Origin of the sequence: Hyalangium ruber, assembly GCF_034259325.1 — a bacterium.
GTDB lineage: Bacteria > Myxococcota > Myxococcia > Myxococcales > Myxococcaceae > Hyalangium_A > Hyalangium_A rubrum.
The window spans coordinates 166,658-348,738 of record NZ_JAXIVS010000012.1 but is presented as its reverse complement, the minus strand read 5'-3'; the positions used below and the strand labels follow the sequence as shown (position 1 = coordinate 348,738).

Here is a 182,081-nt window from a genome sequence, read left to right as displayed (position 1 = left end):
TGTGCGGCAGCGGCCTGCACGCGTGGGAGGGCCAGACGGAGGACTGCGAGGAAATCACCGTCGTCGAGCGAAGCTTCCTGCTGCGGCGGGTGAAGCGGCAGAAGTACCGCTGCGGCCAGGGCTGCGCGCCGGTGACGGCACCGGCCCCACCGCGCCTGATTCCGGGCGGCCGTTACTCGGTGGACTTCGCCGTCCACGTGGCCCTCATGAAGTACGGCTTCCACCTGCCGCTGGCTCGCCAGGAAAGGCTGTACGGGCGCGAGGGCCTGGTAGTGGAAGCGCAGACGCTCTGGGACCAGCTCGAGGCGCTCGCCCGGCACCTGCAGAAGTCCTACGAGGCGCTGCTGGCCGAGGTCTTCACCTCGCCGCTCATCCACGCGGACGAGACGCACTGGTACCTGCTGGACAAGGGCCCGGGCACCAAGTGGTACGCGTGGACGGTGGCCTCGCCCGACACGGTCTTTCATCGCATCTACCCCAGCCGCTCCGGGGCGACGGCGCGCACCGTACTGGGCGACTACGAGGGCGTCGTCCTGGTGGATGGGTATGCGGCGTACCAGACGGCAACGAAGTCCGGCGCGGACGGGCCATCTCCCGCCACGCTGGTCTTCTGCTGGGCGCATGTGAGGAGAAAATTCTTCGAAGCCCAGAAGTTTGCCCCTGCCTGCGAAGAGGTGCTGGAGCTCATCGGAGAGCTGTACGCTCTCGAGGCGGACCTACCGGGCTGGTACGCGCTGGAAGGCGAGGAGTGCCAGGCTGTGCTCGCGCACCGGCTCGCCATACGTCAGCAGAAGTCCGTGCCGCTCACCCAGCGCATCCGCCACTGGGCGCACGCACAGCGAGCGCTGCCCGGCAGCGCCTTTCGCAAGGCGATTGAGTACATGCTGAACCTGTGGACGGGGCTGACGCTCTTCCTCACCCAGCCGCAGGTGCCGCTGGACAATCACCATGTCGAGCGCCAGCTGCGTGACATGGTGATTGGCAGGAAGAACCACTACGGCAGCAAGTCAAAGCGGGGCACCGAGGTGGCGGCGCTCTTCGACTCCCTCATCGAGACAGCGCGGCTGCGCGGTGAGGACCCCGGCCACTACCTGCGGCGCGCTGCGCTCGCTGCCATCGAGAACCCGGGCACCGTCACGCTGCCGAAGGCCCAGGGCTGACCACCTCTCCCGCCGTGCGGCCAAGGACGGGGCAGCTCCGTATCGGGACGGGGCTCGGCGAGGACTTACACTACTTCGTGCTGCTGGCGGACAAGGACCATGTCTTCTTCGAGTACACGCCTCGGGAGACCAGCGCCGCAGTGGAGGAGCTGTTCCGAGGCTACTCGGGCTACATTCAGGCCGACGCCAAGAGTGTCTACGACGTGCTGTTCCAAAAGCCCGACACACCGCCCGAAGGCCACGACAGCCCAGAAAAGGTCGGCTGCTGGTCTCACTGCCGCAGAAAATTCTGGGAGGCCACCTGCGCCAAGAGCGAGGTAGCGCGCGAAGGCCTGGCGCGCATCGGCCGCCTCTTCGCGCTTGAGGAGGCCTGGAAAGCGGATACCCCGCAGACAATCCACCGCCTGCGCAACGCGCACCTGCGCCCGCACCTGGAGGCCTTCTTCCGCTGGGCAGAAGAGGAGTACTCCCAGGTGCGCGACGAACGGGGCCTGTTGCGCTCGGCGCTCGGCTACGCGGTGCGCCAGAAAGAAGCCCTGATGCGGGTGCTCGACGACGGACGGCTCGTGCTCGACAACAACCGCTCGGAGCGCGCGCTGCGGACCATCGCCGTGGGCAGGAAGGCCTGGCTCTTCGTCGGCAGCGATGACCACGCCCAGAGTGCCGGCAACATCCTCTCCCTCGTCGCCTCGGCTCGCCTGCACGGACTCGACCCTGAAGCCTACTTGCGCGACCTGTTCCGCGTGCTCGCCCACTGGCCGAGGGAGCGCTACCTGGAACTGGCCCCCCGCTACTGGGCCAGCACCCGGGCTCGCCTCGACAGCCAGCAACTCGCTGCGGAACTCGGCCCTCTCACTGTCCCCCCGCCTCTCGTCCCGTCGCCGCAACAGGAGACTGCGGCGAACGGCTCGTCCCGATAGCGCTGGCTGTGAGGGCCTCGCGTCCATCGCCCCACTCTGCGCGCCTCTCCTGGCTCATGCCAGACGGGGTTCGTGCAGCGGATACCACGCCGCCTTGCACCTGCGGGTAGTACCGATGCGGAAGCGGCTCAACCATGAAGTCCCTCAGCAAAAGACTGGCTTAAGATTGAGGGTGTGATTGCGCGCGCCTGTTGCCATATGGCTATCTGGCGCTTCACGAGCGCACGCGTTGGCAGTTGGAATGTCCCTCGGCTACGCAGGGCCAATGCCAGAGCCAGCGCATGACGGCGCCGCATGGGAGTACGGGCAAGAGCATCAAGCAGCACCTGTGCGGTGAGCGGTTGCCCGGCAAGGTACCGCTTCCGTGCGTCCATTCGGGGACGGACCTGCTGCCACCATTCGGTTACTGCGTCGACGCGGGGGCGTGGCAGCGCGTCCTCTTGCTCCAAGGGTGTGAGCTCCTCTTCTTCAAGATCCAGACGCTCGGCTGCGTAGTTTCCCTCGATGCGTAGTCCTGTGATAGCGCTAAAGGCCTCAGCCGCTAGAGCAGCGACTGGCTTGTTCCGCATGACCGTTAGGCAGGCCTCGGCGGCGATGATGCTGCCGGTGAAGCCGAGGGCCCACAGCACGTTTGGACGAAGCTCCTCATTGGAGAGCAAGGCGATGAGCCGTTCCGTGTCTCGTTCGGTGCCGCCCATTGCCACCAGTAACAGGGGCAGCCGACAGTTAAGGCGGGGCGCCTCAAGCTCAGCTTTGCATGCTGTCCAGGCGCTTCGGTGTGCGCTCATCAAGCCTGCCACGATAGCAGCGTCGCGTAGTACCCACTCGGTCGAGTCTAGCGCACGCTGGAGCACGTTTGGGTCCAGTGGCAGGCGCATGCGACTAGTTGCGTGCAGGGCAGCTGCGGCGACCTGAGGCTCTGGATGCGTGAGGAAGGGCTTGCACAGCGCAGCCGTGGCGAAGCCATGCGTCCCCAGCGTCTCAATGACCAATGCGAGGAGCCCAGGGACAGAATCGCCCTGTTTCAAAAGAGACGAAAGGTCTGCGGCAATAATCAAGGGATCGGCTAACTCTAGGGCGCGTAGAAGGAGGGCGAGCACAGGAGGCTTGGCTTGCCGAAGCATGGCGAGTACAGCTGTCGGTCCGTGAGGCTTCTCCCCACTGAGAAGTGCGAGGGTCGAAGCCACGACGCGCTCAGCATCGTCCGCATTCATGCCTGGCTCCAGCAGTTGCCGAGCCACGTGCTCGCCACCCAGTATCAAGGCGTCCAGATGCGAGGACATATGCGCTTCCAACTCAGCGACTTCCTCTAGCGCATCATCAGGAGAATCAAGCGCGCGTTCTCGCTGGCTCCAGCGGAAGGCTGCTTCCTCCAGATGCTCCTCGTAGATGTCCCAGCGTATTGGTCGCATTGTGGAGGCCTCAACTCTTCCGGCGAGCTAGGGAAGGCATCAGCCTATACTCCGTTGCTGTGCTGATTCCCGCGCCTTCGGCCATGCGCAGTAGCGCCAGCCCTTCGATGAAGATGTATTTCTCGGTTTGGCTGCGGGCGGAGCTTGCAAACTGCCTAGCTTCAAGCTCTTCGCAGTGCCGCTCGTGCTCACGTAGTGCATCGATTAGCGCAGTTTCGAACGCCTTGGGGCCCTTTTCAAAGAGCGCTCTGCAGAGTTGCTGTCGTGCATTTGGCTCTTCGTCCAACATTGCCATCCGGTCGAGGAGCGCTTTCTGACGTGGCGAGGTTTGGAAGCCCTCTAGGAGCAGGAAGTGAAGGAATCGCCCGTAGACAAAATCCTCCTCGTACTCCTCGCCGGGCACCCACTGCCCCGGTGACAAGTTCGCGATCTCTCGCGCCAGAAACTCCTGTCCAGATACCACTGCATCGCAGAATGGAAGGAAATTGCCACTTGTCGCGAAGCGCACGGCCTTTCCTGCCTCTCTCGCTTCTAGGAGCAACTGCCTGTGCGCCTCTCCCGACATTGCCAAGTGCCTGAAGAAATTGGCTGTATCCGCCTCCGCCAGCAGCACGGCAATTGCCAGCATTCGCTCATTGAGCGAAATCTGGTGCAGCAGCCGTGCCCGAACTGCCGCTTGCTCTGGCTCCAGAATGGACTCTCGCAGTGTCGAGAGTTCATGGCCTAGGTTGAGAATGATAGTGCGCATACTGAGAGGCATGGTCTGGGATGCTGGGGGGTCAGAGGTCGTAGTTGTCTCTGGGCCTATACTCAGCGCCAAAGTCTTTCATCGCCATCCACTGCATGCCTCTACAACCGGCTTCGGTGATGGTACGGGCCAGATCCTCTCTGACGATGACCAGTCGTGGTCGCTCCCCGAGTCGGAAGATCTTTGCATCTGGCTTGATTTTTTCTGTGTCCAACACGAGCTTTCGGAAGAGACGGATCTTACCCTTGCTCAACTCGTCGGCCGTGAAGTCCGAGTGAGTCCGATCCACACAGGTTACTACGTCGAGCAGATTGGCTAGGTAATAAGCTTCTGAGAGGATCTTCTTCTTGTGGTTGCGAAGCTGCACTGGCAGGAACTCGAAGTGGGCACTAGTCTCAGACTCAAGGAGTTGCCTGAGTTTCTCCGAGACGATGTGCAAGCCTAAGACGTTGGGAATGGAGTCTGCAGGCATGATCCCTTTGTGTGGTGCGAAGTCGAAAATGACCTCAGAGGGAAACCACTCACGAACCGAGATTCCTTTGTTGAGGGTGTAATCCTTGGGCTCGATCTCTTTGGGGATCTTGTTGACCCACGCGTAAGAATCGTCACTCTCGTCGTCTGTCCAGGGATGGTAAATCACGGAGTCTCCAGGCTACTTGATGGCGATAGGGCCTGCGTTCGACAGCAGTGTCCAGAACTCTTCTTGGAGCGCCATCAGGAGTTTCTTGATATTAAGCAGTTCCTCTTCAGCGCAGGCCTCGTCTGCCAGTTCCCGCAGTTTCTGGCTCAACTCGTGGGCACTGCTCTCGACTCGAGTACTATACTGCTCGTGTGGACCAGAGTGGTAAGGCAGGTTGTGAAAACCACAATCGCCCTTGTGCTTTGGCAAGAAGATGATGTTTCTGCCGTTATGTACGTTGTAGTCGACCCGCTTTAGCATGGCTGCCTCGCGGGGGGCGAACAATGCTAGGTACTTGGCCTGCGGGATGAGGTGGTGGGCTTCGTTCGCGTAGGGAGATCCTCCCTTGAGAAAATTTGGGATGGCCTGTCCAAGCAACTTGCCACGGATATATAGGGCGACATAGTCGAAATAATAGCGCTCGATGTGCTGTGGGCTGTGCTTAGTGATTGGCTCAAGGCAGGTGTGTACATTCCGGCCCTTTTGCTTGAGGGTGCTCAGGATGCGCTTGGGGGTCCTGTAGCGGGTGCAGCGGCCCGGTTCGCCGAGCGTTGCCTTGTGCCCGTTCTTTCGGTAGTCGGTTTGGGAATCGTCCTGCTTATATACCCAGATCCCTTTGTTTTCGGGCAACTCCGCGAAGATGTGACGCTTCGAAGACATATAGCTAGACCTCCAAGTAGCGACCACAGATTCCATCATTTACGAGGGGGGGCCAGCATGTGCAAGGCTCCCCTGTCACTGCTATCGCTGGACAGCCCCATGAGAATGCTCTGAGTGTCGGCATAGCCGCGCTCGAACGCGCGTGCCGCCAGGGTGATTGCCGTCGGGGCTGTGGCAGCTCCGATTTCACCGAAGGAAAGCCCAGTATGCCACGCAGGGATGTCTGTAGGAAACCCCTTCCCTTGTAGCCGACTCAATGCGAAACCCCAGTCATAGGCCCGACGCTCGTCACCTGTCAGGTTCCCGATGAGCCGACCCGGTCGCTGCCTGGGCGTGAGGGCTTCCCATACCTGGAGGAGGGCGTCAGCGAGTGCTTGGCCTTGTGAGGGTAAGCCTGAGAACCGGCCGAATTTTTCCCGGTGGAGGGCTTGGACTCCTAGCACACACACGATTCGCGCCCCGCGCTGTCTGGCGGACTCCAATGACTCGACCTGCAGGAAGGAAGCGCACTCACCCGGCAGGACACCTTGTGGTCGCGAGGGAGTCTTCAAGATTCGCAGTTCATCGAGAGCAATTGCAACTGGCGGGTCCACATAGCTGTCAAGTCCCCCAATGATGCAACGGGAGACTATCTGTTGCTTCAATTGGTAGGCGGCGGTTTCCAACACATGGAGGAAGCCAGCTTGGTCACCTCGGAAGATCTTCCAGTGACTGGAGGGTATTGGCATGTCCGCCATGGCCGTGATGCGGGTGAGGAGGCGTTGCTCCTGCTGCCTAAGCAGCGCATCCAAGTTGGTGTCAGGGTCGGTCACTTCACTCTCCCGGCGGGTGGCCGAGGAGGCTGCCTGGAGGTGTAGGCCACTGGAGAGGTTAAGGATGAGCCCGGTCTTTTTCCATGAGAACTCCTCGGGTCCCTGAAGGAGGTCCTCCAATGCGGCCACCCCTAAGCGGGTGATCCGACCAAGCCCGGTAAAACCCTCGGTGCAGTTTGCCACGGTGTGCCCGAGTATTGGCTCGGCATCCCCTGTGTCCGGATCTCGCCCGAAGTACCCGTCTATAGGAGAGAGTCTGAGAACCCCCGCCCGTGCAGCCGCACAGCTGGAGACGGCGTCCCAGCCAAGCGAAGAGACCATCCCGAGGCCTGTAACGGCGAGCGCATTGGGAGGGAATGAATCGAATGCCATGGCTTGGACTCTATGGCTCCTATTCGCCGCAGCATGGACACGGGGAACTACCAACATTGCCTCCCATGGACATGATGGGGCCCTGGATGACAGGGAAGGGGGGCGTGTTCTTGTCGTTATGCAGCATGGGATCGAAAGCGCGCGCCACATTTTTGCCCTCGAACTTGACGTCAAAGGAGAAGTTGACGAACTCTGCTTTGCCCTTCGTTTTACTCGAGGCTACTCCGCCACCAGCGGCGCCAGCCTCGTCGCCAGTGCTGGTGCTGAAGTTGGAGTCTTTGACGCATACCGGGTTGCCGCCCACCGACACCTTCTTGGTGCCCTTGGCCGTGTCCGAGGACTTCGCCACATTGGGATAAGGAATAGGGATGGGTCCTCCAGGACTAGGTGTCTTGCATACATCTGGGAAGGCTGCGGTAATACCATTGCTGTCTTTGGTGATAACGGACATCTTGTTGACGCCAGTGTTGACAGCCATAGTGCCACCTCCTAAAGAAGGTACAAGAAATAGAGAAGGAAAGGCGCTTGAATTGTATCACTAATACTACAGCAGCAGATGATCTCCCGCCCCAACATGTTGGGTCTGCTCGCTGGGCGAGGAGCCACATCATCTCGGGCATGCCTGGAGCAAACGACGAGGGAGCGGGCCGAAGTGCTGCTGTAGTACTAAGAGGGTGTTGAGCGGAAGCGAGCGGCTACATTATGTAGTGCTCGCCCAGCAAGTAGTCGGGCGCAGGATGAAGGGGCACGGCGCCTGCCTGACTGCTCCACCTCAACACCCTCTAAGGGAGGGTAGTTTCGCTCTTGTGTATGCATACAGGATTCGGATTTAGAGTGCCTAAAAAAGTCCGGTTTGAGGAGCAGTTCTCCTCGGGAGGAGGCACCAATCCTTACTTTTGTTAGGCGTTCTTAGTTGATCTCTACGGAGCCACCTTTGATGCGAATCCTGCCTCTGGCGCAGGATTCGATCTGGGTACCTCGAATGACGATCTTTCCGTTACGCCGTAGGGTGATGCTAGCCTCTCCACACTGGAGGACGATTTCGTCCTTGCCCTCAATGACTACCTGCCGCCCATCGACCCTGGTTTCGACTCGCAGGGCGGGGGGGGCTTTGGGGGGCTCTTCGAGCAGCGCATCGACCAAGGGTGATGGGCTCGACTCCTGGATGAAGGCCATGATGAACGGCAGACGTGGGTCACCGCTCTCGAATAGGAGTATGACCTTCTGGTGATTAGTTATTGCGGTTTTGAGGGCTTGGGCGTCGATCGCGGTCGCTAGGCGTGCCGTGATGGGACCGGTCGAGTTCCCCGGGAAGTCGACAAGCAACCCACCAGTGCCGTCGGTTCCAGTCAGCCAGCCTGCGCGGCTTCCCCAAATACGCTCGGGTTGCTCCGAGGGGGCAGGTAGGAGGTGGGTAGTGGGATTTCCGAGAGAGTTCATGGCTGTACCTTGGACGGGCCTAGGTCTTTGGGCAGGATGGCTTTCTGCGAGGTGGCTTCTTGCCCGCAGATCATGAGACACCTGCTGAGGTGATATGCAAGGCCTGGACCTCGTGGACGCTCTCGAAAAGCAGCAGATGCCCGCGCCACAGCAACAGGACGTGCTCAGCATCTGTGTCAAGGATGACGGTGTCCAAGCGCATCTCGGGTTTTACATCCGTGACACCCAGCCGCTCAACGGTAATGACCGGTGCGGCTTGGCCTGGAAGTGAGAAGGCGAGGGTACCTCTGGGCGAGGCATTTGTAATGACGACTGGCTCGTTGCCTTGGAGATACCCAGGAGCGACGAGCCCGGGAGAGGCGGCATTGAAGAAGCGTCGGTCAAAATCCGTAGGCAATAGGGGCTTACGGGTCCTGTCCCACGTTTCGTCATAGGTGCCTGCGAACGCTGCACGTGGGTGCCAGTGTGGAGAGAGAAATCCAAAGCCCGCTGGGGGGACTCTTTGGCCAAAGTGTTCCAGAAGATGGTGCGGGTCCTCCAGATTGGGAAGATGCAGTCCCTCCTCGAAATGGCGAGCGCTTGAGCGGAAGCCCACTCCAACAGGGTTGAATGGCTCGAAGGTGTTCTGCCCAAACTCGTTCTGGGAGCGATCCCACCCGCCGAAGGCCCGCTCGTAGATGAGGGGCATACGCTCGAAAGGCTGTGGCTTGGTTATGGACATAAAGCCCATTCGCTTGTACCAAGTGCGGTCCCCCACCACTCGCACGGATTTTTGTGCTGGCCCCACACTCAGAGAGACGAAAATCTCGCGAGTACCCTGGCTGGGCGCCCAGCCATGCCCAACGAGCACAATATCGGTGGCGAGCTTGATGAAAGCACACTCAGGCTCGTAGCGGTAGCTAGACTCTTCGGGCTTGCCCCATGGTATTCCCGCGATATGGATGGGAGCCTGATCTTTGGCAAGCTTCAAGCCGTCAGGGCAGATGGTATAGGTAGCTTTTACCAGTAGCACCAGCAGTGGGCGCATGTTCTCATCCGCGAGCGCTAGTGGTTCAAATGCAAAAGGTGTCTGATTGATGATAGACGGATGTCCCAAGCGCGACCTCAATGCAGTAGAAGCTGGATAAGCATGGGGGCTTGCAGTTCCTGTCAGTTCTCCGAGATCTTCGAACCCTTGATGACGACGTCGCCGCTGGCGGTGATTTCGATCTTGGCGCCCTTGATGACCACGTCGCCGTTCTTCTTGGCCTGGAAGGTCGCAGAGCCCACCTTGAGCGTAAATTGCTCTTCGGCTACCAGGGCAATCTCCTTGGCGGACAATGTGTAGCCATCCTTGACGGCGTGATTGTGCTTGCCACCCACGCTGATGAGCAGGTCCTTCTCCACCTTGAGGGTGCGGTTCTTGTCGACTTGCTCGGACAGATCGCCTCCCACTTGGAGTGAGCGCGAACCTTTGACTGTCTCGGACTTCTTGGCGCCTACTGTCTCCGTCTTGGAGCCGCCCACCTGCTCGGCTTTGATGCCGCCCACGAGCTCGTTATGTGCAGCGCCCACGGTCAAAGCGTAGGCGCCTCCAATTGTCAGCATCTTCCCGAGTCCCACCGTCTCAGCAGAGGCCAGTGCCACCATCACATTCTGGTTACTGCTCACGGAGATGGACTGGTCTCCCACCACGGCCTCGGTGTGGTTCCCCATCACCGTGGTCGATCGGTCCTTGATCACTTCCAATGTCTGGTTGCCGCTGATGACCGAGTCATCGTTCTTCTTGACCTCTAGCGACTGGTTGCCTTCGATGGTGCGGCTTCGGTCCTTCTTGACCAGCAGCGTCTCATGACCGCCCACCATCTGCGTCTTGTCGTTCTCAACGACGATGTTGAAGTCCTTCTGGGCGTGCAGGTAGACCTCCTCCTTGCCCGCCGCGTCCTCGATGCGCAGTTCGTTGAATCCGCTGCCTCCCAGGCTGGAGTTGGAGCGCAGGGTGCTCTGCGTCTTGTGGTCGGGTAGCGCGATCGGTGTCGGGTTCTGGCCGTTGTAGACGCTGCCCGTAACGATGGGGAAGTCAGGATCCCCTTCGAGGAATTCCACCACCACCTCATGCCCGATGCGAGGCAGGTACAGCGCTCCCCAGCCCTGACCAGCCCACGCTTGGCTGACGCGGATCCAGCATGAACTCCGGTCGTTGTTCTTGCCTTCACGGTCCCAATGGAACTGGACCTTGATGCGACCGTGCTCGTCCGTGTGGATCTCCTCTCCGGAGGGCCCGACGACGATGGCTGTCTGGGCACCCACGATGGTCGGGCGAGGCGTAGTACGCGGGGGGCGGTAGGGCACCTTCGCGGGAATGCAGTGGAACTCGTTGCGATAACTCTCCTTGGTGTCGGGCATCGTCTGTTCGACAGTGAGGCCCTCGGGCTGGCGGCCCACGTGCCTCACGGAGAGCAGGAGGTAGCCATTGTTCAGCTCGGCCACCGGGTGTTCATCCAGGTCGAAGGTGTGGCCTGGGAGCAGGCGCCGGCAATTGCTGCCGCCCGTCATCATCTCCACGCGAGCGCGCAGCTCCTCCAGACGAACCTTGGCAAGCGCCTTGCCGGTGCCGGCGTCCTCGTAGCGGGCAGGGTAGTCGTAGATCTCGAGAGCGTGCTCGCCCTCATCGGCGGTGGAGTTGGCGGTGAGGTCCATGCGAGGGCGGACGAAGTTGAAGTCCCTCAGGACAACAGCGCCAGGCTGGACCTCTCTCCGCACGGCGAACTCGTGTACGGACTCGCTTGCGGCGACCATCTTCCGGTGCTCACGGTAGATGAGGCGAGCCTCGCCTGCCATGGCGGGGCTGGTGGTCGAAGCGTCATTGAGCACCAGGGTGTGTGCGTCCTCGGTGTGCTCGAACGAGTAGAAAATGCCTTCCTCCTCGAGCAGCCGGGACACGAAGTCGAGGTCCGACTCGCGGTACTGCACGCAGTAGTCGCGCTTGCGGTAGGAACCCTGCAGCGACAGCTTGTGCGCCACCTGGGCCTCTTTGAGTACCTTCTGGACGATGTCCGGGACGCTCATCTCCTGGAAGATGCGGCTGCGGCGGATGTGGCGGAGCGTCCACAGGCGAGGCACTACGGTGGCGCGGTAGCGCTGCCGCTGTGGGCCCTTGCCCGCATCCCAGCGCACGAGACGTGACACGATGCCCTGGAAGAAGCGCGCCGTTCCGTCACCCAGTTGCACGGTGAGCAGGGCGTTCTGGCCAATCAATGCCTTCTCATCCACCACGACATCCGGAGGCGCCGCCAGGGTGACCTCGACGGAGTAGGGCTGAGAAAGGGTTTCATCGGCTTCGAATCCCACCACGGTCAGTTCGCCCGCGGAATGGGGGCCGACCTGGAACTCGAACTCAGCCTGATTGGCTTGGAGTGCAGCGGTTGCAGTCATGGTATCCAGCCTGTGATAGGGGACTTCGTCGACCTTGGCCTTCTCACGGCCGTCGACCTAGATGTTCTTCAGGGCGCTGGCTGAGCCGTGGAGTTCCTGTGCAGCGTCCGCCATCGCCTTGGCGTCACCTGCCTTTCCCTCGAAATCCATTGGCTTGAAGTTCATCGCAGGGATTGCCTGGATGTTTTTCAACTTGACGGACTTGCTGGTGAGAGAGCCTGCACCCAGCATCTTGACCTTGCCACCCTTGACTTTGACGTCAGAGCCGTCGACGGTGAGCTTGTTCGCACACAGTTTGACGTTGTTCTTCTCGATGCTCAGGATGAGGTTCCCGTTGACGATGAGCAGGAACTTGTCTGCCTTGAGGTCGAATTTCTTGGCCAGAAAGGCAGCGGGCTCCTTGACCCCCAACTCGGAACTGGCATTGACCTTCTCCTCGCGGTCCTTGCCCACGGTCGAGTTCATCTGGCCTTTGACCTCCGTTTGGAAGTCGCTGCCAACCTTGACCGTGCTGTCTTTGGTGATCAGCTCCTGTCGGCTGCCCACGACGTACTCGAGACGGGCGGCTCCGATCTCCGAGGCTTTGAGGCCGCCCACCGACTCGGTGGAGGCCAGGGCTACGGTGACGGCGTAGCCCGCGCCGATCGTGAGTGCCTTGGCGGCGCCTACTGTCTCCGCGGCCGCCAGGGTGATCGTGGTGGTGACGTTCTTCGACACCGTGATGGACTGGTTGCCCTCCACTTCTTCCGAATGGCTGCCTCGAGTGGTGGTGGTGCGGTTACCCTGCACCTTGAGGGATTGGTTGCCCTCCACGAGGCTGGCGTCATCGAGCGTCACCGCGAGCTGCTGGTTGCCCTCCACCGTGAGCTTCCGGTCCTTCTTGACCAGGAGATCCTCGTAGCCAACCACCTCCTGGTCCTTGTCGTTCTCAGTGACGAGGTCCTCGTCTTTCTGCGCGTGGACGAAGATCTCTTCCTCTGCCTTCTTGTCTTCGATCCGGAACTCGTTGAAGCCCGCGCTGCCCAGGCTGGAGGCGCTCTTGAGCGTGCTCTTCGTCCTGTCGGCCGGCAGGCCATACGGCGTCGGGTTCTCGCCGTTGTACACGGAGCCCGCGACCAGCGGACGGTCTGCGTTGCCTTCCAGGAAGCGGATCAGCACCTCCTGGCCGATGCGTGGCAGGTACAGCGCTCCCCATGCCAGTCCGCCCCAGGACTGGCCGACGCGCACCCAGCACGAGGACTTGTCGTCCTGCTTGCCCTCTCGATCCCAGTGGAACTGCACTTTGATGCGGCCGTGCTCGTCCGTATGGATCTCTTCCCCCCCAGGCCCCACCACCGTCGCTGTCTGCACTCCGGGAACGTGCGGCCGGGGCGTCACGCGCAGTGGGCGGAAGGGCACGTCCTTGGGCAGGCTCCGGAAGGTGTTGCGGTAGAGCGCTCCTAGCGTCTCCGCGTTCCCCAAGGTGTCGGGCTGCTGGCCTGAATGCTCGACCTCCTCCACCAGGTACTGCCCGCAGAACGTCCCATCTCCCGGTTTCTCCACTTCGATGAGATAGCCGGGTGCCAGGCGCGGACACAGGCTCCTTCCGGTGTACGTCTGCGCCCCCTGGGCCTTCTCCTCCATGCGCACCTTCGACACGGACTTGCCCACGCCAGGCGCTACGTACTCACCTGGGTAGTCGTACAACTCCAGCTCCGAGAGCCCCTCCGCGCTGGTGCTCGTTGTCGAGAGGTCCAGTGCCGGCTTCACGAAGTCGAAGTCGCGCAGCATCACCGCGCCTGGACGCAGTCTGTGGACCCGCTCCATTCTCGAGACGAACTCCACGTCGTAGACCCGCGCGTCATCCTCGCGCAGCGGAAGCTTCGCTCCGCCCGGGAGATCCGCGTGCGCGTTGGGCCCATCTCCCAGCACCAGGGTGTGGCTGCCTTCGGCGTGCTCGAAGAAGTAGAAGATGCCCTCGGACTCCAACAGCCGCGAGATGAAGTCGAAGTCCGATTCGCGGTACTGCACGCAGTACTCACGTGTCGCGTAGGAGCCACTCAGCGCGAGGCGATGCTCCACCCCGGCCTCTCCCAATACGGCCTTGACGATGTCGGGCACCGCCTTCTCCTGGAAGATGCGGCTCTTGCGCATCTGGCGGAGCCGCTCCAGCTTTGGCGCCACCTGCACCCGATAGAGCCACCGGCCCCCCAACTGCCCCAGTGACTCCGCGCGTCGGACCCGCCCATGCACATAGCGCACGGGGGCCTCACCGATCTGGATGGTGAGCAGGGCCTCGGTGCCGGGCAGCTCCGACAACTCCAGCAACTGCCCATCCTTCTCGAAGAACTCGACCTGGAAGTCGTATAGCCGCGACAGCGACTCCGAGCCCGAGAACTGGGCGACGACGAGGGAGGGTGCCGCATGAGGCCCCACCTTGAGCGTGAACGCAGGCGCCTTCGTTCGTGCCATTCGCAACCCCTCGGTCCGTGTTGACGACAGCACGGTAGGTCGAGAGGGCAGAGCGAGGCTGTACCACCAAAGGGGTACGCGCTCTCACGGCGGGCAGAAAAGCGAAGGCCCGATGCGACTCCGTGTCGCATCGGGCCTTTTTCTTTGAGGCGCCACCCGGATTCGAACCGGGGAATGAGGGTTTTGCAGACCCTTGCCTTACCACTTGGCTATGGCGCCGCAGCCAGGGAGCGGTCTTATACGAAGACCGCCACGGCCCGGTCAAGGAAGCAACAGCACCGGGTGCGCAACTCCTCCGTTAGCATCGTCTCCGGGCACCTCTGCCCACCGGGAGGAGTCGCGGATGCTGCACGGCTACGGGCTGTACCAGGAGGAGCACGAGGCCTTCCGTCGCACGGTGCGTGCGGTGGTGGACAAGGAGCTCCTCCCCTTCGCTCAGGAGTGGGAGGCCCGGGAGGAGTTCCCCCGAGAGCTGTTCCGCCGCTTCGGCGAGCTGGGCTTCCTCGGCCTGAAGTACCCGGAGGAGTACGGGGGCTCGGCCGCCGGAGAGCTGTACGAGGCGGTGCTCCTGGAGGAGCTGGGCCGCTGCGGCTCCGGAGGCGTCTCCGCAGGCCTGGCCGCTCAGTTCACCATCTCCACCGGCCCGCTCCAGTTGTTCGGCACGGACGCGCAGAAGCGGCGCTTCCTCGCCCCCGCCATCCGAGGCGAGAAGATCGGCGCCCTGGGGATTACGGAGCCCGACGCCGGCTCGGACGTGGCGGGTCTGCGCACCACCGCCGTGCGCGACGGGGAGCACTACATCGTCAACGGCTCCAAGACGTACATCACCAACGGCGTGCGCGCCGACTTCGTGGTGCTGGCGGTGAAGACGGATCCGACGGCCGGTCACAAGGGCCTGTCCATGCTGATCCTCGAGAAGGGCACGCCGGGCTTCAGCGTGGGGCGCAAGCTGCAGAAGCTCGGGTGGCGCGCCTCGGACACCGCGGAGCTGTTCTTCGAGGACTGCCGCATCCCCGCCGAGAACCTGCTCGGCCAGGAGGGGCAGGGCTTCTACCAGATCATGGGCAACTTCCAGTGGGAGCGCCTGTCCCTGGCGCTCGGCGCGCTCGGGGCCATGGAGGACATGCTGGAGAAGGTGCTCGTCCACGTGAAGCAGCGGCGCGCCTTCGGCCAGACCCTGAGCGGCTTCCAGGTGGTGCGCCACAAGCTCGCGGACCTCTTCACCGAGCTCGAATGCGCGCGGCAGCTCACCTACCACGCGCTGCGCCTGCACGTGGGCGGGCAGTACGCCGTGGCGCAGACCTCCATGGCCAAGAAGGTGGCCACCGAGACGGCCTGCCGCGTCGCCGACGCCTGCCTCCAGCTCCACGGGGGCGCCGGCTACATGATGGAGTATGACATCCAGCGTCATTGGCGCGACGCCCGCCTGGGCCCCATCGGCGGCGGCACCAGCGAGGTGATGAACGAGATCATCGCCAAGCAACTCGGGCTGTAGGGGCCCGGGAGGCCCGCACGGGGCTGGGCAGGCAACCGGGCACGCGGAACAGGCCAGGAGCGCGCCGGGTTGCCCCTGATGGAACCCCGCGGTGGAGGTCCTCATGGAGCTCCGTATCCCCTGCGCCGAGTTGTACCTTCGGCTCGGGGACGAAGATGTCCTGGTCCTGGATTGTCGCTGCCCGGAGCACTGGGAGGAGGTCGAGTTCCACATCCCAGGAGCCCTGCGGATGAGCCCGGACGAGGTCGCTCGGGATCTGTTCATCCTCCCGGACGATGAGCTGATCGTCCTCTGCGGCTGTGAGCAGGACGGGGAAGAGGTGCTGCGGCTCTGTCGCCTGCTCGTGCTGCGAGGGCGCAACGCCGTCTGCCTCCAGGGGGGCATCCAGGGCTGGATGAACGAGGGTTTCCCCACGGAGCGACACCTGTGTCCTACACCTACCTTCAACAGCTCGCGTGAAGCCGGCGCCGAAGGGTGGTAAGCAGCGCCGGAAACACGGGAGATAACGCACCATGTCGAAGCTCCGGGCCGTCCTCATTGGCGCCACCGGCCTTGCCGGTCAGCAGTTCATCGCCGCCCTCCAGAACCACCCCTTCATCGAACTCACCGGGCTGGCGGCCTCGCCGCGCTCGGCGGGCAAGCCGTACGCGGAGGCCCTGCGCACCGCCAACGGCATGACGGCGTGGTTCGTCCCCGAGCCGCTCTCGCCCGAGCTGGCCCGCATGACCGTGGTGAGCGGTGACGCGGTGCAGGGCAAGGACTACGACATCGCCTTCTCCGCGGTGGAGGCGGACGTGGCGCGCGAGCTCGAGCCCCGCCTCGCCAAGGACATCCCCGTCTTTTCGGCCGCGAGCGCCTTCCGCTACGAGGCGGACGTGCCGCTGCTGATTCCTCCCGTCAACGCCCACCACGCGCCGCTCATCCGCGAGCAGCAGCGCCGCCGAGGCTTCAAGGGCTTCATCGTCCCCATCCCCAACTGCACCACCACGGGCCTGGCCGTCACCCTGGCGCCGCTGGCCGAGCGCTTCGGCATCAAGGCGGTGCTGATGACGAGCATGCAGGCCATGTCGGGCGCGGGCCGCTCGCCGGGCGTCATCGGCCTGGACATCCTCGACAACGTCATCCCCTTCATCCCCAAGGAGGAGGGGAAGGTGGAGGTGGAGACCAAGAAGATCCTCGGCACGCTGCAGGCGGACGGCGCCTCCATCGCCGGCCATGACGTGAAGGTGTCCTGCACCTGCACCCGCGTGGCGGTGCTCGAGGGCCACACCGAGTCCGTCTTCGTGTCCCTGGGCAAGAAGGCCACGGTGGCCGAAGTCACGGCCGCCATGCGCGAGTGGAAGGGCGCCGAGGTGTCGCGCAACCTGCCGTCCGCTCCGCCGCGCTGGATCGAGGTGCTCGACGATCCGTTCCGCCCCCAGCCCCGGCTGGACCGGGACACCCACGGCGGCATGGCCACCACGGTGGGCCGGGTGCGCGAGGACGCGGTGCTGGAGAACGGCTTCAAGTACCTGCTCGTCTCCCACAACACCAAGATGGGGGCGGCCAAGGGCGCCATCCTGGTGGCCGAGCTGATGCGGGCCCAGGGCCTGCTGGGCTGAGGGGCAGCCGACCTGAATTCAGGTGCGGTCCCCATTACAAATTGTCTACTGTGCGCGCCCGCTGATTTTTTTGAGCTGAGGAGAATCTTTCGATGGCCTACGTCGTCGCCGAGCCTTGCATCAAGTGCAAGTACACCGACTGTGTCGAGGTGTGCCCGGTCAACTGCTTCTACGAGGGAGCCAACTTCCTCGTCATCCACCCGGATGAGTGCATCGACTGCGGAGCCTGCGAGCCGGTGTGCCCCACCAAGGCCATCTTCCCGGAGACTGACCTCCCCGCGAAGTGGGCGGAGTTCAAGGCGCTGAACGCGGACTTCGCCACCAAGTGGCCGAACATCGCGGAGAAGCGCGACGGGTTGCCCGAGGCCGAGGAGTTCAAGGACAAGGACAACAAGCGCCACCTGCTGGACACCAAGCCCGGCGGCAAGCGCTGAGCGGTTGTCTCGCGGTGCGGTGGTGACGAGGGCTCTCTGCCTCCGGGCGTGAGAGCCCTCTGTGTTTCGCCTCACTCCGCGCGCAGCGAGCGGAGCCGCAGCCCTCGGGCGCCCAGTGCGTCCCGGATGCGCGCCAGGTCCTCGTGGGCGAGCGGGCCGTCGCGTCCCTGGATGCGCAGCGCCACCTCGCGAGGACCCGTGCGCTCCACCTCCACCATGGCGGTCAGGGGGGCTCCGAGGCTCATTCGCAGCGCTGGCCGCTGAGAGCGCACGAAGACCTCGATCTTCTCGATGAGCTCCAGGGCCGCCTGGGTCTTGAGCTGCGCGTCAGGCTCCTCCACGAGCCTCGGGCCCGAGGTGCTGGCCGTGTGGCGCGCCTCGCCCGTGGGAGCGAGCCCTTCCGAGGGCGCACGGGAAGCCTCTTCGTGAGTGGGCGCGGCGCGAGAGGCCGCCACGGGCGCGGGCTCGACCTGGAACCCTCGCACCAGCTCCCGGGAGATCAGCTCGGAGACCCGGTGCTCCGTGCGCTCCTGGGTCAGGGTTTGCGCCTCGGTGCGGGAGGTTCGCAGGCGCTGTGCCTCTCCGTGCATCACCTGTCGCGCCTGTCCGAGGTTCTCCGGTGTGGCCAGGGCACTTCGGGTCGTGGCGAGGACCACGGGCCCTCCCGCGATGGCAGGGCCCCCGGGCGCGCGAGCGGTGCTCGGCGCAGGCGCAGTGGGACGCTCGGAGGGAAGGGGCAAGCGGGGCGTGGGCTTGCCCGTGCTTGGGGGAAGGGCGGGTCGCGGTGGAGCGGGTGCCCGGTGGGAGGCCTGGGGCCCTCCGGCCTGCTGGAGTACCCGCTGGAACTGCCCGGGCGTCTGCGTGGGCTTTACCGGCTCTCTCGGATCGTTCGCCTGGACCTTCATCAACCCCTCGTCGCTGTGGTGCAGCCAGGGGCAGAGCACGGGCCGTGCCAGGGGTGCTCTCCTCGGAGAGCCCACCGCCCACCGTTCATCCGGTGGACGGTGCGTCCAGAATCGAGACAGGCCTGCTAGCGGCGCTGGCCGAAGCCGCCGGGCTGCGTGGGCGCGGTGCCGGACAGCTCATTGTACGCCGCCGGGCAGGCCGCGGTGGCGTTTGGGTCCACCAGGGGCGCGCCCTGGGACCAGTCTCGGTCCATGAAGAGGATCGCGTCGCGGAGCTCCACGTCCGTGATGCCCTTCTTGTACTCCCAGAGCCGGCCCCGCACGAGCATCCGGGTGCCCTTGGGGACCTGATCGAGGTTGATGTACTGCTTGTCGGCGAGTCGCGCGGTGACGCGCACGCCCTTGGGCTTCTCCACCGGACCGCCGAAGAACTGGACGCCTCCGGCATTCGGGTCGGCCGGGTACCAGACGAGGTGGGCGAGCAGGGCGGGCGGCTCGTCATCCACGGGCTCTCCGCGCTTCTTCTTCTTGGGCTTCTTCTTCTTCTCGAGCCCGGCGTCGATGAACTCGAGCCCTCCGAAGACCACTTCCCGGTCGATATAGGTGTCGCGGAAGACGGCCTCGGCGGTGCTGGCGGCGGTGGTGTTGGCGCGCACCACCTCTACCTCGTAGCGCTCGCGCAGCAGGGGCAGGTTGAGCATGAAGTTGTCGACGGGCTTCACGCCCTCGGACAGGAAGCGCAGCTTGCTCAGGTCCATATGCGGGTAGTGCTGGGACAGCACCACCGCCGTGTCGAGCCAGTCCTGGGAGAGCTTCCGGTCGATGAGCACCCGCCGCATCATCGCCACGAAGTAGGAGCCGCCCGGGAAGCGCGCGTTGGACATCTGCGTGTTCAGCGCCTGGGCGAGCATGGGGTCCAGGTAGAAGTTCTCGTCGCGCTTGTGGATGTAGGGCGCGGTCTCCCCCAGCAGGGTCAGCAGGCCGCCGATGACGATGGCGCAGCTGGGTTCCGAGGGCCCCTTCACCAGGGCCTGGTTCAGCTTCGACTTGGCGAAGCGCCGGTCCAGCTCCTCCTCCTTGAAGAGGGGGGGAGCGCCCGGGTTGAACAGCTGGGCGGAGGCCGGGAGGGACAACAGTCCGAGGGTCAGGGCGAGCAATACGGGACGCATCGGCCCCAGTTTATCACGGGGGAGCGGCCTGGATGGGCTCGTCGGGTTTGGGCAGGGGCTTGGGTGAGGGGGAGGCCTGGAGGACGAGCACGGCGGCCACCACCTCCAGCAGGGCCGCCACGCCAAAGAGTCCATGCCCGCCTCCGAGCAGGGCATACCCGGCCCCGGAGGCCGCGAAGCCCACCAGGCCTCCGACGCCGAATGTCACCGCCGCGAAGATGCCCTGTCCGGAGGCCCGCAGGTGCTGGGGCACCCGGCGCGCCATGAAGGCCACGCTGCCGACGTAGAAGACGCCGAAGGTCATGCTGTGCAGCAGCGCGAGCGCCACCAGGAGGACCGGGGAGGTAGCGAAGGCCATGCCGACCCAACGCAGCGCGCTCACGAAGAAGGCCAGACCCAACAGGTGTCGGGGGGCGATGCGGTGGGCCAGGCGCGGGTAGAGCAGCAGCGCCGCTACCTCCGCGGCCACGCCCGCTCCGGCCGAGAGGCCGACCACGGAGGGAGGCAGGCCGAGCGCCAGGACATGGATGGCCAGCATCCCGTTGTAGGGGGTGCAGGCCATCCAGTGGAGGCTGGTGGCCGCCAGGAGCCAGCGCAGATCCTTGTTGTCGCGCAGCAACCGCAGGCCCGCGAGCGGGTGGGGCGTGCCGCCCAGCGGGGTCCGCGAGCGAAGGGTGAGGCTCCAGACCGCCAGCGTGGATAGCAACACCAGGGGTGCGAGTACGGCGAGCTGGCCCACGCTCTTGGCGACCAGCCCGAAGGAGACGGTGCAGAGGATGAAGCCGACCGAGCCGAACAGGCGCAGGTGGGCATAGTTGCCCCCTACCTGGGCGACGCGGTTGAGCGCCAGGCTGTCCACCATAGGCGTGATGGAGGAGGCGAAGCAGGCGTAGACGGCGAGGGTGGCCACGAGGGCGGGGAAGGTGGAGACGCCCAACAAGGGCGAGAAGCCAAGGGCCGCGCCCACCACGAGCAGCGTGAGCACGTGGCTGATCTTCCCGGTGCGATCGGCGAGGTGCCCCCAGAGGGGCGGGGCGACCAGGGACATGAGGGGCGAGAGGGCCAGCAGCAGGCCCACCTGGGTGGTCGAGAGCGCGAGGGAACGCAGGTAGGCAGGCAGGAAGGGCTGCGTGACGCCGACCGAGCCGAAATACAGCATGTAGAAGCCGACGAGGGGTATTCGCCCGGCCACCTGGGGAGGGGTCATCTCGTGGAGGGGGGCCTTATCACGGTGTCCCGCTTTTCCGTCTGTTTGACGTGCGAGCTTTTGTGTACGGTGACTCCGTCATGTCCGACTCGGCGACCCCACAGCCCGTCACCATTGTTCCGATCACCAACGAGGGGGAACTGTTCCAGGCGCTGGCCATCCGCGAGGTGGTCTTCATCGAGGAGCAGCATGTTCCCGAGGGCATCGAGCGCGACGCGGAGGACGCGAAGGCCTACCACGTGCTCGCCATCCAGGGCGGCCACGCCATTGGCACGGGCCGCCTGGTGATGCTGCCCCAGCCGCCCCCGGAGCGGCAGGGAAGCTGGGCGCAGATTGGCCGCATGGCGGTGCTGCAGTCCTCGCGCAAGGCGCGGGTGGGCTCCATGCTGCTGGAGGCGCTGGAGGAAGAGGCGCGGCGGCGGGGCGTCAACGGCATCATGCTGCACGCGCAGCTCTTCGCGCTCGAGTTCTACAAGAAGCACGGCTACGAGGCGGTGGGCAGCGTCTTCATGGAAGCCGGCTTCGAGCACCTGGAGATGCACAAGACGCTCTGAGGCTCAGCGCCGAGGCGGGCGCGGAGCGGGTGGCTGGGCGTGGCGCGGATCCTCGGGCCAGCTGTGCCGGGGGTACTTGCGGCACAACTCCTTGCGGATGGCCGGGTAGTGGCGCTCCCAGAAGCCGGCGAGGTCCGTCGTCACCTGCACGGCGCGCATGTTGGGCGCGAGCAGGTGTAGCACCAGCGGCACGCGGCCCGCGCAGACGCTGGGGCCCTGGGCCATGCCGAAGAAGTCCTGCAGGCGGGACTCCACCCAGGGCGGCTTGCCCGGCTCGTAGTACACCTTCACGCCTCGGCCGCCGGGCAGGGTGACGCGCTCGGGGGCGTGGTTGGACAGCAGCCGCGCCTGTTCGGAGGTAAGGCGGGAGTAGAGCGCGTCCAGCAGGGACACGCCCTCCAGGTCCGCGAAGCTGCGGGCTCCGGAGCACAGCGAGGCGAGCGAGTCGCGCAGGAAGGCGTCATCCACGGTGGGAAAACCGGCCTCGGGGAAGGCCCCCGCCAGCAGCGCCACGCGGGTGCGCCACTGGGTGAGAGCCTCGGGATCGGCGAAGCGGCCGGGGCCCGCGGCGAGCGCGGCCTCCACCAGCACCCGGGCGGCCTCTTCGGAAGGGGGCGCGGGGGTGCGGGTCTCTTCCAGCACGAGGTTGCCGTAGGCCAGCCGGGTGATGCGCTCGACGCGCCGGGAGTCGGCGTTCCACTGGAGGGCATCCACCTCCTCCAGGGCGTCCGGGTAGAGGTCCAGCAGCCACTCGGGCTCCACGGCGCTGGCCAGGCGCACCATGGCGCCGCGACCGGGGCGCTCTTCGGCGTCCACGGCGACCATCAGCTCGGCGTCCTGCACGACGCTCAGCTCGGAGAGGGCGGCGGTACCTCCCCCGAAGAGGAGTAGCTCCGGGGCGCGAGGTCGGCGCCGCTTCGCCACGCGGTCGGGATAGCCGGCGAGCACGCTGAGCATCAGCGCCTCTTCCACCGCCTCGGGACGGTCCGGACGCCGGCCCGAGTCTCGGACGACGCGCCGGAGTTGTCGCTGCACCCGGTCCACGGACTGCACGGCGCCGGGCTCCAGGGAGAGCGAGTGGAGGCGCCCGTTGGCGAAGTCCGCGCGCTCGGCCTCGCGGAAGCGCTCCAGGAGCTCCAGCAGATCCGAGGGTCCGCTGACGACGGCGGACGAGCGCCCCGAGCCTCCGAGGTTGGCACGGGCCTCGCGGCGGATGTCCCGCTCGCCCATGAGCGCGGCGAGCGCGGCCGAGTCGGCGCCCACGCCGCGGCGCTCGCCTTCCACGATGATGCGCGCCTGGCGAGGGTGGACGGGGAAGCGCAGCAGCCGGTTGCCGATGTCCGTGACGCGGCCCTGAGCATCCACCGCGCCCAGTCGACGCAGCAGCGTCTCGGCGGCCTCGAGGGAGGCAGCGGGAGGCGGCTCGAAGAAGGGAAAGGAGGTCAGATCCCGCACGCCCGAGGCACGCAGGGAGAGCACGGTCTCCGCCAGGTCCACGCGGCGGATCTCCGGGGCGTCCTGCTCGGGCCGGCCCTCGAAGTCGTGCTGGGTGTAGAGCCGCAGACAGTGGCCTGAGCGGGTGCGGCCCGCGCGACCGGCACGCTGGGTGGCGGAGGCTCGGCTGACCTTGGACAGCTTGAGCGTGGGCAGGCCGGACCAGGGCGAGTGCGAGGCCACGCGGGCCAGTCCGGCATCGATGACCACGGCAACGCCATCGATGGTGACGGAGGTCTCCGCGACATTGGTGGAGAGGATGATCTTCCGGCGCGAACTGCGGCGCACGGCGCGGTCCTGCTCAGCGGGAGGCAGGTCGCCGTGCAGCGGGAGGACATCCACGCCGTGGCGCTCGGCGAACTCGGCGCAGGCGTCCCGGGCGCGGCGAATCTCCCCGGCGCCCGGGAGGAAGACGAGGATGTCCCCATCCATGCCAGCGGCGAAGACGCGCTTGATGGCGGAAACCACCTGGGCATCGAGGTACCGGTCATCCGCGGCGGGCAGGTACTCCAGGCTGACGTCGAAGCGGCGGCCCTCGGAGCGCAGGCCGGGACAGTTGCCCAGGTAGGCGCGGATGGGCTCGGCCTCGAGGGTGGCGGACATGACGACGATCTTCAGGTCCGGCCGAGGGCCCTCCTGGAGCCGGCGGAGCATCGCGAGCGACACATCCGCCGCGAGGTGCCGCTCGTGGAACTCGTCGAGGACGACGATCCCCACATCGCGCAGCTCCGGGTCGGACAGCAGGCGCCGGCCCAGCACGCCCTCGGTGACGAAGGACAGCCGCGTCTTGGGGCCTCGGACGTCCTCGAAGCGAACCTGATAGCCAACGGTCTCGCCGACCCGTTCGCCCAGCTCCTCCGACACCCGCTGTGCCGCGAGCCGGGTGGGGAGTCGCCGGGGCTGGAGGACGATGATCTCCTTGCCCTGACCGAGCTTCGCCTCCAGCAACGCCCGGGGAACGCGCGTCGTCTTTCCCGCGCCCGGGGGGGCCTCCAGCACGAGCGACCGCGCGCCGCGCAGCGTGGAGACGATCTCCGGCAGGAGCGGATCGATGGGGAGGGCGACTTCGGGCATGGCCATCTCTCTAACGAACAGGAGCCTTCAAGTCGCTCAGGGAGTCTCCTCGGAGGGAGGCTTGGGCTCGGCCTTCTTGCGGCCACGGCGAGCGGGCTTGGGCTCCACGGGGGTGGCGGCGGCGGGAGCCTCGGGGGCCGGGGGCTCGGGCTCCGCGGGGGCCTCGGCGGCGGGCGGGGGCTCAGGTGGCGCGACGGGAGCCGGGGGCTCGACGGAAGGCTCCTCGACATCGAGGTCCATGTCCTCACCCGCGAGCTCGGGAGCACTCTCGGACATTGTCTCTTCGGCCCCGAACGGGAGCCCGCGGCCAGCGCGCCGCTTGGGCTTGGCTGCGAGCCCGGTGGAGTCGAAGGCGCCCGGGACAGGGACGAGCGCGGCCTCGGCGAGCAGCCGGGACTGGCGCACGGCGACATCCAGCCGATTTCCGACGGAGGTCAGCTCCGTGCGCAGCGGCGCGGCCTGGGAGTCGGAGAGGCTCGCGGGGACGAGGCTGGCCTGCCAGGCGGCGTAGGTCTTCGCGACCTGATCCACGACGGGGCGGACGAAGGCGAAGTCATCCTGCGCGAAGATGCGGGTGACGTAGCTGGACTTGAGGCGCCGCTCATACGCGGAGGCGAACTCGTCCACGGTCTCCTGGGGAGCGCGGCGGAGCTGGGGGAACTTGAGGTGGGGGAAGAGCGCCTCGATGACGGGGGCGCGGCTGCTGGCACAGAAGGTGATGCCAGCGTGCAGCTTCTCCAGGGCATCGACCCACAGGTTCTGCTGCTGGAACGAGAACTCCTCGCGGGCCTCTTCGAGCTCGGGCAGGTCCTTGGCGCGCTCGAGGAGGGCGGGCGCGGGGGCGAGGGCGTCGCGGACGAGTTGCAGGGCCGTGGCCATCCACGCCTTTTCGGGCTCTAGGGCCTCGCGCTCCGCGATGACGTCACTGGCGGTGGTGAGACGGGCCTCGAACGCCTCGGCGAAACGGATGAGATCGTAGGCTTCCAGCGTGGACAGCGACATGCGGTGGGAACTCCTCGGGAGGGCGGGGGAGATACCACACCCGGAGGGGGCCTCGGGTCAGGCGTGCGAGGCTTGCTAGCGATCGTGCAGGAGGGCTTCCAGGGCCCCACGCTCGGTGAAGTTCGGGAAGGCGAAGTCGGCGCCGGAGTCGAGGAGCGCCTGGGGAGTGAAGTTGCCTGTCCCCACGCCGATGCAGAGAGCGCCGATGCCCTTGGCCGCCGCGACATCCTTGGGAGTGTCCCCGATGACGACCACGCGGCACTCCTCCAGGGGAGCGCCCAGCAACTGCGCGCCACAGCGGGCGCCGTGGCGGATGAGTTCGACGCGATCCTCGTGGTCGCAGCCGAAACCACCGAAGGCGAACTGCTCGTAGATGCCCACGCGCTCCAGCTTCACGCGCGCGCCCTGGCGAACGTTGCCGGTGCCAAGGCCCACGGCGACGCCGGTCCGAGAGCGAGCCTCGTTGACGGCCTCGCGCATGCCGGCGTGGACGAAGTATTCGCGGTCAGCGGCGCGCTGAACCTCGGAATCGAGCAGCGAGAGGTAGCAGGCGATGATGGAGTCGATGGCCTCGGCGCTGACCTCCGCGCCGATGATGCTCAGGGCCTTGCGGACGATGGCCCGATCAGTCATCCCGGACAGGCTGAACGACTCACAGGCATCGAGGCGGCCGTAGAGCTTCTCGAAGGCGCGAGAGATGGCGCGGCGACCCGCGCCTCCAGTGGTGACGAGGGTCCCGTCGATATCGAAGAGGAGCACGGTCGGGCGCATGGCCCCCATCTAACGGAAGGCCTGTCCCGAAGCGAGTCCGAAGGCAGGGCAGGAGCCGTGCGCCCGCTACCCCTTCAGGGCTCGACGAAGGTTAGTCCTTGCTGGAGGGCCTCGCGGACCAGCGGCGCCTCCTCGACGGGCAGGCGCTCTTCCAGCGCGTGCTGGACTTCAGCGCCTCCCAGGCGTCCGAGCGCCCGGGCTGCGGCCATGCGGACATGCGCGTCACGATCCTCGAGGAGCGGCAGCAAGGTGGAGACAGCCTCTGTGCCGACGCGCAGGCCGAGCGCGGTCACGGCGCTGGCACGAAGAGGCGCCTGCGCCCGAGCGTCCTGAACGAGGGCGCGCAGCCGGTCGGTGGCCTGCGGATGGTCCACGGCGGCCATGGAGGAGACGGCCTGGGCCCGTTGAGACACAGGCGCCTTCGGATCGGAGGCCATCTCTTCAAGGACGCCGAGAGCCGCCGGCCCGAGGGGCTTCCACCGGCTCTCATAAGGAGGAAACGCATCGGGCCGCTCGAGCAGCGAAGCCACCTCAGTGCGCAGCGCCCCAGCGGGCGAAGGAGAACCCCTCGCTCCGGAAGGGGGCTCCGCGGGAGCGGCCTGGAGCGTGCTCCCCGCGCCGAGCAGGAGCACGGCGGCAAGAGTCACGGCCCCCCGCTTGAGGGCGAGAAGGCCCGGGCGGGCGGCCCCGAGGGAGGCGGTCGGCATGGGCATGCGAGGCTCCTTGAATCGGGGCCTGGGTTATACGCCGTCCTGCGCTGGGGCTCGACGGAGCCCGGAGACTTTCGCTGAAAGTGGATAGTTGAAGCGCGCGGGCGGGCCGTTATGGTCCATGCCGCCATGGCCGGACGCGTCTTCTTCTTCCTGCAGCACGCCACGTATGAGCCCGCGTTCCAGGCGGCGTCGATGGGCATCACCGCGGCGGCGATGGGAGACGAGGTGTACTTCGTCTTCGCCTTCGATGCGCTGCGCCAGCTGGTGCGCGGCACCTTCGGGTTGCCGCACAGTGAGAAGGAGCGGGCCGAGAGCGCGCGAGCCGAGGGGCTCGGGGTGCCGACACCAGCACGGATGCTCGAGGAGGCACGGGCGCTGGGCGCGAAGCTCATCGCCTGCGACACCACGGTGCGCATCTGCGGCTTTGTCCCACAGGAGCTGGAAGGCACTCTGGACGAGGTGATGGGCCTGGCCTCGATGTGGCGCATGACGGCGGGCGCACGCACGCTTGCCCTCTGAGCGCTGCTCCCGTACTGCAACTTGACAGTGACACCTAAATGGGATGCTTGAGGCGCGGGACGTTGTAGCCTCGGCGCCGAGCGGCAAGTTACGCTCTCGGGACCGTTGTGCCTGGAAGCAACCTGAATGCGCGGGGGCCGGTCCCCGCACGAGGAAGAACGCACTCTATGCGCGCCAAGCTGACCCTTCTGAGCGCCTTCGTCGTTGGCATCGTCGGAGGCGCGATCGCGTCTGGCTGCCAGACGTACGACTTCGAGCCGGTGGAACCGCTCGCGATCGCTCAGACGACCGTGGGCGATGTGATCAAGGCCCGTTCGCAGAAGCCCAACATGATGGTGCTTCTGGACACGTCGGGCTCCATGACGTTGCCGGTGGACACGTCGCTCGCGGCGTGCCAGCTGCCGAGCGGAGGCGGAGTCTGCGGCAACACGCCCAGCACGCCCTGCCCGGTGAACACGTGCCCCACGCGTTGGACCGAGCTGCAGGCGGCGATGTCCCGGTTCCTCGACGACAGCGGCTCGGCGGTCCGTTTGGGCCTGACGACCTACCCGGGCGCGGCGCAGCCGAACAGCCTCCGGTGTGAGTCCTCGAGCGAGGTCCGTATCTCCGTCCCGCAGGTGGATGACGCGGATACGGCGTCCTTGCAGAGCGCGGCGGATCAGATCCAGGCGGTGATCCAGGGCATTCCCAACTCGGGACCGAACCAGCCGTCGGGCGGTACGCCGACGAGCTTGAGCCTCAACTTCGTGGGAGGCGTCGGGACACTGCAGACCACGGAGCGCCAGGACTTCGTGCTCCTGTTGACCGACGGTCTGCCCAACTGCAACCCGAGCAACCCCAACGGAGGCGGTGATGTCGCCGCCTGCCGCTGCACCATCAACCGGTGCCAGGGCGACTACACGCAGCTGGGGTGCCTCGACAAGGATGCCTCGGTGACGGCGGTCACCGAGCTTGGGAAGAAGGGCATCCAGACCATCGTGATCGGCTTCGGTGCCGAGACGGCCTCGGGTGCGGGTCCTGAGACGCTCAACGCCATGGCACAGGCGGGTGGCTTCGCGCGCAAGTGTACCGACGAGAACCCGAACGCCTGTGGCGCGGGGGACACGTGTGATCCGGTCACGAAGCTGTGTGGCCGCGCCTTCTACCAGGCGGCGAACCAGGCGGAGCTGTCCCAGGCGCTGGATGCCATCATCAACCTGGTGGGTAACCGGAACATCTGCCTGCTGGAGCTGGCGCCGGCCCAGCGTCCCACGGACGACAGCCTGATTGTCGTCTATGTGAACGATGTGCCCACGCCTGGGGGCTCGGATACCTGGACGCTGACGGACGAGGGTGTCCTGTTCCAGGGCTCTACGTGCGAGCGCATCCGGGCGTCGACCGACGCCAACCCGATCAAGGTCGAGGCCCGGGCGGTGCAGCGCAAGTAGTCTGGAGTGGCTTTACCCGGGGCGGGGCGGCGACTAAGAGGGGTAACGCCGCCTCCGCCCATGAAGATCACGATCCTCTCGCGCTCCGCTTCCATTCCGTCCACTCGGCGTCTGGTCGAGGCTGGGCGAGAGCGGGGGCACCAGGTGCGCGTGCTGAACCCGGGCCGGGTGGAGATGCACCTGGATGGGCGCAGCGCGAACCTTTACTACAAGCGCAAGAAGCTGCCGCCGTGTGACGTGGTGATCCCGCGCATCGCCCAGTCCATCAACAGCTATGGGCTGGCGGTGGTGAACCAGTTCGGCATCCGCGGCGTGCCGCTGATGAACACGGCGCAGGCCATCGCGCAGTCGCGCAACAAGATGCGCTCGCTGCAACTGCTGTCGGCCCAAGGCATCGATATTCCGGCCACGGTGATGGCGCGCGAGGCGGCGGACCTCAAGGCGATGGTGGGGCTGGTGGGCGGGGTGCCGGTGCTGGTGAAGCTCCTGCAGGGGCAGGAGAAGCACGGGGTGATGGTGTGCGAGAGCCTCCAGTCGCTGGAGGCGGCGCTGGAGGCCGTGCTGGGGCTGGGGCACAACCTCGTGGTGCAGCAGTACGTGAAGCACACCGGCAAGGACGTGCGGGTGCTGGTGGTAGGAGGGCGTGCGGTGGCGGCGGTCTGGCGCCGGCCGAGGGTGGGGCGGCTGTCTCACACGCTGACGCAGGGCGCGAGGCTGGAGGCTGCCGAGCTGACGGAGGCCTGGCGTGGGGTAGCGGAGCGGACGGCGCGGCTGGTGGGGCTCGAGGTCGCGGCGGTGGACATGCTGGACGTGAAGGGGAAGCCCAAGGTCTTCGAGGTGAACAGCTCTCCGGCCCTGCCAGACATGGAGGCCGCCACGGGGATGGATCTCGCCACGCCGCTCATCGAGCGGGCGGAGGCGCTGGTGAACGGCGCGCCTCGAATCGATCAGCCGCCTGCCGAGGGGGTTGAAGGGGCCGTTGGGACAACCGAGCGTGAGCCGGGCTCGACCCGTCGCAAGGTCCCAGGGCGAGCTTCCCGGAAGGTGTCGTCTGGAGGGAGATGAAGAGAAAAGTCTCCCAGCGCGTCGGAAGGGTGGCTATACGCTTGCCCGGTCAACGAGGAGAACGTCCCATGCTGCACTTGCGTCGTCTTGGTCCCATCGCTGCCCTGTGGGTGGCCGTCGCTTGTACCCAGGCTCGCGCCGGGGACGAGGTGGATCCCGCTTCGCTCTATGAGGTCAGCACCGAGGGTAGCTCCACGAAGGTGAAGGCGGGAGAGAAGGGCGTCTTCGTGCTCGCCATCAAGAGCAAGGGCGGCGCGCACGTGTCGGACGAGGCCCCGCTGAAGCTGCAGGTGAAGGGCACACAGCTGGCGCCGGCCAAGGCGGATCTGACCCGGACGGACTCGGTGGCGAAGAAGGCCGAGGGGCAGGCGTTCGTGGATCCGCGCTTCGAGGTGCCCTTCACGGCGGAGGCCGCTGGCCAGGGGACGGTGGACGCGAAGCTCACCTTCTTCATCTGCACGGAGAAGATCTGCGCCCGCCAGCAGAAGACCGTCTCCGTTCCAGTCGAGGTCCAGTAGGCCCTATGCGTGACCGTCCGCCCCGGAGCAGCGAGCCGCGCGAGCGAGAGCAGCGCTACGTCTACGGAGTGAACCCCGTGCTGGAGGCTCTGCGGGCACGCTCGGACGAGGTGGAGCGCCTCTACATCACCGAAGGGCAGCTCGGCTCTCGAGCAGCGGCGGAGATCCTCAGTCGGGCCCGGGATGCGGGCATTCGGGTGGAGCGGGTGGTGCGCGAGCGCTTGGCGACACTCGCGGACGGCGGGGTGCATCAGGGAGTAGTGGCGGAGCTTCGGGGCTTCCGATACGCCGAACTGCCCGACGTCCTTGAAGCGGCCCAGGCGAGCGGGAGGCCGCCCCTGCTGGTGGTGCTGGACGGCATCCAGGACCCGCACAACTTTGGAGCCATCATCCGTTCGGCGCATGCGCTGGGCGCCCACGGCGTCGTCATCGGCAAGGACCGGGCGGTCCAGGTGACCGGGGTGGTAGCCAAGGCCTCGGCGGGGGCGGTGGAGCACTGTCCGATCGTCCGGGTGGTGAACATCTCGCGCGCCCTGGAAGAACTCAAGGAAGCAGGCCTGTGGACGGCCGCAGCGGACCCCGAAGGGAATGAGCCCATGTGGAAGGCTCGCCTGGACGGTCCGCTGGCGCTCGTGGTGGGTGCCGAGGGAGCAGGGGTTCGAGAAGGGGTGCTCAAGCACTGCGACTTCCGCCTGCGGATTCCCATGACGGGTCAGGTCGGTTCTCTGAATGCGTCCGTTTCGGCGGCGATTCTGCTATACGAGGTTGCCCGCCAACGGGGCGGGGGATTGTCGTCGGGTGGCCGCTCAAGGGATCAATCTCCTTGACTTTAGGCGGTCAGGGTCTCTAAAAGGGCCCGCCTTTCGACGCCGGAAACCGGGTGGCCGACGGTGACCGGAGGGGTGGTAGGGGTAGGGTGGGGCAGCCGGAGTAACGCCGGTGTAGCTCAGTCGGTAGAGCAACTGATTTGTAATCAGTAGGTCGCGGGTTCAAGTCCCGCCGCCGGCCAAGGGACGGGGCCGCGGATGAGGGCCCGGACGGAAGAAAAGAAGTAGCGGGGCAGTAAGAAGTAGGCAGTCGTGGTTAGAGGAAAGCTTACGGAGGGATACCCAAGCGGCCAAAGGGAGCAGACTGTAAATCTGCCGGCTCTACGCCTTCGATGGTTCGAATCCATCTCCCTCCATCGGTCAACGCGGGAATAGCTCAGTTGGTAGAGCGTCAGCCTTCCAAGCTGAATGTCGTGGGTTCGAGTCCCATTTCCCGCTCCAACCCGTTGTTGTGCAGTTCCAAGCCCTGATAGCTCAGTTGGCAGAGCGCATCCTTGGTAAGGATGAGGTCACCAGTTCAATCCTGGTTCAGGGCTCCATTTCTCTCTAGAGGAGTGTCATGGCTAAGGAGAAGTTCGAGCGAAACAAGCCCCACGTGAACATCGGTACGATTGGACACGTGGACCACGGCAAGACGTCGCTGACCGCCGCCATCACCAAGGTGCTGGCCAAGACGGGCGGCGCCACGTTCCTGGCCTATGACCAGATCGACAAGGCCCCCGAGGAGCGTGAGCGCGGCATCACCATCTCCACGGCCCACGTGGAGTACCAGACCAAGAACCGCCACTACGCCCACGTCGACTGCCCGGGCCACGCCGACTACGTGAAGAACATGATCACGGGCGCGGCGCAGATGGACGGCGCCATCCTGGTGGTGTCCGCGGCTGACGGCCCGATGCCCCAGACGCGCGAGCACATCCTGCTGGCGCGGCAGGTGGGCGTGCCCTACATCGTCGTCTTCCTGAACAAGGTGGACATGCTGGACGACCCGGAGCTGCGCGAGCTGGTGGAGATGGAGGTTCGCGACCTGCTCAAGAAGTACGACTTCCCGGGCGACCAGATCCCCATCATCCCCGGCAGCGCGCTCAAGGCGCTGGAGGGTGACGCCGGCGAGATTGGCGAGGGAGCCATCCTCAAGCTGATGGAGGCGGTGGACAGCTACATCCCCACCCCGCAGCGCGCCACCGACAAGCCCTTCCTGATGCCGGTGGAGGACGTGTTCTCCATCGCCGGCCGTGGCACCGTGGCCACTGGCCGCGTGGAGCGCGGCAAGATCAAGGTGGGCGAGGAAGTTGAAATTGTCGGTATCCGCCCGACGCAGAAGACGGTCATCACCGGTGTGGAAATGTTCCGCAAGCTGCTGGACGAGGGCATGGCGGGAGACAACATCGGGGCGCTGCTGCGCGGTCTGAAGCGTGAGGACCTGGAGCGCGGGCAGGTGCTGGCCAAGCCGGGCAGCATCATGCCGCACACCAAGTTCAAGGCGCAGGTGTACGTGCTGACGAAGGAAGAGGGAGGCCGTCACACGCCGTTCTTCAAGGGCTACCGTCCCCAGTTCTACTTCCGCACCACGGACGTGACGGGCACGGTGAAGCTGCCGGAGAACGTGGAGATGGTGATGCCGGGCGACAACATCGCCATCGAGGTGGAGCTCATTACTCCGGTGGCCATGGAGAAGGAGCTGCGCTTCGCTATCCGTGAGGGTGGTCGCACGGTGGGCGCCGGCGTCGTTGCCGAGGTCATCGCCTAGTCAGGCGGTTTTCAGGGTTCCACACAGGCACCCAGGTGCCGGGGGGAGGGTCGAGAGACGACCTTCCCCTCTTGCCGTATGAAGAGTTCAGGTCATGCCGAAGGGTAATCGCAGCATCATCTCGCTCGAGTGCACCACGTGCAAGGAGCGGAACTACACGACGACGAAGAACAAGCGGAAGAGCCAGGACAAGCTCGAGCTGAGCAAGTTCTGTCCTCGGTGCCGCAAGCACACGGACCATAAGGAAGGTAAGGTCTAGTCGTAGGTTTCTAGGCCAGTAGCTCCAACGGTAGAGCAGCGGTCTCCAAAACCGCGTGTTGGGGGTTCGAATCCCTCCTGGCCTGCCAGTTCATCGAGAGCGGGGCCCCCGGTGCCCAAAGGTACCGGGGGTCCCTGCCTTTTCCGCAATACCTCGTGAGGCATCATGGCGACCGCATCTGAGGCCAGCCAGCAGGCGAACCGCTCGGCGATGGACCCGAAGCGGCTGGTAGTCATCTTTCTGCTCCTGGCGGGCATCGTCACCGCGCTCTTCTTCGAGCACGTCCTTGGGTTGATCTGGGCTCGCTTCGGCTGGAGCGACCCGGTCCTCATCGAGGGCTCTAGCTGGCGGGTCTCTTCCCTGGTGGGCTACGTGCTGACCGTGGGGTTGGCCATCGCCACCTGGTTCCACCCCAAGAGCCACGCCCTGGCCATCGACATCGCCAGCGAGCTGATGAAGGTGACCTGGCCCTCCTGGCCGGAGACCCGGACGTCGACCGTGGCCGTGGTCATCGCCTCGGTCGTGGCGGCGGTCATCCTCTTTTTCATCGATACCATCGCCTACAACCTGATGGTGGAGTGGCTGCCTGCTGTGTGGGGGAAGCTGTAATGGCGATGAAATGGTACGTCGTCCACACCTACTCGAACTTCGAGAACCAGGCGAAGAAGAGCCTGGAAGAGAAGATCCGCCTCGAGGGCCTGCAGGACCAGTTCGGGGAGATCCTCATCCCGATGGAGCAGGTCGTCGAGATGGTGAAGGGCGAGAAGAAGACGTCCAAGCGTAAGTTCTTCCCGGGCTACATCTTCGTCCAGATGGAGCTCAACGATCGTACCTGGCACCTGGTGAAGAACACCCCGAAGATCACCGGTTTCCCGGGCGCCGCGCAGAACCAGCAGCCCACCCCCATCTCGGATGCCGAGGTGGCTCGGCTGACCTCGCAGATCTCCGAGGGTACCCTCAAGCCGAAGCCCAAGGTGCAGTTCGAGGAGGGCGATACCGTCCGCGTCATCGACGGGCCCTTCGCGAACTTCAACGGCACGGTGGAAGAGGTCAACCCGGAGAAAGGCCGCGTGAAGGTGCTCGTGAGCATCTTCGGACGTGCCACTCCCGTGGAACTCGATTTCATGCAGGTGGAGAAGACCACCGGCTAACCCCCTTCCGCGGTGAGTAGCCGCGGAACCCCAGGTGGGAGGGCCGTCGTCAACGGCCCGCTTGGACCACCTCCTCGAAAGGCAGCCGTCAGCCGATGAAGAAGGTCACAGGACAGGTCAAACTGCAGATTCCCGCCGGTAAGGCGAACCCCGCTCCGCCGATCGGCCCCGCGCTCGGTCAGCAGGGCGTGAACATCATGGAGTTCTGCAAGCAGTTCAACGCGAAGACGCAGGCGGAGGCCAAGGAAGGCCTCATCATCCCGGTCATCATCACCGTGTACCAGGACCGCTCCTTCACGTTCATCCTCAAGACGCCTCCGGCGGCCATCCTCATCAAGAAGGCGGCCGGCCTGCACACCGAGAAGAAGAAGGGCTCGGGCGCCAAGAAGCCGGGCAAGGAGAAGGTGGGGCAGATCACCCGCAAGCAGCTCGAGGAGATCGCCAAGAAGAAGATCCAGGACACCACTGCGGCCTCGCTCGAGGCGGCGATGAACACCATCGCCGGCACTGCGCGTTCCATGGGTATCGACGTCGTCGGCTAAGCCGCCGCCCCCTTCGAAAAGGATTTCTGTCATGCCGAAGATTGCCAAGAAGTTCGCCGCGGCCTCCGCGCTCGTGGATCGCAACAAGCGCTACACCATCGCCGAGGGCTTCCAGCTCCTGAAGAAGACGGTGGATGCGCGCGCAACCAAGTTCGACCAGACCGTCGACGTCGCCATCAACCTGGGCGTGGACCCGAAGCACGCGGACCAGATGGTCCGTGGCGCCGTGGTGCTCCCGCACGGCACCGGCGCCATTGTGCGCGTCGCCGTGTTCGCCAAGGGCGAGAAGGCCACCGAGGCCGAGGGTGCTGGCGCGGACGTGGTGGGCGGGGATGATCTCGCCAAGCGCATCGAGGGTGGTTTCCTCGATTTCGACACCGTCATCGCCACCCCGGACATGATGGGCGTGGTCGGTCGCCTCGGTAAGGTGCTCGGTCCCCGTGGCCTCATGCCCAACCCCAAGGTGGGCACGGTCACCATGGACGTGAAGAAGGCCATCTCTGATGCCAAGGGCGGTAAGGTTGACTTCCGCGCCGAAAAGGCCGGCATCGTCCACGTGAAGATGGGCAAGTCCTCCTTCACGGCCGACAAGCTTGAGGCCAACTTCAACACCCTGGTGGACCTCATCATGAAGCTCAAGCCGGCCACCGCCAAGGGCGTCTACCTGAAGGGCGTCGCCGTCTCCACCACCATGGGGCCCGGCATCAAGATCGACACCACCGAGATCCTCGCCCGGCACCGCTAGCCAGGCAGGCGGCCGCTCATGGGTGGGCTTTTTGGGCCCGTCTGTCAGCGGCCGAACATTCTGTCGGTCGAAAAGACTGGATCTTTGCTGAAGCCGGGGGTATAGGCCCCCGGCTTTTGCAATTCGGGCGCCACGTCGTTAGACGGGGTTCCCAACCCTGGTCCATGACAGCAGGGACCGAGAAGGCGGCGCGTCACCCGTTGGCAACCGGGCAACCGGTCGGGAGCGCGGTGTCCTCCTCGGTTCAAACGACCGCGAGGTCAGCCCTGCCGAGACTTGGAGGTGCGGTGTGGTGCCTCTCGAAGGCTCCTCTCGCTCTGCCACTTGGCCCAGGCATCAAGCCCGCCACACGGTGGGCCTCGTAAGGAGGTGAGTCAAGGTGCAGAAGAGCGAGAAGGAAGAAATGATCAAGGAACTCAGCGAAAAGTTCCAGCGGGCTCAGACCGCGATCGTCGCTGAGTTTTCCAAGTTGGACGTGGAGACCGTGACCAAGCTTCGCCGGAAGTTCCGCGAGGGCAAGGTCGAGTACAAGGTCATCAAGAACACCCTCGCCAAGCGGGCGGCCAAGGGAACGTCGGTGGAGGTTATCTCCGGCGATTTCACGGGCCCGGTGGCGTTGGCCATCAGCTACGAAGACGTCGCGGCCCCGGCGAAGATCCTCACCGAGTTCATCAAGGACTTGGAGACGATCAAGATCCGGAGCGCGGTCGTTCAGGGCCGGAAGGTCGATGTCGAGGGCGTGAAGGCTCTGGCGAAGATGCCGGGTCTGCCGGAACTGCGTGCTCAGCTGCTGGGGATGTTGACCCAGCCGGCCGGCATGTTCGTCCGGACGCTGGCGGCTCCCGGTGCGCAGCTGGCGCGGGTCCTCCAGGCGAACGTCGACAAGGGCGAGTCCAAGTAAACGAATCGAGAAGCATTACCACTGTCAACCTCCGGCCTTTTCTCCCCTCAGGGGCCATGGCCGGTTAGATGAACCAAGAAGGAAGATTTCAAAATGGCTGCAGACATCAACGCGCTGATTGACCAGCTCTCCCAGCTCACCGTCATGGAGGCGGCGAACCTGGTGAAGGAGCTTGAGAAGAAGTGGGGCGTTTCCGCCGCTGCCGTCGCCGTCGCCGCTGGCCCGGCCGCTGGTGGCGCCGCCGCCGCTCCTGTCGAGGAGAAGACGGAGTTCACGATCGTTCTGGCCAACGCCGGCGCGAACAAGATCAACGTCATCAAGGAGATCCGCGCCATCACCGGCCTGGGCCTGAAGGAGGCCAAGGACCTGGTCGAGGGCGCTCCCAAGACGGTCAAGGAAGGCGTCAACAAGGACGACGCCAAGAAGATCAAGGACCAGCTCACCGCGGCTGGCGCCACCGTCGAGGTCAAGTAGTTCCCTCAGGCAGCGCCTGGTACCGAGAAATTCCAGGCGCTACCTGACCGGATGAGCAGGCCGGCGCTCCCTGAGAGGGGACGCCGGCTTTGCCCATTTGACGATTCCAAATTTCTCGACGCCGCCGCGCGTTACTGAAGTTTGCCCCGCCCGAGCAGCCCCGTCTCCGGAGAACGAATGCCGACGCAGATCCAGAACAACTTCCGCGTGCGGAAGACCTTCGCCAAGATCGCGAAGATCATCGACATTCCCAATCTTATCAACATCCAGAAGCAGTCCTACGAGAAGTTCCTCCAGGCCGACATCGCCCCGGAGAAGCGCGAGGACATCGGCCTTCAGGGTGTCTTCAAGTCGGTGTTTCCGATCCGCGACTTCAACGAGACGTCCTCGCTGGAGTTCGTCAGCTACCACCTGGAGAAGCCCAAGTACGACGTGGATGAGTGCCACCAGCGTGGCATGACCTACTCGGCGCCCATCAAGGTCGTCGTCCGCCTGGTCGTGTGGGACAAGGACGAGGAGACCGGCGCCCAGTCCATCCGCGACGTGAAGGAGCAGGAGGTCTACTTCGGCGAAATCCCGCTGATGACCCAGAACGGCACCTTCATCATCAACGGTACGGAGCGCGTGGTGGTGAGCCAGCTGCACCGCAGCCCTGGCGCCTTCTTCGACCACGACAAGGGCAAGAGCCACTCGTCGGGCAAGCTGCTCTACAACGCTCGCATCATCCCGTACCGCGGCTCGTGGATCGACTTCGAGTTCGACCACAAGGACGTGCTGTACGTGCGCATCGACCGGCGCCGCAAGCTGCCGGCCACGGTGCTCATCCGCGCCCTGGGCGCCGTGCAGGACACCGCCAAGAAGAACCCGCTGACGTTCGGGGGCTCCACCGAGGAGATCCTCAACTACTACTACGCCACCGAGACCATCTATCTCACCAGCAGCACTGACTTCGAGAAGTCGGTGGAGCTGGAGCTGCTGCCCGGTCAGCGCGCCACGCGCGACATCAAGACCAAGACGGGCGAGCTGATCGTCAAGAAGAACCGCAAGTTCACCCGCGCCGCCATCAAGAAGCTCGAGGCGGCGAAGATGAAGACGCTGCCCATCGACGCGGACGAGCTCTTCACCAAGGTGTCCGCCTACGACGTGGTGGACGAGAACACCGGCGAGGTCATCCTCGAGTGCAATGAGGAGGTCAGCCAGGACAAGGTGGACGATCTCCTCAAGCGCAACATCAAGGAGTTCAAGGTCCTGTTCATCGACAACCTCAACGTGGGTCCGTACCTGCGTGAGACGCTGATGATGGACAAGATCGAGACCCCTGAGCAGGCGATCATGGAGATCTACCGTCGTCTGCGCCCGGGTGATCCCCCGACGCCGGAGACGGCCACCAACCTGTTCAGCAACCTGTTCTTCAACCCCGAGCGCTACGACCTGTCCAAGGTCGGCCGCCTCAAGCTGAACTTCAAGTTCAGCCTCGAGGAGCCTCTCGACGGGCAGATCCTCACCAAGCGCGACATCCTCGAGGTCATCCGCTACCTGGTGGACCTCAAGAACGGCAAGGGGACGATCGACGACATCGACCACCTCGGCAACCGGCGCGTGCGCGCGGTGGGCGAGCTGCTCGAGAACCAGTACCGCATCGGTCTGGTCCGCATGGAGCGCGCGATCAAGGAGCGCATGAGCCTCCAGGAGATCGAGACGCTCATGCCGCACGACCTGATCAACGCCAAGCCTGTCACGGCGGTGATCAAGGAGTTCTTCGGGTCCAGCCAGCTGTCGCAGTTCATGGACCAGACGAACCCTCTGTCCGAGGTGACCCACAAGCGTCGCCTGTCCGCCCTTGGGCCCGGCGGCCTCACCCGCGAGCGCGCGGGCTTCGAAGTGCGCGACGTGCATCCGACGCACTACGGCCGCATCTGCCCCATCGAGACGCCGGAAGGCCCGAACATCGGCCTCATCGCGTCGCTGTCCACCTACGCCCGCGTCAACGAGTTCGGCTTCGTCGAGACTCCGTACCGTAAGGTGGAGGCTGGCTCGGTGACCGCCGACGTGGCGTTCTACTCGGCCCTCGAGGAGGAGAAGCACACCATCGGTCAGGCCAACGCGGAGACGGACAAGAAGGGCAAGTTCATCAACGCCCTCGTGTCCTCTCGCCGCGGTGGTGAGTTCGTCCAGGCGAAGGCCGAGGACGTGGACCTGATGGACGTGTCGCCGAACCAGCTCGTGTCGGTGGCCGCCTCGCTCATCCCGTTCCTTGAGAACGACGACGCCAACCGCGCCCTCATGGGCTCGAACATGCAGCGTCAGGCCGTGCCGCTGCTGCGCACCGCGGCTCCGCTCGTGGGCACCGGTATCGAGGCCATCGTGGCCCGCGACTCCGGCGTTACCTGCGTGGCCCGTCGCGATGGCATCGTGGAGTCCGTGGACGCCAGCCGCATCGTGGTCAAGGCGGAGACGCCCGCGGCCCTGAGCGACGTGTCGTCCGAGGTCGACATCTACAACCTGCTCAAGTACCAGCGCTCCAACCAGAACACGTGCCTCAACCAGAAGCCCATCGTTCGCAAGGGCGACCGGGTGAAGAAGGGTGACGTGATCGCCGACGGTCCCGCGACCGAGACGGGCGAGCTGGCGCTGGGCCAGAACGTGGTCGTCGCGTTCATGCCCTGGCAGGGTTACAACTTCGAGGACTCCATCCTCATCAGCGAGCGCATCCTCAAGGAGGACATCTTCACGTCCATCCACATCGAGGAGTTCGAGTGCATCGCGCGCGACACCAAGCTGGGCAAGGAGGAGATCACCCGCGACATCCCGAACGTGGGTGAGGAGGCCCTCAAGGACCTCGACGAGAGCGGCATCATCCGCATCGGTGCCGAGGTGAAGCCCGGCGACGTGCTGGTCGGCAAGATCACTCCGAAGGGCGAGACCCAGCTCTCTCCCGAGGAGAAGCTGCTGCGCGCCATCTTCGGTGAGAAGGCCGGCGATGTTCGCGACAGCTCCCTGCGCGTGCCCCCCGGCGTGGTCGGCACCGTCATCAACGCCAAGGTGTTCAGCCGCAAGGGCGTGGAGAAGGACGAGCGCGCCAAGCAGATCGAGTCGGCCGAGGAGGCCAAGCTCCTCAAGGACCAGAACGACGAGATCAAGGTCCTCCAGGACAGCGCCTTCAACCGCATCCGCGCGCTGCTCCGGACCAAGGAGGCCCAGGGCAAGCTCGTGGACGACAAGGGCAAGATCCTCCTGAAGAAGGGGGACATCCTCAACGACGAGCTGCTCGCGACCATCCCGTACAAGTACTGGTCGGAGATCTCCGTCGGTGACCCGCTCGACGGCCGCATCCGCGACATCCTCAAGAACCTCGAGGAGACCAAGGAGGCCGTGAAGCTGGCCTTCGGCGAGAAGATCGCTCGCATCAAGAAGGGCGATGAGCTCCCGCCGGGCGTCATCAAGATGGTGAAGGTGTACGTCGCCATCAAGCGCAAGCTGGCCGTGGGTGACAAGATGGCCGGTCGCCACGGCAACAAGGGTGTGGTGTCCCGCATCCTCCCCGAGGAGGACCTGCCGTACCTGGAGGATGGCCGTCCGGTGGACATCGTCCTCAACCCGCTCGGCGTTCCCAGCCGCATGAACATCGGGCAGATCCTCGAGACGCACCTGGGCTGGGCCGCCAAGGGCGTGGGCGAGCAGCTGCAGCGCTACATCGACGAGAACTACTCGGGCGAGAACCTCAAGAAGCAGCTGAAGGTCGTCTACGACGACAAGGCCTTCGGCGACTTCGTGGACACGCTGCCCGACGACGAGGTGAAGATCCTCTGCCAGCGGCTGAAGAAGGGCATCCATGTCGCCACGCCGGTGTTCGACGGCGCGCGCGAGACGGAGATCCACTCGCTCTTCGACGAGGCGCGGCTGCCTCGCACCGGCCAGATGGTGCTCTTCGATGGCCGCACCGGTGAGCCGTTCGACCAGAACGTCACCGTGGGCGTCATGTACATCCTGAAGCTGCACCACCTGGTGGACGAGAAGATCCACGCGCGGTCCATCGGGCCCTACTCCCTGGTCACGCAGCAGCCCCTGGGCGGCAAGGCCCAGTTCGGCGGTCAGCGTCTGGGAGAGATGGAAGTCTGGGCGATGGAGGCCTACGGCGCCGCGTACACGCTGCAGGAGTTCCTCACGGTCAAGTCGGACGACGTGGTGGGCCGCACGCGCATGTACGAGGCGATCGTCAAGGGCGACAACGTCCTGGAGTCCGGTCTGCCCGAGTCCTTCAACGTGCTTCTCAAGGAGCTCCAGTCGCTGGCCCTGGACGTGGAGCTGCTGGAGAGCGCGCCGCCCGAGCGTCAGCGCTCGTTCGGCGGGGACTTCGGTGGCGGTGACGGCGAGGATCGCAAGACGGGGACCGAGGCGTAGGCGATACGCGGAGTAACTCAGGCGCCGCCCAGCCGGCTGCTCGCTCCCAAGAGGGGCGGGCAGCCTGAGCCGAGCGGCGGCGCAGTCCCGCAACGGAAGGGCGCTTCGGCGCTCAGAGAGATTTCGGAGGCAACGTGAAGGACATTTTCAACTTCTTCGAGAAGCCCAAGGACCCGCTGTCGTTCAACGCCATCCGCATCGCGTTGGCGTCGCCGGACAAGATCCGTCAGTGGTCCCACGGTGAGGTGAAGAAGCCGGAGACCATCAACTACCGCACCTTCAAGCCGGAGCGGGACGGCCTGTTCTGCGCCCGCATCTTCGGGCCGGTGAAGGACTACGAGTGCAACTGCGGCAAGTACAAGCGCATGAAGCACCGTGGCGTGGTGTGCGAGAAGTGCGGCGTGGAGGTGATTCAGTCCAAGGTGCGCCGTGAGCGCCTGGGCCACATCACCCTGGCCACGCCCGTGGCCCACATCTGGTTCCTCAAGTCGCTGCCGAGCCGAATCGGTAACCTGCTCGACATCACCCTGAAGGAGCTGGAGAAGGTCCTCTACTGCGAGAGCTACATCGTCCTCGATCCGAAGGCGACGCCGCTGATGAAGGGCGAGCTCATCTCGGAGGAGAAGATGCACCGGCTCTTCCAGGAGCACGGTGAGGACTCGTTCACCGCCGGCATGGGCGGCGAGGCCGTCCGCGAGCTGCTCAAGTCCATCGAGGTGGAGAAGCTCTCGGAGGACCTGCGCCGTGACATGCGCGAGACCAACAGCGAGGCCAAGCGGAAGAAGTACGCCAAGCGCCTGAAGGTCGCCGAGGCCTTCCGCTCCTCGGGCAACAAGCCCGAGTGGATGATGCTGGACGTCATCCCCGTCATCCCGCCCGACCTGCGCCCGCTGGTTCCGCTGGATGGTGGTCGCTTCGCCACGTCCGACCTGAACGACCTGTACCGCCGCGTCATCAACCGCAACAACCGTCTCAAGCGGCTGCAGGAGCTCAACGCTCCGGACATCATCATCCGCAACGAGAAGCGCATGCTCCAGGAGGCTGTCGACGCGCTGTTCGACAACGGCCGCCGCGGCAAGACCATCACCGGCCCCAACAAGCGGCCGCTGAAGTCGCTGTCCGACATGCTCAAGGGCAAGCAGGGCCGGTTCCGCCAGAACCTGCTCGGCAAGCGCGTGGACTACTCGGGTCGTTCCGTGATCGTCGTGGGCCCGGAGCTCAAGCTCCACCAGTGCGGCCTGCCGAAGATCATGGCGCTCGAGCTCTTCAAGCCGTTCATCTACAACAAGCTCGAAGAGAAGGGCTACGTCACCACCATCAAGAGCGCCAAGAAGATGGTGGAGAAGGAGCGTCCCGAGGTGTGGGACATCCTCGAGGACGTGATCCGCGAGCACCCGGTGCTCCTCAACCGCGCCCCCACGCTGCACCGCCTCGGCATGCAGGCCTTCGAGCCCGTCCTCATCGAGGGCAAGGCCATCCAGCTGCACCCGCTGGTGTGCGCCGCCTTCAACGCGGACTTCGACGGCGACCAGATGGCCGTTCACGTGCCCCTGTCCATCGAGGCTCAGATGGAGGCGCGCGTGCTGATGATGTCCACCAACAACATCCTCAGCCCCGCGCACGGCAAGCCCATCATCGTCCCCACGCAGGACATGGTGCTCGGCATCTACTACATGACGCGCGCCCGAGAGTTCGCCCACGGCGAAGGCCGCGTGTTCGCCTCTCCCGAGGAGGTGCGCGCCGCGTACGACCACCACGAGGTGCATCTGCAGGCGAAGGTCGTCTGCCGCATCGACGGCAAGCGCAAGGAGACCACGGTGGGCCGCGTCCTGCTGTGGGACATCGTCCCGCGCAAGGTCGGCTTCGACGCCATCAACAAGGTGCTCGACAAGAAGTCGCTCGGCTCGCTGATCGATCTCTGCTACCGCCTCACCGGCGAGAAGGAGACGGTGCTGCTGGCCGACCGCATCCGCAGCCTCGGCTACACCAACGCGACCCGCGCCGGCATCTCCATCGCGCTCAAGGACATGGTCATTCCTGCCAAGAAGCAGGAGTTCCTGGACTTCGCGCGCAAGGAGGTCGCCGAGATCGAGAACCAGTACCTCGAGGGCCTCATCACCGACGGTGAGCGCTACAACAAGGTCATCGATATCTGGGCGGAGATCACCGAGAAGGTCGCCGGCGAGATGATGCAGCAGATCTCGCAGGAAGAGGCCTCGGGTGAGGGCAAGGACGGCAAGCGCGAGACGCGCAAGCAGCCCTCCTTCAACCCCATCTACATCATGGCCGACTCCGGCGCCCGCGGCTCCGCCCAGCAGATTCGTCAGCTGGCCGGTATGCGTGGCCTCATGGCCAAGCCCTCGGGTGAAATCATCGAGACGCCCATCACGGCCAACTTCCGTGAAGGCCTCTCGGTGCTCCAGTACTTCATCTCGACGCACGGCGCTCGTAAGGGTCTGGCGGACACGGCGCTCAAGACGGCCAACTCCGGTTACCTCACCCGCCGTCTCGTGGACGTGGCGCAGGACGCCATCATCAACGAGTACGACTGCGGCACCATGGACGGTCTCTTCATCGGCGCCCTGGTGGAGGGCGGCGAGATCATCGAGCCGCTCGGTGAGCGCATCCTCGGCCGCGTGGCCCTGGACGACATCCTCGATCCCGTCACGGGCGAGGTGCTGGTGCGCGCCAACGAGGAGATCGACGAGGACCGCGTCCGCCGCATCGAGAACAGCGGTCTGGACAAGGTGAAGATCCGCTCGGTGCTCACCTGCCAGGCCAAGCGCGGCATCTGCGTGGAGTGCTACGGCCGTGATCTGGCCCGTGGCCGCAAGGTGTCCATCGGCGAGGCCGTGGGCGTCATCGCGGCGCAGTCCATCGGCGAGCCGGGTACTCAGCTCACGATGCGCACCTTCCACATCGGTGGTGCGGCGACGCGGCGCGCGGAGCAGTCCAGCCTCGAGAACCGGTATGCCGGTACGGTGAAGTTCTCCGGCCTCATCACGGTGCAGAAGACGGATGGCACCCTGGTGGCGATGAACCGCAACGGTGAGCTCGTTGTCGTCGACGACAGCGGCCGCGAGCGCGAGCGCTACCAGGTCATCTACGGCGCCCGCATCCTCGTCAAGGAGGGCCAGCGCATCGAGGCGGCCACCCTCCTGGCCGAGTGGGATCCGTTCGCCATCCCGCTGCTCACCGAGGTGGGCGGTGTCGTGCGCTACGAGGACATCATCGAAGGCGTCACGATGAGCGAGGCCCTCGACGAGGTGACCGGCCTCAGCCGTAAGACGGTCATCGAGTCGAAGGATCCCGAGGCCCGTCCGCGCATCACCATCCGTGATGCGCAGGGCAACGTGAAGGATCTGCCCAGCTCCAGGAACCCGGCGAGCTACTTCCTGCCCCAGGGCTCGATCATCACCGTCAACGATGGTGACGAGATCCACCCGGGCGAGGTCATCGCCAAGGTGCCCCGCGAGACCACGAAGACCAAGGACATCACGGGCGGTCTGCCCCGCGTGGCCGAGCTCTTCGAGGCCCGCAAGCCGAAGGACGCGGCGGCCATCGCCGAGATCGACGGCGTGGTGTCGTTCGGCAAGGACACCAAGGGCAAGCGCAAGCTCATCATCACCCCCGAGGTGAACAATGAGGCGCGCACCGACCTGGCCAAGGAGTACCTGATCTCCAAGGGCAAGAACATCAGCGTCCACTCGGGTGACCGCGTGAAGGCCGGTGAGGCGCTCATGGACGGCGCCGCCAACCCGCACGACATCCTCAAGGTGCTCGGCGAGAAGGAGCTCGCTCGCTACCTGGTGGACGAGGTGCAGGAGGTCTACCGACTCCAGGGCGTGAAGATCAACGACAAGCACATCGAGACGATCGTCCGGCAGATGCTGCGCCGGGTGCGCGTCACCGAGGTGGGCGACACCAACTTCCTGGTCGACGAGCAGGTCGAGAAGTGGGTGTTCGAGGAGGAGAACGAGAAGGTCATGGCCGAGGGCAAGCGCCCGGCCGTGGGCGAGCCGCTGCTGCTCGGCATCACCAAGGCCTCGCTCTCCACCGAGTCGTTCATCTCGGCGTCCTCCTTCCAGGAGACCACCAAGGTGCTCACCGAGGCCGCCATCAACGGCAAGGTGGACTACCTGCGCGGCCTCAAGGAGAACGTCATCATGGGCCGCCTCATCCCCGCCGGTACGGGTCTGCCCAACTACCGCCACCTCGACATCGAGGTGGAGAGCCCCACCGACGAGGTCAACGAGATGGAGGCCGCCCTGGCCGCCACCCACGGCGACTCGGCGCCCATGCAGTCCTCGCCGCGCTCCGGTGGCAGCCAGACCACGGACGCCGCCTAAGCGTCCGCTCGGCCTGAGCGCCTGAAGTTCCGCCGCCGCCCTGGCACCTCGCTGGGGCGGCGGTTGTCTTTTGGACACTTCGGGGGTGTCCCCCGGTTGACGTTGATGATGCGCCGCGTTATCTGTGACGCGTTACGTCAAACGCAGCGCAAACGGGGAGGACGCATATGGCAGCCAACGGCAAGTCGCGGAACCTGGAGTCTTTCGTGAAGCAGCAGCTCGAGGGCGCGCAGAAGCGCTTCGGGGACCTGGAGCAGGAGGCCGGCAAGGTGTTCCGGACGCTGAAGGCCCGGAGCAAGGGCCAGGCACGGGAGGTGGAGAAGCTCCTGGGCCAGATCAACTCCGACGCGCTGCTGGAGAACCCGAAGGTGAAGGAGTTCGGCCGCAAGGCGACGCAGGTGAGCACCGACCTGCGCAAGCGCCTGGATGGGCTGCAGACGAAGGCCGTCGAGGCGGTGGGCGTGGCCAGCCAGGCGCAGGTGAAGGAGCTCAACCGCGAGCTGTCCCGCCTGTCCAAGAAGCTCGACCAGCTCCTGCCTGCCTCGGTGAAGAAGGTCACCTCCCGGGGCTCCCGAGTGTCGGCTTCGTGACGCACTGAGTCTTGCGTGGGTCAACGGAGGGAAGGGTAGGGAGGACACTGCCGTTCCCTTCGACCCCGGGGTGTGCTTACTTCCAGCCCATCTTTTCCCTAGTCCCGGGCTTTTCAGGCCTGGGCACACTCCCGGAGTGACCGAATGGACAAGCCAGAGGCCCCCCGAGAGAAGCACCCCGTCGCTGAAACTTTCGAGCGGGTATGGAGTCAGGCCCTGGGGGCCGTGACCACCGCGGAGGAAGAGGTACAGCGCACCCTCCAGCGCGTGGCCTCCGCCGCCGGTTGGAGCCAGGAAGAAGTGAAGCGCCAGGCGCGGGAGTTCACCGAGCGGCTGGTGGGGCACCGTAAGGAACTGGAGCGCGGCGTGGAGGAGGCGGTTCGCGGCGCCGTGGCCCGGCTGAAGGTCCCCAAGCGGGAGGAACTCCAGGACTTCGAGGCGCGCTTGGGGCGGTTGGCCGAGCGCATCGAAGCGCTGGGGCAGAAGAAGTGACGGTCCCCCCTGTGGGAGCCTCGGGCAGCAAGTGGCTGGCCCGGCTCCACAGCGTGAGTTCCGGGTGCGCGAAGCTGCCGCTGATCGCGGGCATGGCGCTCGTGTTGTCGGCACGCATCGTCCCCGTGGTGAGCGCACCGGCGCCCACCCCCGTAGTGCCGCAGGTCGCCCTCGCGGAGCCTACCTCGCACGACGCGGCCCTCATCGACGCGGTGCTCGCCAAGCGGGCGCCCGATCTCGGTCTCACCCTGCGTCGCCAGCTCGGCCAGGCCATCGCCGAGGAGGCCCGCAGCACCGGGTATGACCCGCTGCTGATCCTGGCCATCATCGATGTGGAGTCGGACTTCGCGGAGGAGGCGGTCTCCGTGAAGGGCGCCCGGGGGCTGATGCAGATCAAGCCCAGTACGCTCCACTTCCTGGCCGAGAAGCAGGGCCTGCGCCTGTCCCGGGAGGAGGTGGCGGCGGATCCCGCCCTCTGCGTCCGGCTGGGCATCCGGTACCTGCGCACGCTCCAGGAGCGTTTTGGAGGCGACCTGGAGTTCGCCCTCATGGCCTACAACGCCGGCCCCACCCGCATCCGCAAGGCCATCAAGGAGGGCGAGTTGGAGGCCTTCCGGCGCTACCCGAGGCTCGTCCGGAGGGACTTCCGGCGGTTCCGCGAAGGGGAGGGGCTGGGCGGAGACTGGGCCCTCGCCCAAAGGGAAGGCAACGGAGAGCCCTCCCAGCCCTGAACAAAACGTGAATGTCCCTGCCGCGTGCGCGTTCACATTCGTGTACGCGCGCCTTGTCCGGTCCCGCAGGGTGCGCTAATGGGGCTGCAAGTTCCTGGGACCGTTGAGGATTTCCCAGGAGTGAAGCGCATGCACCGCTCGATCTTGACCGCCGCTCTCGTCTCCCTCGCGGCCTTGATGGCGCCCGCCTCGGCCTTCGCAGGATCCGTGTACCTCAACGGCGTCCGCATCGACGGGGTCACCAACCAGAAGTTCGAGAAGGCCACCGTCCGCATCGACGACAAGGGCGATGTCTACATCGATGCTCCTGGCTACGCGGTTCGCGTGATGACCGCGCCGCCCACGCCCGCGGCTCCGGCCACCCCCGTGCCCGTTGCTCCGGCACCGCCTCCGCCCGCCGCTGCTCCCGCCGCGCCGGCCCAAGCTCCGGCCGCCGCGCCGGCTCCGGTGGCTCCGGCGCCTGCGCCCGCTCCCGATGAGCCCGCGCGCCTGACCCGGCGCTACTGGCTGGTGACCGAGCAGCCGTCCCCGGGCATGGCCGGGTATGACATCGACGTCTACATCAATTCCCAGTGGGTCCGGAAACTCAAGAATAGCGAGGGGCAGGTCGTCACCGAGGTCACCCGCTACCTGCAGCCGGGCAAGAACGCCGTGCTGATGAGCGCCCGAAAGGTGGTGGCCGGAGAGCAGAAGAGTTATTCGCCTCAGCACTACTTCAAGGTCATCATCGGTGAGGGCAACGTGGGTGGGAACAACGTGATGATCGACAACCCGATCATCCGCTTCCAGCGCACGGCCGCGGACACGCAGGATGTGTCCGAGGAGTTCACGCTCACCACGCGGTAGCGCCCGAGGAGGCGGTCGGCACCTTGTTCAATATCGATGAAAGATATCGCGGGTTGCCCGCGAGCCGCGAACAGGTCATCGCGCTCCACACGTCGCTGAACTCGCCGCACCTGTTCATCCCCGGCAAGCCGGCCGGGCCCGCGCAGGCCTTCATCCTCGGGCTTCGGGGCTCGACGGGCTTCGCGACCTTCATCTACCTGTACCTGTCCGAGGCCGCCGACTGTGCGGTGTACGTGTCCGGCAAGCGCAACACGAGCTTCGAGGAGTATCTGGCGGAGGAGGGCGAGGCGCTCGCCTTCGTCGAGTCCATGGGCTTCATGATGGACAACTCGAACTGGCGCGCGCTGGCGCAGCCCACGCAGGAAGAGCTGCTGAAGACCCTGCCCGTCTTCTTCCGTGACCCCCGGCAGGTGCCCGCCGTGCAGAAGCGCGTCGAGGAGAAGCGCAACGCGGCCACCACCCTGGGCCGCTTCCTCGCCGCCTTCTGAATCTTCTCCCACCGAGTTCCTCCATGCTCCGCGTCTCCTTCGCCTGGCCCCTCGCGCTCGCGCTCCTCCTCTCCGGCTGCAAGCACATCCCCACGGAGAAGGAGCGGCAGAGCGCCGATATCCACTACAACCTGGGCATCCAGGCGCAGCAGGCCGGAAACATCCAGGAGGCCCTGAGCGAGTACCAGAAGGCGGTCACGCTGGACCCCGAGAACGCCGATGCGCGCAACGCGCTGGGGCTCGTGCTGCACGAGTCCTTCCGGCGGCCGGTGGAGGCCATCGAGCACTACGAGAAGGCGCTCGAGCTGCGGCCGAACTTCTCCGAGGCTCGGACGAACCTGGCCAACGTCCACCTGGCCCAGGGGCGGTATGACGAGGCCATCAAGCTCTACGAGCAGGCGCTCAACGACATGCTCTACCCCACGCCGTTCATCGCGCAGGGCAACATGGGGTGGGCCTACTACAAGAAGGGCGACACGGCGAAGGCGCTGGAGAACATCCGCGCCGCGGTGACGCTCAATCCCGGCTTCTGCCTCGGGTACAAGAACCTGGGCCTCATCCACGACCAGACGGGCAACACCGAGGAGGCGTGCCGCCAGTTCACCCGCTACCGCGAGGCGTGCCCGGACGTGGCGGATGCCCACATGCACGAGGCCGTGTGCCTGGCCAAGACGGGCCAGGTGGACGCCGCGCGCGAGCACTTCACCACGTGCGAGACCAAGGCGACCCAGCCCGTACTGAAGGACGAGTGCCGCCGCCTGCGCGAGCACCTGTAGTTCCGGAGCGGCCGTGGACTACGTCGATTTCGGCAAGTACCTCGTCCAGCAGCGTGAGCTCCGGGGCATGTCGCGCGACGACATCTCCCGCGCGACGAAGATCCCCCCCAGCCTCATCGTGGCGCTGGAGGAGGGGCAGGTGGAGCGGCTGCCGGCCCGGATCTTCGTGGTGAACTATGTCCGCGCGTACGCGCACGTCATCGGGCTGGCTCCCGAGGAGGCCGTGCTGCGCTACGAGGAGGTGGACCGGGCCACCCCGTCTCCGAGCCCCGCCGCACTCGAGAAGGAGCGGCGCAAGCGCGCGTGGGTGGGCCTGACGGTGATGCTGCTCGTCACCGCGCTGGGGGTGTACGCGTTTCTGGTCGTGACCGGGAAGCTTCCGCGCCCCTTCGCGGGTTGAAAGAGACCATGGAGCGGTTCGACGACGACGCGCTGGTGCTCTCCACCCTGGACTATGGGGAGGCGGACCGGCTGGTGACGCTCCTCACGCGCGAGCACGGCAAGCTCACCGCGTTCGCCGCGGGGGCACGCAAGAGCAAGCGGCGCTTCGCCGGCGCGCTGGAGCCGTTCATGCGCCTGCGGGTGCAGCTCGTCGAGACGCGCGGCAGCACCGTGCGGCTGGACTCCACCGACATCCAGGCTGGCTACTACACGGCCCGGCAGGACCTCTCCCTCATCGCTCGGGCCCTGTACGCCGTGGAGTTGTGCCGCGAGCTGACTCGCGAGCATGAGCCCCACCCGGAGCTGTTCGTCCTGCTGGAGCAGTACCTTGCCCGCCTGGATGCCAAGGAGGCAGGCCCTACCTCGCTGCTCGCTTTCGAGCTGAACGCGCTGGCCCTCGCGGGCCTCATGCCTCGCTTCGATGCGTGCGCGCTGTGTGGCGGGGCGCCGGGAGAACGGCCGCGCTTCGATCAGGCCCACGGCGGCGCTGTGTGTGAGCCGTGCAGCGGTCGGGCCCGGGACTCGGTGGCGGTGCCTCCGGAGCTGCTGTCGGGCCTGCGCGCGTTGCAGGAGGGCCAGCGCACTCCGCTGCCGCCCGAGCTGCGGGCCCGCGCGCGCGGCATCCTCAATGTCTTCATCTCGCACCACCTTGGCCGGCGCCTCAAGAGCGTGGACTTCATGGCCCAGGTGGGGCTGGACTGAGCAGCGCGGCGGAGGAGGACTCCATGGCGGACGCGGCACCGGTGCTCGACATGGTGTGCATGGGCGAGACGCTGGTGGACTTCCTCCCCACCGAGGCCGGCCGGCGCGTGCGTGAGGTGTCCGCGTGGGCTCCCGCCATCGGCGGTTCGCTGGCCAATGTGTCCGTGGGGGTGGCCCGGCTTGGTGCGCGCTCAGGGCTGGTGACGGTGGTGGGCGAGGATGAGTTCGGCCACTTCCTCCGCGAGCGCCTGGCCGCCGAGGGCGTGGACGTAAGCCACCTGCGACAGGTGAGCGAGGCGCGCACCGGCCTGGTCTTCATCTCGCTGGATGCGCGTGGGGAGCGGAGCTTCACCTACTTTCGGACGCGCTCGGCGGAGTTCCTGCTCGGTGAGCGGGATGTGGACGCGGCCTTCCTCGCGCGGACGCGAGTGCTGCACTGGGGCTCCAATTCGCTGCACCTGCCCGAGGCGCGCGTGGCGGTGCAGCGGGCGGCGGAGCAGGTGCGTGAGGCGGGCGGCATCGTCAGCTGCGATCCCAATCTGCGACTCCACGCCTGGGCGGACCGGAGCGAGCCCAAGGGCATCCTCGAGCGGCTGCTGCCGCTGTGCTCTGTGGTGAAGCTGTCCGAGGAGGAGATGCCCTTCGTCACCGGCACGACGGATGTGCGTGGGGCCCTGGAGTACCTGCGCGATCTCGGTGTGTTGCTGCCGGTGGTGACGCTCGGAGAGAAGGGCGCGGCCTTGCTCTGGCACGGCGAGGAGGTGCGCGTGCCGGCACCTCAGGTTCGCGTGTTGGACACCACGGGCGCTGGGGACGGTTTCGTCGCGAGCTTCCTGTACGGGCTCACGCGGCGCTACGCGGACGCTCAGGCGCTGCGCGCGGCGACGCGGGAGTCCCTGGAGGAGCTGGCCACCTTCTCGTGCGTGGTGGGCTCGCGTGTCGTGGAGCGGCTCGGCGCGGTGGCGGGACTGCCTCGCGCCGATGAGGTGCTCGAGCACATGCCCGCGGATCTGCGGCCTCGCTGAGTCGGAGGGCAGGAGCGGCGGGATGGTGCGTGCCGCTCCCAGCTTCGGGGCTCAGGGCAGCTCGGTGGCAGGGCAGAAGCCCGACTGCGGCGCACAGGCTCGGAGGTAGACGTGCGGCTGGCGCTGCGCATCCGAGCAGTAGAAGCGGGTGCCCGTCTCGTTCTCCACCTGGAAGCCTCGGCACGAGAAGGTCTCCCCTGGCGCTTGGGTGTCCGGGGGGCAGGAGCCGCCTTCTCCCGTGGTGCAGGAGTAGATGACGTCGCCACAGCTGAAGCCCGAGGGACAGTCCGCGTCGCCGGCGCAATGCACTCCACAGAAGTTCCGGGTCTGGCCCTCGCTGATGAAGGTGAGGCACGAGGCGTTGCCGCCGCAGACGCTGGAGTTCGCCGTGCAGTCCAGGCAGTCCGCGCGCCCCGTGCGCGGGGCACACACGCCGGAGGACGGAGCGCAGAACAGGTTCACCTCGCAGCTCGCGTTGACGCGGCAGAAGTCGATGCACTGGCCTCCTTCACAGGCCTGCTTGTCCGAGCAGTCCCCATCGCGGCGGCAGCCCGGGCGGCAGCGCGCCATCAGCGGATCGCAGAACTGCCCGAAGGCGCAGTGCTCGTCGATCGTGCAGGGCCCGCTGGGAATGCAGCGGTCCGTGGTGATGTCGCAGAAGGTGTTGCCGGGGCAGTCGGCGTTCGTCGTGCAGTTGCCGAGCGCCTGGCAGAAGCCAAAGCTGTTGCAGTACTGGCCCGACCTGCAGCCCGAGTCGTCCCGGCACAGACAGGCGCCCGAAACGGCGTCACAGAAGCTGCCCGCCCCACATGCCGCATCGCTGATGCAGACGCAGCGCTCCCGGGCGTCGTCCTTGCGGTAACCCGTCGGGCAGCACGAATCTCCGTTGCACACGCACGCCTTCACGTTGGCGCTGTAGGTGTGGTCCGGCGGGCAGCAGGAGGTCTTCGCGCAGACACAGTCGCCGCGCTCGGGATCGAACCGGTGGTCCACCGGGCAGCACTCGTCCGAGTCGCACACGCACTGCTCGGCTTCCGGATCGAACTTGAAGCCCTGCGGGCAGCAGTTGTCCGCGCTGCAGCGGCACGCTCCCGCCTGGGTGTCGAACGTGTAGCCCGCGGGGCAGCAGTCCTGCTCGCCGCACTCGCAGCGGTTCTCCGGGCCGTTCCACACGTGGCCCACCGGACAGCAGGAGTCATCCCGGCAGACGCAGGACTCGCTGCCCTCGGAGTATTCGTGGCCTTCGGGACAGCAGGCGCTGTCGCGGCAGACGCACACGCCCACCTCGCAGGCCATGCCTTCCGGACAGGCCTGGTCGGTGAGGCACTCGCACGTGTCGCCGTTGGCCGTGTAGCCCACGGGGCACTCGGGCGAGAGGGCCGTCCGCGCGCACGCCGACAGTCCCAGCACGGCCAGGAGCGTCAGCAGGAGGAGGGCAGGGGAGCGGTTCACGGGACCTCAGGGAAGGGCGATGGCGTACTCGAAGCGCAGGACCGCGCCCGGAGGAGGAACGTAGTTGCCCAGGAAGGTGACGCTCTGTGTCTCCTCCCGGTACTGCCACCCGTTCACCACGTCCCGGGGCACCAGGGTGCCGTTGACGCGCACGGTGAGGGTGGCGGGATCCGGCTTCAGTGACAGCGGGAACACCCGGCGCAGGGTGTTGAGGGCCGCGGCGATCTTCACCAGCGTGTTCTCGAAGGAGATATCGCAGATGGAGCCGATGATTCCGCCCGTCCGCGTGGCCACGGCGCTGTAGCGGAAGGCGGGATCGGCCCGGCCGCCGAAGTAGTTCTCCTCACCCGGCGGGAAGCAGCCATCCGGCGTGGTGCCGCCGATGATCGACAGCGAGGACAGGTTCTCGTTGCCCGGCCCCTTCAGGCTGCGCAGGAAGCGCGTGTAGTAGGTCGGCTCGCCGTAGGAGTTGTCGTCCTCGTCGGTGACGACGATGACCGCCAGCGCCGCGTTGGGTCGCAGGAAGCCCGCGTTGGGACCGCCGCGGTTGGGCTCGCTCAGCGCCAGCTCCATCATCCGCAGCCCCAGCTCCAGCCGCGCGCGCGAGCCGGTGGGGAAGGTGGTGTTCTGGATGAAGACGCCGCGCGGGTTCGGCGTCGCGTTGGTGATGATCTTCGTGGTGCCGCGCAGCACTCCCCGATCATTGAAGTTCGTGGAGATGACGCCGATCTGGAAGCGGACCTGGAGCGCCAGCAGCTCCTCCAGGAAGCGCGCGAAGTTGTCAGTGAGCGTCTGCCGCTGGTTGGCCATCGAGCCGGAGTCGTCCACCACCCAGAGGATGTCGACGATGCCGTCCGACTGGCGCTGCACGTCCACCTGCACCGCGGGGATCGCCGGCGGATCGCGCACCTCGACGCGCTGGGTGACAGAGCGGTCCACCGTGGGCGGCAACAGCTCCACCGGCGACACCCGCGGCGGGGCCACCACGGGCACGGCCTCGCCACGCCCGGACTCTCCGCTCACGCTGTCACAGCCGAGCGCCACCACCAGCGCCATCAGCAGGCCGACACGAAGCTTCATGGCGCCGAGAATGTCGTAAGCCCCTCCGGCGCCGCAAGTTCATGGACACTCGGATCCGAGGGCGGTGTGACACAAAAGTCGCGGTTCGGTTTGCGGGTTCCACCCATGCCGGGCATCATCCGCGCCCACGGTGCCGCGACAAGGCCGGTTCACGGCGGCGCCGCAGAGCCGGTTCATGAGACCCCTCCACGCACTTCTGTTGTGTCTCGTCGCCGCCGGATGCCAGTGCGGCCCCGACGCGTTGCCCACGCCCGTCACGCTCCGCATCCGCAACACGACCTCCCAGGCTGTCTTCGTGGATGCCACCGACGACACGCTGGGGCTGCGCGTCCAGCGCCACGTGGGCGATGCGTGGTTCAGCTTCGTGGAGGCTCCGCCGTGCCCGTGTCTGGCGTGCGACGTCATCTGTGACGACGCGTGCAACTGCCAGGATGCCGAGCCGATCCGCCGGGTGCAGAAGATCCCCGCGGGCGCGACCGTCGAGCGCACCTGGAGCGGGTTCGTGCAGGTGGATCAGACGGCCTCGTGCCGCGACCCCGCCGGAGAGCTGCAGGGCTGCCTGGAGCAGGAAGTCCCTCCCCTCGATGAGACGTTCCGGCTGCAGCTCTGCTACGCGACGTCGGTGCCGGGCCTCGGCCCCAATGAGGGCCTGACGCCCGTGCCCGGAACGCTCCCCGAGGATGGGACGGTCTGCGTGCTGCAACAGTTCGCGGTGGCGGATGGCGTGGTGGAGGTTGGGCCGACGCCTCCTCCGCCCTGCTCGCGAGACTCGGAGTGTGCCTCGGCCGGTACGGTGTGCCTGGCCGGCGTGTGTACCAATACGTGCCCCGCGCATGGGTTCCCTGCCGTGGGAGGCTCCTGGCAGGTGCGCGTCCTGGAGCCCGAGGAGCAGGGCGTTCCGGGCTTCTTCGCCACCAGCACGGGCACCGGTGGGCGGCGCATCTTCACCGGTACCGGCACCCTGACGTCCGTGCGCTACTCCAACGGCACCATGACGCTCCAACTCGCCCGCGCGGCCGCACCCGCCGGGGAGCACAAGGCCATCGTCTCCATCGCGCTCCCCTCGGAGGCAGCGGTCACCCTCCGGGTGGGCGAGCAGCTGGCCGTGCGGGTGGTGGATGCCTCGACCTCCTCCCTGCCAGAGAACCGCGCGCTCACACTGCGCGCCTCAACCGGCATGCTGCTGCTGGCGGCGGACCCGGGGCAGCTCGGTGCGGTGCTGGCCGCCGAGGACACCCAACCCTTCACGGTGGTTTCGCTGCCGCGCACGGTCGGCTGCGAGGACACCCAATGCGGCAAGCGTTCCTTCCTGCGGACCGAGTTCCGCGCTGGCGCCGCCGTGGTGGCGCTCGATCCCGGAGAGTCCGAGGAGGTGGTGGCGGCCAGCGCTACCTGGTCCCTCATCAGCCTCTCCAACAGCGCCTACCGCTCGACCTCCTGCTCGCTCAAGAGCCTGATGCCCTACGTGGTCTTCAACCAGCGCGTGGCCCAGGGCCCCTGAGACGCTTTTGCGCCTGGGGGCGTGACCGGCGCCAGAGGCGCCGCTAGCATGCGGCCCCACCCATGCCCAGACAGGCAGAGGCCAGCGGGGTTGATCCCTACCGTGGCCGGAAAATCGGCAAGTACGAGATCCTCACGCGACACTCCGTCGGGGGCATGGCGGAGCTGTTCCTGGCCTTCACCTCGGGCCCCGGAGGCTTCCGCAAGTTCGTTGCCCTCAAGCAGATCCTGCCGGACGTCAAGACCGACGAGTTCGTCCGGATGTTCCTCGATGAGGCGCGCATCACCGCCGCCTTCTCGCACGCGAACATCGGCCAGGTGTTCGAGCTGGGCGAGGAGGACGGCGAGCTGTACCTCGCCATGGAGTTCCTCCCGGGCCAGAACCTCGAGCAGGTCATGGTCGCCTCCAGCTACGGGAACCCAGTACCCGTCGGGTTCGCCGCTAGAGTGGTCCGCGACGTCTGTCTGGGCCTGCACTACGCCCACCACTTCACCGCGCCCTCCGGCCGCAAGGTGGCGGTGGTGCATCGAGACCTGGCGCCCCGCAATGTGATGGTCACCTACGACGGTGTCGTGAAGGTGATCGACTTCGGCATCGCCAAGGCCAGGGGCCGGCTCAACCGCACCGCGGTGGGAATGGTGAAGGGGACCAGCGGGTACATGTCCCCCGAGCAGGTGCGCAACCAGGAGCTCGACGGACGCAGCGATTTGTTCTGCGCGGGCGTGCTGCTGCACGAGCTGCTGAGCGGCCAGCGGCTGTACAACACCATGGACGAGGACGCGATGATGCGTCAGATCGCCCACTCCGACGCTCCCTCGCCGCGTACCTTCAACCCCGAGGTTTCCGAGGCCCTGGAGTCTGTGGTGATGCGCGCCCTGGCCAGGGACCCGGCGCGGCGCTTCTCCACGGGACGCGAGATGGCCAAGGCCATCGAGCAGGCCATGGGCTCGGAGCTCTTCGATGAGGAGGCGGTCGCCGCGCTGATGCAGTCGCTCTTCGCGGAGAAGCGACAGAAGACGCTGGCGCTCCTGGACTACGAGGAGGAGAGCATCTCGCGGGAGAACCCCATCCCCGCCAGGCACACCCTGGAGGATCCCAGCGACATCGAGCCCACGAACCCGATGCCCGCGCTGCCCTTCCAGGAGACGCTGCCTCCTCGCTCCGCCGCTCCGCGCCAGGCGGTTCCGGGCGCTCGTCCCTTCCCACGAAAGCAGGGCGCGGCGGGCGAGCCGTCCAGCCCCGTGAGGGCACGGCCTCCCTCGGGTCGACAGATGCCCGAGGCTCCCTCTCGAAGGCCTCCCACACCCGACGAGGAGGCCGAGGCCACCCAGGTATCTCCCCCCGCCGCGGTGAAGGCGGCACGCCCTGAGCCCGAGGGCCGACGACCCGCGAGAATGGGCGTGTTCACCCTCGGCCCCTCGGAGCCTCCCACGCCCTCGAAGTCCGAGGAGCGAGAGGACTCGGAGGTGTCCGAGGTCTCCCGCGTCTCGAGGGTCTCTCAGGCCCTGCAGTCCATGGATCGCCCCACGCGCCGGGGGATGTGGCTCATCCTCGTCGTCGTCCTCGCGGGCATCGTCATTCTCTTCCTGCCCGAGGCACTGAAGAGCCGGCTGGGCGCGCTGTTCAGCTCCGCCGGTTCCTGGATGTCCGATCGGCTCTCCGCGACCTCCGAGTCCCAGGCGGAGCCCTCCGCGCCCAGCCCCATGCCCGCCACGGGAGTCGCCGCGCCCTCTCAGGATGCCTACGAGCCGCCGCCGCCGGGGGAGGGCAGCGCCGCCCCGGAGGAGCCCGCGCCCGAGCAGGCACCGGTGAATGCCGCGACGCCGGCGCCTTCCGAGGAGAAGCCTCCCAAGCCCCGGAAGGCCGAGCCGTCCACGCCTCCCACCACCGCGCCGGCCGCGACGAAACCCCCGCCCGCCGCCGCGAAGAAGCCGGCGCCCCCCGCTGCCGTCAAGAAGCCAGAGGAGACGGAGGCAACGGAGGAGACCGGGGAGCTCGAGGAGAGCGCCGAGGCCCCCGAGGAGGCCGCCGCCCCGCCGCCGCCTGCCCCGAAGCCCTCCAAGGCCCCGGCGATTCAAGGGAAACCCGAGGTTCCCGCCAAGAAGCCCGTCGAGGAGGAGGTGCTGGAGCCCGCGGAGCCCTCCGTCGGTCCAGCGGAGGTGGATCCTTCCATCCAGCCGCTGGAGCTCTCTCCTCCGACTTCTCCCGAAGGCGAGCCGTAGCCTGCCGGCCAGCCCCGGATGCGATCACCCCCGTGACGGGTGGGAGAAGCGCGGGTAGCATGGGCGCCGCGCATGGCGATTCAGGCAGGAGCTCCGGTCGACGATCCCGATCGTGGGCGTCGTATCGGGAAGTACCAGATCCTCACACGGCTCTCCGTCGGGGGCATGGCGGAGCTGTTCCTGGCCTTCACCTCGGGGCCGGGAGGCTTCCGTAAGTACGTCGCGCTCAAGCAGATCCTGCCGGACGTCAAGACCGACGAGTTCGTGAAGATGTTCCTCGATGAGGCGCGCATCACCGCCGCCTTCTCGCACGCGAACATCGGCCAGGTGTTCGATCTCGGCGAGGAGGACGGCGAGCTGTACCTCGCCATGGAGTTCCTCGCCGGCCAGAACATCGAGCAGCTCATGAAGGCCGGCATCAAGCGGCAGGACCCGCTGCCCCCGGGCTTCTCCGCCCGAGTGATTCGCGACGTGTGCCTGGGCCTGAACTACGCCCACCACTTCGTTGATCCGACGGGCCGCGCCGTCGCGGTGGTGCATCGCGACATGTCGCCGCGCAATGTCATGGTCACCTACGACGGCGGCGTGAAGGTGATCGACTTCGGCATCGCCAAGGCCAAGGGGCGCCTGGGCCGCACGGCGGTGGGCATGGTGAAGGGGACGGGCGGGTACATGTCCCCCGAGCAGGTCCGGGGCCACGAGCTCGACGGGCGCACCGACCTGTTCTCCGCGGGCGTGCTGCTGCACGAGATGCTCTGCAACCAGCGGCTGTTCAGCGCCGCCGGTGACGCCGCGATGATGATGCAGATCGTGGAAGGGGCGATCCCCCCCCCGCGTACCCTCAACGCCCAGGTGCCCGAGGCGCTCGAGGCCGTGGTGATGCGCGCCCTGACGCGCGACCGCGCCAAGCGCTTCGCCACCGGGCGCGAGATGGCCAAGGCCATCGAGCAGGCCATGGGCGAGGAGCTCTTCGACGAAGAGCGGATGGGCGCGCTCATGGCGGAGCTCTTCGCGGACAAGCGCCAGAAGACCCGCGCGCTGCTCGAGTACGCCAACCGCGACGACGCGCGCATCAGCGAGGCCGCCGGCGCCCTCCAGGACGAGCCCGTTGATTCCGTTCAGACGGCGCAGCTGAGGACGCCTTCGACGCCGTCCAAGCCTCCGCGCTCCGCACCGGGCTCGGCGGGCCACTCTCGTCCGCCCGCATCGGGCCCCCGCCCGCGCAAGCCCGGAAGCGATCCGGCCCAGGCGGCCACGCCCACCACGCCTCAGGGAGGACGGCCGCGCATGCCCGCTCGGGCCGCCGAGCCGGAGGAAGCCGAGAACGTCCAGACCACGCGGCCGTACCAGTCGCGGGCCCCTCGCTCCGCGCCGAGGCGCCCCAGCGAGTCCGTGCCAGTGGTGCGCCCCTCAACGGACCGCTCGCGCACGCCCGTGGAGACGCCGGCCGCCGTGAGCCGCCCGCGCACGCCCGCGGAGACGCCGGCCGCCGTGGCCAAGCCGTCCGAGGAGAAGTCGGGCTGGGCCGGGAAGCTGATCCTGCTCGCCGTCGTGGCGGGGGTTGGCGGGTTGCTCTACCTCGAGCCGGTACGGGCCATGTTCAAGCCCGGATACGACTCCGCGGTGAAGTGGGTGAAGACGGAGCTGGATCTGGAGCCACCGCCGCCGCCCGAGCAGAAGCCCTGGCCTCCCCAGGAGCCTCCGCCCAATCCGCTGGCGGCCAAGCCGCCCGAGCCCACCCCGGAGCCCGAGCAGCCCGAACCCACCGCAACGGAGACGCCGGAGGCGGTGGCGGAGCCCTCGGAGCCGGTCGATCTCAAGACGCCGGAGAAGCTCAGCGGCACGGGCGGCTCCAAGACCGGCGCTTCGACGCCGAAGACGGGCTCCTCCAAGACGAAGCCTCCGCCGGTAGCGAAGGCCGAGCCTGGAAAGCCGGGCACGGGGACCCAGGCGCCCGCGTCGGGCAAGACCCTGGAGGCCGCGCTGGCGGCCGCGCCGGAGACCACCCTGCAGGTGGACCCCTCGGGGGAGGCGGAGGTGCTCGACACCAGCAGCCCCCGGGCCATGAAGAAGGCCAACATCGGCCTGCTGACCCTGCGCACGGTGCCCTCGGCGGCGGTGTTCGACGGCCAGGTCAAGCTGGGCACCACCCCCCTGGAGAAGGTCCCCCTCACGGCGGGCACCTACAAGCTGCGCATCATCGATTCGGAGGGCGCCAGCCGGCTCTTCTCGGCGCCTGTCGGGGTGGCGAAGGACAACAAGTACACGATTCGAGTTTCGGACTTGCCGATGTACCCGGAGTGACCGTCGTCCTTGACGGTCCGGGACCCCCTCACTAGGGTCCGCGCGTTTTCCTTCGCCCTTCCGAAGGACGCTCCGACATGTACTTCCAGGACCTGATCCTCACGCTCCAGAATCACTGGGCCCGCCAAGGCTGCATCATCGCCCAGCCGTACGATCTCGAAGTCGGTGCGGGCACCATGGCCCCCACCACCTTCCTGCGCGCCCTGGGGCCCGAGCCCTGGAACGTGGCCTACGTGCAGCCCTCGCGGCGCCCGGCCGACGGCCGCTTCGGCGAGAACCCCAACCGCCTGTTCCAGCACCACCAGTTCCAGGTCATCCTCAAGCCCGCGCCGAAGAACGTGCAGGAGCTCTACCTGGAGTCCATGCGCCTGGTCGGCATCGATCCGAATGCCCACGATCTGCGCTTCGTGGAGGACGATTGGGAGTCGCCCACCCTGGGCGCCTGGGGCCTGGGCTGGGAGGTGTGGTGTGACGGGCAGGAAGTCACCCAGTTCACCTACTTCCAGCAGTGCGGCGGCTTCGAGTGCCGCCCCGTGGCCGCGGAGCTCACCTACGGGCTCGAGCGTCTCTGCACGTACCTGCAGAACGTGGAGAGCGTCTTCGACCTCGAGTGGGTCAAGGGCGTGAAGTACCGCGAGGTCTTCCACCCCAACGAGGTGGAGATGAGCAAGTACGCCCTCCACGAGTCGGATCCGCAGATGCTCTTCGCGCTGTTCGACGCGTACGAGAAGGAGTGCAAGCGGCTCATCGAGCGCCAGCTGCCGCTGCCCGCGTATGACTACGCGCTCAAGTGCTCTCACGCCTTCAACCTGCTGGACGCCCGGGGCGCCATCTCGGTGACGGAGCGCGCCAACTTCATCAAGCGCGTGCGTGACAACGCGCGCTTGTGCGCGGAAGGCTACCTGCAGATGCGCGAGCGGCTGGGCTATCCGCTGCTGAAGACGCCCTGGACGGTGGGGGAGCAGCCCCCGGTGCTCGAGGGCAAGCCGGCCAGCGACTACTGGAACCACGTGAAGCTCAACAAGCCGGTGGAGAAGGCGGAGAAGGGGGAGGTGGCCCGTGGCGCGTGATCTGCTGCTGGAGGTGGGCGCCGAGGAGATCCCGGCTTCGTTCATCGTCCCCGCGCTGGACGACCTCAAGCGCGTGCTCACCGACAAGATGGGGGAGGCGCGCCTGAAGCACGGCGAGGTGCGTACGTTCGGCACGCCTCGGCGCCTGGCGGTGTGGGTGAAGGACGTGGCGGACGCAGGCGAGGACGTGACGAGCGACAAGCTCGGCCCGAGCGTGAAGGCGGCCTTCGACAAGGAGGGCAAGCCCACGGTGGCGGCCACCAAGTTCGCCGAATCGCTCAAGCTGCCCGTGAGCGAGCTGGGGCGCACCCAGACGGCCAAGGGCGAGTACCTGTCCGCCAAGGTGCAGGAGAAGGGCCGCCCAGCCGCGGAGATCCTCGCCGAGGCGATGCACGCGGCGGTACACGGCATCAACTTCCGCAAGTCCATGCGCTGGGGCGACGTGGACATGGCCTTCGCGCGGCCGGTGCAGTGGCTGGTGGCGCTGCTGGGCTCGGACGTGCTGCCGGTGGTGTTCGGCGACGTGAAGAGCGGCCGTATCACGCACGGCCACCGCTTCCTGGCGCCCGGCGCCATCGAGCTGGCCCGCCCGGCGGACTACGAGGCGGCGCTGGAGAAGGCGCACGTGGTGCCGGACATCGCCAAGCGGCGCGCGATGCTGCTGGAGAAGGTGGGCGCGGCGGCCAAGAGCACGGGCGGCCAGCTGCTGCAGGACGAGTCGCTGGTGGATCAGGTGACCAACCTGGTGGAGCTGCCCAGCCCCGTGGTGGGCTCCTTCGATGAGAAGCACCTGGACCTGCCGCCCGAGGTGCTGGTGCAGGAGATGAAGAGCCACCAGCGCTACTTCTCGCTCACGGACGCCAAGGGCAAGCTGCTGCCGAAGTTCATCGCCGTGTCCAACACGCCGGTGCGCGACGAGACGCTGTCCCTGCGCGGCTATGAGCGCGTGCTGCGCTCGCGCCTGGCCGACGGGCGCTTCTTCTTCGACGAGGACCGCAAGACGCCGCTGGTGGAGCGGGTGCCGAAGCTCGCCCGCGTGGTGTGGCAGGGCCAGCTCGGCAGCTACGCGGAGAAGGTGGACCGCTTCCGCGCCCTGGCCGTGTTCCTGGCCGAGCGCACGGGCAAGGCGGAGCACCGCTCCACCATCGAGCAGGCGGCCACGCTGGCCAAGGCGGACCTCGTCACCGGCATGGTGGGCGAGTTCCCCGAGCTGCAGGGCGTGATGGGACGCGAGTACGCCCGCGCCGCCGGAGAGCCGGAGGCGGTGGCCGTGGCCATCTTCGAGCACTACCTGCCGCGCAACGCCAGCGACGCGCTGCCTACCCAGGATCCGGGCGCCTTCATCGGCCTGGCGGACCGCCTGGACACCCTGTGCGGCATCTTCGCCATCGGCAAGGGCCCCACGGGCGCGGCGGACCCGTTCGGCTTGCGCCGCGCGTGCCTGGCCGTCATCAACATCGTCTTCGAGCGCGGCTACCGCTTCTCGCTGTCGGCGGCGGTGGACGAGGCGCTCAAGCTGCTGGAGCCGAAGATCGCCAACCTCAAGCGCAAGCCCGGCGAGGCTTCGCCGCGCGAGCAGGTGCTGGAGTTCTTCCGGGGCCGGCTCAAGGCGCTCTGGTCGGAGGGCTACCGGACGGACGTCGTCGAAGCGGTGCTCTCGGTGGGCTTCGATGACCTGGTGGCGGCGCGCAAGCGGCTGGAGGCGCTGAGCACCATCGTCGGCCGCGCGGACTTCACCCCGCTGGCGGTGGCCTTCAAGCGCGTGGTGAACATCGTCGAGAAGCAGGGCAAGGACGTGGCCAAGGGGCAGACCAACCCGGAGAAGTTCCGGGACGACCCCGAGCGCAACCTCCACACCGCCTTCACCCAGGCCCGCGGCAAGGTGACCGAGTACCTCAAGGCGGACGACTTCTCCGGTGCCCTCAAGGAGATCACCGGGTTGAAGCCGGCCGTGGACACCTTCTTCGACAAGGTGACGGTGATGGCCGACGACAAGGAACTGCGCGAGAACCGCGTCCGGTTCCTCGTGGAGATTGGCGCCCTGTTCAATCAGGTGGCCGACTTCTCGAAGATTCAGGCAGAAGCGGCCAGCTAGGGGAGAGCGGGCGGGCTGGCGGGTGGGAAATATCCGTAGCCCTTTGTAGTTGCCCGGGGCAGGGGTGGTTCCTACACTCCGCCCCCCTCTGATGCGCCCCCTTATCCTTATCGCCGCGCTGGTCTGGGCGGGGTGTGCCGCGGACACTGAGCCGCAGCCACCCCCGTCCAACCGTTTCGTCTACCCCACCGGGATCGTCCACCGGGACGTGCCCGGTGCGCCCGAAGGCTCGAACGGCGCGCTGTACGTGGCCAGCGCCAACTTCGACAAGTGCTTCGATACGGGCGCGGTCACGGCGCTCGACCTCGATGCGCTGGGCTTGCCCGCGCTCGGCCAGGCGTCGGAGGAGCCCCTCCACATCACCGATCTCAAGGTGAGCTCGGACGCCTACGTGCAGATCGAGAGCTTCGCGGGCGAGATGGACCTGTGGACGCCGGCGGATGGCAGCGCCCCTCGGCTCTTCGTGCCCACCCGCGCCGAGAACAACTACCTGCACGCCATCGACATCGAGGGCGCCACGGGGCTCAAGTGCGCGCAGGGCGGCGAGGCGCGCAACTGCATCCTGGGCGCGCTGTCCCTCACCCAGAACGTGGCGGGCTCCACGGAAGGCGTGCCGCGCGCGCCGTCCCCCCTGGGGGTGAGCGTGGCGGTGGACGCCGAGAACAAGCCCGAGGTGTGGGTGACGCACGTGGAAGCCGCGGATTCGCCGCTGGGCAGCGCCGGCTCCTTCCGCACCTACGTGGTGCGCGTGCCGGGAGACGAGCTGGACGTCAGCTCCGAGGACTTCTTGCCGCTGACGGGCGCGGGGCTGGCGATCGGCGGCGCGCACGCGACGGCCATCGGCTCGCGCTACGCCTACGTCTCGGGCCGCAGCTACGTGGCCAATGAGGTGACGCAGTCGGCCAGCTTCCTGCTGCGGTTGATCGACCGCGACGACACCTCGCGCGTGCTGGAGACCGACCTGCGCTCCATCTACTTCACCCTGGAGGCCCGGGACCTGGCGCTCGGCACCAGCCCGGGAGAGGGCAAGGAGCGCCTCTACATCGCGGCGCGCGCGCCCGACACGCTGCTGGTGGTGGACATCGAGAGCGCCCAGGGCCTGCGGCCGCGCGTCTCCGTGGTGGACTCGGTGCCGCTGCCGGATGGCGCCACCTCCGTGCAGGTCATCCCCCGACCGGGCCTGGCGGACCTGGTGGCGGTGACGTGTACGACCGCCGGGGTGGTGGCCCTCTACGACGCGGCCCTGGGGCAGATCATCTCCCAGGTGGACGACGTGGGCCTGCAGCCCTTCGGCATCACCGTCGACACGCGCGCCAACGCCGCCCGCCTCTACGTCAGCAACTTTGGCGACGGTCGCGTCGCCGTGATCGACATTCCCGACCTGGGCACCGCGCAGGACGCGCGGCTGGTTGCCCACCTGGGGGCACGCCAGGGGCGCGACGAGCGCCGAGGGACCTCTACTTGCTCCCAGGAGGGCGAGCCTTGAAGCGAATCATCCTGAGTCTCGCCCTGGGTGTGGCACTGCTGGGCGCCTGCTCGGACTCGCAGACGTTCCAGACGGCCGCGGGGCTGTCGGGCACCTATGATCTGACCATCGTGGGCTCGTACGTCTTCGTCACCTCGACGGACCGAGACGAGCTGCGGGTGCTGGATCTCGGCGCCGATCCCCGGGACTTCGTCCGCGCGCCCAACCCGCTCGAGCCGCTGGCCATCCCCGTGCTGGACCGGCCCACCTATCTGGCGCGGGACGTGGCCTACGACGCGGAAGGCAAGGAGGTCTACGGCCCCTACATCTATGCGCGCAGCGATGGGGCGCGGGAGATCTCCATCGTGGCCGCCGCCCCCGAGTACCTCAGGGAGGCCAACCGGGTGTCGGCCCAGGTGAAGGCGCAGACGGGCAGGGGCTTCGTCACCGCCTTCGCGGCCCGAGGGCCCCAGGATGGGCGCGCGGAGAGCATCCTCTATTACGCCACCCAGAGCGCCACCGAGGTCACCCTCTACCGGCAGCTGGTGCGCGGCCCGGATGCCATCACCAAGGGCTCCCCGCTGCCGGATGCCGCCCAGGAGGTGCTGTCGCTTCCGGGAGAGACGGTGGCCGCGTTGCTCGTGCTGCCGCCCTCGGCGGAGTTTGGCCCGGAGCCGCTGGTCCTCGCCACGCGGGGCATCCAGGGCACGGCGGGCCGGACGTTCCGGATGGATGCGGCCAACCCGGCCCAGCCCGCGGTGAGCCTGGCCTTCAGCGCGCCGGTGCGCCTGCTGGCCACGCACTCCCAGGTGGCGGACACGTACTTCGGGGCCAACCCGGACAACACCGTCGATGACGCCACGGACGCGCGAGAGGTGGAGGCCGCCTGCGGCGTCGACACCACGCTGCCCGTGAAGCGGACGCTGAGGGCAGGGGAGTATGTCTTCGGCGTGCTCGATGAGAGCGCCTGCGGCGGCGGGACGGGGTGTACGGGCGTGCTCGCGGTGGAGTCCTCCACGGGCGCCGTGGCCATCGACTCCACCAACAACCCCATGCTCCCCATCCGGGCGGGAGGAGGGCTGCCCACGGGGATGGCGCTCGTTGCCCAGTCCCAGGTGCAGATCCGCTGCAAGGAGGTGCGCCAGGTCCAGCAGCGGCCCCTGGTGGCGATCGTCCCCACCTCCAGCGGGCAGATCACCATCTTCGACGCGACGAAGCTGCGCCCCTTCGACTTCAACACCGAGGGCCCCCTGCGCTCGGGCTCCGCGGTGGTGGATGCCGCGGGGACGGCGAAGACGCTGACCCGCAGCGTGGACGCCTATGTCGAGGTGGCCCTGGCGAACGGGGCTTCCCGCAACGACACCTTCCGCATCGTGTACCAGGGCCCGCTGCCGCCCCCCCGGGATCGCATCACCAACCGGGCGGAGAGCTGCTCCGACACCGGGTGCGCCTTCAAGGTCGGCTCCGAGACCGAGGCCCGCTTCCTGCTCATCGATGACCTCATCACCCTGGAGGGCGGCACGGCGACGTGCGAGCTGCCGGTGGTCTCCAAGACGCTCAACGCGGAGACTCCGCCCCAGGTGGTGCTGGGCACCGGGCCGGTGCCGGAGAACTGCGCCGACTTCCAGCGCTTCTCGCTCCGGGCGGGCCCCACCACCCCGACGCCGTTCGCCGTGTACAGCGACACCACGGGCTTCGAGACGCGCATGGCGCTGGGGGAGACCGTCACGCTGGCGGGCGACTACCTGTTCCACCCGCCGGACTTCAACCCCGCGCTGCCGCCCTTCCGGGCCCAGATCAAGCTGGCCAACGTGGAGGACACCGCCGCGGCCCCCCTGCTGCGGGGGGACCAGTACAGCGTCTCCACCACCTCCAGCTTCGAGCCCCACATCTTCGAGGTCGAGATCAGCAGCCTGGCGGGCGGCCTGTCGGACTTCCGGCTACCTGGCCCCGTGGCACACACCCGGGTAGGAGGAACGGATTTCGCTTATATTGCCTACCCCTCGGCAGATGCCATCCTGCAAATGAACCTGCCCTCCATGGAGGACAACACCCCCAACCTCCAGGGACTCATCCCCTATAGGTAAACCCGTATAGGTAACTGGGCGCGGCGGGAGTCCTCTGCTATCGTTTCCTACCTCAAGCTTCCGCGAGTCGAGACCGATGATTGACCAGAACTCCCGCCCCGCTCGCAAGGTCGGCATTGCCGACCACCTGTGGGAGACGTTCGAAGAGATGGCCCAGCAGATGGGCTCGGACCGTGACGCGCTGATCAACCAGGCGCTGTTCATGTTCGCCCGCCTCAATGGCTTCCTCGAGGTGGGCAAGTCCGCCCGGGCCGAAGCCTCGGCACCGCTCAACGTGGTGCCGTCCAACACGCCGCCGCCGGCCTCGTCGCGCCCCTCGGCCGCCTCGCCCGCGGTGGGCAAGAACGGACCGCCGGTGCTCGCCGCTGCCCCGGCGCCCGTCAAGCCCGCGCCCATGCGCGACGAGCCGCCGTCGCGCCAGCCGCCGCGCCCGGTGGACGATCGCCCCTCGGCCAATGCGCTGGACAATGATCCGGTGCGCCGCGAGGTCGCCGAGCGCGTGCTGGAGACGGCCGCCGAGCTCGAGCGCCTCATCAAGGGCAAGAACGAGCCGCCTCAGCCGGTGGACGACGACGCCGTGGACGAGGAGGAGGCTCCGCCCGAGCCGCCCGAGGACTCCGGCCTGGAGGACATGGGCGACGAGCCGCAGGACCAGGACGAAGAGCCCATGGAGGACGAGGAGCCCGCCGACGAGGAGGAGGGCGCCGCGCTCTACCTCATCAGCGAGGCGGGTGATCAGCAGAAGATCGCCAACGATCGCTTCGTCATCGGCCGCGGCAAGCACTGCGACTTCGTCATCAACTCCGGCAAGGTGTCCCGCGAGCACGCGGTGATCCTCCGCGAGGGCTCCGACTACTTCATCGAGGACCTGGGCTCGTCCAACGGCACCTGGTTCAACAAGCAGCGCATCAAGCGCCGCAAGGTCGAGGACGGGGACGAGTACTTCATCTGCAGCGAGAAGATCCGCCTCGCCGTTCGCTGAAGATTCCGGTGCCTTCCTGGGCCTCCGGATGTTCGCCAATTGACGGAATGCAGGGCTCCCTGATTTAGTCTGGGAGCCTGTCCGCCGGTCGGACAGGCGACGGATGACGCCTGTTCAGATCGCGCTGTGGACAGTTCTGGGAGTGGCCCTGGTGATCTCGGTGGTGACGGATGTGTTGCGCCACCGGATCCTCGATGTCGTCACCTATCCCCTGATGGTGGTCGGGCTCGGAACGCGCCTGGCGGTGGAGGGCGTGGGTGGCATCGAGACAGGGTTGATCAGCGGGCTGGTGTCGGGGTTGGGGTTGGCGGCGCTGCTGTTGCCCGGAGCGCTGCGCGGGAAGATGGGCTGGGGCGACGTGAAGTTGATGGGCGGGGTGGGGGCGGTGCTTGGCTTTCCAGCGGTGATGGCGGCAGGTGCCTTCATCTCGCTGGCGGGGGCCTTCCAGGCGGTGGTGACGCTGATCTGGAAGGGCGAGGTCTGGGACACGCTTGCCGCCGCGGGACGGCGCTGGGCGATCAAGGCCCGCTTGCTGCGCGAGGACTCAACACCCGCCGCGCAGCGGCACATCCCCTACGGGGTGGCCATCGCCCTGGGAACTTTCTGGGCCATGTGGTGGCAGCAGACAAACTCGGGTTAGCTCGGATTCGACGCGCAGAGGGGACTTGCACGATGTTCACACGCATCACGCACCACGCCGTAGCGCTGGGCTTTGTCCTGGCCCTACTCGTGGGCAGCTCCGCGGTTGCTCAGGACGGAAGCACCATCGCCCTCGGCGTAGGCACGCAGAAGGTCGTCACCATTCCCGGCATCACCCGCATCGCTCTGGGTGATCCCGGCATCGCCGAGGTGAAGACCATCGGCAACAACCAGGTCCTCATCATCGGCCAGGCCGAGGGTAAGACGACGCTGCTCATCTGGAAGAGTTCGGGCCAGCGCGTCAGCTACCTCATCGCCGTGCGCCGGCAGGACCCCAACGAGATCATCGCCGAGATCAAGAAGCTGCTCGGCGAGATCGAAGGCGTGTCCGTCCGCATGGTGGGTGACCGCATCTACCTGGACGGTCAGGCGTACACCACGCAGGACGCCGACCGGATCGAACAGGTGGTGTCGCTGTACCCCAACGTGAAGAGCTTCGTGAAGATCGCGCCCAACGCCAAGAAGCTGGTGGCGCAGAACCTGAACGCGGCCTTCCAGAAGGCGGGCCTGCGCAACGTGCAGGCCAACGTGGTGGGCTCCACCATCTTCCTGGAGGGCTCGGTGGAGAGCCAGCAGGACCTGCAGAAGGCGGAGCTGATCACCAAGGCCATCGGCGAGAAGGTGGAGAACCTGCTGGTGGTCGGCATCAAGCGGATGATCCTCTCCGAGGTGCAGTTCGTCGAAATCCGCCGCAACGCGCGGGACCGCTACGGCATCCGCTACCCCACGGACATCACCGGCAGCGTGTCGGCCATCGCCAACATCTCCCAGGAGCTGTTCCCGGGCACGTTCGGCTCGGGCACCTCGGGCATGAGCATCAACGCCAGCGCGGACACCTCGATCGGCTTCCAGATCAACGACGGTTACGGCCGACTGCTCGCGCAGCCCAAGCTGGTGTGCGCCAGCGGTGAGAAGGCCGAGTTCCTCGCCGGCGGCCAGGTGCCGATCCCGCTCATCACCAACAACCAGTTCTCGGTGGAGTTCAAGCCCTACGGCGTCATCCTCAACCTGCGCCCCACCGCGGACCGCAACGGCAACATCCAGACGGAGATCGAGGCGGAGGCCTCGGAAATCGACACCTCTGTGGCGGTGTCCTTCGGTGGTTCGGCCTCGGTGCCGGGCTTCCGTACCCGCAAGGTGAAGACGAACGTGACCGTGCGCCACGGCGAGACGATCGTCCTGTCGGGCGTGTTCAGCCACGATGAGCAGAAGGCCGTGTCGAAGATCCCCGGCCTGGGTCACATCCCCGTCGTGGGCGAGCTCTTCAAGAGCCGCGCGTTCGACTCGACCAAGCGCGAGCTGGTCATCTTCGTCACCCCGCGCATCGTCAACCCGGACTCGGACAAGATCCGTACGATCATCGAGGACGTGAAGAGCCGCTACAAGCAGGCCCGCAGCGAGGTCAACTTCAACATCTTCGACTGAGCGCGCACGCTCGCCTGCTGTCTAAAGGGCCGGCCTCGTCTCCCGATGGGAGGTGGGGGCCGGCCCTTCACTTTTAGCTCTGCCAAAACCACGCCACCCTCTTTGAGGGAGCGGAGGCGCTTGGTAGCATCCGCGGCATGTTTCTAGTCACGCTCGCCGAGAAGGGTGGCGGCACGGAGCAGATCGAGTTCGAGAAGAACGAGATCACCATTGGCCGTCTCGCCGGGAACGACATCGTTCTGGGCAAGGGCAATGTCTCCAAGTACCACTCCCGCATCGTCTCCAAGGACGGCAAGGTCATCATCGTGGACATGAAGTCCACGAACGGCACCTTCGTGAACGGCAAGAAGATCGCCGCTCCGCAGGTGCTCAAGCCCACCGATAAGATCTACATCGGTGACTACATCATCAACGTGGAGCCCCTGCCGGAGGGGGAAGCACGCGGGGATGAGGCGGACGGCGAGGAGGAGGCGCCTCCCGAGGAAGAGCAGTACGACGAAGGGTATGACGAGGGTGGCGAGGAGGGCTTCGAGGACGAGGAGCCCTACGAGGATGAGCCCGCGCCTGCTCCCGTGCCCGCGCGCGCCGCGCCGCCTCCGGCCGCGCCCGAGCAGAAGAAGCACATGCCCGCCTCGCTCGCGGCGGCGCTGCAGAAGAACAAGCGCAAGGTGGATCCGCGCATCGAGCGCTACACGCGCTTGCAGAAGGAGATCCACGACCGGCTCATCGAGTACCTCGACCTGCGCCGCATGGACATGGACCGGCTCGGCGACGAGGAGTTGTGGCGCCGCACCGAGAAGGCCATCCGCGACATCATCGACCAGATGGACGCGGACCAGGAGCTCCCGGAGGACGTGGACCGGGAAGAGCTGCTCACCGACGTCATCAACGAGGCGCTGGGCCTGGGGCCCCTCGAGGCGTTCCTCGCGTCGGAAGAGATCAGCGAGATCATGGTGAACCACGCCAACCAGATCTACATCGAGCAGCGTGGCCAGCTGACCCTGTCGGAGAAGACGTTCTCCTCCAACCAGGCGGTGCTGGGCGTCATCGAGCGCATCGTGGCTCCGATTGGCCGCCGCATCGACGAGTCCAGCCCGCTGGTGGACGCGCGCCTCAAGGACGGCAGCCGTGTGAACGCCATCATCCCGCCGCTGGCGCTCAAGGGCCCGTGCATCACCATCCGCAAGTTCAAGAAGGACGCGCTGAAGATCCAGGATCTGATCAAGTACAAGACCGTCACCGCGCAGATGGCCGAGTTCCTGGAGATGTGCGTCAAGGCGCGCAAGAACATCGTCATCTCCGGCGGCACGGGCTCGGGGAAGACGACGACGCTGAACATCATCAGCTCGTTCATCCCCGAGGGTGAGCGCATCATCACCGTGGAGGACGCCGCCGAGCTGCAGCTGCCTCAGGAGCACTGGGTGCAGCTCGAGAGCCGCCCGCCCAACCTCGAAGGCAAGGGCGCCATCACCATCCGCGACCTGGTGAAGAACTGCCTGCGCATGCGGCCCGACCGCATCGTCGTGGGCGAGTGCCGCTCGGGTGAGACGCTGGACATGCTCCAGGCCATGAACACCGGCCACGACGGCTCGCTCACCACGCTGCACGCCAACACGCCGCGTGACGCGATCGCCCGGCTGGAGACGATGGTGCTCATGTCCGGCATGGAGCTGCCGGTGAAGGCCATCCGCGAGCAGATCGCCAGCGCCGTTCACATGATCGTGCAGCAGACGCGCTTCGCGGACGGCACGCGGAAGATCTGCTTCATCACCGAGGTGTCCGGCATGGAGGTCGACATCGTCACCCTCCAGGACATCTTCTATTACAAGCAGGACGGCTTCACGGAGGACCACAAGGTGCGTGGTCGCTTCCTGGCCTCCGGGTTCGTGCCCAAGTTCTATGACGACCTGCAGCGCAAGGGCATCCCGGTGAACATGAGCATCTTCCGCGAGGACTAGAGCCCGCCATGCCCACACTGGTCGTCCGTCACCCAGACGGAAATGAGAGCGAGCACGACCTCTCTGGCGAGCTGAAGATCGGCCGCCAGGAGGGCAATGATCTGGTCCTCACCGCGGGAGGGGTGTCGCGCAAGCACGCCCGCTTCTACGTCGAGGGCGGCAAGGTGCTGGTCGAGGATCTCGGCAGCGCCAATGGCACCTATGTAGACGGTGAGCGCGTCACCGAGGCCACGGTGGTGACGCCGCAGGCGCAGGTGGTGCTCGGCGACTACGAGCTGAAGCTCAAGGCCGGGGCCCGCGCCGCCAGCGGCCCGCGCAAGGCCGCCACGCGCTCCGTGCCGCCCTCCGGCGCGCCCGAACTGGGCTCGGAGGAGGGCGCCCCTCGCTCCACCAAGGCCCTGCCCACCGTGCGGCCCGCCCGTCCTCCGGGCTCGGCGCTGGCCAAGAAAGAGCGCCCCGCTCCGGGTGGGGCTCCCGCGCCCAATCTGGGGCCGGTGCTGCGCGGGCTCACGGGCCCGTGGGCCAACAAGCTCTACCCGATCCGGGGCAAGCTGCTGGTGGGGCGTGCGCCGCCCGCCGCGGTGCTCCTCGAGGACGACTCGCTCAGCCGCAAGCACGCGGAGCTGGAGCGCAACCCTCGCGGCAACATCTTCCTGCGCGATCTGGGCAGCTCCAACGGCACGCTCCTCAACGGCGAGCGCATTGGCCAGGAGCCCGTGGAGCTCGCCGCGGGCGACATCATCCAGTTCGGCATGGTGGAGGTGGTGTTCGAGTCGGGCGAAGAGCAGTCCGAGGGCCCCAAGCGTCGCGGCTCGGCCTCGACGCCCAAGCGGAGCGGGGCCGCGGCGGCCTCGGCGCCGGCGCCGGCGGGAGGCTTGCTCGCCCAGCGCAAGAAGCTGCTGGTGGGCGTCGGTGGCCTGGTCGGGCTGCTGCTGGTGGCGGGCATCGTCAAGGCCGCCACCGGCTCGAGTGGAGGCACGCCGGCGGGTGGGGCAGGGGGCGTGGGCTCTCCGCCTCCGAAGGTCGATACCTCCGAGGCGCTCCAGGAGCTGTTGAGCGAGTGCCGCTCGTTCGCCTCGATGGAGATGGGCAACGAGCCCAACTGGGAGAAGGCCGACGCGGCGTGCGACAAGGCGCTCAACATCGACCCCATCAACGTCGAGGCCAACAGCCTCATCAAGCGCATCAAGGTCGAGAAGGAGGCCTCCACCTACTTCTTCCAGGCCGAGAAGGCCCTGGCGCGCCTCAAGGAGGAAGAGGCGCTCGACATGCTTCAGAAGATCCCCAAGGAGAGCCAGTACTTCCGCCGCGCGAAGATCAAGGTGCGCGACGCGCTGGAGCTGGTGAAGAGCAAGGCGCTGGATGACTGCAAGCGCTACATGCGCGACCAGCAGTGGACCGCCGCCGTGCCCCGGTGCGACCGGTACATGGGCTTCTGGTGCCAGACGGTGCAGCGCGAGGACATCGAGCCGCCCATCGGCTTCACCCTCTCGCTGGAGGGCCGCCTCGGCCGCCGCGAGTGGCGCCCGAAGGACAAGCTCTTCGTCCAGTTCCTCCAGGCCCGCAAGAAGCTGGATCCCACCTCCGAGGCCTGGAAGTGCCCGGAGTCGGAGTTCGGTCCGGACCCGACGGCGATTCCCAAGCCCGAGGATGACGTGAAGCGCATCTTCCGCGAGCGCTACCCCAACAACCTCGTGTACGCCGCGATGCTGGACTACTGGGGTGGCCGCGGCAACGAGGCGCTCGCCACGCTCCAGAAGCTGCGCTCCAACTACGAGCTGGCCCAGTTCCACGGCCAGGCCGACGATCTGATCAAGAAGGTCGGTACCGTGGATCAGCTCTTCAAGAACGGTGAGGCCGCCCTCCAGCTCGAGGACGTGGAGCGCGCCGCCGAGCCCATGGCCGAGGCCCTGGAGGTGGACAAGCAGCTCATGGGTGACCTGTGGGAGCGCACGCCGTCCTTCTATCGGCGCAACATCCAGCAGGACATCGCCTCCAACGCCTTCATCCGCGGCAAGCACTGGGCGGATCGCGAGGACCGGCGCCGAGGCTGCAAGGTGTGGAAGCTCGGCTTCCAGTTCTACAAGGGCAACACGGACCTCAACCGCGTGGTGGGCTTCTGCTCCACCCAGGGCCTGCGGGCGCTGCAGACCGCGGGCGGCTGCAGCGATCTCCAGGCGGCCGAGGACTTCGCCGTGCCGGGCGACGGGCTGGCCGAGAAGATCGTCGCCGCCAAGGAGCAGATGAAGTGTAAGTGAGCCCGAGGCGCCCTTCGGGGCGCCCGGTGCGTACCGTGGACAGGGGAGGGCAGGCGCGCTAAGGCCGGGGCATGGTCCCGAGCTCCTCGGCTTCCGCGCCGGTCCTGACCCTGATCGACGCCTCCGGCTTCATCTTCCGCGCCTACCACGCGATTCCTCCGCTCTCCACGAGCAAGGGGGTGCCCACCAACGCCGCGCTCGGCTTCGCGCGCATGGTGCTCAAGACGCTCAAGGATCTGAAGCCCACGCACATCGCGCTGGCCTTCGACAAGGACAGCCGCGCCGAGCGGCAGAAGATCGATCCCAACTACAAGGCCCACCGCGAGGGTCCGCCCGAGGACCTCGTGCCCCAGTTCGAGCTCATCCGCCGTGTGGCGGACGTGCTCAACCTGCCCATCCTCGAGATGCCCGGCTGGGAGGCCGATGACGTCATCGGCACGCTGGCCACGCGCGCCAAGGCCGAGGGCTTCTGCGTCCAGGTCGTCACCGGGGACAAGGACTTCATCCAGATCGTCGACCAGGACGTGCGCCTGTTCGATCCGATGAAGGACGTACACACCGGCCCGGACGAGGTGAAGGCGCGGCTGGGCATCGAGCCCAAGCAGATGCGCGACTACCTGGCGCTCATCGGCGACGCGGTGGACAACATCCCCAAGGTGCCCGGCATCGGCCCCAAGACGGCGGTGGAGTTGCTCCAGCAGTTCGGCGACGTGAACGGGCTGCTCGCCCGCCTGGACGAGGTGAAGAAGCCGAAGATCCGCGAGGCCCTGTCCACCCACCGTGAGGGGTTGCTCAAGGCCTGGCAACTCGTCGCCTTCAAGACGGACCTGGAGCTGAAGGTCACCATCCCCGAGCTGGCTCGCCGCCCCATCGACACCGCGCGCGCCAAGCAGCTCTTCACCGAGCTGGAGTTCTACCGGCTGGTGAACGAGCTGCCCGAGGACACCGCCGCTCCCAAGCCCGTGGAGCCCGCGGTGCCCATGGCCCCCGCCCAGCTCGTCACCACCGAGCAGGAGCTCCAGGCGCTGGCGGACGCGGCCCGGAAGGATGGGGCGCTCTTCCTGGTGCCGGCCTACGAGGGCATGCCCTTCACCGCGCCGCTGGTGGGTCTGGGGCTCGCGCTGGCGGATGGCCGTACCGCCTACGTGCCCCTGCGCCACCAGGTGCTCGGCTCGACGCAGGTGGCTCCGGCGCGCTTCTCCGCCGTGATGGGCGAGCTGCTCGCGGACCCCCAGGTGAAGAAGGGCGGGCACGATCTCAAGGCGCTCTCCCTGGTGCTCTCCAACGCGGGGATGACGCTCAAGGGCGCCCATGACGACGTGGAGCTGCTCAGCTACCTGCTCAACCCCTCGCGCCGGGAGCACGCGCTGACCGACCTGTCCCGCGAGCGGCTCAACACCGAGCTGGCCGCGTTGCCCGCCGTCACCGAGGGCAAGAAGGGCAGGGCGCTGGCGGACCACAACCCCGAGGAGATCTCCACGGCGTACGCCTCTCGCGCGGACGCGGCGCGCAAGCTCGCCCCCAAGCTCTGGGAGGACCTGGAGGGCGTGGCGCTGGCGAAGCTGGCCCGCGAGCTGGAGCTGCCCCTGCTGCCAGTGCTGGCGCAGATGGAGCGGCGGGGCGTGAAGCTGGACACCGCCGTGCTCCAGACCATCTCCACCAAGGTGGACGCCGAGTGCGAGGGGAAGATCCAGAACATCCACAAGCTCGCGGGGCGCGAGTTCAACGTGGGCTCCAACCCTCAGCTCACCCAGGTGCTCTACACGGACCTGGGGCTGCCCGTGCTCAAGCGCGGCAAGACGGGGCCCTCCACGGACCAGGAGGTGCTGGAGAAGCTCGCCGAGCAGCACCCGCTGCCGGGCGCCATCCTCGAGTACCGCTCGCTGTCCAAGCTCAAGAGCACCTACCTGGACACCCTGCCCACCCTGGTGGCCCGGGACGGCCGCATCCACACCACCTACCACCAGGCGGCTACCGCCACCGGGCGCCTGTCCTCCTCGGATCCCAACCTGCAGAACATCCCCGTGCGCACTGAGCTGGGCCGGGAGATCCGCCGCGCCTTCGTCGCCGAGCCGGGCCACCAGCTCGTCTCCGCCGACTACAGCCAGGTGGAGCTGCGGCTGCTGGCGCACATCGCCGAGGACCCGGTCCTCATCGACGCCTTCGAGCGGGACGAGGACATCCACAGCCGCACGGCGGCGGAGATCTTCGGCGTAACTCCGGACAAGGTGGACCGGGACCAGCGCCGGGTGGCCAAGACGGTGAACTTCGGTATCGCCTACGGCCTGTCACCGCACGGCCTGTCCACGCGCCTGAGCATCCCCGTGGAGGAGGCGCGCGACATCATCGAGCGCTACTTCACCCGCTACGCCGGCATCCGCCGCTACCTGGAGGAGACCGTCGAGCGCGCCCGGAAGACGGGCTACGTGGAGACGATGTTCGGCCGGCGCCGGCTCATGGCGGACCTGCACGCGAAGAACCGGCAGATTGCCCAGGCCGCCGAGCGCGCCGCCATCAACATGCCCATTCAGGGCACCGCCGCGGACCTCATCAAGAAGGCCATGCTCGAGGTGGACGAGGCGCTCACGCGGCAGAAGCTGCGCACGGTGATGCTGCTGCAGGTCCACGACGAATTGCTCTTCGAGGCTCCGGACGAAGAAGTGGAGACCGTGAAGGAGCTGGCGCGCCGCTGCATGTCCTCGGTGGCCACCCTCAAGGTGCCGCTCAAGGTGGACGTGGGCGCGGGCAAGACGTGGGCGGACGCCCACTGAACGACGGACCCCCAAAAAGTCACAGGAGGGAGCGTCTACCCCCGAAGACGCTCCCTCCCGAGTTCCCCCTCCCTGCAACTGCATCCCCAGACTGCGACAACACGGCCGACCCGTCCGGCCGACAAGAGGCGCGCGGACCCCCATCCACGCGTTTCCCGTGCGGCCCCTTCGTGCGCTCACCCACCCCCGTAGGGAGCACACCCCGTTTCGCGCCGCCTGGGCTCCCCATAGCCCGGCAGCACGCCCCCATCCTCCGCCGGCCCTCGGACGCTCCCTTGCGGCAGCATCAAGCCGGACGGGTCGGCACTCCCGTTAGTGGAGCGCGGCTCGTGCAGCCTCGGCGCCCGGGCGAGCCCGGGCCTCCGTCGGCCGCTCGAAGCACTCCACCACCAATCCTCCGAAGGGAACGCGCGGCCCCTCGGCCGACGCATCCACCATGCGCTGCAACAGCGCCACCGCCGAATCCACCGCCTCGTCCAGGGCGCGGTTCACCACCGCGCGCTCCGGATCCCCACCCCCCAGCACCTCCACCGCATCCACCAGGCAGCGCCGCAGCACCGCGAACTCGTCATAGAGGGCCCGCGCCCCGCGCTCCGGAGACAGGCGCAGCACCGCCCGCGTGCGGCTCCAGGGGCTCGTCTCGTCCCCGCCGATGCTCAGCCCCAGCTCGCGGATGAACGGCTCCACCAACCCATCCAGCAGGCTCGGCGGCGGGTGCATCTGCGAGCTGCCCATGCACCGCACCCGCCTCCACGCGGCGGCCAACCGGTCCGGCTGCTGGGTGAAGACCCGCGCCACTCCTACTGCCCGCCTGCTTCGTTCCGTCATTTCCGCCGTCCTCCGCATCGCGAGCCCAGACAAAGCAAGTCGCTGGCCAACGCGCTCGGAGTCGTAAAACTCAAGAAATACAGACCCTTGGACAGATCCACTGCCCAGGAGGGGGGGCGTGGAGCCGTAATTTCTCCGGTAGAGGTTCCGAAAGGATGGACGTGGGAAGGGCTTTTCCTACCGTCCACGCCCCTGACGGTGGGTCAGTGGAGGGTGGGCTTGGGAGGCCGCGTCCCGTCCGCCGCGAAGTCCTCGGGGAACTCGCGAGGCTCTTCCCGGCGGGGCACCTCGGCCCACTCGGGCGGGGAGGTGTCCTGCGGCGGCGGCGGTGGCAGGCCCTGCTGCGCGGCCTCGGCGGCCAGCACCCGGAGCGCGGCGGCCTCAGCGGCATCCTCGGCGGCCTCTTCGGCGGCCATGGCCTCCAGGCGGGCGGAGTGCTGGTGACGGCGGCGGATGTAGGCCACCACGCACAGGGCGGGGGCCAGCAGCCACACCAACTGCATGCTCGTGGTGAGCGGCAGCCAGCCGAAGCGCGTGGACAGGCCCTCGCTCCAGGCCGTCTCCTCCACCGAGAGAGAGGAGTGGAAAGCCTTGCCGAACGCCGTCTCGAAGCGCTCGCCCGCGGACACCCCGTCCAGCAGCTCCCCCATGGCTCCCGGGCCGTGGCGCCCGGCCAGGTACGCCACGAAGTCGGCGCTCTGGGCGTAGGCGATCTCCACGTCCGCGCGCATGTCCGGCCAGCCGTCGGCCAGATCCTCGAAGTGGAAGACGTGATCCTGCGCCACCGCGCGGAAGAGGGCCGCGTAGTGGGTGACGGCGATGCGCTCGCCGGTCAGGTGCTGGGCCATGCCCTCCTGGAACCAGCGGGGCCAGGTGCGGCCCAGTTGCCCGAGCGCCACGTGGGCCAGCTCGTGCCGCAGGGTGATGGGGCCCTCTGGCCCCTTGAGGCTCAGCGCGTCCAGCAGGACGATGCCGTGCGTGGGGTAGGCCAGCGCCACGGCCCAGCGCGGCGGGCGGCCTCCGGGCAGGGCCAGTGCCTCGTACTCCTCGCGCCCCACGCCAATGCGGATCTCCGTGATGCCGGGCCAGTCGCGCCCGAGCACCTTCACGAAGGACTCGCGCACCGTCTCGATCTCCTGGGCCAGGGCCCGGGCCGAGCCCTCGGCGCGCTTCGTATAAAGGATGCGGAAGCGCGGGGTGGTGACTTCCCCCGCCACGGTGTCCGGCAGCGCCCGGGGCACCAGGGCCGGCTCCTCCTGACCATGGGTGCTCGCGCCCCCCTCCTGGGCAAGAGCCAGGGGCGCGGCCAGGAGCACGGACAGGAGCAAAAGCAGGCGCATGACGAGACTCACGGTCCCGTAGACATAACAGCCTCGACCTGTGCGGCATCAACTCCTTGGATGACCACACGCTTGCGACGCGACGCGTCACCGGCGACCAGGGTCACCTGTCGTCGGGGGACTCCCAGGAGCTTGCTCAGGAACTCCACCAGGGCCGCGTTGGCCTCTCCGTCCACCGGGGGCGCGGCGAGCTGGATCTTCAAGAGCCCATCGTGCTCGCCCACCACGCGGGTGTGTGAGGCGCGGGGCTGCACGAGCACCGCCACCTCCACACCGCCCGGCACGGGCTTGAGCCAGGGCGGCGCCACGGACTACTCGCCGTTGGTGGCCTTCTTCTGGGAGAGGAAGGACACGTTGTCTTCGATGCGGGCGTAGTCGCGGTCGGCGAAGCTGGGGGTGCTGAAGGTCTCCAGCAGCTTGCGGTGGGCGTCTACGACCGAGCGCACCTGGGACTCGAACTGGGTGCGCTGGCGCTTGAGCTCGTTGATGTCCTCGACGACTTGCACGAGCTTCTGGTGGGCGCCGTGGACGATCTTCTCCGCCTGGTGCTCGGCGTCGGCGATGATGATCTCCGCCTCCTTCTTGGCGGCGTCCTTGAGGTCCTCGCTGATCTTCTGCGCGGTGACCATCGTCTCCTGGAGGGTGCGCTCGCGCTCCTGGTACTGCTCGATGCGCAGCTGGGCGCGCTTGAGCTCTTCCTTGAGGGCGATGTTCTCCTTGACGACTTCCTCGAACTCCCCGGCGAGCAGCTCCAGGTAGGCCTCCACCTCGCGGCGGGAGAAGCCTCGGAGGGCGGTTTCGAACCGCTTCTGGCGGATGTCGAGCGGGGTGATCTTCATGGAGGCCGAGTATAGGTCAGCGCTCGGACTTCTCCAGGAACTGCTCTCCCAGCTCCTTGGCGCGGCGGGTGGCGGCCTCCACGGCGTTGATCAACGTGGTGCGCAGCCCGCCTGCCTCCAGGGTATGCAAGCCAGCGATCGCGGTGCCGCCGGGGCTGGTCACCTGGTCCTTGAGGTGGCCGGGGTGGGCGTTGGTCTCAATGAGGAGCTGGGCGCTGCCGAGCACCGTCTGGGCGGCGAGCTTCAGGGCGGTGTAGCGGGGCAGTCCCACCTTCACCCCCGCGTCCGAGAGCGCCTCGATGACGAGGAAGATGTAGGCGGGGCCGCTGCCCGACAGGCCGGTGACGGCGTCCAGCAGGTTCTCGTCCACCACGGTGGTGATGCCCACGGACTGGAAGATGCGGCTGGCGACGGCGAGATCCTCTTCGCTGGCGTGCTCGCCCCGGGACAGGGCGCAAGCGCCCGCGCCCACCAGGGAGGGGGTGTTGGGCATGGTGCGGATGATGCGGGCCCCGGCCCCGAGCCGGCGCTCCAGGGCGGCGATGGGGACGCCGGCGGCCACGGAGATGAGCAGCTTGCTGTGGTCGAGCGCGGGGGCCACCTGGACGAGCAGCTTGTCCATGGCCTGCGGCTTGACGGAGAGCACGACGATGTCGGCCTGGCGCGCGGCGGCCACGTTGTCCAGGGTGGTGCGCACGCCATAGATGCGCTGCATCTCCTCGAGGCGATCGGCGCGCCGGCCGGTGGCGATGATGGACTCGGGGCGCGCGGTTCCGGCGCGCAGCAGGCCCTTGATGAGGGCCTCGGCCATGTTGCCGGTGCCGAGGAAGGCGATGGTGCGATCGAGCATGGAATGAGACTCCGGGGGTTACTGGCGGGGGCCGCCCCAGCGGGCCGCCACATTGAGCGCGGCGGACTGGATGGCCAGGGGTAGACGGGGATCCTTGGACGCGGCCTCGACGGTGGCGCGGGCGCTGGCGGTGCGCTGGTAGAGCAACCCATCCAGGGCCTGGATCTTCAGGGTATCGGGCAGCTTGGGGTGGCGCACCACGGCGGAGAGGATCTCCTCGGCGCGGGGGTGCTGGAAGAGGGCCACGGCGCGCAGGGCGGCGGCCTGGACGCGCGGGTTCGGGTCCCACAGCAGCGTGGCGAGCGGGTTGAGGGCGCGCGGGTCACCCAGGAGCGCCAGGTCCTCGATGGCCATGGCGCGGATTTCCTCGGGAGTGGGCTCGGAGGCCCACAGCAGGCCTCGCAGGAGCGCGGCATCCGGGCCCACGGGAGCGCCAGTGGCGGCGGACTCGGGGGCGCTCTGGGCGAGCGTGGGGGAGGCGGCCAGCAAGAGGCCGGCGAACAGGAGGTAACGCATGGCGTGCCTCGGAAGAGGGGATGGAGGGGTTTTACCAGCCCTCGGACGAGACGGGATCGGCATTCGCCGTCATTTCTACGGGTTATCGCGGATACTTCGGAGCATGGAGAGAACGCGCTCAGCCCTGCTCATGGCCCGCGTATCGCTGTGCATGGCTGGGGCTCTGTCTCTCGTTCTGTCTTCGTGCGCAGCGTCCCTGGAAGGGGGCGCTTCTTCGAGCAGAACTCATTCGGCAGCGCAGGGAGCGGTGGAGGTGAGTGAGCTGCCTGGTGGCGAGCTGCGGCTCTCCTTCGAGCCACTGCCTCCCGATCTGGCACATGGGGCACTGCGGGTGGAAGACGCCCAAGCGGTGCTTGCGGTGCTGGATGAGGCGCTCCAGCAGGCCGCGGCGTCTCCACCAAGGACCATCGTGCTCGCTGCGAAGCGCTGGGGCTCGGCTGCTGGTACACGCTCCGCGTGGGAGGAGCGACTGCGCGCGGAGTTCATCGCCCGATACGGCCCGCCGCTGCTCCCCCTACCAGAGGTGCTGGAGAAGAGTCGGCTCTACATGGCGCTCAAGGTGTCACCGCGCTACATGGGCGCAGGCTTCCGAGGAGCGGCGCAGGAGTTGTTCCAGTCGCCAGTGTTCCGGGCCAGCGTGGCGCTGTCGATCCTGGTGTACTTCGCGGCGTGGACGGTGCCCGAGCCATTCTTCTCGAAGTCCTTTGCCGCTGCGCTGACGGTGAGACTGGCCCTATTGGTGGGGGCGTTGGAGTTGCGGCACGTGGCGCTGGCCTGCCTGCGACTGTATGAGGAGGCCGAGGCCGCCACGACGGTGGAAGAGCTGGAAGCGGTGGCGGAGCGCTTCGGGAGGGCGGTAGGGGGCACGGGGCTGCGGGTGTTGGTGATGGTGGCCAGCTTCGGTGTCGGTAGGGCGCTGCCTCGAGTACCGCCGGGAGGACTCTTGGGAATGATGGGTCCCCCTCGGTACGCGGTGGCTGGAGGGCTGACAATGGGTGCCTCGATGACGGCGCATGCGGTCGCCGACGGCACGCTGGTTGTGGCGGGTGCGGCGATGGGCACGGCGGCCAGCTCGGCACAGGGAGATGCGGGAGCGGCCTGCACCGATGGCACTCAGAAGAAGGACGGCTATCGCTGGCACCACCTGGCCACGGATAAGAACGACACCTCGACGGCGCGAGGAGGCCCCTGGACGCCGCTATTCGAGGAACTCTTCGCCAGAGCGGGGATGGGGCTGGGTGCGGCAGAGAACCGTGTCTATCTCCGAGCGCATCAAGGGCCTCATCCCCAGGCGTACCACGAGGAAGTCTTCCAAAGACTTCAGCAAGCGCTCGCGCTGTGCCGCACCACGGAACAATGCCGCACCCACCTGGTTCGAGAGCTCAGGATGATCGCGCGAGATGTCTGTACACCTGGAACTCGGCTCCATCGACTGCTGACCCAGGCTCGGGCTGAACCTTAGGGGGCACGGGAATGGCGCGATATTTCGAGCTGCGCAGCAACATGCTCATTCCTGGGCGGTGGGTCTTGAAGAGCCCCTTCGACGCGCATGGGCGCGAGGTGGATCCCTGGCAGTTCGTTGAGGGCCGTGCTGTCGAGCTGAAAGAAGTGCCTCGGCTTGAGGTGTCGCTTCCTGGGCGCCCCCTCGACTTCAGCCTCACGGGCCTGGGCGTCATCGTCGTGCATGGCCGCGTCGCTCGGCTCTTCGAGCGCGAGGGGATTGGCGAGGCGCAGTTCCTGCCCGCCAAGGTGGAAGTTCACCCGGAGCCCTACTTCATCCTCAATCCCCTGCGCGTCATCCGCTGCATCGATGAGGCGCGCTGCGAGGAGGTGCAGCGCTTCACACCCGAAGATGGTCAGCCGGAGAAGGTGGGCCAGTACCGGGTCGTCGCCGGCCTGCGCATCGACCCCACGAAGGTGGAAGGGGCCCGCATCTTTCGCCCCTGGGGCTGGACGGTGGCCCTCATCGTCTCCGAGAACCTGAAGCAGGCCATGGAGCAGGAGGGCCTCACCGGCACCCGGTTCATTGAGGTCTAAGGCGCCGCCGCTACCGCTCGACTGACATTTTCTTGACGGGATCGCCGATCGTGAGAGGGTGTCGGTGCTACAGGCGTGTTGCGCCTACAGGAGAGCGAAGCGGCCATGAGCGCGGCAGCGGTGAACTGGCAGACCCTGGAGAACGTCGAGGTGGAGTGTACCCACTGCCATGTCCGGATGACCCTGCACGAGGGCACCGGGCGGCGGGTGAAGTACTTCCGCTGTGGTTCCTGCCACCGGTGGGTGTCCAGCACCTATACGGACATCTTCCGCACCGACGCCAAGGTGCGCACCCACCCCGCCAAGGACACCTCCGCCGAGGACGCCAACTTCATCCAGGTGAAGGACCGGCTGGAGCGCTGGCTGTCCGCCCTGGAGGAGCAGGACCCGTACCACGTGCTGGGCGTCTCCCCGCTGGACTCGCCGGACGCAGTGCGCACCCGCTACCGCGAGCTGGCCATGGAGCGCCACCCGGACCGCGGCGGCTCGGCCGAGAAGATGCGCGAGCTGAATGACGCGTACGAGCGCATCCTCCGCCACCGTCAGCGCAAGCGCGAGGAGGCCGCCGCCCAGCGCAGGCTCACCGAGGACTCGGTCATGTCGTCGGCCCTCCCGGCGCGCAGCAGGTAGAGCCAGAACAGCCCCCCGAGCGTCAGCCCCAGCGACACCTTGAGCCAGGTGGGGAAGAGGTTGCCGGGGGAGATGTAGCCCTCCACCACGCCGATGCAGGCCAGGAACGGTGCGCAGCCGAGCACCAGCTTCACCGCCGCCTTGCCGCGCACCGTGAGCGCTTGTGCGCGAGGCAGCTCGCCCGGGTCGATCAGCGCCTGCCCGAGGATGAGCCCCGCGCCGCCGGCGATGACGATGATGGACAGCTCCACCGGCCCGTGCGCGGAGACGAAGTCCAGCAGCCCCAGGCCCATGCCCTGGTGGACACAGTGCGCGGCGGTGGCGCCGATCATCACCCCGTTGTTGACCAGGGTGAACACCGTGCCCAGGCCGAAGACGATGCCCGAGGCGAAGGCGAAGATGATGACGGTGAGGTTGTTGGTGGCGATGCCCGAGGCCACCGCGTTGGGCGGAGCCACCGAGAGCAGGTCATCGGTCCACATCCGCCCCTCGGCCACGTAGTTGCGCACGCCCTCGGGCACCAGCAGCTCCGCGCCGCGCGGCTCCAGGAGCACCACCAGCGAGCCCAGCAGCAGGCCGAGGATGAAGAAGGCCGCGCTCACCGCGACGAAGCGCCCCTCGGCGCGCAGGGTGGCGGGGAAGTCGCGCCGGAAGAAGTCGCGCACGGCGACCCAGCGCTCCCGGGGAGGCTGGTAGATGGCGCCGTAGGCCTGGCCACAGAGCTGGTTCAGGAAGCGGTGCGCGTCCGTGCCCGGATAGAACGTCTGCGCGTGCGCCAGGTCCGCCGAGGCGCGGCGGTACAGCGTGTCCAGCGTGCGCAGCTCGGCCAGGCGCAGGGTGCCGGCGCGCTGGCGGGAGAGCAGCGCCTGGAGGGCCTCCCAGTCCGGGCGGCGCCGTGCCACGAAGGCGGGCAGGGGCGCGGCCACCTCAGTGTACCGCCTGCGCGCGGGCCCGCAGGAAGCCCTCGATGGACTCGGGGGAGGCGAGCACCGCGGCGCGCTCTCCCTCCGCCAGACCACCGAAGCGCTCCACCATGCGCGTGCCCAGTCGCAGCCGCGCCTCGGGCAGCAGCCAGGGGGCGCGCTCCAGGAAGGCGAGGATCAGCTCCACGTCCTCGGAGCTCAGGCGCCCCTGTCCATGGGTACCCGCCACGGGAACGGCCGAGGCCTGCGCGGACGCGGTGTACTTGTCCAGGTCGAAGCGCTCCTCGCGCACCAGCAGTGTGCCGGCGACGAGGTCACCCAGCCGGCGGTGCTGCTGGGTGAAGAGCATGCTGATGCAGCCGGTGGCGTAGAGCAGGGGCAGGAAGTCCACCGCGCGCAGCAGGTTGCGCACCGCGCTCTCGTACACACCCACCGGCGAGCCGTCCGCGCGCACCACGCGGATGCCCACCAGTCGCTTGCCCAGCGTCTGCCCGTTGAAGAACACCTCGGCGAGCGTCCAGTACATCCACTGGGTGGCGAAGACGCCCACCACCAGCAGCGTGCGCATCAGCCCGGACAGCCCTCGGAACAGACCGACCATGTCCGAGACGAGCAGCGACAGGACGAAGTAGGCGCTCACCCAGAAGAAGAACAGGAGCGTCGCGTCGATGAGCCAGGCGAGGCACCGGTAGCCGATGCCGGCCACGGGCAGGGAGAGCGACACGCGCTCGGGCGTGGCGACGTCGAGGCTGGGAGATGAGGCGGAGACCATTCCGCCCCCCAGCATACGCCGTCCCCGCCCGTCGGGAACCGAGGTTCAGTGAGGCAGCAGCCGCTGGTACAGCGTCTCGTGGTCGGAAATCATCCGGGTGACGTTGAGCTCCCGGGCCACGAAGGAGCGCGCCCGCGCCCCACGAAGGGCCGCTTGCTTGGGGTCCTCCAGCGCCTGCACCAGCGCCTCCGCCAGCGCCTCCGGGGACTTCGGAGGCACGAGCCACCCGCGCTCTCCCTGGGCCAGCAGTTCGGGGAAGCCACCAACCGCCGTGGCCACCACGGGCAGTCCCGTCGCCATGGCCTCGAGCAGGGCCAGCGAGCGGCCCGTCGTCGTCCCACAGCGGACCGCCACCCGAGCCCGAGCGAGCACGGCGGGCACGTCCACCCGGTAGCCAAGGAAGTGAACCCCGGAGGACAGCCCCAGCTCCCGGGCCTGCTGCTCCAGCATGGGGCGGCGAGGCCCCTCGCCCACGAAGAAGGCCTGCACCGCTGGGAAGCGCTGGCGGACCTGGACGAGGGCGTGGAGCAGATCCTCCTCGCGGCTCGACGGATCCACCATGCCCCCCACATGAACGAGCACGGGGGCCGCGAGGACGGGGGGCAGGGGCCGCTGGAGCCCGGCCCGAGCGGCCAGCTCGAAGCGTTCGAGGTCGAACCCGGCGGGGATGACACTGATCCGATGGTCAGGCATTCCCTCTTCGGCGACGAGCTGGTGGCGCGTGGCTTCGGTGTCCGCCACGACGTGGCGGGCGTGCCGGGTGAGCCACCGGAGTGCCGCGCGCCGGGTCCGGTCCTGGTCGGGGCCGGGCACCGGGCTCATCCGGTCCATCACCACCACGCAGCCCACCCGGAGCGCCGCCGGCATGGCGACGAGCGCCGAGGGCGTGTCATGGACATGCAACACATCCACCCGCGTCGCGCGCAGCCACGCCTCGAAGGTATCGGCCGCGGGCTCGCCCTTGACCCGCTGAGCCCGGTGCTGCCGGAACTCCAGGGGCATGACGCCCAGCCGCTCCACGGTCTCGCGCAGGGGCCCCTCGTTCTCGAGCACGGCCAGGAGCTGTCGGTGGTGCCGGGGCAGCCCTCGCAGCAGCGCCACCATTTGATCGCCCACCCCGCTGGCCCACAGCCCTTGCGCGAAGTGGGTGATGCGCAGCGGCCGCGCCGGCAAGGGGAGGGCCAGCTCCCGAGACTGTGTCAGGAGGTGGAACCCGGTCGGGCGCGGGCTGTTCTCAGATGGCCAGCGCATGACGAGACGCCTCGGTGAACATCAATGCCTCCTTGAGGCACAGTGGAGCGGCAAGCTAGGGAGTGACCCTCCGACTCAGACATCGCCCCGAGGGAAGATCGGCCTGTCCTTCAGCGAACAAGGTCCATGCCTTGACGTCGTGTACCCCTGGACTCAGGGCCGAGGAGTGGCCACTTGACAGTCCGGCTCGGCATGAGTCGCAAGTTGCCCAGCAAGAGTGGTAATTTACTCTCAAGCTGGCGATGCCGAGCCAGTGAGTCGAAAAAAATAATCCGTCACTAGCCATGACAGAGCGGGGGGCTTTCCATGGCAATGAATCAAGTGGCTGTACGTGTGTCTATTCTCGAAGGGCCTTGGTCCGCGTACCAGGGACTCGTGGACGGACTCCGAGGTGAGGGGCTTCAAGTCTCATCCGTGTCGCGCGATGTGCGCACGCTTCTCGACAGCTTGGGGACAGATCCTCCCCAGGTGGCCATTCTGGATGTCGAGGCCGAGAGCGATGCCACGGTCGGGTGCTCGGTGAACGAAGGACTCAACCTGCTGCGCGAGGCACGCAAGCGCCGGCTGGAGGTCCGAATGCTGATGCTGTCGGCGGTCAGCGCCCCGGAGATCATCTCGCAGTGCTTCGAGGAGGGTGCCTCGGGCTACCTCTTCCGAGCGGGGCTGAACACCGGCGCGGTGGTGTCCGCGGTCCAAGGGCTGGTGCGTGGAGAGCGCCTGTTCCCGGTGCAATTGCTGCGCAACGATCTGGAGCACCCGCCCGTGGCGGTACAGCCCTCCAGCGTCCTGAACTCGCTCACGCAGCGCGAGCGGGAGGTGCTGGCCTACGTGGCTGGCGGCGCGGACAACCTGAAGATCGCCGCGCACCTGCAGATCGCAGAGCGCACGGTGAAGTCCCACGTGACGCAGCTCTACCGCAAGCTGGGCGCTGAGAACCGGACCCAGTTAGCGCTGCGCGCCTGTCACCTGGGCGTGCGTCCGCCGGCAGACCTCTGACCGGCCCACCCTCTCCTGAAAGGGAGGGGGAGCAAAAGAGGTGCCCACAGGGCCTCCGCGCACCGTCGCGGGGGCCCCAGGGGCTCCGTCTGCCCTTATGCTGGGAGTTCCTTCCACGCAGAGGGCTCTCATCTTGGTTCGCTATCTTCTCGTTGCCGCCTGTCTGCTCGGAGTGGGTTGCGCCTCGGCGCCCAAGCCGGCGCCTACGTCCACCTCGGAACCCGCGCCGGGTCCCGAGCGCCCCGTCGTGTCCGCGCGACAGGAGGACTCCGGGCGCCGCCCGTACCTCACGCCCGCGCAGGTGATGAAGTGGATGGAGGACTCGAAGGTCCAGTACCGCCTGGACCCGAAGGACTCACCGCCCGGAGGCTGGGCCGAGGAGCTGTGGCCCCTGCGGGTCGAGCCGCTCGCGGCGCCACGCGTGGCGGTGGACGACGGGCAGCGGGTGCTCCAGGAGTGGCCCGGCAATCCGAAGGCGGAGGCGTTCGTCCTCCAGGCCGAGGAGCACTACCGGGCGCGTCGCTACGCCGAGGCGGCCCGGCTCTACGAGCAGGCGCTCACCGAGTGCCCGGATTGCTACCTGGCCCGGGCCTACCTGGGAGACGCCACGCTCTTCGGTGGGGATGCCGCGGGGGCGCTCGTCCACTACCAGAAGGCGGCGGAGACCAACCCTCACGACTACCGGCTCTACTACTTCCAGGGCAGCGCACTCGCGCGGCTGGGCCGGATGGACGAGGCCGTGGAGGCGTGGATCTGGTCGCTCGTCCTGTTCCCTCGCAACCCCGTGCTGCGGCAGTTCTTCCAGCAGCACCCGGAGCTGGGGCTGGTGGTGCTGGACGACGTGCTCGCGCCCCGGGGCTTCGCGCGCAAGGAGGGCGAGGAGGTGATCGTCGAGTTCGATCCGGACTACGGCGCCGCCTGGCTCGCCTTCGCCAATTGCAAGGCGCTCTGGCTCGGGGAGCCGACGCACCGCCAGGAGATGACGGGTACCACCGAGCGGCACTTCTCCTCGGTGGAGGAGACCGAGTGCCTGGCCTCGACGGCGGTGGTGCATGAGGGGCAGAAGAATCAGAGTGAGGAGGGGCCCACGGACGCCTCGCTGGATCGGCTCACGGCCGTCATCCGCGATGGGATGATCACCGAGCTGGTCCTCTTCGAGCTGGCCGCGCGAGTCCACCCCCAGTACACCCTCACGCTCGCCGATGAGGACCGCCAGCGGCTGCGGGAGTACGTGGTCCGGCACGTGCTCCTGCCCGTGGGCCGGCGTTGAGGACTCCCGCGAGGGCTACAGCCCCAGCTTCTGGCGCAGCTCCGCGAAGGCCTGCCCCGAGGCGGAGACGCGCAGCTTCTCGTCGAGGGGCAGCTCAGCCAGCGTCCGCGTGTCTCCCTTTGGGATGAAGACGGGATCCCAGTGGAACCCCCCGGTGCCGCGAGGCTCGGGCGCCAGCTCTCCCTCGACCTCCTTGAGGATGATGACGCGCCGGCGACCGTCGCAGTAGCAGAGGGCGCTGCGCGCGCGGCTCGTGCGCGGCTGCCCGGTGGGGACGAGCGTGCAGAGCCGGTTGCCCAGCGCCATCCACGTCGGCTTGACGAGCGCGCCGGGGATGCCGTTGAGGAAGTCGATGCACAGCGCGCCGTGCTCGACGATGACGGGCATGCGGGTGGAACGGTAGGCATCGGCGGCCTTGGCCAGCACCACCCGCTCCAGATCGGTGTCAAGGATCTCGATGATCGGATGGCGCAGGATGCGCAGCCGCTGGCTGCCGGAGAAGAGGTGCTGGACCTCGCGGATCTTCTCCTCGTTCGTCGAGTTGTAATACCAGGTGGTCGCCATCAGGGGCTCCCGGGGGACTGGATGCGCTGGAGCAGGTCGGTGACGCTGGCGTTCTTGTCCTCGGGATCGAGCAGGATCATGTCGATGTTCCACTGCTCCAGCAACTCGGGCTGGATGGGGCCCGCGCCGAAGGCGGCGAAGTAGCAGCGCCGCGCGTGCGGGCGCCGGCCGAGGGGCTGGCCCTGGAGGCGCAGCTGGTGCATCCGGTACCAGATGTAGCGGATGTTGGTGTCGCTGAAGCTGTAGCCCAGGAACAGGAAGCTGTTGCTGAGCAGGTCGGCGCGCAGGCGCTGATCCACGGGCGCCTCCAGCGCCATCCGCCGGAAGTAGGAGCTCTCGGTGAGGACGATCGTCTCCGGGTGGGTGAGGGTGCCGTGGAACTTGATCACCTCGCAGGTGCCGGGCTCGCGCCGGCCCTGGAAGTCCTCGAAGGAGGCCAGCACGGCGACCTTCTTCTTCGCGTCGCGCAGGGCCCCCTCCACGTGCGAGTCGTAGTTGGTGGTGTAGACGGTGCGCCAGTCGAGGCCCGCCAGGGCCTGGTGCGTGCTGGAGGCCCGTCGCGCGCGGACGGCTTCCTCCGAGTCGAAGCGCCGCGTCATCTCGTAGACCAGGTGCTGGAAGTTGTTGTGGTCGGAGATCTGGAAGTACTCGGCGAGCTGCTCGTAGCGCCCGTGCAGGTGGAACAGGTCCGTCTCGAAGTCGAGGCGCTCGGCCATCCAGCCGACCAGCTCGCTCCAGTCCGGCAGCCGCAGCGGCTTGGAGAAGCCCGCTCCCAGGAAGGGGACGAGCCGCCCGTCCTTGTACTCCTGATGCAGGTGGGGACCGGCTTCGGCGGCGGACAGGACGGCCATCATTCCTCCAGGCGAGCCAACAGCCTACCTGTCAGAGGGGGGAGTCGGAGGCGGAAGTGTGCCAAGCTCACCGCGCTTTTTCTGGGTCTCCTCTTCACCGAGGTGCGACATGCGACGACTTCTCCTGGGGGTGGGCGCGTGCCTGCTCGTGGCCGCCTCGAGTGGGTGCAGTGAGCCCACGGAGCCTGCTCCCGAGCCCGTGCAGCCCGCCACCTACCACCGCGACATCGCTCCCCTGGTTCAGGAGAAGTGCGGCGGCTGCCATGTCCAGGACGGCATCGCGCCGTTCTCGCTGCAGAGCTACGCGGAGGTCTTCCCGATGCGCCGCGCCGTCGAGGCGGCGGTGAAGTCGCGCAGCATGCCGCCGTGGATGGCGGCGGAGGGCTGCACGGACTATCTCCATGATCGCTCCCTGTCGGACGAGCAGATCGCGCTGATCTCACGCTGGGTGGAGGAGGGCGGCGCGGAGGGTGACCCCGCGGATGCGCCTCCTGCCCTCACGGGGCCGGGGCAGAGCGGGCTGGCGCGCGTGGACCTGGAGCTGGCGATGCCCGTGGAGTACACGCCGACGCAGAGCCCGGACGAGTACCGCTGCTTCATCCTCGACTGGCCCGAGCAAGAGGTGCGCTACGTCAGCGGGTTCAAGGGCAACCCGGGGCGGGATGCGATCGTCCACCACGTCATCGCCTTCCTGGCCAAGCCCTCTCAAGTCGCCACCTTCCAGGCGCTGGACGACGCGGAGCCGGGGCCCGGCTACACCTGCTTCGGAGGCCCCGGAGGGAACGCACGCAACGCCACCTGGCTGGGCTCCTGGGTGCCGGGCAACAACGGGACGAACTACCCGGCGGGCACGGGCATCCGCGTGGAGCCGGGCTCCAAGGTCGTCCTGCAGATCCACTACAACCTGAGCAGCGCGGTGTCGGCCGTGGACCGGACCACCATCGCCATGAGCCTGGAGTCCTCGGTGCAGAAGGTCGCCATCATGCAGCCGTGGGCCAACCCGCTCTGGCTGGATCCGCGAGGGGGCGGCATGCCCATCCCCGCGGGGCAGAGCGACGTGCGGCACCGCTTCTCGTTCGACATGTCGCCCGTGCTGTCGAACGTGACGGGCGGCGTCTTCCGAAACAGCGAGCCCTTCACCGTGCATGGCGCCGCGATGCACATGCACACCCTGGGGAGCTGGGGGCGGCTGGAGATCGAGCGGAAGGCGGGCGCCGCCGAGTGCATGCTCGACATCCCCCGCTGGGACTTCCACTGGCAGGGCAACTACGCGTTCACCCAGCCCAAGGTGGTCAATCCGGGAGATCGCATGGCCCTGGAGTGCCACTGGGACAACAGCCAGCTCGGAGCCAAGGACGTGAACTGGGGCGAGGGCACGGAAGACGAGATGTGCCTCGGGGTGTTCTACATGACGCAATAGGTCCCGCCCCATGCCAGCGACGACGACACCCGGGGCCGCGGTGGAGTGGATGGCTCCTCCCTCGGCCCTGTCCGACCGGATCGACTTCCTCCTCTGGCAGCCACGGGGCACGGCGGAGGCGCGGGAGCATGCCGTGGCGCCGGACGCCAATGTGGATCTGCTCCTGGAGCTGTCGGACTCGAGCTGTCGTGCCTGGCTCCATGGGCCGGTGACGCGGCTGACGCACTTCCGCACTCGCGCGGAGTGTGGCTACTGCGTCGTGCATTTCCACCCCGGAGCGGTGCCGGCACTGGTGGACGCCAGCGCCGCGGAGCTGGTGGATGCCTCCGTGGAAGTGCGGCGCGTGGGGCGCCTGTCCGTCGATGAGCTGGGAGAGCGGCTGAGCCAGGCGGGCTCGGGGGCGCGGCGCCAGGAGCTCCTCGGGGAGGCGCTGGGGAGCATGCGGTGGCCGCTGCTCGACACCTTCGATCGGGCATGGCGGCACATGGTGGCGCGCGGGGAGATGCCGACCGTGGCCGAGCTGGCGGGCGTGCTGCACCTCAGCCCGCGCACCCTCGAGCGAGCCTTCCAGGAGCGGTTGGGACTCTCGCCGAGGATGTTCAAGCGCATCTTCCGACTGCAACGCGCGCTCGAGGCGCTGCGCTCGGAGCCCGTGCGCTCGCTGGCCGAGGTGGCCCTGGCGAGCGGGTATGCCGACCACGCGCACCTGACCCGGGAGTTCCGCTCCCTCGTGGGGCAGACGCCGAGCCAGCTCCGAGGGTGAGCCTCGCGCGTCGCATCCGTTCAAGCGCTGGGTGGGAGCCCTCGATACGCTTTGGGGCATGACGACGCGCAAACTTCAGGTCGTGGAGTGCCAGGGGACGCCCCGGCAGATTGGACAGCAGTGGGGGGAGGGGTGCCGGGCAAGCTTCCGGACCTCTGTGGACTTCCTCTTCCAGGGGCTTGCCTCCGGACCCTTCCAGGCCTCGCGCGAGGACGTGCTGCGCACGGCGATGAAGCTCGAGGGGAACGTGCGCGCCTTCGATCCGGACGCGCTGGAGCTCATCCGAGGACAGGCGGAGGGCGCGGGCATCGCGTACGAGGAGGCGTTCGCGCTCCAGTCCATGCTCGAGGTGTCCGTCAACTACCTGCAGATCGGCGGCATGTGTACGTCCTTCGCGGTCTCGGGCAAGGCCACCTCGGATGGGCAGGCCCTCGTGGGCCAGAACGTGGACTGGCATCCGGACGCCACCGTCGATCTGATCCGCGTGCGATACCCGGATGGCCGGACGCTGCTGTCGCTCTGCCTGTCCTGCTCGCCGTACTACCACCTGAGCAGCGAGGGGCTGGCGAGCTGCGCCAACCTGACCCTCGTGGCACCCCAGCCGTGCCGCTCGATCGTTCCGCTCGGGGTCTACCTTCCCCGCGCCCTGCGCCAGCCGGGATTGCACGCCGCGCTGGAGCTGCTGGCCGGGGTGGCCCGAGGCTTTGGCGCGTACCTGCTGGGGGATTCGCACGGCCGGGTTCTCGGCTTCGAGAGCACCTATGACGACGAGGCCGTCCTCGAACCGGAGCGGGATGTCCTCGTCCACGCCAACCACTACCAGGCCGAGCGGCTGCGGGCGCTCGATCTCACCCACCAGTTCGTCCCGTGTACCCACGGGCGTGCCACGCGGATGCGAGCGCTGATCGACGCCGAGCACGGGCGGCTGACTCCCGAGCGGCTGATGGGGTTCCTCGCCGACCATGGCAACCCCGAGGGTCGCCTGTGCCGCCATGACGAGCCCGCGGCTCCGGGGGCGATGCCCATGGCCACGAAGGCCGCGGTGGTGATGGCGCCCGCCCGAAAGACGATGTGGGTGGCGGCCGGGCCCGCCTGCCGGGAGTCCTTCGCGGAATACCGGCTGTGAGCCGAGGGAGCCAGAGGGCCTCCCGGTTCAGCACATGGGCGCGAACACCGGCCAGATGAGCAGCAGGCCGTTCTCGTCGCTGATAGGCACCCAGCCGATCGGAGCCAGCGGGTCATCCAGGGAGATGAGCTCGCCGAGCTGCAGGAAGTTCCCGTGCGTGCTCAGGATGCGCGGCTCGTACACCACCTCGCCGTTCCGGCGCGCGGGCTGGAGCGGGGAGAGGGGATGGGCGCGCGACTCAGGCCTCGGCGCCCCGAACAGGCGCGTCTTCCCTTCCGGCGACAGGAAGAAGAGCTCGACGCCCATCCAGGCCCACTCCTTCGAGTCGAACGAGCGGAACTCCACCCGGGGGTCCTCTCCGAACTCCTCGCCCAGGTGGACCCAGGCGCGCTCGTTCGTGCGGACGTCGATGACGACATGGAGGTAGTCGCCGCGCTTCTCGAGCACGGGGAACTTCCGGAGCGACTGGAGGTCATAGTCCCAGCCGCTGACCGGACCGAGCTCCTTGAGCGCGCTCTCGCCATCGGGCTCGAAGCCCTCGCCCTTGGCGACGAAGAGGGGCACGTCTCCGGTGGGCTGCTGATCCGGACCGGTCATCGAGGAGATGAAGGCGATGCCGATGATATTGCGGAGGGACTCGTCGGAGATCTCCTCGCGGGATTGGTAGAACGTCTCGTTGGGGGCATCCGCTCGGGCCGAGGAGGCCGTGAGCAGGACGAGGGCGAACAGGCAGGAGAGGAAGGGGATGCGAAAGTGGCTCATGCCCCCCGCTCATTGCAGCCCGCGGACCAACCCCGAGCGGCCGTGTAACCCTCCGGGAACACTGGGACTTCACACGGGCCTGTGGCCCGCTGGCCACATCAGGAGGTGCGGATCATCAGCGCGCCCAGCACGGACTGGGAGACGGCGTGGGCGTCCGGCAGCAGCTCGTCCGGCATCCAGTAGTGGAGCGCTCGGCCGTTCGCCTCGACCTTCGAGCGGGTGAAGCCCATGCCTCGGGCTTCGGCGCGCTCGGGCGCCTGGGGCAGGCAGCCCTTGCACAGGCACGGCAGCGGCGACTCGGGATCGTGGGCCGTGAGGTTGGTGGGGCCGGGCGGGACGAACGCCTCTCCACCCGAGGGGAGGAGCAGGGCGATGTCCTCGGCCGCCAGCGCGCGCGGCGTCTGGAGCGACATGCCCAGGGCTCCCTTCGCCGCGGTGATGCCCTTGCCTGACTCGAAGCGGAGGCGGGGAATGAGGGCGGTGATGTCGGTGATGGGGACGCGGTTGGGGCGGGAGCGCCACTCCTCGTCCTTGAACGTCAGCCCTTCGAGCACGGCCACCAGCCAGAGCGCCTCCGCTGGGGGACGCACGGTGACGAGGAAGAGCCGCCCTCCGGACTTCAGCGGCTCGAGGTGGCGGCTGGCGCTGCGGTAGCGGTCGAGCGTCAGGACGTCTCCTGGCTTGCTGCCGGGCGCCTCCTTCTCGAACACGGCCTTGCTGATGATGGCCAGCATGTCGGGCATGTCCGCGATTCTATCAGGGAGCGTAGAGTTTGCGGCGCATGACTCCCTGGGACCCGGCCACCGTGCGGCTGTTCGATGAAGCCGTCGAGGTGCGGCGTGACGCCGTGGACGCCGTCGACATGTCCGCGCTCCCGGGCCGCTATGCGCTGCGTCAGGCGTTGCTCGCGGACGAGGATGCCGAGGTCCGCGCCTCCGCCGCGCGTCGGTTGGGAGAGGCTAGGGACCGACGCTTCACCTCTGCCCTGATCGAGGCCTTGGGGGATCCGATGCCCTCGGTCCGGGATCGCGCCTGGCGCGCGCTGGCCCGATTGGGCGCACGGGAGCTGGTGCCCCATACGGACCAGGCCAGCCGGGAAGAGCCGGTGTGGTGGGTGCGGCGTGCCGCGGTCCGGGCCGCGGCCTCGGTGGCGGGCAGTGGGGCGCTGGAGCTGCTCCTGCGAACGCTGGAGGACCCGTTCTGGCGGGTGCGGAACGCGGCGGTGCAGGCGCTGGTGTGGCTGGGGGAAGGAGACGCCGAAGTGCGGCAGCGGGTGCGCGCGGCGGGTGCGGGGCAGGCGCCGGGGGCGGTCCGGGCGGCTGCGGCGTATCTGGAAGGCGTGTGGGGGACGGACGCTCCATCGCCCGGGAGCGTCGCCCTGCCGGAGCCCACGCAACCTCCTATAGAGGATGGGCTGGAGGATGAGGATCCCGCCGTGGTGACCGCGAGGCTGGAGCGGATGCCGGCCTCGGAGATTCCTCCAGTCAAGCTGGTGGAGTGGCTGGGCAACCCGCACGAGGCGCTCCGGAGTCTGGCGCGTCGCCGCCTGCTCGAGCGGAGGGACCCGGAGGCCATCCGGCTCGCGATGCGCTGGCTGGATGAGCCGCGCGTCCCCCATGCCGCGGCGGAGGTCAGCTCCCTGCTCGGTCGGATGGACCTGGAGGAACTGCCCCTCGCGGCTCGCATCCTGGGAGAGCCTCCGAGACCCGGCGCGGTGGCCTGGGCGTCGTGGGTCGCCGTGCGCCGGGATCAGGGCGAGTTGCTGGAGCGCGTGCGTGCGCTGGCCCGGCACGAAGAGCCCGCCGTGCGCCGTGCCGCGCTCTCGGGCCTCGTTCATGAGCCCGCGAGCCGGGAGCAGGTGCTTGCCGCCCTCGGGGATCCGGACGCTTCGGTGCGAGAAGAGGTGCTCGCCGCCTGGGAGCGTCGCCCGCCGGCCCCCTCCGCCATCATGGCGTTTGCCCGTGCCCTGGTGGCCTTCGCGCCTCGCGCCCGCTCCGTCCGCGAGCGCCGGGCGGTGGTCGAGGCCGCGGGGGTTGTCGGGGACGAAGCCTTGCTCGTACGGGCCTCGGCGGATGAAGAGGTGTCGGTCCGCGCGGTGGCCTTGTCGGAGCGGGCGGTGCGAGGCAGCCTGTCGCCTGAGGAGCGACTTGAGGCGCTCGCGCACGAGGATCCCTGGATCCGCACTGCGGTGCTGGATGTGCCCTCCGCGCGCAACGCGTGCGAGAGCGATCCGGATCCGTCCGTGCGCCGTGCGGCCCTCGAGCTGCTGGTCTCCCAGAGCGCGAGGCTCTCCGAGGAAGAGACCCGAGGTGTCGCGCTCGCTGTCTCCCGTTCCCCGGATCCTTGGATGCGAGCCCGCGCGGCGGAGCTGCTCCGCGCGGAGGGGACGCGAGAAGAGCTGGAGGCGTTGCTGCGCCTTTCGATGGACTCGGCTCCCATGGTCCGAGCCGCCACCGCCACGGTCCTGGAGGCGTGTGACACGCTCGACGCGCTCCTGACCGAGCTGCTGCGCGGGGACGCGAGGGTAGGGGACGCCGATGTCCGGGCCTCCGCCTACACCTGGCTGCTGCGCGGCGCGGACGCCGAGGCCTTCGAGCACCTGTGCGCCGCGCTACGAGGCTCCACCGAGCCGGAGCGCGTGGTGGCACACCTGGAGGCGATGACGCTGGTCTTCCCGGATGACGTCATCGCCACCGCCCCCGACATCGAGCGTCGCCGTCCGGTGCGGACCCGAAAGGAGCAAGGGGCCTCGAAGCGAGCACCGCCCCAGGCTCCGATGCGGCCCTCCTGGCGCCCGCTGGGAAACACGGGGCTGAGCCTCTCGCCGCTCGTGCTCTCGGGCGCCAATGGCCTCTCACCCGCCTCGCTCACCGAGGCCCACGAGGCCGGCGTGAACGCGTTCTTCTGGGAGCCCGACTACGCCCCACTCACGCGCTTCCTGCGCTCGAGCCGCAGCCGCAGGCCGGGGATGGTGCTCGTGGGCGGCACGTACCACTCGGGGCCCGAGGCGATCCGGCGGGACGTGGAGTCGGCGCTGCGCCAACTGCGCACCGACTGGCTGGATGTCTTCCTGCTCTACTGGGTGCGCTCACCCCACCGGTTGAACCCGGAGGACTTCGAGGCGCTCGAGCGGCTGCGCGCCGAAGGAAAGCTGCGCGCCTTTGGCTTCTCCACCCACCTGCGCGACGTGGCGCGGGAGGCGCTGCGAGAGCGCCCCTGGCCCGTGGTGATGACCCGCCACAGCGCGGCGCACCCGGGCGCCGAAGCGGCCCTCTTCCCCGAGGCGCTCGCGCGAGGCACGGGCGTGCTGACCTTCACCGCCACCTGCTACGGCCGGCTGCTCCAGCCTACGCCGGGGATGCCCGCGGACTCGGCGCTCCCCAGCGCGGTGGACTGCTACCGCTACTCCCTCTCGCAGCCGGGAGTCAGCGCCTGCCTCAGCGCGCCCCGCAGCCACCGCGAGCTCATGCAAAACCTGGAGGTGCTCGCCCGGCCGTGGATGGTGCCGGAGGCGCTGGAGGCGATGCGAGCCCACGGAGCGCGGGTCCGCGCGCGCAACCAGCGGTTCAACACGCTCATCCGCCAAGCCCCGGGTGGCACCCGGGACACGCTGCTGGCACTCCTGGAGGAGGACGAGCCGCCCCCGACCTAGCCGAGTCTTCCCACCGTGGCGGGAATGTGCTGGAGTTGACAGTGCTCCTGGGGTCGCGTGCAGCCAGCCTTTCGTCCGCGATGTCACGTCGCGGCTGCCAACGATACCCATTGAAGAACGACGCAGGACGAGTTCCGCCTTGCGGGCTTCCCCGAACTCGTCTGCTTCTGCCGTGCAGGTGGCGGTGGCCCCAGGAGCGCCGTTTCTTCCGCGGGAGCGCATGGGAATGAACCTCGTTGGCCTCCTCCTCGAATTGAAGCCCCTGATGGCGGACCCCGAGGCCAACTTCGAGCGCATCACCGAGCTGCTCGAGCGCCACCAGGGGCTGGCCGAGTACGAGGTAGCCCGCTTCTACGTGAGCCGCCAGTGGCTGGCCCCCGTGGGGCGCATGCTGCGCAGCGTGGATCCGCGCGAGCGGCTCCGAGGGGTGAAGCAGGTGCCGCTGCTCTTCGCGCGCGCGAACGCGGCGGGGCAGCTTCGGCGCCTGGTGAAGGACCCGAACGAGCGGGTGTCGCGGGCCGCGCGGGCGGCGGTGCACAAGCTGGGGCTCGCGGATGTCTCCCCGCCGGATCGCCGCTTCCGCCCGCCGCGCACTCCCCGCCCCATGGCGCTGGGCGGGTGGAACCCGACGGGCTGGAACTTCGGTATTCCCCAGGCGCGGTGGGGCTCGCGTGCCAAGCGCTCGCCGCCCACCACGGGCAAGCTGCCCGCGCTTCGCACGCGCCAGGATGTGGCGGAGCTGGTCGGCGTGAAGGAGTCGGAGCTGGACGCGCTGATGCGCCCGGGCACGGAGGCGGGCTCGGGGTACGTGGAGTTCGAGGTCCCCAAGCGCACGGGCGGCGTGCGCCGCATCTCGGCCCCGCGCGCGCGGCTCAAGGAGGTACAGCGCGCGCTGCTGGACAAGGTGCTCGCGCACATGCCCCCGCACGAGGCGGCGCATGGCTTCGTGCAGGGGCGCTCCACGGTGAGCAACGCCGAGCCCCACACGGGCGCCACCGTGGTGGTGCGGGTGGACCTGGAGGACTTCTTCCCCACGGTCCACTTCCGGCGCGTGAAGGGCCTGTTCCAGGCGCACGGCTACGGAGACGAGGTGGCCAGCACGCTCGCCGGGCTCACCACGCACCGTCCGAAGCTGCCCGATGGCACGGTGGTGTGGCCGGGCGCGCTGCCGCAAGGGGCGCCGACCTCTCCGGCCCTCGCCAACTTGGTGTGCCGCCGGATGGACGCGCGGCTCACGGCGCTGGCGAAGAAGCTGGGGGCCTCCTACACGCGCTACGCGGATGACCTGTCCTTCTCATTCAAGACGCCGCCAGAGCGGATGGGGCGCTTCCTCTGGTGGGTGAACGCCATCCTCCAGCAGGAGGGCTTCACCGAGAACGCGCCGAAGCGGCGGGTGATGCGCAGGGGCCTGCGCCAGCGGGTGACGGGCCTGACGGTGAACCAGCAGGTCTCCATCCCTCGCTCGGAGCGCCGCCGGTTCAAGGCCATCCTCGCCAACTGCCGCAAGCACGGGGTGGCCTCGCAGGCGCGGGGCCGCAAGGACTTCGCGGGCTGGCTGCGGGGCTACGCGGCCTACGTGCGCATGGTTCACCCGGAGCTGGGCGCGCGCTGGCAGCGCGAGGTGAAGGAGTTGCTCGGAGGATGAGGCCCGAACCTGAGCTGCTGTCGAAGATCGCCGCCCACCCGGAGGACCCGGCGCCGCGCCTGGCCGGTGCGGAGTGGTTCGAGAAGCACGGCGAGGGGTCGCGCGCCGAGCTCATCCGCGCTCAGCTCGCGCTACGGACCCGGGTGGATCCCGCGAAGCGAAACGCGCTGAAGGCGCGGGTGGAAGCGCTGCTGAAGCAGCACCTGAAGCCCTGGGAGGCCGAGTTCCCGGAGGCGCGCTACAGCCGAGGCTTCATCGAGGAGCTGGAGTTCACCGAGGCGCGGCTCGCGGAGCAAGGCGAGGAGCTGCTGACGCGCGAGCCGGTGTTCCGGCTGCACGTCCAGGTTCAGGACGGCAAGGGGCTGGAGAAGGTGGCGGCGCAGCCCTGGTTCGAGCGCATTCGCTGGCTGAAGCTGACGGGGAAAGGGGATGCGGGGGTTCGGTCGCTGGCGGTGGCGCCCCATGTCGGGAAGCTCGAATCGCTGCTCGTGCCCGGCGCGACGTCCAAGGGGCTCGCCGCGCTGGCGAAGAGCGAGGGCCTCCAGAGGTTGCGCATGCTCAGCCTCACGGGCAGCGACGCGCTCGATGGCGAGAGCCTCGCGCCGCTGGTGCAGGGAGCGTTCACGCTGGAGCGCTTGTTCCTGACGGGCCTGCAGTTCGAGGAGGGCCTTGGCGACTGGGTGGAGGCGGAGAGGCTTCAGTCGCTGAAGTGGCTGGCCCTGAACCGCGCGGGCCTGACGGACGACGACGCCAAGGCGCTGGCGAACAGCGAGCCCTTGCAGAACCTGGAGCGTCTGGAGCTGGCGCGCAACGAACTCTCCGAGGCAGGGGGGCTCGTCTTCCGCTCGGCCAAGGTGATGCCCCGGCTGACGCACCTGGATCTGAGCGGCATCTACTACGACGCGCGGAAGTTCGAGCCGCTGCGCAAGCGGCTCGGTCCTGGCCTCAAGCTCTGAGCGTTGATCCCTTCGTCGAGGGCTTCCCGAACCGGGCCACACTCCCCATCATCCTAAGAGGGGAGTGCGCTCGGCGTTCCGCCCGCCGGAACGAGAGGGGGATCGAGCAAGCGTTCGCATCGAGGGCCGCTGGCTCCCGTGGGAAAGGAGCGGGTGATGGCAGCTCGGACTTCTTCAACTCGGAACCCCCGCAGGCCTTCCTCGACGCGCCGCCCCAGGGGGAGCAGGCGAGGAGCGTCAACGCGCGCCGAGGGGCGACAGGCCGGAACGGCGCGGCTCACCGGGCCCGAGGCTTCGAGCCTGGGACAGGAGCGGCTCGTGGTGGTGCGGGGCACGCTGCCGCGCCTCTGGCCCGTGCCGAGCCAGGAGGAGATCGCCTCCATCGTGCGGATGACCGATCCGGTCCTCCGCAATCTGCACATCACCCAGACCTACCACGTCCTGACGATCGCGATGACGGACCTGCTGGGAGAGGAGAACGTCTCCTGGTGCGCCTACGCCACCTGGGCCTCGAAGACGGCCGGCTTCTTCATCCGCAAGGAGGTGGTGCCGGGGCTCATCCGCGACCTGCTGGAGCGCGCGGACGCCATGACGCGGAGCATGGCGGGAGGACTGCCGGAAGACTTCCTGGGCACGTGGGCCGCGCCCTTCGGGCTCCAGGCCCTGCTCACCCGAGCCCTCCAGCAGATCGCGGACGAGATCGCCCGACAGCTCTCTCGCGGCAACCTGCTCGTCTTCGAGGAGCTCGCGCCGCTCTACGCGGCGATGCTGGAGCACTTCTCGGGCGGTGAGCGCTACGACCAGGGCACGCTCGATCGCTTCCTGTCACGACTCTCGCGGGGGCCGGTGTCCCGGGAGGGGCAGGATCTGTTGATTCGCGCCTTCACCCACTACTACGAGGCGATGTTCGAGCAGGATCCCAAGGCTCGGGCGGAGCGCATCTTCCTGGCCAACGCGCTGGTGGGCTACCACGAGCAGACGCGCCTCCAGGGGCCGCTCATCGGCGCGCTGCATGCGCCGCTGCGGCAGGTGTTCCTCGATGAGGTGGTGGAGTTCCTGGGGGTGTCCTCCACACGCCGGGCGAACCCGCTGCAGGAGATGTCGCTGCGGGGCACCTTCGGGCCGCTGGCGGCCCGGCTGGAGCGGCTGTGGCGGGAGCTGTCCACGCGGGCGCTCATGCGGATGGAGCTGCCCGATGGGGTGCTGCGGCTCGGAGAGGACATCCCGGCGCTGAACGCCGAGCGGGACTTCCCGCCCTCGCTGGCGCGGGTGGAGCACCCGGAGCTGGTCTCGCTCATGGGGACGCTGGATCGAACCCCGAATGACACGGCCGGGAGCGCGGCGCGGGACTGGGGCGAGCTGGGGGACCGGATGAACCTCATCGTGGACCTGTTCCGGACGCGCCAGCAGGATCGGGTGCTCTATGATCAGCCCTTCACGTTCATGCAGGTAGACGCGTTGCGCCAGGGGCGGGTGCCGCACGGCCACCTCTGAAAGTCACCGCTCGGGCTCGACGGGGAGGCTAGGGTGAAGGTGTCGCGCACCCTGCTCGTACTCCTGGAGAACTCACCATGAAGCGCCTTCACCGCCGGGACCTCTACTGCTGGTCGACCTTCAACGAGAGGCTCGACATCGACTTCAACAGCTTCGCGTGGATTCACGAGCGCGGGAACGTCGTCGTGGATCCGCTCCCGCTCTCGGAGCATGACCGCAAGCACCTGCGAGACCTGGGCGGCGCGGCGTGGATCGTCCTGACCAACTCCAGCCACGTGCGCGCGGCCAAGGAACTCGCCGCCGAGTTCGGCGGTCGCATCGCGGGGCCCGCGGCGGAGCGGGAAGGCTTCCCCATCCCCTGCGACCGGTGGCTGAAGGAGGGCGATGACATCCACCCCGGGCTGCGGGTGATGGAGCTTGAGGGCTCGAAGACGCCGGGCGAGCTGGCCCTGATGCTGGAGGACACGACGCTGATCGCCGGCGATCTGCTGCGGTCCCACCGCGCCGGAGAGTTGATGCTGCTGCGGCCGGAGCAGGGCTTGAAGGACCCGGCCCGCGCGACGGCGTCGCTCCAGCGCCTGCTCGCCTATGCGCGGCTGGACGCCCTGTTGTTGGGAGACGGCTGGTGCGTCTTCCGCGACGGCAGACGGCTCCTGGAGGAGTTCATCCAGTCCCTGACCTCGCCGGTCGCCGCGAGCGGGACCGCCTGAGCGAAGCTACTCATCGATCAGCCGCGCCCAGAACGAGACGAGCTCCCATACGTCTCCGAACTGGGCGCTTCGATCGACCTCGGCATGAGTGATGAGGGGCGTCGCCAGCAAGTGTACCTTTGTATGCGGGCGCAGGGCCTGGGCGAGCAGTGAAGCCTCCATGGCGGGGATGACCGTGTCATCCGCGCCGTGCAGCAGGTAGACGGGCGAGGCCGGAGGCGGCGAACGCTCGGGGGAGACCGAGGGATCCGCGGCGAAGGCCTGGACGTGGGGCAACAACCGCGCCCCGAGCGCCGTCACTTCGCGCGTGTTGACGTACCCCATCAACGTGGCGGCCGGCTCCGGGAGCTGGCGCTGGAGCCTCCTTGCCTCCTCGAAGGTCTCCTCGGCCCGACGGGCGTCGGTCAGGGTGAGGTGGGAGGCCCGAAGGAAGGTGCGGATGGCGGCGCGCAGCGGCTCGACCTGCTCCGGTGGAACGAGCCGGTCGGCCACGTTGAGCAGGATGACCACCACCCCATAGTCATGGGGCTTTAGGGATTGGCCGTCCGGCAGCACCCCGGTACAGAGGAAGGAGAGCACACGGGAGAGGTCTCCATGTCCTCCCAGTGAGAGCGTGGCCGCCACCTTCTCCTTCAACGCGGGCCGCCCCGCGGCGACCACGGAGAGCCCGCCCGAGAAGCTGATGCCTAACAGGCTCACCTTGCCATCGGGCGCCAGCTCCCGCTGCTCCGAGAGCCAGCGGGCCGCGTCCTCGATCATGTCGGGGAGCCGAGGCGTGATCTCGTAGCGGAGCAGATCGGTCGGCTCGGGGGTGAGGACCACCTGGCCACCGGCGGCGAGGTCCCGGGCCAGCTTCACCAGCCGTGGCTCATCGATGCCATCCGCATGGACGCCGGAGGTCAGCACCACGGGATGATCCCGGGGCTCCCGGGGACGATAGAGGCGGGCGCGCAGGGGCCCGTACCGCGAGGGGACCTGCAGCTCGGACACCTCGAACGGTCCTGTTTGCCAGTGGGCGAGCGAGCCGAACCACTGCTCCTGCATGCCCGCGGCGCGGATGACCAGGGCGAGCCCACGCAGCAGGTCCGGCACCACGAAGAGGGCCAGCAGCAGCCCGGCTCCCAGCACCACCGCGAGTGAGATCCGGACTTTGCGCCGCATGCGCCGGTTCTACGACGGAACCCGGCGGGGTGGGGCCGGCAAGCGACAGCTCCTGGCCCTTCTGGCTACAGTGGCGGTGATGAGCACGGCCCTCGAAGTAGTGCTGGACGTAGGAGACATCACCCAGGCGCGCGCGGACGTGGCGCTCTTCAAGTACGCCCAGAGCTTCTACGGTGCGTCGTCTGTCGTCGCGCGCAAGCTGGATCAGGTGGGCATCCCCGGATCCCAGCTCGAGGCGCCGGTCGGGGACCTCCGCTTCGTGGAGACCCGGGGAGCACTCATGGCGCCCCTGGCCCTCTTCCTGGGCACCGTGCGCCTGGGGCAGTTCGGCTACCACGAGATCCGCCAGTTCGCGGTCCGCGCGCTCAAGGCGCTGGAGTCCCGCTCCGGCGTGCGCCACGTGGTCACCACGGTCCACGGCCCCAACTACGGCCTGGACGAGGACGAGGCGGTGCTGGCGCTCGTGGGCGGGCTGGTGGAGGCCTTCCAGCGGGGCAGCGGGCCCGAGGGGCTGGAGCGGCTCACCGTGGTGGAGCTCCAGCCCAAGCGCGCGCAGCGGCTGCGCAAGGCGCTGGAGCGCGGGTTGGGAGGAACCCCCGGCGTGCAGGCGCTACCAGGAGGCGGAGGCTTCCGCGTGCAGCGCATGACGGCGTTCGTCCAGGCCCCTCCGCTGGCCACGGCCGGCACGGTGTCCATGGACAAGCCGCACGCCTTCGTGGCGATGCCCTTCGCGCCCGAGCTGGAGGACACCTACCACTACGGAATCCTCGGCCCGGTGAAAGCGGCGGGGCTCTTGTGCGAGCGCGTGGATCAAGCGGTGTTCGACGGCCCCATCATCCAGCGCATCCGGGAGCGCATCGACACGGCGAAGGTGGTCATCGCCGACCTGTCCATGGCCAACCCGAACGTGTACCTGGAGGTCGGCTACGCCTGGGGCAAAGGGCGGCCCACGGTGCTCATGGTGCGCGACGTGAAGGAGCTGCGCTTCGACGTCGCCTCCTACCGCTGCATCGTCTACCGGAGCATCCGCGAGCTGGAGACGCTGCTGACTCGCGAGCTGGAGCGGCTGGGCTGAGCCCTCAAGCGAACTTGTAGCCCTTGGGCACGACGACGATGCCGTTCTCGGTGAGGGTGAAGCCGCGCGCCTTGTCCTGTTCCAGATCGTGGCCGATGCGCGTGTTGGCCGGCACCCGCACGCCCTTGTCGATGATGGCGTTCTTGATCTGCGCGTGGCGGCCGATGTCCACCTCATCGAAGATGACCGAGCGGAACACCTCCGAGTAGGAGTTCACGCGCACCCAGCGGAACAGGATGCTCTCGCGCACCACGCCGCCGGAGACGATGCAGCCGCCGGCTACCAGCGAGTTGAGCGAGCGGCCGATCCGGTCTCCCGACTCGTGGACGAACTTCGCCGGCGGGCTGTACTCGTTCGCCGTGCGCAGCGGCCACTTCGGGTTGTACAGGTCGAACTCCGGGTTGACCGAGACCAGGTCCATCGAGGCCTCGTGGTACGCCTGCAGCGTCCCCACGTCCCGCCAGTACGTGTTGGGCGCGTCCCGCCCGGGGATGGGGTTGCGCGTGAAGTCGTACGTCTGGATGTGGTAGCCGTCCTTGAGCGCCTTCGGGAGGATGTTCTTGCCGAAGTCGTGCTGCGAGCCCTCCTCGCGCGCGTCCATCTCCAGCAGGTCCTGCAGCACCTGGCGCTTGAAGATGTAGTTGCCCATGCTGGCCAGCGCCATCTCCGGGCGGTCCGGCATGGGCGTGGGGTTCTGGGGCTTCTCCTGGAACTCGGTGACGCGGCCGCGCGCGTCCACCTGCATGATGCCGAAGCGGTTGCCCTCGGCCAGCGGCACCGGGTAGGCGGCGATGGTGATGTCGGCCCGCTGCGACTCGTGCATCTCCGCCATGTGCGCCACGTTCATCTTGTAGATGTGGTCGCCGGAGAAGATGGCCACCGTGTCCGCCGCGTGGTTCTCCACCAGGTGGAGGTTCTGGTAGATGGCGTCGGCCGTGCCGCGGTACCAGACGGGGCCCAGCTCCTCGAAGCGGTACATCTGCGCCGGCACCAGCGTGATGAAGTAGTCCGACAGGAAGCTGCCGAAGCGCCAGCCGCGCTGGATGTGCTCGGTGAGCGACTGGGCCTTGAACTGCGTCAACACGTAGATGGAGTAGATGCCCGAGTTGATGAAGTTGTTGAGCGCGAAGTCGATGATGCGGAACTTCGAGCCGAAGGGCACCGCGGGCTTGGAGCGCCTCGAGGTCAACGGGGCCAGTCGGGTCCCCTGACCACCGGCCAGGATCATTCCGAGGATGCGGCTCGCCATACTGGGCCTTTCATGGCCGCGGGGAGTACCCCGAGGCGGTTCTGGCCCGAGAGGATTGACGAGATATCGCCGCGCATCAACTTTGGACGTGCGGACTCGTGGCCTCCACGCCGAGGAACGGTGCAAGCACCTTCGTCAGTTCCTTGTGACGGAAGGGCTTGGTGAGCAGCGGTTGTGTCATCTGGTCCACGAATCGCTGCGCTGACGGAGTGCAGGCCCCTCCGCTCATGAAGATGACACGGCGAGTCAGCTCGGGGGCGACCTGGCCGAGGGCCTCGAGGAACTGCATCCCCGACATCTCCACCATCATCAAGTCACAGAGGATGGCGTCGTAGCGTGCCCCTTGTCGCAGATGGCTCAGGGCCTCGCGAGGGCTCGGGTAGTAGGTGACGCCGTGGCTCTCTTCCAGGAGCATCTCGAGCGTCTTTCCGAACAGCCGATCGTCATCGACGATGAGCACCTGGTTCACGTTGCTGGTCATGGAATAACCCCCCGGGCGGGATCAAGGCCCGAGCCCCGGTTCCAAGGCAAGTCCTGGGTCACGCGGGTGTGGCTTGGTGGATATCTCGGGGTGTACGGTCCGCGCCCGCCAGGTATCCACGAGGGGTTGGTTCATGAAAGTGAAGTGTCCGAAGTGCGGCCGTATGCTGGACGTCGCCGGGTTGCAGCCCGGCTCTGTGCTCACCTGCGAGTGCGGCAACGCGGTGGCGGTGCCCAAGCCGGGCACGAGCAAGCGGGCGCTCTTCGTATGGGTCGGCGCGGGGCTCGCGCTGCTGAGCTGCACCTGCTTCGGCATTCTCGGCGCGATCGCCATCCCCAACTTCATGCGGTTCCAGTCCCGGGCGAAGCAGTCGGAGTGCGTCATCAACCTGAAGACCCTCCACATGGCCCAGGCGACCCGGCCCGACTCGGACTACGATCCCGTGCTCTCCAAGTCGCAGTTCCTCCCCGAGCGGGGCAACCGCTACGCCTACTTCGCGGGCTCGGGGCCGATGGAGGACCGCAGTGGCCCTCAGGCCACCGGCACCGAGGAGGCGCACGCCATCGGCGTGGACACCTTCACGCACAAGGACCAGACGCCGGTCACCTTCAATCAGCTCCCGCCGGACGTGGCCCGCATCGCGGGAATCTCTGGCGAGTGCCCCGATAATTGCAGCATCGCCATCGTGTGCGCGGGCAACATCGACAGGGACTCCACGCTGGACGTGTGGAGCATCTCCACCGCGGAGCGCCAGGCCTCGGACGGGACGACCATCGCGCCCGGCGAGCCCTTCCAGCACGTCAACGATCTCGAGGACTGAACGACGAGAGGCGCCGAGGGGAAGAAGCTCCCCCCGGCGCCCGATGAGCCGACTACCTCAGTTCTGGATGGTGATGCTCACGCCCTCGGACACGGTGATGTTGCCCGCCGTGTCGATGGCCCTGGCGGTGACGGCGTAGGTGCCGTTGGCCAGGTTCAGCGAGTTGAAGTTCACCGAGTAGGGAGCCTTCGAGTCGTAGGTGATGTACTTGGTGCCCACGTAGAAGGTGACCCGGTCCACGGCGCGGTTGTCCGCGGCGTTGGCGGTGAGCGTGACGGTGCCGCTCACCACGGCGCCCGAGCTTGGCGAGGTGACGCTGACGCTGGGCGCGGTGATGTCATTGTCGACCGTCACCGACACCTGCGCCTGGCTGGCGTTGCCCAGCGAGTCGAAGGCCTTCGCCTTGAGGGTGTGGCTGCCGTTGGCGGCGCTCTTCGTGTCCCAGGCCAGGCTGTACGGGGCGCTGTCGTCCGAGGCGAGCAGCACGTCCCCGTCGTAGAACTCCACGCGGGAGACGCCGTGGGGATCGTTCGCCAGGGCCTCCAGGTTCACGATGCCCTCCAGCACGGCGCCCTCGGCGGGCGCGCTCAGCGACACGCCGGGCGCGGTGTTGTCCACCACCACGGAGATGCCGGACGAGGTGGTCGTCTGACCCGCGCTGTCGATGGCCCGGGCGGTAATGACGTGCGTCCCGTCCGCCACGTTGGCCGAGTTCCAGTTCAGCTCGTACGGCGCCTTGGGATCGTACCCGAGGTACTTGGTGCCCGCGTAGAAGAGGACACGCGCGATGCCCTGGTCATCGCTGGCGCTGGCCGAGATCGCCACCGTGCCGCCCACGACCGCATCCGGGCCGGGACCGGTGAGCGCCACCTGGGGAGGAGCGTCCACGGCGCCCACGGCGAAGATCAGATCGTCGTTGTCGGTGTAGCTGCCCGTGCCGCAGCTCGCGGCGGAGCCCTGGTAGCGGAAGATGCCGCGGATGGCCTGCAGGTTGCCCTCGGGCAGCGTGAAGCTGCTGGTGAGGACATGGCTGCCCGCCTGGGTCGGGGCGATCGTGGCCAGGTGCGTCCACACCGGGTTGCTGGCGTCGGGCGCGTGGTAGAGGTCCAGCGAGTCGGAGGTGAAGCCCGACCAGGCCCACACGGTTGCCGCGATGTTCACTTCCTTGCCGGGGGCGAGCGGGCCGCCGTCCACGGTGGAGATGCGCAGCCGGTCCAGCGACTCGTCACCGTGGTAGGAGCCGGAGTTGCCGTCCGCGCAGCTGGAGGCGATGGTGTTCGGCGCGTTGCTCTCCGGGCCGAGGTTGCCACGGCCCATGATGAGCGCGCCGGTGTCGCAGGCGGCGCCCGAGGTGGCGCAGATCGGCGCGAGCCACGTCGGATCGTAGCTGGCGAAGCCGGGGTTCTGCACCGAGACGGTGACGGCGGCGCTGCTGCCGGCGTTGTAGGAGGTGTCGAACGCCTTGGCCACCAGCGTGGCGGGGCCGTTGGCTCCCTGCGTCGTGTCCCAGGAGAACTCATAGGGCGCGGAGGAGTCGCTGCCCTGGAGCTGACCGTTGACCCAGAACTCCACCCGACCGACGGCCACGTCGTCCGAGGCGTTGGCCTTCAGGAGCACGGTGCCCTGCACGTTGGCGCCCGCGCCAGGAGCGGTGAGCTGCGCCTGGGGCGCGGTGACGTCTCCGCCCGGCTGGATGAAGCCCGAGAAGAGCAGCCGGTTGGGCGAGCCGGGGCCCGGGTTGATCACCCGCCCGGCGGAGGCGAAGCCCGTCAGCGCCGCGCCGACGGTGTCGGGCGAGGCGGAGGGGTTGCCCTGCAGGTAGAGCGCGGCCACGCCCGCCACGTGCGGCGCGGCCATGGAGGTGCCGCTGATGGTGTTCGTGGCGCTGTCACCGGTGTACCAGGCCGAGGTGATGTCGACGCCCGGCGCGTAGATGTCCACGCAGGTGCCGTAGTTGGACCAGGAGGCCTGGATGTCGTTGATGTCCGTGGCGCCCACGGTGATGGCCTCGGCGGTGCGCGCCGGAGAGCGGGTGCAGGCGTCCGTGGTCTCGTTGCCCGCGGCCAGGGCGTAGGTGACGCCCGCGGCGATGGAGTTGCGCACGGCCTGATCCAGCGCGTCCGAGCCTCCGCCACCCAGGCTCATGTTGGCGACGGCGGGAGCGACATGGTTGGCGGTGACCCAGTCCACGCCGCCGATGACGCCCGCCCAGGTGCCCGAGCCACCGCAGTCGAGCACGCGGACCGGGTGCAGGGTGACGCCCTTGGCGACGCCGTAGCTGCTGCCGCCGATGGTGCCGGCGACGTGCGTGCCGTGGCCATTGCAGTCCTCCGCCGAGCCACCCGGGGTGACGGAGTCGAAGCCGGCCCCCATGCGACCCTGGAACTCGGAGTGGCTCTGGCGGATGCCCGTGTCGATGACGTAGGCATGCACGCCCACGCCCGTCATGCCGTAGCTGTAGAGGTTGTTGAGGGGCAGGTCCGCCTGGTCGATGCGGTCCAGGCCCCAGGTGGGGTTGGCCTGATCGGCGGCCAGACGCACCACGGCGTCCTGCTCGACGAAGGCGACGCGAGGATCCATCCGCAGGGCTTCGACCCGCCGCTCATCCATCTCGGCGACGAAGCCGCTGAGCGCGTGGGTGTACGTGCGGGATACCTGCGCGCCGTACTGCTGGGCGAGGCTCGAGGCCATCTGCCGCACGTCCTGCGCCTGGAGCCGCTCGGAAGGGGAGGGCTGCTTGAGCACGACGATGAAGCGGTTGGGGATGAGCTGCTTGCCGGGGATGGCCGGCTTCAAATCGCTCTGAGCGCGAGCCATGGGCTCGGCGGTGGGCTGCTGAGAGGACTCACTGCCGCAGCCGGCCAGCATCAAGCTCGCCAGCGCACCTGTCAGTACCTTCAAATGGGGGCTTCTCACATTTTCACCTTTCAATGGAGAACTGCTCTGTCGGTGAAGGCGGCTTAATCGCTGCCCTCAGGGACAACGCGGTTCTACGGAATGGGTCTGACATTCCGGTCGAGCCCACATCCGCGCCCTTTCACGAGGCGAGCAGGAGATCGGGCCACCGGATGAACGGGCCATCACATCCCGGAATGCGCGCAGTCGATCCCTGTCGAGGAGGCGTTCTCGAATTGGGAACCGCGCTCCTCTTTTCAGCCGCTGGATGGAGAGGCGGCAGGAGGCAGGGACATGAAGAAGAACGCAACGGACAAGGCACAGAAGGGACGCAAGCCGTTCTTCGCGCGCTTGCTGGAGGCGCAGGAACTGGAGCAGGCCGCCGGAGGCATCGGCGTGACCCGGAAGGCTCCCTCGGACCAGGACGAGGTTTTCACCCTGAAGTACCCCTCGGACAGCGACGAGGACATCTGCAAGTGACGGAAGTCGAGGTCCCCATGCCCCCCGCCCGCGACATCGTCCTGCTCCTCACGCACAGCGGTGACCACTACACGGTCGACCGGGTGGCGCAGGAGGTGTCACGGCGCGGGGGGCATCCTCTGCGCGTGGACACGGACCGCTTTCCTTCGGAGCTGGAGCTGACGGTGGCGTTGAGCCGAGAGGGAGGCGAGGTGGTGCTGCACACCGCCGACGGCGAGGTGCGCGGAGAGCGCGTGCGAGGCGCGTGGCTGCGGCGGCTGGTGCCGGCCCGGCTCGACGAGACATTGGATCCCGAGTGGCGCGCGAGCTGCTGGCGCGAGTCGCACGCGGCGGTGGAAGGATTCCTGGACGGGCTGGGCGCGCTGGGCTGCCGCTTCGTCAACCCGCTCGAAGCGGGGCTGGCGGCGGGCAACAAGCTGCGCCAGCTCCGGTTGGCCCGTGCGCTGGGGCTCGAGGTGCCGCGCACCCTGGTGACGAACGACGCGGCGCGGGTGCGTGCCTTCTTCCAGGAGGTGCGGGGGCGCATGGTGGCCAAGATGCAGACGCCCCTGACCCAGTCCATGAGTGGCGACCAGCCCTTCGTGTACACGAGCGCGATCGGTCCCGAGGACCTGGAGGCGCTGGAGGGACTGCGCCACAGCCCCATGATCTTCCAGGAGCGCATCGACAAGGCCCGCGAGCTGCGGGTGATCGTGGTGGGCGGACGCTGCTTCGTGGGCGCCATCGACGCCTCGCGCTCGGTCGCGGGGCAGGTGGACTGGCGACGGGCACGCGCCGGGGAATGCAGCTGGACACGGGGCGAGGTGCCGGTGGAGATCGCCGATCGTCTGGTCCGCCTGGTAGCGGGCCTGGGGCTGCTCTACGGCGCCGTGGATCTCATCGTCACACCCGAGGGGCGGCACCTCTTTCTCGAGGTGAACCCTGGGGGTGAGTGGGGAATGATCGAGCACGAGCTCGACCTGCCCATCGCCGCGGCCCTGGCCGAAGCGCTCCTCGCCGAGGATCGCCCCCGCTAACCCTCTCCACGGGAAAGCCCATGGCCATCCTCATCGTGACCCGGTCCCGAGACAACGAAGCACCCGCCGCGGTCACGCGGGCTCTCGAGGCGCGCGGCGAGCGCGTCTACCGGTTCGACACCGATCTCTTCCCCACCGAACTCCAGCTCTCGCTCGACGAGGCCGGGAGAGGCCGGCTCTCCGGGCCCGAGGGCGAGGTGGCGCTGGAGGAGTTCTCGGCGGTCTGGTACCGCCGCTGCGCGATCGCGGAGCGCATTCCCCGGGACCTGGACTCGCAGCTTCGCCAGCCGGCGGTGGAGGAGAGCCGCCGCGTGGTGTTCGGGATGATGGCCGCGCTGGGCGTCTTCCAACTGGACGCGCTCGAGCACGTGCGGCGCTCGGAGCACAAGCCGCTGCAGCTCAAGCTGGCGCGCCAGCTGGGGATGGAGGTGCCGCGCACGCTGATGACCAATGATCCGGAGGCGGTGCGTGCCTTCGCCGCGAGCTGCCCGAGCGGGGTGGTAACGAAGATGATGGCCTCGTTCGCCGTGTATGACGAGCAGGGGCTGGAGCAGGTGGTGTTCACCACGCCCCTGGGCGCGCGGGAACTGAAGGATCTGGACGGGCTGGACCTGTGCCCGATGACCTTCCAGGAGCACGTGACCAAGGCAGTGGAGCTGCGGGTGACGGTGGTGGGGACGCAGGTGATGGCGGCGGCCATCGACTCGCAGGCACTGCCGGGAGCACGCAATGACTGGCGGCGCGAGGGGCTGGCGCTCATCAGGTCGTGGCAGCCCTACACGCTGCCGGAGTCGCTGCGGCTCCAGGTGCTGGGAATGATGGATGCGCTGGGGCTCAACTACGGGGCGTTCGACTTCATCGTCACCCCGCAGGGGCGGCACGTCTTCCTGGAGGTGAACCCCTCGGGGGAGTTCATGTGGCTGGTGCAGCACCCGGGTCTGCCCGTCGACGAGGCGCTGGCGGACGTGCTCGCCGGGCGCGCGGCCCGCCGGCTCGGGCCCAGGCCGCTGCCTCGGAGCGAGCCCGCGCTGCGGCTCGCGACTTCACCGTAGGGGCAGGTGGATGAGCGCCTCCGCGAAGCGCTGGAAGGCGCCGCCCGCGGAGACCGCGGGCTGTTCGTCCATGTTGCCCAGCATCAGGGCGAAGACGACGCGGGGATGCTCCGCGTCGTGCGGGCGCTCGGCGACGCCGACGTACGCCTTCTGACTGGAGAGCGTGCCCGTCTTCGCGCGCAGGCGCGCCAGGGCCTCGGCGGAGAGGGGCTGGCTGCCCAGGGTCCCGTCGACGCCGGCGATGGGCAGACTCTCGACGAAGGCCTCTCCGTAGGGCTCCTTCAGGCTCGTGTAGAGCAGCTGCGCCAGCCCGCGCGCGGTGGCCAGGTTGTAGCGCGACAGGCCGCTGCCATCGATCGGTCGCAGGTCCCGGGGAGAGATGCCACGGCGGGTCAGCTCCGCGGCCATCGCCTTGCGCAGCGCCGCGTAGTCCTCGCTGCCCGTGCGCTCCCGGGCGAAGCGCAGGGCCAGCCGCTCCGCGTAGAGGTTGTGGGACTCCTTGTTCGTCACCTTGACGATCTCCCCGAGCTGGGGGCTCACCAGCTCGATGAGCGGCTCATTCACCGGCGGCGGTGCCGCGTCGCGCGGTGCCGGGGGGGCGGGGATGCGAGTGATTCCGCGCCGGGTGAGGGCATCCTCCACGCAGGCGGCGAAGAGCGCCTGGGGATCATCGATGGCGAGGCGCGTGGACATGGCGCGCGGGCACGAGCCGCCGGTGGAGCGCCACACGCACCGGGTCCGCGAGGGGTTGTGCTCGCGCAGGCAGGCGAAGCCCGAGCGGGAGCCCTTCGTGTCGATCTGCACGACGGCGGAGAACGGGGCGAAGCGGGGGGTGAGCTGGATGGCGGGCTGCGCCGAGCACGGGGCTCCTTCGGCGCGCAGCATCGAGAAGTCGACCACGTTCTCCCGGAAGACGAACGGCATGGGCGCGGCGCTCATGGAGTAGGCCACGTCGTCCCACGCCCAGCCGGGGCCCAGCGGCCCATCCAGCCCCGTGTCGGGGCCGCGCACCTGCAGCGCGCCGCGCCACTTGCGGATGCCGCGTCCCGTCATCGCCTCGGCGATCTGGTCGCAGGTCAGCGTCGTCTCCGGGAAGCGCCACGAGCCCAGGGTGGGGTCTCCCGAGGCCTCCACCACCAGATCGCCCGTGAAGAGCTCGCCCTGCCGGGTGCCCTCGAGCAACACCTTCGTGCGGAAGCGGAACTCCGGCCCGAGCGCGGCGAGGACCGAGGCGGTGGAGACCACCTTCATCGTCGACGCGGGCAGCGAGCGCAGATGCTCACGGCGCGCGTAGAGCGGCTCGCCCGTCTGGGCATCCAGCACGAGCACGCTGGTGAGGGCCCCCTCGCCCTCGATGGCGGTGAACAGCTCATCCGCGACTTGAGAGAGGGTGGGCTGGGGCGGGGTGGAGGGGCGGACTTCGCGGTGGCACCCCGAGAGCGCGAGGACCGCGAACAGGACCGAGGCGAGCGGGAGACGGCGCATGGGCGCGCGGACGTTACAGCCACGGGGATCGGGTGTCGATGTTGGTCCGGGCTACCCGCGCCGCCCTGTCAGGAACCACGTCTTTACCCGGCCCAGGCTCTTCACCTCGATCTCTCCGCGCGGCTCGAAGGAGAAGCGCTCGCTCAGCGCCACCGAGGTCTGCTCGCAGACATGGATGCGCCCGCTCATGCCATGGGCCTCGAGACGGCTGGCCATGTTCACCGTGTCGCCCCACAAGTCGTAGGCGAACTTGCGCGTGCCGATGATGCCCGCGACCACGGGGCCGCTGTGCATCCCCACCCGCACGTCCAGCGAGGCGTCCAGCACCCGCCTCAGCCGGCGGATGGTCTCCAGGATGTCGAGCGCCATCGAGGCCATCGCCTCGCGGTGGTCGACGCGGGCCAAGGGCACCCCGGCCACCACCATGTACGCATCCCCGATCGTCTTGATCTTCTCCAGCCCGTAGCGCTCGGTCAGCGAGTCGAACTCGGTGAACACCTGGCTCAAGATCTCCACGGTGTGCTCGGGCGGCAGTGGCGCCGACCAGCGGGTGAAGTCCACCAGATCGGCGAACAGGACGGTGACCTCCTCGAAGCGCTCGGCGTCGGCGTGCTCCCCGCGCTGGAGCCGCTCGGCGATGCTGTGGGGCAGCACGTTGTGCAGCAACCGCTCGGAGCGCTGCTGCGCATCGGACAGCTCGCGCGTGCGCTCGATGATGCGTGCCTCCAGCAGCCGGTTGGCGTCGCGCAGCTGCTCCTCGAGCAGCGCCTGGCTCACCCGCGCCGCCGTCATGGACGCCACCGTCTGGAGGGTGTGCAGGTGCTCCTCGGTGAAGAAGCCCTCCTGCGTGTGCTCCGAGTCGAGCACGCCGATCACCTGGTCGCGGAAGAAGATGGGCAGGGCCAGCTCGGACAGCCGCTGCTGGTCGTCCTGGATGTAGCGCGCGTCCCGGCGGGTGTCGGCGATGATCTCGGCCTTGCCGGTGAGCGCCACCGTGCCGACGATGCCCGTGCCGGGCTTGATCCGGATGGGCGAGAGGATCTCCCGCTCCCGGGGGTTCTTCGGCCCGAAGGCCGCTCGCTGGAGGAGGTACTCGCGCCGCTCGTCGAACAGGTAGATGACGCAGTCTTCCAGCCCCAGGTGGGCGACGACGCCCTGGGCCACGTCCCAGAGGATGTCATCCACGTTCGTCTGGCCATGGAGCAGCGAGCTCGCGAGCCGGTTGATGGCATCCAGACTCCGGGCCTTGGCCTCCAGCTCTCGAACCCGCTGCTCCAGGGGGCCCGTCTCCGCGGGACGCGGTTCGGCCTCGGAGGCCGGGCTGTCGGAGGAAACCAGAGAGGTCGACATACGGCGTGCGCCTGTATCGTCTCACTTCATCTATGGTTCGCGCCATGAGTCAGACACGGGGGCTCGGCGCCGAGGCGCGCCGCCTGGCCGAGGATGAGCGTCGTTCCTCCAACTGGAAGCGCTGGGGGCCCTACCTCTCGGAGCGCCAGTGGGGTACCGTTCGTGAGGATTATTCTGCCCAGGGCAACAACTGGACGGATTTCCCGCATGATGCCGCTCGGAGCCGGGCCTATCGCTGGGGCGAGGATGGGCTGCTAGGCGTCACCGATCGGCAGTGCCGGCTGTGCTTCGCGCTGGCGCTGTGGAACGAGAAGGATCCGTTCCTCAAGGAGCGCTTGTACGGCCTGTCGGGCCCCCAGGGAAACCACGGCGAGGACGTGAAGGAGGAGTACTTCTACCTCGACTCCACGCCGACCCACTCGTACCTCAAGGGGCTCTACAAGTACCCGCAGGCAGCCTTCCCCTACGACCGGCTGGTGGCGGAGAACCGGCACCGGGGCCGGGAGGCGCCCGAGTTCGAGCTGGTCGACACCGGCATCTTCCACGAAGAGCGCTACTTCGACGTCTTCACCGAGTACGCGAAGGCCAGCCCCGACGCGCTGCTCATCCGCATCACCGTGGCCAACCGGGGTCCGGAAGCGGCGCGGATCCACGTGCTGCCCACGCTCTGGTTCCGCAACACCTGGGCCTGGGGGCGCACCGGCGAGGGCTACTGGCCCAAGCCTCGGATGTCCGCGGAGGGGGAGGACGCGATCATCGCCGAGCAGGACTCGCTGGGGCGCTACCGGCTCCACGCTCAGGCACCCGAGGGCGGCGCGCTCCCCGAGCGGCTGTTCACCGAGAACGAGACGAACCTGGAGCGGCTGTACGGCGTGCCCAACCGCGCCCGCCATGTGAAGGACGCCTTCCACGACCACGTCGTCCACGGGCGCCGGGACGCCGTGAACCCGGAGCGCGTGGGGACCAAGGCCGCCTTCCACTACGTGCTGGAGGTGCCGGCGGGAGGCTCGGTGCGGCTCTCGCTGCGGCTCTTCCCCGAGGCCGAGCGGCCCGAGGTCCTCTTTGGCGAGGACTTCGATCGCCTCTTCGAGCAGCGCATCCACGAAGCCGACGAGTTCTACGACGCGCGGCTGCCGAGCACGTTGCCGGAGGAGGAGCGGCGGGTGGCGCGGCAGGCCTACGCGGGCCTGCTGTGGAGCAAGCAGTTCTACCACTACGCCGTGCAGCCCTGGCTGGAGGGGGACCCCAACTCGCCGCCGCCTCCCGCGTCGCGCCTCAAGGGCCGCAACCGGGACTGGGGCCACTTGTACAACCGAGACATCATCTCGATGCCAGACAAGTGGGAGTACCCCTGGTACGCGGCGTGGGACGTGGCGTTCCACATGATCCCCTTCGCGCGGATCGATCCGCTCTTCGCCAAGGAGCAGCTCGTGCTGTTCCTGCGCGAGTGGTACATGCACCCCAACGGGCAGATCCCCGCGTACGAGTTCGAGTTCTCGGACGTGAACCCGCCGGTCCACGCGTGGGCGTGCTGGCGCGTGTACAAGATGACGGGCACGCAGGGCAGGCGCGACCGGCTCTTCCTGGCGCGGACCTTCCAGAAGCTTCTGCTCAACTTCACCTGGTGGGTGAACCGCAAGGACGTGGACGGCCGCAACCTGTTCACCGGCGGCTTCCTCGGCTTGGACAACATCGGCGTCTTCGATCGCTCCAAGCCGCTGCCCACCGGAGGCCAGCTCCACCAGGCGGACGGCACCGCGTGGATGGCCTTCTTCTGCACCACCATGCTCTCGATGGCGCTGGAGCTGGCCCAGGAGGACCCGGCCTACGAGGACATCGCCTCCAAGTTCTTCGAGCACTTCGTCGCCATCGTCGACGCGATGAACCACCTGGGCGGTAGCGGCCTGTGGGAGGAGGAGGACGGCTTCTATTACGACCACCTGTGGCTGGAGGGGCACGACGTGCCCATGCGGGTGCGCTCGATGGTGGGGCTGGTGCCCCTGTTCGCCGCCGAGGTGCTGTCGGATCGGCTCATCGAGCGACTGCCCGGCTTCTCCAAGCGCATGCGCTGGTTCCTGGAGAACCGGGCGGACCTGGCGCACAACATCTCGTACATGGCCGCGCCCGAGGGAGGCGAGGCCGGCGGATACCGGCTGCTGGCCATCCCCTCGCGGGAGCGGCTGGTGCGGGTGCTGCGGCGGGTGCTGGATCCGCGCGAGTTCCTCTCGGACTACGGCGTTCGCTCGCTGTCGCGTGTCCACGCCGAGGAGCCCTTCGTGTTCCGCGTGGGCCACGAGGCGCACCGCGTCGGGTACGTGCCCGGCGAGTCCGACAGCGGCATGTTCGGAGGGAACTCCAACTGGCGCGGGCCCGTGTGGTTCCCGCTCAACTACCTGCTCATCGAGGCGCTGGAGCGCTACCACCACTTCTATGGAGACAGCCTGAAGGTGGAGTGCCCCACGGGCTCCGGGCGGATGATGACGTTGGCCGAGGTGGCGCGAGAGCTGTCCTCACGGCTGTGCCGGCTCTTCCTGCCGGACGCCACGGGCCGGCGGCCCTGCCACGGAGAGGACCCACGCTTCGCGGAGGGGCCGGACTGGCGCGAGCTGGTCCTCTTCCACGAGTACTTCCACGGGGACAGCGGCCGGGGCCTGGGCGCCACCCATCAGACGGGGTGGACGGCGCTCGTGGTGCAGTGCCTCACCGACGCGCACCGCACGCAGGGGTGAGTCACAGGTTCTTGCTGACGTAGGACAGCCGCCCCGAGCCCAGGTCCACGCCGCGTCGGCTGGAGGAGCGGAAGAGCGTGGCGCACACCTCGCAGCGCAGGCGCACGAAGCCGGAGGGGTCCTGCGGCGGGGGCGCCGCGAGCAGCTCCGCGTCCTCGAGCCGGCCCCCGCACATGGGGCAGGCATCCCCCACGCCCGCGCGCACCGCCGGCTCACGCAGCCGGCGCCAGCGCTCCAGGGCCTCGGGCGTCCAGGCCAGCGCGCAGTAGACGTGGTCGTGCCAGGAGGACTCGCCGTACTCGTTCTCGATGTGCATCCCGAGCGCGCGGCGGAACACCGAGATGATGTTGGCCTCCGGGCTCATGCAGCGGGCGGAGACGCGGTGGCCCTCGAGGAAACAGGTGCCGTAGCCCTCCACGCCGAGGATGCAGCGCGCCAGGGCCCAGAAGGGAGGGAGCACGTTCTGCGGAGGTGGGGCGAGCGTGTCCAGGCCGGGCACGTCGTCGATCAACGGCATGTCTCCGCCGAAGCCGATGCGCGCCTCGCCCTCGTGCAGGGAGACGGACAGCGTCCGACGCCCCCGGCCGAAGCTGACCGCGGCCACCTCGTCCTCATCGTGGATGAACGCCACCCCCGAGCCGTAGTCCCAGGCCTCGGACACCTCCGCGTGGTGGTGCACGTAGTACGGGATGCAGACCAGCCGGCCCGAGGACACCGGAGGGCGGGGCAGGGCGGCCACGTCCTGCTCGTTCGCCCGGCCCCAGCTCAGGTCCGGACCGCCGAAGTTCTGGGACTCGAAGCGCAGCACGGCGCTCTGCAGCCGCGTGAGGATCTCCCGCGAACGCCTGCCCAGATCGTCTCGGTGCGAGGCGCCCAACTGCGTGGCGCGCCGGACGAGCGCCTCGGCGAAGGACTCCGCCCATTGCTGGATGGCCGACCGGGTCATGGGGGCACTTCGATAGTAACCCAGTCAAAGTGAAAAAACATGTCCTTCTTGAAAATCCAGCTAATCCCCGCAGGGCGAAACTCTGTTCCCTGGAGGACACACCCCCTTTCCTAGATGTACGGATCCGTGCGATGGCGCCCCCACGAAATTCACTCGGTATCGATTTTTCCAGGAGGGGCAGTGTTCGGACTACAGATTCACCGGATTATTCTGCGAGTAGCGGTCGTCATCGCCATGGGCTGGGGCATCGGCTGCCAGGGCGAGGGGGAGCCCTTCGCGGAGGCCGCACTCCCGTCAGCCGCCATCTCCGGCGCCGAGCAGGTGCCGTTCGACGTGGAGGCCATCATCCGTCAGGTGCGCGCCGCCTCCCGGCCGGAGCAGGACGAGATGATCATCGATGGCCGGCGGACGCCCGCTGACAGCCAGGTGCGGACCCATCCCGTGCTGGCCTTCAATGGGAAGGACTACCTCCTCGTTTGGAGGAGTGGGCGCGGCGGCTTGTTCGATCTCTACGCTACGCGGGTGTCGATCTCCGGCGTCGTCCTGGACCCGAACGGAATCGCCGTGACGACCGGCCCCGGAGAAGCGGCCACCCCCCATGTGGCCTCCAACGGAAGGGACTTCTTCGTCGTGTGGAACGACAACCGGGGGGGCAAATGGAACATCCATGGCACTCCGGTGAGCGCGGCCGGCGAGGTCGCCTTCCCGGGCGGCCGGCCCATCGCGTCGGAGTCCACGTTCCAGCTCTCGCCCAAGGTGGCCTCCAACGGGGTGGACTACCTGGTGGTCTGGCAGGGCACGGGCCCCGATGGGTACACGCACATCTATGGCCGGCGGATGTCGGGCACGACGGGCCTGCCGATGGAGGACGCCAGCATCACCCTCCGCGCCGGGGAGTACCTGCAGGAGCGCTCGCCCTCGCTCGCCTCGAACGGGACGATCTACCTCGTGGCCTGGGAGGACGAGCGTGACGGCTATCCGCGCGCCTACGCCACGCGCGTGTCGAACGACGGCGAGGTGCTCGATGGCGAGAGCTTCCCGGTGTCGATCCCGAGCTCCCAGAACATTCCGGTCGTGACCTCCAACGGGGAGGACTTCTTCATCGCCTGGCTGGACTGGCGCAACGCCGGCAGCCGCGATCTCTACGGCGCGCGGGTGTCGGGCAAGGGCGAGGTGTTCGATCACACGGGAATCGCCATCGCCACCCACCCGACCCGCACCGAGTCGTATGCGGCGGTGACCTCGCGGGGCAGCGACTATTACGTGACGTGGACGGAGTGGGACACCGCCAACTCGACGCGGCAGATCTTCGGGCGTCAGGTGTCCACCTCGGGCGTGGTGGCGAAGACCCACGGCGTCTTCTCCGACAGTGGCGGCAACTGCCAGAACTCGAGCGTGGCGGTGGGCGAGGCGGGCTTCTTCCTGGCCTGGGAGTGCATCTCGGGCGCGGTGACCGAGCTGCGCAGTGCCTGGGTCTCCCTGGCGGGGACGATCACCCCGGGAGAGGGCTTCCCCGTGAACAGCACCGCGCTCCACCAGACAGAGGCCGCGGTGGCCTCCAACGGGAGCAACTACCTCGTTGTCTGGACGGAGACGGGGGCCGAGGGCATCCAGATCTACGGCACGCGCGTCGCGCTGCAGGGCGGAGTGCTCGATCCCGCGGGGCTGCTCATCGCCCAGGGGCCGCGCGAGCGGCAGTCGCCGATGGTGGCCTCCAACGGGAAGGACTACCTCGTGGCGTGGATGGACTTCCGCGACATCAACTGGGACATCCATGGGGCGCGGGTGCTTGGCGCGGGTGACAGCGCCAGCGCCGTGCTGGACTCGAAGGGGCTCCTCATCTCGGGCCATTCCGACTTCCAGGACAGCCCCTCCGTGGCCTCCAACGGGACGGACTACCTGGTGACCTGGCGGCAGGATCCCGACGCGCAGGGCAATGTCCATGGCGCGCGGGTATCGAGCGGCGGCGAGGTGCTGGATCCAAGCGGCATCCCCATCTCCTCGAGCCTCGTGGAGCACTACGGGCCCCGGGCCGCCTCCAACGGGACCGACTACTTCGTCGTCTGGGCCGAGAACCATGCCGCCACGAGCTGGGACATCGTGGGGGCGCGGGTGACGAACGAGGGCAGCGTCCTGGAGCCCACGGGCCTCTCCGTCTCCCGCGAGACCCAGGAGCAGTACGCCCCTGCGGTGGCGTCCAACGGGAAGGACTACTTCGTCACCTGGTCGGACTCCCGCCTGGGCAATGCCGACGTCTACGGGGCGCGGGTGTCGAGCGGCGGTGAGGTGCTGGACGCCTCCGGGCTGGCGCTCTGCACCGACGCCACGAACCAGTACGTGCCCGCGGTGACGTTCGATGGGACGTCCTACGTGACGGCCTGGGCGGACCACCGCGATGACACGGTCTGGGACATCTACGCCACGCAGGTGACGCCCTCGGGCAGGGTCATCACTCCGGAGGGCTTCCTGGTGACCCGGAACGTGCGGACCTCGGAAGAGGGCCTGTCCCTGGCCTCGGCGGGCGCCCGGCAGTCCCTGGTCGTCCACTCGCGCTACGACACCGAGCCGGAGCAGGGGAGCCGGCGCATCCGGGGCAAGCTCCTCTCCTTCTGAGAGGAGCGCCGCCGCCGAGGGCCCCGTGACTAGCGGGGCATCTCCAGCTTGATGTTGAACATATAGGAGACGCTGATCGGCTTGCCCTGCCACATCACCGGGCTGTACTGCCGCGTCTCCAGGGCGGAGAGCACCGCGACGTCCATGTGCGGCAGGCCCTTGATGACCTTGCAGTTCTCCACCTCGCCCTCGCGGGTGATGACGCACTTGGCGACGAGCATGCCGCGCACGCTGGCCTCGAGCGCCTCGCGCGTGTACTGGATGGGGGCGCCGGACACCAGCTTGGGAGGCTTCATGCCCTGGCCGAAGGGGACCGTCTCGTCGCCCGTGGGCTCCAGGGCGGTGAGCGCCTGCTCCAGGCCGGTGATGACCTTGGCGCCGGGCACGCCGCCCTCATCCACACCGTCCGGATCGCTGCCCTCGATGTAGGGGAGATCGTCCACGGGATCCGGCTCGGGCGTGGTGGCCGGCTCGACCTCGGGCGGAGGCGTGGGGGGGATGACGCTGGGCTGTGTGAACTTCTTGGGCTTGGGCTTGGGCTTGGGCTGAGCCACCTGCTTGGGGGTGGAGGGGTTCGGGTTTCCCCGGGGAGGCTGCGGCGGGGCCACCTTGAAGACGACCTCGGGCGGCTCCTGGGTGATCTCCTTCGCGGCCCCCGCCGAGAGGAAGAGTGCCGCGGCGAAGACTCCCGCATGCACCAGCACGGACACCCCCGCGCCTGTACCGATACGACCGGAACGCCACCCTCGCTGATCGACGACTGACTGGAACATCCTGGCCTCCCACAGACCGGCGCTCCTACCGGGGAAGGCCACACCATGCGGCCCCTCACCGGCGTGGGCTGACGTCTAGAGCGCCCCTGTCCACGCACCCTCAAGGTAGGGAATCGCGGCGTGCCGATGGCCGTGGGCCGTCCATCTTTCCGTCATGGTTTCGTCACGGAGTCGATCTCCATGCGGTAGCCCACGCCGCGGATGGTGTGGATGGTGAAGCCCGAGGTGCTCGTCCACCCGAGCTTCTTCTTCAGGTTGGAGACGAAGTTGTCCACGGTGCGCGGGTCCACCACCACGTCCTGTCCCCAGACCGCGTCGAGGATCTCCTGGCGGGTGAGGGCGCGGTCTCTGTGGCGCACGAGGAAGGCCAGCAGATCGAACTCCGTGCGGGTCAGCTCGACGATGCTCCCATCGGCCCGGGCCAGGGCGCGGCGGACGAGGTCCAGGGTGAAGCTGGCGAAGCCCAGCACCTGGGGCGGAGCGGTACCGGCCCGGCGCACGAGGGCCCGTACCCGGGCGAGCAGCTCCCGCAGCCGGTAGGGCTTGGTCAGGTAGTCCTGCGCGCCAGCCTCGAAGCCGCGGACGATGTCGTCCTCCAGCGTGCGCGCGGTGAGCATCATCACCATGCTCTGCAGGCCCCCGGCACGCAGCCGTCGGCACAGGGAGTAGCCGTCCTCGCCCGGGAGCATGACGTCGAGGATGAGCAGATCGAAGGTGCGCGCGCGCAGCAGCCCCTCCGCGTCCTGGGCGTTGGAGGCGACGGCGACGTCGAATCCCTCGTCCTGGAGGTTGTCCTGCAGGCCGAGCCGCAGGTTCGGGTCGTCCTCGACGACGAGGATGGCGGGGCGGAAGGAGGGCTGAGAACTCTGGGTCGTCATCGGCGCGGCTCCGGGAAGATCAGCGCGAAGGTGGTGCCCTGGGGGCTGGAGGAGGCGATGCGCAGGGTGCCTCCATGCACGTGCATGATCCTTCGGCAGAGCGCCAGCCCCAGCCCGCTGCCGTGTACCTCGGGCCCGGGGTGTTTGAGCCGGTAGAAGTCCTGGAAGACATTCTCCCACTCGCGCTCGGGGATGCCGATGCCGTTGTCCCCGAAGAGCACCGTGCAGCCCTTGCCGGGCACGGCGTGGGCATGCAGAGAGATCTCCACCGGGGCACGGTGGTTGTAGGCGCACGCGTTGCGCCCCAAGTTGGAGAAGAGCAGGCGCAGCAGGGACGGGTCCGCCGTGAGCTCCACCTCGCCCACGTCGGAGGTGAGCTGCACCGGGACGCTGGTGGCGCCGGCGAGATCGGATCGGAGCGTGCCCACCAGTTCCTCCAGTCGCACCTGGGCAAACTGGGGCGCCCAGCGGCCCTTGTCGATGCGATTGAAGGACAGGATGTTCTCGACCAGGAAGTGCAGCCCGTCGGTGGCCTGGATGATGCGCGCGGGGTAGTCGCGCACCTCGGGCGTGTTCCGGGCCTTGCGCTCCAGCGTCTCAGCCAACAGTCGGATGGAGGCCAGGGGCGTGCGCAGCTCGTGGGAGACGGTGGCCACGAAGTCGCTCTTGAGCTCCAGGAAGCGGTACTTGCGGTGCTGGGCGAGCCCAGCGAGCACCACGATGGCCACCGCGAGCGCGCCGCAGATGGCCACCAGCACCGTCTTGAGCCCGTAGCGCTGGGTGATGTCCTTCTCCGTGGCGGCCCACCGGGGCATGACCACCGCGAGCTTCAGCGACGAGAGCGGCTGCACCGGGTCGAGGTCTCCCAACCGCACCTCGTCCTCCGCGTCGAAGAGCGCCCGCTCGCGCATCTCCCGCGAGACGACCGGCAGCAGGTCCTCGAGCTGCACGGCGATGCCGCGGACCACCTCGCCATCGGGCTCCAGGTACCAGCGCTCGCCGATGAGCGTGGGTCCGCTGAGCTTCGCCGGGATGACCAGCGCGCCGGCCCCGAGCTCCTGGACGCGTGCCTCGAAGTCCTCGGTGGGCTCGCCCATCTGCCAGCTCAGGCGGAGGATCCGCTCGTTCAGGAAGTCGAAGTCCGGCTGGGTGAAGCGGTAGCACTCCCGCAGCAGGTCGCGCTGCAGCCCGGCGCCCTGGGCGATCCCTCCGAACTCATCGGCGAGCTCGCCGGTGATGAGCCGGCGCACGAGCTCCGGCGTGTCCGGGCCGCGCTGGAGCCGCTCCGCGACGAACACGGTGAAGGGAATCTCGCGGGAGGCATGCAGGGGGTGCTCCGTCCGGTAGCGCAGCAGCGCCTCCAGGTACTCCTCGGCGCGCTCAGGCTCCTTTCTGGCGAGCGCGGCCTCGATGGCGCGCAGCAGGTTCATCCGCTCCTGCCAGGGCTCTGGAGCCGAGGCGGCCTGGAGCAACAGGGCGAGCTCCTCGTGGATCCTTTGGGCGGGGGTCTGTGCCCCGGGCCTGGGGCGGGAGAGGCGGGGCAGGAACTGATACTCCCGGAAGCCGAGGTAGAGCCCATCGGCTTGGGCGAGGGGATCCTCGGCGGCGCGTTTGATGCTGGGGGCGCTCTCGGCGAGCTTCTGGGTGAGCTTCTGCCGCACGGCCTCGATGGCGTAGCGCTCGAGCTCGTCCCGGCGGGCGAAAAGCTGCGCGCGGGCGTCCTCGGTCTCCTGGGCGAAGATGCGCTGCAGGCTCACCAGCCCCCAGCCGATGGCCAGCAGGCCGCATCCGAGGGTCACGAGGGTAGGGAGGAGCCAGCGCAGCATCGATCCCTCACGCGGCCGGCAGGACGAGGACGAAGCGGGTGCCCACGCCGGGCTGACTCTCCGCGTGCAGGCTGCCGCCCAGGCTCGTCACGATGGCGTGGCTCACCGACAACCCCATGCCCACGCTGTTGGGACGGGTGGTGAAGAAGGGCTCGAAGAGGCGCGACAGCACCTCGGGCGTCATCCCCGCTCCGGTATCCCGCACTTCGACGATCGCCTCCCCGTCCGGGCTGGTGCGGGTGGTCACCCGCAGCACGTTGCGAACCGCATCGTGCTCGGACATGGCCTGCACGGCGTTGAGCATCAGGTTGAGGAACACCTGCGCGAGCCCCGCCTCGTCCGCCTCCACCGGCGGCACGGGCTGGAAGTCCTTCTCCAGCCGGGCGCGGTGGCGCAGCTCGTTGCGCACCAGCTTCAGCGTGTCCTCCAGCACGGGCTGCAACTCTACCCGCGCTCGGTGCCGTGGGGGCTCTCGCGCCAGCAGTCGCAGGTCCTGGACGATCTCCTTCAGCCGCTCCGCGCCCTCCTGGGCCTCGCCCAGCGCGTCGATGACCTCCTCGATGTCCTGGGGGTTCACGCGCTCCTTGGCGCCCGTCAGGGCCGCCTTCAGCCGGTGGATCTCCTCGCGGGCGAAGGAGAGGTTGGACATGACGAAGGCCAACGGGTTGTTCATCTCGTGGCCCACGCGCGCCGACAGCTTGCCCAGCGCCGACATGCGATCGGCGTGCAGCAGGCTCGCCTCCAGCTGCTTGCGCGACGTCACATCCTTGGCGAAGACGCGGATGACGCCGATGTCCTGCAGGTGCGAGACGACCAGCTCCCAGCAGCGGCCGGCCACCTGCACCTGCGGAGAGCCCTCTCCCTGCGCGCCGTGCCAGGCCCAGTCGAGCGCCGCCTCCACCAGCGGGTGGCTCACCCCGCGCCACAGCAGATCCGGGAACGCGGCGTGCGCGGCGGGGTTGGCGTAGCGCGGGGCGCCCTCGGGCTCCAACTCCAGCATCGGCTCGGGGTGGAGCTGGGGGAAGGAGGCCAGCCGGTACAGCTCGGTCTCCAGCGCCTGCTGTCCGGTGACGTCGCGCACCAGCAGGGCCATGTTCGGCGCGGGGGAACCCGAGTCCAGCATGCGCGGGGTGACTTCGGCGGCGTACACGCGCATCTCTCCGGACACTTCCATGCGGAGCTCCATGCGCCCGCCGATGAAGCCGCCCCGCGCCGCGCGCACGAGCGCCTCCAGGGGCACGCCCGCCTCCGGAGGCAGCAGCTCCGGGAGCTTGGACCCCTCACCCTCTTGGACGCTCCGCCCGAACGCCATGCCGGTGGAGGACCACAGGCGCTGGCAGCGATCCTCGGTGTCCATGTCCGCCACGAGGTACTCGGTGCGCCGGGCGGGGCGCAGCCGGGGCATCTGGACGTGGATGGAGGTCGCCGGGACGAATCCCTCGATGGAGAAGAGCCCCAGCAGGGGTTCGATCCCGCCCTCATCGCTGCTCATGGCGGTGATCGCCGAGGCCAGGGTCGAGGCCTCCCACTCCGACAGGTGGGAGGTCAGGATGAGCCCGTCGGCGAGGCACGGCTCGGTGAAGGCGAAGGGGTACAGCAGGCGCGCGTCGGGGCCCAGCCGCTCGGTCAGGCCGGCGTAGACGGTGTGCGTGTCCGGGTGGGTGGTGAAGATCGTCGCGACGTCCGCCTCCCGGCGCAGCACCGCCTGCATCGCCGCGCGGTAGCTGCCATGGAAGTGCTCTTCGGAGAACAGCTCCGAGGGCTTCAGTCCCCGCGACTCCAGGTAGCGCTTGGGCAGCAGGTGCCCACCGGTGGACAGCGGATCCACCCAGGCGGCGCGCAAGCCCCGCAGGCCCTCGAGCGTGAGCGGGGTGTCCGCCCGGCAGACGAAGGCGGCGGAGTAGTACCAGCGTCCGGAGCGCACCGCGCGCAGGACCGCGCGGGCTTGGGGGGCGAAGTGATCGCACTGCTCCGCCGTGGCCCAGGCCATGTCGACCCGGCCCTCGGCCAGCTCCTGGGCCACCTGCTCATAGGTTCGGGAGATCTCCACCAGCACGGGCCGGCCGACCCGCTGGGATAACACCTTGCCGAAGAACTCCGCCCGGACGTGTGCCCGCATCTCCCCATGCAGGGGGTAGAGCAGGAACCGGATGGGAGGACTGGCAAATGTCAAAACGCGGGTCTCCTTCACGCCCTTTTGCCGACTGAGCCCCCGAGATGAAAGCATGCCGGACAATCCAGGGGGTCCGCACGGGCTTCTTGGCTGGCTCGGCTGGCGGCTTTCACGGGGAGCGCCGAAAGCACTTGCTCTCCGCGATGCTGGATTCTATGGCGCGGACCGGCTGGGAGTCGAAGATGCCCGGTGAGCAGGGGGGCGAGAGCGCGGGGTGCTCGGAGCCTCCCGAGCGGGGTTCGCTTCCGCAGCGTGTTAAAGGAGGAGCCATGCCTGCCCGCCGCCCTGAAATTCTTGCTCCCGCGGGAGATATCGAGTCCCTCCAGGCCGCGCTCGCCAGTGGGGCGGACGCCGTCTACTTCGGGCTGGACGAGGGCTTCAACGCCCGGGCCCGCGCCGAGAACTTCTCCCTGGAGCGCCTGCCGGAGACGGTGGCCCTCATCCACCGCGCGGGGGCTCGTGCCTACCTCACCCTGAACACGCTGGTCTTCGAGCCCGAGCTGCCCATCGTCGAGCACCTCGTGCGGGGAGCGGCCTCGGCGGGTATCGACGCCCTCATCATCCAGGATCCCGCCGTGGCGCTGCTGGCCCGGGCGCTCTGCCCGCAGCTGGAGCTGCACGCCTCCACGCAGATGACGATCTCCAGCGCCGAGGGCGTGCGCTTCGCCCAGGGGCTGGGCATCTGCCGGGTGGTGGTGCCGCGTGAGCTCTCCGTGGCGGAGATCCGCCGGCTGGCCGGGCAGACGGATGTCGAGCTGGAGGTCTTCATCCATGGCGCGCTGTGCATGTCCTGGAGCGGGCAGTGCCTGACGAGCGAGGCGTGGGGTGGGCGCTCCGCCAACCGGGGCCAGTGCGCCCAGTCCTGCCGCCTGCCGTACGATCTCGTGGTGGATGGGGAGACGCGGGAGCTGGGCGAGGTGAAGTACCTGCTCAGCCCGAAGGATCTCGCGGGCGTGCGCGCGGTGCCCGAGCTGGTGGAGATCGGCGTCCACGGGCTGAAGATCGAAGGTCGGCTCAAGGGCCCGGCGTACGTCTCCTCCACCGTGCAGGGCTATCAGCGCTGGGTGGAGAGCATCCTCGCGGGGGCGCCGGACGAGGCGCGGCTGAAGCGGGACCTGGCGGACATGTCGCTGGCGTACAGCCGTGGCTTCTCCAATGGGTTCCTGGCGGGCTCGGACCACCAGACGCTCGTCGAGGGCCGCTTCCCCAAGCACCGAGGGCTGTACCTGGGCCGCGTCCGGTCCATCTCCGGCAAGGAGGTGTGGATCGTCCCCGATGAGCGTCCGTGGACGGGCGCCCTGGGGCTGGGCGAGGAGCGCCCGGAGGCTCCTGCTGGCAAGGTGGCCTCGCCCCTGGAAGGAGAGCCCGCGCCCGAGGCGATCGATCCCCGTCCAGGAATGGGCGTGGTCTTCGACGCGGGCCATCCGGAGGACAAGAACGAGCCGGGCGGCCCCATCTTCCGCGTGGAGCGTCAGGGCGATGGGTGGGTGCTGGGCTTTGGTCACCCGGGTCCGGATCTGGGGCGCGTGGCGGCCGGGCAGCGCGTGTGGCTCAACAGCGATCCGTCCATGGTGCGTCGCGTCGAGGGGCTGCTGGCGCAGGGCGAGCCGGAGGGCCGCATCCCTCTCGAGCTGAAGGTCTCGGGCTCGGAGGGCGCAGTGCTGCGTGTGCAGGCCAGCGCCTGGGGGCATGAGTCCTCGGCCTCCAGCCAGGGGACGCTGACCCCTGCGCGTGCGGGAGGCCTGGATGAGGCGCTGCTGCGAGACAAGCTCGGGGCGTTTGGAGGCACGACCTTCCGCCTCGCGGGTTTGGATATGTCGGGCCTGACGCCGGGCTTGCACCTGCCGGTCTCCGAGCTCAAGGCGCTGCGGCGCCAGTTGGTGACGGAGCTCACCACGGCGGTGGAGCGCGGCTACCGCCGGACGGTCATCGAGACGCCGGTGCTCGAGTCGACGCGCGTCTCGCTCTCTGAGCGGGTGCCCGCGGCTCCAGCAGAGGAGAGCGCGCGGCTGATTCCCCTGTGCCGCAACGACGCGCAGCTCGAGGCGGTCATCGCCGCCGGTCTGCCCGAGGTAGAGCTGGACTGGATGGAGCTGGTGGGGTTGCAGCGGGCGGTGGAGCGAGCGAAGGCGGCGGGGCTGCGGGTGACGATCGCGACGGTGCGGGTGCAGAAGCCGGGCGAGGAGGGCTACGACCAGCGCATCGACCGGCTGCGCCCGGATGCGGTGCTGGTGCGCCACTGGGGCGCGATGATGCACTTCCTGGAGCGTCCGGCGGGCCAGCCTCGCCCGGTGCTGCACGGGGACTTCTCGCTCAACGTCACCAACTCGCTGACGGCCGCGTACCTGTTGGGGCTGGGGTTGGACACGCTCACGTGCTCGCACGATCTGGACGCGACGCAGGTGTCCGCGCTGCTGGCGAACGCACCGGCGCACCGCTTCACGGTGGCGCTGCACCACCACATCGCCACGTTCCACACCGAGCACTGCGTGTACTCGCACACGTTGTCCAACGGGCGTGACTTCCGCACCTGCGGACGGCCGTGTGAGAAGCACCAGATCTCGCTGCGGGACAGGTTGGGGTTGGACCACCCGGTGATCGTGGACGTGGGCTGCCGCAACACGGTGTTCAACGCCCAGGCCCAGAGTGCGGCTTCGCTGGTGCCCCGGCTGCTGGAGAGCGGGGTACGGCGCTTCCGGGTGGAGTTCGTGCGGGAGTCCCAGGAGGAGGCGGCGCGGGTGCTGGCGGCCTACCAGGAGCTGCTCGCGGGCCGGCTCACCCCGGCCGAGGCCACCCGGCGCGCGGCGGTCCACGAGCAGTTCGGCGTGACCCGCGGCACCATGAAGGTGCTCAGCCCGCCGGCCCCGTCAGCGCGCTGAGCACCCGGACGGCGAATTGATCGAGTACGAGGTGCCACATGACGCAGGTTGCGCTGGTGGGGTACGGGCGGTTCGGTCGCGCGCTGGGCACGCTCCTGGTGGAGTCCGGCATGAGCTACCGGGCCCTGGATCCGTTCTCCGAGGTTCCAGAGCCCTACCGTGTCACCTCGCTTCCAGAGTTGGTCGCGGGGGCGGAGCTCGTGGTGGTAGCTGTTCCCGTGCCGCGACTGCACTCCGTTCTCGAAGCGCTGCGTCCGCACCTGCGACCTGAGCAGCTCGTGATGGATGTGGGCAGTGTGAAGGTGAAGCCGGTGGAGGCGCTCGCCGAGGTGCTCGGCACCAAGGTCCCCTGGGTGGGCACCCATCCACTCTTCGGCCCGCTCAGCCTGGCGATGGCCGAGCGGCCTCTTCGGGTGGTCATCTGCCCCAACCCCCAGCACCCAGAGGCCGCCGGGCGAGCGCGCCGCTTCTACGAGCGGCTGGGCTGCGAGATCGTCGAGCAGACGCCCGAGAACCACGACCGGGTGATGGCGCACACTCACGCCCTCACGTTCTTCGTGGCCAAGGGGATGATCGACGCGGGGACGGGCATCAATGTCCCGTTCGCTCCCGCGAGCTTCAAGGCGCTGGCCCGTACCATCGAGGTGGTTCGCTCGGACGCCGGGCACCTCTTCGCCGCCATCCAGCGAGAGAACCCCTTCGCCTCGGAGGCCCGGAGCCACCTGCTCAAGGCCCTCGAGGAGATCCACGGGGAGCTGGAGCGCCTGCCCCCCGAGTCGAGCGCTCAGGAAGCAGGGCACATGGCGATTCCAGCCCCCCAGGCGGGCTCGCCGGAGCTGACCGAGGCCCGGGCGCACATCGACCAGCTTGATCGAGAGCTGATGGAGTTGCTGGCCCGCAGGACCGAGCTGGCACAGCGGGCGGCCCGAGCCAAGGCACGAGAAGGGCGCCCGGTGCTCGACCCGGCGCGAGAAGAATCGCTCCTCGCGGAGAGGCGCGCCTGGGCCGCGGAGCTGGGGCTAGAGGCCGAGGCGGTGGAGGAGCTCTTCCGTTCCATTCTGCGCTTCTCCCGCCGCTCCCAGGCCAAGGGGAACTGACCGCCTGTCACGGGGCGCTCGACGCGGAGAGCGGCTCGGCCTCAAGCCAGGGTCGGACCCCATGGCAGCGCGAAGTCGCCCGTGGAGCCGGTGGACTCCGACGCGGTGCCTGCCCGCAGCGCCCGGGAGTGTTGGTAGCTGTCCACGGCGTGACGGAAGCGGACCACCTGGCCCGTCTCATCGAAGCGCCAGATGTGGACCTCTTCCTTCTCGGCGATGCGCTGACCCGTCGCCTTGACCTCCAGATCGATGTCCACCAGGACGACCACCAGCCTTGGCGCCTCGAGGAAGGTCTTCGGCTCGAAGGTGTGGAACTCGAGCGCCTGCAGGCTCTGGAGGAACTCCAGCGCACCGGAGCGGCCGTGCCTCGCCTGCAGCCAGGGCACATCGTTCGGAGCGACCCCGTACTCCCACTCCACGTCCTCGGACAGGTGCTCGAGGATCGAGCGGACGTCGCCTCGGCTGAAGGCGGCATAGATCGACTGGACTGTTTCAAGGTTGCTCATGTTTGTGTCCCCCATGACTTCTCTATTCATGAGAACCTACGCGCCGCATTGGCCGGTTGGATGGGTGGCCCTCGGGTGCGGCCGAGCGGGCAGGGGCGGGCTTGCCGTCTTCTTCGTGACCCAGTCACTTCCCACCCTGTCCGGCAGGGCTATGGGTTCCGGAGGCAACCTCGGCCGAAAATTCACCGCTGACAGGGGGGAGTCCACATGACGGTTGCCGCAGAGAAAATCGCGCTCGACGTCGTCAGTCCCGAGAACCTGCTCGACCCGAACCCTCTCTACAAGCACCTGCTCGAGTCGGAGCCCGTGTACTGGTCGGACACGCTGCAAGCGTGGTTCGTCACCCGCCACGAGGATGTGGCGGCCTGCTTCCGGGATCCGCGCCTGAGCGCCGAGCGGACCCAGCTCGTCGTCGAGCAGCAACTGCGCGGAGTAGGGACCGACAAGGTCCGGGACTACCTGCACTACGCCAGTCAGCAGATGTTGATGAAGGACGGGGCCGAGCACTCCCGCCTGCGCCGTCAGACCAACCCGGGCTTCACCACGCAGGCGCTCGATGGCTGGCGACCGATGATCCACCGGGTCGTCGACACGTTGCTGGATCGCGTCCAGGACATGGGGCGGATGGATCTGGTGTTGGACTTCTCGGAGCCGCTGCCCTCACTCATCATCATGGAGTTCTTCGACATCCCCGTGGCCCACCGCGAGGACTTCCAGATCTGGGCCAACTGCATCGCCCGGTTCTTCGGCTCGCCCGTGGAGGGGATGGAAGAGGCGGCCCTGCGCGCCAATGACGCGATGAGGAACCTGGCCCGGTACCTGGGAGCGCTCGCCCAGGAGCGCCGCAAGTCCCCGGGCCGGGACATCCTCAGCATGATGATCCAGGCCCAGGCAGAGGGCCGCATGGACGAGGACCAGCTCGTCGCCAACGCGATCCTCATCCTGACCGCTGGCCACGTCACCACGATCGATCAGCTCAGCAATGGCGTGCATGCCCTGCTCACGCACCCCGAGCAGCTCCAGAAGCTGCGAGAGAACCCCACGCTCCTCATGTCCGCGGTGGAGGAGGTGCTGCGCTACGCCCCCGCCGTGCCCTTCATGCACCGCATCGCCATCGAGGATCTGGAGCTGCGCGGGAGGAGCATCCGCCGTGGGCAGATCGTCTTCCTCGGCATCGCCGCCGCGAACCGCGATCCGTCCGTCTTCCCGGAGCCGGACCGCTTCGACATCACCCGCGCGAACAACAAGCACCTGAGCTTCGCGTTCGGGCCGCACCTGTGCCTGGGCGCAGGCCTGGCGCGCCGCGAGCTGGATCTCTCCTTCGGAGCGCTCTTGCGGCGCATGCCGGGGCTGCGCCTGGACGAAGAGCGGCCTCCCCGTATCAAGTGCAACAGCCTGGTCTTCCGCGGCTTCGACGCGTTGCCCGTGCGCTGGTGAGCGGGTGGCTCACGGGCGCGGAGGCAGGTGCATGGCATCCGCCGCCGAGAGGTTCCCCATCTCAGGGCCCTCGACGACGCGCGCGGCGATCGCGGCGGCGGCCCGTGCCGCGTCCGGAGCCGAGGCGCCCCGCGCGAGCGCGAGCGTCAAGCCAATCCCGAACACGTCCCCAGCGCCTGTCGGATCCACCTCGTTGGCGGGCGCGGCGGGGATCTCCCACTGCTGGCTGCCCGCGCGCACGGTGGAGCCGCGCCGGCCCCGCGTGAGGGCCACGACCGGGCCCCGGCGGGCGAACTGCTCGGCGAGGAACTCGGCCTCGGGATGGTCCTCTTCGGAGAAGACGGCCGCGCCCAACCCTCGGGGAGGCTCGGAGGCCTCGGAGTGGATGCTCGGCTCCACGAGCCCATCCGGGGCGGTCTTCCGGAGCCAGCCCTGGAGCCCCACACAGATCAGCTTCGAGCGCAGCCCCTCGACGAGCGCCCGATCGCACTCGCCCGCCACGGGCGCCACATAAGCCACGGGGATGTCGCGCCATTCGGGCGGGATGTCCTCGATGCGGATGGGGCGCGCCACCTCGCGCAGATAGAGGCGGCGGCGCGGGCCGCTGTAGTCGAGCTCGAAGGTGGTCACCGTCGGGCTCGGCACGACATGGATCGACAGCCCGGGCAGCGACCGCAGCGGGGCCATCAGCGCGTAGTCCGAAGGGGCCGACGTGACGAGCGCCGTCTCGATGCCGAGCGTGGCCGCGACCCGTGAGGAGAACGAGGCGGCGCCACCCAGGCGGGTTTCTCCCCGGATGTAATCGCGGGTGACGTGGCCAACGACGAGCAACTCGGGGCGTGCGGTCATGGCCCCCTAGGTACGCCAAAAGGCGCTCGGGCGTCGAGCGGTAGGGCGCTCGGAGGGCGGGCAACCCGGACTGAGAGTGGAGCCCTCGACGAAATTCGGGGTTCCACGAATCGGCCAGGGCCGGGCTAGATTCCGCCCGCTTTCAAACAAGAAGAGGGGAAGACATGCGTATGCAGAGGGTCCGGGCACTGATCGGAGGGGTCGCCATCCTCCTCGCGGCGGCGTGTACCAAGGGCAGCGAGCCGGCCAAGCCCGCATCGGCGCCCGCGCCCTCAGCCGAGAGCGCGCCTCGCAAGGACATCAAGATCGCCGTCGTCACGCATGGGCAGGCCTCCGATACGTTCTGGTCCGTGGTGAAGAACGGTGTCGACAACGGCGCCAAGGACCTCGGGGTCACCGTCACCTACAACGCGCCGCAGACCTTCGACATGGTGGCCATGAGCCGCCTGATCGACGCCGAGGTGGCGAAGAAGCCGGACGGACTGGTGGTCTCCATCCCGGACCCCAACGCCCTCTCGCGCTCGATCAAGGCCGCGGTGGAGGCGGGCATCCCCGTCATCTCGATCAACTCCGGCAGCGACGTGTACAAGCAGCTCGGCGTGCTGCTGCACGTCGGCCAGACGGAGTATGAGGCCGGAGTCGGCGGCGGCGAGAAGATGGCGGCCTCGGGCGTGAAGAACGCCCTGTGCGTCAACCACGAGGTGGGCAACGCCTCGCTCGATCTGCGCTGCAAGGGCTTCCTGGACGCGATCACCAAGGCGGGAGGCACGGGCAAGGTGCTCGCGGTGAACGCGGCGGACCCGACCGACTCGCAGCAGAAGGTCACCGCCGCGCTGGGCGAGGGCGCCGACGGCATCCTCACCCTGGGCCCCCTGGGTTCGCGCGCCGCGCTGGCCGCGCTCAAGCAGGGCGGCAACCTGGGCAAGGTGAAGCTGGGCACGTTCGACCTGACGCCCGACGTGCTCACGGGCATCCGGGACGGCGAGCTGGAGTTCGCCATCGATCAGCAGCAGTACCTGCAGGGCTACCTGCCGATCGTGATCCTGTCCCAGTACAAGCAGTACGGGGTGATGCCGGCGGGAGGGATCCTGCCGACGGGCCCCGGCTTCGTGACCAAGGACACCGCGGCTCGGGTCATCGAGCTCAGCAAGCAAGGCATCCGGTAGCAGTCAATGCGCAGAATCTTCAACCGCCCTGAACTCGGCGCGGCGTGTGGCGTGGTAGCCGTCTGGGTCTTCTTCGCCCTCTACGCGGGGGGATCCGGCTTCCTGTCCTGGGCCGGGTCCGCGACGTACCTCGAGATCGCCTCCGAGCTGGGGATCCTGGCCGCCGCCGTCTCGCTGCTCATGATCGCTGGGGAGTTCGACCTCTCGGTCGGCTCGATGATCGCCGCCAGCGGCATGACGATCTCGCTGCTCTGCGAGCGGCTCGGCTGGTCGATCTGGGGCGGTATCGCGGTGGCCATGGTCCTGTCGCTGGCGGTGGGCTTCGCCAACGGCGTGGTCGTCGTCCGGACGCGGCTGCCGTCCTTCATTGTCACGCTCGGCTCGCTCTTCATTCTCAGCGGGGCGACCATCGGCGTGACGCGGCTCGTGACCGGTCGCACCCAGGTGGGAGGGCTGCACGAGGCGCTCCACTACGCCTCGGCCGAGACGATCTTCGCCAGCCGGGTGGGTGGCTTCTCCGTCTCCGTGATCTGGTGGGTGGCCATCACCGTGCTGGCCACCTGGGTGCTGTTGCGCTCGCGCTTCGGCAACTGGATCTTCGGGGCGGGTGGTGCTCCGGACGCCGCGCGCAACCTCGGCGTCCCGGTGCAACGGGTGAAGATCGCGCTGTTCATGACGACGGCGTTCTGCGCGTGCCTCATCGCGACGTTCCAGGCCGTGAAGTTCACCGGCTCGGACGTGCTGCGCGGCACGGGCAAGGAGCTGGAGGCGATCCTCGCCGCCGTCCTCGGAGGCACGCTGCTCACGGGCGGCCATGGCTCGGTGGTGGGCGCCGCGTTCGGAGCGCTCATCTTCGGCATGGTGCAGCAGGGCATCGTGTTCGCGGGCGTCGACTCCGACTGGTACCGGGTCTTCCTGGGGGCGATGTTGATCGTCGCGGTGCTGGTGAACACCTACGTCCGCGGCAGGATGGTGGAGGCACGGCGATGAGCATCCCCGAGGTGCAGCGCGCGCCGCTGCTCGAGGTGGAGGGGCTGGCGAAGTCCTTCGGCAGGGTGTCGGCCATCGAGGACGTCTCGATGCGCGTGTACGCCGGCGAGGTCATGTGCGTGCTCGGCGACAACGGCGCCGGCAAGTCGACCCTCATCAAGACCCTGTCCGGGGTACACCTGCCGGATCGGGGCCGCATGCTCGTGTCGGGAGAAGAGGTGCGCCTTGCCTCCCCTCGCCATGCGCGCGAGCGCGGCATCGCCACCGTGTACCAGGACCTGGCGATGGTGCCGATGCTCTCCATCGTGCGGAACTTCTTCCTGGGCGCCGAGCCGCTCAAGGGCATCTGGCCCTTCCGGCGCTTCGATCTGCGCGCGGCGGACGCGATCGTTCGCGCCGAGCTCGACAAGATGGGCATCCACGTGCGGGACTCGTCGGAGCCCGTGGGGACTTTGTCGGGCGGGGAGCGCCAGTCCATCGCCATCGCCCGCGCCGTCTACTTCGGCGCCAAGGTGCTCATCCTCGATGAGCCGACCTCGGCGCTCGGCGTGAAGCAGGCCGGCATCGTTCTGCGCTACATCGCCCAGGCCCGCTCGCGCGGCTGTGGGGTCATTCTGGTCACCCACAACCCGCACCACGCATGGCTCATCGGCGATCGCTTCACGATCCTCAACCGGGGCCGGAGCCAAGGCACCTTCTCCAAGGATCAGATCTCCCGCGAGGAGCTCATCCAGCGCATGGCGGGTGGTCGCGAGCTGGAGGAACTCACGCACGAGCTGGGCGAGCTCTCGCGCGGCAGCCGGCTGGAGGTCGTGGGGAAGTAGGGCTCAGAGCCCGATCTTCGGGCAGACATCGTTCATGGGGCAGGCCTCGCAACGGGGCTTGCGAGCCATGCAGGTGTAGCGGCCGTGGAGCACGGTCGCGGGGCCGAAGAAGGTCCACTGGTCCTGGGGGACGAGCCGCATGAGGTCCTTCTCGATCTCCTCGGGCTTCTCCTTCTTCGTGATGCCCAGGCGCTGGCTGACGCGCGCCACGTGGGTGTCGACGATGATGCCCGAGGGGAGGTTGAAGGCCGTGTTGAGCACGACGTTGGCCGTCTTGCGGGCCACGCCGGGCAGCGTCACGAGCTGCTCCATGTCCTGGGGCACCTCGCCGCCAAAGCGGGAGACCAGCTCGCGGCTCATGTTCTGCACCGACTTCGCCTTCTGCTTGTAGAAGCCGGTGGGCTTGAGGTCCTCCTCGAGCTCGGGGGTGTTCGCCTCGGCGAAGGCCCGAGGGCCCGGGTACTTCTGGAAGAGCGTGGCGGTGACGCGGTTGACGCGCTCGTCCGTACACTGCGCGGCCAGGATGGTGGCGACGAGCAGCTCGAAGGGCGTCGTCCAGTTGAGCTCGTAGCGCGCATCCGGGTGGGCCTGACGCAGCCGCTGGAGCAGGGAAGAGACGAGGGTTTGGGAGGCCATGGAGAAGGTTCCGGAAGGCTAGACCATCGGCGCAGAGGAATCGATCACGCCAGGCGCTTGCCTCCCTGGCTGCTCTTCCTCCACGGGGGAGGGCGGGCTGCCTACTTTGGACGGAAGGATTCTTCGGGAGGGGGCGCGAGATGCGATGGCAGGGGGGACGGCGCAGCACGAACATCGAGGATCGGCGTGGCATGCGCGCGGGGCGTCCACTGGCGGTGGGCGGAGGCGCCGCGGGTCTGGTGACGCTCGTGCTGGTGCTCCTGTTTGGCGGGAGCCCCTCGGACTACGCGCCGGGTGACGCCGCGGGCCCATCGGGCGACGTCGGCATCGGAGGCTCGGGAGCGCCGGTGGATCCCGCGCAGGAGGAGTTCAAGCAGTTCGTCTCCGTCGTCCTCGCGGACACCGAGGACACGTGGCCGGGCCTGCTGGAGCCGCAGGGGGTGCGCTACATCGAGCCGCGCATGGTCCTTTTCTCGGACGCGGTGGAGTCGGCCTGCGGCTTCCAGGAGAGCGCGGTGGGGCCCTTCTATTGCCCGCTGGATCAGCGCGTGTACCTGGACCTGACCTTCTTCAACGAGCTGGACCGCCGCTTCGGTGCTCCGGGCGACTTCGCCCAGGCCTATGTGGTGGCGCACGAAGTGGGGCACCACGTGCAGAACCTGCTCGGCATCTCCGAGCGCGTCCACTCGCTGCGCGGCCGCATGTCCCAGACGGAGGCCAACGCCTTGTCCGTGCTGCAGGAGCTCCAGGCGGACTGCTTCGCCGGCATCTGGGCCCACCACGCCCAGCGTCAGCGCCAGGTGCTCGAACAGGGAGACGTCGAGGAGGGGCTGGCCGCGGCCTCGGCCATTGGTGACGACACTCTTCAGCGGCGCGCGCGAGGCCGCGTCGCCCCCGAGTCCTTTACCCACGGCTCATCCGCCCAGCGCGTCGCCTGGTTCCGCCGAGGGCTGGAGCAGGGCACCCTCGAGGCGTGCGACACCTTCAACGCGCAGGCGAGCGGTCAGAAGCGGAGGTGAGGCCGCCTCAGGCGACCTTCTTGGCGCTGAGCTGGGGGTTCTGCGCCTGCTCTTGCAGCAGGTAGTCCCCGCCCAGCACCTGGAGGATGTTGCCCTTCTCGTCGAGGAAGGCGATGGGGCCGTATGAGGTGAAGGTCATCAGCGAGTCCTCCAGGGCGATGGTGGCCTCGTGCGTGGTGCCCAGCGGCTCGTAGCCGTAATCACCGGTGCGCTCGAGCACGCCCTTGCCTACATCCACCAGCCCCTCGAGCATGAAGTACTCGGCGGGGCCCAGGTGCTTGTGGGGGGCGAAGACGGCGCCCTTCTCCATCTTCAGCAGCATGGTCCACATGCCGGTCTCCGCGCTCACGCGGAGGATCTTGACCGAGGTGCCCGGACCCAGCGGCTTCCAGTCCATCTCCGGGGTGCGGACGACCATTCTCTCCATCGCGCTCTTCTCCGACATGTGAAACCTCCAGGGGCGAGGGCCGCGATGCAGCTGGCAAGCCCGAAGCTGGGACACGGCCAGCCGGGAAGATCTTCCCAGAAAGCGGGCCCGGGTGGGCGAGGGGAGGGTTTCCCCTCGGTGTCCGTTCGGACAGTTGCCACCCCTGGTTCATTCCTTCTGGCGGGCCACCCACGCCTTCACGCGCGCCTCCAGCACGGACAGGGGCAGCGCGCCGGAGCCGAGCACCACATCGTGGAAGGCGCGCACGTCGAAGCGCGAGCCCAGCGCCTGGGAGGCCTGGGTGCGCAGCTCGTGGATCTTCAGCTCACCCACCTTGTATGAGAGCGCCTGACCCGGATTGACGATGTAGCGGTCCACCTCGACGATGATGTCGTGCTCGGGCTCGCCGGAGTTCTCGCGGAAGTAGGTGATGGCCTGGTCACGCGTCCAACCCTTGGAGTGCAGGCCGGTGTCCACCACGAGGCGCACGGCGCGCAGCATCTCGGAGGCGAGCCGGCCGAACTTCGAGTACGGGTCCTTGTAGACGCCCAGCTCGTAGCCCAGGGACTCGGCGTACAGACCCCAGCCCTCGATATAGGCGCCGTAGTAGCCGTGGCGGCGGAAGGCGGGCACGTCACCGCCCTGCTCCTGGGCGATGGCGAGCTGGAAGTGGTGGCCTGGCACGGCCTCGTGCAGCACCAGCGCGTCCGCGGACCAGCGGGGCCGTGAGGGCAGGTCATAGGTGTTGACGAAGAAGAACCCGGCGCGGCCCGCCTCGATCGAGCCCGGCATGTAGTAGCCGGCGGGCACCGTCTTCTCCGAGAACTCGGGCACGGGGAGGATGCCGTACGTCAGCCGGGGCAGCGTGCCGAAGAGCTTGGGCAGCTCCGGGTCCAGGCGCTTGGCCAGGTCGCGGTACGTCATCAGCAGCTCCTCGCGCGACTTGAAGGCGTAGCGCGGGTCCTTGAGCAGGTGCTGCGCGAACTGGGCGCGCGTGCCCTGGAAGCCCGCCTCGACCTTCACCTGCTCCATCTCGGCGAGGATGCGCTTCACCTCCGCCAGGCCAATCTGGTGGATGGCGTCGGGCGAGAGGTCCGTGGTGGTCATCCCCTTCACCCGGTACGCGTACCAGGCCTCGCCGTCGGGCAGTGCGGACATGGCGATCGGCTCACGGGCGTGCGGCAGGTACTCGGACTCGAAGAAGGTCAGCAGCTTGCGGGTGGCGGGCACCACCGCCTCGCGGATCGCCGCGGCCACCGCCCCGCGCAGCCGCGCCTCTTCCGGCTTGAGCGAGAGCGGGAAGCCCTCGAAGGCCGCGCGGTAGATGGGGCTCTGCTCGGGCGAGTCGACGATCTGGTTGCGGATGAGGCCCGCCACGTCCCGCAGCGTCACCTTCGGCGGGGTGACGCCGGCCTCCAGGCCCTTGCGCATCAGCACCATGGACTCGTCCAGCACGCGGGGGACCTCGCGCAGGCGCTTGACGAAGTCCTCGTAGTCCTTCGCGTTGCGCTTGGGCACGCTCTGGGCGAGCTCCGCCATCATGTCGTGGATGCCGCCCAGCTGGCTGATCTGCTGGTACTCCTCCGGGAAGCGCTGGCCCTCGATGCCGCGCTCCACGTTCAGGCGGAAGAGATCATAGTTGAGCTGCTGGGGCTCGGAGAGGCGCGAGCGGTCGATCCCCTTCACGCGCTCGAGCAGCTCGCGAGCCTCCTGCTTGCGGCGTGCGATGGCCTCGAGCGACATGTCGCTCAGCCGATCGTTGTAGCGCGGGTCGCCGATGAAGGTGGCGAAGACGGGAAACTCGCGCAGGTCGCGCTCCCAGTCCTCTTTCAGGAGGGTGGTGAAGCGCGCGTCCTCGGCGGTGGCCGAGGACAGAGAAGGATCCGACGAAGTCGAAGGCGTGGTGGCGCAAGCCGTAGCGGTCAACCACACCAGGGCCAACAGGGAGCGAGCGTTCATGCGCGGGAGTGTGTCACACGTATCGCGTGGATACGTGTGACTTGCGCATGAGGGCGCGCCCGCTAGTTGCCCATCTCGCGGTTGATGCGGTCCCCTTCGCGAACCTGCTTCTGGGCCGCCTCGCGCTCCTGTTCCACCTGGCGCTGCGTCCGGCAGATCTTCTTGGGGATGCGGGTGCCGGTGATGGCCTTGTCCTCGCAGACGAGCGTCTTGTCGGGGTCCGCCTTGTTGGAGGCAACGGCGCCCTTGTTGGCCGCGAGGTTCGAGCTGGCCGTGCTCGTGGACTGGGGCGTGCTCGTGCTCGTGCTCTGAGGCTGCGGCGAAGTCGTGGCGCACCCAAGCATCCATGCACCCAGCACAACCCATCCAAGTTTCATCGTCTTCACCACTCCTCCTCCTGTTGTTGGTAACGCAATTGTACAGCAGGAGGGCGCGCGTGGCCTCACTTGGGAGTCAGCGGCCGCGCCTCCGAGGGACCTGCACCAGGCTGAGTTGCTGGTTGAGCCGGGTTATCTCTTTTTGCGCGCGCTCGAGTTCAGTCCGCGTCGACCGGGAGAAGAAAGCGGCCACCCTGTCCCGCAGGGAACTGCTGTCGCGAGAGGGGAGATTGCTCAGGCGCTGCACCTTGGCCCGCGATTTTTCCAACTCTCGGGTCGTGGCCTCCAGGCGCTTCTTCAACTGCTTTGCCTCATCGCTCGCCTGGCTGGCCTCCTGACGTACATGACTCAGCTCGGCCTTGAGCGCGGCGAGTCGCTCGCTGGCCGCAGCCTCGCGGCCCTTTCGGAGCGCCGCGTTCTCCTTCTCCAGCGCCTGGGCCCGTGCTCGCAGCGCCTGGAGTTCCTTTTCCAGCTCCCGCTGCGCCGTCTCGTACCCCGTGCTCTCACGCGCGGTCAGCTCGGCCTTGAGGCGTTTGACCTCCGCCTGCGTCGACTCGAGCAAGTCCCTCAGCTCTCGATCTGCGTTCTTCGCCACGAGGCCTACCCTGCCTGGAGAATCGGTGGCGGTCTAGCGGCCTCGGGGGCGGGCTAGCGTCGCTTGTGCGTCCTCGCGTGGCGTCCGGGCGCATGCCCCTCCGCGCGCTTCGAGACGCCATGGTCCTTCTGGGGCGGGCCGGGATCGCGCTGCGCGGTCTGGAGCCGCTCCCACTCCGCCTGGAAGATCGGATCCTCGCGAGGCACGGGGCGGCGGGGGATCTTCGCGCGCATGACACGCTCGATGCTCGCGAGCGTCGCGGACTCCCGGGACGTGGCGAACGTGGAGGCGACCCCACTGGCCGCCGCGCGCGCGGTGCGGCCGATGCGGTGGACATAGTCCTCGGGCGCGTGGGGCAGGTCGTAGTTGATGACGTGCCCCACGTCCTCCACGTCCAGCCCGCGCGCGGCGATGTCGGTGGCGACGAGGCAGCGATAGGTGCCCTTGCGGAAGGCGTCCATGGCCTGCTGGCGCTGGTTCTGGGTGCGGTCCGCGTGCAGCACGCCGCACCGGTACCCCGCGCGCTGCAGGGTCCGGTGGACCTTGTCCGCGCGTTCGCGGGTGCGGGTGAAGACGAGCGCGGTCGCCTCGTCGCGCGCCAGCAGCGCAAGCAGCAACGGAGACTTCTCCTCGGGCTTCACCAGGTACAGTCGCTGCTCGGCGCGCTCGGCGGGGGTGCCACTGCGGGTCACCTCGATGCGCACGGGCTGGCGCAGCTGCTCGCGCGCGAAGCGGCTCACGTCCGGGCCCAGGGTGGCGGAGAACAGCAGCGTCTGCCGGCGGCGGGGGAGGGCGGCGAGGATGCGCTCGATCTGGGGCAGGAAGCCCATGTCGAGCATCCGGTCCGCCTCGTCGAGCACCAGGGCCTCCAGGTGTGAGAACGAAGCAGCGCCGTTCTCCAGCAGATCGACCAGCCGGCCCGGGGTGGCGAGCACGAAGGTGGGGCGCTGCTTCAGGGCATCCACCTGGGCCGCCATGTCCTCGCCGCCAATGACCACCGCGTGGTGGAGGCCGCGCGGCTCGGAGAAGAAGCGCACGGGCTCGGCGATCTGTTGGACCAGCTCACGGGTGGGCGCCAGCACCAGCCCGAGGGTGCCCTGGCGGCCGGCGAAGCGCTCCACCAGGGGGAGCACGTAGGCGGCCGTCTTGCCGGTGCCCGTGGCGGCGCAGCCGATGACATCCTTGCCCGCCAGGGCGGGAGGAATGGCCCGCTGCTGGATGGGGGTGGGCTGGGCGAAGCGTGCGCGGCGCACGGCTTCAAGAGCCTCGGGCGACAGGCCGAGCTGGTCAAAGGGAGCGCTCACGCCGCATGGGTACCATGGGGCCCGGCATCGCACAGGCCTATTCGCCTGGGGGTGTCCGGGATGGAATCCTTTCTCGCCCCGGAGCTTGTGGGACAATGGTGGGACCTTGAAGACGCTCTCGTTCGCCCTGTTCGCCTCGGTCCTGCTCGCGCCTGTCTTCCCAGGAGGCGCGGCGGAGACCGATGCCACGCTCTCGCTGCTGGAGCCCGTCGAAGGCCAGTGCGAGTGGGTGAAGGTGGAGCCCGTGGCCTCGAAGCGCCAGGTGCTCGCGCGCCTCGCGGCGGGCTGCCAGGGGGGCAGCACCGCCTTGAGCCGGGACGGCAAGCGCGGCGCGGTGCGGTTCTGGCGCGGCGCGGTCAGCATGCCCGTGGTGGGCAAGCCCACCTTCCCCGAGCCATTCCCCAGCTCGGCGTTCCGGGACCGGCTGTTCCTCGTGGACCTCACCACGAGCGGCGTCGAGGAGCTGCCGCTGCCTCCGGAGGGGGAGCTCATCGAGTACGGCTTCGACTCGGGAGGCCGCCTGCTCGGGCTCGCCCTTCAGAGCGTCACGGCCGAGCAGGCGCGGTTCTTCGGGGTGACCCTCGACAAGGCCATGCTCCCGCTCGACGCCCGGGAGTCGCGGCCTCCGATGGTGGCCCACGCATTCGCCTTCCTGGGCGGGAAGTGGCTTCGGATGGAGTCGAAGGCCTCCCAGGACGGGCTGGGCACCGCGGCCCTGGAGCACCGCAAGCAGCTGGGGGAGCGGTCGATTCGCGCGCTCGATCCCCGGTTCGAGGCCCTGGAGATCGAAGACGACGCGGTGCTCGATCCGCTCTACGAGCTCTCCCCGGAGCAGCCCGAGGGGCAGTGGTCCGAGTTCCGGAGCGGGGCGCACCGGCTGGCGATCTGGAGCACGCCCTTCGGCAACGATCTGCTGTCGACCGGGCTCATCCGGTGGCTCGACAAGGGGAAGGTGGTGGCACTGCCCGCGTACCCCTATCGGCCGAACGACATGATCAGCCTCCAGGTCCGCGGGCCGTACCTGCTCGTCTCGCTCGCCGACTCCGGCGCCCATCCCCGGATGTACCGGGGACGGAAGCGGGTGTGGAGCTCCGAGACGGCCAGAGCCGTGACGCTCTGGCCGAAGTGAAGCCTCAGGGCTTCACGTTCTTCGGATCGTTGATCGGCGACAGGTCTCCCGCGAAGGAGAGCAGATCCGTCATCGCGAAGTCGCCCTTCTTGGCCGAGGGCAGGGTGGGCTTCCACTGCGGGTTGCTGGCCAGGTAGGAGCTCGCGTCCAGCTCGAGCAGGCCCACGAAGACCTCGGCCAGGATGCGGCTGCCCACGGGCCCCAGGCGCTTGGCGCCGCCGCGCTGCTCGGCCTCCTTGAGGATGTAGTACCAGAGCGGGGTCTCGACGTGCAGGTTGTGCTTCTCGGCGACCGCGCCATCCGGCCCCTTGGCGATGTCCTTGGGCGAGAGCGGCTCGATGCGCATGCGCCGGGCCACGTTCTGCGCGGAGGGCAGGCCGAGGCTGCGCCCGCGCTTGAGGTTGGCGATGGGCAGGTTGACGCCGGGCAGCACGCCGTGGTCGGGGATCTCCGCGAGTGTCGGCGCCAGGAACGGGTCGAGCCTGCGGCTGAGACCGGCCGTGACCCCGTCGTTGGGGAACCGGAAGAACCGCCGCCAGTCGATGATCCAATCGCTGGGGATCGGCACGCCCACGCCGGAGCGCCCGGAGAAGTTGAACAGCAGCTGGAGCGTCGCCGGCACCACCTGGCGCGGGCTGGGCTTGAAGGTGAACACCTCGTTGAAGTCATAGGCCTCGCGCACCATGCTGTGGCCCAGGCGGTAGGCGGCGGCGGAGAACTCCACGGGGATGAAGGCATCACCCTTCGGCAGGTAGAACGCCCGGCCGCGCTCGAGCACGTGGTCGAGTACGTGCGGATCCACCACCTTTCGCAGGAAGTCGTTCACGACGATCCACTGGTAGTGCCAGGTGACGAGCCGGCGGGCCTGCTCGAAGAGGGAGGACTGGGTCGCGGAGGGCGGAGGCGTGATGGTGCCGTTCTGAAGCCCCGCGACCACCTTGTTGTGGAAGCGGAGAAATGCCAGGTGCAGCTGGGCGACGATGAGGTTCTCGTCGTTGCGAGGGTCCCCGATGATGGCCAGCGACTGCGGGCCTCGCGGCAGGTCGAACGGCAGCGAAGTCTGTACCTTCGGATCGCCGCCCGGCGTGTTGGCGCTGGTGGTCCCGATGAGGAAGAGCGCGTCATTGGGAGGCAGCTGGTAGAGGTAGGGCTGGTCGCCCGGACCTCGGCCATAAACGCAGTCCAGATCGAGCGCGGGCGTGCGGAAGTTGTGCAGGGCCAACGGGTCGACCTGCACCTCCTGGATGGAGGTGGTGTCGAAGGTGATGTCGTGGTCGATGAACTGGCCCAGGTAGGTGAAGCCCGCGGGGATGTCTTCGTTGTCTCCCTTGGGGTCCGCGGGGTTGGCATCCTTCATCGCGCGGCCGAGCTCCTCCAACGCGGCCAGCGGCGGGATCAGCGGCTGCAGTGTCGGGAAGATCCTGCCGAATTTGCCCGAGGGGACGAACTGCCCCATCGGAGTTCCTTCTCCATTGCGCACCAGACGACCATGAATTGAGGGCATCGATTTTCCTCCGGGTAGTGCCTGCAACCGAGACGGAGAGTGCTCGACGCATCTGTGAGCCGAAATCGTCCTGGAGGCTCTGCAAGGGAGGGTTACTCCACAAAGACAAAGCCGCCAGCGGGCGCAGCCTGGCGCCCACTGACGACTCGAATCACCCGCGGCCGCCGCCGACCTGGATTACGGCACCAGGTAGGTCAGCTTGCGGATGGGGTAGCCGCCACCACCCGGGCACCCGCGGCCACCATAACCACCGGGGTAAACCGTGGGGTCGATGAGCGCGAGGCCACCACGAACGGTCGTCTTGATCTTCATGTGTTTGCTCCTCCTGGGTGTTGCGTTGGGGTTCATTCCGAATGAGTGAGGAAGGGAGCCCGTGTGATGGAATTATTTTCAGGCAGAGCTGATGGGGCTGAAGCGGGTGGCATCCTCCGTGTTCTCGATGGCGATACCCAGCTCGTCTCGGAACACCTCCGGCAAGTAGGGCAGCACTCCGATGGTGCCGACGCGCAGGCGGTGATGGAGTGAGAGGTCCGTATTGGAGAACTTCCGCGCCGGGTGGGGGCGTTGGAGCAATGCATTGACCTGTCGCTGAACGTTCTCCAGGGCCCGTAGCGTTGAGCGCTCGATAGCCAGATACCCCGCGAGGGTATTCGCCACGGCATCGAGGGCGTGCCTTCGAGCCTCGGAGAGCGACCCCGCGCGCGTGCGGAGCAGCTCCTGGAGCTGCCGCCGGGCATTCTCATCCACCTCATCCCTGGCAGGGGTGAATGCGTCCCGCAGGTGCATCCGCGCGTCCTCTCGGAAGCCCCTCAGGCCACGCTGGGCCTGGTCGAACATCTCGATGTAGCGGGCCTCGGCCCAATCTCGTTGGGTGGACTGGTTCAAGCGGGTGGGCAGGATGTGCTGCCAATCGCGCTCGATGCGCGCGCGCAGCCGGCCCAGGACGCTCTCTGGCGCATCCTCCACCTCGAGCAGCGCCGCGCGAATCAGCTCGTAGGCGCGGCACATGTGGCTCCAGAGATTGAACTGGAGACAATAGAGTTTCAGCCCGTGGAGCGCGTAATCCACCGCGGCGGGGATCTCGGCGTCCCACGCTGCCTGGGGCGGGGGCGCGTTCGCCACGGGCTTGCCATCCAGCAGCGTCCCGAAGAACTCCTCCACCATGAGTTGCGGGCCGGCGCAGACGCCCCGGTTCGAGATGAAGTGGTTGTCATGCTCCGTGACGCGGAACAGCTCGGCTGCCGTCATGGGCGTGTCGTACGTCATCGGCATTTCCGGCAGGAAGAGCAGATAGGCCGTGACCATCCGCACGCCATCCGTCACCCGGAACAGGGAGGACAGCACGGGATCCAACGCGCCGTTGGGGACGGGGGCGTTCGCGCGCATCAGCATCAAGGTTGGCAGGGCCAGCACCGAGTAGGCCATGGCGTGAAGGTCTCCCATCCGCCAGCTTCCGTCTGGAGGCGGGGGATAGCGGCGCAGGAACTCCGCGCGCACCTCCAGCACCTCCTGCAGAATGGGCTTCCAGTACCGCGTCATCGCCTTGAGCGCGGTCAGGTTCATCAGCGCCTCGTTGAGATAGCGGCTGCCCGGGTAGCGGCACACGCGCCACTCCGTCTGGAGCTTCATGCGCATGGCATCGGGGAAGACGTTGCTCTCTCCGACGTGGCGGCCCTCGGCGTCGAACGCGGGGTGGGCAATGCGGTGGACAGGGAGCACCGACTCGAGGAAGCCCAGCTCCAGCGGCCGGCCCACCAGGCGCTCCATGACACGCGGGCAGTCCGGGTTCCACCACAGGGGCTCGGTAGGCGCGTCCCGTAGGGCCTCGGCCTCCAGCATCTTCCGATGGTGCTCGCTCTCGGGAGGGGGCTTCGGGGGTTCGCGTGAGAGAACCTCCTCGTTCAGCAACGCTTCGAGCATGTTCTTCACGCGCTCCCACGGAAGGGGCTCACCCGAGCTCCATGTGGTGGCGCTGCCCGCCATGAACTGTTCCTGCTTGATCAGTGTCTCGCCAAAGGAGAACAGCTCCGGTTCATCGAACGAGATCTCCTTGAAGCCGAAGAAGAGGCGCAGCTCCTTGGTGCCTTCGGGGGTGTCCACGTACTCGCTCATGAAGCGACGCCGAAGGGGCAGGTACAGCATCTCATGGGGGTCGACCGACGCGGCGTTCTCACTCATGGAGTTCCTCGGGTCGATGGAGTCCGGAGCGAGGCCCCTGTGATGAGAAGCCCTCTCGGAAGGGTTGCTGGCAGGACGAGCGGGCTGATTCCCCGGGAGCACTGAAGTTCCTCACAAGGCCGGCTGGCTCGGCTCTATGCCCTGGAGGGCGGAGTCGAAGCGGGGGCCTCCATGAAGGTCGAAGGCATTTTCCCACGTACCTTGCGCGCGCTGGCCCGAGGGCGAGGACGGTGGGCGTTCGGGCTGTTGCCGGTAGGGCTGTTCGCGCTTTGGGGAGGCTGGTTCACGCTGGCGCCCACCACGGTCTACGAGCGCAGCGTGCAGGCGCGGCTGGAGCTCCATCGCGAGGTGTATGCCATTGATTCACCCGTGGAGGGGCGGGTGGTGAAGACGCAGCTGGAGCTTCACCGCTCCGTGCATGCGGGGGAGGTCCTCGTCGAGCTGTCACGTGAGCACGAGGAGCGCCAGGTCGCGGAGGCAGAGGCCGTGCTCCAAGGCCTGGGGCCGCAGCTCGAGGCAGCGCGCGCTCAGCTCGAGGCGGAGCAGAGCGCGCTGGTGGAGCAAAAGGGGCAGGGGGTCGCGGGAGTTCAGGAGGCGCGGGCCCGGCTCAGCGAGGCGGAGACGGTGTCGCGGCGCGCCCAGGAAGAGGCGACGAGCACCGAGCGGCTCTGGAAACGGGGGGTGGTGAGCGAGATGGAGTGGGGCAGGGCCCGCGCGGAGCTGGAGCGCACCCTGGCCGCCGAGCAGGCCTCGCGAGCCGCGTTGGCGAGCGCGAGGTTGGGCGGCACGGTGCAATCCACCGAGCGGCGCACCCGCCTCGCCGCGCTGCGGGGAGAGATCGCCCGACTCGAGGCGGACGAGAGCGTGGCGCGTGCCAGCGTGGCGCGCCTGCGCGAGGAACTGGAGCGCCGCATCATTCGAGCGCCGGCGGATGGTGTGCTCGGCGAGACGAGCTCCGTGCGAGTGGGCGCGCAGCTCAGGGAGGGAGACCCCATCGCCACGGTCGTCGCGGGGGGCTCGGTGCGCATCGTCGCGCAGTTCATCCCGGCCTCATCCCTGGGGAGGGTACGGGCGGGGCAGCGGGCGCGGATGCGGTTGGAGGGCTTCTCCTGGACGGAGTTCGGCATGTTGAAGGCCACGGTGGTGGCGGTGGCGAGCGAGGTTCGCGATGGTCTGGTGCGCGTGGAGCTCTCGCTGGATGAGCTGCCGCTGGGCATTCCGCTCGAACACGGGCTGCCGGGCATGGTGGACATCGAGGTGGACCGGGCGACGCCGTCACAGCTCGTGCTTCGAACCTTGGGCCGGGAGGCGAGGCGAGGCGGAGCTCCCGAAGGGCGGGAGCCGAAGTCATGACCGGGTCCCCGCGCCTCTTCGTCCCGGAGGTCATCCAGACCTCGGCCATGGACTGCGGCCCGGCGGCCCTCAAGGCCCTGCTCGAAGGCTTCGGCGTGGCCATCAGCTATGGAAGGCTTCGCGAGGCCTGTCAGAGCGACGTCGATGGCACCTCCATTGATGTGCTCGAGGAGCTGGCCGGCAAGCTGGGGTTGGAGGCGGAGCAGCACATGGTCCCGCGGGATCATGTGCTCCTGGCCGGAGCAGGGGTACTGCCGGCCATCGTGGTGGTGCGGCTGGAGGACGGCAACCTGCACTTCGTGGTGGTCTGGAAGAAGTGGGGCCACCTCGTTCAGATCATGGATCCGGCGCTGGGGCGGCGCTGGGTGTCCGTGGACGAGCTGCTCGACCGGCTCTTCATCCACACGATGACCGTGTCCGCCGGGGCGTTCCGCGAATGGGCTGGCACGGAGGAGTTCCTGGTGGGGCTGCGTCGCAGGCTGTCGGTGCTCGCGGCCGGGCCCACGTCCGAGCGGCTGGTCAAGGAGGCGCTCGGGGACCCCACCTGGAAGCGCCTGGCATGCCTGGATGCGACGGTGCGGTTGGCGCAGACGCTCGTGGACGGCGATGGCCTGAAGCGGGGTGAGCTGGCCGCGAGGTTTGTCGAGCAACTCCTGCCCGAAGTGCTGACGGCCCTGGAGGAGGGGCGCGCCGAGGAACTCATCCCCACCATCTATTGGACAGCACTGGGGAAGCCGGGCGCCGATGAACTCACCCTTCGCGGGAGCGTGTGCGTTCAGGCCAAGGGGCTGCGCGGCGAGAGAGGGAGCGATGCACCGCCGCTGTCTCCGGAACTCGAGGCGGCTTTGCGCGAGGCCCCCACCCGCCCGCTCCGTGAGCTCGTGGCCTTGTTGCGCCGGGACGGGGTGCTCAAGCCGGCGGTGCTTGCCGCCATCGGGGTCACCGCGGCGGTGGGAGGCTTCGTGGAGGCGCTGCTCCTGCGCGGGATCATCGACGCGGGGCGCTACCTCACGACTCCGGAGCAGCGGATCGTCGGCGTCGCGACGCTGCTCGCGTTGCTGGGACTGCTGTTCATGCTGGAACTGCCACTCTCACGCGGGACGCTCCAACTGGGGAGGCGCCTGGAACTCCGCCTTCGGCTCGCGTTCCTCGGGAAGATCCCCCGCTTGGGAGATCGCTATTTTCGCAGCCGGCTCGTCTCGGACATGGCTCAGCGCTGCCATGGCATCCACATGGTGCGCGCGGTGCCGAGCCTCGCGGTCCTCTTGCTGCGCGGCTGTGCCGAGCTGCTGGTGACACTCGCGGGGCTGACATGGTTGGCACCGCGAAGCGCGCCCTTGATCTTCCTGACGGGCGGGCTGGCGATCGCCATTCCCTTGCTCGCGCAGCGCTCGCTGCTCGATGCCGACCGCCGGCTACGGGACTTCGACGGTGTGCTCTCGCGCTTCTACCTCGATGCACTGCGCGGGGGGGTAGCGCTGCGGGCACACCGTGCCGAGCTGACGCTGCGCCGGGCCCATGAGGAGCCGCTGCACCACTTCGTCTCCGCGGCGCGCACCTTGCTGCGCCGAGGCATCACCGTCGACACGATCTGCTCGCTCGCCGCCACCGTGGGCGCGGTGGCGGTGGTCCTGCACGCGCTCTCGCGGGGAGTACAACCTGGGGCGGTCCTGCTGCTCGTCTACTGGGCGCTGGCGATGACGGGGCTGGGCCGGCAGCTCGCCGACGGGTTGCGCCAGTACCCCGCCGCGTCGTCGCTCACCGGTCGCCTGATGGAGCCGCTGCTGGCTCCTGACGAGGTAGCTCCGCACGTCGCGCTGGCCGCACGGAGGCAGACGGAGCCACCGGCGGAGGTGGCACGGGGAGTGGCGTTCTCATTGCGCCAGGTGGAGGTGAAAGCCTCTGGCCACACGTTGTTGCAGGGAGTGGATGTCTCGGTTCGAGCCGGGGAGCACGTCGCCATCGTGGGCCCCTCGGGCGCTGGGAAGTCCTCGCTGGTGGGAGTGCTGCTGGGGTGGCACCGGGCAGCCAGCGGCCGGGTCGAGGTGGATGGAGAGCCGCTGGAGGGAGCGGCGTTGTGGCGGCTGAGGCGGGAGACGGCGTGGGTGGAGCCCGAGGTGATGCTCTGGAACAAGTCGATGGTGGACAACCTCGCCTACGGAGTCGAAGCGGGCGAGGCGCTGCCCCGGGTGGGGCAGGTGCTGCACAGGGCCGACCTCGTCGAGGTGCTCGACAAGCTGCCCCAGGGGCTTCAGACCCGGCTGGGAGAGGGGGGGGGGTTGTTGTCAGGCGGTGAGGGGCAGCGGGTGCGCTTGGGCCGAGCGTTACTGCGCCCCGGGGTGCGGCTGGCCATCTTCGATGAGCCGTTCCGAGGGCTCGAGCGTGACCGTCGCGCGGAGCTGCTGGAGCGGGCCCGGCAGGGTGTGAAGGGCGCCACCTTGCTCTGCGTCATGCATGACATCGCCGAGACGCTCTCGTTCGATCGTGTCCTGGTCATCCAGGAGGGGACGCTGGTCGAGGATGGGAACCCTCGGACGCTCGCGGCGCGGGAGGACTCCCACTATCGCGCCTTGCTGGAGCTGGAGGCGGGGATGCGACGGGATCTCTCGGGGCGAGAGGGATGGAGGCGGCTGGTCCTGGATCAAGGCGTGCTCTCCGAGCGGGCCGTGGAGGAGGGGTGACGCTCATGTCGGAGGAGACACTGGAAGCAGTGGCCTGGCCCATCGAGCGTGCGGGCGAGGCCTTGGAAGCCTTGGCGCGTGCGGCGCGGTTGCCTCTGCCCAACCCGCTCCCGGCTCTGTCCCACGCGGTGCCAGAGGATCCGAGCCGCGTGGGAGAGTGGCTGGACGCGGCGGCCCATGCCCTGGGGCTCGAGCTGAAGCTGCTCTACACGCGCCACGGCGAAGTCGAGACGCCTCTGGGACGTGCGGCTCCCGCGCTCGTGGAGGTCGTGAGCACCCAGGGGAGTGCGGTGGTTGCCCTGCTGCGCGTGTCGTCCTCGGGGCAGACCGCGCGGCTCATCGCCCCCGATGAGTCGCTGCACAAGGTGCCTTTCTCCACGCTGACAGCGGCCGTGCGGGCGCGCGCCGAGGGGCACCAGGGCCCCGTGGCCGATCGTGTCCTGGAGCGAACGGGGCTGAGGGGTCCTCAGCGGGCCACGGCCCGGCGGGCGTTGCTGGGGCTCCAGCTCGCCAATACCTACCTCGTCGCCGGGCGCACGCTCCGGCTGCCACCCGGAGCCCGCCTGCGCCATCACCTGCGGGCGCTGCGCGGTGGATGGCGGCTGCTGTTGCTCCTCCTGCTCGCGGGCGTCATCCAGGCGGGCGTGCTCTCCATGTGGTGGTTGATTGGGCGGGGCGCCTTCGAGGGACAGCTGGACCCGGGGTGGCTCTGGGCGTGGGCCCTCATGGGGTTGACGATGGTGCCGCTCCAGGCGGCGCTGGCCTGGGTCCAGGGAACGCTGGTGATGGACCTCTCCGCGCTGCTGCGCAGGCAGCTGCTGGCGGGGGCGCTCGCCCTGCCCGTGGACGAGGCGCGGCGCGGCGGCATTGGCGAGTACGTCGGGAGGACCTACGAGAGCGCGGGACTGGAACAGATGTCGCTGGCTGGCAGCTTCGCCAGCGTCCTGGCGGTGATCGATCTGGTGATGGCGGCGAGTGTCATGGCGGCGGGCCCGGCGGGCGGATACGGGCTGGTGGCGCTGGGGGGCTTCTGCTGCGGGATGGCGGTGCTTGTCGCCCGCCAGGCGTTGCTCTTCCGCAGGTGGACGGAGGCTCGGGTGGGTATGACGCATGCGCTCATCGAGCGGATGCTCGGCTACCGGACGCGGCTCGCGCAGGAGCAACCAGAGCGATGGCATGACGAGGAGGATCAGGAGCTGGCGCACTATGCCAAGGCCTCCGAGCAGTGGGACGAGTCCACGGCGCGGGTGATGACGCTCGCGCGAAGGGGTCTCCTGCCGGTGGCGATCCTCGCCACGCTGCCAGGCGTGCTCGCGGGAGCCCCAGCGGCCAGGATTGCTGTGGGGGTAGGGGCAGCGCTCATGGCGGCGCGCGCCGTGGGGGCGCTCACCGTCGGCTCCCTGGCCCTGCTGGGGGCGCGCGTGCTGTTTCGCAGCGTCCGCCCCATCCTGAAGGCCGCGAAGTGCTCCGAAGGTGTACCCGGGGCGTCTCCGCTCTCGCCAGGCGCGGCGCTTCCGGAAGAGCAGGCCTTGCTGGAGGTGCGTGATCTCGCGTTCCGGCATCCGGGATCGCCCCGAGCGGTGCTCGAAGGGGCGTCGTTGGTGGTGCGCTCGGGTGAACGCGTGCTCCTGGAGGGGCCCTCGGGCTCGGGCAAGTCGACGTTTGCCTCCATCCTGACGGGGCTGCGGGGCCAGGGCTCGGGGTTGTTGCTGCTGGGAGGCCTGGACAGGGCGACCTGGACGACGGACGGGTGGGGCGCGCAGATCGCCGGTGCTCCTCAATTCCACGAGAACTATGTGGTGTCCGGCACGCTGGCCATGAACCTGCTGTTAGGACGGGCCTGGCCTCCTACTCCCGAGGACCTACGGGTCGCACGAGCACTCTGCGAGGAGCTGGGACTGGGGGAGCTGCTCTCCCGGATGCCCTCCGGGTTGATGCAGATGGTCGGCGAGAGCGGCTGGCAGCTCTCGCATGGGGAGCAGAGCCGCGTCTTCGTGGCGCGGGCGCTGCTGCAGCGGGCGAGGATCGTGGTGCTCGATGAGGCGTTCGGAGCGCTGGATCCCGTGACCATGCGCAAGGTGATGGCGTGCGTCGAGGCTCGGGCGCCGACGCTCATCGTGATCGCGCATCCCTGAGGGCCATGCCGGGTCTGCCACACATTCAACCATCGTGACCGTCACCGCTCCTTTCGCTTGTAACGCGCGGTGGGGTTGCGCATGGTGGCGCGATGCCCAAGATGACTCGGGAGTAGAGAAGATGCCGCTTCTCGCTCTCTTGATCCTTCCCGCGGTCTCTGGCGCCATCGCGGCGTTGCTGCCCACGAGTGCCCGCAACCGCGCGGCCGGGCTCGCGGGCCTTACCGCCCTGGTGGGGCTCGTGGGAGTGGCGCTCCATTTCCCGAAAGTTCAGGGGGGTGGCCTGTGGGTCGAGCGGATCCCGTGGGTGCCCTCGCTGGGGCTCGAGCTGGTGCTGCGGCTCGATGGCCTCTCCTGGACGTTCTGCATGCTCGTCTTGGGCATCGGCGCGCTGGTGATGCTGTATGCGAGGTACTACCTCTCGCCGTCGGATCCCGTGCCGAGGTTCTTCGCGTTCCTCCTGGCCTTCATGGGCGCGATGTTGGGCGTGGTCCTCTCGGGAAACCTGCTGCTGCTGGCGTTCTTCTGGGAGCTGACCTCCCTCTTCTCGTTCCTGCTGATCGGCTATTGGAACGAACGGAAGGACGCCCAGCGCGGGGCCCGGATGGCGCTCACGGTCACCGGGATGGGAGGCCTGTGCCTCTTCGCCGGGCTGCTGGTGCTCGGCGAGATCGCGGGCAGCTACGAGTTGGAGGTCGTCCTCAGGAACTCCGAGGCAATCAAGGCCCACCCGCTCTACCGGGTGGCCCTCTGCCTCATCCTCCTCGGCGCGTTCACCAAGAGCGCCCAGTTTCCCTTCCATTTCTGGCTCCCGAACGCGATGGCGGCGCCGACGCCGGTGTCGGCGTATCTGCACTCGGCGACGATGGTGAAGCTGGGCGTGTTCCTGCTGGCGCGCCTGTGGCCGGCGCTGTCGGGAACGGAGACCTGGTTCTGGCTCGTCGGGTCCGCGGGGCTCGTCACGCTGCTGCTCGGCGCGGGAGCGGCGCTGTTCCAGCACGACCTGAAGGGGCTGCTCGCGTACTCCACCATCTCGCATCTCGGCTTGGTGGTGCTGCTGCTCGGGCTCAACAGCCCGCTCGCGGCGGTGGCGGCGGTGTTTCACCTCATGAACCACGCGGCCTTCAAGGCCTCGCTATTCATGGCTGTGGGGATCATCGATCATGAGACGGGGACGCGGGACATCCGGCGGTTGTCGGGGCTCTTTCGCCTGATGCCCATCACCGGGACGCTGGCGGTCGTCGCCACGGCGGCGATGGCGGGAGTCCCGCTGCTCAATGGCTTCCTGTCGAAGGAGATGTTCTTCGCGGAGACGGTCTTCCTCAACGCCAGTCCCGCCATCGAATGGGGCCTGCCGATCGCGGCGACCCTGGCGGGCATGGGCAGCGTCGCCTACTCGCTCCGGTTCGCGGCGAAGGTGTTCTTCGGACCCGCCAGCGCGCGGGACACTCCGCGCGTCCCGGAGGAGCCGCCCAAGTGGATGCGCGTTCCTGTCGAGGTGCTGGTCCTCGTGTGCCTGGTCGTGGGCATCGCGCCCGCGGTGTCGATCGGGCCGCTCCTCGGTGCCGCGGCCTTGCAGGTCGTAGGTGGACCCCTCCCGGAGTACAGCCTCAAGATATGGCATGGGTTCACGCCTCCGCTGCTGATGAGCGCGCTGGCGCTCGTCGGTGGCGGCGTGTTGTACCGAGCGGTCCGGCGGTGGGAGGCAAGACGGGAGCGCCTCGGTGGCCCCGTTCTGGCTCGGCTGGATGGGGCGAGGCTCTTCACCTCCCTGCTGACGCGGCTCACGCTCATGAGCAGATGGACCCGGCGCTGGCTGCTGACCGCGGGACTCCAGCGGCAGGTGTTGGCGATGGTGGTGGTCACGCTGAGCGTGGGCGTCCTGGCGCTGTGGGGTGGCATTGGGGAGGGGGAGCGCCCCCTGGTGCCTGTCTCGCCGACGTTCATCGCGCTGTGGGCGATTGGAGGGGTGGCGGCGGTAGGGGCCGCATGGCAGGCGAAGTTCCATCGGCTCGCCGCGCTCATGCTGTCGGGGACCGCGGGCGCGGTGTGCTGCGTCACGTTCATCTGGTTCTCGGCGCCGGACCTCGCGCTCACCCAACTCACCGTTGAGGTGGTGACGACGCTGCTCATCCTGCTCGGGCTCCGGTGGCTTCCGCCGCGAGAGCCGACCCGCGGCGTGTTCGATGCGCACACCTTGAGGGTTGCCAGGGGCCGCCGGGCTCGCGACTTCGTCATCGCGCTGAGTGCCGGCGGTGGAATGGCGGTCCTGGCGTACGCGGTGATGACGCGAGACTTCCCCGAACGCACCTCGTTCTTCCTCGAGAACGCCCTGAGCGGAGGGGGAGGGCGGAACGTGGTGAACGTGATGCTGGTGGACTTCCGAGGGTTCGACACCTTCGGGGAGGGCGTGGTGCTGTCGCTCGTCGCGCTCACGGTCTACGCGCTCCTGCGGCGCTTCCGGCCGGCGTCCGAGGTCATGGAACTTCCCCCGCAGCAGCAGGCGCTCCCGAAGGACTTGCAGACGGATCTGGTGAACCCTCGTCTGGCGCGGGACACCGCGGTGGGGTACCTGATGGTCCCGGCGGTGCTGGTTCGCCTGCTCCTGCCCGTCACGGGAGTGGTGGCGACGTTCTTCTTCCTGAGAGGGCACAACGCGCCCGGAGGCGGCTTCGTGGCGGGGTTGGTGATGTCGGTGGGCTTCCTGCTCCAGTACCTCGTCTCCGGAACCGAGTGGGTCGAGGAGCACCTGCGCCTCGCGCCGCGCGCGCTGATCGGGATCGGGCTCCTGCTGGTCCTTGGTACGGCCGCGGGGTCATTCGTGGTCGGCTATCCGCTGCTCACCTCGCATACCTTCCATGTGAACGCTCCGGTCCTGGGCGAGATCCACATCGGGAGCGCGACGTTTTTCGATCTAGGCGTGTTCTGTCTGGTGCTGGGCTCCACGTTGCTCATTCTCGTGGCGATCGCTCACCAGTCGATCCGCGCGCACCGAGCCTCGGGAGGTGAGTGATGGAAGTGGTACTCGCGATCGCCATCGGAGTGCTGACCGGCTCTGGCGTGTGGCTCCTGCTCCGGCCTCGCACGTTCCAGCTCGTCGTCGGCCTGTCGCTCCTCTCTTACGCGGTCAACCTCTTCATCTTCAGCATCGGGGGCCTCGCCATCGACAAGGAACCCATCCTCGTGGAGGGGGTCCCGCAGGATCTCTCGCACTACACGGACCCGGTGCCCCAGGCGCTCGTGTTGACCGCCATCGTCATCGGCTTCGCGATGACGGCGCTCCTCTTGGTCGTCATCCTGGCCTCGCGTGGGATGGCGGGGACTGATCACGTGGACGGCACCGAGGCATGAAGGCGCTCGTTCAAGCTCTGATGCCACACCTGATTGTGGCGCCCATCCTCCTACCGATGCTGACGGCGGCGACAATGCTCCTCCTGGGGGAGGGGAAGCGCCCCGCCAAGCTGGTGCTGGGGATGATCTCCGCGGTCCTGGGGCTCGCCGTCGCGGCGGCGCTGCTGGTGTGGGTACAGGAATACGGCGTCGTGGCCTACCTGCCCGGCAACTGGCCGGCGCGTTTCGGGATCGCGCTCGCGGTGGATCGCTTCTCGGCCGTGATGCTGGTGTTGACCTGGGTCCTCGGCGCCTGTGCCTTGTCCTTCGCCGCCGTGCGCTGGCACCGCGCGGGCGTTCACTTCCACCCGCTCTCGCAGCTGCAGCTCATGGGGCTGTCTGGCGCGTTCCTCACGGCAGACGTCTTCAACCTCTTCGTCTTCTTCGAGATCCTGCTCGCCGCCTCCTACGGCCTGTTGCTGCATGGGGCCGGAAGACCGCGAGTCCGAGCGGGTGTGCATTACGTGGCCATCAACCTCGCCGCCTCGTCCCTCTTCCTCATCGGCGTATCGATGATCTACGGCATCACGGGGACGCTCAACATGGCGGAGCTCTCCGCGCGCCTGTCCGAGGGGGCGGTGGCCAATCGGCACCTCATCGACGCGGGAGCGGCCATCCTCGCGGTGGCCTTCCTGGCCAAGGCGGCGGCCTGGCCGCTCAACTTCTGGCTCGTCCCCGCCTACGCGTCGGCGACTCCACCCGTGGCGGCGCTGTTCGCCGTGCTGACGAAGGTCGGCATCTACGCGCTGGTGCGGCTCTGGACGCTGATGTTCGCCGGGGGACCGCTGGCGGGATTTGGCGCGGACGGGTTGTTCGTGTTCGGGCTGGTCACCTCGGTGCTCGCGGCCCTCGGGATGATCGCCTCGCATCGGCTCGCTGCTCAGGCGGCCTGGGGGGTGGTGGTCTCCGCTGGGACGCTCCTGGCGGCGCTTGGCTTTGGCGAGCAGGCTGTCCTCGGCGGCGCGGTGTTCTACCTGGTGAGCTCCACGCTCGCCTCCTGCGTGTTCTTCCTGCTCGTCGATATCGTGGAGCGCTGGCGCGCGGGCGCCACCGTCGTGGACGAAGCGCCCTTCCTGAGCGCGACGCTCGAAGCGCAGGACGTCAACCTCGATGACGAGGAGGAGCCGCTCGTCGCGCTGCCGTTCCCCGTGTCCACCGCCTTGATGGCGCTGGCATTCGTCGCTTGCGCGCTGCTCCTCTCCGGCCTGCCCCCCCTGTCCACCTTCATCGGAAAGCTCGGCATGTTGTCGGCGGCGCTCGCGGTGCGTGAAGAGGCCGGGAGCGTTCCCACCCGTGCCTGGCTGTTCACCGGCGGGCTACTGGGTTCCGGGCTGCTCGTCCTCATCGCGCTCACGCGAACGGGGATCCGCACCTTCTGGTCGGAGATGCAGCGCGCGCCGCCCCGGGTCCGGGCGGCGGAGGGATTCCCGGTGGTGGCACTCCTCGCCGCGTGCGGAGCGCTGACGATCGCGGCTGCCCCCACGATGGATCTCGCGCGTGTGACGGCGCAGTCCCTCTATGATCGCCGCGGGTACATCGACGCGGTCCTTGGTGCCCCGGTGCGGCCGCCGCCCCCGGCGCAGGAGGCCGCGCGATGAAGTGGCTCCTGCCGTCCCCCGTGCTCTCGGTGGCGCTGTTCCTGCTCTGGATCCTGCTCATGCAGTCGTTGAGCGCGGGGACACTGGTGCTCGGCGCCATCCTGGCGATCTTCTGGCCCGCGGTGACCGCGAAACTCAGGCCGGCGCCGGTGCGGTTGCGCAGGCCGCTCGTCATGGCACACCTGTTCGGCCGGGTCTTGCTCGAGATGTTGTGGTCGAACGTCGAGGTGGCCTGGGCGATCCTCACGCGACGCTCGCGCGACATCCGCTCTGGCTTCGTCCACGTTCCGCTCGAGCTGCGGGATCCGAACGGGTTGGCCGCGCTGGCGATGATCGTCACGTTCACGCCAGGCACTGCCTGGGCCCAGCTCTCGGCGGATAATCGCGTCCTGTTGTTGCACGTCCTCGCCATTCAGAACGAGGCGGACCTGGTGGCGCTCATCAAGCGTCGTTATGAAAGTCCGCTCAAGGAGATCTTCGAATGAGCCCGCTGCTCTCCTGGCCGTTGGCCTTCGCCCTTGGCTGCCTCACCCTCGCGATGATGCTGGCCCTCGCACGAATGATTCTCGGGCCCAGGGCGGAGGACCGCGTGTTGGCGTTCGACTGCCTGTACGTCAACACGATGCTGGTCATCCTTTCGCTGGGGCTCATCTACCGCAGCAGCTCCTACTTCGAGGCGGCCCTCCTGATCGCCCTGTTCGGGTTCGTGGGCTCCACGGCGATGTCCAAGTTCCTCCTGCGCGGAGAGGTCATCGAATGAGCGCGTCGGCGTCTCTGTGGGTGGATGCGGTGACGGGGCTGCTCGCGGCGCTCGGCGGGCTGGCGGCGCTGATCGGATCGTTCGGGGTTCTGCGCCTGCGGAGCTTCTTCCAGCGCGTCCACGCGCCTACCTTGGGCGCGACCCTGGGAACCTGGTGCCTCACCCTCGCGACAGTGGTGCAGGTCTCCTTCGAGAACGGGCAGCTCTACGTCCATGCGCTGCTCATCGCGGTGTTCATGGGACTCACCGGACCGGTCACCACCGTGTTCCTGATGCGCGCCGCGGTGTTCAGAGGTCGCCTGCGCGGCACGGAAATTCCAGTGCCCACCGTGGACGAACCCCCCTCTGTGTGACGCTTGTGTAACGCTCTCCGCGGCGCCGAAGGGGTTCTCCCGTTATGAATGAATGTGCGGGATCAATCGAATTACGCGTGTTACCTTCCGCGGCCATGCACACCTCTCTCCGCCTCTCTTCCCTCCTCCTCGCGTCCTCCCTCGCTGCCGGCTGTCTCGGCCCAGAGACGGACACGGACACGGACACCCTCCAGGCCATCGAGCAGCAGGCCACGGATCCCGCGTTCCGCGTTCACAACATCGTAGAGGCCGTGCGCCCGGCCGCTAACTACGACGGCGTCGCCGGCAACGAGTGCATTGCCCTCCTGAACCCCGAGCACCGCCTCCGTAAGATCATCCTCGTCGTGCCCGCCGGCGCCGGCGGCTCTTGCGCGCTCAGCGCCTACACCGCTGGCAGCGCCTTGAGCTTCACCTGGGGCGACACCTCCGTGTACCAGGGCTCGGCCGGCATCACCGCCATCCGTGCCGCGCTCTCCGACAATGACGGCGCGGTTCACCGCCTCGTCGGCTCGATCACCTCCGAGGCCACCACGCTGGCCCACCTGCAGTCCTTCCTCACGCAGAGCGACGCCCAGCAGGCCAGCCAGCTCGCCACCTTTACCGGCAACATCGTCCACTCGCTCTACGACTTCGAGGGCCAGGAGGAAGTGCTCGCCGAGGCCGCCTACCAGGCCGTCCGCATCACCCAGACCTGCGAGAACCCCGGCACGCCTCGCCTCGAAGCCCGCGTCCACAACGGCTTCGTCTACGGCTACATCGCCAGCAACAGCGGCAGCTGCCACAGCGGCTGGTTCTCCATGCGGCACACCTACAACCGCAACTGGAAGCTCGTCGCCCGGTATGACTACTCGGAGTAGTTCGACGCGCTGAAGCCTGAAATGCACCGGGGCCGGAAACCGCTGAGTGTTCAGCGGCTTCCGGCCCCAGTTTTTTCTAGCGCAGCGCCGCGAGGGCCGCGCCGACATTCGCCACCGTCACAGACACGGGCGTCGTCACCTCCGGAGCGAAGATGGCCACGCGGAGCTCTTCGAAGGCCCACCGCAGATCCTGCGCCGCCTCCTGGTTACGCACGGTGGCGCGCCTGGCGAGGAAGGTCTCCCACAGGGGGGTGAAGGGCGCGGCCTTCCCTGCGTCCTTGCCAGGGTTCGCCACCGCACGCGACAGCCGTGCCTGGGCCGCGCGGAGGTAGCGCGGGTAGTTCAGCAGGCGCACGAAGGGAATCCACTCGATGAGGTTCGCGGGGAACAGGTGCCCGAGCTGCGAGCGGATGTCCCGCACGGCCGCCGCGCCGCTTGGCCCCTTTGAGGCTGCCTTGAGTGCAGCGAGCGTCGCAGCGAGCTCCGAGGAGGTGGCAACGACGGCGCCCGCCCAGTCCCGGGCCGCACGCTCGATGCGCGGTGAGCCCTCACGGACCAGCGCCTCGAAGGCCGCCTGCGTGCGGGGCAGCGGCGCACCCGGTGCGAGCTTGAACGCATCATCGACGCTGCGTGCGAGGACGAGCGCCCGGAAGGCGTCGGCTTGGCCCCGCGCGGGCGGCGCACTGTCCAGGGACGGGAAGGGCAGTGGCATGCGCGCGGCGCTGACGGCCACGTGTCCGCGCGCGGCGAGCATCAAGAGCCGGCGGACTCCCGTGCGCGTGGCCGCGTCGGCCGCGGAGGATGTCTCGAGCAGCACCAGGTCCACGGTAGCGCCCCGGTCTACGAGCGCGGGGTAGCTGCGGAGCGCGAGCCCGCCGACCCGCCGGGTGACCACGGGGGGCAGCTCGCCGAAGGTCCAGGCCGTCAGCCCCTTGCGCTCCCAGTCCGAAGCCGGTGCCGCGCTGCGCAGCGCCGCCCGTGCTCGTCCCCCGTACTCATCGAGCAGCGCGTCGGCGTCGCGGCTCCGCGCGAGCTCCTTTCCCCGTTCGTCGAGCACCCGGATCGTGGTGCGCAGGTACGGCGCCACGGCATCCGCCCGGAGGGACTCCTCGGGCACGTCCACGCCGCACAACCGGGACACCGCACGCGCGAGCGCTGGAATCATCGGCCCACGGAAGGGCACAAGTTCCTTCTCGAGACGGGCGACCAGGTCCGGCACCGGCCCCAGCTGCTTGCGTTGGGCGCGGGGGAGCTGCTCGATCAGGGCGGTGAGTTTCTCCCGCTGCCACCCGGGGATGGTCCAGTCGAGTTCACCCGGGACCAGCTGGGCGAGCAGCAGCAGCGGCACGCTCAGGGTGATGCCGTCGTCCTCGGCCGCGGGGTCGAAGGTGTACGTCACCGGCACGGACGCGTCGTGCAGGGTGATGGCGTCCGGGTAGTGCGCCGGGGACAGGCCCGGGTCGTGCGAGAGGGCATCCTCCATCGAGAGGACGAGCACGTCGCGGTCGGTCGCCTCGGCCTTGCGGCGCCAGGTCTCGAAGCTCGCTCCGTCCGTCACGTCCGCCGGGAGGCGCTGGTCGAAGAACGTCAGCAGCGCCTCGTTGTCGAGCAGCTCGCTGCGCCGGGCCTTGTCCCGCAGGCGCGCCACGCGCTCGAGCACCTGGCGGTTCTTCTCCTGGAACGCCCCCCGGGTGCGGTACTCGCCGCGCACCAGGGCATGCTCGAGGAACATCAGCCGTGCCCGGGCGGGGTCCATGCTAGCCAGGGCCACGGGGCGCTCCTTGAAGACCTGAAGCCCGAAGAGGGTCGCGTTCTCCTTCACCACGGCGCGCGCGGACTTCTCCGACCAGTGCGGTTCGGAGTAGCTGCGCTTGAGCAGGTGGGGGGCCGCCGCCGCGAGCCACTCCGGGTCGAGCTTCGCCACGGTGCGCGCGAACAGCTGGGACGTCTCCACGAGCTCGAACGCCATCACCCAGGCAGGGGGCTTTTTCGCGAGCGCCGACGAGGGGTGAACCATGAAGCGCGTCTGCTTCGCGCCCGTATAGTGGCGCTGCTCCGGATTCCACTGGCCGATGCGGGACAGCAGCCCGGTGAGGAGCGCCTGGTGCAGGACGTCCCCGCGCGCCGGGGCGCCTTGGCCCTTGCGTGGCAGGCGCAGCTCGCGGACGGTCTCCTCGAGCTGGCGCTGGACGTCTCGCCACTCGCGCACCCGCAGGAAGGACAGGAAGTTGTCCCGGCACACGCGCCGCAGATGGGACGTCCCCCGGCCCTCGGCCTCGCGCACGAACGCCCACAGCTTGAGGAGCCCCGTGAAGTCCGAGTGCTCGTCACGGAAGCGCCGGTGCAACTCGTCCGCCTTCTGCGCGAGCTCCCGTGGCCGCTCGCGCGGGTCCTGCAGGTTGAGCGCCGCGGCGACGATGAGCACCTCGTCCAGGCACCCGTACTCGGCGCCGGCGAGAATCATCCGCGCGATGCGCGGGTCCACCGGGAAGCGCGCGAGCTGGTGCCCGAGCGGCGTCAAGGTGCGATCCTTGCCCTCGATGGCCCCGAGCTCCTCGAGCACCCGCCAGCCTTCGGCGATGGCCCTCGGCTGGGGCGGGTCGAGGAAGGGGAAGTCCTCGACGTCACCGAGGCCGAGGGACTTCATCCGCAGGATGACCCCCGCGAGCCCGGTGCGCTTGATTTCCGGGTCGGTAAAGGCGGGCCGCGTGGTGAAGCTCGCCTCGTCGTAGAGGCGCACGCAGATCCCCTCGCGCACGCGTCCGCAGCGCCCTTTGCGCTGGTCGGCGCTGGCCTGGGAGATTGGCTCGATGTGCAGGCGCGTGGTGCCCGAGCGTGGGTCGTAGCGCGACAGGCGCGCCACCCCCGTGTCCACGACGTACACGATCCCCGGGATGGTGACCGACGTCTCCGCGACGTTGGTGGCGAGGATGACCCGGCGCTCGGGGATGGTGGCGAAGACGCGCGACTGCTCGGCGGCCGACAGGCGCGCATACAGGGGCTGCACCACCGTGCCGCGGAGCTCGCGCGCGTTCAGGGCATTCTCGGCCTCGCGGATCTCCCGCTCCCCGGGGAGGAACGCGAGGACGTCCCCGTCCGGGTCGAGCGAGAGCACGTTCGCCACCGCATCGGCGACGGAGTCGGCGAGCTCGGCGTCCTCGGGGGGCGGCTCGTAGAGGACGTCCACCGGAAAGGTACGGCCCTCCACCTGGATGACCGGAGCCCCCCCGAAGAACTGCGAGAAGCGCTCGGTCTCGATGGTGGCCGAGCTCACCACCACCTTGAGGTCGGGGCGCCTGGGGAGGATGCGCTTGAGCCACCCGAGCAGGAAGTCGATGGTGAGGCTGCGCTCGTGGGCCTCGTCGAGCACGACCGTGTCATAGCGGCTCAGGAGCGGGTCACTGTGAATCTGCGCGAGCAGGACCCCGTCGGTCATGAACTTCACGGCCGTCTGCCGGGACGAGCGGTCCTCGAAGCGAATCTGGTAGCCGACGTCCGTGCCCAGCTCCGTGCCGAGTTCGCGTGCCACGCGCGCCGCCACGCTCGTCGCGGCGATACGCCGGGGCTGGGTGACGCCAATCTGGCGCGGGCGGCCGCGCCCCATGGCGAGCAGGACTTTCGGCAGCTGCGTCGTCTTCCCCGAGCCGGTGGCCCCCGCGACAATGACCACCTGATGGGCGGTGATGGCCGCAGTGATGTCCTCCACCCGGCTCGAGATGGGGAGCTCGGGGGGGAAGTGCAGGGTGGGCAAGCCGCCGGGGTTGGGGACGGGTGAGTCGCCGGACATGGCCGCATGGCCTAACACTGAAGCGCACGCTCCGCCCCTGACGAATCGTGTGGGCAAGAGCCCAAGCCGACCGGTCGCCTGCGCAGGGCAGGGGTGTGTCTGGAGACAAGCGGGAGCCGGAAAGCACCGGGGCCGAAAACCACTGATTTCTCAGCGGCCTCCGGCCCCGGCTTGCAGTGTCCCCAACGGGATTCGAACCCGTGGAGGAGGGGTGTCCTAAACCCGCGACGGCGCACGCCTTTCGCCCAATCGTGAATGAATCCGGGCACTTCGAGTCCACGGGGAGTCTCCGGCAGTCCCACCTGCCACCCGGAGTTCCCTCCAGTTTTGGAGACATTTTGGAGACGGGACCAGGGGAGCACGGTCCTCCAGGAAAGTTCGTGTGAGCCCAACTGTAGCGCGTGCCCTGGCGAGGTGTGGCTGGGGAGGGGCAGGTGGAGGAGCGCGGGAGGGAGTACCGGCGGCGGCAGTCGGAGGGGACGGTATTGTACGAGGCGGTGCGGGAGAACTTGGCCACGCTGCAGCAACTGGGATTGCCCACGGCAGGTGCGAGCCTAGCCCCGGCGCGCGAGCCCCCTCAGACCGCGCGGTGTTGAGGCTCAAGCCGCCTTAGCCAAGAGAGCTAGGCGCGTGCCATGCACCCTATGGGAGCGCGGCCTGGGCAGGCGTGTACCCCAAGGGCTGTCCGGCCTATGCACCGGCCTGGCGCACTGCTTGGGCTGCCCCTGTCAGAGGCCCTCCTCGGCCCCTCCTCTTCAGCCCGCCACCCTCAATAGGCCTTCCATCCTTCCTATGTATGCTCAATGAAGGTCAATCCTCTCCGAGCACGAAGCCGACGTGCGCCATGATCGAATGGCAGGCCGAACCAACAAGTACCCCAAGCGCGTCATCCGTCTCTCGCTCGCATACATCCAAGACCGCCCTCAGGTCGTCGCCAGCCGATGGTTTCCATGCAGCCCCTACCCGGTGATGAGTGGGCTCGACGCCGTAGGACTTCGCCCTCTCCTCGATTCGCGCCCATCCATCCGTTGAAATCTTGAAGCCCGCTCCGGCTGTGGGCCCGTCGAAGAAGTCCACCCCATTGAGCTGACCCCCGTCGTGAACGAAGTGGTTCCGAAGAGCGTAGGAGACTGCGATAGGCCAACCGAATGATTGCCGGAGCGAATAGAACGCGACGGCGGCAGTCTTGGAATCCGGTCCCTTACTCCCAATGAAGTGCGATACGAGCTGAGGGAGATTCTTGGGATCCTGCAATGAATTACGGACGCAGAGAACATGCCCAGCCATGCCGACGAGACGGTCGGCCAACGCCCATTTTGTTGCAAGGTAAGCCTGCACACCGATCAAGCGAACATGCTGGTACTTCGCCCGCGCTGCGCCGAGAGGGACGTCATCGTTGGCATCGGCGTGTCCTTCGAGGCCCGTCAGCAGTGCATGCGCAGCCGATCGTGCGGCGAGCATGCCAATCCAATGATCGACGTCGGAGGCGAACGCTGCAATTGTCTTGAACTGCTTTTCGACATCGGGAGCCAACTTGCCGACATGGCGGGTTGTCGCTCCATCGACCTTGTCAAGCACCGCCTTCGCGTCTCGAAGACGCTGCTCAAGTGACTTGCTCATTCGCCGCGCTCCTCTTTCGCGTCCTGCTCCTGCTCACGCAAATCCGCCTCCGCGATGGAAAGGCGGAATTGCCAGTACGGCCGAAGATATTCGTCGGCTTCGGCGTTGAGGGCAGCTTGAGCCTCATCGACCGCCTCCACGAAGATTGGAGGCACCTCGCCTGGGGTCCCCGACCACGAACGAACTCCTCGTACACCGAGTGCGCCGTAGATCGGACGGAGAGCATCTGCGCCGTGGAACGTGCCTGCACGGATCGTCGCTGCGGCGATCGTTCTCCATGGAGCACTGTTGACTGCATATGCACCGCCGATGCGCGCAAGGCGCCGGGCGAACTCGGAGTCACCACCAGCTTGGCACTGGGCTGCCACGGCTTCGGGCACGAGAAATCCTTCAGGGTCTATGTCCCTCAGCACTTCAGGCAGGTGATAGCCCACGCTGCTGTTGTCGTTCACGAAGGTAAGCAAGTCGTCTACCGTCTTCTTTACTGCAGCGTCGTTGACGTCGGCGACCGTTACCCTACGAACGTACTTGCTGATGCGCGCGTGGTAGCTGACCGCCCGCGCTTTGTGGTCGTCGGCTCGCGATGCCTCTTGATCACGCCGACGTGCGAGTGCTTCGGGCAGCCAACTTACGCGGACGTATCCGACACGCTTAAGGATCTCCGCGAGGTTCCATTCTCCGTCGCCACGGAGGTCGTCGAAATCTGGAAGGGTGAGGAGCTGATCCAGCAGCCACTCGGCGAGGCCACTTGGACGCCTCGATGGGTCGTCTTCTCGCACAGCCCAGTAGACCGCATCCACGAGGGCACGCACCGCCTGGGGCTGTCGTTCGGGAGGAATCGAGCGGAGGACGTCCTCAAGCAGGGGCTGAAGCCGGGGCCAATCGTGATTCAGGGTGAGCGCGAGAGCAGCGATGAACGCCACGTCGCGCCCCGTGCTCGTGAACAGAAGGCGGGATCCCCTAAGAAGGGTGTGCTCGTCGGCTGTGAACTCTCCGACGTCACGCAGTTTCGGGACGCGCCCGTAGATGTGCTGCAGCAGGTTCGCACGCTGGTCGTCGCTACCGCACTCAGCCAAGAGTTCGTTTACGAGGATGTGCGCCCGCTCAGGATGAAGCCCTTTCCGTACCGTCGCGACCCAGCTCACGGCCGTCGTGACGCCGAAGTCTGATTGAGGTGACACGGCCGACTGATGGAGGCAGCTCTTCACGAAAGTCCGCACGACGTCGCGAGACTCCGCGTGCTCACCCAGGGACCAAGCAACTCCCATCAGAGAATAAAGCTTGTGCTCCTCGCCAAGAAAGGACACCGCGCGCTTAACGAACCTCGTGATCTCGTCGGGTCGTGTGGTCGACGCGAGCGCGGTCGCTTTCTGAGAGGCGCGCGGACCTTTCTGCTCCCACTCGTCGCGGCTCAGAAGAGGCTCAAACTCCTTTGCGAGATCGTTTGCCTCGTACAGTCGCTCCAGCTCAACACTTGCATCTTTGAGCTTCAGGTCCGACTCAAACCGATAGTGCCAGTTCCAGACCTCACGCGCAGCAGAGAGCTCCTCCACGGATGCCCGGCGCCTCGCCATTAGCCCGTGCGTCCACATTAGATCGTCGAGCAACAGGGCGTAGTACTGGTCGCTCTTCCCACGGCGGCAGAGTTGATTGATGTCGCGATGCGCCTCGGCGAACACGTGCCAGAGCTGGATGCGGCTCTCCACCGGTGTCCCATCCGAAGACAATGCCGCCTTCAGCCGGTTTAACAGGTCATTCCTTACAGCCCACGCTGTATGATCAGGCCCGATCGCGAAGGTCTGGATGTGAACGGTGTATTCGTCGATCCATGTCTGTCTCCGTTCGAGCGAGAGAACCGGCTGGATGAGCGCCTTGAGCAACGCTGTTTGTCCCCGTGTCGGCGGATGCTGCGTCAGCGTAGCCAGTAGTTCGATGCCAATCGCCTTCGCGGTCTCGTCGTAGTCGCTCCAGAACTGCGGACCACCTTCAAGGACTCTCTCAACCAGTGCAGCAGCACGTTTCCCGTCGTTGGGGAGACCGCGCGGCAGAGTATGCGCCAACTCGGCTTCGGCCTCAGTAAGGGCGCATAGCTCTCGGAGGACCGACTCACGTTCGTCAACGGACTCCGCGCCCATGGCCCCGTGGAACAACGGCCACGCGAGCGAGAGAACAACATCACTCTGCCCAATTACCTTCGCACTGAAGATGCCTTCGACGGTCTCGTCGTCAGCATGTGTCTCACGCATCGTCTTTACGAGAGACGCTGCAGCACGTGGTTGAAACGGCGCGACTGCTTCGAGGATGTCGGCAAGGCTCATGCGCTGACTTGCGGTCATTGACGAAACCGATGCCTCAATTGAAGTGAAGAAGTCGGCAAGGAACTGCAGGTCGTACTCGGAGAGGCGAAGGAGAAACTCTGTCCGAGCAAGAGAGACGAGGATGGCGCGACCAAGTCCACTCAGCGATCCGGAAAGCGTTGCATTGCGCACGAACTCAAGCAGTGCTTTCGCATCGTCCGATGCTACGATGGGCTGAGCCCCGCCTACCACCGTCGATAGCCACCGAAGAAGCACATGGTCTCGGAGCACATCAGGCTTCAGTTCGACGAAGCGATTGCGTGCCCCGCGCTCGATCAGTACGCGCCGGCCTACGAGAGAGGCCAGTCGTTGCCGCACATCGACAACCGAGCCAATCCCGCTGCCCTCTCCGATCATCTTGATGGTCGCATCGTCTTCTCGGGTGACGGTACCAACGAGGGCCACCCATCGCAGCAGGTCACGAACTGATTCTGGTGACACATCTGACTGACTTCGCTCGATCTCGAGCAGGTACTCCTCAGCGAGATCCGTGGCGTTAGCGGGAATCTGCTTGAGGTTGCCGTGGTCCTCAAGGTGTTGCACCGCAAGGGTCAGCCACACGGGGTGACGAGAGAATCGCTTGCTGATCTCACGTGCTGCATCTCTGCGATCCTCCTCCGGCAGTTTGCCGAGCGGGCCGGCCTTGAGGAGTTCTTCACACATCGCCTCGGCATCCGCTGAGCGGAGCGCTGCGATCGGTAGCTCTTGAACCCGTGACTTCATCCGGGCACTTCTCAGGAACCGGAGTACAGGGTCCTTCGGAGAACGAACTGCGACAGCGACTTTCCACTGAGCAGCCCGCCCAAGTCGTCCTCCAAGCTGCTCGGCAAGCTGCTGCAAGAGGAGTTCGTTCGTCGGTTCATCGAGGAGGAGAAGAGTGGACCGTTCGGGAACGATGGCGTCAAACCATGCGCCCGAAGCGGCCATGCTCGCGACGTTCGCCCAGAGCACTTGCCACTTCCCCTCGCTCGCGATCGTTTCGCCAGCTTCGACGAGAAGCCGGGTCTTCCCCATGCCTCCGGCACCATGAACGACTAGGAAGAGCTGCTGTGACAACAAGAAGTCTCGTAGCTTAGCCACCTCCGATTGCCTGCCACAGAACGGGCCCAGTTCGTCGCGGCGAAGGAACGGCTCCTGGTTGGGGAGGCGCTCCTTGATCTCGGGAACAGAGAGGAACGCGCGGGCCTCGTTCTCGAAGAAGGAGCGGTGAATCTCGGGATGCTTGTCGAGGAGAGCGTTGAGGTTCTCGCGCTCCCAGTAGTCAGCGACGAGCCCCTGCTTAGCGAAGAGCGGAACCACCTCCGCGTCCCAGGTCTGCTTGTCAGTGGGATTGAAGGTTGCGTTCGTGACCAAGCGCCAGTGACTCACTCCCTTCCACTGGCCGTATCGGCTGTGGCCGGGCTGCCGGTATTTCTCGATCTTCTCCGCTTCTCTCTTGGCGTCGCGAATGGCTGAAGCGGCTGAGCCGCTCTCATGGTGCTTTGCTTGAAAGACTCGGATCCCGTCGCCCGAGCGGGCGTCCTGTCCTCCGTCCTTTCCGCGTCGGCCGAACAGCGAGGCCTTTGGATCCTCAAAGAACACGACGGTTGTCGCGAGGGCCTCGAATGTGGCTCCGCTCGCAATCGCACCCCACTTGCGCTCAGCCATGATGGTCTCCGTGCTTGAACACCCGGTTGTGGTGCCAAGGCAAGTAGTCGCGATGCCCGTCCTCCAGCCCGCGCACGCGAAGGTGAAGTTGCCCCTGCTCCACAGAGCGTTCTGGGCTTTCGTGATCAGGCAGCAGCCCGGTATTTCTCTTCGTAATTGGCGGGCGACTCGTAGTCGAGGGCAGAGTGGCGCCAGTGCGGGTTGTCCATCAAGCGCGGGAGGAGCCGGGGCTGGAGTAGGAGAGCTCGGCCTTTGCGGCGAAGTTAGAGAAGCCGAGGATGGAGCGCCGCCCCGCTTGGATTGGGCCAAGCTACTGCGCGGGACGTTCGCGTTCGACGTGTTCGCCTGCTCTGCCTGTGGAGGCAGGCAGCGGGTCTTGGGGGCCGTGAAGGAAGCGGGAGAGGGGCGAGCGATTGTGGAGCAACTGGGATTGCCCACGGCAGGTGCGAGCTTGGCCTCGGCGTGCGAGCCCCCTTCAGACCGCGTGGTGTTGAGGCTCAAGCCGCCCTAGCCAAGAGAGTTAGGCGCGTGCCATGCACCTCATGGGAGCGCGGCCTGGGCAGGCGTGTACCCCAAGGGCTGCCCGGACTATGCACCGGCCTGGCGCACTGCTTGATCGGCCCTGTCGGAGTTCTTCCTCGGCCCCTCCGCTTCAGCCCGCAACCCCTCAGTAGGCCTTCCGTTCTTCCTATGCGTCCGGTTTTGGAGACATGCTGGAGACGAGAAGGAGCCTGAAAGCACCGGGGCCGGAAGCCGCTGAGATTTCAGCAGCTTCCGGCCCCGGCTTGCAGTGTCCCCGACGGGATTCGAACCCGTGTTACCGGCTTGAAAGGCCAGCGTCCTGGGCCTCTAGACGACGGGGACGGCTATGAATGAGTCGCGGGGGGCTCGAACCCCCGACCCTCGGCTTAAAAGGCCGGTGCTCTACCAGCTGAGCTAGCGACTCGCACTATTCTTTTTTCGCGAAGGGCCGTACAGGCAACAACCGCCGGCTGTCTACCAGCAGTCTCTCTGGACTTCCACTGGCGCGCGCATGCCCGGCTTCCTGACAGCGCTGTCCCGCTCGCCGGTGAACGTCTGCCCGCCCGGGTGGCTCCCATTGTCCCCCCGGGACGCTATACAGGAGGCATGCGTCAGGACGTACCCCCAGAGCAGGAAGAGCAGGAAGAGGATGCCGAGGAGCAGGGGGGAGCCCACCGCCGCTACCTCACCCGGGCCGGCGCCGAGCGCATGCACCGCGAACTCTTGCGGCTGCTCAACGAAGAGCGCCCCAAGGTCACCGCCGAGGTCTCCGCCGCCGCCGCCCAGGGCGACCGCTCCGAGAACGCCGAGTACATCTACGGCAAGAAGCGCCTGCGCGAGATCGACCGCCGCATCCGCTTCCTGTCCAAGCGCCTGGACACCGCCACCATCGTCACCCCCGCCGAGCAGACCGACCAGGGCCGGGTCTACTTCGGCGCCACCGTCCTGCTCGAGGACGAGGACGGCGCACGCACCACCTATCAGATCGTCGGCTCGGACGAGATCGACACCCAGGGCGGGCGCATCAGCGTCGAGTCGCCCATTGGCAAGGCGCTGCTGCGCAAGGCCGTCGGAGACACCGTGGAGGTGATGCGGCCCCGGGGTGAAATCGAGCTCACCATCGTCTCCATCAAGTACGTGTAGGGAGGGCGGCCGATGGCGCGGACGCAGCAGACAGGCTCGCGATTCCGCCGCATCTACGAGAGCCTGAGCGCGGAGAATCTGTCCGCGTCCGGACAGGACAACGCGCTGAGCCTCGAGGAGCTGGGGCTGGACTCGCGCGACGAGCGGGTGGCGCTCGCCTTTGGTGTCTACAGCCGCCACGGGCTGGAGAACGCCCTGCGCCAGTATGGGGTGATCCAGCGCATCCAGGAGCGCGGGGTAGGGCCGCTCGAGTTTCGTCTGACGTTCGAGGACCCGTTCCGACCCCGAATCGTGCTCTGGAGCCTGCGCTACGACGCGCCGGCGATGGACATCTGCCTGCGGAAGGTCACCGGCGCCGAGGTAGGGTTGCCTCCGCCCCTGGATTCCCGCTCCTTGCTCTATCTGGACTCCTTCGTCCTCCAGCACCCGGGGCGCTCCTTCGACTGGAACCGCCCGCCGATGCCCGACCAGAACCACCCCGGGCTGGCGCTCTCGGCGGAGATCCTCGAGATCCTCCTGCTCATGGCCCGCCGCGTGGGTGCCGAGGGCATGGCGCTCACGCCCGCCACCTTCGCCGCCGCCTGGGTCTACGCCCGCCGCTTCCACTTCGTGGATGGCGCCGCGCACGGGCGCTTCCTGGCGCTCCGGAGAGCGGGGCATCGCTGGCCCCGCTGGTTCCATGCCTGGGCCGTGGAATTGGAGTGTCTGCGCGCAGCGGAGGGCGTCCCCGTTCGCTTCACGCCCACCCCCATGCTGGCGGCCGGCTCACGCCGCCTCGAGCGCTTCTTCGAGGGCAAGCCCTGGCGGGCCGCCGTGAAGGAGCACTCCCAGCCCGCCCTGACCATCGACTTCGAGGCGCTCCAGGACCGTTTCCCCTGGGCGCGCATGCCCCCAGGCCCGCCGCCCGACGCCGTGGCCGAGGTGCTGGCCTACGATCCCCTCGCCGCCGGCTGAGGGTGGGTGGGACTCGAAACCACCGTCGGGAGGTTCAACCCAGGACACCCCAAAATCAGCACCGGGCGTTGTACCTCGGTCGCAAAGCGGCTGTTTCCTTGGGAGTGGGTGTCTATATTGTCGGTTAGACGGTCGTCCCTGCAGCGTCCAAGCGGTCGCACCCGTATTCGAGGTCGCAACCACCACGATGCCGAAGAACTTCATCCTCGACACCAACGTCCTCCTCCACGATCCGCGCAGCATCTACAGCTTCAAGGACCACAACGTCATCATCCCGATCTACGTGATCGAGGAGATCGACCAGTTCAAGCGGGACTTGTCGGAGCTGGGGCGCAACGCGCGCCTGGTGACCCGCTACCTGGACTCGTTCCGCACCGAGGGCTCGCTGAAGGAGGGCGTGCCCCTGCCCAACGGCGGCTTCCTCCGGGTGAGCTTCGCCGACGCGGCCAATGAGCTGCCGCCGCCCCTGGTGGACGGCAACCTGATGGACAACCGCATCCTCGCGGTCGCCATCGGCCTGATGAAGAAGGAGCCGGACACCCAGGCCGTCTTCATCACCAAGGACACCAACCTGCGCATCCGCGCCGACGCGCTGGGCCTCATCGCCGAGGACTACGACACCGAGCGCGTCGAGATCACCGAGCTGTACACCGGCTTCACCGAGCTGCTGGTCCCCCGGGAGGCCGTGGACCAGATGTACAAGCCGGGCGCGGAGGTGGAGGTCTCGGTCCAGGAGACGCTCTTCCCCAACCAGTGCGTGCTGCTCAAGGACGAGATCAACCCCTCGCACACGGCCATGGGCCGCTACAACGCGAGCAAGGGCCGGGTGGTGCCGCTGCTGCGCACCATCAAGGAGGGCATCTGGGGCGTCCGGCCGCGCAACATGGAGCAGGCCTTCGTGCTGGACCTGCTGCTCAATGACGACATCAAGCTCGTCACCATCGTGGGCAAGGCGGGCACCGGCAAGACGCTGATGGCGATCGCCGCGGGGCTCCACAAGGTGACGGAGGAGAGCCTGTACCACAAGCTGCTGGTGAGCCGGCCCATCTTCCCGCTCGGCCGGGACATCGGCTACCTGCCGGGCAGCGTCGAGGAGAAGCTCAACCCCTGGATGCAGCCCATCTTCGACAACGTGGAGTTCCTGATGAACCTCAGCCGCGCCGACAAGAAGGCCGGTCGCGGCTACCACGAGCTGGTGGACCTGGGGCTCATCGAGATCGAGCCGCTGACGTATATCCGCGGCCGCAGCATCCCCAACCAGTTCATCATCGTGGACGAGGCGCAGAATCTCACTCCCCACGAGGTGAAGACGATCATCACCCGCGTGGGCGACAACACGAAGATCGTTCTCACCGGGGACCCGTTCCAGATCGACAACCCCTACGTGGACGCGACGAACAATGGCCTCGTTCACGTGGTCAACCGCTTCAAGAACGAGAAGATCGCGGGCCACATCACCATGGCCAAGGGTGAGCGCAGCGCCCTGGCCGAGCTCGCGGCGAACCTGCTCTAGAGCCTGCGCGCCAGACGGACGAGACGTGTCATGAAGAAGGATGGCGGGGGGACACCCCCGGCAGAAGGCGAGGAGAAGAAGCCCCTCATCGAGTACCCGGCCGTCTACACCTTCAAGGTGATGGGCCTGAAGGATCACGACTTCCCCGAGTATGTACGCACGCTCTTCAAGCGGCTCATGGGCACGGAGATCTCTCCGGACTCCATCCGCGAGCAGCCCAGCAGCAAGGGCAAGTACGTGTCGGTGAGCGTCTCGGTGTACCTGCTGTCCGAGGAGCACCGCCGCGCCATCTACGCCGAGCTCCACCAGGACAAGCGGGTCATCTACTACCTCTAGGGGAGGCCAGGCGCCCTGGCGGGAGGCAGTTCCTGGCCTCGTGCTGGAAGTCCTCCGGGGTTGGGTATAAGACGAGACTGCATGAGTTCGGCCGGGCCCTTCCCGCTCTATTACCCTGGTGATGCCCGGCGGGCCTTCGGCTCCGATGAGGCGACACGCCGCTTTGCCCGGGTGGCTCAGCTCGAGCCCGGCTCGCGGGTGCTGGTGCTCGGCTGCGGCCCGAACAACGCGGCGGTGCTGCTCGCCCGCGACATGGGCTGCTCGGTGGTTGCCGCTGACACCGAGGACGCGTTGCTCGCCCAGGTGCGCGAGCGGGTGCGGGCGCTGGGCCTGGGAGACCGCGTGGAGACACGGCGCGTGGACCTGGAGCGGCTGGGGCTCCCCGAGAGCGAGTTCGACGCCATCCTCATCCAGGGCCGGGTGTTCTACCCCCTGACCGCGACCCTGGGCGCGCTGCGCCGGCTGCTGGCGAAGCGAGGGCGCATCGGGATGACGTACCCGGCGAGGGTAGGGCGCTACACGGCCAAGGCCGCCCTGGAGTTCTGGGAGAAGCGCCTCGGTGCGCCGCCCCTGCTGCCGCGCGAGCTGCTGCTGGAGCTGGAGGCGCAAGGCTACGAGCCCGAGTCCGCGGAGTCGCTCACGGATCTCGAGCTGGACAACCTGTATCGGGAGATCGAAGGGCGCCTGGACGCCGCTCCTCCGGAGCAGGCCAAGGTGGTGCGCGAGGAGATCGCCATCCACCGCGAGCAGAACGGCAAGGCCGGCGTGAGCTACGCCTTCATCATCGGCCGCCGCAAGGAGCCGGGAGAGAAGCCGCCGGCCTCGCGCGACCGCGGGTAGCGCCCCAGGCAGAGCGGGGCGCTTCCGCCGCCCGGCTCAGTTCACCGAGCCCTGGAAGTCCACCAGCTCCACGGTCTCGGGCGCCACGGACAGCTTCACCTCTTCGCGGTAGCCCGCCGCGTCGCCACCCACCTGGAAGGGCATCGGCCGCTCGAAGCGGATCGTCACTTCCTTCGCGTGGAAGTCGTGGATGCCCTCGGGGAACCAGCGGCCCTCCCAGAGCTTGGGCAGGTTCGCCAGCACGTTGGCGGCCTGAACCTGGCCCAGCCGCACGTGCATCATCCCGCGCCGCTGCCCGGCGAACGGGAACATCCGGAAGCCGTAGCCGTAGTAGGGCATGGTGGCCGCGCCGGCCATCATCAGCTTGCCCCGGAAGAGCACCTCGCCCGGCGCCAGCGGCTCGCCCACCGGCTTGCCATTGGGGCCCAGGCGGTACGCCGCGTGCGTGGCGCTGTTCTTCACCTCGCACTCCACCCAGGTGGAGTTCGTCAGGTAGTGCGGCACCGTCTTGAAGGCCACCGCCGAGAAGTACCCGCCGCTGCCCGTCATCATCCGCTTGAAGAAGCCCTTGCCCAGGTTCTCCTTCACCCAGATGTAGTCGTTGAGCAGCTTGCCGTCGACGCCCAGGCCGGCAAACGGCGTGCGCTGCCCGTCCACCATCACCAGATCCATCGAGCGGTAGCCCGTCACGTCTCCCGCCCGGGCGCGCACCACGTCCTGGAGGATGCCGTCACCGCGGGTGCTCGAGGCGTTGACGAAGTTGGCCAGCGCGTTGCGCGTGCCCAGCTTCAGCACGCCGAAGCGCGGCAGGGCGTGGCCCGCGAAGCGGCCCCGGGGCTCCGTCTGGCGGAGGAACTCGTTGATGAAGCCCATGAACGTCCCGTCGCCACCGCCCGTGAAGACCACCGGGTAGCGCCGCTCCAGCACCGACTGGACGATCCGGCGCGCGTCCAGCTCGGAGCGCGAGAGGAACAGGTCCTCACTCGGCACGGCGTGGGACAGGGACTTCACCACCCGCGCATCCACCTTGCGGGCATTGGCATTGAGCAGCACGGCGACCTTGGGCTCGGCGGCCGGGCTCGTCGGAACCTGGCGGAGATCCGGGGAGCGAAGAGGCTGTACCAGCATGGGGTAGGGCTCCTGGGTGTCGGAACGCGTCGTTACGCGATGCAGCGCCGCATTCCCCCCAGTGCAGTTTCCTCGCCAACCCTTGACGCGCGGCGTCAGTGGAGGTGTGACTCCAGTCTTCTCAAGAAGTTAGAGAGTTCGATGGCGATCAGCCCCCCTGCTGATTGCTACCCGACGGTGACGGCGGTGTAGAGCGCGTTACGCACTTTCGACGGTCCGGTGGCGAACCTGTGACGCGCCTGGCCGTCGACCAGGCGACCCAGGACGCCTCGGGTTCCAGTGTCCACGTTTGACACCCCCCCTTGGGTGGTTACGTTGGTCGTACATCAGGATTTCGCAGGAAAAACACAGTAGTTTCCGGAGGATACCGTGGGCAAGATCATCGGAATCGACCTGGGCACCACCAACAGCGTGGTGGCGATCATGGAGGGTCGCGAGCCCAAGGTCATCGTCAACGAGGAAGGCAGCCGCATCACGCCTTCGGTCGTTGCGTTCACCAAGGACGGAGAGCGGCTGGTAGGTCAGGTCGCCAAGCGCCAGTCGATCACCAACCCCGAGCGCACCGTCTACTCCATCAAGCGCTTCATGGGCCGTCGTCACGAGGAGACCACCGACGAGGCCAAGCTGGTTCCTTATAAGGTGGTGCGTGGGCCGCACGGCGACGCGCGCGTGGAGATCGACGGCAAGCAGTACAGCCCGCCGGAGATTTCCGCGCAGGTGCTGCTCAAGCTCAAGCGCGCCGCGGAGAACTACCTGGGCGAGAAGGTGACCGAGGCGGTCATTACCGTTCCGGCGTACTTCAACGACGCCCAGCGCCAGGCCACCAAGGATGCCGGTGAGATCGCCGGCCTCACGGTGCGCCGCATCGTCAACGAGCCGACCGCGGCCGCGCTGGCGTACGGCCTGGACAAGAAGAAGGACGAGAAGATCGCCGTCTACGACTTCGGCGGCGGCACCTTCGATATCTCCATCCTCGAGGTGGGTGAGAACGTCGTGGACGTGCTCGCCACCAACGGCGACACGCACCTGGGTGGCGACAACATCGACATCCGGATCATGGATTGGCTGATCACCGAGTTCAAGAAGGACACCGGGCTCGACATCAGCAAGGACAAGATGGTGCTCCAGCGCCTGAAGGAGGCGGCGGAGAAGGCGAAGATCGAGCTGTCCAGCGCGATGGAGACGGAGATCAACCTCCCGTTCCTCACCGCGGATGCCTCGGGCCCCAAGCACCTCAACGTCAAGCTCTCGCGCGCCAAGTTCGAGGCGATGATCGACGACCTCATCGAGCGCTCGCTGGAGCCGTGCCGCAAGTGCCTGAAGGACTCGGGCGTGGACGTGAAGGACCTCAACGAGGTGGTCCTCGTCGGTGGCAGCACGCGCATCCCGAAGGTGAAGGAGGCCGTGCAGCGCCTGTTCGGCAAGAAGCCCAACGAGAGCGTGAACCCGGACGAGGTGGTGGCGGTGGGCGCGGCGGTTCAGGCCGGCGTGCTCTCCGGCGAGGTGAAGGACATCCTGCTGCTGGACGTCACCCCGCTGTCGCTGGGCGTGGAGACGCTGGGCGGCGTGATGACCAAGCTCATCGAGCGCAACACCACCATCCCCACCCGCAAGTCGGAGACGTTCTCCACGGCCGCCGATGGCCAGACGCAGGTGGAGATCCACGTGCTGCAGGGTGAGCGCGACATGGCCGGCGACAACCGCAGCCTGGGCCGCTTCCACCTGACGGGCCTGCCGCCGGCGCCGCGCGGCGTGCCGCAGATCGAGGTGACGTTCGACATCGACGCCAACGGCATCCTCAACGTCAGCGCCAAGGACAAGGCCACCAGCAAGGAGCAGAAGGTCACCATCACCCACTCGTCCGGCCTCGCCAAGGACGAGGTGGAGAAGATGGTCGCCCAGGCCCGCGACAACGAGGCGGCCGACAAGGCTCGCCGCGAGCTGGTGGAGCTGAAGAACCAGGCCGAGAGCCAGTCGTACGCCGCGGACAAGATGCTCAAGGAGAACAAGGACAAGCTCTCCGCGGAGAACGTCAAGCCGCTCGAGGAGGCCCTGGCCGAGCTCAACAAGGTGCGCGATGGCCAGGACAAGGACGCCATCAAGGCCGCGCTCGATAAGCTGCAGGCGGCCAGCTACAAGATCGCGGAGGAGATGTACCGCGCCACGGGCCAGGCTGGCGGCCCGCCGCCTCCGGGCGCGGGTGGTCCGTCCGCGGCTCCTGGCAGCCAGGCCACGCCGAAGAAGGACGACGTGGTGGACGCCGAGTTCCGCCAGTCGTAGTCCGCCCGGCCTGAGGCCGATGGCGTGAGAAGGGCCGGTGCTCCCCTGGGGCGCCGGCCCTTTCTCTTTGGAGGGCCCGTGCCTTTGCCGTGAGAAGCGCGCGCGCAGGTGACATACTGGGGGTGCGAGGTGACGCGTGACGGTGCTGATGACCACGCCCCCGGGGCATGACGTGATCCTCTATGACGGGCACTGCCGCATCTGTGTCGGGGCCTCGAAGGAGCTCAAGCGCCTGCTGGGCGGGCATGGGACCGAGTTGCGCAACTTCCGGGAGGAGGGGGCGCTCGCCGCCTTTCCCGGGGTCTCTCCCGAGCGGTGCGAGGCGGCCATGCAGCTCGTGCAGGCCGACGGCCGGGTCGTCGAGGGTGCCGAGGCCATCGTCCGGGGACTCGGACGCAGAGTGCTGGGTAAGGTCCTATACATCTACTACGTGCCGGGGCTGCGGCAGCTCGCGGACGCCATGTATGGGATGGTGGCGCGCTACCGCTTCCGCATCGCTGGGCGCAACTGTCCGGATGGGGCGTGTGCGGTCCACTTCAAATAGACGGCACGGGGGGGCTAACATGACCGCCCTCCCGCTTCCGCCCGTCTACCCGTGACCCAGCCCTCGACCTATCCCCAGGCCGCGCAGGCCTTCCGACGCTTCTTTGGAGAGCTGCGCGACACGTACCTCGAGCGCGAGACGCTCTTCACCCAGATCGAGCTGGCCCTGCTGTGCCGGGAGCACGTGCTCGTGGTGGGGCCGCCCGGCACCGCCAAGAGCGCCATCGCCAGCTCCGTGCTGGGGCGCATCCTCGATGAGAAGACCGGCGGCCCGTCGCTCTTCTCCAAGCAGATCGCCGAGTCCACGGTGCAGACGGACCTCATCGGCCCGGTGGACTTCAAGGTGCTCACCGAGACGGGGCGCACCGAGTACATCACCGATGACGGCATGCTGGGCGCCGTCCACGCCTTCCTGGACGAGGTGTTCGACGGGCGCGACATGCTGCTGCGCTCCATCCTCAACGTCCTGCATGAGCGCGAGCTCAAGCACGGACGGCGGGTGACGAGCGGGCGGATCGAGTGCGCCATCATGACGAGCAACCGCTACCTCTCCGAGGTGCTGGCGCGCTCGCCGGAGCTGTTGCTGGCCTTCGCGGATCGGCTCAGCTTCATCGCCTTCGTGCCCAAGTCGTTCGCCCGGCGCGCCAGCCGCGCCGCCATGCTCCACCGCTTCATGCATGGCTCCCGGCCGGATCTTCGCGCCGCGCTCACCCTGCAGCAGCTCGATCTGCTCCAGGAGTCCGTCACCAAGGTGAAGGTCTCCAGCCAGATCCTCGAGGGCGTGGAGTTGCTGGCGGACGGGCTGGAGCGCTCGCTGTCGGCCCAGGTGGCCAAGCTGCCTGACTACGTTCCTACCAAGTACTTCTCCCAGCGCTCGGTGGTGAAGGCGATGTGGGCGCTCAAGGCCGCCGTGGTGCGCGACCAGATCTACCATCGCCCGGATCGCCAGCTCGAGGCGACGATCGACGACCTGGAGTCGCTGCGGTGGTTCTTCCTGCTCGGTGGACCTCCGGCGGCCGAGGCCGAGGCGCTCCTCAAGGTGGCGGTGGATCCGCGCGAGCGGGCCCAGCTGGAGATCGTCCGGCTGGAGCAGCGGACCTTCGATGAAGCGCTGGCCAAGGTGCGCAACGAGCTCGTTTCCGGCGTGGAGCGCGAGGCCGGCTCGCTGAACGCGGCGGAGGATGTGGGGGCCGCCGAGGCGCTGTCCCGCAACTTCCAGCCCGGCATGGCCTCCGTCACCGCGCAGCGGTTGCTGGTGAAGCTCGTGCCTGGCCCTCGGCACCAGGACAACCGGGCGCCCCTGTTGGGGGCGGCGCGCGGCCTGGTCACGGCGGTG

148 protein-coding genes and 8 tRNA genes (1 of these 156 cut by a window edge) are annotated in these 182,081 nt (G+C 68.0%); 95 read left to right on the top strand and 61 right to left on the bottom strand.

Features of this window, described 5'->3' with window-relative positions; translation table 11 throughout:
• Together tnpC (SYV04_RS31360) and tnpC (SYV04_RS31355) are read left to right on the top strand one after the other, a co-directional pair.
• Nucleotides 1–1,160: IS66 family transposase (gene tnpC, locus SYV04_RS31360; protein ID WP_321549638.1), on the top strand; the 1,160-nt coding region annotated here is incomplete at its 5' end.
• A gap of 14 nt (nucleotides 1,161–1,174) precedes the next feature.
• Nucleotides 1,175–2,080 (top strand): IS66 family transposase, encoded by a 906-nt coding sequence (gene tnpC / locus SYV04_RS31355; protein ID WP_321549637.1) that lies wholly within the window; start codon nucleotides 1,175–1,177, stop codon nucleotides 2,078–2,080.
• A 128-nt stretch (nucleotides 2,081–2,208) separates the two neighbouring features.
• Here the strand turns inward: tnpC (SYV04_RS31355) and SYV04_RS31350 are convergent, their stop codons facing one another.
• The 11 genes from SYV04_RS31350 to SYV04_RS31300 form a co-directional block, all read right to left on the bottom strand.
• Nucleotides 2,209–3,492 carry a TIGR02270 family protein gene (locus SYV04_RS31350; protein ID WP_321549636.1) on the bottom strand — a complete coding sequence of 428 codons (1,284 nt, stop codon included), beginning with the start codon at nucleotides 3,490–3,492 and terminating at the stop codon, nucleotides 2,209–2,211.
• Between the two features lie 10 nt (nucleotides 3,493–3,502).
• Nucleotides 3,503–4,120 (bottom strand): Imm49 family immunity protein, encoded by a 618-nt coding sequence (locus tag SYV04_RS31345; RefSeq protein WP_321549635.1) that lies wholly within the window; start codon nucleotides 4,118–4,120, stop codon nucleotides 3,503–3,505.
• 151 nt (nucleotides 4,121–4,271) lie between these two features.
• The gene (locus SYV04_RS31340) at nucleotides 4,272–4,880 is read right to left on the bottom strand and encodes an imm11 family protein (protein ID WP_321549634.1); all 609 of its coding nucleotides are present in this window, start codon (nucleotides 4,878–4,880) and stop codon (nucleotides 4,272–4,274) included.
• Between the two features lie 12 nt (nucleotides 4,881–4,892).
• Nucleotides 4,893–5,579 (bottom strand): AHH domain-containing protein, encoded by a 687-nt coding sequence (locus SYV04_RS31335; RefSeq protein WP_321549633.1) that lies wholly within the window; start codon nucleotides 5,577–5,579, stop codon nucleotides 4,893–4,895.
• Between the two features lie 35 nt (nucleotides 5,580–5,614).
• Nucleotides 5,615–6,763, bottom strand: a complete 1,149-nt coding sequence (locus SYV04_RS31330) for a hypothetical protein (protein WP_321549632.1) — start codon at nucleotides 6,761–6,763, stop codon at nucleotides 5,615–5,617.
• A gap of 19 nt (nucleotides 6,764–6,782) precedes the next feature.
• Nucleotides 6,783–7,241, bottom strand: a complete 459-nt coding sequence (locus SYV04_RS31325) for a DUF4150 domain-containing protein (protein WP_321549631.1) — start codon at nucleotides 7,239–7,241, stop codon at nucleotides 6,783–6,785.
• Nucleotides 7,242–7,672: 431 nt separating this feature from the next.
• Entirely contained in the window at nucleotides 7,673–8,203 is a 531-nt protein-coding gene (locus tag SYV04_RS31320) for a DUF6484 domain-containing protein (protein ID WP_321549630.1), read from the bottom strand.
• A 70-nt stretch (nucleotides 8,204–8,273) separates the two neighbouring features.
• Nucleotides 8,274–9,230, bottom strand: a complete 957-nt coding sequence (locus SYV04_RS31315) for a DUF2169 family type VI secretion system accessory protein (protein ID WP_321549629.1) — start codon at nucleotides 9,228–9,230, stop codon at nucleotides 8,274–8,276.
• Nucleotides 9,231–9,352: 122 nt separating this feature from the next.
• Nucleotides 9,353–11,617 carry a type VI secretion system Vgr family protein gene (locus tag SYV04_RS31310; protein ID WP_321549628.1) on the bottom strand — a complete coding sequence of 755 codons (2,265 nt, stop codon included), beginning with the start codon at nucleotides 11,615–11,617 and terminating at the stop codon, nucleotides 9,353–9,355.
• Between the two features lie 57 nt (nucleotides 11,618–11,674).
• Nucleotides 11,675–14,068 (bottom strand): type VI secretion system Vgr family protein, encoded by a 2,394-nt coding sequence (locus SYV04_RS31305; RefSeq protein ID WP_321549627.1) that lies wholly within the window; start codon nucleotides 14,066–14,068, stop codon nucleotides 11,675–11,677.
• A 147-nt stretch (nucleotides 14,069–14,215) separates the two neighbouring features.
• Nucleotides 14,216–14,287 (bottom strand) — tRNA-Cys (locus SYV04_RS31300).
• Nucleotides 14,288–14,411: 124 nt separating this feature from the next.
• On the opposite strand from SYV04_RS31300, the gene SYV04_RS31295 reads away from it, so the two are divergent.
• The 4 genes from SYV04_RS31295 (at nucleotide 14,412) to fdxA (ending at nucleotide 17,598) form a co-directional block, all read left to right on the top strand.
• Nucleotides 14,412–15,563, top strand: coding sequence for an acyl-CoA dehydrogenase family protein (locus SYV04_RS31295; protein ID WP_321549626.1), 1,152 nt, complete (start codon nucleotides 14,412–14,414; stop codon nucleotides 15,561–15,563).
• Nucleotides 15,564–15,666: 103 nt separating this feature from the next.
• The gene (locus SYV04_RS31290; RefSeq protein WP_321549625.1) at nucleotides 15,667–16,044 is read left to right on the top strand and encodes a rhodanese-like domain-containing protein; all 378 of its coding nucleotides are present in this window, start codon (nucleotides 15,667–15,669) and stop codon (nucleotides 16,042–16,044) included.
• Nucleotides 16,045–16,075: 31 nt separating this feature from the next.
• Entirely contained in the window at nucleotides 16,076–17,164 is a 1,089-nt protein-coding gene (asd, locus tag SYV04_RS31285; protein WP_321549624.1) for an aspartate-semialdehyde dehydrogenase, read from the top strand.
• 92 nt (nucleotides 17,165–17,256) lie between these two features.
• On the top strand, nucleotides 17,257–17,598 hold the full coding sequence (gene fdxA, locus SYV04_RS31280) for a ferredoxin FdxA (protein WP_321549623.1): 342 nt from the start codon (nucleotides 17,257–17,259) through the stop codon (nucleotides 17,596–17,598).
• A gap of 71 nt (nucleotides 17,599–17,669) precedes the next feature.
• Here the strand turns inward: fdxA and SYV04_RS31275 are convergent, their stop codons facing one another.
• The 3 genes from SYV04_RS31275 to SYV04_RS31265 all read right to left on the bottom strand — a co-directional run bounded on the left by SYV04_RS31275 (nucleotide 17,670) and on the right by SYV04_RS31265 (nucleotide 20,879).
• Complete coding sequence (locus SYV04_RS31275; protein ID WP_321549622.1) at nucleotides 17,670–18,503, bottom strand: hypothetical protein; 834 nt, start codon at nucleotides 18,501–18,503, stop codon at nucleotides 17,670–17,672.
• A 125-nt stretch (nucleotides 18,504–18,628) separates the two neighbouring features.
• Nucleotides 18,629–19,672 carry a hypothetical protein gene (locus SYV04_RS31270; RefSeq protein ID WP_321549621.1) on the bottom strand — a complete coding sequence of 348 codons (1,044 nt, stop codon included), beginning with the start codon at nucleotides 19,670–19,672 and terminating at the stop codon, nucleotides 18,629–18,631.
• A gap of 13 nt (nucleotides 19,673–19,685) precedes the next feature.
• Nucleotides 19,686–20,879 carry an MFS transporter gene (locus SYV04_RS31265; RefSeq protein ID WP_321549620.1) on the bottom strand — a complete coding sequence of 398 codons (1,194 nt, stop codon included), beginning with the start codon at nucleotides 20,877–20,879 and terminating at the stop codon, nucleotides 19,686–19,688.
• 80 nt (nucleotides 20,880–20,959) lie between these two features.
• Here SYV04_RS31265 and SYV04_RS31260 point away from each other — a divergent pair, with 80 nt between their 5' ends.
• Nucleotides 20,960–21,433 carry a GNAT family N-acetyltransferase gene (locus tag SYV04_RS31260; protein WP_321549619.1) on the top strand — a complete coding sequence of 158 codons (474 nt, stop codon included), beginning with the start codon at nucleotides 20,960–20,962 and terminating at the stop codon, nucleotides 21,431–21,433.
• 3 nt (nucleotides 21,434–21,436) lie between these two features.
• On the opposite strand, the gene hrpB is transcribed toward SYV04_RS31260, so the two are convergent.
• From hrpB to SYV04_RS31240, 4 genes are all read right to left on the bottom strand, one after another.
• Nucleotides 21,437–24,001: an ATP-dependent helicase HrpB gene (gene hrpB / locus SYV04_RS31255; RefSeq protein WP_321549618.1), complete on the bottom strand. Its 2,565-nt coding sequence runs from the start codon at nucleotides 23,999–24,001 to the stop codon at nucleotides 21,437–21,439.
• Nucleotides 24,002–24,037: 36 nt separating this feature from the next.
• A complete protein-coding gene (locus SYV04_RS31250) occupies nucleotides 24,038–25,003 on the bottom strand; it encodes a hypothetical protein (protein WP_321549617.1) in 966 nt (321 codons plus the stop codon).
• Nucleotides 25,004–25,078: 75 nt separating this feature from the next.
• The gene (locus SYV04_RS31245) at nucleotides 25,079–25,783 is read right to left on the bottom strand and encodes an HAD family hydrolase (protein WP_321549616.1); all 705 of its coding nucleotides are present in this window, start codon (nucleotides 25,781–25,783) and stop codon (nucleotides 25,079–25,081) included.
• A 65-nt stretch (nucleotides 25,784–25,848) separates the two neighbouring features.
• The gene (locus SYV04_RS31240) at nucleotides 25,849–26,481 is read right to left on the bottom strand and encodes a HEAT repeat domain-containing protein (protein ID WP_321549615.1); all 633 of its coding nucleotides are present in this window, start codon (nucleotides 26,479–26,481) and stop codon (nucleotides 25,849–25,851) included.
• A 132-nt stretch (nucleotides 26,482–26,613) separates the two neighbouring features.
• Here SYV04_RS31240 and SYV04_RS31235 point away from each other — a divergent pair, with 132 nt between their 5' ends.
• The 29 genes from SYV04_RS31235 to SYV04_RS31095 all read left to right on the top strand — a co-directional run bounded on the left by SYV04_RS31235 (nucleotide 26,614) and on the right by SYV04_RS31095 (nucleotide 51,506).
• Nucleotides 26,614–27,006 (top strand): DsrE family protein, encoded by a 393-nt coding sequence (locus tag SYV04_RS31235; protein ID WP_321549614.1) that lies wholly within the window; start codon nucleotides 26,614–26,616, stop codon nucleotides 27,004–27,006.
• A gap of 167 nt (nucleotides 27,007–27,173) precedes the next feature.
• Nucleotides 27,174–28,433 (top strand): adventurous gliding motility lipoprotein CglB, encoded by a 1,260-nt coding sequence (cglB, locus tag SYV04_RS31230; RefSeq protein WP_321549613.1) that lies wholly within the window; start codon nucleotides 27,174–27,176, stop codon nucleotides 28,431–28,433.
• Between the two features lie 60 nt (nucleotides 28,434–28,493).
• Nucleotides 28,494–29,498, top strand: a complete 1,005-nt coding sequence (locus SYV04_RS31225; protein ID WP_321549612.1) for an ATP-grasp domain-containing protein — start codon at nucleotides 28,494–28,496, stop codon at nucleotides 29,496–29,498.
• A 68-nt stretch (nucleotides 29,499–29,566) separates the two neighbouring features.
• Complete coding sequence (locus SYV04_RS31220; protein WP_321549611.1) at nucleotides 29,567–30,016, top strand: hypothetical protein; 450 nt, start codon at nucleotides 29,567–29,569, stop codon at nucleotides 30,014–30,016.
• Nucleotides 30,017–30,021: 5 nt separating this feature from the next.
• On the top strand, nucleotides 30,022–30,843 hold the full coding sequence (rlmB, locus tag SYV04_RS31215; RefSeq protein WP_321549610.1) for a 23S rRNA (guanosine(2251)-2'-O)-methyltransferase RlmB: 822 nt from the start codon (nucleotides 30,022–30,024) through the stop codon (nucleotides 30,841–30,843).
• 108 nt (nucleotides 30,844–30,951) lie between these two features.
• Nucleotides 30,952–31,024: transfer RNA gene (locus SYV04_RS31210), tRNA-Thr, on the top strand.
• A 91-nt stretch (nucleotides 31,025–31,115) separates the two neighbouring features.
• Nucleotides 31,116–31,199: transfer RNA gene (locus SYV04_RS31205), tRNA-Tyr, on the top strand.
• A gap of 9 nt (nucleotides 31,200–31,208) precedes the next feature.
• Nucleotides 31,209–31,284: transfer RNA gene (locus SYV04_RS31200), tRNA-Gly, on the top strand.
• Nucleotides 31,285–31,306: 22 nt separating this feature from the next.
• Nucleotides 31,307–31,382: transfer RNA gene (locus SYV04_RS31195), tRNA-Thr, on the top strand.
• A 20-nt stretch (nucleotides 31,383–31,402) separates the two neighbouring features.
• The gene (gene tuf / locus SYV04_RS31190; RefSeq protein WP_321549400.1) at nucleotides 31,403–32,593 is read left to right on the top strand and encodes an elongation factor Tu; all 1,191 of its coding nucleotides are present in this window, start codon (nucleotides 31,403–31,405) and stop codon (nucleotides 32,591–32,593) included.
• A gap of 94 nt (nucleotides 32,594–32,687) precedes the next feature.
• Nucleotides 32,688–32,852, top strand: coding sequence for a 50S ribosomal protein L33 (rpmG, locus tag SYV04_RS31185; RefSeq protein WP_002617522.1), 165 nt, complete (start codon nucleotides 32,688–32,690; stop codon nucleotides 32,850–32,852).
• Nucleotides 32,853–32,864: 12 nt separating this feature from the next.
• Nucleotides 32,865–32,940, top strand: a tRNA-Trp gene (locus tag SYV04_RS31180).
• Between the two features lie 77 nt (nucleotides 32,941–33,017).
• The gene (gene secE, locus SYV04_RS31175; protein WP_321549609.1) at nucleotides 33,018–33,461 is read left to right on the top strand and encodes a preprotein translocase subunit SecE; all 444 of its coding nucleotides are present in this window, start codon (nucleotides 33,018–33,020) and stop codon (nucleotides 33,459–33,461) included.
• Entirely contained in the window at nucleotides 33,461–34,003 is a 543-nt protein-coding gene (gene nusG, locus SYV04_RS31170; RefSeq protein WP_321549608.1) for a transcription termination/antitermination protein NusG, read from the top strand. The genes secE and nusG overlap by 1 nt, the downstream gene beginning before the upstream one ends.
• 95 nt (nucleotides 34,004–34,098) lie before the next feature.
• Nucleotides 34,099–34,545: a 50S ribosomal protein L11 gene (gene rplK / locus SYV04_RS31165; protein ID WP_224248662.1), complete on the top strand. Its 447-nt coding sequence runs from the start codon at nucleotides 34,099–34,101 to the stop codon at nucleotides 34,543–34,545.
• 31 nt (nucleotides 34,546–34,576) lie between these two features.
• Entirely contained in the window at nucleotides 34,577–35,290 is a 714-nt protein-coding gene (rplA, locus tag SYV04_RS31160; RefSeq protein WP_321549607.1) for a 50S ribosomal protein L1, read from the top strand.
• Between the two features lie 379 nt (nucleotides 35,291–35,669).
• Nucleotides 35,670–36,191, top strand: coding sequence for a 50S ribosomal protein L10 (gene rplJ, locus SYV04_RS31155; protein WP_321549606.1), 522 nt, complete (start codon nucleotides 35,670–35,672; stop codon nucleotides 36,189–36,191).
• Nucleotides 36,192–36,284: 93 nt separating this feature from the next.
• The gene (rplL, locus tag SYV04_RS31150; protein ID WP_321549605.1) at nucleotides 36,285–36,665 is read left to right on the top strand and encodes a 50S ribosomal protein L7/L12; all 381 of its coding nucleotides are present in this window, start codon (nucleotides 36,285–36,287) and stop codon (nucleotides 36,663–36,665) included.
• A 177-nt stretch (nucleotides 36,666–36,842) separates the two neighbouring features.
• The gene (rpoB, locus tag SYV04_RS31145; protein ID WP_321549604.1) at nucleotides 36,843–41,066 is read left to right on the top strand and encodes a DNA-directed RNA polymerase subunit beta; all 4,224 of its coding nucleotides are present in this window, start codon (nucleotides 36,843–36,845) and stop codon (nucleotides 41,064–41,066) included.
• A gap of 134 nt (nucleotides 41,067–41,200) precedes the next feature.
• Complete coding sequence (gene rpoC / locus SYV04_RS31140; protein WP_321549603.1) at nucleotides 41,201–45,415, top strand: DNA-directed RNA polymerase subunit beta'; 4,215 nt, start codon at nucleotides 41,201–41,203, stop codon at nucleotides 45,413–45,415.
• 167 nt (nucleotides 45,416–45,582) lie between these two features.
• The gene (locus tag SYV04_RS31135) at nucleotides 45,583–46,005 is read left to right on the top strand and encodes a hypothetical protein (protein WP_321549602.1); all 423 of its coding nucleotides are present in this window, start codon (nucleotides 45,583–45,585) and stop codon (nucleotides 46,003–46,005) included.
• Between the two features lie 144 nt (nucleotides 46,006–46,149).
• Nucleotides 46,150–46,497: a phasin family protein gene (locus tag SYV04_RS31130; protein WP_321549601.1), complete on the top strand. Its 348-nt coding sequence runs from the start codon at nucleotides 46,150–46,152 to the stop codon at nucleotides 46,495–46,497.
• 92 nt (nucleotides 46,498–46,589) lie between these two features.
• Nucleotides 46,590–47,228 (top strand): lytic transglycosylase domain-containing protein, encoded by a 639-nt coding sequence (locus SYV04_RS31125; protein ID WP_422723990.1) that lies wholly within the window; start codon nucleotides 46,590–46,592, stop codon nucleotides 47,226–47,228.
• 129 nt (nucleotides 47,229–47,357) lie between these two features.
• The gene (locus SYV04_RS31120) at nucleotides 47,358–48,074 is read left to right on the top strand and encodes a hypothetical protein (RefSeq protein ID WP_321549599.1); all 717 of its coding nucleotides are present in this window, start codon (nucleotides 47,358–47,360) and stop codon (nucleotides 48,072–48,074) included.
• 23 nt (nucleotides 48,075–48,097) lie between these two features.
• Nucleotides 48,098–48,562, top strand: coding sequence for a social motility and stimulation tgl protein (locus SYV04_RS31115; RefSeq protein ID WP_321549598.1), 465 nt, complete (start codon nucleotides 48,098–48,100; stop codon nucleotides 48,560–48,562).
• Between the two features lie 23 nt (nucleotides 48,563–48,585).
• Complete coding sequence (gene tgl, locus SYV04_RS31110; protein ID WP_321549597.1) at nucleotides 48,586–49,338, top strand: social motility TPR repeat lipoprotein Tgl; 753 nt, start codon at nucleotides 48,586–48,588, stop codon at nucleotides 49,336–49,338.
• 13 nt (nucleotides 49,339–49,351) lie between these two features.
• Nucleotides 49,352–49,738, top strand: coding sequence for a helix-turn-helix domain-containing protein (locus tag SYV04_RS31105; RefSeq protein WP_321549596.1), 387 nt, complete (start codon nucleotides 49,352–49,354; stop codon nucleotides 49,736–49,738).
• 8 nt (nucleotides 49,739–49,746) lie between these two features.
• Nucleotides 49,747–50,481 (top strand): DNA repair protein RecO, encoded by a 735-nt coding sequence (recO, locus tag SYV04_RS31100; RefSeq protein ID WP_321549595.1) that lies wholly within the window; start codon nucleotides 49,747–49,749, stop codon nucleotides 50,479–50,481.
• A 23-nt stretch (nucleotides 50,482–50,504) separates the two neighbouring features.
• Complete coding sequence (locus tag SYV04_RS31095; protein ID WP_321549594.1) at nucleotides 50,505–51,506, top strand: carbohydrate kinase family protein; 1,002 nt, start codon at nucleotides 50,505–50,507, stop codon at nucleotides 51,504–51,506.
• Between the two features lie 51 nt (nucleotides 51,507–51,557).
• Here the strand turns inward: SYV04_RS31095 and SYV04_RS31090 are convergent, their stop codons facing one another.
• The gene (locus tag SYV04_RS31090; protein WP_321549593.1) at nucleotides 51,558–52,958 is read right to left on the bottom strand and encodes a hypothetical protein; all 1,401 of its coding nucleotides are present in this window, start codon (nucleotides 52,956–52,958) and stop codon (nucleotides 51,558–51,560) included.
• Between the two features lie 6 nt (nucleotides 52,959–52,964).
• A complete protein-coding gene (locus SYV04_RS31085) occupies nucleotides 52,965–54,038 on the bottom strand; it encodes a vWA domain-containing protein (RefSeq protein WP_321549592.1) in 1,074 nt (357 codons plus the stop codon).
• Nucleotides 54,039–54,213: 175 nt separating this feature from the next.
• On the opposite strand from SYV04_RS31085, the gene SYV04_RS31080 reads away from it, so the two are divergent.
• From SYV04_RS31080 to polA, 13 genes are all read left to right on the top strand, one after another.
• Nucleotides 54,214–55,539, top strand: coding sequence for a hypothetical protein (locus SYV04_RS31080; protein WP_321549591.1), 1,326 nt, complete (start codon nucleotides 54,214–54,216; stop codon nucleotides 55,537–55,539).
• A gap of 62 nt (nucleotides 55,540–55,601) precedes the next feature.
• Entirely contained in the window at nucleotides 55,602–57,761 is a 2,160-nt protein-coding gene (locus SYV04_RS31075) for a serine/threonine protein kinase (protein WP_321549590.1), read from the top strand.
• A gap of 72 nt (nucleotides 57,762–57,833) precedes the next feature.
• The gene (locus SYV04_RS31070) at nucleotides 57,834–60,065 is read left to right on the top strand and encodes a protein kinase domain-containing protein (RefSeq protein WP_321549589.1); all 2,232 of its coding nucleotides are present in this window, start codon (nucleotides 57,834–57,836) and stop codon (nucleotides 60,063–60,065) included.
• A gap of 77 nt (nucleotides 60,066–60,142) precedes the next feature.
• Complete coding sequence (gene glyQ, locus SYV04_RS31065) at nucleotides 60,143–61,135, top strand: glycine--tRNA ligase subunit alpha (RefSeq protein WP_321549588.1); 993 nt, start codon at nucleotides 60,143–60,145, stop codon at nucleotides 61,133–61,135.
• Nucleotides 61,125–63,230 carry a glycine--tRNA ligase subunit beta gene (gene glyS, locus SYV04_RS31060; protein ID WP_321549587.1) on the top strand — a complete coding sequence of 702 codons (2,106 nt, stop codon included), beginning with the start codon at nucleotides 61,125–61,127 and terminating at the stop codon, nucleotides 63,228–63,230. The genes glyQ and glyS overlap by 11 nt, the downstream gene beginning before the upstream one ends.
• A gap of 91 nt (nucleotides 63,231–63,321) precedes the next feature.
• Nucleotides 63,322–64,716 carry a YncE family protein gene (locus SYV04_RS31055; protein ID WP_321549586.1) on the top strand — a complete coding sequence of 465 codons (1,395 nt, stop codon included), beginning with the start codon at nucleotides 63,322–63,324 and terminating at the stop codon, nucleotides 64,714–64,716.
• Entirely contained in the window at nucleotides 64,713–66,782 is a 2,070-nt protein-coding gene (locus SYV04_RS31050) for a hypothetical protein (protein WP_321549585.1), read from the top strand. The genes SYV04_RS31055 and SYV04_RS31050 overlap by 4 nt, the downstream gene beginning before the upstream one ends.
• A gap of 76 nt (nucleotides 66,783–66,858) precedes the next feature.
• The gene (locus SYV04_RS31045) at nucleotides 66,859–67,764 is read left to right on the top strand and encodes an FHA domain-containing protein (protein ID WP_321549584.1); all 906 of its coding nucleotides are present in this window, start codon (nucleotides 66,859–66,861) and stop codon (nucleotides 67,762–67,764) included.
• A 103-nt stretch (nucleotides 67,765–67,867) separates the two neighbouring features.
• Complete coding sequence (locus SYV04_RS31040; RefSeq protein WP_321549583.1) at nucleotides 67,868–68,404, top strand: A24 family peptidase; 537 nt, start codon at nucleotides 67,868–67,870, stop codon at nucleotides 68,402–68,404.
• A 32-nt stretch (nucleotides 68,405–68,436) separates the two neighbouring features.
• Entirely contained in the window at nucleotides 68,437–69,888 is a 1,452-nt protein-coding gene (locus SYV04_RS31035) for a type II and III secretion system protein family protein (RefSeq protein ID WP_321549582.1), read from the top strand.
• Between the two features lie 137 nt (nucleotides 69,889–70,025).
• On the top strand, nucleotides 70,026–71,846 hold the full coding sequence (locus tag SYV04_RS31030; RefSeq protein ID WP_321549581.1) for a TadA family conjugal transfer-associated ATPase: 1,821 nt from the start codon (nucleotides 70,026–70,028) through the stop codon (nucleotides 71,844–71,846).
• An 8-nt stretch (nucleotides 71,847–71,854) separates the two neighbouring features.
• Nucleotides 71,855–74,104 carry an FHA domain-containing protein gene (locus SYV04_RS31025; protein WP_321549580.1) on the top strand — a complete coding sequence of 750 codons (2,250 nt, stop codon included), beginning with the start codon at nucleotides 71,855–71,857 and terminating at the stop codon, nucleotides 74,102–74,104.
• A 71-nt stretch (nucleotides 74,105–74,175) separates the two neighbouring features.
• Nucleotides 74,176–76,875 carry a DNA polymerase I gene (gene polA, locus SYV04_RS31020; protein ID WP_321549579.1) on the top strand — a complete coding sequence of 900 codons (2,700 nt, stop codon included), beginning with the start codon at nucleotides 74,176–74,178 and terminating at the stop codon, nucleotides 76,873–76,875.
• Between the two features lie 312 nt (nucleotides 76,876–77,187).
• Here polA and SYV04_RS31015 read toward each other — a convergent pair whose 3' ends face one another.
• The 6 genes from SYV04_RS31015 to SYV04_RS30990 all read right to left on the bottom strand — a co-directional run bounded on the left by SYV04_RS31015 (nucleotide 77,188) and on the right by SYV04_RS30990 (nucleotide 81,248).
• A complete protein-coding gene (locus SYV04_RS31015) occupies nucleotides 77,188–77,703 on the bottom strand; it encodes a hypothetical protein (protein ID WP_422723987.1) in 516 nt (171 codons plus the stop codon).
• Nucleotides 77,704–77,906: 203 nt separating this feature from the next.
• Nucleotides 77,907–79,043: a peptidase MA family metallohydrolase gene (locus tag SYV04_RS31010; RefSeq protein ID WP_321549577.1), complete on the bottom strand. Its 1,137-nt coding sequence runs from the start codon at nucleotides 79,041–79,043 to the stop codon at nucleotides 77,907–77,909.
• 8 nt (nucleotides 79,044–79,051) lie between these two features.
• Nucleotides 79,052–79,351 (bottom strand): DUF167 domain-containing protein, encoded by a 300-nt coding sequence (locus SYV04_RS31005; RefSeq protein WP_321549576.1) that lies wholly within the window; start codon nucleotides 79,349–79,351, stop codon nucleotides 79,052–79,054.
• 3 nt (nucleotides 79,352–79,354) lie between these two features.
• Nucleotides 79,355–79,882, bottom strand: a complete 528-nt coding sequence (locus SYV04_RS31000) for a DivIVA domain-containing protein (protein ID WP_321549575.1) — start codon at nucleotides 79,880–79,882, stop codon at nucleotides 79,355–79,357.
• Between the two features lie 16 nt (nucleotides 79,883–79,898).
• Complete coding sequence (gene proC, locus SYV04_RS30995; RefSeq protein ID WP_321549574.1) at nucleotides 79,899–80,732, bottom strand: pyrroline-5-carboxylate reductase; 834 nt, start codon at nucleotides 80,730–80,732, stop codon at nucleotides 79,899–79,901.
• A gap of 18 nt (nucleotides 80,733–80,750) precedes the next feature.
• On the bottom strand, nucleotides 80,751–81,248 hold the full coding sequence (locus tag SYV04_RS30990) for a HEAT repeat domain-containing protein (RefSeq protein ID WP_321549573.1): 498 nt from the start codon (nucleotides 81,246–81,248) through the stop codon (nucleotides 80,751–80,753).
• A 103-nt stretch (nucleotides 81,249–81,351) separates the two neighbouring features.
• Here SYV04_RS30990 and SYV04_RS30985 point away from each other — a divergent pair, with 103 nt between their 5' ends.
• From SYV04_RS30985 to SYV04_RS30975, 3 genes are all read left to right on the top strand, one after another.
• Nucleotides 81,352–82,710: an AHH domain-containing protein gene (locus tag SYV04_RS30985; RefSeq protein WP_479691450.1), complete on the top strand. Its 1,359-nt coding sequence runs from the start codon at nucleotides 81,352–81,354 to the stop codon at nucleotides 82,708–82,710.
• 11 nt (nucleotides 82,711–82,721) lie between these two features.
• Nucleotides 82,722–83,285 carry an imm11 family protein gene (locus SYV04_RS30980; protein ID WP_321549571.1) on the top strand — a complete coding sequence of 188 codons (564 nt, stop codon included), beginning with the start codon at nucleotides 82,722–82,724 and terminating at the stop codon, nucleotides 83,283–83,285.
• Between the two features lie 105 nt (nucleotides 83,286–83,390).
• Nucleotides 83,391–83,915 (top strand): J domain-containing protein, encoded by a 525-nt coding sequence (locus SYV04_RS30975; RefSeq protein ID WP_321549570.1) that lies wholly within the window; start codon nucleotides 83,391–83,393, stop codon nucleotides 83,913–83,915.
• Here SYV04_RS30975 and SYV04_RS30970 read toward each other — a convergent pair.
• Genes SYV04_RS30970 through SYV04_RS30960 form a run of 3 tightly spaced genes read right to left on the bottom strand, consistent with a single transcriptional unit; the run spans nucleotide 83,828 to nucleotide 86,861 of the window.
• Entirely contained in the window at nucleotides 83,828–84,841 is a 1,014-nt protein-coding gene (locus SYV04_RS30970; RefSeq protein ID WP_321549569.1) for a stage II sporulation protein M, read from the bottom strand. The genes SYV04_RS30975 and SYV04_RS30970 overlap by 88 nt on opposite strands.
• 1 nt (nucleotide 84,842) lies before the next feature.
• Nucleotides 84,843–85,610: an RDD family protein gene (locus tag SYV04_RS30965; protein WP_321549568.1), complete on the bottom strand. Its 768-nt coding sequence runs from the start codon at nucleotides 85,608–85,610 to the stop codon at nucleotides 84,843–84,845.
• A gap of 45 nt (nucleotides 85,611–85,655) precedes the next feature.
• A complete protein-coding gene (locus SYV04_RS30960; RefSeq protein ID WP_321549567.1) occupies nucleotides 85,656–86,861 on the bottom strand; it encodes a glycosyltransferase in 1,206 nt (401 codons plus the stop codon).
• A gap of 306 nt (nucleotides 86,862–87,167) precedes the next feature.
• Between SYV04_RS30960 and fruA the strand changes: the two genes are divergently transcribed.
• Both fruA and SYV04_RS30950 read left to right on the top strand, forming a co-directional pair.
• Complete coding sequence (fruA, locus tag SYV04_RS30955) at nucleotides 87,168–87,857, top strand: response regulator transcription factor FruA (protein ID WP_321549566.1); 690 nt, start codon at nucleotides 87,168–87,170, stop codon at nucleotides 87,855–87,857.
• 247 nt (nucleotides 87,858–88,104) lie between these two features.
• On the top strand, nucleotides 88,105–89,127 hold the full coding sequence (locus tag SYV04_RS30950; protein WP_321549565.1) for a tetratricopeptide repeat protein: 1,023 nt from the start codon (nucleotides 88,105–88,107) through the stop codon (nucleotides 89,125–89,127).
• Between the two features lie 15 nt (nucleotides 89,128–89,142).
• Here SYV04_RS30950 and SYV04_RS30945 read toward each other — a convergent pair whose 3' ends face one another.
• The gene (locus tag SYV04_RS30945) at nucleotides 89,143–89,691 is read right to left on the bottom strand and encodes a non-canonical purine NTP pyrophosphatase (protein WP_321549564.1); all 549 of its coding nucleotides are present in this window, start codon (nucleotides 89,689–89,691) and stop codon (nucleotides 89,143–89,145) included.
• Complete coding sequence (locus SYV04_RS30940; RefSeq protein WP_321549563.1) at nucleotides 89,691–90,542, bottom strand: SIR2 family protein; 852 nt, start codon at nucleotides 90,540–90,542, stop codon at nucleotides 89,691–89,693. The genes SYV04_RS30945 and SYV04_RS30940 overlap by 1 nt, the downstream gene beginning before the upstream one ends.
• A 109-nt stretch (nucleotides 90,543–90,651) precedes the next feature.
• Here SYV04_RS30940 and SYV04_RS30935 point away from each other — a divergent pair, with 109 nt between their 5' ends.
• From SYV04_RS30935 to SYV04_RS30925, 3 genes are read left to right on the top strand one after another with little or no spacing between them, the layout of a single operon-like run.
• The gene (locus SYV04_RS30935; protein WP_321549562.1) at nucleotides 90,652–91,962 is read left to right on the top strand and encodes a monooxygenase; all 1,311 of its coding nucleotides are present in this window, start codon (nucleotides 90,652–90,654) and stop codon (nucleotides 91,960–91,962) included.
• A 10-nt stretch (nucleotides 91,963–91,972) separates the two neighbouring features.
• Nucleotides 91,973–92,725, top strand: a complete 753-nt coding sequence (locus SYV04_RS30930) for an AraC family transcriptional regulator (protein WP_321549561.1) — start codon at nucleotides 91,973–91,975, stop codon at nucleotides 92,723–92,725.
• Nucleotides 92,726–92,783: 58 nt separating this feature from the next.
• Nucleotides 92,784–93,851, top strand: coding sequence for a C45 family peptidase (locus SYV04_RS30925; protein ID WP_321549560.1), 1,068 nt, complete (start codon nucleotides 92,784–92,786; stop codon nucleotides 93,849–93,851).
• Between the two features lie 27 nt (nucleotides 93,852–93,878).
• On the opposite strand, the gene SYV04_RS30920 is transcribed toward SYV04_RS30925, so the two are convergent.
• Together SYV04_RS30920 and SYV04_RS30915 are read right to left on the bottom strand one after the other, a co-directional pair.
• Nucleotides 93,879–94,613 carry a hypothetical protein gene (locus tag SYV04_RS30920; RefSeq protein WP_321549559.1) on the bottom strand — a complete coding sequence of 245 codons (735 nt, stop codon included), beginning with the start codon at nucleotides 94,611–94,613 and terminating at the stop codon, nucleotides 93,879–93,881.
• Between the two features lie 98 nt (nucleotides 94,614–94,711).
• Nucleotides 94,712–95,356, bottom strand: a complete 645-nt coding sequence (locus tag SYV04_RS30915; RefSeq protein ID WP_321549558.1) for a hypothetical protein — start codon at nucleotides 95,354–95,356, stop codon at nucleotides 94,712–94,714.
• Nucleotides 95,357–95,394: 38 nt separating this feature from the next.
• Between SYV04_RS30915 and SYV04_RS30910 the strand changes: the two genes are divergently transcribed.
• From SYV04_RS30910 to SYV04_RS30890, 5 genes are all read left to right on the top strand, one after another.
• Nucleotides 95,395–98,265, top strand: coding sequence for an aldo/keto reductase (locus SYV04_RS30910; protein WP_321549557.1), 2,871 nt, complete (start codon nucleotides 95,395–95,397; stop codon nucleotides 98,263–98,265).
• 226 nt (nucleotides 98,266–98,491) lie between these two features.
• Nucleotides 98,492–99,910, top strand: a complete 1,419-nt coding sequence (locus tag SYV04_RS30905) for a reverse transcriptase family protein (RefSeq protein WP_321549556.1) — start codon at nucleotides 98,492–98,494, stop codon at nucleotides 99,908–99,910.
• Nucleotides 99,907–100,866 carry a TIGR02996 domain-containing protein gene (locus SYV04_RS30900; RefSeq protein ID WP_321549555.1) on the top strand — a complete coding sequence of 320 codons (960 nt, stop codon included), beginning with the start codon at nucleotides 99,907–99,909 and terminating at the stop codon, nucleotides 100,864–100,866. Before SYV04_RS30905 ends, SYV04_RS30900 begins: the two co-directional genes overlap by 4 nt.
• Nucleotides 100,867–101,184: 318 nt before the next feature.
• On the top strand, nucleotides 101,185–102,360 hold the full coding sequence (locus SYV04_RS30895) for a hypothetical protein (protein WP_321549554.1): 1,176 nt from the start codon (nucleotides 101,185–101,187) through the stop codon (nucleotides 102,358–102,360).
• 77 nt (nucleotides 102,361–102,437) lie between these two features.
• Complete coding sequence (locus SYV04_RS30890; RefSeq protein WP_321549553.1) at nucleotides 102,438–103,070, top strand: MBL fold metallo-hydrolase; 633 nt, start codon at nucleotides 102,438–102,440, stop codon at nucleotides 103,068–103,070.
• Nucleotides 103,071–103,076: 6 nt separating this feature from the next.
• Here the strand turns inward: SYV04_RS30890 and SYV04_RS30885 are convergent, their stop codons facing one another.
• Entirely contained in the window at nucleotides 103,077–104,231 is a 1,155-nt protein-coding gene (locus tag SYV04_RS30885; RefSeq protein WP_321549552.1) for a hypothetical protein, read from the bottom strand.
• Between SYV04_RS30885 and SYV04_RS30880 the strand changes: the two genes are divergently transcribed.
• A complete protein-coding gene (locus SYV04_RS30880; RefSeq protein ID WP_321549551.1) occupies nucleotides 104,230–105,306 on the top strand; it encodes a hypothetical protein in 1,077 nt (358 codons plus the stop codon). The two genes, SYV04_RS30885 and SYV04_RS30880, sit on opposite strands and share 2 nt — an antisense overlap.
• Before the next feature lie 4 nt (nucleotides 105,307–105,310).
• Here SYV04_RS30880 and glgC read toward each other — a convergent pair whose 3' ends face one another.
• Together glgC and SYV04_RS30870 are read right to left on the bottom strand one after the other, a co-directional pair.
• Nucleotides 105,311–106,555 (bottom strand): glucose-1-phosphate adenylyltransferase, encoded by a 1,245-nt coding sequence (glgC, locus tag SYV04_RS30875; RefSeq protein WP_321549550.1) that lies wholly within the window; start codon nucleotides 106,553–106,555, stop codon nucleotides 105,311–105,313.
• A gap of 76 nt (nucleotides 106,556–106,631) precedes the next feature.
• Nucleotides 106,632–107,036: a response regulator gene (locus SYV04_RS30870; RefSeq protein WP_321549549.1), complete on the bottom strand. Its 405-nt coding sequence runs from the start codon at nucleotides 107,034–107,036 to the stop codon at nucleotides 106,632–106,634.
• Nucleotides 107,037–107,169: 133 nt separating this feature from the next.
• Between SYV04_RS30870 and SYV04_RS30865 the strand changes: the two genes are divergently transcribed.
• Nucleotides 107,170–107,856 carry a fimbrial protein gene (locus SYV04_RS30865; protein WP_321549548.1) on the top strand — a complete coding sequence of 229 codons (687 nt, stop codon included), beginning with the start codon at nucleotides 107,170–107,172 and terminating at the stop codon, nucleotides 107,854–107,856.
• Between the two features lie 57 nt (nucleotides 107,857–107,913).
• On the opposite strand, the gene SYV04_RS30860 is transcribed toward SYV04_RS30865, so the two are convergent.
• Nucleotides 107,914–110,757 carry an Ig-like domain-containing protein gene (locus SYV04_RS30860; protein ID WP_321549547.1) on the bottom strand — a complete coding sequence of 948 codons (2,844 nt, stop codon included), beginning with the start codon at nucleotides 110,755–110,757 and terminating at the stop codon, nucleotides 107,914–107,916.
• Between the two features lie 288 nt (nucleotides 110,758–111,045).
• Between SYV04_RS30860 and SYV04_RS30855 the strand changes: the two genes are divergently transcribed.
• The 3 genes from SYV04_RS30855 to SYV04_RS30845 are packed head-to-tail and all read left to right on the top strand — an operon-like array spanning nucleotide 111,046 to nucleotide 113,299.
• A complete protein-coding gene (locus SYV04_RS30855; RefSeq protein ID WP_321549546.1) occupies nucleotides 111,046–111,231 on the top strand; it encodes a microviridin/marinostatin family tricyclic proteinase inhibitor in 186 nt (61 codons plus the stop codon).
• A 17-nt stretch (nucleotides 111,232–111,248) separates the two neighbouring features.
• Entirely contained in the window at nucleotides 111,249–112,247 is a 999-nt protein-coding gene (locus SYV04_RS30850; RefSeq protein WP_321549545.1) for an MvdC/MvdD family ATP grasp protein, read from the top strand.
• A gap of 20 nt (nucleotides 112,248–112,267) precedes the next feature.
• Nucleotides 112,268–113,299, top strand: a complete 1,032-nt coding sequence (locus SYV04_RS30845; protein ID WP_321549544.1) for an MvdC/MvdD family ATP grasp protein — start codon at nucleotides 112,268–112,270, stop codon at nucleotides 113,297–113,299.
• Here SYV04_RS30845 and dacB read toward each other — a convergent pair.
• The gene (gene dacB, locus SYV04_RS30840) at nucleotides 113,291–114,784 is read right to left on the bottom strand and encodes a D-alanyl-D-alanine carboxypeptidase/D-alanyl-D-alanine endopeptidase (RefSeq protein WP_321549543.1); all 1,494 of its coding nucleotides are present in this window, start codon (nucleotides 114,782–114,784) and stop codon (nucleotides 113,291–113,293) included. The genes SYV04_RS30845 and dacB overlap by 9 nt on opposite strands.
• Nucleotides 114,785–114,835: 51 nt before the next feature.
• Nucleotides 114,836–116,134 carry an adenylate/guanylate cyclase domain-containing protein gene (locus tag SYV04_RS30835; RefSeq protein ID WP_321549542.1) on the bottom strand — a complete coding sequence of 433 codons (1,299 nt, stop codon included), beginning with the start codon at nucleotides 116,132–116,134 and terminating at the stop codon, nucleotides 114,836–114,838.
• Nucleotides 116,135–116,178: 44 nt separating this feature from the next.
• Between SYV04_RS30835 and SYV04_RS30830 the strand changes: the two genes are divergently transcribed.
• Nucleotides 116,179–118,863 carry an MGH1-like glycoside hydrolase domain-containing protein gene (locus SYV04_RS30830; protein WP_321549541.1) on the top strand — a complete coding sequence of 895 codons (2,685 nt, stop codon included), beginning with the start codon at nucleotides 116,179–116,181 and terminating at the stop codon, nucleotides 118,861–118,863.
• Nucleotide 118,864: 1 nt separating this feature from the next.
• On the opposite strand, the gene SYV04_RS30825 is transcribed toward SYV04_RS30830, so the two are convergent.
• Nucleotides 118,865–119,809: a hypothetical protein gene (locus tag SYV04_RS30825; RefSeq protein WP_321549540.1), complete on the bottom strand. Its 945-nt coding sequence runs from the start codon at nucleotides 119,807–119,809 to the stop codon at nucleotides 118,865–118,867.
• Nucleotides 119,810–119,989: 180 nt separating this feature from the next.
• On the opposite strand from SYV04_RS30825, the gene SYV04_RS30820 reads away from it, so the two are divergent.
• Nucleotides 119,990–122,422 carry a hypothetical protein gene (locus tag SYV04_RS30820; RefSeq protein WP_321549539.1) on the top strand — a complete coding sequence of 811 codons (2,433 nt, stop codon included), beginning with the start codon at nucleotides 119,990–119,992 and terminating at the stop codon, nucleotides 122,420–122,422.
• Between the two features lie 29 nt (nucleotides 122,423–122,451).
• Here the strand turns inward: SYV04_RS30820 and SYV04_RS30815 are convergent, their stop codons facing one another.
• From SYV04_RS30815 to SYV04_RS30800, 4 genes are all read right to left on the bottom strand, one after another.
• On the bottom strand, nucleotides 122,452–123,195 hold the full coding sequence (locus SYV04_RS30815; protein ID WP_321549538.1) for an energy transducer TonB: 744 nt from the start codon (nucleotides 123,193–123,195) through the stop codon (nucleotides 122,452–122,454).
• Nucleotides 123,196–123,347: 152 nt separating this feature from the next.
• A complete protein-coding gene (locus SYV04_RS30810) occupies nucleotides 123,348–124,073 on the bottom strand; it encodes a response regulator transcription factor (protein ID WP_321549537.1) in 726 nt (241 codons plus the stop codon).
• Nucleotides 124,070–125,899, bottom strand: a complete 1,830-nt coding sequence (locus SYV04_RS30805) for a sensor histidine kinase (RefSeq protein WP_321549536.1) — start codon at nucleotides 125,897–125,899, stop codon at nucleotides 124,070–124,072. Before SYV04_RS30805 ends, SYV04_RS30810 begins: the two co-directional genes overlap by 4 nt.
• Before the next feature lie 7 nt (nucleotides 125,900–125,906).
• Nucleotides 125,907–128,072 carry a sensor histidine kinase gene (locus SYV04_RS30800; protein WP_321549535.1) on the bottom strand — a complete coding sequence of 722 codons (2,166 nt, stop codon included), beginning with the start codon at nucleotides 128,070–128,072 and terminating at the stop codon, nucleotides 125,907–125,909.
• Nucleotides 128,073–128,341: 269 nt separating this feature from the next.
• Here SYV04_RS30800 and SYV04_RS30795 point away from each other — a divergent pair, with 269 nt between their 5' ends.
• On the top strand, nucleotides 128,342–130,951 hold the full coding sequence (locus tag SYV04_RS30795; protein WP_321549534.1) for a U32 family peptidase: 2,610 nt from the start codon (nucleotides 128,342–128,344) through the stop codon (nucleotides 130,949–130,951).
• Nucleotides 130,952–130,989: 38 nt separating this feature from the next.
• Nucleotides 130,990–132,048 (top strand): prephenate dehydrogenase/arogenate dehydrogenase family protein, encoded by a 1,059-nt coding sequence (locus SYV04_RS30790; RefSeq protein WP_321549533.1) that lies wholly within the window; start codon nucleotides 130,990–130,992, stop codon nucleotides 132,046–132,048.
• 41 nt (nucleotides 132,049–132,089) lie between these two features.
• On the opposite strand, the gene SYV04_RS30785 is transcribed toward SYV04_RS30790, so the two are convergent.
• The gene (locus tag SYV04_RS30785) at nucleotides 132,090–132,554 is read right to left on the bottom strand and encodes a nuclear transport factor 2 family protein (RefSeq protein WP_321549532.1); all 465 of its coding nucleotides are present in this window, start codon (nucleotides 132,552–132,554) and stop codon (nucleotides 132,090–132,092) included.
• A gap of 207 nt (nucleotides 132,555–132,761) precedes the next feature.
• On the opposite strand from SYV04_RS30785, the gene SYV04_RS30780 reads away from it, so the two are divergent.
• Nucleotides 132,762–133,991, top strand: a complete 1,230-nt coding sequence (locus SYV04_RS30780; protein WP_321549531.1) for a cytochrome P450 — start codon at nucleotides 132,762–132,764, stop codon at nucleotides 133,989–133,991.
• A gap of 9 nt (nucleotides 133,992–134,000) precedes the next feature.
• Here SYV04_RS30780 and SYV04_RS30775 read toward each other — a convergent pair whose 3' ends face one another.
• A complete protein-coding gene (locus SYV04_RS30775) occupies nucleotides 134,001–134,840 on the bottom strand; it encodes a PfkB family carbohydrate kinase (RefSeq protein ID WP_321549530.1) in 840 nt (279 codons plus the stop codon).
• Nucleotides 134,841–135,004: 164 nt separating this feature from the next.
• Between SYV04_RS30775 and SYV04_RS30770 the strand changes: the two genes are divergently transcribed.
• The 3 genes from SYV04_RS30770 to SYV04_RS30760 are packed head-to-tail and all read left to right on the top strand — an operon-like array spanning nucleotide 135,005 to nucleotide 137,820.
• A complete protein-coding gene (locus SYV04_RS30770; RefSeq protein ID WP_321549529.1) occupies nucleotides 135,005–136,006 on the top strand; it encodes a sugar ABC transporter substrate-binding protein in 1,002 nt (333 codons plus the stop codon).
• 6 nt (nucleotides 136,007–136,012) lie between these two features.
• Nucleotides 136,013–136,996: an ABC transporter permease gene (locus tag SYV04_RS30765; RefSeq protein WP_321549528.1), complete on the top strand. Its 984-nt coding sequence runs from the start codon at nucleotides 136,013–136,015 to the stop codon at nucleotides 136,994–136,996.
• A complete protein-coding gene (locus tag SYV04_RS30760) occupies nucleotides 136,993–137,820 on the top strand; it encodes an ATP-binding cassette domain-containing protein (RefSeq protein ID WP_321549527.1) in 828 nt (275 codons plus the stop codon). Before SYV04_RS30765 ends, SYV04_RS30760 begins: the two co-directional genes overlap by 4 nt.
• Nucleotides 137,821–137,823: 3 nt before the next feature.
• On the opposite strand, the gene nth is transcribed toward SYV04_RS30760, so the two are convergent.
• A complete protein-coding gene (nth, locus tag SYV04_RS30755) occupies nucleotides 137,824–138,456 on the bottom strand; it encodes an endonuclease III (RefSeq protein WP_321549526.1) in 633 nt (210 codons plus the stop codon).
• Between the two features lie 140 nt (nucleotides 138,457–138,596).
• On the opposite strand from nth, the gene ypfJ reads away from it, so the two are divergent.
• Nucleotides 138,597–139,475, top strand: a complete 879-nt coding sequence (gene ypfJ, locus SYV04_RS30750) for a KPN_02809 family neutral zinc metallopeptidase (RefSeq protein ID WP_321549525.1) — start codon at nucleotides 138,597–138,599, stop codon at nucleotides 139,473–139,475.
• A gap of 7 nt (nucleotides 139,476–139,482) precedes the next feature.
• Here the strand turns inward: ypfJ and SYV04_RS30745 are convergent, their stop codons facing one another.
• The 5 genes from SYV04_RS30745 to SYV04_RS30725 all read right to left on the bottom strand — a co-directional run bounded on the left by SYV04_RS30745 (nucleotide 139,483) and on the right by SYV04_RS30725 (nucleotide 144,137).
• Nucleotides 139,483–139,920, bottom strand: coding sequence for a 2,4'-dihydroxyacetophenone dioxygenase family protein (locus SYV04_RS30745; RefSeq protein WP_321549524.1), 438 nt, complete (start codon nucleotides 139,918–139,920; stop codon nucleotides 139,483–139,485).
• Between the two features lie 150 nt (nucleotides 139,921–140,070).
• The gene (locus tag SYV04_RS30740; protein ID WP_321549523.1) at nucleotides 140,071–141,861 is read right to left on the bottom strand and encodes a DUF885 domain-containing protein; all 1,791 of its coding nucleotides are present in this window, start codon (nucleotides 141,859–141,861) and stop codon (nucleotides 140,071–140,073) included.
• Between the two features lie 62 nt (nucleotides 141,862–141,923).
• Nucleotides 141,924–142,238 carry a hypothetical protein gene (locus SYV04_RS30735; protein ID WP_321549522.1) on the bottom strand — a complete coding sequence of 105 codons (315 nt, stop codon included), beginning with the start codon at nucleotides 142,236–142,238 and terminating at the stop codon, nucleotides 141,924–141,926.
• Nucleotides 142,239–142,314: 76 nt separating this feature from the next.
• Nucleotides 142,315–142,833, bottom strand: coding sequence for a hypothetical protein (locus tag SYV04_RS30730; protein WP_321549521.1), 519 nt, complete (start codon nucleotides 142,831–142,833; stop codon nucleotides 142,315–142,317).
• A 53-nt stretch (nucleotides 142,834–142,886) separates the two neighbouring features.
• Nucleotides 142,887–144,137, bottom strand: coding sequence for a DEAD/DEAH box helicase (locus SYV04_RS30725; RefSeq protein WP_321549520.1), 1,251 nt, complete (start codon nucleotides 144,135–144,137; stop codon nucleotides 142,887–142,889).
• A 106-nt stretch (nucleotides 144,138–144,243) separates the two neighbouring features.
• On the opposite strand from SYV04_RS30725, the gene SYV04_RS30720 reads away from it, so the two are divergent.
• Complete coding sequence (locus SYV04_RS30720; protein ID WP_321549519.1) at nucleotides 144,244–145,266, top strand: hypothetical protein; 1,023 nt, start codon at nucleotides 144,244–144,246, stop codon at nucleotides 145,264–145,266.
• Between the two features lie 4 nt (nucleotides 145,267–145,270).
• On the opposite strand, the gene SYV04_RS30715 is transcribed toward SYV04_RS30720, so the two are convergent.
• The 3 genes from SYV04_RS30715 to SYV04_RS30705 form a co-directional block, all read right to left on the bottom strand.
• Nucleotides 145,271–146,722 carry a peroxidase family protein gene (locus tag SYV04_RS30715; protein ID WP_321549518.1) on the bottom strand — a complete coding sequence of 484 codons (1,452 nt, stop codon included), beginning with the start codon at nucleotides 146,720–146,722 and terminating at the stop codon, nucleotides 145,271–145,273.
• A 225-nt stretch (nucleotides 146,723–146,947) separates the two neighbouring features.
• Nucleotides 146,948–147,082, bottom strand: coding sequence for a hypothetical protein (locus SYV04_RS30710; RefSeq protein WP_321549517.1), 135 nt, complete (start codon nucleotides 147,080–147,082; stop codon nucleotides 146,948–146,950).
• A gap of 78 nt (nucleotides 147,083–147,160) precedes the next feature.
• Nucleotides 147,161–148,948, bottom strand: a complete 1,788-nt coding sequence (locus SYV04_RS30705; protein WP_321549516.1) for a hypothetical protein — start codon at nucleotides 148,946–148,948, stop codon at nucleotides 147,161–147,163.
• Between the two features lie 171 nt (nucleotides 148,949–149,119).
• Between SYV04_RS30705 and SYV04_RS30700 the strand changes: the two genes are divergently transcribed.
• The 10 genes from SYV04_RS30700 to SYV04_RS30655 all read left to right on the top strand — a co-directional run bounded on the left by SYV04_RS30700 (nucleotide 149,120) and on the right by SYV04_RS30655 (nucleotide 162,075).
• The gene (locus SYV04_RS30700) at nucleotides 149,120–150,301 is read left to right on the top strand and encodes an HlyD family secretion protein (protein ID WP_321549515.1); all 1,182 of its coding nucleotides are present in this window, start codon (nucleotides 149,120–149,122) and stop codon (nucleotides 150,299–150,301) included.
• Nucleotides 150,298–152,982 (top strand): ATP-binding cassette domain-containing protein, encoded by a 2,685-nt coding sequence (locus SYV04_RS30695; protein WP_321549514.1) that lies wholly within the window; start codon nucleotides 150,298–150,300, stop codon nucleotides 152,980–152,982. Before SYV04_RS30700 ends, SYV04_RS30695 begins: the two co-directional genes overlap by 4 nt.
• Nucleotides 152,983–152,987: 5 nt before the next feature.
• Complete coding sequence (locus SYV04_RS30690) at nucleotides 152,988–155,117, top strand: ABC transporter ATP-binding protein (protein ID WP_321549513.1); 2,130 nt, start codon at nucleotides 152,988–152,990, stop codon at nucleotides 155,115–155,117.
• Nucleotides 155,118–155,238: 121 nt separating this feature from the next.
• On the top strand, nucleotides 155,239–158,130 hold the full coding sequence (locus SYV04_RS30685) for a monovalent cation/H+ antiporter subunit A (protein ID WP_321549512.1): 2,892 nt from the start codon (nucleotides 155,239–155,241) through the stop codon (nucleotides 158,128–158,130).
• Nucleotides 158,130–158,468, top strand: a complete 339-nt coding sequence (locus SYV04_RS30680; protein WP_321549511.1) for a Na+/H+ antiporter subunit C — start codon at nucleotides 158,130–158,132, stop codon at nucleotides 158,466–158,468. The genes SYV04_RS30685 and SYV04_RS30680 overlap by 1 nt, the downstream gene beginning before the upstream one ends.
• Nucleotides 158,469–158,488: 20 nt before the next feature.
• Nucleotides 158,489–160,105, top strand: coding sequence for a monovalent cation/H+ antiporter subunit D (locus SYV04_RS30675; RefSeq protein ID WP_321549510.1), 1,617 nt, complete (start codon nucleotides 158,489–158,491; stop codon nucleotides 160,103–160,105).
• Nucleotides 160,102–160,590: a Na+/H+ antiporter subunit E gene (locus SYV04_RS30670; RefSeq protein ID WP_321549509.1), complete on the top strand. Its 489-nt coding sequence runs from the start codon at nucleotides 160,102–160,104 to the stop codon at nucleotides 160,588–160,590. Before SYV04_RS30675 ends, SYV04_RS30670 begins: the two co-directional genes overlap by 4 nt.
• Nucleotides 160,587–160,865 (top strand): K+/H+ antiporter subunit F, encoded by a 279-nt coding sequence (locus SYV04_RS30665; protein ID WP_321549508.1) that lies wholly within the window; start codon nucleotides 160,587–160,589, stop codon nucleotides 160,863–160,865. The genes SYV04_RS30670 and SYV04_RS30665 overlap by 4 nt, the downstream gene beginning before the upstream one ends.
• Nucleotides 160,862–161,218, top strand: a complete 357-nt coding sequence (mnhG, locus tag SYV04_RS30660; RefSeq protein WP_321549507.1) for a monovalent cation/H(+) antiporter subunit G — start codon at nucleotides 160,862–160,864, stop codon at nucleotides 161,216–161,218. The genes SYV04_RS30665 and mnhG overlap by 4 nt, the downstream gene beginning before the upstream one ends.
• A gap of 95 nt (nucleotides 161,219–161,313) precedes the next feature.
• A complete protein-coding gene (locus SYV04_RS30655) occupies nucleotides 161,314–162,075 on the top strand; it encodes a hypothetical protein (RefSeq protein ID WP_321549506.1) in 762 nt (253 codons plus the stop codon).
• 76 nt (nucleotides 162,076–162,151) lie between these two features.
• Here the strand turns inward: SYV04_RS30655 and hrpA are convergent, their stop codons facing one another.
• The 5 genes from hrpA to SYV04_RS30630 form a co-directional block, all read right to left on the bottom strand.
• The gene (gene hrpA / locus SYV04_RS30650) at nucleotides 162,152–165,862 is read right to left on the bottom strand and encodes an ATP-dependent RNA helicase HrpA (protein ID WP_321549505.1); all 3,711 of its coding nucleotides are present in this window, start codon (nucleotides 165,860–165,862) and stop codon (nucleotides 162,152–162,154) included.
• An 810-nt stretch (nucleotides 165,863–166,672) separates the two neighbouring features.
• Nucleotides 166,673–167,482 (bottom strand): hypothetical protein, encoded by an 810-nt coding sequence (locus tag SYV04_RS30645; protein ID WP_321549504.1) that lies wholly within the window; start codon nucleotides 167,480–167,482, stop codon nucleotides 166,673–166,675.
• On the bottom strand, nucleotides 167,479–171,486 hold the full coding sequence (locus tag SYV04_RS30640) for an ATP-binding protein (RefSeq protein ID WP_321549503.1): 4,008 nt from the start codon (nucleotides 171,484–171,486) through the stop codon (nucleotides 167,479–167,481). Before SYV04_RS30640 ends, SYV04_RS30645 begins: the two co-directional genes overlap by 4 nt.
• Nucleotides 171,487–172,277: 791 nt before the next feature.
• Nucleotides 172,278–172,350: transfer RNA gene (locus tag SYV04_RS30635), tRNA-Glu, on the bottom strand.
• Nucleotides 172,351–172,359: 9 nt separating this feature from the next.
• A tRNA-Lys gene (locus SYV04_RS30630) sits at nucleotides 172,360–172,432 on the bottom strand.
• Between the two features lie 182 nt (nucleotides 172,433–172,614).
• Here SYV04_RS30630 and greB point away from each other — a divergent pair.
• From greB to SYV04_RS30605, 5 genes are all read left to right on the top strand, one after another.
• Nucleotides 172,615–173,151 carry a transcription elongation factor GreB gene (greB, locus tag SYV04_RS30625; RefSeq protein WP_321549502.1) on the top strand — a complete coding sequence of 179 codons (537 nt, stop codon included), beginning with the start codon at nucleotides 172,615–172,617 and terminating at the stop codon, nucleotides 173,149–173,151.
• A 12-nt stretch (nucleotides 173,152–173,163) separates the two neighbouring features.
• Entirely contained in the window at nucleotides 173,164–174,105 is a 942-nt protein-coding gene (locus SYV04_RS30620; protein ID WP_321549501.1) for a deacetylase, read from the top strand.
• Between the two features lie 187 nt (nucleotides 174,106–174,292).
• Nucleotides 174,293–175,618 carry a PhoH family protein gene (locus SYV04_RS30615; protein WP_321549500.1) on the top strand — a complete coding sequence of 442 codons (1,326 nt, stop codon included), beginning with the start codon at nucleotides 174,293–174,295 and terminating at the stop codon, nucleotides 175,616–175,618.
• Nucleotides 175,619–175,648: 30 nt separating this feature from the next.
• Nucleotides 175,649–175,954 (top strand): HP0495 family protein, encoded by a 306-nt coding sequence (locus SYV04_RS30610; RefSeq protein WP_321549499.1) that lies wholly within the window; start codon nucleotides 175,649–175,651, stop codon nucleotides 175,952–175,954.
• A gap of 81 nt (nucleotides 175,955–176,035) precedes the next feature.
• Nucleotides 176,036–176,794, top strand: a complete 759-nt coding sequence (locus SYV04_RS30605; protein WP_321549498.1) for an SAM-dependent methyltransferase — start codon at nucleotides 176,036–176,038, stop codon at nucleotides 176,792–176,794.
• Nucleotides 176,795–176,830: 36 nt separating this feature from the next.
• Here SYV04_RS30605 and SYV04_RS30600 read toward each other — a convergent pair whose 3' ends face one another.
• Nucleotides 176,831–177,922 carry a diacylglycerol/lipid kinase family protein gene (locus tag SYV04_RS30600; protein ID WP_321549497.1) on the bottom strand — a complete coding sequence of 364 codons (1,092 nt, stop codon included), beginning with the start codon at nucleotides 177,920–177,922 and terminating at the stop codon, nucleotides 176,831–176,833.
• Between the two features lie 369 nt (nucleotides 177,923–178,291).
• Here SYV04_RS30600 and dnaK point away from each other — a divergent pair, with 369 nt between their 5' ends.
• The 3 genes from dnaK to SYV04_RS30585 form a co-directional block, all read left to right on the top strand.
• Nucleotides 178,292–180,202, top strand: coding sequence for a molecular chaperone DnaK (dnaK, locus tag SYV04_RS30595; RefSeq protein ID WP_321549496.1), 1,911 nt, complete (start codon nucleotides 178,292–178,294; stop codon nucleotides 180,200–180,202).
• A 136-nt stretch (nucleotides 180,203–180,338) separates the two neighbouring features.
• The gene (locus tag SYV04_RS30590; protein WP_321549495.1) at nucleotides 180,339–180,746 is read left to right on the top strand and encodes a thiol-disulfide oxidoreductase DCC family protein; all 408 of its coding nucleotides are present in this window, start codon (nucleotides 180,339–180,341) and stop codon (nucleotides 180,744–180,746) included.
• 51 nt (nucleotides 180,747–180,797) lie between these two features.
• A protein-coding gene (locus SYV04_RS30585) for an AAA family ATPase (protein WP_321549494.1) crosses the window boundary here: on the top strand, nucleotides 180,798–182,081 show its 5' portion. It continues 1,281 nt past the right edge of the window; only the first 1,284 of its 2,565 coding nucleotides appear in the window; it begins with the start codon at nucleotides 180,798–180,800; its stop codon lies off the right edge, out of view.

What these genes read in the sequence shown, in the direction of transcription:
- SYV04_RS31245 (WP_321549616.1), bottom strand. Translation starts at nt 25,783, where the DNA reads ATGGGGGCCATGCGCCCGACCGTGCTCCTCTTCGATATCGACGGGACC.
- SYV04_RS31040 (WP_321549583.1), top strand. Translation starts at nt 67,868, where the DNA reads ATGACGCCTGTTCAGATCGCGCTGTGGACAGTTCTGGGAGTGGCCCTG.
- secE (WP_321549609.1), top strand. Translation starts at nt 33,018, where the DNA reads ATGGCGACCGCATCTGAGGCCAGCCAGCAGGCGAACCGCTCGGCGATG.
- SYV04_RS31085 (WP_321549592.1), bottom strand. Translation starts at nt 54,038, where the DNA reads ATGAAGCTTCGTGTCGGCCTGCTGATGGCGCTGGTGGTGGCGCTCGGC.
- SYV04_RS31095 (WP_321549594.1), top strand. Translation starts at nt 50,505, where the DNA reads ATGGCGGACGCGGCACCGGTGCTCGACATGGTGTGCATGGGCGAGACG.
- SYV04_RS30655 (WP_321549506.1), top strand. Translation starts at nt 161,314, where the DNA reads ATGCACACCTCTCTCCGCCTCTCTTCCCTCCTCCTCGCGTCCTCCCTC.
- tgl (WP_321549597.1), top strand. Translation starts at nt 48,586, where the DNA reads ATGCTCCGCGTCTCCTTCGCCTGGCCCCTCGCGCTCGCGCTCCTCCTC.
- SYV04_RS30680 (WP_321549511.1), top strand. Translation starts at nt 158,130, where the DNA reads ATGGAAGTGGTACTCGCGATCGCCATCGGAGTGCTGACCGGCTCTGGC.
- hrpB (WP_321549618.1), bottom strand. Translation starts at nt 24,001, where the DNA reads ATGCCCGAAGTCGCCCTCCCCATCGATCCGCTCCTGCCGGAGATCGTC.
- SYV04_RS31270 (WP_321549621.1), bottom strand. Translation starts at nt 19,672, where the DNA reads ATGCGTCCCGTATTGCTCGCCCTGACCCTCGGACTGTTGTCCCTCCCG.
- hrpA (WP_321549505.1), bottom strand. Translation starts at nt 165,862, where the DNA reads ATGTCCGGCGACTCACCCGTCCCCAACCCCGGCGGCTTGCCCACCCTG.
- SYV04_RS30685 (WP_321549512.1), top strand. Translation starts at nt 155,239, where the DNA reads ATGCCGCTTCTCGCTCTCTTGATCCTTCCCGCGGTCTCTGGCGCCATC.
- SYV04_RS31320 (WP_321549630.1), bottom strand. Translation starts at nt 8,203, where the DNA reads ATGAACTCTCTCGGAAATCCCACTACCCACCTCCTACCTGCCCCCTCG.
- SYV04_RS31135 (WP_321549602.1), top strand. Translation starts at nt 45,583, where the DNA reads ATGGCAGCCAACGGCAAGTCGCGGAACCTGGAGTCTTTCGTGAAGCAG.
- polA (WP_321549579.1), top strand. Translation starts at nt 74,176, where the DNA reads ATGGTCCCGAGCTCCTCGGCTTCCGCGCCGGTCCTGACCCTGATCGAC.
- SYV04_RS30600 (WP_321549497.1), bottom strand. Translation starts at nt 177,922, where the DNA reads ATGCTGGTACAGCCTCTTCGCTCCCCGGATCTCCGCCAGGTTCCGACG.
- SYV04_RS30825 (WP_321549540.1), bottom strand. Translation starts at nt 119,809, where the DNA reads ATGACCCGGTCGGCCATCCAGCAATGGGCGGAGTCCTTCGCCGAGGCG.
- SYV04_RS30920 (WP_321549559.1), bottom strand. Translation starts at nt 94,613, where the DNA reads ATGAGCCACTTTCGCATCCCCTTCCTCTCCTGCCTGTTCGCCCTCGTC.
- SYV04_RS30915 (WP_321549558.1), bottom strand. Translation starts at nt 95,356, where the DNA reads ATGCCCGACATGCTGGCCATCATCAGCAAGGCCGTGTTCGAGAAGGAG.
- SYV04_RS30810 (WP_321549537.1), bottom strand. Translation starts at nt 124,073, where the DNA reads ATGACGACCCAGAGTTCTCAGCCCTCCTTCCGCCCCGCCATCCTCGTC.
- SYV04_RS31055 (WP_321549586.1), top strand. Translation starts at nt 63,322, where the DNA reads ATGCGCCCCCTTATCCTTATCGCCGCGCTGGTCTGGGCGGGGTGTGCC.
- SYV04_RS30905 (WP_321549556.1), top strand. Translation starts at nt 98,492, where the DNA reads ATGAACCTCGTTGGCCTCCTCCTCGAATTGAAGCCCCTGATGGCGGAC.
- asd (WP_321549624.1), top strand. Translation starts at nt 16,076, where the DNA reads ATGTCGAAGCTCCGGGCCGTCCTCATTGGCGCCACCGGCCTTGCCGGT.
- SYV04_RS31225 (WP_321549612.1), top strand. Translation starts at nt 28,494, where the DNA reads ATGAAGATCACGATCCTCTCGCGCTCCGCTTCCATTCCGTCCACTCGG.
- SYV04_RS30835 (WP_321549542.1), bottom strand. Translation starts at nt 116,134, where the DNA reads ATGTCGACCTCTCTGGTTTCCTCCGACAGCCCGGCCTCCGAGGCCGAA.
- SYV04_RS31305 (WP_321549627.1), bottom strand. Translation starts at nt 14,068, where the DNA reads ATGGCACGAACGAAGGCGCCTGCGTTCACGCTCAAGGTGGGGCCTCAT.
- SYV04_RS30670 (WP_321549509.1), top strand. Translation starts at nt 160,102, where the DNA reads ATGAAGTGGCTCCTGCCGTCCCCCGTGCTCTCGGTGGCGCTGTTCCTG.
- rpoB (WP_321549604.1), top strand. Translation starts at nt 36,843, where the DNA reads ATGCCGACGCAGATCCAGAACAACTTCCGCGTGCGGAAGACCTTCGCC.
- glyQ (WP_321549588.1), top strand. Translation starts at nt 60,143, where the DNA reads ATGTACTTCCAGGACCTGATCCTCACGCTCCAGAATCACTGGGCCCGC.
- SYV04_RS31335 (WP_321549633.1), bottom strand. Translation starts at nt 5,579, where the DNA reads ATGTCTTCGAAGCGTCACATCTTCGCGGAGTTGCCCGAAAACAAAGGG.
- SYV04_RS31290 (WP_321549625.1), top strand. Translation starts at nt 15,667, where the DNA reads ATGGAGCTCCGTATCCCCTGCGCCGAGTTGTACCTTCGGCTCGGGGAC.
- nusG (WP_321549608.1), top strand. Translation starts at nt 33,461, where the DNA reads ATGGCGATGAAATGGTACGTCGTCCACACCTACTCGAACTTCGAGAAC.
- SYV04_RS30665 (WP_321549508.1), top strand. Translation starts at nt 160,587, where the DNA reads ATGAGCCCGCTGCTCTCCTGGCCGTTGGCCTTCGCCCTTGGCTGCCTC.
- rpmG (WP_002617522.1), top strand. Translation starts at nt 32,688, where the DNA reads ATGCCGAAGGGTAATCGCAGCATCATCTCGCTCGAGTGCACCACGTGC.
- SYV04_RS31265 (WP_321549620.1), bottom strand. Translation starts at nt 20,879, where the DNA reads ATGACCCCTCCCCAGGTGGCCGGGCGAATACCCCTCGTCGGCTTCTAC.
- SYV04_RS31120 (WP_321549599.1), top strand. Translation starts at nt 47,358, where the DNA reads ATGCACCGCTCGATCTTGACCGCCGCTCTCGTCTCCCTCGCGGCCTTG.
- SYV04_RS31015 (WP_422723987.1), bottom strand. Translation starts at nt 77,703, where the DNA reads ATGACGGAACGAAGCAGGCGGGCAGTAGGAGTGGCGCGGGTCTTCACC.
- SYV04_RS30770 (WP_321549529.1), top strand. Translation starts at nt 135,005, where the DNA reads ATGCGTATGCAGAGGGTCCGGGCACTGATCGGAGGGGTCGCCATCCTC.
- ypfJ (WP_321549525.1), top strand. Translation starts at nt 138,597, where the DNA reads ATGCGATGGCAGGGGGGACGGCGCAGCACGAACATCGAGGATCGGCGT.
- SYV04_RS30910 (WP_321549557.1), top strand. Translation starts at nt 95,395, where the DNA reads ATGACTCCCTGGGACCCGGCCACCGTGCGGCTGTTCGATGAAGCCGTC.
- SYV04_RS30885 (WP_321549552.1), bottom strand. Translation starts at nt 104,231, where the DNA reads ATGCGGCGCAAAGTCCGGATCTCACTCGCGGTGGTGCTGGGAGCCGGG.
- SYV04_RS31025 (WP_321549580.1), top strand. Translation starts at nt 71,855, where the DNA reads ATGCCCACACTGGTCGTCCGTCACCCAGACGGAAATGAGAGCGAGCAC.
- SYV04_RS31125 (WP_422723990.1), top strand. Translation starts at nt 46,590, where the DNA reads ATGGCGCTCGTGTTGTCGGCACGCATCGTCCCCGTGGTGAGCGCACCG.
- SYV04_RS30880 (WP_321549551.1), top strand. Translation starts at nt 104,230, where the DNA reads ATGCGCCGGTTCTACGACGGAACCCGGCGGGGTGGGGCCGGCAAGCGA.
- SYV04_RS30870 (WP_321549549.1), bottom strand. Translation starts at nt 107,036, where the DNA reads ATGACCAGCAACGTGAACCAGGTGCTCATCGTCGATGACGATCGGCTG.
- SYV04_RS30940 (WP_321549563.1), bottom strand. Translation starts at nt 90,542, where the DNA reads ATGGCCGTCCTGTCCGCCGCCGAAGCCGGTCCCCACCTGCATCAGGAG.
- SYV04_RS30645 (WP_321549504.1), bottom strand. Translation starts at nt 167,482, where the DNA reads ATGAGCAAGTCACTTGAGCAGCGTCTTCGAGACGCGAAGGCGGTGCTT.
- nth (WP_321549526.1), bottom strand. Translation starts at nt 138,456, where the DNA reads ATGGCCTCCCAAACCCTCGTCTCTTCCCTGCTCCAGCGGCTGCGTCAG.
- SYV04_RS31035 (WP_321549582.1), top strand. Translation starts at nt 68,437, where the DNA reads ATGTTCACACGCATCACGCACCACGCCGTAGCGCTGGGCTTTGTCCTG.
- SYV04_RS31240 (WP_321549615.1), bottom strand. Translation starts at nt 26,481, where the DNA reads ATGCCGACCGCCTCCCTCGGGGCCGCCCGCCCGGGCCTTCTCGCCCTC.
- SYV04_RS31235 (WP_321549614.1), top strand. Translation starts at nt 26,614, where the DNA reads ATGGCCGGACGCGTCTTCTTCTTCCTGCAGCACGCCACGTATGAGCCC.
- SYV04_RS30675 (WP_321549510.1), top strand. Translation starts at nt 158,489, where the DNA reads ATGCCACACCTGATTGTGGCGCCCATCCTCCTACCGATGCTGACGGCG.
- SYV04_RS31275 (WP_321549622.1), bottom strand. Translation starts at nt 18,503, where the DNA reads ATGAAGGTCCAGGCGAACGATCCGAGAGAGCCGGTAAAGCCCACGCAG.
- fruA (WP_321549566.1), top strand. Translation starts at nt 87,168, where the DNA reads ATGGCAATGAATCAAGTGGCTGTACGTGTGTCTATTCTCGAAGGGCCT.
- SYV04_RS31250 (WP_321549617.1), bottom strand. Translation starts at nt 25,003, where the DNA reads ATGTCGCTGTCCACGCTGGAAGCCTACGATCTCATCCGTTTCGCCGAG.
- SYV04_RS31315 (WP_321549629.1), bottom strand. Translation starts at nt 9,230, where the DNA reads ATGCGCCCACTGCTGGTGCTACTGGTAAAAGCTACCTATACCATCTGC.
- SYV04_RS30945 (WP_321549564.1), bottom strand. Translation starts at nt 89,691, where the DNA reads ATGGCGACCACCTGGTATTACAACTCGACGAACGAGGAGAAGATCCGC.
- SYV04_RS31220 (WP_321549611.1), top strand. Translation starts at nt 29,567, where the DNA reads ATGCTGCACTTGCGTCGTCTTGGTCCCATCGCTGCCCTGTGGGTGGCC.
- SYV04_RS31330 (WP_321549632.1), bottom strand. Translation starts at nt 6,763, where the DNA reads ATGGCATTCGATTCATTCCCTCCCAATGCGCTCGCCGTTACAGGCCTC.
- SYV04_RS30735 (WP_321549522.1), bottom strand. Translation starts at nt 142,238, where the DNA reads ATGAAACTTGGATGGGTTGTGCTGGGTGCATGGATGCTTGGGTGCGCC.
- SYV04_RS30805 (WP_321549536.1), bottom strand. Translation starts at nt 125,899, where the DNA reads ATGCTGCGCTGGCTCCTCCCTACCCTCGTGACCCTCGGATGCGGCCTG.
- SYV04_RS30830 (WP_321549541.1), top strand. Translation starts at nt 116,179, where the DNA reads ATGAGTCAGACACGGGGGCTCGGCGCCGAGGCGCGCCGCCTGGCCGAG.
- SYV04_RS30855 (WP_321549546.1), top strand. Translation starts at nt 111,046, where the DNA reads ATGAAGAAGAACGCAACGGACAAGGCACAGAAGGGACGCAAGCCGTTC.
- rplA (WP_321549607.1), top strand. Translation starts at nt 34,577, where the DNA reads ATGCCGAAGATTGCCAAGAAGTTCGCCGCGGCCTCCGCGCTCGTGGAT.
- cglB (WP_321549613.1), top strand. Translation starts at nt 27,174, where the DNA reads ATGCGCGCCAAGCTGACCCTTCTGAGCGCCTTCGTCGTTGGCATCGTC.
- rlmB (WP_321549610.1), top strand. Translation starts at nt 30,022, where the DNA reads ATGCGTGACCGTCCGCCCCGGAGCAGCGAGCCGCGCGAGCGAGAGCAG.
- SYV04_RS30815 (WP_321549538.1), bottom strand. Translation starts at nt 123,195, where the DNA reads ATGTTCCAGTCAGTCGTCGATCAGCGAGGGTGGCGTTCCGGTCGTATC.
- glgC (WP_321549550.1), bottom strand. Translation starts at nt 106,555, where the DNA reads ATGGCGAGCCGCATCCTCGGAATGATCCTGGCCGGTGGTCAGGGGACC.
- fdxA (WP_321549623.1), top strand. Translation starts at nt 17,257, where the DNA reads ATGGCCTACGTCGTCGCCGAGCCTTGCATCAAGTGCAAGTACACCGAC.
- SYV04_RS30990 (WP_321549573.1), bottom strand. Translation starts at nt 81,248, where the DNA reads ATGCGTTACCTCCTGTTCGCCGGCCTCTTGCTGGCCGCCTCCCCCACG.
- SYV04_RS31260 (WP_321549619.1), top strand. Translation starts at nt 20,960, where the DNA reads ATGTCCGACTCGGCGACCCCACAGCCCGTCACCATTGTTCCGATCACC.
- SYV04_RS30975 (WP_321549570.1), top strand. Translation starts at nt 83,391, where the DNA reads ATGAGCGCGGCAGCGGTGAACTGGCAGACCCTGGAGAACGTCGAGGTG.
- SYV04_RS31345 (WP_321549635.1), bottom strand. Translation starts at nt 4,120, where the DNA reads ATGCTGGCAATTGCCGTGCTGCTGGCGGAGGCGGATACAGCCAATTTC.
- dacB (WP_321549543.1), bottom strand. Translation starts at nt 114,784, where the DNA reads ATGCGCCGTCTCCCGCTCGCCTCGGTCCTGTTCGCGGTCCTCGCGCTC.
- SYV04_RS30865 (WP_321549548.1), top strand. Translation starts at nt 107,170, where the DNA reads ATGAAAGTGAAGTGTCCGAAGTGCGGCCGTATGCTGGACGTCGCCGGG.
- SYV04_RS30710 (WP_321549517.1), bottom strand. Translation starts at nt 147,082, where the DNA reads ATGAAGATCAAGACGACCGTTCGTGGTGGCCTCGCGCTCATCGACCCC.
- SYV04_RS31010 (WP_321549577.1), bottom strand. Translation starts at nt 79,043, where the DNA reads ATGCGCCTGCTTTTGCTCCTGTCCGTGCTCCTGGCCGCGCCCCTGGCT.
- tuf (WP_321549400.1), top strand. Translation starts at nt 31,403, where the DNA reads ATGGCTAAGGAGAAGTTCGAGCGAAACAAGCCCCACGTGAACATCGGT.
- SYV04_RS31045 (WP_321549584.1), top strand. Translation starts at nt 66,859, where the DNA reads ATGATTGACCAGAACTCCCGCCCCGCTCGCAAGGTCGGCATTGCCGAC.
- SYV04_RS30845 (WP_321549544.1), top strand. Translation starts at nt 112,268, where the DNA reads ATGGCCATCCTCATCGTGACCCGGTCCCGAGACAACGAAGCACCCGCC.
- SYV04_RS31075 (WP_321549590.1), top strand. Translation starts at nt 55,602, where the DNA reads ATGCCCAGACAGGCAGAGGCCAGCGGGGTTGATCCCTACCGTGGCCGG.
- SYV04_RS31325 (WP_321549631.1), bottom strand. Translation starts at nt 7,241, where the DNA reads ATGGCTGTCAACACTGGCGTCAACAAGATGTCCGTTATCACCAAAGAC.
- SYV04_RS30980 (WP_321549571.1), top strand. Translation starts at nt 82,722, where the DNA reads ATGGCGCGATATTTCGAGCTGCGCAGCAACATGCTCATTCCTGGGCGG.
- SYV04_RS30775 (WP_321549530.1), bottom strand. Translation starts at nt 134,840, where the DNA reads ATGACCGCACGCCCCGAGTTGCTCGTCGTTGGCCACGTCACCCGCGAT.
- SYV04_RS30965 (WP_321549568.1), bottom strand. Translation starts at nt 85,610, where the DNA reads ATGGTCTCCGCCTCATCTCCCAGCCTCGACGTCGCCACGCCCGAGCGC.
- SYV04_RS30615 (WP_321549500.1), top strand. Translation starts at nt 174,293, where the DNA reads ATGCCGAAGAACTTCATCCTCGACACCAACGTCCTCCTCCACGATCCG.
- SYV04_RS30700 (WP_321549515.1), top strand. Translation starts at nt 149,120, where the DNA reads ATGAAGGTCGAAGGCATTTTCCCACGTACCTTGCGCGCGCTGGCCCGA.
- SYV04_RS30890 (WP_321549553.1), top strand. Translation starts at nt 102,438, where the DNA reads ATGAAGCGCCTTCACCGCCGGGACCTCTACTGCTGGTCGACCTTCAAC.
- SYV04_RS30790 (WP_321549533.1), top strand. Translation starts at nt 130,990, where the DNA reads ATGACGCAGGTTGCGCTGGTGGGGTACGGGCGGTTCGGTCGCGCGCTG.
- SYV04_RS30695 (WP_321549514.1), top strand. Translation starts at nt 150,298, where the DNA reads ATGACCGGGTCCCCGCGCCTCTTCGTCCCGGAGGTCATCCAGACCTCG.
- SYV04_RS30690 (WP_321549513.1), top strand. Translation starts at nt 152,988, where the DNA reads ATGTCGGAGGAGACACTGGAAGCAGTGGCCTGGCCCATCGAGCGTGCG.
- SYV04_RS30850 (WP_321549545.1), top strand. Translation starts at nt 111,249, where the DNA reads ATGCCCCCCGCCCGCGACATCGTCCTGCTCCTCACGCACAGCGGTGAC.
- mnhG (WP_321549507.1), top strand. Translation starts at nt 160,862, where the DNA reads ATGAGCGCGTCGGCGTCTCTGTGGGTGGATGCGGTGACGGGGCTGCTC.
- SYV04_RS30925 (WP_321549560.1), top strand. Translation starts at nt 92,784, where the DNA reads ATGACGACGCGCAAACTTCAGGTCGTGGAGTGCCAGGGGACGCCCCGG.
- SYV04_RS30760 (WP_321549527.1), top strand. Translation starts at nt 136,993, where the DNA reads ATGAGCATCCCCGAGGTGCAGCGCGCGCCGCTGCTCGAGGTGGAGGGG.
- proC (WP_321549574.1), bottom strand. Translation starts at nt 80,732, where the DNA reads ATGCTCGATCGCACCATCGCCTTCCTCGGCACCGGCAACATGGCCGAG.
- SYV04_RS31070 (WP_321549589.1), top strand. Translation starts at nt 57,834, where the DNA reads ATGGCGATTCAGGCAGGAGCTCCGGTCGACGATCCCGATCGTGGGCGT.
- SYV04_RS31310 (WP_321549628.1), bottom strand. Translation starts at nt 11,617, where the DNA reads ATGACTGCAACCGCTGCACTCCAAGCCAATCAGGCTGAGTTCGAGTTC.
- SYV04_RS31000 (WP_321549575.1), bottom strand. Translation starts at nt 79,882, where the DNA reads ATGAAGATCACCCCGCTCGACATCCGCCAGAAGCGGTTCGAAACCGCC.
- SYV04_RS30935 (WP_321549562.1), top strand. Translation starts at nt 90,652, where the DNA reads ATGCGACGACTTCTCCTGGGGGTGGGCGCGTGCCTGCTCGTGGCCGCC.
- SYV04_RS30610 (WP_321549499.1), top strand. Translation starts at nt 175,649, where the DNA reads ATGAAGAAGGATGGCGGGGGGACACCCCCGGCAGAAGGCGAGGAGAAG.
- SYV04_RS31295 (WP_321549626.1), top strand. Translation starts at nt 14,412, where the DNA reads ATGCTGCACGGCTACGGGCTGTACCAGGAGGAGCACGAGGCCTTCCGT.
- SYV04_RS30930 (WP_321549561.1), top strand. Translation starts at nt 91,973, where the DNA reads ATGCCAGCGACGACGACACCCGGGGCCGCGGTGGAGTGGATGGCTCCT.
- recO (WP_321549595.1), top strand. Translation starts at nt 49,747, where the DNA reads ATGGAGCGGTTCGACGACGACGCGCTGGTGCTCTCCACCCTGGACTAT.
- rplL (WP_321549605.1), top strand. Translation starts at nt 36,285, where the DNA reads ATGGCTGCAGACATCAACGCGCTGATTGACCAGCTCTCCCAGCTCACC.
- SYV04_RS31130 (WP_321549601.1), top strand. Translation starts at nt 46,150, where the DNA reads ATGGACAAGCCAGAGGCCCCCCGAGAGAAGCACCCCGTCGCTGAAACT.
- SYV04_RS30795 (WP_321549534.1), top strand. Translation starts at nt 128,342, where the DNA reads ATGCCTGCCCGCCGCCCTGAAATTCTTGCTCCCGCGGGAGATATCGAG.
- SYV04_RS30620 (WP_321549501.1), top strand. Translation starts at nt 173,164, where the DNA reads ATGGCGCGGACGCAGCAGACAGGCTCGCGATTCCGCCGCATCTACGAG.
- SYV04_RS30960 (WP_321549567.1), bottom strand. Translation starts at nt 86,861, where the DNA reads ATGCGCTGGCCATCTGAGAACAGCCCGCGCCCGACCGGGTTCCACCTC.
- SYV04_RS30985 (WP_479691450.1), top strand. Translation starts at nt 81,352, where the DNA reads ATGGAGAGAACGCGCTCAGCCCTGCTCATGGCCCGCGTATCGCTGTGC.
- SYV04_RS30740 (WP_321549523.1), bottom strand. Translation starts at nt 141,861, where the DNA reads ATGAACGCTCGCTCCCTGTTGGCCCTGGTGTGGTTGACCGCTACGGCT.
- SYV04_RS30785 (WP_321549532.1), bottom strand. Translation starts at nt 132,554, where the DNA reads ATGAGCAACCTTGAAACAGTCCAGTCGATCTATGCCGCCTTCAGCCGA.
- SYV04_RS30745 (WP_321549524.1), bottom strand. Translation starts at nt 139,920, where the DNA reads ATGTCGGAGAAGAGCGCGATGGAGAGAATGGTCGTCCGCACCCCGGAG.
- SYV04_RS30705 (WP_321549516.1), bottom strand. Translation starts at nt 148,948, where the DNA reads ATGAGTGAGAACGCCGCGTCGGTCGACCCCCATGAGATGCTGTACCTG.
- SYV04_RS30900 (WP_321549555.1), top strand. Translation starts at nt 99,907, where the DNA reads ATGAGGCCCGAACCTGAGCTGCTGTCGAAGATCGCCGCCCACCCGGAG.
- SYV04_RS30715 (WP_321549518.1), bottom strand. Translation starts at nt 146,722, where the DNA reads ATGGGGCAGTTCGTCCCCTCGGGCAAATTCGGCAGGATCTTCCCGACA.
- SYV04_RS30640 (WP_321549503.1), bottom strand. Translation starts at nt 171,486, where the DNA reads ATGGCTGAGCGCAAGTGGGGTGCGATTGCGAGCGGAGCCACATTCGAG.
- SYV04_RS31080 (WP_321549591.1), top strand. Translation starts at nt 54,214, where the DNA reads ATGAGACCCCTCCACGCACTTCTGTTGTGTCTCGTCGCCGCCGGATGC.
- SYV04_RS30780 (WP_321549531.1), top strand. Translation starts at nt 132,762, where the DNA reads ATGACGGTTGCCGCAGAGAAAATCGCGCTCGACGTCGTCAGTCCCGAG.
- rplK (WP_224248662.1), top strand. Translation starts at nt 34,099, where the DNA reads ATGAAGAAGGTCACAGGACAGGTCAAACTGCAGATTCCCGCCGGTAAG.
- greB (WP_321549502.1), top strand. Translation starts at nt 172,615, where the DNA reads ATGCGTCAGGACGTACCCCCAGAGCAGGAAGAGCAGGAAGAGGATGCC.
- SYV04_RS31350 (WP_321549636.1), bottom strand. Translation starts at nt 3,492, where the DNA reads ATGCGACCAATACGCTGGGACATCTACGAGGAGCATCTGGAGGAAGCA.
- SYV04_RS31030 (WP_321549581.1), top strand. Translation starts at nt 70,026, where the DNA reads ATGTTTCTAGTCACGCTCGCCGAGAAGGGTGGCGGCACGGAGCAGATC.
- SYV04_RS30765 (WP_321549528.1), top strand. Translation starts at nt 136,013, where the DNA reads ATGCGCAGAATCTTCAACCGCCCTGAACTCGGCGCGGCGTGTGGCGTG.
- SYV04_RS30605 (WP_321549498.1), top strand. Translation starts at nt 176,036, where the DNA reads ATGAGTTCGGCCGGGCCCTTCCCGCTCTATTACCCTGGTGATGCCCGG.